The organism is Kitasatospora sp. NPDC038210 (assembly GCF_055600605.1).
Genome location: NZ_JBVJYK010000001.1, coordinates 1 through 224,939, shown reverse-complemented (window position 1 = coordinate 224,939; position 224,939 = coordinate 1). Strand labels below are relative to the sequence as shown.

197 protein-coding genes, 1 pseudogene and 1 riboswitch (1 of these 199 running past the window's edge) are annotated in these 224,939 nt (G+C 74.2%); of the genes and pseudogenes, 93 read left to right on the top strand and 105 right to left on the bottom strand.

All coding sequences use genetic code 11. The features are described from left to right. A protein-coding gene (locus ACZ7KX_RS00990; protein WP_470324616.1) for a LacI family DNA-binding transcriptional regulator crosses the window boundary here: on the bottom strand, positions 1-789 show its 5' portion. Its footprint begins 294 nt before the window's first position; the window shows 789 of its 1,083 coding nt (coding positions 1-789); the start codon lies at positions 787-789; its stop codon lies beyond the left edge, outside the window. Positions 790-937: 148 nt separating this feature from the next. Between ACZ7KX_RS00990 and ACZ7KX_RS00985 the strand changes: the two genes are divergently transcribed. The 6 genes from ACZ7KX_RS00985 (at position 938) to ACZ7KX_RS00960 (ending at position 9,645) form a co-directional block, all read left to right on the top strand. Beyond that, positions 938-2,227, top strand: coding sequence for an ABC transporter substrate-binding protein (locus ACZ7KX_RS00985; RefSeq protein ID WP_470324615.1), 1,290 nt, complete (start codon positions 938-940; stop codon positions 2,225-2,227). Between the two features lie 109 nt (positions 2,228-2,336). Next, on the top strand, positions 2,337-3,209 hold the full coding sequence (locus ACZ7KX_RS00980; protein ID WP_350522031.1) for a carbohydrate ABC transporter permease: 873 nt from the start codon (positions 2,337-2,339) through the stop codon (positions 3,207-3,209). 4 nt (positions 3,210-3,213) lie between these two features. Then, positions 3,214-4,167 (top strand): carbohydrate ABC transporter permease, encoded by a 954-nt coding sequence (locus tag ACZ7KX_RS00975; RefSeq protein ID WP_470324614.1) that lies wholly within the window; start codon positions 3,214-3,216, stop codon positions 4,165-4,167. A 42-nt stretch (positions 4,168-4,209) separates the two neighbouring features. Further along, positions 4,210-5,466: a glycoside hydrolase 5 family protein gene (locus ACZ7KX_RS00970; protein WP_470324613.1), complete on the top strand. Its 1,257-nt coding sequence runs from the start codon at positions 4,210-4,212 to the stop codon at positions 5,464-5,466. A gap of 116 nt (positions 5,467-5,582) precedes the next feature. Next, on the top strand, positions 5,583-8,627 hold the full coding sequence (locus ACZ7KX_RS00965; protein ID WP_470324612.1) for an alpha-mannosidase: 3,045 nt from the start codon (positions 5,583-5,585) through the stop codon (positions 8,625-8,627). An 85-nt stretch (positions 8,628-8,712) separates the two neighbouring features. After that, positions 8,713-9,645 carry an ROK family protein gene (locus ACZ7KX_RS00960; RefSeq protein WP_470324611.1) on the top strand — a complete coding sequence of 311 codons (933 nt, stop codon included), beginning with the start codon at positions 8,713-8,715 and terminating at the stop codon, positions 9,643-9,645. Positions 9,646-9,711: 66 nt separating this feature from the next. Here the strand turns inward: ACZ7KX_RS00960 and ACZ7KX_RS00955 are convergent, their stop codons facing one another. The 5 genes from ACZ7KX_RS00955 to ACZ7KX_RS00935 all read right to left on the bottom strand — a co-directional run bounded on the left by ACZ7KX_RS00955 (position 9,712) and on the right by ACZ7KX_RS00935 (position 13,557). After that, on the bottom strand, positions 9,712-10,107 hold the full coding sequence (locus tag ACZ7KX_RS00955) for a DUF2267 domain-containing protein (protein ID WP_470324610.1): 396 nt from the start codon (positions 10,105-10,107) through the stop codon (positions 9,712-9,714). 272 nt (positions 10,108-10,379) lie between these two features. Further along, entirely contained in the window at positions 10,380-10,931 is a 552-nt protein-coding gene (locus ACZ7KX_RS00950) for an acyl-CoA thioesterase (RefSeq protein ID WP_470324609.1), read from the bottom strand. Beyond that, positions 10,928-11,239 carry a hypothetical protein gene (locus ACZ7KX_RS00945; protein WP_470324608.1) on the bottom strand — a complete coding sequence of 104 codons (312 nt, stop codon included), beginning with the start codon at positions 11,237-11,239 and terminating at the stop codon, positions 10,928-10,930. The genes ACZ7KX_RS00950 and ACZ7KX_RS00945 overlap by 4 nt, the downstream gene beginning before the upstream one ends. 328 nt (positions 11,240-11,567) lie before the next feature. Then, positions 11,568-12,959 (bottom strand): NAD(P)/FAD-dependent oxidoreductase, encoded by a 1,392-nt coding sequence (locus tag ACZ7KX_RS00940; RefSeq protein ID WP_470324607.1) that lies wholly within the window; start codon positions 12,957-12,959, stop codon positions 11,568-11,570. A gap of 106 nt (positions 12,960-13,065) precedes the next feature. Beyond that, on the bottom strand, positions 13,066-13,557 hold the full coding sequence (locus ACZ7KX_RS00935; protein WP_470324606.1) for a flavoprotein: 492 nt from the start codon (positions 13,555-13,557) through the stop codon (positions 13,066-13,068). 448 nt (positions 13,558-14,005) lie between these two features. Here ACZ7KX_RS00935 and ACZ7KX_RS00930 point away from each other — a divergent pair, with 448 nt between their 5' ends. Next, positions 14,006-14,338, top strand: a complete 333-nt coding sequence (locus ACZ7KX_RS00930) for a hypothetical protein (RefSeq protein WP_470324605.1) — start codon at positions 14,006-14,008, stop codon at positions 14,336-14,338. Between the two features lie 60 nt (positions 14,339-14,398). On the opposite strand, the gene ACZ7KX_RS00925 is transcribed toward ACZ7KX_RS00930, so the two are convergent. Then, positions 14,399-16,714, bottom strand: a complete 2,316-nt coding sequence (locus tag ACZ7KX_RS00925; protein WP_470324604.1) for an FUSC family protein — start codon at positions 16,712-16,714, stop codon at positions 14,399-14,401. 226 nt (positions 16,715-16,940) lie between these two features. Between ACZ7KX_RS00925 and ACZ7KX_RS00920 the strand changes: the two genes are divergently transcribed. Continuing rightward, positions 16,941-18,185, top strand: a complete 1,245-nt coding sequence (locus tag ACZ7KX_RS00920) for a GNAT family N-acetyltransferase (protein WP_470324603.1) — start codon at positions 16,941-16,943, stop codon at positions 18,183-18,185. Between the two features lie 377 nt (positions 18,186-18,562). Here the strand turns inward: ACZ7KX_RS00920 and ACZ7KX_RS00915 are convergent, their stop codons facing one another. Beyond that, the gene (locus ACZ7KX_RS00915) at positions 18,563-19,300 is read right to left on the bottom strand and encodes a hypothetical protein (RefSeq protein ID WP_470324602.1); all 738 of its coding nucleotides are present in this window, start codon (positions 19,298-19,300) and stop codon (positions 18,563-18,565) included. 320 nt (positions 19,301-19,620) lie between these two features. Continuing rightward, a complete protein-coding gene (locus tag ACZ7KX_RS00910) occupies positions 19,621-20,106 on the bottom strand; it encodes a cysteine/serine endopeptidase inhibitor (RefSeq protein WP_470324601.1) in 486 nt (161 codons plus the stop codon). Positions 20,107-20,482: 376 nt separating this feature from the next. Here ACZ7KX_RS00910 and ACZ7KX_RS00905 point away from each other — a divergent pair, with 376 nt between their 5' ends. From ACZ7KX_RS00905 to ACZ7KX_RS00895, 3 genes are all read left to right on the top strand, one after another. Beyond that, on the top strand, positions 20,483-20,704 hold the full coding sequence (locus ACZ7KX_RS00905; RefSeq protein WP_470324600.1) for a hypothetical protein: 222 nt from the start codon (positions 20,483-20,485) through the stop codon (positions 20,702-20,704). Positions 20,705-21,459: 755 nt separating this feature from the next. Further along, positions 21,460-22,119 (top strand): 4'-phosphopantetheinyl transferase family protein, encoded by a 660-nt coding sequence (locus ACZ7KX_RS00900; RefSeq protein WP_470324599.1) that lies wholly within the window; start codon positions 21,460-21,462, stop codon positions 22,117-22,119. A 101-nt stretch (positions 22,120-22,220) separates the two neighbouring features. After that, complete coding sequence (locus ACZ7KX_RS00895; RefSeq protein WP_470324598.1) at positions 22,221-22,604, top strand: barstar family protein; 384 nt, start codon at positions 22,221-22,223, stop codon at positions 22,602-22,604. 93 nt (positions 22,605-22,697) lie between these two features. Here the strand turns inward: ACZ7KX_RS00895 and ACZ7KX_RS00890 are convergent, their stop codons facing one another. Continuing rightward, the gene (locus ACZ7KX_RS00890; protein WP_470324597.1) at positions 22,698-23,537 is read right to left on the bottom strand and encodes a polysaccharide deacetylase family protein; all 840 of its coding nucleotides are present in this window, start codon (positions 23,535-23,537) and stop codon (positions 22,698-22,700) included. Positions 23,538-23,892: 355 nt separating this feature from the next. Here ACZ7KX_RS00890 and ACZ7KX_RS00885 point away from each other — a divergent pair, with 355 nt between their 5' ends. Both ACZ7KX_RS00885 and ACZ7KX_RS00880 read left to right on the top strand, forming a co-directional pair. Next, positions 23,893-25,587 (top strand): CehA/McbA family metallohydrolase, encoded by a 1,695-nt coding sequence (locus tag ACZ7KX_RS00885; protein WP_470324596.1) that lies wholly within the window; start codon positions 23,893-23,895, stop codon positions 25,585-25,587. A 135-nt stretch (positions 25,588-25,722) separates the two neighbouring features. Further along, positions 25,723-26,217 (top strand): hypothetical protein, encoded by a 495-nt coding sequence (locus ACZ7KX_RS00880; protein ID WP_470324595.1) that lies wholly within the window; start codon positions 25,723-25,725, stop codon positions 26,215-26,217. Positions 26,218-26,242: 25 nt separating this feature from the next. Here the strand turns inward: ACZ7KX_RS00880 and ACZ7KX_RS00875 are convergent, their stop codons facing one another. Next, positions 26,243-26,701 (bottom strand): DinB family protein, encoded by a 459-nt coding sequence (locus ACZ7KX_RS00875; RefSeq protein WP_470325087.1) that lies wholly within the window; start codon positions 26,699-26,701, stop codon positions 26,243-26,245. 254 nt (positions 26,702-26,955) lie between these two features. Between ACZ7KX_RS00875 and ACZ7KX_RS00870 the strand changes: the two genes are divergently transcribed. Continuing rightward, the gene (locus ACZ7KX_RS00870; protein ID WP_470324594.1) at positions 26,956-27,528 is read left to right on the top strand and encodes a carboxymuconolactone decarboxylase family protein; all 573 of its coding nucleotides are present in this window, start codon (positions 26,956-26,958) and stop codon (positions 27,526-27,528) included. 221 nt (positions 27,529-27,749) lie between these two features. Continuing rightward, positions 27,750-28,562, top strand: a complete 813-nt coding sequence (locus ACZ7KX_RS00865) for a class I SAM-dependent methyltransferase (RefSeq protein WP_470324593.1) — start codon at positions 27,750-27,752, stop codon at positions 28,560-28,562. 79 nt (positions 28,563-28,641) lie between these two features. Here ACZ7KX_RS00865 and ACZ7KX_RS00860 read toward each other — a convergent pair whose 3' ends face one another. Then, the gene (locus ACZ7KX_RS00860; protein WP_470324592.1) at positions 28,642-29,061 is read right to left on the bottom strand and encodes a TOBE domain-containing protein; all 420 of its coding nucleotides are present in this window, start codon (positions 29,059-29,061) and stop codon (positions 28,642-28,644) included. 201 nt (positions 29,062-29,262) lie between these two features. Beyond that, positions 29,263-30,519, bottom strand: coding sequence for an alpha/beta hydrolase (locus ACZ7KX_RS00855; protein ID WP_470324591.1), 1,257 nt, complete (start codon positions 30,517-30,519; stop codon positions 29,263-29,265). 109 nt (positions 30,520-30,628) lie between these two features. Between ACZ7KX_RS00855 and ACZ7KX_RS00850 the strand changes: the two genes are divergently transcribed. After that, a complete protein-coding gene (locus ACZ7KX_RS00850; protein ID WP_470324590.1) occupies positions 30,629-31,087 on the top strand; it encodes a MarR family transcriptional regulator in 459 nt (152 codons plus the stop codon). A 52-nt stretch (positions 31,088-31,139) separates the two neighbouring features. Here the strand turns inward: ACZ7KX_RS00850 and ACZ7KX_RS00845 are convergent, their stop codons facing one another. Together ACZ7KX_RS00845 and ACZ7KX_RS00840 are read right to left on the bottom strand one after the other, a co-directional pair. Next, on the bottom strand, positions 31,140-31,772 hold the full coding sequence (locus ACZ7KX_RS00845; RefSeq protein WP_470325086.1) for a response regulator: 633 nt from the start codon (positions 31,770-31,772) through the stop codon (positions 31,140-31,142). Positions 31,773-31,837: 65 nt separating this feature from the next. Next, positions 31,838-33,160: a sensor histidine kinase gene (locus tag ACZ7KX_RS00840; RefSeq protein WP_470324589.1), complete on the bottom strand. Its 1,323-nt coding sequence runs from the start codon at positions 33,158-33,160 to the stop codon at positions 31,838-31,840. Between the two features lie 222 nt (positions 33,161-33,382). On the opposite strand from ACZ7KX_RS00840, the gene ACZ7KX_RS00835 reads away from it, so the two are divergent. Then, positions 33,383-35,281 carry an FtsX-like permease family protein gene (locus ACZ7KX_RS00835; RefSeq protein WP_470324588.1) on the top strand — a complete coding sequence of 633 codons (1,899 nt, stop codon included), beginning with the start codon at positions 33,383-33,385 and terminating at the stop codon, positions 35,279-35,281. A 42-nt stretch (positions 35,282-35,323) separates the two neighbouring features. Here the strand turns inward: ACZ7KX_RS00835 and ACZ7KX_RS00830 are convergent, their stop codons facing one another. After that, complete coding sequence (locus tag ACZ7KX_RS00830) at positions 35,324-36,676, bottom strand: MFS transporter (RefSeq protein WP_470324587.1); 1,353 nt, start codon at positions 36,674-36,676, stop codon at positions 35,324-35,326. Between the two features lie 195 nt (positions 36,677-36,871). Here ACZ7KX_RS00830 and ACZ7KX_RS00825 point away from each other — a divergent pair, with 195 nt between their 5' ends. The 4 genes from ACZ7KX_RS00825 to ACZ7KX_RS00810 all read left to right on the top strand — a co-directional run bounded on the left by ACZ7KX_RS00825 (position 36,872) and on the right by ACZ7KX_RS00810 (position 41,617). Beyond that, the gene (locus tag ACZ7KX_RS00825) at positions 36,872-38,287 is read left to right on the top strand and encodes a condensation domain-containing protein (RefSeq protein ID WP_470324586.1); all 1,416 of its coding nucleotides are present in this window, start codon (positions 36,872-36,874) and stop codon (positions 38,285-38,287) included. A gap of 34 nt (positions 38,288-38,321) precedes the next feature. Beyond that, positions 38,322-39,419 (top strand): alkene reductase, encoded by a 1,098-nt coding sequence (locus tag ACZ7KX_RS00820; protein WP_470324585.1) that lies wholly within the window; start codon positions 38,322-38,324, stop codon positions 39,417-39,419. A gap of 64 nt (positions 39,420-39,483) precedes the next feature. Beyond that, on the top strand, positions 39,484-40,452 hold the full coding sequence (locus ACZ7KX_RS00815) for an NAD-dependent epimerase/dehydratase family protein (protein WP_470324584.1): 969 nt from the start codon (positions 39,484-39,486) through the stop codon (positions 40,450-40,452). A 355-nt stretch (positions 40,453-40,807) separates the two neighbouring features. Then, positions 40,808-41,617, top strand: coding sequence for an AAC(3) family N-acetyltransferase (locus ACZ7KX_RS00810; protein WP_470324583.1), 810 nt, complete (start codon positions 40,808-40,810; stop codon positions 41,615-41,617). A 171-nt stretch (positions 41,618-41,788) separates the two neighbouring features. Here ACZ7KX_RS00810 and ACZ7KX_RS00805 read toward each other — a convergent pair whose 3' ends face one another. The 5 genes from ACZ7KX_RS00805 to ACZ7KX_RS00785 all read right to left on the bottom strand — a co-directional run bounded on the left by ACZ7KX_RS00805 (position 41,789) and on the right by ACZ7KX_RS00785 (position 47,281). Then, a complete protein-coding gene (locus tag ACZ7KX_RS00805) occupies positions 41,789-43,312 on the bottom strand; it encodes a M1 family metallopeptidase (protein WP_470324582.1) in 1,524 nt (507 codons plus the stop codon). 243 nt (positions 43,313-43,555) lie between these two features. Continuing rightward, positions 43,556-44,428, bottom strand: coding sequence for a sulfurtransferase (locus ACZ7KX_RS00800; protein WP_470324581.1), 873 nt, complete (start codon positions 44,426-44,428; stop codon positions 43,556-43,558). Positions 44,429-44,675: 247 nt separating this feature from the next. Then, positions 44,676-45,758: a methyltransferase domain-containing protein gene (locus ACZ7KX_RS00795; RefSeq protein ID WP_470324580.1), complete on the bottom strand. Its 1,083-nt coding sequence runs from the start codon at positions 45,756-45,758 to the stop codon at positions 44,676-44,678. 158 nt (positions 45,759-45,916) lie between these two features. Beyond that, positions 45,917-46,243, bottom strand: coding sequence for a hypothetical protein (locus tag ACZ7KX_RS00790; protein WP_470324579.1), 327 nt, complete (start codon positions 46,241-46,243; stop codon positions 45,917-45,919). 153 nt (positions 46,244-46,396) lie between these two features. Further along, complete coding sequence (locus ACZ7KX_RS00785) at positions 46,397-47,281, bottom strand: polysaccharide deacetylase family protein (RefSeq protein WP_470324578.1); 885 nt, start codon at positions 47,279-47,281, stop codon at positions 46,397-46,399. Between the two features lie 219 nt (positions 47,282-47,500). Here ACZ7KX_RS00785 and ACZ7KX_RS00780 point away from each other — a divergent pair, with 219 nt between their 5' ends. Beyond that, positions 47,501-48,358, top strand: a complete 858-nt coding sequence (locus tag ACZ7KX_RS00780) for an SAM-dependent methyltransferase (protein WP_470324577.1) — start codon at positions 47,501-47,503, stop codon at positions 48,356-48,358. Positions 48,359-48,451: 93 nt separating this feature from the next. Here ACZ7KX_RS00780 and ACZ7KX_RS00775 read toward each other — a convergent pair whose 3' ends face one another. Continuing rightward, positions 48,452-49,321 carry an Fpg/Nei family DNA glycosylase gene (locus ACZ7KX_RS00775; protein WP_470324576.1) on the bottom strand — a complete coding sequence of 290 codons (870 nt, stop codon included), beginning with the start codon at positions 49,319-49,321 and terminating at the stop codon, positions 48,452-48,454. A gap of 153 nt (positions 49,322-49,474) precedes the next feature. Here ACZ7KX_RS00775 and ACZ7KX_RS00770 point away from each other — a divergent pair, with 153 nt between their 5' ends. From ACZ7KX_RS00770 to ACZ7KX_RS00750, 5 genes are all read left to right on the top strand, one after another. After that, complete coding sequence (locus ACZ7KX_RS00770) at positions 49,475-49,936, top strand: SRPBCC family protein (protein WP_470324575.1); 462 nt, start codon at positions 49,475-49,477, stop codon at positions 49,934-49,936. A 98-nt stretch (positions 49,937-50,034) separates the two neighbouring features. Beyond that, positions 50,035-50,697 carry a hypothetical protein gene (locus tag ACZ7KX_RS00765; protein WP_470324574.1) on the top strand — a complete coding sequence of 221 codons (663 nt, stop codon included), beginning with the start codon at positions 50,035-50,037 and terminating at the stop codon, positions 50,695-50,697. A gap of 164 nt (positions 50,698-50,861) precedes the next feature. Continuing rightward, the gene (locus tag ACZ7KX_RS00760) at positions 50,862-51,656 is read left to right on the top strand and encodes a DsbA family protein (protein ID WP_470324573.1); all 795 of its coding nucleotides are present in this window, start codon (positions 50,862-50,864) and stop codon (positions 51,654-51,656) included. Further along, the gene (locus tag ACZ7KX_RS00755; RefSeq protein ID WP_470324572.1) at positions 51,653-52,288 is read left to right on the top strand and encodes a vitamin K epoxide reductase family protein; all 636 of its coding nucleotides are present in this window, start codon (positions 51,653-51,655) and stop codon (positions 52,286-52,288) included. Before ACZ7KX_RS00760 ends, ACZ7KX_RS00755 begins: the two co-directional genes overlap by 4 nt. Before the next feature lie 88 nt (positions 52,289-52,376). Next, complete coding sequence (locus ACZ7KX_RS00750) at positions 52,377-52,964, top strand: dihydrofolate reductase family protein (protein WP_470324571.1); 588 nt, start codon at positions 52,377-52,379, stop codon at positions 52,962-52,964. 61 nt (positions 52,965-53,025) lie between these two features. Here the strand turns inward: ACZ7KX_RS00750 and ACZ7KX_RS00745 are convergent, their stop codons facing one another. The 3 genes from ACZ7KX_RS00745 to ACZ7KX_RS00735 form a co-directional block, all read right to left on the bottom strand. Next, on the bottom strand, positions 53,026-54,024 hold the full coding sequence (locus ACZ7KX_RS00745; RefSeq protein WP_470324570.1) for an adenosine deaminase: 999 nt from the start codon (positions 54,022-54,024) through the stop codon (positions 53,026-53,028). A gap of 69 nt (positions 54,025-54,093) precedes the next feature. Continuing rightward, positions 54,094-55,383 carry an MFS transporter gene (locus tag ACZ7KX_RS00740; RefSeq protein ID WP_470324569.1) on the bottom strand — a complete coding sequence of 430 codons (1,290 nt, stop codon included), beginning with the start codon at positions 55,381-55,383 and terminating at the stop codon, positions 54,094-54,096. Beyond that, on the bottom strand, positions 55,380-55,973 hold the full coding sequence (locus ACZ7KX_RS00735) for an ArsR/SmtB family transcription factor (RefSeq protein WP_470324568.1): 594 nt from the start codon (positions 55,971-55,973) through the stop codon (positions 55,380-55,382). Before ACZ7KX_RS00735 ends, ACZ7KX_RS00740 begins: the two co-directional genes overlap by 4 nt. 162 nt (positions 55,974-56,135) lie before the next feature. Between ACZ7KX_RS00735 and ACZ7KX_RS00730 the strand changes: the two genes are divergently transcribed. Together ACZ7KX_RS00730 and ACZ7KX_RS00725 are read left to right on the top strand one after the other, a co-directional pair. Then, positions 56,136-56,417 (top strand): DUF6158 family protein, encoded by a 282-nt coding sequence (locus ACZ7KX_RS00730; RefSeq protein ID WP_350526760.1) that lies wholly within the window; start codon positions 56,136-56,138, stop codon positions 56,415-56,417. Between the two features lie 121 nt (positions 56,418-56,538). Then, positions 56,539-57,927, top strand: a complete 1,389-nt coding sequence (locus ACZ7KX_RS00725) for an NADP-dependent succinic semialdehyde dehydrogenase (protein ID WP_470324567.1) — start codon at positions 56,539-56,541, stop codon at positions 57,925-57,927. Between the two features lie 27 nt (positions 57,928-57,954). Here ACZ7KX_RS00725 and ACZ7KX_RS00720 read toward each other — a convergent pair whose 3' ends face one another. Both ACZ7KX_RS00720 and ku read right to left on the bottom strand, forming a co-directional pair. Beyond that, complete coding sequence (locus ACZ7KX_RS00720) at positions 57,955-58,236, bottom strand: hypothetical protein (RefSeq protein ID WP_470324566.1); 282 nt, start codon at positions 58,234-58,236, stop codon at positions 57,955-57,957. A 47-nt stretch (positions 58,237-58,283) separates the two neighbouring features. Then, positions 58,284-59,324 carry a non-homologous end joining protein Ku gene (gene ku / locus ACZ7KX_RS00715; protein WP_470324565.1) on the bottom strand — a complete coding sequence of 347 codons (1,041 nt, stop codon included), beginning with the start codon at positions 59,322-59,324 and terminating at the stop codon, positions 58,284-58,286. Between the two features lie 148 nt (positions 59,325-59,472). On the opposite strand from ku, the gene ACZ7KX_RS00710 reads away from it, so the two are divergent. From ACZ7KX_RS00710 to ACZ7KX_RS00700, 3 genes are all read left to right on the top strand, one after another. Further along, positions 59,473-59,751, top strand: a complete 279-nt coding sequence (locus ACZ7KX_RS00710; protein ID WP_470324564.1) for a hypothetical protein — start codon at positions 59,473-59,475, stop codon at positions 59,749-59,751. Between the two features lie 232 nt (positions 59,752-59,983). Further along, on the top strand, positions 59,984-61,420 hold the full coding sequence (locus ACZ7KX_RS00705; protein ID WP_470324563.1) for an amino acid permease: 1,437 nt from the start codon (positions 59,984-59,986) through the stop codon (positions 61,418-61,420). Positions 61,421-61,643: 223 nt separating this feature from the next. Continuing rightward, positions 61,644-62,870: a helix-turn-helix domain-containing protein gene (locus tag ACZ7KX_RS00700; RefSeq protein ID WP_470324562.1), complete on the top strand. Its 1,227-nt coding sequence runs from the start codon at positions 61,644-61,646 to the stop codon at positions 62,868-62,870. Between the two features lie 195 nt (positions 62,871-63,065). Here the strand turns inward: ACZ7KX_RS00700 and ACZ7KX_RS00695 are convergent, their stop codons facing one another. Then, on the bottom strand, positions 63,066-63,854 hold the full coding sequence (locus ACZ7KX_RS00695; protein WP_470324561.1) for a S1 family peptidase: 789 nt from the start codon (positions 63,852-63,854) through the stop codon (positions 63,066-63,068). Between the two features lie 183 nt (positions 63,855-64,037). On the opposite strand from ACZ7KX_RS00695, the gene ACZ7KX_RS00690 reads away from it, so the two are divergent. The 3 genes from ACZ7KX_RS00690 to ACZ7KX_RS00680 all read left to right on the top strand — a co-directional run bounded on the left by ACZ7KX_RS00690 (position 64,038) and on the right by ACZ7KX_RS00680 (position 67,385). After that, entirely contained in the window at positions 64,038-64,898 is an 861-nt protein-coding gene (locus tag ACZ7KX_RS00690; RefSeq protein WP_470324560.1) for an EI24 domain-containing protein, read from the top strand. A 541-nt stretch (positions 64,899-65,439) separates the two neighbouring features. After that, positions 65,440-66,132, top strand: coding sequence for an aggregation-promoting factor C-terminal-like domain-containing protein (locus ACZ7KX_RS00685; RefSeq protein ID WP_470324559.1), 693 nt, complete (start codon positions 65,440-65,442; stop codon positions 66,130-66,132). Between the two features lie 248 nt (positions 66,133-66,380). Continuing rightward, positions 66,381-67,385 carry a glycosyltransferase family 2 protein gene (locus ACZ7KX_RS00680; protein ID WP_470324558.1) on the top strand — a complete coding sequence of 335 codons (1,005 nt, stop codon included), beginning with the start codon at positions 66,381-66,383 and terminating at the stop codon, positions 67,383-67,385. 6 nt (positions 67,386-67,391) lie between these two features. On the opposite strand, the gene ACZ7KX_RS00675 is transcribed toward ACZ7KX_RS00680, so the two are convergent. Further along, entirely contained in the window at positions 67,392-68,054 is a 663-nt protein-coding gene (locus ACZ7KX_RS00675; protein WP_470324557.1) for a hypothetical protein, read from the bottom strand. Positions 68,055-68,176: 122 nt separating this feature from the next. Here ACZ7KX_RS00675 and ACZ7KX_RS00670 point away from each other — a divergent pair, with 122 nt between their 5' ends. Beyond that, on the top strand, positions 68,177-71,098 hold the full coding sequence (locus ACZ7KX_RS00670) for an FAD-binding and (Fe-S)-binding domain-containing protein (protein ID WP_470324556.1): 2,922 nt from the start codon (positions 68,177-68,179) through the stop codon (positions 71,096-71,098). Here ACZ7KX_RS00670 and ACZ7KX_RS00665 read toward each other — a convergent pair. Together ACZ7KX_RS00665 and ACZ7KX_RS00660 are read right to left on the bottom strand one after the other, a co-directional pair. Continuing rightward, a complete protein-coding gene (locus ACZ7KX_RS00665) occupies positions 71,090-71,602 on the bottom strand; it encodes a hypothetical protein (protein ID WP_470324555.1) in 513 nt (170 codons plus the stop codon). The genes ACZ7KX_RS00670 and ACZ7KX_RS00665 overlap by 9 nt on opposite strands. A 42-nt stretch (positions 71,603-71,644) precedes the next feature. After that, positions 71,645-72,157, bottom strand: a complete 513-nt coding sequence (locus tag ACZ7KX_RS00660; protein WP_470324554.1) for a DUF1453 domain-containing protein — start codon at positions 72,155-72,157, stop codon at positions 71,645-71,647. A gap of 72 nt (positions 72,158-72,229) precedes the next feature. Here ACZ7KX_RS00660 and ACZ7KX_RS00655 point away from each other — a divergent pair, with 72 nt between their 5' ends. Further along, positions 72,230-72,856, top strand: a complete 627-nt coding sequence (locus ACZ7KX_RS00655) for a TetR/AcrR family transcriptional regulator (protein WP_470324553.1) — start codon at positions 72,230-72,232, stop codon at positions 72,854-72,856. A gap of 72 nt (positions 72,857-72,928) precedes the next feature. After that, positions 72,929-73,339, top strand: coding sequence for a PaaI family thioesterase (locus ACZ7KX_RS00650; protein WP_470324552.1), 411 nt, complete (start codon positions 72,929-72,931; stop codon positions 73,337-73,339). A 295-nt stretch (positions 73,340-73,634) separates the two neighbouring features. On the opposite strand, the gene ACZ7KX_RS00645 is transcribed toward ACZ7KX_RS00650, so the two are convergent. Together ACZ7KX_RS00645 and ACZ7KX_RS00640 are read right to left on the bottom strand one after the other, a co-directional pair. Continuing rightward, on the bottom strand, positions 73,635-74,084 hold the full coding sequence (locus ACZ7KX_RS00645; protein WP_470324551.1) for a CBS domain-containing protein: 450 nt from the start codon (positions 74,082-74,084) through the stop codon (positions 73,635-73,637). Between the two features lie 76 nt (positions 74,085-74,160). After that, positions 74,161-75,153 carry a slipin family protein gene (locus ACZ7KX_RS00640; protein ID WP_470324550.1) on the bottom strand — a complete coding sequence of 331 codons (993 nt, stop codon included), beginning with the start codon at positions 75,151-75,153 and terminating at the stop codon, positions 74,161-74,163. A gap of 198 nt (positions 75,154-75,351) precedes the next feature. On the opposite strand from ACZ7KX_RS00640, the gene ACZ7KX_RS00635 reads away from it, so the two are divergent. Beyond that, on the top strand, positions 75,352-76,140 hold the full coding sequence (locus ACZ7KX_RS00635; RefSeq protein ID WP_470324549.1) for a uracil-DNA glycosylase: 789 nt from the start codon (positions 75,352-75,354) through the stop codon (positions 76,138-76,140). A gap of 35 nt (positions 76,141-76,175) precedes the next feature. Here ACZ7KX_RS00635 and ACZ7KX_RS00630 read toward each other — a convergent pair whose 3' ends face one another. Continuing rightward, positions 76,176-77,054: a CHAD domain-containing protein gene (locus tag ACZ7KX_RS00630; RefSeq protein ID WP_470324548.1), complete on the bottom strand. Its 879-nt coding sequence runs from the start codon at positions 77,052-77,054 to the stop codon at positions 76,176-76,178. Between the two features lie 176 nt (positions 77,055-77,230). Here ACZ7KX_RS00630 and ACZ7KX_RS00625 point away from each other — a divergent pair, with 176 nt between their 5' ends. From ACZ7KX_RS00625 to ACZ7KX_RS00615, 3 genes are all read left to right on the top strand, one after another. After that, positions 77,231-77,905, top strand: coding sequence for a hypothetical protein (locus ACZ7KX_RS00625; RefSeq protein WP_350524978.1), 675 nt, complete (start codon positions 77,231-77,233; stop codon positions 77,903-77,905). 174 nt (positions 77,906-78,079) lie between these two features. Then, positions 78,080-78,895, top strand: coding sequence for a DsbA family protein (locus ACZ7KX_RS00620; protein WP_470324547.1), 816 nt, complete (start codon positions 78,080-78,082; stop codon positions 78,893-78,895). Positions 78,896-78,984: 89 nt separating this feature from the next. Beyond that, positions 78,985-79,635, top strand: a complete 651-nt coding sequence (locus ACZ7KX_RS00615) for a vitamin K epoxide reductase family protein (RefSeq protein ID WP_470324546.1) — start codon at positions 78,985-78,987, stop codon at positions 79,633-79,635. Between the two features lie 7 nt (positions 79,636-79,642). On the opposite strand, the gene ACZ7KX_RS00610 is transcribed toward ACZ7KX_RS00615, so the two are convergent. The 4 genes from ACZ7KX_RS00610 to ACZ7KX_RS00595 all read right to left on the bottom strand — a co-directional run bounded on the left by ACZ7KX_RS00610 (position 79,643) and on the right by ACZ7KX_RS00595 (position 82,352). Continuing rightward, positions 79,643-80,143, bottom strand: coding sequence for an NUDIX domain-containing protein (locus ACZ7KX_RS00610; RefSeq protein WP_470324545.1), 501 nt, complete (start codon positions 80,141-80,143; stop codon positions 79,643-79,645). Between the two features lie 103 nt (positions 80,144-80,246). After that, positions 80,247-81,335: a serine hydrolase domain-containing protein gene (locus tag ACZ7KX_RS00605; protein ID WP_470324544.1), complete on the bottom strand. Its 1,089-nt coding sequence runs from the start codon at positions 81,333-81,335 to the stop codon at positions 80,247-80,249. Between the two features lie 57 nt (positions 81,336-81,392). Continuing rightward, the gene (locus tag ACZ7KX_RS00600; protein ID WP_470324543.1) at positions 81,393-81,911 is read right to left on the bottom strand and encodes a GNAT family N-acetyltransferase; all 519 of its coding nucleotides are present in this window, start codon (positions 81,909-81,911) and stop codon (positions 81,393-81,395) included. A gap of 24 nt (positions 81,912-81,935) precedes the next feature. Continuing rightward, positions 81,936-82,352, bottom strand: coding sequence for an ankyrin repeat domain-containing protein (locus tag ACZ7KX_RS00595; protein WP_470324542.1), 417 nt, complete (start codon positions 82,350-82,352; stop codon positions 81,936-81,938). A 412-nt stretch (positions 82,353-82,764) separates the two neighbouring features. On the opposite strand from ACZ7KX_RS00595, the gene ACZ7KX_RS00590 reads away from it, so the two are divergent. The 3 genes from ACZ7KX_RS00590 (at position 82,765) to ACZ7KX_RS00580 (ending at position 85,345) form a co-directional block, all read left to right on the top strand. Beyond that, positions 82,765-82,959: a hypothetical protein gene (locus ACZ7KX_RS00590; protein ID WP_360491714.1), complete on the top strand. Its 195-nt coding sequence runs from the start codon at positions 82,765-82,767 to the stop codon at positions 82,957-82,959. Positions 82,960-83,067: 108 nt separating this feature from the next. Next, positions 83,068-84,687: a hypothetical protein gene (locus ACZ7KX_RS00585; RefSeq protein ID WP_470324541.1), complete on the top strand. Its 1,620-nt coding sequence runs from the start codon at positions 83,068-83,070 to the stop codon at positions 84,685-84,687. Positions 84,688-84,970: 283 nt separating this feature from the next. Continuing rightward, a complete protein-coding gene (locus ACZ7KX_RS00580; RefSeq protein WP_196949106.1) occupies positions 84,971-85,345 on the top strand; it encodes an RNA polymerase-binding protein RbpA in 375 nt (124 codons plus the stop codon). A gap of 158 nt (positions 85,346-85,503) precedes the next feature. Here the strand turns inward: ACZ7KX_RS00580 and fxsA are convergent, their stop codons facing one another. The 5 genes from fxsA to ACZ7KX_RS00555 all read right to left on the bottom strand — a co-directional run bounded on the left by fxsA (position 85,504) and on the right by ACZ7KX_RS00555 (position 90,599). After that, a complete protein-coding gene (fxsA, locus tag ACZ7KX_RS00575) occupies positions 85,504-86,082 on the bottom strand; it encodes an FxsA family membrane protein (RefSeq protein ID WP_470324540.1) in 579 nt (192 codons plus the stop codon). Positions 86,083-86,137: 55 nt separating this feature from the next. Then, complete coding sequence (gene lnt / locus ACZ7KX_RS00570; RefSeq protein WP_470324539.1) at positions 86,138-87,784, bottom strand: apolipoprotein N-acyltransferase; 1,647 nt, start codon at positions 87,782-87,784, stop codon at positions 86,138-86,140. A gap of 112 nt (positions 87,785-87,896) precedes the next feature. Beyond that, positions 87,897-88,355: a GNAT family N-acetyltransferase gene (locus ACZ7KX_RS00565; RefSeq protein WP_470324538.1), complete on the bottom strand. Its 459-nt coding sequence runs from the start codon at positions 88,353-88,355 to the stop codon at positions 87,897-87,899. Positions 88,356-88,486: 131 nt separating this feature from the next. Continuing rightward, positions 88,487-90,127, bottom strand: coding sequence for an amidohydrolase (locus ACZ7KX_RS00560; RefSeq protein WP_470324537.1), 1,641 nt, complete (start codon positions 90,125-90,127; stop codon positions 88,487-88,489). Positions 90,128-90,158: 31 nt separating this feature from the next. Beyond that, positions 90,159-90,599, bottom strand: a complete 441-nt coding sequence (locus tag ACZ7KX_RS00555) for an Lrp/AsnC family transcriptional regulator (RefSeq protein WP_350524989.1) — start codon at positions 90,597-90,599, stop codon at positions 90,159-90,161. A 229-nt stretch (positions 90,600-90,828) separates the two neighbouring features. On the opposite strand from ACZ7KX_RS00555, the gene ACZ7KX_RS00550 reads away from it, so the two are divergent. Continuing rightward, a complete protein-coding gene (locus tag ACZ7KX_RS00550; protein ID WP_350524990.1) occupies positions 90,829-91,323 on the top strand; it encodes a hypothetical protein in 495 nt (164 codons plus the stop codon). Between the two features lie 210 nt (positions 91,324-91,533). Here the strand turns inward: ACZ7KX_RS00550 and ACZ7KX_RS00545 are convergent, their stop codons facing one another. After that, the gene (locus tag ACZ7KX_RS00545; RefSeq protein WP_470324536.1) at positions 91,534-92,697 is read right to left on the bottom strand and encodes an acyl-CoA dehydrogenase family protein; all 1,164 of its coding nucleotides are present in this window, start codon (positions 92,695-92,697) and stop codon (positions 91,534-91,536) included. A 210-nt stretch (positions 92,698-92,907) separates the two neighbouring features. Between ACZ7KX_RS00545 and ACZ7KX_RS00540 the strand changes: the two genes are divergently transcribed. Both ACZ7KX_RS00540 and ACZ7KX_RS00535 read left to right on the top strand, forming a co-directional pair. Further along, a complete protein-coding gene (locus tag ACZ7KX_RS00540; protein ID WP_470324535.1) occupies positions 92,908-93,564 on the top strand; it encodes a uridine kinase family protein in 657 nt (218 codons plus the stop codon). Between the two features lie 389 nt (positions 93,565-93,953). After that, entirely contained in the window at positions 93,954-96,032 is a 2,079-nt protein-coding gene (locus ACZ7KX_RS00535) for an AAA family ATPase (protein ID WP_470325085.1), read from the top strand. Positions 96,033-96,120: 88 nt separating this feature from the next. Here the strand turns inward: ACZ7KX_RS00535 and ACZ7KX_RS00530 are convergent, their stop codons facing one another. From ACZ7KX_RS00530 to ACZ7KX_RS00485, 10 genes are all read right to left on the bottom strand, one after another. Beyond that, on the bottom strand, positions 96,121-97,107 hold the full coding sequence (locus ACZ7KX_RS00530; protein WP_470324534.1) for an NAD-dependent epimerase/dehydratase family protein: 987 nt from the start codon (positions 97,105-97,107) through the stop codon (positions 96,121-96,123). Between the two features lie 166 nt (positions 97,108-97,273). Next, positions 97,274-98,320 (bottom strand): hemolysin family protein, encoded by a 1,047-nt coding sequence (locus ACZ7KX_RS00525; protein WP_470324533.1) that lies wholly within the window; start codon positions 98,318-98,320, stop codon positions 97,274-97,276. Then, positions 98,317-99,660, bottom strand: coding sequence for a hemolysin family protein (locus tag ACZ7KX_RS00520; RefSeq protein WP_470324532.1), 1,344 nt, complete (start codon positions 99,658-99,660; stop codon positions 98,317-98,319). The genes ACZ7KX_RS00525 and ACZ7KX_RS00520 overlap by 4 nt, the downstream gene beginning before the upstream one ends. A 318-nt stretch (positions 99,661-99,978) precedes the next feature. After that, entirely contained in the window at positions 99,979-100,419 is a 441-nt protein-coding gene (locus ACZ7KX_RS00515; RefSeq protein ID WP_350524995.1) for a PH domain-containing protein, read from the bottom strand. A gap of 139 nt (positions 100,420-100,558) precedes the next feature. Next, positions 100,559-101,407, bottom strand: a complete 849-nt coding sequence (gene hisG, locus ACZ7KX_RS00510) for an ATP phosphoribosyltransferase (RefSeq protein ID WP_350524996.1) — start codon at positions 101,405-101,407, stop codon at positions 100,559-100,561. 97 nt (positions 101,408-101,504) lie between these two features. Continuing rightward, on the bottom strand, positions 101,505-101,777 hold the full coding sequence (locus ACZ7KX_RS00505; protein ID WP_097238956.1) for a phosphoribosyl-ATP diphosphatase: 273 nt from the start codon (positions 101,775-101,777) through the stop codon (positions 101,505-101,507). A gap of 102 nt (positions 101,778-101,879) precedes the next feature. After that, entirely contained in the window at positions 101,880-102,353 is a 474-nt protein-coding gene (ribH, locus tag ACZ7KX_RS00500; RefSeq protein ID WP_350524997.1) for a 6,7-dimethyl-8-ribityllumazine synthase, read from the bottom strand. A gap of 58 nt (positions 102,354-102,411) precedes the next feature. Beyond that, a complete protein-coding gene (locus ACZ7KX_RS00495; protein WP_470324531.1) occupies positions 102,412-103,683 on the bottom strand; it encodes a bifunctional 3,4-dihydroxy-2-butanone-4-phosphate synthase/GTP cyclohydrolase II in 1,272 nt (423 codons plus the stop codon). After that, positions 103,680-104,327: a nicotinamide mononucleotide transporter family protein gene (locus ACZ7KX_RS00490; RefSeq protein ID WP_350524999.1), complete on the bottom strand. Its 648-nt coding sequence runs from the start codon at positions 104,325-104,327 to the stop codon at positions 103,680-103,682. Before ACZ7KX_RS00490 ends, ACZ7KX_RS00495 begins: the two co-directional genes overlap by 4 nt. Then, on the bottom strand, positions 104,324-105,034 hold the full coding sequence (locus ACZ7KX_RS00485) for a riboflavin synthase (RefSeq protein ID WP_470324530.1): 711 nt from the start codon (positions 105,032-105,034) through the stop codon (positions 104,324-104,326). The genes ACZ7KX_RS00490 and ACZ7KX_RS00485 overlap by 4 nt, the downstream gene beginning before the upstream one ends. 214 nt (positions 105,035-105,248) lie before the next feature. Next, positions 105,249-105,376: riboswitch (FMN riboswitch) on the bottom strand. 243 nt (positions 105,377-105,619) lie between these two features. Between ACZ7KX_RS00485 and ACZ7KX_RS00480 the strand changes: the two genes are divergently transcribed. After that, complete coding sequence (locus tag ACZ7KX_RS00480; protein WP_350525001.1) at positions 105,620-105,868, top strand: SCO4226 family nickel-binding protein; 249 nt, start codon at positions 105,620-105,622, stop codon at positions 105,866-105,868. A gap of 48 nt (positions 105,869-105,916) precedes the next feature. Here ACZ7KX_RS00480 and ACZ7KX_RS00475 read toward each other — a convergent pair whose 3' ends face one another. Beyond that, the gene (locus ACZ7KX_RS00475; protein ID WP_470324529.1) at positions 105,917-106,234 is read right to left on the bottom strand and encodes an antibiotic biosynthesis monooxygenase family protein; all 318 of its coding nucleotides are present in this window, start codon (positions 106,232-106,234) and stop codon (positions 105,917-105,919) included. A 144-nt stretch (positions 106,235-106,378) separates the two neighbouring features. On the opposite strand from ACZ7KX_RS00475, the gene ACZ7KX_RS00470 reads away from it, so the two are divergent. The 8 genes from ACZ7KX_RS00470 (at position 106,379) to ACZ7KX_RS00435 (ending at position 116,422) form a co-directional block, all read left to right on the top strand. Beyond that, entirely contained in the window at positions 106,379-107,074 is a 696-nt protein-coding gene (locus ACZ7KX_RS00470; protein WP_470324528.1) for an MSMEG_1061 family FMN-dependent PPOX-type flavoprotein, read from the top strand. Positions 107,075-107,342: 268 nt separating this feature from the next. Continuing rightward, a complete protein-coding gene (locus ACZ7KX_RS00465; protein WP_470324527.1) occupies positions 107,343-107,789 on the top strand; it encodes an HIT family protein in 447 nt (148 codons plus the stop codon). Between the two features lie 181 nt (positions 107,790-107,970). Beyond that, complete coding sequence (locus ACZ7KX_RS00460) at positions 107,971-109,038, top strand: serine hydrolase domain-containing protein (protein ID WP_470324526.1); 1,068 nt, start codon at positions 107,971-107,973, stop codon at positions 109,036-109,038. A 372-nt stretch (positions 109,039-109,410) separates the two neighbouring features. After that, entirely contained in the window at positions 109,411-110,217 is an 807-nt protein-coding gene (locus ACZ7KX_RS00455; protein WP_470324525.1) for a hypothetical protein, read from the top strand. Between the two features lie 85 nt (positions 110,218-110,302). Next, a complete protein-coding gene (locus ACZ7KX_RS00450; RefSeq protein WP_470324524.1) occupies positions 110,303-111,502 on the top strand; it encodes an alpha/beta hydrolase family protein in 1,200 nt (399 codons plus the stop codon). Between the two features lie 150 nt (positions 111,503-111,652). Beyond that, complete coding sequence (locus ACZ7KX_RS00445) at positions 111,653-112,141, top strand: Imm21 family immunity protein (RefSeq protein WP_470324523.1); 489 nt, start codon at positions 111,653-111,655, stop codon at positions 112,139-112,141. A 38-nt stretch (positions 112,142-112,179) separates the two neighbouring features. Then, positions 112,180-115,905: a SpoIIE family protein phosphatase gene (locus ACZ7KX_RS00440; protein WP_470324522.1), complete on the top strand. Its 3,726-nt coding sequence runs from the start codon at positions 112,180-112,182 to the stop codon at positions 115,903-115,905. A gap of 112 nt (positions 115,906-116,017) precedes the next feature. Continuing rightward, complete coding sequence (locus tag ACZ7KX_RS00435) at positions 116,018-116,422, top strand: nuclear transport factor 2 family protein (RefSeq protein ID WP_470324521.1); 405 nt, start codon at positions 116,018-116,020, stop codon at positions 116,420-116,422. Positions 116,423-116,501: 79 nt separating this feature from the next. On the opposite strand, the gene ACZ7KX_RS00430 is transcribed toward ACZ7KX_RS00435, so the two are convergent. The 3 genes from ACZ7KX_RS00430 to ACZ7KX_RS00420 all read right to left on the bottom strand — a co-directional run bounded on the left by ACZ7KX_RS00430 (position 116,502) and on the right by ACZ7KX_RS00420 (position 119,517). Beyond that, positions 116,502-117,602: an S-adenosylmethionine:tRNA ribosyltransferase-isomerase gene (locus ACZ7KX_RS00430; RefSeq protein ID WP_470324520.1), complete on the bottom strand. Its 1,101-nt coding sequence runs from the start codon at positions 117,600-117,602 to the stop codon at positions 116,502-116,504. Next, positions 117,599-118,384 (bottom strand): SDR family NAD(P)-dependent oxidoreductase, encoded by a 786-nt coding sequence (locus ACZ7KX_RS00425; RefSeq protein ID WP_470324519.1) that lies wholly within the window; start codon positions 118,382-118,384, stop codon positions 117,599-117,601. The genes ACZ7KX_RS00430 and ACZ7KX_RS00425 overlap by 4 nt, the downstream gene beginning before the upstream one ends. A gap of 89 nt (positions 118,385-118,473) precedes the next feature. Beyond that, positions 118,474-119,517 (bottom strand): pseudouridine synthase, encoded by a 1,044-nt coding sequence (locus ACZ7KX_RS00420; RefSeq protein WP_470324518.1) that lies wholly within the window; start codon positions 119,515-119,517, stop codon positions 118,474-118,476. Positions 119,518-119,917: 400 nt separating this feature from the next. Here ACZ7KX_RS00420 and ACZ7KX_RS00415 point away from each other — a divergent pair, with 400 nt between their 5' ends. From ACZ7KX_RS00415 to ACZ7KX_RS00405, 3 genes are all read left to right on the top strand, one after another. After that, positions 119,918-121,006: a PP2C family protein-serine/threonine phosphatase gene (locus ACZ7KX_RS00415; RefSeq protein WP_350525015.1), complete on the top strand. Its 1,089-nt coding sequence runs from the start codon at positions 119,918-119,920 to the stop codon at positions 121,004-121,006. A gap of 144 nt (positions 121,007-121,150) precedes the next feature. Continuing rightward, positions 121,151-121,540 carry a DUF3224 domain-containing protein gene (locus tag ACZ7KX_RS00410; RefSeq protein ID WP_470324517.1) on the top strand — a complete coding sequence of 130 codons (390 nt, stop codon included), beginning with the start codon at positions 121,151-121,153 and terminating at the stop codon, positions 121,538-121,540. A gap of 103 nt (positions 121,541-121,643) precedes the next feature. After that, a complete protein-coding gene (locus ACZ7KX_RS00405) occupies positions 121,644-122,621 on the top strand; it encodes a DUF5995 family protein (RefSeq protein ID WP_470324516.1) in 978 nt (325 codons plus the stop codon). Here ACZ7KX_RS00405 and ACZ7KX_RS00400 read toward each other — a convergent pair. Beyond that, on the bottom strand, positions 122,582-124,021 hold the full coding sequence (locus ACZ7KX_RS00400) for a GuaB1 family IMP dehydrogenase-related protein (protein ID WP_470324515.1): 1,440 nt from the start codon (positions 124,019-124,021) through the stop codon (positions 122,582-122,584). The two genes, ACZ7KX_RS00405 and ACZ7KX_RS00400, sit on opposite strands and share 40 nt — an antisense overlap. Positions 124,022-124,280: 259 nt before the next feature. Between ACZ7KX_RS00400 and ACZ7KX_RS00395 the strand changes: the two genes are divergently transcribed. The 3 genes from ACZ7KX_RS00395 to ACZ7KX_RS00385 all read left to right on the top strand — a co-directional run bounded on the left by ACZ7KX_RS00395 (position 124,281) and on the right by ACZ7KX_RS00385 (position 127,570). Further along, positions 124,281-125,822 (top strand): SDR family NAD(P)-dependent oxidoreductase, encoded by a 1,542-nt coding sequence (locus tag ACZ7KX_RS00395; RefSeq protein ID WP_470324514.1) that lies wholly within the window; start codon positions 124,281-124,283, stop codon positions 125,820-125,822. 21 nt (positions 125,823-125,843) lie between these two features. Beyond that, positions 125,844-126,317: a nucleotide triphosphate diphosphatase NUDT15 gene (locus ACZ7KX_RS00390; protein WP_350525019.1), complete on the top strand. Its 474-nt coding sequence runs from the start codon at positions 125,844-125,846 to the stop codon at positions 126,315-126,317. Between the two features lie 593 nt (positions 126,318-126,910). Continuing rightward, positions 126,911-127,570, top strand: coding sequence for an Rv1733c family protein (locus ACZ7KX_RS00385; RefSeq protein ID WP_470324513.1), 660 nt, complete (start codon positions 126,911-126,913; stop codon positions 127,568-127,570). 119 nt (positions 127,571-127,689) lie between these two features. On the opposite strand, the gene ACZ7KX_RS00380 is transcribed toward ACZ7KX_RS00385, so the two are convergent. Continuing rightward, positions 127,690-128,388, bottom strand: coding sequence for a YoaK family protein (locus ACZ7KX_RS00380; RefSeq protein WP_470324512.1), 699 nt, complete (start codon positions 128,386-128,388; stop codon positions 127,690-127,692). Between the two features lie 248 nt (positions 128,389-128,636). Here ACZ7KX_RS00380 and ACZ7KX_RS00375 point away from each other — a divergent pair. The 4 genes and pseudogenes from ACZ7KX_RS00375 to ACZ7KX_RS00360 form a co-directional block, all read left to right on the top strand. Next, positions 128,637-129,353 (top strand): annotated as a pseudogene (locus tag ACZ7KX_RS00375) (ABC transporter ATP-binding protein); the annotation flags it as partial. A 200-nt stretch (positions 129,354-129,553) separates the two neighbouring features. After that, on the top strand, positions 129,554-132,292 hold the full coding sequence (locus ACZ7KX_RS00370; RefSeq protein ID WP_470324511.1) for an FtsX-like permease family protein: 2,739 nt from the start codon (positions 129,554-129,556) through the stop codon (positions 132,290-132,292). A gap of 205 nt (positions 132,293-132,497) precedes the next feature. Beyond that, on the top strand, positions 132,498-132,869 hold the full coding sequence (locus ACZ7KX_RS00365; protein WP_350525024.1) for a BlaI/MecI/CopY family transcriptional regulator: 372 nt from the start codon (positions 132,498-132,500) through the stop codon (positions 132,867-132,869). Further along, complete coding sequence (locus ACZ7KX_RS00360) at positions 132,866-133,777, top strand: M48 family metalloprotease (RefSeq protein ID WP_470324510.1); 912 nt, start codon at positions 132,866-132,868, stop codon at positions 133,775-133,777. The genes ACZ7KX_RS00365 and ACZ7KX_RS00360 overlap by 4 nt, the downstream gene beginning before the upstream one ends. A gap of 150 nt (positions 133,778-133,927) precedes the next feature. Here ACZ7KX_RS00360 and ACZ7KX_RS00355 read toward each other — a convergent pair whose 3' ends face one another. Beyond that, positions 133,928-135,019 carry a C40 family peptidase gene (locus ACZ7KX_RS00355; RefSeq protein ID WP_470324509.1) on the bottom strand — a complete coding sequence of 364 codons (1,092 nt, stop codon included), beginning with the start codon at positions 135,017-135,019 and terminating at the stop codon, positions 133,928-133,930. Between the two features lie 441 nt (positions 135,020-135,460). Between ACZ7KX_RS00355 and ACZ7KX_RS00350 the strand changes: the two genes are divergently transcribed. From ACZ7KX_RS00350 to meaB, 3 genes are read left to right on the top strand one after another with little or no spacing between them, the layout of a single operon-like run. After that, on the top strand, positions 135,461-137,362 hold the full coding sequence (locus tag ACZ7KX_RS00350; protein ID WP_470324508.1) for a methylmalonyl-CoA mutase subunit beta: 1,902 nt from the start codon (positions 135,461-135,463) through the stop codon (positions 137,360-137,362). Next, on the top strand, positions 137,359-139,560 hold the full coding sequence (gene scpA / locus ACZ7KX_RS00345) for a methylmalonyl-CoA mutase (RefSeq protein WP_470324507.1): 2,202 nt from the start codon (positions 137,359-137,361) through the stop codon (positions 139,558-139,560). Before ACZ7KX_RS00350 ends, scpA begins: the two co-directional genes overlap by 4 nt. Positions 139,561-139,572: 12 nt before the next feature. Continuing rightward, positions 139,573-140,565, top strand: a complete 993-nt coding sequence (meaB, locus tag ACZ7KX_RS00340) for a methylmalonyl Co-A mutase-associated GTPase MeaB (RefSeq protein ID WP_470324506.1) — start codon at positions 139,573-139,575, stop codon at positions 140,563-140,565. Between the two features lie 63 nt (positions 140,566-140,628). Here the strand turns inward: meaB and ACZ7KX_RS00335 are convergent, their stop codons facing one another. Next, complete coding sequence (locus ACZ7KX_RS00335) at positions 140,629-141,459, bottom strand: polysaccharide deacetylase family protein (protein ID WP_470324505.1); 831 nt, start codon at positions 141,457-141,459, stop codon at positions 140,629-140,631. Positions 141,460-141,690: 231 nt separating this feature from the next. Then, a complete protein-coding gene (locus ACZ7KX_RS00330; RefSeq protein WP_470324504.1) occupies positions 141,691-142,293 on the bottom strand; it encodes a superoxide dismutase in 603 nt (200 codons plus the stop codon). A gap of 261 nt (positions 142,294-142,554) precedes the next feature. On the opposite strand from ACZ7KX_RS00330, the gene ACZ7KX_RS00325 reads away from it, so the two are divergent. Further along, a complete protein-coding gene (locus tag ACZ7KX_RS00325) occupies positions 142,555-144,825 on the top strand; it encodes a M9 family metallopeptidase (RefSeq protein ID WP_470324503.1) in 2,271 nt (756 codons plus the stop codon). 149 nt (positions 144,826-144,974) lie between these two features. On the opposite strand, the gene ACZ7KX_RS00320 is transcribed toward ACZ7KX_RS00325, so the two are convergent. Both ACZ7KX_RS00320 and ACZ7KX_RS00315 read right to left on the bottom strand, forming a co-directional pair. Further along, on the bottom strand, positions 144,975-147,353 hold the full coding sequence (locus ACZ7KX_RS00320; protein ID WP_470324502.1) for an ABC transporter permease: 2,379 nt from the start codon (positions 147,351-147,353) through the stop codon (positions 144,975-144,977). Then, on the bottom strand, positions 147,350-148,039 hold the full coding sequence (locus ACZ7KX_RS00315) for an ABC transporter ATP-binding protein (protein WP_470324501.1): 690 nt from the start codon (positions 148,037-148,039) through the stop codon (positions 147,350-147,352). Before ACZ7KX_RS00315 ends, ACZ7KX_RS00320 begins: the two co-directional genes overlap by 4 nt. Positions 148,040-148,245: 206 nt before the next feature. Between ACZ7KX_RS00315 and ACZ7KX_RS00310 the strand changes: the two genes are divergently transcribed. Continuing rightward, positions 148,246-149,487 carry a sensor histidine kinase gene (locus ACZ7KX_RS00310; protein ID WP_470324500.1) on the top strand — a complete coding sequence of 414 codons (1,242 nt, stop codon included), beginning with the start codon at positions 148,246-148,248 and terminating at the stop codon, positions 149,485-149,487. Next, positions 149,484-150,176, top strand: coding sequence for a response regulator transcription factor (locus ACZ7KX_RS00305; protein WP_470324499.1), 693 nt, complete (start codon positions 149,484-149,486; stop codon positions 150,174-150,176). Before ACZ7KX_RS00310 ends, ACZ7KX_RS00305 begins: the two co-directional genes overlap by 4 nt. Before the next feature lie 96 nt (positions 150,177-150,272). Here the strand turns inward: ACZ7KX_RS00305 and katG are convergent, their stop codons facing one another. Continuing rightward, positions 150,273-152,492 carry a catalase/peroxidase HPI gene (gene katG / locus ACZ7KX_RS00300; RefSeq protein WP_470324498.1) on the bottom strand — a complete coding sequence of 740 codons (2,220 nt, stop codon included), beginning with the start codon at positions 152,490-152,492 and terminating at the stop codon, positions 150,273-150,275. Between the two features lie 219 nt (positions 152,493-152,711). Between katG and ACZ7KX_RS00295 the strand changes: the two genes are divergently transcribed. The 4 genes from ACZ7KX_RS00295 to ACZ7KX_RS00280 all read left to right on the top strand — a co-directional run bounded on the left by ACZ7KX_RS00295 (position 152,712) and on the right by ACZ7KX_RS00280 (position 155,528). Beyond that, entirely contained in the window at positions 152,712-153,125 is a 414-nt protein-coding gene (locus ACZ7KX_RS00295) for a Fur family transcriptional regulator (protein ID WP_350521088.1), read from the top strand. Between the two features lie 67 nt (positions 153,126-153,192). Then, positions 153,193-153,672, top strand: a complete 480-nt coding sequence (locus tag ACZ7KX_RS00290; protein WP_470324497.1) for an RrF2 family transcriptional regulator — start codon at positions 153,193-153,195, stop codon at positions 153,670-153,672. An 82-nt stretch (positions 153,673-153,754) separates the two neighbouring features. Next, complete coding sequence (locus ACZ7KX_RS00285; RefSeq protein ID WP_470324496.1) at positions 153,755-154,189, top strand: hypothetical protein; 435 nt, start codon at positions 153,755-153,757, stop codon at positions 154,187-154,189. A gap of 250 nt (positions 154,190-154,439) precedes the next feature. Then, positions 154,440-155,528 carry a PP2C family protein-serine/threonine phosphatase gene (locus ACZ7KX_RS00280; RefSeq protein ID WP_470324495.1) on the top strand — a complete coding sequence of 363 codons (1,089 nt, stop codon included), beginning with the start codon at positions 154,440-154,442 and terminating at the stop codon, positions 155,526-155,528. A 141-nt stretch (positions 155,529-155,669) separates the two neighbouring features. On the opposite strand, the gene ACZ7KX_RS00275 is transcribed toward ACZ7KX_RS00280, so the two are convergent. From ACZ7KX_RS00275 to ACZ7KX_RS00265, 3 genes are read right to left on the bottom strand one after another with little or no spacing between them, the layout of a single operon-like run. Next, positions 155,670-157,022 (bottom strand): cytochrome P450, encoded by a 1,353-nt coding sequence (locus ACZ7KX_RS00275; protein ID WP_470324494.1) that lies wholly within the window; start codon positions 157,020-157,022, stop codon positions 155,670-155,672. Beyond that, on the bottom strand, positions 157,019-157,747 hold the full coding sequence (locus ACZ7KX_RS00270) for a hypothetical protein (RefSeq protein WP_470324493.1): 729 nt from the start codon (positions 157,745-157,747) through the stop codon (positions 157,019-157,021). The genes ACZ7KX_RS00275 and ACZ7KX_RS00270 overlap by 4 nt, the downstream gene beginning before the upstream one ends. Continuing rightward, complete coding sequence (locus tag ACZ7KX_RS00265) at positions 157,744-158,589, bottom strand: helix-turn-helix domain-containing protein (RefSeq protein WP_470324492.1); 846 nt, start codon at positions 158,587-158,589, stop codon at positions 157,744-157,746. The genes ACZ7KX_RS00270 and ACZ7KX_RS00265 overlap by 4 nt, the downstream gene beginning before the upstream one ends. 206 nt (positions 158,590-158,795) lie before the next feature. Here ACZ7KX_RS00265 and ACZ7KX_RS00260 point away from each other — a divergent pair, with 206 nt between their 5' ends. Further along, on the top strand, positions 158,796-159,458 hold the full coding sequence (locus tag ACZ7KX_RS00260; RefSeq protein ID WP_470324491.1) for an NADPH-dependent F420 reductase: 663 nt from the start codon (positions 158,796-158,798) through the stop codon (positions 159,456-159,458). A gap of 138 nt (positions 159,459-159,596) precedes the next feature. Here ACZ7KX_RS00260 and ACZ7KX_RS00255 read toward each other — a convergent pair whose 3' ends face one another. From ACZ7KX_RS00255 to ACZ7KX_RS00225, 7 genes are all read right to left on the bottom strand, one after another. Then, positions 159,597-160,670 carry a LacI family DNA-binding transcriptional regulator gene (locus tag ACZ7KX_RS00255; protein ID WP_470324490.1) on the bottom strand — a complete coding sequence of 358 codons (1,074 nt, stop codon included), beginning with the start codon at positions 160,668-160,670 and terminating at the stop codon, positions 159,597-159,599. 42 nt (positions 160,671-160,712) lie between these two features. After that, positions 160,713-162,437, bottom strand: coding sequence for a glycoside hydrolase family 36 protein (locus tag ACZ7KX_RS00250; protein WP_470324489.1), 1,725 nt, complete (start codon positions 162,435-162,437; stop codon positions 160,713-160,715). Next, entirely contained in the window at positions 162,434-163,261 is an 828-nt protein-coding gene (locus ACZ7KX_RS00245; protein ID WP_470324488.1) for a carbohydrate ABC transporter permease, read from the bottom strand. Before ACZ7KX_RS00245 ends, ACZ7KX_RS00250 begins: the two co-directional genes overlap by 4 nt. Continuing rightward, positions 163,258-164,196, bottom strand: a complete 939-nt coding sequence (locus ACZ7KX_RS00240) for a carbohydrate ABC transporter permease (RefSeq protein WP_470324487.1) — start codon at positions 164,194-164,196, stop codon at positions 163,258-163,260. The genes ACZ7KX_RS00245 and ACZ7KX_RS00240 overlap by 4 nt, the downstream gene beginning before the upstream one ends. Further along, entirely contained in the window at positions 164,193-165,536 is a 1,344-nt protein-coding gene (locus tag ACZ7KX_RS00235; protein ID WP_470324486.1) for an ABC transporter substrate-binding protein, read from the bottom strand. Before ACZ7KX_RS00235 ends, ACZ7KX_RS00240 begins: the two co-directional genes overlap by 4 nt. A gap of 247 nt (positions 165,537-165,783) precedes the next feature. Then, positions 165,784-167,235, bottom strand: a complete 1,452-nt coding sequence (gene lysA / locus ACZ7KX_RS00230) for a diaminopimelate decarboxylase (protein WP_470324485.1) — start codon at positions 167,233-167,235, stop codon at positions 165,784-165,786. A gap of 42 nt (positions 167,236-167,277) precedes the next feature. Further along, positions 167,278-167,457: a hypothetical protein gene (locus ACZ7KX_RS00225; RefSeq protein WP_470324484.1), complete on the bottom strand. Its 180-nt coding sequence runs from the start codon at positions 167,455-167,457 to the stop codon at positions 167,278-167,280. 372 nt (positions 167,458-167,829) lie between these two features. Here ACZ7KX_RS00225 and kdpB point away from each other — a divergent pair, with 372 nt between their 5' ends. The 3 genes from kdpB to ACZ7KX_RS00210 all read left to right on the top strand — a co-directional run bounded on the left by kdpB (position 167,830) and on the right by ACZ7KX_RS00210 (position 171,684). Continuing rightward, positions 167,830-170,016 (top strand): potassium-transporting ATPase subunit KdpB, encoded by a 2,187-nt coding sequence (gene kdpB, locus ACZ7KX_RS00220; RefSeq protein WP_470324483.1) that lies wholly within the window; start codon positions 167,830-167,832, stop codon positions 170,014-170,016. 346 nt (positions 170,017-170,362) lie between these two features. Next, a complete protein-coding gene (locus ACZ7KX_RS00215) occupies positions 170,363-170,848 on the top strand; it encodes a universal stress protein (RefSeq protein WP_470324482.1) in 486 nt (161 codons plus the stop codon). 371 nt (positions 170,849-171,219) lie between these two features. Beyond that, complete coding sequence (locus tag ACZ7KX_RS00210; protein ID WP_470324481.1) at positions 171,220-171,684, top strand: hypothetical protein; 465 nt, start codon at positions 171,220-171,222, stop codon at positions 171,682-171,684. On the opposite strand, the gene ACZ7KX_RS00205 is transcribed toward ACZ7KX_RS00210, so the two are convergent. From ACZ7KX_RS00205 to ACZ7KX_RS00170, 8 genes are all read right to left on the bottom strand, one after another. Continuing rightward, a complete protein-coding gene (locus tag ACZ7KX_RS00205) occupies positions 171,672-172,295 on the bottom strand; it encodes a hypothetical protein (RefSeq protein ID WP_470324480.1) in 624 nt (207 codons plus the stop codon). The two genes, ACZ7KX_RS00210 and ACZ7KX_RS00205, sit on opposite strands and share 13 nt — an antisense overlap. Positions 172,296-172,386: 91 nt before the next feature. Continuing rightward, a complete protein-coding gene (locus tag ACZ7KX_RS00200; protein WP_470324479.1) occupies positions 172,387-176,196 on the bottom strand; it encodes an HD domain-containing protein in 3,810 nt (1,269 codons plus the stop codon). A gap of 50 nt (positions 176,197-176,246) precedes the next feature. Beyond that, complete coding sequence (locus ACZ7KX_RS00195; protein WP_350521114.1) at positions 176,247-176,711, bottom strand: hypothetical protein; 465 nt, start codon at positions 176,709-176,711, stop codon at positions 176,247-176,249. A gap of 162 nt (positions 176,712-176,873) precedes the next feature. Further along, positions 176,874-178,214, bottom strand: a complete 1,341-nt coding sequence (locus tag ACZ7KX_RS00190; protein WP_470324478.1) for a nitrate/nitrite transporter — start codon at positions 178,212-178,214, stop codon at positions 176,874-176,876. Continuing rightward, entirely contained in the window at positions 178,211-178,570 is a 360-nt protein-coding gene (nirD, locus tag ACZ7KX_RS00185) for a nitrite reductase small subunit NirD (RefSeq protein WP_470324477.1), read from the bottom strand. The genes ACZ7KX_RS00190 and nirD overlap by 4 nt, the downstream gene beginning before the upstream one ends. Next, positions 178,567-181,161, bottom strand: coding sequence for a nitrite reductase large subunit NirB (nirB, locus tag ACZ7KX_RS00180; RefSeq protein ID WP_470324476.1), 2,595 nt, complete (start codon positions 181,159-181,161; stop codon positions 178,567-178,569). The genes nirD and nirB overlap by 4 nt, the downstream gene beginning before the upstream one ends. Beyond that, positions 181,158-182,444: an NAD(P)/FAD-dependent oxidoreductase gene (locus tag ACZ7KX_RS00175; RefSeq protein WP_470324475.1), complete on the bottom strand. Its 1,287-nt coding sequence runs from the start codon at positions 182,442-182,444 to the stop codon at positions 181,158-181,160. Before ACZ7KX_RS00175 ends, nirB begins: the two co-directional genes overlap by 4 nt. Beyond that, entirely contained in the window at positions 182,441-184,684 is a 2,244-nt protein-coding gene (locus ACZ7KX_RS00170; protein WP_470324474.1) for a molybdopterin oxidoreductase family protein, read from the bottom strand. Before ACZ7KX_RS00170 ends, ACZ7KX_RS00175 begins: the two co-directional genes overlap by 4 nt. A 192-nt stretch (positions 184,685-184,876) precedes the next feature. On the opposite strand from ACZ7KX_RS00170, the gene ACZ7KX_RS00165 reads away from it, so the two are divergent. Further along, the gene (locus ACZ7KX_RS00165) at positions 184,877-186,001 is read left to right on the top strand and encodes a uroporphyrinogen-III synthase (RefSeq protein ID WP_470324473.1); all 1,125 of its coding nucleotides are present in this window, start codon (positions 184,877-184,879) and stop codon (positions 185,999-186,001) included. After that, a complete protein-coding gene (locus ACZ7KX_RS00160; RefSeq protein WP_470324472.1) occupies positions 186,001-186,714 on the top strand; it encodes a sirohydrochlorin chelatase in 714 nt (237 codons plus the stop codon). Before ACZ7KX_RS00165 ends, ACZ7KX_RS00160 begins: the two co-directional genes overlap by 1 nt. Here ACZ7KX_RS00160 and ACZ7KX_RS00155 read toward each other — a convergent pair. Then, the gene (locus ACZ7KX_RS00155; protein WP_470324471.1) at positions 186,691-187,593 is read right to left on the bottom strand and encodes an alpha/beta fold hydrolase; all 903 of its coding nucleotides are present in this window, start codon (positions 187,591-187,593) and stop codon (positions 186,691-186,693) included. The two genes, ACZ7KX_RS00160 and ACZ7KX_RS00155, sit on opposite strands and share 24 nt — an antisense overlap. Before the next feature lie 58 nt (positions 187,594-187,651). On the opposite strand from ACZ7KX_RS00155, the gene ACZ7KX_RS00150 reads away from it, so the two are divergent. The 5 genes from ACZ7KX_RS00150 (at position 187,652) to ACZ7KX_RS00130 (ending at position 191,257) form a co-directional block, all read left to right on the top strand. Then, complete coding sequence (locus tag ACZ7KX_RS00150) at positions 187,652-188,260, top strand: TetR/AcrR family transcriptional regulator (protein ID WP_470324470.1); 609 nt, start codon at positions 187,652-187,654, stop codon at positions 188,258-188,260. A gap of 163 nt (positions 188,261-188,423) precedes the next feature. After that, positions 188,424-188,741 carry a type VII secretion target gene (locus tag ACZ7KX_RS00145; RefSeq protein WP_470324469.1) on the top strand — a complete coding sequence of 106 codons (318 nt, stop codon included), beginning with the start codon at positions 188,424-188,426 and terminating at the stop codon, positions 188,739-188,741. Further along, on the top strand, positions 188,741-190,066 hold the full coding sequence (locus ACZ7KX_RS00140) for a hypothetical protein (protein WP_470324468.1): 1,326 nt from the start codon (positions 188,741-188,743) through the stop codon (positions 190,064-190,066). The genes ACZ7KX_RS00145 and ACZ7KX_RS00140 overlap by 1 nt, the downstream gene beginning before the upstream one ends. A gap of 1 nt (position 190,067) precedes the next feature. Further along, positions 190,068-190,580, top strand: a complete 513-nt coding sequence (locus tag ACZ7KX_RS00135) for a hypothetical protein (protein ID WP_470324467.1) — start codon at positions 190,068-190,070, stop codon at positions 190,578-190,580. A gap of 272 nt (positions 190,581-190,852) precedes the next feature. Beyond that, positions 190,853-191,257 (top strand): hypothetical protein, encoded by a 405-nt coding sequence (locus tag ACZ7KX_RS00130; RefSeq protein WP_470324466.1) that lies wholly within the window; start codon positions 190,853-190,855, stop codon positions 191,255-191,257. Positions 191,258-191,362: 105 nt separating this feature from the next. On the opposite strand, the gene ACZ7KX_RS00125 is transcribed toward ACZ7KX_RS00130, so the two are convergent. Next, positions 191,363-192,217, bottom strand: coding sequence for an S-methyl-5'-thioadenosine phosphorylase (locus ACZ7KX_RS00125; protein WP_470324465.1), 855 nt, complete (start codon positions 192,215-192,217; stop codon positions 191,363-191,365). A 218-nt stretch (positions 192,218-192,435) separates the two neighbouring features. On the opposite strand from ACZ7KX_RS00125, the gene ACZ7KX_RS00120 reads away from it, so the two are divergent. Then, positions 192,436-193,074 (top strand): transglycosylase family protein, encoded by a 639-nt coding sequence (locus ACZ7KX_RS00120; RefSeq protein WP_470324464.1) that lies wholly within the window; start codon positions 192,436-192,438, stop codon positions 193,072-193,074. A 234-nt stretch (positions 193,075-193,308) separates the two neighbouring features. On the opposite strand, the gene ACZ7KX_RS00115 is transcribed toward ACZ7KX_RS00120, so the two are convergent. The 3 genes from ACZ7KX_RS00115 to ACZ7KX_RS00105 form a co-directional block, all read right to left on the bottom strand. After that, a complete protein-coding gene (locus tag ACZ7KX_RS00115) occupies positions 193,309-195,120 on the bottom strand; it encodes an APC family permease (RefSeq protein ID WP_470325084.1) in 1,812 nt (603 codons plus the stop codon). Positions 195,121-195,520: 400 nt separating this feature from the next. Beyond that, on the bottom strand, positions 195,521-197,155 hold the full coding sequence (locus tag ACZ7KX_RS00110; protein WP_470324463.1) for a multicopper oxidase family protein: 1,635 nt from the start codon (positions 197,153-197,155) through the stop codon (positions 195,521-195,523). Positions 197,156-197,265: 110 nt separating this feature from the next. Beyond that, entirely contained in the window at positions 197,266-197,793 is a 528-nt protein-coding gene (locus ACZ7KX_RS00105; protein WP_470324462.1) for a hypothetical protein, read from the bottom strand. A 255-nt stretch (positions 197,794-198,048) separates the two neighbouring features. Between ACZ7KX_RS00105 and ACZ7KX_RS00100 the strand changes: the two genes are divergently transcribed. Further along, positions 198,049-200,454, top strand: coding sequence for a collagenase (locus ACZ7KX_RS00100; protein ID WP_470324461.1), 2,406 nt, complete (start codon positions 198,049-198,051; stop codon positions 200,452-200,454). Positions 200,455-200,546: 92 nt separating this feature from the next. Here ACZ7KX_RS00100 and ACZ7KX_RS00095 read toward each other — a convergent pair whose 3' ends face one another. After that, positions 200,547-201,443, bottom strand: a complete 897-nt coding sequence (locus ACZ7KX_RS00095; protein ID WP_470324460.1) for a LysR family transcriptional regulator — start codon at positions 201,441-201,443, stop codon at positions 200,547-200,549. 137 nt (positions 201,444-201,580) lie between these two features. On the opposite strand from ACZ7KX_RS00095, the gene ACZ7KX_RS00090 reads away from it, so the two are divergent. Further along, entirely contained in the window at positions 201,581-202,618 is a 1,038-nt protein-coding gene (locus tag ACZ7KX_RS00090) for a YncE family protein (protein WP_470324459.1), read from the top strand. 192 nt (positions 202,619-202,810) lie between these two features. Here the strand turns inward: ACZ7KX_RS00090 and ACZ7KX_RS00085 are convergent, their stop codons facing one another. The 4 genes from ACZ7KX_RS00085 to ACZ7KX_RS00070 form a co-directional block, all read right to left on the bottom strand. After that, on the bottom strand, positions 202,811-203,632 hold the full coding sequence (locus ACZ7KX_RS00085) for an anti-sigma factor family protein (protein WP_470324458.1): 822 nt from the start codon (positions 203,630-203,632) through the stop codon (positions 202,811-202,813). Continuing rightward, the gene (locus ACZ7KX_RS00080; protein ID WP_470324457.1) at positions 203,629-204,189 is read right to left on the bottom strand and encodes a sigma-70 family RNA polymerase sigma factor; all 561 of its coding nucleotides are present in this window, start codon (positions 204,187-204,189) and stop codon (positions 203,629-203,631) included. The genes ACZ7KX_RS00085 and ACZ7KX_RS00080 overlap by 4 nt, the downstream gene beginning before the upstream one ends. Positions 204,190-204,246: 57 nt before the next feature. Beyond that, a complete protein-coding gene (locus tag ACZ7KX_RS00075; RefSeq protein ID WP_470324456.1) occupies positions 204,247-205,257 on the bottom strand; it encodes a DUF1996 domain-containing protein in 1,011 nt (336 codons plus the stop codon). A 72-nt stretch (positions 205,258-205,329) separates the two neighbouring features. Then, a complete protein-coding gene (locus tag ACZ7KX_RS00070; RefSeq protein WP_470324455.1) occupies positions 205,330-205,953 on the bottom strand; it encodes a hypothetical protein in 624 nt (207 codons plus the stop codon). Positions 205,954-206,706: 753 nt separating this feature from the next. Here ACZ7KX_RS00070 and ACZ7KX_RS00065 point away from each other — a divergent pair. After that, positions 206,707-207,108 (top strand): YccF domain-containing protein, encoded by a 402-nt coding sequence (locus ACZ7KX_RS00065; RefSeq protein WP_470324454.1) that lies wholly within the window; start codon positions 206,707-206,709, stop codon positions 207,106-207,108. Positions 207,109-207,256: 148 nt separating this feature from the next. Here the strand turns inward: ACZ7KX_RS00065 and ACZ7KX_RS00060 are convergent, their stop codons facing one another. From ACZ7KX_RS00060 to ACZ7KX_RS00015, 10 genes are all read right to left on the bottom strand, one after another. After that, positions 207,257-208,522, bottom strand: coding sequence for an APC family permease (locus ACZ7KX_RS00060; protein WP_470324453.1), 1,266 nt, complete (start codon positions 208,520-208,522; stop codon positions 207,257-207,259). Positions 208,523-208,673: 151 nt separating this feature from the next. After that, complete coding sequence (locus ACZ7KX_RS00055; RefSeq protein WP_470324452.1) at positions 208,674-209,117, bottom strand: SRPBCC family protein; 444 nt, start codon at positions 209,115-209,117, stop codon at positions 208,674-208,676. A gap of 50 nt (positions 209,118-209,167) precedes the next feature. Next, positions 209,168-209,347: a hypothetical protein gene (locus ACZ7KX_RS00050; RefSeq protein WP_470324451.1), complete on the bottom strand. Its 180-nt coding sequence runs from the start codon at positions 209,345-209,347 to the stop codon at positions 209,168-209,170. A gap of 118 nt (positions 209,348-209,465) precedes the next feature. Then, entirely contained in the window at positions 209,466-211,106 is a 1,641-nt protein-coding gene (locus tag ACZ7KX_RS00045) for an AMP-binding protein (protein ID WP_470324450.1), read from the bottom strand. Positions 211,107-211,282: 176 nt separating this feature from the next. After that, the gene (locus ACZ7KX_RS00040; protein ID WP_470324449.1) at positions 211,283-211,522 is read right to left on the bottom strand and encodes a chaplin; all 240 of its coding nucleotides are present in this window, start codon (positions 211,520-211,522) and stop codon (positions 211,283-211,285) included. A 92-nt stretch (positions 211,523-211,614) separates the two neighbouring features. Further along, positions 211,615-211,932, bottom strand: coding sequence for a hypothetical protein (locus tag ACZ7KX_RS00035; RefSeq protein ID WP_470324448.1), 318 nt, complete (start codon positions 211,930-211,932; stop codon positions 211,615-211,617). Continuing rightward, positions 211,929-214,496 (bottom strand): Hsp70 family protein, encoded by a 2,568-nt coding sequence (locus ACZ7KX_RS00030; RefSeq protein ID WP_470324447.1) that lies wholly within the window; start codon positions 214,494-214,496, stop codon positions 211,929-211,931. Before ACZ7KX_RS00030 ends, ACZ7KX_RS00035 begins: the two co-directional genes overlap by 4 nt. 31 nt (positions 214,497-214,527) lie before the next feature. After that, entirely contained in the window at positions 214,528-215,277 is a 750-nt protein-coding gene (locus ACZ7KX_RS00025) for a nucleotide exchange factor GrpE (protein WP_470324446.1), read from the bottom strand. Next, a complete protein-coding gene (locus tag ACZ7KX_RS00020; protein WP_470324445.1) occupies positions 215,274-215,699 on the bottom strand; it encodes a hypothetical protein in 426 nt (141 codons plus the stop codon). The genes ACZ7KX_RS00025 and ACZ7KX_RS00020 overlap by 4 nt, the downstream gene beginning before the upstream one ends. Before the next feature lie 191 nt (positions 215,700-215,890). Next, positions 215,891-220,123, bottom strand: a complete 4,233-nt coding sequence (locus tag ACZ7KX_RS00015) for a CHAT domain-containing protein (RefSeq protein ID WP_470324444.1) — start codon at positions 220,121-220,123, stop codon at positions 215,891-215,893. A 262-nt stretch (positions 220,124-220,385) separates the two neighbouring features. Here ACZ7KX_RS00015 and ACZ7KX_RS00010 point away from each other — a divergent pair, with 262 nt between their 5' ends. Next, a complete protein-coding gene (locus tag ACZ7KX_RS00010; protein ID WP_470324443.1) occupies positions 220,386-222,173 on the top strand; it encodes a serine/threonine protein kinase in 1,788 nt (595 codons plus the stop codon). A gap of 164 nt (positions 222,174-222,337) precedes the next feature. On the opposite strand, the gene ACZ7KX_RS00005 is transcribed toward ACZ7KX_RS00010, so the two are convergent. After that, complete coding sequence (locus ACZ7KX_RS00005; RefSeq protein ID WP_470324442.1) at positions 222,338-224,581, bottom strand: heavy metal translocating P-type ATPase; 2,244 nt, start codon at positions 224,579-224,581, stop codon at positions 222,338-222,340. Between the last annotated feature and the right edge of the window lie 358 nt (positions 224,582-224,939).

The following is a 224,939-nucleotide window of genomic DNA, read 5'->3' as shown; positions in this document are numbered from 1 at the left end:
CTCGCCCGCCACGCCGAGCCCGGCGACGGCCATCACGTCGCTGTCGTACACGATCGCGGTGGGCCGGCGGGCGCGGGACAGCAGCGTTCGGGTGGCGGCCGCGCCCTCGGCGTCGCTGAAGTCGGTGGGCACCGACACGGCCTCCTCCAGGCCGAGCCGGCGGGAGGCGTCGCGCAGCGCGCGGATCCGCCGCTGGGTGTGCTGGAAGTGCGGCAGCCCGGCCAGGTGGGCGATCCTGCGGTGCCCGATGGCGGCCAGGTAGTCGACGATCGAGAGCATCGCCTCCCGGTCGTCGGCCCAGATCCGCAGCTGGTTGCCGCCCTTGCCGGGCCCGCCCAGCACGACGGCGGGCAGCCCGAGCTCGTCCAGCACCGGCAGTCGCGCGTCCTTGACCTGCAGGTCGACGACGATGAAGCCGTCGACCCGGTGCTCGGAGGCCCAGCGGCGGTAGACCTCGATCTCGGCGGCGGTGTCCTCGACCACCATCAGGTGCAGTGCGACGCCGCCGGCCGAGAGCACGGCCTGGAGGCCGGAGAGCAGCTGGCTGAAGAACGGCTCGACGCCGATGGTGCGGGCCGGCCGGGCGATCACCAGGCCGACGGCGTCCGCGCGGGCACCGCCGAGGGCGCGCGCGGCGCTGTGCGGGCGCCAGTTCATCTCCTCGGCGACCCGCAGGATCCGGGCCCTGGTCGCCTCGCTCACGCCCGGGCGGCCGTTGAGCGCGAAGGACACCGCGCCCTTGGAGACACCGGCCCGGCGGGCGATGTCGGCGATCGTCGGTCTGCCCACGGAACCCCGACTCCTCTCTTGACAGCCAAGTTTAGGCCGGAGCATAGTCCCTGCCATAGCTAGACCGGTTTAGTCGTACAGCAGATCAGGTTCCGGAACCCCCGAGCTCGGCACGATCCCCCACCCACCCCAGGACCGGGAGACCCTCATGCGAAGAATCTGGGCGGCACTGACGACAACGGCCTTCACCGCCGCCGCGCTCACCGGCTGCGGACTCGGCTCCGGCGACACCAAGAGCGGCGACAGCGTGGCGAGTGCGGCCGCCACCGGCGAGGTCAAGGGCAAGGTCTCGCTGCAGACCTGGGCGCTCAAGCCGAAGTTCACCGACTACGTGCAGGGCGTGATCGACGGCTTCGAGAAGAAGTACCCCGGGGTCGAGGTCGAGTGGCTCGACCAGCCCGGCGAGGGCTACTCCGACAAGGTGCTCAGCCAGGCCGCCGCCGGCACCCTGCCCGACGTGGTCAACCTCCCGCCCGACTTCGCCCTCCCGCTCGCACGGAAGGACCTCCTGCTGGACGTCGCCAAGGCCGACCCGAAACTCGCCGACGAGTACGTCGCCGGCGGTGTCGACGCCTACCGCTTCGCCGGCCACCCGGGCACCTTCGGCTACCCCTGGTACCTCAACACCGATGTGAACTACTGGAGTTCCGAACTCCTCACGAAGAACGGCCTGGATCCGAAGAAGCCCCCGACCAGCCTGGACGAACTGATCGCCCAGGCCCGGGTGATGAAGGAGAAGTCCGGCGGCCAGACCTACCTGATGAGCCGCAAGCCGGGCATCGGCGACCTCTACAACGCCGGCGTGAAGATCATGTCCGACGACGGCCGGTCCTTCACCTTCAACACCCCCGAGGCCGCCGCGCTCCTCGACAAGTACCGCGACGCCTTCAAGGAGGGCCTGCTCCCCAAGGACGTCCTGTCCAACACCTACGCCGGCAACACCAAGCTGTTCAACGCCGGCACCGCCGCCTGGACCACCGCCGGCGCGAACTACATCACCAGCCTCGCCACCGACAACCCGACGCTCGCCCCGAAGGTCGTCCCCTCCCCCGCACTGGCCACCCCGCCGCTGTACGTCCAGGGCATGTCCATCCCGAAGAGCACCAAGAACCCGGCGGCCGCGGTCGCCCTCGCCCGCTGGGTCACCAGTGCCGAGAACCAGGCCGCCTTCGCCCACCTGACCAGCATCTTCCCGTCCACCAAGGCCTCGTCGAACGACCCGTTCTTCAGCAAGAGCGACGGCACCAACGCGGGCGACGCCAGGGTGATCGCGTTCGCCTCGCTGGCCAAGGCCAAGCTGATCCAGCCCGTCCAGGTCGACGACGCGATGAGCACCGTCGTCAACCAGCAGATCGCCCTCGCCATCAGCGGTGACACGAGCTCCAAGCAGGCGCTGGACACCGCCGTCGAGCAGTGCAACAGGCTGCTCAAGGGCTGACGCCCGCCGGAGCACCACGCCCCGTCCGGTACCGGCGTCGCGGCGGGCCCCACACCCGCCGCCCGCGGGAACGAGCCGCACCACCCCTCGGCCGCAGGAAGGCATCGGCATGACCCACCGGCGTTGGTTCACCCCCTGGCTGCTCGCCGGGCCCGCGATGGTCTGGCTGGCCGTCTTCAACCTCTGGCCGGCCGTCAACACGGTGATCCTGTCCTTCACCGACGCCAAGCCGCTGGGCGGCGGGCACTTCACCGGCCTGGAGAACTACGGCCGCCTGCTGGACGACGACCAGCTCGCCGACGCCCTGCTCAACAGCATCGTGTTCATGCTGGTCTGCCTGCCCCTGCTGACCGTCCTGCCGCTGCTGCTCGCCCTGCTCGTCCAGCGCCGGATCCCCGGCATCACCTTCTTCCGCACCGCCTTCTACACGCCGGTGATCGCCTCCGCCGTCGTGGTGGCGCTGATCTGGGGCTGGGTGCTGGACGACCGCGGCCTGGTCAACGGCCTGCTCCGGCAGACCGGGCTGGCCGACTCCCCGGTCTCCTTCCTGACCGACCGCTGGCTGCTGCTGTTCAGCGCGATCGCCCTGACCGTGTGGAAGGGCCTCGGCTACTACATGGTCATCTACCTGTCCGCCCTCGCCAACGTCCCGCGCGAGCTGCACGAGGCGGCGGCCGTGGACGGCGCCGGACCGGTGAGCCGGTTCCGGCACGTCACCCTGCCGGGGGTGCGCCCGACCATGATCCTGATCTCCGCACTGATCTCGGTGAGTTCGCTGCGCGTCTTCTCCGAGCTGTACGTGCTCTCCAACGGCCAGGGCGGCCCCGGCGGGCGGGACATGTCGGTGGTGATGCTGATCCAGATGTACAGCCGCGGGTTCAACGGCCACCTCGGCTACGCCTCGGCGCTCAGCCTGCTGCTGTTCGTCGTCACCCTCGGCCCGATGCTGTTCCTGATGCGCCTGAACCGGAAGGCGGCCTGAACCCGTGACCACCAGCCCGCCGACGGCCGCCGGGGCCACCCGGGGCCTGCGTGACCGCGACGACGCCCGAAGCGCCCGGAGGACCCGCGGCCCCCGCTGGCCCCGGAAGACGCGCGGCTCCCGAGGCTTCAACACCCCGTCCCCCGCCCACACCGCCGCCCGCTACCTGCTTCTGCTGCTCGTCCTGCTCCTGGTCATCGGCCCCTTCCTGTGGCAGCTGTCCACCTCCCTCAAGGGCCCCGCCGAGGACGTCTACACCCGCACCCCGGCCTTCCTGCCCGACCAGCCCACCCTCGGCAACTACGGCAAGGTCGCCGCCACCATCCCGGTGTGGGCCTACGCGCTCAACTCGGTGATCGTCGCCGCGGTCTGCATCACCGGCAACGTCGTCGGCTGCACGCTGGCCGGCTACGCGCTCGCCCGGCTGCGCTTCCGCGGCGCCCGGCTCGTCCTCGGCCTCTTCCTGGCCACGCTCGTGCTGCCCGGCGAGGTCACCATCGTCTCCCAGTACGTGCTGGTGCGCAGCCTCGGCCTGGCCGACACCCTGGCCGGCGTCGCGCTGCCGGGCTCGATCGCCATGCTCAACGTCCTGCTGATGCGCACCGCCTTCGCCGCCGTCCCCGCCGAGCTCGACCAGGCCGCCATGATCGACGGCGCCGGCGTCCGGCAGCGGCTGTGGCACGTCGGCCTGCCGAACGTGCGCGGCATGATCAGCGTGATCGTGATCTTCACCTTCATCGGCGCCTGGGACGACTTCCTGTGGCCGCTGATCGTGCTCAACGACCCGCAGAAGTACACCCTCACCGTCGGGCTGCAGTACCTCAACGGCACCTTCTCCGCCAATCCCCGGCTGATCGCGGCCGGCACCATGATCGCCTTCCTTCCGGTCGTCGTGGTGTTCGGCGCCTGCCAGCGCTACTTCTTCAAGGGCGTCGAGGAGGGAGCCGTCAAGGGATAGCCCCACCGTCCGCACGCCCCACCGAGCCGAGGAAGCCCCCCGATGACCACCGCCCCCCGCTTCGGCGTCAACTACACCCCCAGCGCCGGCTGGTTCCACCACTGGCTCGACTTCGACCTCGACGCCGTGCGCGCCGACTTCGACTCCGTCGCGGCCCTCGGCCTGGACCACGTCCGGGTGTTCCCGCTCTGGCCGCTGTTCCAGCCCAACCGCACCCTGATCCGCCCGCGCGCCGTCGAACAGCTGACGGCCCTGGTGGACGCGGCCGGGGAGCGCGGGCTGGACGTCGCGGTGGACGGCCTGCAGGGCCACCTGTCGAGTTTCGACTTCCTGCCGGCCTGGACCCGGACGTGGCACCGGCGCAACCTCTTCACCGACCCCGAGGTCATCGACGGCCAGGCCGCGTACCTGCACACCCTCGCCGCAGCGCTGCGCGAGCGGCCCAACTTCCTCGGGCTGACGCTCGGCAACGAGATCAACCAGTTCTCCGGCGGCCCCCACCCCGACCCGGACCGGGCCACCTCCGCCGAGGTCGAGGCCTGGCTGCGCCGGATGCTCGACGCCTGCGAGCGCGGCGCCCCCGGGCGGCTGCACCTGCACGCCTCGTACGACGCCGCCTGGTACCTGGACGGGCACCCGTTCACGCCCCGGCACTCGGCCCGGATCGGCGCCGCCACCGCCGTGCACTCCTGGGTGTTCAACGGCACCGCCCAGCGCTACGGCGCCCGCTCCACCGCCACCGCACAGCACGCCGCGTACCTGGTCGAGCTGTCCAAGGCCTGGGCGGACGATCCGGCCCGCCCGGTGTGGCTGCAGGAGGTCGGCGCGCCCGCCCCGCACATCGCCCCCGAGGACGCGGCCCGCTTCACCGGCGCCACCGTCGAGGCCGTGCTGGACTGCCCGGACCTCTGGGGCGTCACCTGGTGGTGCTCGCACGACGTCTCCCGCTCGCTCGCCGACTTCCCCGAACTCGAATACGGCCTGGGACTGTTGACCACGGACGGGACGGTCAAGCCGGCCGGGGCCCGGCTCGCCGCGGCCGCCGCCGAGGCCCGCCGGAACTGGCAGCCGCCGAAGCCGCGGACCACCGCCGTGGTGGTCGCCACCGGGGACGAGGCCACCTCCCCGGGGCGTTCGGTCTGCGGCCCCGGCGGCCCGGTGTTCGAGGCGTTCATGCGGCTCGCCGGGGCGGGCGCCCGGCCGACCGCCGTGCTCGCCGAGCGCGCCGCGGACCGCGACCACCTGGCCGCGCGCGGCATCACCGAGGTGGTCCACCCCGAGGACGTAGGTTCCCTGTAGGCCGCTGTCCCGCAGCCCGCCCGCGAGCCCGTCCCCGCGCCCCTCTCCTGAGCCCGTTCCCGCAGCCCGCTCCCCCCGCAGCCCGTTCCCCCAGCCACCCGACGGAGGCCGCTGACATGCACGATGACCGCACCCTGGTCGAGGCCCGCCTCAAGCGCGTCCTGGACGAGCGCATCCGCCCGGCCGTGTACCCCGAGTCCGTCCCGCTGGCGGTCGGCATCTGGACGGCGCCGGGCCCGCCTGTCCCGGTCGCCGAGGGCCTGGCCGCCCCGCGCACCCCGATCGCCGTCGGCGACGCCTGGGGCGCGCCCTGGGGCACCAGCTGGATCACCGTGACCGGTACGGTGCCCGAGGCCTGGGCGGGCCGCACCGTCGAGGCGCTGATCGACCTCGGCTTCGACGCCAACATGCCCGGCTTCCAGTGCGAGGGCCTGGTCTACCGGCCGGACGGCACCCCGGTGAAGGGCCTCAACCCGCAGAACCAGTGGGTGCGGATCGCCGCCCCGGCGGCCGGCGGCGAACAGGTGCTACTGCACGTCGAGGCCGCCTCCAACCCGGTCATCCTCGACTACCACCCCTTCCTGCCCACCGAGTTGGGCGACAAGGAGACGGCCGGCGACCGCCCGCAGTACCGGCTCGCCCGGATGGACCTCGCCGTCTTCGACGAGACGGTCTGGCAGCTGGTGATGGACCTGGAGGTGCTCGGCGAGCTGATGGCCGAGCTGCCGGCGGACGGCGCCCGCCGCTGGGAGCTGCTGCGCGCGATCGAGCGGGCACTCGACGCGGTCGACCTCCAGGACGTCAACGGAACAGCGGCGGCGGCCCGTTCGCAGCTGGAGGAGGTGCTGGCCGCACCCGCCGCGCCGTCCGCGCACCGGATCAGCGCGATCGGCCACGCACACATCGACTCGGCCTGGCTGTGGCCCCTGCGCGAGACCGTCCGCAAGGTGGCCCGCACGACCGCCAACATGACCGCGCTGCTGGAGGACCAGCCGGACTTCCTCTACACCATGTCGCAGGCGCAGCAGTTCGCCTGGATCAAGGAGCACCGCCCCGAGGTGTACGCGCGGGTCCGCAAGGCCGTGGCCGAGGGCCGGTTCGTCCCGGCCGGCGGCATGTGGGTCGAGTCCGACACCAACATGCCGAGCTCGGAGGCGATGGCCCGGCAGTTCGTGCACGGCAAGCGGTTCTTCCTGGACGAGTTCGGGCTGGAGAACCACGAGGCGTGGCTGCCGGACACCTTCGGCTTCACCGGCGGCCTGCCGCAGATCATCCGCAACGCGGGCTCGAAGTGGCTGCTGACGCAGAAGATCTCGTGGAGCCAGGTGAACAGGTTCCCGCACCACACCTTCCTCTGGGAGGGCATCGACGGGACGCGGATCTTCACCCACTTCCCGCCCGTGGACACCTACAACTGCTCCATGAAGGGCAGCGAAATCGCCCATGCCGCACGGAACTTCAAGGACAAGGGGGTGGCCCGGCACTCGCTCGCCCCGACTGGCTGGGGGGACGGCGGCGGCGGGACCACCCGCGAGATGGTCGCCAAGGCGGCCCGGCTGAAGGACCTGGAGGGCTCGGCCACCGTACGCTGGGAGAAGCCCGCCGAGTTCTTCGCCAGGGCCGAGGCCGAGTACCAGGACCCGCCGGTCTGGGTCGGCGAGCTCTACCTGGAGCTGCACCGGGCAACCCTCACCAGCCAGGCGAAGACCAAGCAGGGCAACCGGCGCAGCGAGAACCTGCTGCGCGAGGCCGAACTCTGGTGCACCACCGCCACGTTGCGCACCGGCGCGGAGTACCCGTACGAGCAGCTGGACCGGATCTGGAAGACCGTCCTGCTGCACCAGTTCCACGACATCCTGCCCGGCTCGTCCATCGCCTGGGTGCACCGCGAGGCCGAGGCCACCTACGCGGCGCTGGCCGGGGAGCTGGAGGGGCTGATCGGCGCGGCCCAGCAGGCGCTCGCCGGCGAGGCCGGCGGCGGACGCGAGTTGGTGTTCAACGGGGCGCCGCACCCGCGCTCGGCGGTCCCGGCGGGCGGGGCCGCCGCGGTGGCCCCGCCGGCGGAGGGCTGCACCTCGGTCGAGCGGCCCGAGGGCGGCTACCTGCTGCGCAACGGCCTGCTGAACGTCGTGGTGGACGCGGACGGCCTGATCGCCTCGGTGGTCGAGGTCGCGAGCGGACGGGAGACCGTCGCCCCCGGCACCCGCGCCAACCTGCTCCAACTACACCCCGACTTCCCCAACATGTGGGACGCCTGGGACGTCGACCGGTTCTACCGCAACACCGTCACCGATCTGACCGGCGTGGACTCGCTCAGCGTCGTCTCGGAGACCGCCGAGGAGGTCTCGGTCCGGGTGGTGCGCTCCTTCGGCTCCTCCACCGCCGTGCAGACGCTCACCCTGCGGGCCGGCGAACGGCGCGTCGACATCGACACCGAGGTCGACTGGCACGAGACCGAGAAGTTCCTCAAGGCCGCGTTCCCGCTCGACATCCACACCGAGCGCTACGCCGCCGAGACCCAGTTCGGCCACCTCCACCGCCCCACCCACACCAACACCAGCTGGGACGCCGCCAAGTTCGAGGCCTGCAACCACCGCTTCGTCCACCTCGACGAGCCCGGCTGGGGCGTGGCCCTGGTCACCGCCTCCACCTACGGCCACGACGTCACCCGCACCGTGCGCGACACCGACGGCGGCACCACCACGACGGTGCGCTTCTCGCTGCTGCGCGCCCCGCGCTTCCCCGACCCGAAGACCGACCAGGGGCTGCACAGCTTCCGGCACGCCCTCGTTCCGGGCGCGGCGATCGGCGACGCCGTCCGCGAGGGCTACCGGATCGGCCTGCCCGCGCGGCGGGTGACCGGCAGCGTCGAGCGGGTCGCGCCGCTGGTGACCGTGGACGACGATGCCCTCGTGGTGAGCGCCGTCAAGCTCGCCGACGACCGCAGCGGCGACCTGGTCGTCCGCGTCTACGAGGCGGGCGGCGGCCGCGCCCGGGGCCGGCTGACCACCTCCTTCCCACTGGCCGACGCCGTCCCCTGCGACCTGCTGGAACGGCCCTGGGACGGCACCCGCGGCGACGTGACGGTGGAGGACGGCGCGGTGCGCCTGGCGCTGCGCCCGTTCGAGCTGGTCACCCTGCGGCTGCGGACCGCCGGCTGAGGCCGGTCCGGGGCTGTTCTACGCTGTGCGGCGCCCCGGCCCTCCCCGGCCGGGGCGCCGACCCCTACCTCCGCTGGAGACCACCGTGCCGCTCACCCCGCTGTTCGCCGCCGTCGACATCGGCGGCACCAAGATCGCCGGAGCACTGGTCGACGGCGACGGACGGCTGCGGCACCGGCTCCAGCTGCCCACCCCGGCGACGGCACCGGGCGCGGCCGTGCTCGCCGTCGTGCACCGGGTGCTGGACCGGCTCGCCGACACGCCCGACTGGGCCGCCGTGACGGCCGTCGGGATCGGCAGCGCCGGCCCGGTCGACCTCGCCGACGGCACCGTCAGCCCGGTCAACATCCCCGGCTGGCGCGGCTTCCCGCTGGTCGCCGAGGTCGCCGCGCACCCGCCGGTGGCCGCCCGCGCGCTGCCCGTCCGCCTCGCCGGGGACGGCGTCGCGATGGCCGCCGCCGAGCACTGGCAGGGAGCCGCCCGGGGCGCCGCCGACGCGCTCTGCCTGGTGGTGTCGACCGGCGTCGGCGCCGGGCTGGTGCTCGACGGCGTGGTGCGGCCGGGCCCCAGCGGCAACGCCGGGCACCTCGGCCACATCAGCGTCGACCTGGACGGCGAGCCCTGCCCGTGCGGCTCGCGCGGCTGCCTGGAGGGCCTGGCCAGCGGAACCTCGATCGCCCGCCGCGCGCTCGCCGAGGGCTGGCGGCCCCCGGCGGACGACCGGACGGCCCGCGCCGTCGCCGCCTGCGCCGCCGCGGGCGACCCGGTCGCGCTCGCCGCCTTCGACCGCGCCGCCCAGGCCCTGGCCGCCGGCATCGCCGCCACGGCCGCCCTGGTGGACCTCGACCGAGTCGTCGTCGGCGGCGGCGTGGCCACCGCCGGGGAGGTGCTGTTCGCGCCGCTCGCCCGCCACCTGGACCGCTACGCCGCGCTCTCGTACATCCGCGGCCTGGACGTGCGCCGGGCCGAACTCGGCACCGACGCCGGGCTGATCGGCGCGGCCGCGCTCTGCCGCTGAGCGGGCCGCCGCCGGAGAGCGCCCCGGGCGGTGCCGCGTGCCCCTCAGGCCGGGAGCCGGTGCCCCTCAGGCCGGTGTGGGATGCCCGAACAGCAGGTCGTAGCCCTCCGGGAGCTGCTCGATCACCCGGTCGATCAGCTCCCCCGGGACCAGGTCGGCCACCGTGCTGAGCACCGCCCCGATGTCCCACTGCGCCGTCGCCGTGGTCGCCCCGTCGATCCACCCGCCCACGGCCTGGACGAAGCGCTCCGCGGTCAGCGGCTCGGCCGCCGGCTTCGCGTCGCGCAGCAGTGAGGCGTACATCTCGGGCAGCGCGTCGGCGAGTTCGCCCCGCTCGGACCCCACCAGGTGCTCGCCGAGCAGAACGAGGACGACCCGGGCGGCGTGGTCCGCCTCCGCCTCGCCCCGGTACTCGCCGCGCTCCGCGACGCGGGCGAGGAAGTCCTCCCAGGAGATGGTCATCGCGTCCTCCTTACTGGGCGGATCCGGCAGGACCGACGGCGCTACGCGCCCGGGCCAGGGAGGTGGCGTCGCAGCCCGCGACCACCGTGGGGCGTGCCGGTGCCCGTGCTGCTCAGCGTAACGCGGCCCGGCGCCCCGGGAGCCGCCCCGACGGCATCGGGCCCGGCCGGACGCCGGGATTCCGGCCCGGCGGATCGACGCCGTCGTCGATCCCGCCGCCGGCCGGGGGCTCCGCCCGGGAACGAAGGCGGCCCGGACGCTCGGCGCGGCCCTCAGCCCGCCGAGGCCCGGCACCGCCGGCGCGGCCGGCGCGAGGAGGCGGTCCCGCCGACGGCCCCGGGCGACACCCGCTGCGCCGGCGTCGTCGCCGTCGCGGTGCCCAGGGCGCCGTCGGCACGCGCCGCGTCCGGCATAAACGCCGAGAGAAAGCGCCGCTCGTTCGGGCTCAGGGTGCGCGAGCGGCCGGATTCGCGGTCCCGGGCGACCACGACGGTCCGCGCCCGCATAAAGGTGTGCGGGTCCCGGCAGACATTCACCTCGACATGCGCGGAACTCCGCCCGAGCCGTTCCACGGTGAGCCGCACCGACAATGGCTCGGGCCGGTGGTGCAACTGCTCAAGATAATCGATCTCGTGTCGCGCGATAATGAATCCGGACGGGAACAGGGATTCCCGGACGGCGATCGCGTGGTGGCAGAACAGGTCGTAAATCCCCTCCTGGATGTAGCCGACCAGCCGGGCGTTGTTGATGTGCCCGTTCTCGTCGACGTCGCTCCACCGGGTGGGGCAGGCCAGCACGTGCGCGCCCAGCTGCGCCGCGCTCACTGCTGCGTCAGCCCGGCGCCGGCAGTGGCGGGGAGCAGCGCACGCTGCAACCTGGCGTAGTAGGCGGAGTGTTCGGCCGCCATCCGGGCCGCGGTCCACCCCTCTTCGGCGGCCTCCGCGGCCGCCTGGACGACCAGGCTGTCGAGCACCGCGTCGACCGAGCGGCACAGGTCGGCGACGGCCGCGAGGCGCTCGGTCACGTCCGCCCCGCTCGCCGCATCACGGGACGGGAACGCGGCCAGCGAGTCCACCGCGAGCTGCAGATCGTCCAGTGCGTCCGGCCGGTTTTCCGTAGGGAAATTCCGCATGTTTTTCTCCAGGACTCAATCGGCCTTTACGGCCCGGTAGCTAGCGTTCGAATACACCGGATCGGTGTCGACCCCCCGACGCCTTCGACGCTATCCCAGTCGGCGGGGCTCGGCAGATCGTTTTCGGACCGCGACGGGAAACTGACTTCCATCGGAGTAGTTTGCCGGGGTACACAATATGCCCCGTCAGCCGAACGCTGTCCGCAATTCGAGTGGTATCGCCGACTCGACGCCCAAGATCGACTTCCCGGCGTCACGGATCTGCTAGTGGACCGCCCCGCCACCCCGGCCCGCGGGACATGTCGCCCCCGCCCGTCAGCCCCGCCCGTCAGCCCCGCCCGGAGACCAGGTCCGCGATCCGGGCGATCGGCGAGGTGGTGGCACGTCCGGCCGCCTCCTGCCGGTCAGCCGCGTGATAGGCGGCGTACATCGCGTGCACCCCCAGCCAGCGCAGCGGCTCCGGCTCCCAGCGCCGCACCGTGTGCCCCACCCAGGGCAGCCGGGTCAGCTCGGTGTCCCGTTCCAACACCAGGTCGCACAGCGTCCGCCCGGCCAGGTTGGCCGTCGTCACCCCGCTGCCGACGTACCCGCCCGCCCAGCCGAGCCCGGTCAGCCGATCCAGCTCCACGGTGGCGCACCAGTCCCGGGGGACGCCGAGCACGCCCGCCCACGCGTGGTCGATCCGGGCCTGCGCGGCGGCCGGGAAGAAGCGGTCCAGGACGGCGCGGAGCTGGCGCACCGTCTCCACCTGGGTGCTGCCGTCCGAGTCCGTCCGCGAGCCGAACCGGTACGGCACGCCCCGCCCGCCCAGCGCTATCCGGTCGTCGGCGGTGCGCTGCGCGTACATGTAGGCGTGCGCGAAGTCGCCCAGCACCTCACGGCCCTGCCAGCCCGCGTCCGCCCAGAAGTCGGCGGGCAGCGGCTCGGTGGCGACCATCGCGGAGTTCATCGGCAGCCAGGTGCGCCGCTCGCCGCGCAGACCGGCCGTGAACCCCTCCGTGGCGCGCAGCACGCGGTCGGCGCCGACGGTGCCGTACGGGGTGACGGCGCGCGGCCCGCGGTGGGCGCTGCCGGGGAGGATCGCGGTGACCGCCGTGCCCTCGTACACCTCGACTCCGAGGCCGCGCACCGTCCGGGCCAGGCCGCGTACGAGCTTCGCGGGCTGGATGCGGGCGCCGTACGGACTCCAGGAGCCGCCGAGGGTTCCGGCGACGTTGACGCGGTCGCCCGCCTCCTTGGCGCCCAGCAGCTCGACACGGTCCGCGCCGTACGCGCGCTCACTCTCGACGAAGGCCCACAGCCGCTCCAACTGCGGCTTGCTGCGGGCGACTTCGAGAACGCCACCGCGCACGATGTCCGCCTCGATGCCCTCCTGGTCCGCCACGTCGACGACCTCGCCGACGGAGTCGTCCATCAGCCGCTGCATCGCCGCCGCCCGCGGCTGCCCGTACCGCTTGGCGAACGCGCCGCGGCCCGCGAAACCGTTGTACAGCCAGCCGCCGTTGCGTCCGGAGGCGCCGTAGCCGCAGAAGCGCTGTTCGAGGACGGCGATCCGCAGCGAGGGATCGGCCTTCTTCAGGTAGTAGGCGGCCCAGAGGCCGGTGTAGCCGCCCCCGACGATGCAGACGTCGACGTCGCGGTCCCCCGGCAGCCCGGGGCCCGCCTCCGGCACCCCACCCGCCGCGTACCAGAACGACACCTCGCCGTTGACCGCCGCCACCGGAACCTCCCGCACCGTCGCTGACCTGCCCGGACGCTACCCCGGGCGGGTCGACGCCGACCACCCCTCACACTGCCAGGATCACGGCGCCGGGACAGCCACCCTGTCAGTCCCGCAACAACCCCAGCGCCCGCGTCCAGCTGTACGAACCGGGCACGAAGTCCGCGATGCGCACCCCCATCCGGCGGAGCTTCGCCAGGCTCTCCTCGTACGCCGGGTGCGCCGCCTGCGCGGTGCTCAGACACGGCTGCACCGCCACCGGGATGCCCCACCCGTACGACTCGCAGAGGATGCCGAGCGCCAGGGTGTCCGAGATGCCCAGCGCCCACTTGTTGATCGTGTTGAACGTCGCCGGCGAGACCACGATCGCGTCCGGGTCCGGCAGCGGCCGCGGCTCCCCGGGCTTGCGCCAGGCGGAACGGATCGGATACCCGGTCCGCGCGGTGACCGCGTCCTGATCGATGAACCCCATCGCATTCGGAGTCGCCACCACTCCCACGTCCCACCCCTGTTCCTGAGCGGCCGCGATCAGCTCCCCCACCCCACCCGCAACCCCTGCCGCACACACCACCACGTACAGCACCGGCTTCTGCGCCATCCCCGGTACTCCCCTTCTCATCCCCGCCGACCCACCACCAGATCGGCGTGCACCACCTTCCCAAACGGCTCCGCCACCGCACCCCAACGCCCCCGCGCGAGCTCATGGATCAACGACAACCCCCGAACTCCACAGCGCCGATCAGCTCCGACACCTCCCACTCGCTCAACTTCTCCCGCACCAATCGCCGGGCCGCAGAGGCCGACTCCGGGAGGTTCGGCAACCTCGCACTCGCCGGCTCCGCCGCCCGGTCGGTCAGCACGAGTCCACTCATCGTCAACAACCCCTCAGCCATCGGAGTCTCGAAGGACCGCGTCCGGGCTCAGGTCGACAGGCCGACCCCCGCCCAGAGCAGCACGTGACCGGTGAATGACCACGCGTTACCGTCGACCAGGGGGCTGCGGCAGCACCTTCCACGCCCGGGCGGCACCTGCGCCGGGAACTCCCCGTGACCGAGGACCGCCGGATCTTCCGCGAGGCGTGGATCGCCGGGGTGCGCAAGCACTTCCCCGGCGAGCCGAAGCCCGGGTACGTCGTGCCCTGGGAGGAGACGCCCGGCTGGGAGCGGGCTTCCGCCGCGGCGGTGTCCGGGCAGGTCCGCGACTTCGTCGCCGTCAGCGCGGGAAGCACCGCCAAGCTCAGCCGGGACCAGCAGGACCGCTTCGTCACCACCTGCTGGATCGCCCAGATCCACAAGCACGTCGCCGACTGGGACGACCTGCCCAAGTGGCAGCAGGACACGGACGCCGACATCTTCGAGGCCGTCGAGCGCCCGGTCTGAGGTCGTTCGCCCTCCCGTCACCGGCTGCGGCCCGGGACGGGGACGGCCTGGCGACGAGGCTCAGCCGGGCGGTGGCGACGGCCGGGCCTCGTGGATCTGCCGGAGGTCGTCGAGCAGCCCCGTGAGCCAGACCGCGATGTCGACCGAGTGGAGCGAGACCCGTCCGTCGCCCCGCAGCGCAGCCGCCCCGTCGAGTTCGGCGGCCAGGGCGCCGCGGGCCCGGGAGAGGGCGGGGTGCGCGGACCCCGCCGGTTCGCGGGCGCGCAGGGCCGCCGCCTGGCGGTGGAAGGCTCCCGCCACGTCGTCCGCGTGGCGCATCAGCACCTGTTGCCCGTTCCGGTGGACCGCCGCGGTGCCGGGCGGGACGCGGGCGAGCAGTGGTTCGGCGCCGCGGACGGCGTGCTGCCCGGTGAGGATCGCCGCCTGCCAGTTCGGCCCGTCCTCGGCCTGGTCGTGCCGTTCGCTGCGGTACTGCGCGTACATCGCCTCGGTGAGCAGCGCGGAGCGGCGGGCCCGGTGCAGGGCTCCGGCCGCCGGGCCCGTGCCGGTCAGCACGGCGACGGTCTCGCGCAGCGCCTCGGCGCTGTCGTCCAGCATCCCGGCGGTGCACCGACGCAGGTCCTGGCCGCCGCCGCGCGGCCAGGCGCAGAGGCCTGCCAGGATGCCGATCGCCGCGCCCGCGACCACGTTGACCACGCGCGCCTCCGCCAGCTGCCAGTCGGCGGGCGCCAGCTGGGTGAAGACGAGGGCGACCACGACGGTGAACAGCCCCTGACCCCAGGCCGGCCCGAACGCCGGTCCGGCGGCGAAGGCGATCAGCATCACCGGGGGCAGTGCGAGGGCGTACACCAGCGGGCGCTCCCCCACCCCCACCAGCACCGCGGCGGTGACGGCGGCGCCGGCGAGCGTGCCGACCAGCGCGGGGCGCAGCGTGATCCGGGTGTCGGCGGCGCTGGTGCGCATCAGGGTGAGGGTGGCGAGCAGCACCCAGAAGCCGTGCGAGAGGTCGAGGGATCCTGCCAGCAGCCGGGCGGCGCCGAGGGCGCCCGCGGTGCGCAGCGCGTTCTGGAAGGCGACCGAGCGGGGTGTGAGGTTGGCGCGGAACCGCCGCCACCACAGCAGCGGGGCGGGGTCGTAGGCGTACCAGAACGGGCCCGGCCGCTGGTCGGCGGGCGTGTCGTCGGGGGGCAGGGCGGCGTGGCGGCTCACCCGCACCGCCCGGACGGCGAAGCGGGCGCCCTCGGCGGCGTCCAGGGCGGCGGTGCCGAGCGCCGGGCGGGCGAGGTGGGAGGGTTCCGGGTCTGCCGCCGGGCCGGCGGGTTCCCGGTCGGCGGCCCAGGCGGCGTCCCGGTCCACGTCCCTGCCGGCATCCCGGTCCACGTCTCGGTCGACGGCCCGGTCCACGGCACCGTCGGCGGCCCGGTCGGCGGCCCAGGCGGCCGCTCGGGCGGTGTCGAAGGCCGTGAGGTCCCGGTCGACCTGCCCGGTCTCGGGGACGGGTCCGGTCCGGACCACCCCGGCCGCGGCGGCGCGCAGGGTCCGTCCGGTGGTGGCGGTGAGCCGCGCCGCGGCCGGGTCGGCCCGGGACCCGGCGAGCCGCAGGATGCCGAGCACCCGCGGGCCGGTGTAGCGCAGCGCGACCGCGCAGTGGGCGAGGGCCCGGTCGACGGCGCCGGCCGAGGCTGGCCGCTGCATCAGTGGGACGTGCCTGAAGCGCAGCTCGTCCAGGTGCGTGCCGGCCCGCTCGGCGGCCTCGGTGACGGCCCCGACGGGGGTGGCGCGGCCGGCGCAGGCGGCGGCCGCGAGGTCGGCCAGGTCGGCGAGGGCCGAGGCGGCGCGCGACAGCCGGCCCCGGTAGTCCGGTGGCGCCGGCTCGGGCCACAGCAGCAGCTCCGCGCCGGTGAGCAGCAGCAGGCCGACCACCACGCCGATCAGGCGTTGCAGGAGGGTGTCCGGGCTGTAGGGCGGGAAGCACGGGAGGATGTAGAGCAGTTGGAGCCCGTTGGCGAGGCCCACCATCCGGGGGCCGCCGACGGTGCCGAAGGACACCGCGAAGCCGACGCCCACCATGCCCAGGGCCGCCGCCCAGTCGCGTACGGCCAGAAGGGTGCCGAGGCAGACCAGCCCGCAGCCGAACGGCAGTGTCCACAGGATCGTCCGGGCCCGTGCCCGGGCCGCTCCCTCGACCCGGGCGAGGACGCCGAGGGCGACCGCCGCGAAGAGCGCGTAGGTGGCCGACACGGGGCGGTGCAGGCCGTAGCGGAACGTGTAGAACCCCGTGCAGGCGGCCAGGGTGACCCGCACCGCGCGGTGCACGACCGCCGCGTCGGGACGCCCGCCACGCGGCCGGTCCGCCGGCCCTCGCGACCGGTGCATCGCACCTCGCTCCCGTGGGTGTGCCGCCCCGGCGGGCGGAGCCTCGGCCGGGTACGGGCGTGGGACTCCTTCACGGTAGGACGGCACCGGGCCGGACCGCAGCCGGAGCGCCGCCCCGGACCGGCGGCCCCGCCGCTAATTCGTTTGACCCGGGAGCACCGCCACGGTGCACTGTGGCCGGGGCATCGCAGGTCGTGGTGCCGTTACCGGGGGAGGCAGCACAGCGATGGAGATCCGTTCCACGACCGACCAGGACCGCGAGGTCTTGGTCGACACCTTCCACGCCGCGTTCGCGCGCTTCCCGGAGGCACCGGCCGGGGAGCGCACCGGGGTGTGGGCGGCGTTGGAGACGGACCGCGCCTGGCTCGCCGTCGCGCCGGACGGGCGGCCCGTCGGAACCGCCGCCGCGTACTGGTTCGAGCTGACCCTGCCCGGTGGGGGCCTCGCCCCGGTCGGCGGGGTCAGCGCGGTGGGTGTCCTGCCGTCGCACCGGCGTCGGGGAGTGCTCACCGCGATGATGCGGCATCAGTTCACGGACGTGCGGGAGCGCGGGGAGTTCCTGTCCGTGCTGTTGGCGTCCGAGGCCTCGATCTACGGCAGGTTCGGCTACGGGCCGGCGACCTACACGCAGCGGCTGACGGTGCCGCGCCACCGGGGCGCGCTCACCGCTCCCCGAGCGGGCGGCACCGACACCGGCACCGGCACCGGCACCGGCAGCCGCACGGACACCGGCTCGATCGAGGTGCTGCGGCGCGCGGAGTGCGGCGAGATGCTGGAGGCGGTCTACGACCGGTACCGCCGTGCGCAGCCCGGCGCGTTGTCCCGGCCGGCGCACTGGTGGGGCCTGGGCGCGGGGCAGCCTCCGATCGCTCCGGCGCCGCGCTACGTCGCCGTGCACCGTGACGCGGACGGCGTCCCGGACGGGTACGCCTGCTACTCGATCGGGGAACCCGACTCCCTGCTGGTCGACGAGACCATCGCCGCCGACGACACCGTGTACACGGCCCTGGCCGGCTTCCTGCTCAACCACGACCTGGTCTCGGAGGTCGTGTTCAAGCACTTCCCGCCGGAGCACCCGCTGCGTTGGCGGCTGGTGGACTTCAACGCCGGCCGGCTCAGCAGGCACACCGACTGGCTCTGGGTGCGCATCCTGGACGTCCCGCGTGCGCTGACCGCGCGCGGCTGGTTCTGCGACGGGGAGCTCGTCCTCGACGTCGACGACCCGTTCCTCGGCGAGCGCGGCCGCTACCTGCTGACCGCCCGCGACGGCAAGGCCGACTGCGTCCCGACGGACCGCGAGCCCGACCTCTCCCTGGACGTGCGCGACCTGGGCGCGGTCTACCTCGGTGGTACGGCTCCGAGCACGCTCGTGCGCGCCGGCCACATCCGGGCCCACCGCCCGGACGCGGTCGCCCTCGCGGACGCCCTGTTCCGCGCCGAGCGGCCCCCGCACTGCCTGCACTGGTTCTGACCGGCCCCGCGCACACCCGTCGGCGCCGCCGGCCGGTACACGGGCGGCGGGGGCGACGGTCCGGTGGCTTCCCGGGCGCCTACGCCTGCAGCCACTCGCAGACCGCAATGACCGAGTTCGCCGCCCTGTTCGCCCACCTCGGCGGTGTGCTCTCCGACTCCGAACGCGCGGCCGCCAAGCTGCCCCGCAGCACCGAGCCCGCGTCCGTCGCCGAACCCCGGGCCGTCGCCGCCAGTGCCGAGCAACCCGGGCTGGACGGCCTGACCCTCCGACCGCCGGGCCCGGACCCGCTACGGCACAGAGCCCGCGGGGCACCAGGACACCCGACCGCAAGGCCACGAGGCCACCGGGAAGCAGTCGCACCGGAACAGCGGCGGTCAGGCGTGGGCGCTGATCTGCCCGCCCGCCGAGAGCACGATGTAGATGCCGTTGGCGTTGACTCCGACGTCCTGCCCGTTGGTCTCCAGCGTGCCGTTCACCGCGTTGTCGAGGCCGAGGATCTCCGCGCGGTACTTCAGCTCGCCGGTCTTGGTGACCTTGGCCGTCCAGTCGCCCGGGAGCTTGAACGTTCCGGGACCCTGGTGCCCGCCGCCCATCCAGGCGTGCACCGTGCCGTCCAGCGAGAGCACGATGAACATGTCGTTGGCGTCGAGTCCGGCGTCGGTGTCCTTCGTCTCCAGCGTGGCGAGGACGTCACCGCCGTGGACGATCTTGGCGACGAAGTGCTGGGGAGCGACTTCCCGGATCTCGGCCGTGCTGCCGTCCGGCAGGGTCTGGGTTCGGGCTCCGGGCGCCGGCTTGCCCGGGGGCGCCGGGGTGGTGCTGGGGTGCGCGTCCGGCTTGGCGGCCGTGGTGCCGCCACCGGGCTTGCCGGACGGCGTGGACGCGGGCGACGCCGTGGACGTCGCGGCCGGCGCAGCCGTCGTGGCCGTGGCCGCCGGAGCGCCGGAGCCGGGCGTACCGGCCGTGGTGGCGGTCGCGGCCGGTGAAGCCGCGCCCTGGGCACCCGACGTGCTGCTGCAGGCGGTTGCGGCGGGCACCAGCAGCCCGACCGTCAGGACGGCTCCGGCCAGCATGCGGACGGTGGCCGCGCGACGGGTCGTCGAAAGGGACATGCCGGTTCTCCTGAACGAAGTACGGGTGGGGACGCGAACGGTGCCCGTTCCGGCCGGTGCGGGAAGCACCGGCGCCGCAGCGGGCGTGCACGATCGAAACTAGTCCGAACAGTCGACGGAATGGCGCATTCCGTGTCACCGGACTGCAACGCCCGTGCAACGCCGCATCGATCACGTGTCACGCCGACAGGTCCCGCCCCGGCCGGGGGAGTTGTCGGGCGGAAGCCCAGGCCGCCGACCCCCGACACCCGCCCCGGCGCGGCCGTGCCCGCCCCCGTCATGCCGCGGGGGCGGGCACGGCCGCGTCAGGCCTGCCGGAGTCAGCCGATGGTGGAGCCGGCGATCGGGGCGGACAGCTCGACGGTCTCGCCCTTCAGGCCGGCCTTGACGAACTGCCAGGTGAGGCCGCTGATGACGCCCTTGCTCAGCGGGGCCAGCTTGGCGAAGGCAGGCTGACTGAGGTCGATGTGGGTGGAGTCACAGGAGGGGCACTGGTCCTTCACCGGGACGGTGATGGTCTTGCCCTGATAGGTCACCTTGACCGAAATTCCCTTGCAGACCGGGTCGTTGTTCGGGTTCGCGGTGGTCCACCAGGTGTGCGAGACGGCCACCAGCATCTGCGACGAGGCGTTGATCTGGGTGCCGCAGGCACCGAAGCCCGAGTCGTTGTAGTAGGTGGCCTTGCCGTTCATGGGCTTGTTGATCGGAATGGCGGCACTGGCGGTGCCGGCCGTGAGGGCGATGAGAGCGGCTGCGGCGAGCGGGGCGCCCGCGAGGATCCTGAGGTTCTTGCCGATGGCGCGCATGGTTCGTTCCCTCCGGTTGCAGTGCTGACAGGGCGTGCTGGTCCGACGTCCGGTAGAGACATGGACATGACAGGTGCAAGTCGCCGACGCCGCCAGGCAGTTCGGCGGCCCGGCACCCGACCTTGTGAAGGGAACGTATGCGCTCTTCCTCGGCATGGTCCAGACCTCCTTGATGTTGGCATGAACACAAGGCAAGGATCTTTACGAATGCCGCCGAAGGGGCGAAGATGCGTGACCGCGCCGCCACCCGGGGTGTTGACAGGCCGTCATCCGCAGGCATGCCTCTCCGCCTGTACGCCCGTGCCGCCTGCGTGCCCGTGCGCCTGTCCGTCCGACTGCCCGCGTGCCTGCCCGTCCGCCCCGGAGGTCCCCTCACATGCGCACCGCACTCGCCGCCCTGCTTCTCGGCGCCGCCCTGGTCCCGGCCGCCGCCACGCCGTCAGCCGCCGCCCCCGCCCCCAGCCCCACCGTCGTCGGCTCCGCGCTCCGCGTGGTGAACCAGGGCTACAGCATCCCGGTCGGCGGCGTGACCGACCTCGGCGCACTGCCCGTCCTCGGCAGCCTCGGACTGGACTTCGCCCGGCTCCTCGGCCAGTGACCGATCACGTGTCGTAACCGAGCGGCCGCCGTCGACCAGGCGTCGACCCCGGCGCGGGAGCCGCCCGCGCCGGCCCTGGCCACTTCCGCTCCCGCACGTCGGCAACCGCCGCACCCGCACGGCAGGGCCGACCGACCGCGCGCCGGACCGCCGTCCCCCCGCAATCCGCCGCAACGGGACGCAACAGGCCGCAAGGCGGCGCAAGGAACCGCAAGCGGCCGAAACGAAGCAGCAACACCCAGCAGCAACACCCTTTCCCACCAGGCAAGATGACGATTGACAGGCAGTCCTGCGCTTCAGCACGATGAGCACCGAGCCCACACGCAGCGAGCCGGAAGGAGGGCCGATGCACGCCGTCGTCCGCCCCGTTCCCCGGCGCTGCCCGCGCCGCTGTTGTCGCGGCGCGATCGTGCACGACATACGCCTCGGCGGCGAGCTCCCCACCTAGGCCGTCGCCGCCCCGGAAGCCGCGCTGTACGAGCACAAGGTGCTCTTCTTCCGCGGCCGGCAGCACCTTGACGACGCCGAGCAGGAGGCCTTCGCCCGCCTCCTCGGCCACCCGGTCGGCCACCCCACCGTGCCCGGCGCGGACGGCCGCTACATCTACGAACTGGACGCCACGAAGGGCCTTCGAGTAGCGCACGCGTCCACGCACTCCGGCAGCGGTCCCCGTTCGCCCCCGGAGATCCCCCCGCCCGGGTTACCCTCGTGCCGCGCGGCGACGACCCCGCGCGACCGAACGAGGGGGGGAACGGGTGATCGGGGACCTGCTGCCGGACGTCGTGGTGACCGAGGTGGCGTACGGCGACCCCCCGGAGGCCCGGCTGGAGCCGGCGGAGGCCGCGGCCGTCGCCAACGCCGTCGACAAGCGGCGCCGCGAGTTCACCACCGTCCGGCACTGCGCCCGGACCGCCCTCGCCCGGCTCGGTGTTCCCTACCGCCCGCTCGTCCCGGGCCTGCGCGGCGCGCCGAGCTGGCCGGACGGAGTGATCGGCAGTCTCACCCACTGCGACGGCTTCCGCGCGGCTGCCGTAGCCCGGGCCGGCACCCTCGCCTCCGTCGGCATCGACGCCGAGCCCGCGCTGCCGCTGCCCGAGGGCGTCCTGGACGTCGTCGCACTGCCCGTCGAGCAGAAGCGGCTCGCCGATCTGGCCGCCACCGACCCGGGCACCCCGTGGGAACGCCTGCTGTTCAGCGCCAAGGAGTCGGTGTACAAGGCGTGGTTCCCACTGACCGGGCTCTTCCTGGAGTTCAGCGAGGCCGAGCTGGACCTCTCCCCCGACGGCACCTTCACCGCCCGCCTGCTGGTCCCGGGCCCGGTGGTCGGCGGGCGCCGGCTGCCGGGATTCGACGGCCGCTGGACCGTCCGGGACGGCCTGCTCGCCACCGCCGTCGCCGTGGAGCCGGCGCAGTAGCAGGAGCAGCAGTGACCGCGGCCCCGCCCGGAGCAACGGCAGCCGCGGCGGCCGCCGATCACCGCACCCGTCGTTCACCGCCCGGGCCTATCCTCGACCCCGTGACGGTGACCTACGTGATCGACGGCAGCAGGATCGGCTCCCTGGAGGACTTCTGGGACGTCGTCGGGCAGGAGATCGGCGTGGACGGCTACTTCGGCCGCAACCTCGACGCCTTCGCGGACTGCCTGCGCGGCGGCTACGGCACGCCCGAGGACGGCGACTGGGTCATCGAGTGGCGCGGCCACGAGGCCTCCCGCCGCAGGCTCGGGTACCCGGAGACGGTCCGCCAGCTGGAGCTGCGGCTGGGCCGCTGCCACCCCGCCAACCACGAGTGGGTCGGCGCCGAGCTGGCCGCCGCCCGGGCGGGCGAGGGGCCGACGGTCTTCGACTGGCTGGTGCGGATCATCGAGGAGGAGCACCCGGGCGGCCTCCGGCTGGCGTAGGGCCGGCGCGACCGGCCTGGCGCTGCGCGCCCGAAGGCCGACGTGGCCGGCCCGCTCCGCGCGCCCGCAGGCCGGTCGGTCCGGGCCCCGGGCCTACAGCACGTCCGAGAGCCGGACGAAGCGCCGTCCCGCCGCCAGCATCCCCGGCAGCGCCGCCGCCACCCCGGGGGCGGTCCCGCCGCCCGGGTGGTTCATGTGGCCGATCACGATCGCGCCCGGCCCGGCCGACCCGACCTCCTGCCGCACCTGGGCGGCGCTGAGCGTCGCGCCGCCGTCCCCGTTCACGGTGAAGCCGGCCACCCGCTGGCCCAGGTCGGCGACCACCCGGGTGGCGACGTCGTCGTAGTGCGCGGTGCCGGAGCGGAAGAAGCGGGGCGGGTGCCCGAGCAGCCCGGTGAGTTTGCGCGCGTTGCCCGCGACCTCGTCGTAGACCTCGCCGACGTCGCCGGTGCCGGCGATCCCGTACGCGGAGCGGCCGGTGACCGAGAGGGGGCGGTGGACGGTGCCGTGGTTGCCGATCTCGAACAGCGGGTCGGCGGCGAGCTGCTCGAACTCGTCCGGGTTGGCGTCGATCCAGCGGGCGTTCAGGAAGAGCGTGGCCGGGACGGCGTGCGCCCGCAGGAGGTCGATCAGGTCGGCGTCGTAGCCGTTGCCACCGGGGCCGCCGCAGGCGTCGAAGGTGAGGGCCGTCGCGCGCTCGCCGTCGGGCAGCTCGGCGATCACCCCGGCGACCTCCAGTCCCCACTCCGTCGGGGCCACGGCGGCGTACCGGTCCACCGTCTCCGCCCGGGTCGGCTCCTTCACCGGAGCCGGGGTCGGCGCGGGAGTCGCCGCGGCATCGGCCGTGGCGGTGGCCGTGGCGGTCTCGGCGGGCACGGCGGTCGCCGGATCCGGGGTCGGTGCGGCGCTCGCCGCCGAGGATATGCCGCCCACCGTGGCGTCCGCCGCCCCCGCAGCGGAGACTGGCGACGGGGCCGCCCCGGCGTGCGAGGTCGGCGCCGGCCTGGCCCGGCACCCCGTCAGTACGCCTCCGGCCACTACCACGAGCAGCGTCCGCCGACTCAGCGCCACGCCAGCCTCCCTGTCCATTCCATCCGGATATCCACCGATTACATGACTATGAACCGACCATTCGTCACTCCCCGCAACTCGCCCCCCGCCCCCGCCCGCCCCCTCTTCACCGACCCGCCCCGCCCCCGTGGACCCCGACTCACCCCGGAATCACCCCCGGTTCACTCACCCGGGTAGGCACGCGAGCGACCCGACCCGCCCCGACCCGGAGACCTCGATGCCGACCGAACCCAGCGCACGCCGCCCCGCCCGCCGAGACCTGCTCCGCACCGGCCTGGCCACCGGCGCCGCCACCGCCCTCGGCCTCGCCGCCACGACCGGCGAGGCCCCCGCCGCCCCCGCCGCCCCGGCCGCGCCCGCTGCTACGCCCCCCGATCGCACCCTCACCCTCACCGGCCATCTCCCCACCGGCGCACCCGACTTCGTCTACCTCCCGGTCGAAGTACCCGAGGGCGTCCGGGAGATCGCCGTCTCGTACGGCTACGACAAGCCGCCGGTCCCGGCCGGCACCCCCGGCAACTCCTGCGACATCGGCATCTTCGACGAACGCGGCACCGACCTCGGCGGCCCCGGCTTCCGCGGCTGGTCCGGCGGCTTCCGCACCGAGTTCAGCCTCTCCCGCTCCGCCGCGACCCCCGGCTACCTCCCCGGCCCGGTCGGCCCCGGCACCTGGCACGTCGTCCTCGGCCCGTACCAGGTCGCCCCGCAGGGCCTGGACTATCACGTCGAGGTCACCCTCCGGTTCGGCGCACCCGGCCCGCAGTTCACCCCGCACTACCCGGCCGAGCGGGCCCGCGGCCGCGGCCGCGCCTGGTACCGGGGCGACTGCCACCTGCACACCGTCCACTCCGACGGACGGCGCCTCCCCGAGGAGGTCGCGGCCGGGGCCCGCGCGGCCGGCCTGGACTTCATCGTCTCCACCGACCACAACACCAGTTCCTCGCACGCCGTCTGGGGCCCGCTGGCCGGCCCGGACCTGCTGGTCGTCCCGGGCGAGGAGATCACCACGCGCAACGGCCACTGGCTGGCCCTCGGCCTGGAGGCCGGCCAGTTCGTCGACTGGCGCTACCGCTCGCGCGACGAGGAGTTCCCGCGCTTCGTCCGCCAGGTCCACCGCTCCGGCGGCCTGGTGGTGCCCGCGCACCCGTACTGCCCGTACGTCGCCTGCCAGTGGAAGTTCGGCTACGAGCAGGCGGACGCCGTCGAGGTGTGGAACGGCCCCTGGACGTACGACGACGAGTCCGCGGTCGACACCTGGGACGGCCGGCTCGCCGTCGCCCTGCGCGAGGGCCGCTCCTGGCTGCCCGCCCTGGGCAACAGCGACGCGCACAGCGAGCCGCAGCTGATCGGCTCCCCGCACAACGTGGTGCTCGCGGAGGACCTCACCCGGGACGCGATCCTCGACGGGCTGCGCGACGGCCGCAGCTGGATCGCCGAATCCGGCGCCGTCCGGCTGGAGTTCACCGTGACCGGGCACGGCCGGCGGGCGGGCATCGGCGAGGAGCTGGCCGTCCCGGCCGACGCGCCCGTGGACGTCACGCTCACCGTCTCCGGGGTGCCCGGCGGAACGGTCCGGCTGATCACCGACGAGGGGCAGATGCACCAGGAGTCGCTGCCGGCCGGCGGCTCCGGCACGGTGGTGTGGCGCACCACGGCCTCGCTCTCCGCGTACGTCCGGGCCGAGGTGCGCCACCCGAAGCCGGACGGCACCCCGGGCAAGGGCAACGCGATGGGCCCGGACCTGCCGTGGGGCCCGATGGCGGCGCTCACCAACCCGGTCGTCCTGCGCGCGGAGGGGAACCAGAACCGACACCGGGCGGTCACCGAGCGCTCACCGGGCGGTCACCGAGCGACCGCGGCCACCCGTCCGCAGGCCGGGTGGGGGACGACTCGGGGCACCCGTTTGGACTAGGTTGATCCCCGAAACGCATCAGTCGTAGGGACGAGGCGGTCGGCTGTCCGGATATGTGCCGACCAGCCCCTTCGCACTCCGACCGCCTCGCCCCGGCTACCCGACCGTCCCCGGCCCGCGAAGGGATCAGCAGCTGTGAACCGTACGACCGTAGGTGGGCCGGAGCTCGGGGGCGGCCGGGGCGCCGGGGGCGTCCTGCTCCTCGTCGACCCGTCCGGGGCCGGGAACAGCCCGGTCGCGGAGCTGCTCGCACAGGAGCTGCACCCGAGCGTCCACCTGCGGACGGACGACTTCCTGCGGGTCATCCGCAGCGGCCGGCTCCCGCCCCACCTGCCGGAGGCCGGCCGCCAGAACGCCACCGCCCTGGCCGCCGCCGCGCAGGCCGCCTTCGCGTACGCGACCCGCGGCTACCAGGTCGTCGTCGAGTCCCCGGCCGTCCCGGCCGGGCTGGACACCTTCCGCCGCGAGAGCCGCGCCACCGGCTCCGCCCTGCACTACGTCGTCCTCCACGAGGGCCCGGCCGGGGACGGCGGCTCGCACACCCTCGACACCGCCGACCTCAGCCACGAGACCGTCGCCAAGTCCGTCCTCGCCACCCTCACCCGCCGCACCCACCTCCTCGGCTGGTAGCGGGCCCCGCCGGAGCCGCCGGGGGCTACGCCCCCACCACGCCGTCGATCGCCTCGCGCAGGAAGTCGGCGTGCCCGTTGTGCCGGGCGTACTCGTGGATCAGGTGCAGCATCACCAGCCGCAGTGACACCTCGGTGTCCCACCGGGGCTGGAAGCCGGTGACGTCGAGGTTCTCGGCGGCGAGCTCGATCCGGCGGGAGTGCTCGACCTCGGTCCGCCAGGCGGTGAAGGCCTCGGTCCGGGTGGCGCCGGTGGCGTCGTACGCGGCCTGGTAGTCGCCCTCGGCGGACCAGACCAGCGGGACGTCCTCGCCGTCGATCACCCGGCGGAACCAGGCGCGCTCCACCTCGGCCATGTGCCGCACCAGCCCGAGCAGGGTCAGGGTGGACGGCGGGCTGGCGCGCTGCCGCAGCTGCTCGTCGCTCAGGCCCTCGCACTTCAGGGCGAGGGTCGCCCGGTGGAAGTCCAGGAAGCCGCGCAGCATCTCGCGTTCGCCGCCGGTCAGCGGCGGTGCGGGGCGTTCGTCGGGGACGTTCACGGTGTCGTTCTCCTCAGGTCCGGTCGGGATCTCGTCAAGGCCCCGGTGTCAAGGTCCCCGGCGTCGAGGCCACCGGAATCCTCGCGGACTGTAGCGAACCCGCCGCCCCGCACGGCGGGAATTTTTCCGCCGCCTGTCACATCCGGCCGCCCTGCGGTGTCTTCATGCCCGAACGAGCCACCACACAGGGAGGAAACCCCATGGCACTCCGTCTGCCCAAGGCCCAGCTGCCCGCCGAACTCGGCGAGACCATGGTCAAGGCGTTCGGCGCCGTCTTCGAGCCCACCGAGGTCCTCTGGCACAACCCGGAGGTCGCCGTCTCGAACCAGGAGTTCGCGGGGAGGATCGCAGCCTGGGACGCGCTCGACGAGAGCCTCAAGTCCTTCGCCCACATGGCCGTGGCCTCGCTGGTCGGCTGCAGCTGGTGCCTGGACATCAACTACTTCCAGGCGCAGAACCAGGGCCTGGACCTCGCCAAGGCGAGCCGGGTGCCGGACTGGCGGGCCTCGGACGTGTTCACCCCGTTGGAGCGGGACGTGATGGCGTACGCCGAGGCGATGTCCGTCACGCCGCCGACCGTCACCGACGAGCAGTACGGGGATCTGCTCGACGTCCTCGGCCCGGCGGCGATGGTCGAACTCACCGCGTACGTCGCCTTCGTCAACATGGCCGCCCGGAGCAACATCGCCAACGGCGTCTCCTCGCAGGGCTTCTCCGACTCCTGCGCGGTCCCGCTCGCCGGGCGCCCCGCCACCGGAGGGCGCCCGGCATGACCGGGGCCCCGACCGGCGATCCGTTCGTCACCCACCACAGAGCCCGGTAGCCGCCCCCGGTCGCGCGGCGGTGTTCCGAGCCCCCTCGGAACACCGCCGCGCCCCTTTCCCACCGGGCACACCCGTCCATCACGTACCGTGTTCGGGCAACCACCGGTTTGGGTACGTACCTCGGCGCGTCCGACGGCCGGGCGCCCACCGAGCAGGAGACCCAGCGGCCCATGGACCACAACCGCATCCCCCCGACCGTACGGCAGACCTACGGCGCCGGCGATCTGTCCAAAGCAGCCAGCTTCGCAGGAGGGTTCATCAACTTCGGCGACTGGCACGGCATCGACCTCACCGCCCTCACCCCCGAGGACCGGGTGCACAGTCAGGAGCAGCTCTACCGGCGGGTGTTGCGGGCCCTGCCCGAGCCGCACGAACGGCTGCGCCTGGCGGAGGTCGGCTGCGGTCGCGGCCTGGGCGCGGCCCTCGCGCTGCGCGAGTTCCGCTTCGCGGCCGTCACCGGCGTCGACATCCACCCCGACCAGGTCGAACGCGCCCGCGCCGTCAACGCCAAGGCGCTGGCCACCTACCCCGACCGGCTCGGCTACACCATCGGCGCGGCCGACGAACTCCCCTTCGCCGACGCCTCCCTGGACGGCCTGTACTCCGTCGAGGCCGCCCAGCACTTCCGCGAACTGACCGGCTTCGCCCACGAGGCCGCCCGCGTCCTCCGCCCCGGCGGCCGGCTCGCCGTCACCACCTTCTTCGCCGCCGAGGGCCCCGAGATCGCCGAACGGCTCAGCATCCTCCTCGCCAGCTTCGCCGACGGCCTCGACGTCCCGCACACCCTCGCGGGCTTCACCACCGACCTCGCCGGGGCCGGCTTCACCGGCGTCCGCGCCGAGTCCATCGGTCCGGACGTCTGGCCCGGTCTCGACCGCTACCTCACCGACACCGTCCCGCCCGGCCACTGGACCCGCAACTTCCTCCCCGCCTGGCGCAACGGCCTCCTCGACTACCACCTGGTCACGGCCACCCGTCCCTGAGCCCCCGCGCTCCGGACCCGACCCGGACCCGGCTGCGGCCCGTCCCCTCCCCGGGGGACGGGCCGCGGCGTGCCCGGGCTCAGACGGTGGCGAGCGAGACCTCGGTCGACTTGATCAGGGCCACGACGGCGCGACCTTCCGCCAGGTCGAGATCGGCGCAGGCGTCCGCGGTGATCGCCGCGGTCAGCTCGCCGCCGTCCACGGCGACCTTCACGCCGGCCATCGCGGCTCCGCTGGTCACGGCGGAGACGGTTCCGGGGAGCTGGTTACGGATGCTCAGGCCCTCGACGGGGCCGGTGGCCAGGGCGACCTCGGTCGACTTCACCAGGGCCCGCACCCGGCTGCCCTCGTGCAGGCCGAGGTCCTTGACCGCGTCCCGGGTGACCGCAGCGGTGAGGTCGCGGCCGCCGTCCAGCCGGAGCCTGACGGTGGCCATCACCTCGCCCTCGGCCACGGACGTGACCGTGCCGGACAGCTGGTTGCGGATGCTCAGACTCATGACGGGTACCTCGATCTCGGGTCGTCGGGCTGTTCCACGGGGTCCGGTCGCGCACCTCCACCGTAGTCGGGTAAAACCGCAGCTCACAGCAGTCGGCGTGGCGCCGGGCAGCTGCCAGGACAGATCGCCGGACACCCTCGCAGCTGCGCTCGGGCCCCCGCGGGCCGGGCCCGTCGGCCCGCCCCGCGGCGGCGTCCCGCCTCAGCCCCGACGGACGGCCGCCAGCCGGGTCGGGGCCGCACCGCGCCACCAGGTGGGGTCGGCGCTGCCGTCGGTGGTGCGGCCGTCGCGATGGACGTAGTGGCGCACGTCGCGGCCCGGCTCGGCGAATCCGCCGGCGAGGGCGCGCTCCAGCCACTCGGCGCCGAACCGGAACGCCTCGGCCGCCACGCCGCCGAGCGGATGGAACTCGTCCTCGTAGACCCGCAGTTCCTTCGGCGCCCGGATCCGCTCGAAGCTCTCGATCGCCTGACCGAGGTCGGTGAGCTCGTCGAACTCGCCGATGCCGTACAGCACCGGGCAGGTGATGTCGGCGACCAGGTCGCCGAGCGGCATCTGCCGGGCAAGGTCGCGATCGAAGGCCGCCTCGTCGGCGTACCCGGCCATGTACATGTAGTTGTTCTTGAAGGTGGGCTGGGCGCGCTCGAAGATGGTCGCGAAGTCGCCGGTGACGGCCTCGAACGCGGCGAGCGCGGCCAGGCGCCCGTCGGTGGCGGCCGCCCGGGAGCCCCAGTAGCCGCTCATCGAGATGCCGAACATGCCGATCCGGGTCTCGTCGACCTCCGGGAGCCCGGCCAGGTGGTCGAGGTAACGGCCGATCGCCCGCTCGTAGTTGGTCAGATCGACGGTGAGCCCGCCGGCCCGGCTCTCGCCCTGGCCGGGCCCCTCGACGGACAGCGCGACCATCCCGCGGGAGGTGTAGTACCGCTCGGCCGCCCAGATGTAGTCCTCCTTGATCATGTCCATACCCGGGCCGAGGATGACGGCCGGCGCGTTCTCCACGGGGCCGGCGGGCAGGTGCAGCAGGGCGTGGATCGTGGAGCCCTCGAAGTCCAGCTCCACCCGCCGCACCCGGCCGTCGCGCAGCGCGCCCAGCCGGGCCACGCAGTGGTCGGCGCGCTCACGCATGGCCGCCTTGCGCGGGTCGGCCGCGTCGAAGATCGAGTACTGCGCGCGGCCCCACATCACCGCGGCCCGCAGGTAGAGGTCGGCGGCGGTCTGCGCGAAACCGCCGCGCTCGTGGTGAGCGGCCCTCTCCTCGGCCTGGCCGGCCACCGTCGCCCACGCCTTGGGGAGCATCGCTCCGCTGCGGACCAGCGCGAAGACCTTCGCGAAGTCGGTGTGGTCGTGGCCGAGCTGCTCCATGGTCCCGACGGCCTCGGGGTGCAGCGCATCGAATCCGCCCTGAGCGAGGGCGATGTCCAGGGCCCAGCTCTGGCCTGTCGAACGGACGGTCATGAGGTCTCCTCCTGGGATCGGAGCAAGTAGCTAAGTACTTAATTTGTAAGTACTTAGCTATTAAGTACTTAGACTAAGCTGTTGTCAACCCCACCACGGAGGACCGACCATGGCCGACCGGCCGCCCGCCCCCGAGCGCGCACAGGCGCTGGACCGCCTGGCCCGCGCCGCCTACCGACTCAGTGCCTCCGACGCCCGCCTGCGCGGTCGCGCCACCCGCACCCCCGGGGCCCTCTCACTCACCCACGCCCGTGCCCTGCGCACGCTGGCCGACCAGGGCCCGTTGACCATCAGCGCACTCGCCGCGGGCACCGAGACCACCGGAGCCGCCACCACCCAACTGGTCAACGGCCTGGTCGCGGCCGGGTACGTCACCCGCACCCGCCCGCCGGAGGACAAGCGCTCCGTCGTGGTCGCGCTCACCGACGACGGGCGAGAGCGGCACCGACAGCGCCAGGACGCACTCACCGAGGCCCTGCACGCCGACCTGGCCGACTACGACGCCGACGACCTCGACCGCGCCACCGAGGTCCTGCACCGGCTGTCCGCCGTCTACGACCGACTCTGACGGGAGCCACGACGGAGCCGACTCCGACGGGGCCCGGCCCTGCACGGCGGCGTCACGCCCGGAGGAACTCCAGCACCGCCAGCACCCGGCGGTGCGTCTCCTCGGCCGGCGGCAGGTCCAGCTTCAGCAGGATGTTGCCGATGTGCTTGCTGACCGCCGCCTCCGACACCACCAGCTCCCGGCAGATCGCCGCGTTCGACCGGCCCTCCGCCATCAGCGCCAGCACCTCGCGCTCACGCGGGGTGAGCCGCTCCAGCGGGTCCCGGCGGCGGCGCAGCAGTTGCCGCACCACCTCCGGGTCGACCACCGTGCCGCCGCCCGCCACCGCGGCGACGGCCGCCACGAACTCCTCGATCTGCCCGATCCGGTCCTTCAGCAGGTATCCGACGCCGCGGCCGTCCCCGGCGTCCAACAGCCGGGCCGCGTAGGCGCGCTGGACGTACTGGCTGAGCACCAGGACGGGCAGCCCGGGGATCCGCTCGCGCATGTCCAGGGCGGCCCGGAGGCCCTCGTCGGTCTGGCCGGGCGGCATCCGGACGTCCGTGACGACGAGGTCCGGCCGGTGCTCCTCGACGGCCGCGACCAGCTCCTCGGCATCGCCGACGGCCGCCACCGCCCGGTGCCCGAACCGCGCCAGCAGGCCGACCAGCCCTTCGCGCAGCAGCACGCCGTCCTCGGCGACCACCACCCGCAGGCCCTCCGCCGGGCCCTCCGCCGGGCCCTCCGCCGGACTCCCCGCCGTCGATCCGCTCATCCTCGCGCCGCTCCTCGGTCGGTCGGGGTACAGGGGATGTCCACCCGCACCAGGGTCGGTCCGCCGGGCGGACTGCTGACCGTCAGTGTGCCGTCCACGACGGCGATCCGGTCGGCCAGCCCGGTCAGTCCGGTCCCGCGCTCCGGGTCGGCGCCGCCGCGGCCGTCGTCCCGGACCTCGACCGTCAGCCGCCCGTCGGCGTACCGCCCGTCGACCGTAGCGGTGCTCGCGCCGCTGTGTTTGGCGAGGTTGGCGAGGGCCTCGGTGACGGCGAAGTAGCCTGCCGACTCGATCGGCGTCGGCAGCCGTCCGGGCAGGTCGAAGCGGGTGGTGACGGGGATCGGCGAGCGGTCGGCCGCGTCCGCGCAGGCCTCCGGCAGGCCGTGGTCGGTGAGCACCTGCGGATGGATCCCGTTGATCAACTCCCGCAGCTCGGCGAGGACTTCGCCCGCCTCGCGCTGGGCCTCGGCGAGCCGCCCGGCCAGCGGCCCGTCCGCCGGCGCGTCCAGCCGGGCCAGCCCGAGCGCCATCGTCAGGGCCACCAGCCGCTGTTGGGCGCCGTCGTGCAGGTCGCGCTCGATCCGCCGCCGCTCCGCTTCGAAGGCGTCCACCAACCGGGCCCGGGAGCGCACCAGTTCACCGATCCGCTGCTCCTGCGCACCCGGTGCCAGCACCAGCCGGACCAGCGCCGCCCGGGCTGCGGCCGCCGCCGCCAGCGGGTGGGCGAGCAACGGGAGCAGCAGCAGTCCGGCCAGCCCGAGCAGGGCGGCCAGCGGTGGCGAGTGCACCTCGGCCACCTTGAGCACGTTCACCTGCTCGCCGTCCAGCAGGAGCAGCGGCAGCGCGGCGATCAGGCAGCCGGGCACGGCGAGCACGCAGCCGACCACCGCCAGGTCGACCGGCCACAGGACGAACGCGGCGAGCAGGGTGAAGCCCAGCTCCCGCCAGGTCGCCTGTTCGCGGTAGCGCAGCCGCAACCACGCCGCCAGGCCCGGGCGTTCGGGCACGAGGTGCGGGTCCGGGACGCGTCCGCCGTCCAGGAAGCGAACCAGCCGGCGCTCCCAGGCTGCCGTCGGCAGCCCGGCAAGGGCCAGCGCGGCCGCCAGCGGCAGCCCGACCAGCACCACCGCCAGCACCCCGGCGACCAGCCCCCACACCAGCAGCCCGACACAGAGCAGCAGCCCGCCCAGCCCGGTGGCCAGCAGGTACCCGGCCGCCCGCCAGGGCGCGGCGGAGCGCAGGAAACCCGCGCGGGCCACCGACCACCGGCCCGGCCCCGCGCCCTGTCCGTCCCCCGCGACCGCCGTCCCCGTACCCACCGCGCCCCCTGTCCGGATGTCCCGCCGTACAACCGCCGCCCACCCTAGGCAGCGCGCCGGCGCCCCGTCGGTAGGGCCTGGCCTACCTTCCGGCGCCGGCCGGACCTCGGGGCCGAAGCCCCCGGCCCCGAGGACGCCCCCTACGGGTGGGGCGGCCCCTACCCTCCGGAGTAGGCCCTGGCCCGCTGACCGCACCCGCCCCCGGGCGGTTCGCTGGACGCCATGAGAATGCTGCGGATCGCGCTCACCTCCCTGTCCACGCGCTGGCCCTCCCTGCTCGGCGCCTTCCTCGCCCTCGCGCTCGGTGTCGCGATGACCGCCGTGATGCTGCTCGGCCTCGCCGCCGCGGTCGACGCGCCGTCCGGCGGCGAGCGGATGGTGTCGCTGGTCGCCCTGCTGGGCACCGCCGGCGGGGTGAGCGTCTTCGTCTCGGCGTTCGTGGTCGCCTCCACCTACTCCTACGCCGTGGTCCGGCGCCGCCGGGAGCTCGGTCTGCTCCGGGTGGCCGGCGCCACCCGCGCGCAGGTCCGCCGCACCGTGCTCGCCGAGGCGCTGCTGCTCGGTGCGGCCGCGTCCGCCGTCGGCTGCGGGCTCGGCCGGCTGGGCACGCCCGCGCTGGTGCGGTGGCTGGCCGAGGCCGGCATGGCCCCGCCGGGATTCGCCCCGAGCGGGTCCGCCTGGCCGCTGTACGCCGCGTTCTGGACCGGCCTGCTGGTCGCCCTGGGCGGGGTCGCGGTCGCCGCCCGCCGGGCGGGCCGGGTCGGCCCGCTGGACGCCCTGAGCGCCGCCGACCTCGACACCGAGGTGCTGACCCGCGCCCGGCTGCTCCTCGGCTTCGGGCTGCTGACCACCGCCGCCGCGCTGGCCGGCACCGCGCTCGCGAACAACCCGGCCGACCTGCTGCACCGCAAGACGTACACCACCCAGCCGATGTGGCTGATCTGCGCGTGCGGCCTGCTGTCGCCGCTGCTCGCGCCCCCGCTGATCCGGGTGCTCGGCCGGCTGCTGCCCGCCCGGCTCACCGGGTACGCGGGCCGGCTGGTGCGCGGCAACGCCGCCTCCGCGCTGCGCCGGACCGGCGCCGTGGCGGCGCCCGTGCTGGTGGCGGTGGCGCTGACCGGCTCGTTGGCGGGCGCGTCGGACACCGTCGGCGCCGCCCGGCGCGCCGAGGCCGACGCCCGCACCGCCGCCGACCTGGTCGCCGTCCCCACCGGCCCGTCGGCGCGACTGGTCACGGCCCTGCGCGCCCTCCCGGGCGTGGCGGCCGTCTCCGCGACGGCGCCCACTCCGCTGGCCCTCGTCGAGCCGGACGGCGTCACGGTCCACGCCGAAGCCCGCGCCGCCGACCCGTCCGGCCTGACGGCAGTCGCCCGGCTCCCCCTGCTCTCCGGCTCCCCCGCCGCCCTCGACGACGACTCCCTGGTGCTGCCCGCCGAGTGGGGCCGTACGGTCGGCGAGCGGGTGCCGGTGGTCCGGGCCGACGGCAGCCGGACGTCCCTGCGGGTCGCCGCGGTGCTGCGCGACGGCCTGGGCGACAACGGCCTGTACGTGACCGCCGCCAACGCCCCCGGCGCCCGCGTGGACCGTATCGAGCTCCGGCTCGCCCCCGGCACCGACCGCACGGCAGCCCTCGCCGCCGCCCGCGCCGCCGCCCGACCGTACGGAGCGACCGTGCTCGCCCGGGCGGACTGGCTCGCCGTCACCGCGCCCCCGACCGGCCGGGCCGTCCGGCTGCGGACCGTCCTGGTGCTCGGCCTGGCGCTCGTCTACGCCGGGATCGCGCTCGCCAACACGCTGCTCACCACGACGGCGGACCGCCGCCGCGAACTCGCCCTGCTCCGGCTGGCGGGCGCCACCCGGGCCCAGGTGGTGCGCCTGGTGACCGCCGAATCGGCGCTGGTCGTGGCGGTCGGCGCGGCCCTCGGCTGCGCCGTGGCCGCTGCCCAACTCGCCACCATGCACGCCGCGTTGGCGGTGCTCGGCATCCCCGCCCGGTGGCCGCTGCCGTGGCGCCCGGTCGGACTCGTGACCACCGGCGCCCTGCTGCTCGCAGCGCTCTGCACCGCCCCGGCCGTGGCCTGGATCCTCCGCACCCGCCCGGTCGCCGCCGCCGCCCGCTGACCCCGAGCGGCGTCGGGCCGGTCAGCGCCGGTGATCGCAGGCTCAGCCGACCCCGGCCCCCGCCCGCTTCGCCGACTCGCCCGCGGGGACAGCGGGCGCAGCGGCAGACGCACCGGACGCAGCGGCAGTCGCACCGGGGGCCGTCGGGCCGGCCAGCGCCGCCAGCCGGCGCAGGCCGGCCCGGCGCTGGAGCGCGCCGAGACCGACGGTCGCGGCGCCGAGGCCCAGCCAGCCGACCGGTCCGGCCGCCATCACCACCCCGGTCAGCAGCAGCGGGCCCACCGACTTCTGCACCGACTGGGACATCCCCGCCACCCCCAGGTAGGAGGCCCGGGCCCCCGGCGGCGCCAGGACGACCGCCAGCTCCCAGGAGCTCACCGACCGCATCAGCTCCGCCAGGGTGACCAGCATCGCCGCGGCCAGCAGTGCGATCGAGGCGGTCCACGGCCCGCCTCCGGTGGCGAGCGCGATCAGCAGGCAGCTGCCGAACAGCGTCGCCCCGTACCAGCCCACCGCCGCGGCCGCCCCGCGCGGGCCCTCCGCCAGTGCCGAGACGCGCAGTTGCAGCAGCACCACGAGCACCGTGTTGAGGACCAGGAAGACCGGGACGACGGCGCGCGGCGCGTCGGTGTGGTGGACGAGCCAGAGCGGCAGGCCGACGTTGAGGATCGAGTCGTCCAGGTTCAGCGGCATGTCCAGCAGGACGAACAGCAGGTAGCCGCGGTCGCGCCAGGGGCTCGGTGCGGCGGACGGGACCGCGGCCGGCTCCGCACCGGAGGCCGCCGTCACCAGGCCGCGCCCGGCGGGCTCCCGGGTGCGCCAGACCAGGACGGCGGCCAGGACGAAGGAGAGTCCGTTGGCCAGGATCAGCGTGCGGTAGGCGGCCGTGGTGCCCACCGCGAGGCCGATCGCCGAGATGCCCGCACCGAGCGCGTACCCGGCGTTGGCCACGCTGCGGAACAGCGCCTGGTAGGTGGCGCGCCGCTCGCCCGCGACCCGGGTGGCGAACAGCATCTCCAGGGTCTTGGCGGCCCGCTCGGCCAGGCAGGTCAGAGCGACCACGGGGAGCAGCGCGCCGAAGTCGTCGACCACCAGCAGCAGGCCCATCGTCCCCAGTCGCAGCAGATGGCACCCGATCAGCAGCCATCGCACCGGCACCCGTTCGGCCGCCCGGCCGGCCAGCGGGGAGCCGGCGATCCCGGCCACCGCGCCCACTCCCAGCAGCAGGCCGAGCTGCCGGGCGTCCATCCCGCAGACGTAGGTGAAGTAGAGCACCGAGGCCGCCGCCCACACCCCGGTCCCGGTCCGGTCGACGCACTGCGCCAGCAGCATGGTGCGCGCATCCCGGCCGCCCGGAGGCTTCCGCAGCTGCGCGATCAGTCCGTTCCCCCGCATGGCAGGCCCCCGTTGCATGATCGCCATCAATCTCGACATCAAGATACTTCATATCAAGACAATCAGGGAACCCCCTCCCCCGCCCGGCCGGCCCCTCGACGCGCCGCGAGCCGTGCGCCACACTCTCCCCAGCAGCACCCGCGCTCCCAACGCACCGGCACGACGCCATGACCACCGCACTACGGAGAGCACACGGTGAGCACACGTCAACCGCTGGAGATCGCCTTCTCGTCCGGACGGGCCGGGTCCGGACCCGCCACCTGGGGCCAACACGCCATCTGGGACGCCGTACGCCGGCTCGCCCCGGCGGACGCGCCGCGCTACAACATCACCACCGCCGCGCCACTGGACCCGGGGCTGCCGCTTCCCGTCGTCCTGGGCGCACTGGAACAGCTGCTGCACCTGCACGACTCGCTGCACACCCGACTGCTCCCGGACGGGGACGGCCGACTGCGCCAAGTCCTCGACCCCGAAGGCACATTGGAGGTCGAGGTGCGGTCCGCCACCCCGGCCGAGGGCCCGGAGGACCTCGGCGCCCGCCTGCACGAGGAACTTGCCGCCCGCCCCTTCGACACCGCCACCCGGTGGCCGATCCGGGTCGGCGTGGTCGTGGCGGACGGCCTGGCCCGGCACATCAGCCTGGTGCTCTCCCACACGGCGGTGGACGGCTCCGGGATGAGCCGGCTGGTCGCGGACCTCACCGCACTCAGCCTCGGCCACTCGCCCGAGCAGCTGGCAGGGCTGCGCGAACCGGCCCGACAGCCGCTGCAGGAAGCCGAGTTCCAGCTCTCGGAACGCGGAGTCCGACGGGACACGGCGGCCCGCAAGCAGTTCGTCCGCAAGCTGCGCCTGGGCCCGCCCCGGCTGTTCCCGCCGACCGGCGGAACCCCCGCCGCCGACGCCCCCGCCCGCTTCCCGAACGCGGTGCTCCGCTCCCCCGCCCTGGCCCGGGCGGTCGAGCAGGTGGCCGCGGCCCACCGGGTGAGCACGTCCTCCGTACTGCTCGCCGCGGCCGCCACGATGACCGCCGAACTCGCCGGCCGGACGGAGGTCGTGCTGAACGTGGTCGTCAACAACCGCTTCCTGCCCGGGCTGGCCAACGCGGTCGGCGTGGTCGCGGGCGACGGACTGTTCCATCTCCCCGACACCACGGGCGAGTTCGGCGAGGTGGTGCGCCGCACCCACGCGGCCGCGATCGGCACCTACCGCCACGCCTACTTCGACAAGCTCGCCCTGGCCGCGGAGGTCGACCGGCTCACCGCCGAGGGCGTCGAACTCGCCGACCGCTCCTGCGTGTTCAACGACACCCGCGAGCTGCTGCCCGCGGCACCCGACCCCGGCCGCGACCGGACCACCCTCACCTGGCCGGTGGAGTTCGAGCCGCGCCCCGGCCTGACCTACGCCCTGGACGCCCTGCAGTCCCCCGAGGCACTCAGCCTCGCCATGACGGCGGACCCGGCGGTCATCCCGCGCTCCGCGATGGAGCGGTTCCTCCGCGGCATGGAAGAGTCCGTCCTCACCGAGGCCGTCACGGTGGCCGCGACGACCACGGCCCCGCCGACCGATCCGCCGACCACCCCGCCGAGCACCGGGGAGGCCGCCGGCGCTTGAACCTGACACCGGTGTCAGGTTCTACGGTTCCGGCATGACCACCACCACGGAATCCCTGCTCAGCCCGTACCGCCTCGGCTCGCTCGACCTCCCCAACCGCCTCGTCATGGCCCCGATGACGCGGTACCGGGCAGCCGAGGACGGTACGCCGCTGCCCGTCGTCGCCGAGTACTACGCCCAGCGCGCGAGCGCCGGCCTGATCGTCACCGAGGGCATCTGGCCCAGCAGCCGCGGCCAGTCCGGCTGGCACCTGCCGGGTCTGGAGACGCCCGCGCACGTGACCGGCTGGCGTGCCGTCACCGAGGCCGTGCACGCGGCCGGCGGGCGGATCGTCGCGCAGCTGATGCACGGCGGCCGCCAGGGCCACCCGCTCAACCGGCTGCTGGGCGACCTGCCGGCCGGCCCCTCCGCCGTGATGGCGCCGGGCCCGGTGCACGTCAAGGGCGGCGGCAAGGCCGAGGCCGTCACACCGCGCGAGATGACCCGCGCGGAGATCCGCCAGGCGGTCACCGACCACGTCGACGCCGCCCGCAACGCGCTCGCCGCCGGCTTCGACGCCGTCGAACTGCACGGCGCCAACTCCTACCTGATCCACCAGTTCCTGGCCGACAACACCAACCTGCGCACCGACGAGTACGGGCCCCGCACGCTCGCGGACCGCCTGCGCTTCCCGGTCGAACTGGTCACCGCCGTCGCCGACGCCATCGGTCCCGACCGCCTCGGTCTGCGACTGTCCCCCGGCAACCCGCAGTTCGGCATGCACGAGGCCGATCCGGCGCCGGTCTACCGGGCGCTGCTCACCGCACTCGACGGCCTCGGCCTGGCCTACCTCCACCTCACCGACAACGACGACTACCCGGCCCTGGCCGACCTGCGCCCCCGCTGGTCCGGCCCGCTGATCGGCAACGTCGGCGAGAACCGCGCCGCCACCGACCGCGAGCGCGGCGAGGCGGTACTCGCCGCCGGACTCGCCGACCTGGTCTCCTACGGCCGCGCGTTCATCGCCAACCCCGACCTGCCGGAACGTTTCGCCGCCCACGCCCCGCTCACCCCCGTCGACCACACCCACCTCTACGGCCAGACCGCCACCGGCCTCACCGACTACCCCCGGCTCACCGACCGAACCCGCTGACCGACCCGCCCCGCCGACCGTCCGCACCCGCATTCCTGCCGGCACCAAGCCCTAGCCTGGCGCCATGCGGATCCTCGTCCTCGGTGGCACCTCCTTCGTCGGTCGCGCGATCGCCGACGACGCCCTGCGCAGCGGCGTCGACGTCACCCTGTTCAACCGCGGCCGGACCAACCCCGGTCTCTTCCCCGCTGCCCGCCACCTGACCGGCGACCGCGACACCGGTGACCTCGACGCCCTGCGCGACGGCCGGTGGGACGCCGTGGTGGACGTCAGCGGCTACCGCCCGCGCCAGGTCGACCAGGCCGTGGACGCCCTCGGCGACCGGGTCGGCCGCTACCTCTTCGTCTCCAGCCACGCGGTGTACCGGGGTGACGGCCTCGCCCCCGGCTCGGACGAGTCGGCGCCGCTCCGGCCGCCGCTGCTCGACGCCGAGCACCTCACCCAGGAGACCTACGGCCGGCTCAAGGTCGCCTGCGAGGAGCACGTCACCGCCCGCTACGGCGACCGGGCGACCGTCGTGCGGCCCGGCAAGGTGGCCGGGCCGCACGACGAGCACCGCGGACTCACCTACTGGGCGCGCCGGGCGGCGCGCGGCGGGCGGATCGCGCTGCCCGGCCGCCCGGAGCAGCCGGTCCAGCTGGTCGACGTGCGCGACCTCGCCCGGCTGGTGCTCCGGCTGCTCCAGGACGACCGGCCGGGCGCCTTCCACGCCGTGGGCCCGGCCCAACCGACCACCCTGGGCGGGCTGGTCGCCACCTGCGCCGAGGTCGCGGGCACCGGGGTGGACGTCGTCCCGGTGCCACCGGAGACCGCTCCCCGGCCGTTCTTCCCGCTGGTCCGGGCCGAGCCGCTCTGGCCCGGACAGCAGCGCGACCCGGCCCGGGCCCGCGCGGCCGGGCTGCCCGCGACCCCGCTCGCCGTCACCGTCGCCGACGTGCTCGCCTGGGACCGCGACCGCGGCGAACCGCCGCTCGGCCACGGCTTCACCCCCGAGCAGGAGGCCCGGGCCCTCGCCGAGGCGGACCGCCGCTGACCCCCGCCACGGGCCCCGCCACCGCCCCTGCCCCGGGCCCGCCCCGCTCATCGCCGCCATGGTCCTCGGCTGGGCCGCCGTCTCCCGCCGCCGCCGGCGCGACGTCGCCTGCTCGAACGCCGCATCCCCTCGGTGGACTGACGCAGAACACCCCCGTCCTGACCGGTTGTCAGTGGCACCGGTTATGGTCGACCCCGAACGATCGCACCACCACGACACCGTCCGCGCACCGGCGTTCGCTCCGGGCGCCGCACCACGCCACACCGGGCCGCACCCGGTCCGCAGCAGTCTCCGCACCACGCCACACCGATCGGCACCGCGACCAGCACCGACTCCGGCTTCACCAGGGGGCACCATGACCACACCGGGCACCACCCCGCTCACCACCGCCGACCTCGTGGAGGGCTGGCGCCGGGTGGGCGTCCGCGAGGGCATGGCGCTGATCGTGCACTCCTCGCTCTCCAGCCTCGGCCGGGTCGAGGGCGGCGCGGCGGCCGTGGTGGCGGCCCTGCGCGAGGCGGTCGGGCCGTCCGGCACGGTCGCGGCGCCCACCTTCACCACCGGGACGGTCTGTGACCCGGTGCCCGGACACACCGGGGCGCCCACCGCCGCGACGGCCGAACTGCGCGCCGCCGTCCCGCTGTTCCGGCCCGGTCTCCCCTCCGGCACGGGCGCGGTGGCGGAGGCCCTGCGCGCCCTGCCGGAGAGCCTGCGCAGCACGCACCCGCAGGTCTCGGTCGCCGCCGTCGGGGCGCACGCCCGCGAGGTCACCGCCCGCCGCTCGCTGGGCTTCGCCGTCGGCCGGGAGTCGCCGTTCGGCGCGCTGCACGACCTCGGCGGCCATGTGCTGCTGGTGGGTGTCGGGCACAACCGCAACACCTTCCTGCACTACGCCGAGACGTTCGCGCCCAACCGCCGGCTCAAGCTCCGCCGCTTCCCGATGGCGATCCAGGGCGAGCGGGTCTGGATCGAGGCGCCGGACGTGGGGGACGACAACGACACCCACTTCCCGGTCGTGGGGCGGGAGTTCGAGGAGCGGGCGGGCATCCGCGAGGTGCTGGTCGGCGCGGCGCCCTGCCGGCTGGTCCCGGTCCGGGAGCTCATACCCTTCGCCGTCCGCCGCCTCACCGAGCTGCTGGCGGCGGACGGCTCCGGAGCGGCGTAGCCCGGCCGCCCGTTCACGTGCGAACGGCCGCCCGGGCCACGCCCGTCACCTCACGTCACCTCACCTCGCCCCGTTCCGTCGCACGGTCGGGCGTCGGTGCCGGGCACCAGTGCAGGACGCCAGTGCCCGGCGCCAGTGCCCGGCGTCAGCGCAGGGCGTCAGTGCAGGGCGTCAGTGCCCGGCGTCGTGCAGGGAGTTGGTCTCCTGGATCTTCTTCCAGGACTTCGGCTCCGCCGGCAGCTGCCCGTCCGCCCTGCCCGCGGCCGGCGCCAGCGAGGCGGCCGCGGCGGCCGGCGGAACGGGCCCGGTCGCGGGCTTCGCGGCGGTGAACAGCCAGGTCCGGAAGAGGTCGCCGAGATCCGTCCCGGAGATCTTCTCCGCGTACGCCTGGAACTCCGGGATGGTGGCGTTGCCGTAGCGGCGCTCGGTGGGCCAGCCCTTGAGGATCCGGAAGAACTTCTCGTCCCCGACGGCGTTGCGCAGCGCCTGGATGGCCACCGCGCCCCGGTCGTACACGGCGCCGGAGAACTGGTCGTCGGGGCCCGGGTCGCCCGGCTTGACCTTCCAGAACGGGTCGTCGGCCGGGTGCGAGGCGTACACGTAGTCGGCGAGCTCCTGCGCGGTGCCCTCGTTCTCGTGCTCGGACCAGAGGAACTGCGAGTACCGGGCGAAGCCCTCGTTCAGCCAGATGTCGCTCCAGCGCGAGAGCGAGACGCTGTCGCCGTACCACTGGTGGGCCAGCTCGTGGACGACCACCGAGGTGTTGGCGCCGCGCGCGAACTGCCGGGGGCTGTAGAAGACCCGGGTCTGGGTCTCCAGCGCGAAGCCTGTCGGGACGTTGGGGACGTAGCCGCCGACCGAGCTGAACGGGTAGTCGCCGAAGTAGCCGCTCAGCCAGTCGACCAGCTCGCCGGTGCGCTCCACGCTCGCCCTGGCCGCGTCCGCGTTGTCACCGAGGTCCTTGCTGTACGCGTTGTAGACCGGCAGCCCGCTCGGCGTGGTGTCGGTCGTGACGTCGAACTTGCCGACCGCGAGGGTGGCCAGATACGTCGCCTGGGGCTTGGTCTCGCGCCAGCTGTAGCGGGTCCACCCCGCCGAGGAGGAGGTGCCGGTCAGGGTGCCGTTGCTGATCACCTGGTTGCCGTCGGGCACCAGCACGGAGACGTCGAAGGTGGCCTTGTCGCTCGGGTGGTCGTTGCTCGGGAACCACCACCAGGCCGATTCCGGCTCGCCGGCCGCCACCGCGCCGTCCGGGGTGCGCAGCCAGGCGGTGAAGCCGTACTTCTTCACGGTGGACGGCACGCCCTTGTAGCGGACCACCACGGTGGCCTGGCTGCCCTTGGCGAGCGGCCGGGCGGGGGTGACCTCCACCTCCTGCTCGCCGCTGGTGGTGAAGGCCGCGGGCCGCCCGTTGACCCGGACCTCGGAGACGTTCAGCGCGAAGTCGAGGTTGAACCGGGAGAGGTCCTGGGTGGCGGTGGCCAGGATGGTGGTGGTGCCTTCGAGTTCGTCGGTGGCGGGCTGGTACTTCAGCCGGATGTCGTAGTGCGAGACGCGGTATCCGCCGTTGCCGTAGGTCGGGTAGTAGGGGTCGCCCGCCCCGGCCGCGCCGGGTTGGAAGTCGGATGCCGAGGCGGGGACGGCCAGGAACAGGCTCAGGGCGCTGGCAGCAGAGACGATCAGCCTCTTGCGCACGTGGTCCTCCAGGGATCACCGGAACGATGGGATCGAACGATGGGTCGGATCGATCCATGTCCCGGCAGTCCCCGCCCCACTCCCGGATCGTGAGATGTTCATGAAAAGAAACGCGCCGAAATGACACCGTCGCAGCAATGCCGCGACGCCGTCACCTCACCCCACCGGCACCCTCACCCCCGCCGGTACCCCCCACCCGCACCGGCCCCCGCCCCGCCCGCCCCGCTGGCCGTCACCCGCCGCTCAGGCCCCGAGCGTCACCGGCGCCCGCACCAGCGAGCCGTACTCCGTCCAGGAGCCGTCGTAGTTCTTCACGTGCGGGTACCCGAGCAGCTCGGTGAGCGCGAACCAGGTGTGCGCGGACCGCTCCCCGATCCGGCAGTACGCGATCACCTCGCGCTCCGTCTCCACGCCCTTGCCCGCGTACAGCGCGCGCAGCTCCTCCGCCGACCGGAACGAGCCGTCGTCGTTGGCCGCCTGCGACCAGGGGATGTTGATCGCGCCCGGGATGTGCCCCGGCACCTGCGCCTGCTCCTGCGGCAGGTGCGGCGGCGCGATCAGCTCGCCGCGGAACTCGGCCGGCGAGCGGACGTCCACCAGGACGGCGTCCGCCCCGGGCTTGGCGAACACCTCGGCCTTGGCCAGCACCTCGTCCCGCAGCGCCCGCAGCTCCGGCCGCTCGGGCCCGGTCAGCCGGTAGCCGGTGTGCTGGTAGTCCATCACCTCGCGGGTCAGCTCGCGGCCCTCCAGCTCCCACTTCTTGCGCCCGCCGTCCAGCAGCCGCACCGGCCCGAAGCCGCGCAGCCGCAGCAGCCAGTAGGCGTACGCGGCGAACCAGTTGTTGTTGCCGCCGTACAGCACCACGGTGGTGTCGTCCTCGACCCCGGCGGCCCGCAGCAGGTGCTGGACGCCGTCGCGGTCGGCGTAGTCGCGGCCGACCTTGCTGTGCAGGTCGGTGGTCCAGTTCCAGCAGACCGCGCCGGGGATGTGGTCCCGGTCGTACGCGGTGGTGTCCTCGTCCACCTCGACGACCCGGATCGTCCCGTCGTCCAGGTGGTGGGCCAGCCACTCGGTGTGGACCAGTGCCTCGGGGTGTGCGTAACCGTTGCCGGTCATCCCGGGCCCTCCTTGCCTGCCGTGGGCGTGCCGCGTCGCCGTGAACGCGCGCTCCGCCGCGCGCGTCGGGCACCGGCGACCGGACCGGACAGTTCGAACGTACGCCGACCGCCCGGCCCCGGCCACCCCTGCCGGCCGCCGCCCCGGCCGGGCCTCTCCCGAGAGGCGAAGGCCCGACCCCTGCACGCCCGCACCCCCGCACGCCCACACCCCCGCACCCCGGCACCGGGGACCCGCACCCCGCCGCTCAGCCCTTCGCCGCGCCGTCCGGCCGGGCCACGTAGTACAGGTTCAGGATGTCCCCCTCGACCCGTTCCACCTCGACCGACCCGAAGCCGGCCTCGGCCAGCATCCGCCGGGCGGTCTGCTCGCCCCACACCGTCCCGAGCCCCTCCCCGCCCTCGCCGAGCGAGACCGTCATGCAGTAGAAGGTCGAGAACGTGTAGAGCGCGGGGGCCAGCGGGTGCTCGACGTTCTCCTCCAGCCTGCTACTGGCGGCGACATCGCCCATCAGGAAGACCCCGTCGGGCCGCAGCGCACCGGCGATGGCGGCGAGCGTGCGGGTCGGCCGGGCGAGGTCGTGGATCACGTCGAACGCCGTGACAAGGTCGTACGATCCGCCGATCGCGGCCGAGTCCGCCATCTCGAACCGGGCGTTGTCCAGCCCGAGTTCGGCCGCCGAGGCGCGGGCGGCGGCGATGCCGTTCTCGGCGATGTCGATCCCGGTCACCCGGCTGGCCGGAAAGGCCTTCGCCAGCACCGTGACGGCGCGTCCTTCCCCGGTGCCGACGTCCAGCACGTCGATCCCGGCCCGCAGCCGCTCGGCCAGTCCGGGCACCAGCGGCACGATCGCGTCCACCAGCGCCAGGTCGTACACCCGGGCGCTCTCCTCGGCCTGGAGCTGCTGGAAGCGCGGGTAGGCCGAGTACGGCATCCCGCCGCCGCTGCGGAAGTGGCCGAGCAGCTCCTGCTCGACCTCGCCCATCATCGCCAGGAACGGCATCATGGCCGCCAGGTTGTCCGGCCCGGCCGCCCGGGTCAGCGAGGCCGCGTGCTCGGGCGGCAGCGCGTAGGTGCGCGGCTCCGGGTCGTACTCGACGAAGCCGGCGACGACCATGCCGCCCAGCCATTCGCGGACGTAGCGCTCGTTCATCCCGGCCGCCCGCGCGACCTCCTCGCTGGTGGACGGGGCGAGGCCCGCCATCACGTCGAAGAGCCCGGTCTGGTGTCCGAGGCTGGTCATCAGCCCCAGACAGGCGTCGTTCAGGACGTCCACCACGCGCCCGGCGAAGGCCTCCTGCTTCTCCGCGTCCAGTTCCCGTACGGACATCGTTCCTCCTCCGTCGGCGGGACCAGCGAAACCCTCCCGTCCTCACGCTACGCCGGCGCCGCGACCGCCCCAACAGAAGGGCGGCCCCGACGACCGGTCACAACCGGTCATCAGGGCCGCCCCGCAGGTCGTCCGCGTCGTCGGCCTCGGGACCGGCCTCAGGAGAAGACGACCGAGCGCAGCTTCAGCCGGTCCCCGAGCCGCTTGCCGGGGTTCATCACGTAGAAGGTGTCACCGCCGCAGTCGAAGTCGAGGAACACCGTCGCCGTCGAAGTGGTGAGGTTGTCCGGCGCGAAGGCCGGGTCGGCTTCGGTGGCGCCGAACAGGTTGATGCACTCGCCGCTCTGCGGGTCGGCGAGCCCGGCCGGGACCCCGGGGCCGACCTTGTAGAGGAAGTCGCCGACGGCGGCGTTGGCCGAGGTGGGGACGGCGCAGACGAGGGCGACGGCGCTGGCGACGGCGAGAACGGTGTTGCGGAGACGCATGGGTGAGGGCCTTTCAGGTGGTACACGGCGGTACCCGGTTAATTGGTGCGAGATCACCCTAGAGGCCCAAAATCCGCAGAAACGGTTCTTCCAATCCACCCATTCGAGTGGTTTAGAGGGAATAGCCGCTACCCGCTGCCCATGGGAGTGTCCTCAGTTCGGCGGAGCCGTGAAGAAGTACCCCGAGTCCACGAGCACCGGCAGGTACGCCTTCAGCGCCGCCAACGTCTGCGAGCGGTCGCCGCCGCCGTCGTGGTTGAGCACGATCGACCCCGGCCGGACGTCCTTGAGGACGGTGTCGATGATCGCCGAGGTGCCCGGGCGGGACCAGTCCCGCGGATCCACCGACCAGGCCATGTTCCGCATCCCGAGGTCTGCGGCCACCTTGAGCGACTCCGTGGACCAGTCCCCGCCCGGCGCCCGGAACCAGGTGGGCTGCCGGCCGGTGGCCGTGTGCAGCAGGTCGGAGGTGCGCACCAGCTCGTCCCGCACCTTGGAGGCGGACAGGCTCCGCAGGTCCGGGTGGGTCCAGGTGTGGTTGGCGATGTGGTGGCCGTGGTCGGAGATCTCCCGCACCAGCGCCGGGTGCTCGGTCGCGTTCTCACCGATCAGGAAGAAGGTCGCCCGGATCCCGTACTGCTGGAGCAGCGCCAGCACGGTGGGCGTGTGCCGGGGATCCGGCCCGTCGTCGATGGTGAGCGCCACCACCTTCCGCGCCGCGTCCAGCTCGTACACCGGCTTGGTCTCGGCCTCGGTGAGCGCCTTGCGCACCGGCACCACGCCCGGCGCGGCGGCGACCGAGGGGGAGGCGGAGGCCGCGGCCGAGGGCGCCGCCGGGGCCGAGGCGGCCGCGGCAGCGCCGGGCGCCCCGGCGGACCCGGCCGGCATCACCGGCAGGGCGGTCTCGTCCACCCCCGCCTCGGCCGCGACCTCCTCGCTGCTCCAGGGGGCCCGGCAGCCGGCGGCCGTCCCCAGCAGGGACATCCCGGCCGCGACCAGCAGCAATCTTCGCGAAGTAATCTGACGATCTGACAGCATTCTGAATGCATCCCCCGGGTGGCGCCGTCGCTCCCCGGAGGCAACTCCTACGGACCCGATCACCACTCGCACGGCCCAACGGCGACCGGGCGCGCCCCGCCCCGTCCCCGATCCCCCGGGCTCCCCCGCCGGTCTTCCCGGCCGGGCGCCCGGCCTCCCGGCCGGACCGCTACGCTGGGCCTTCTCCACTGTGATGATCTGCCATCAGAGGACGTGGCCATGACGACAAGTCAGGACTTCCCCCAGCAGGGTCCGCAGGACGACGCCGCCGAGCCGAGCCAGTGGGAACGTTTCGGCGTCGACACCACCACTCCGCACTCGGCCCGCGTTTACGACTACTGGCTGGGCGGCAAGACCAACTTCCCGCCGGACCGCGCCATGGGGCAGGCCATCGAGGAGGCCGTGCCGAGCGTCAAGGAGATGGCCAAGGCCAACCGGGCCTTCCAGGGCCGGGCCGTCCGCCACCTGGCGCAGGAACACGGCATCCGCCAGTTCCTCGACCTCGGCACCGGCATCCCCACCTCGCCCAACACCCACGAGATCGCCGAGTCCGTCAGCCCCGGCACCCGGGTGGTCTACGTCGACAACGACCCGATCGTGCTCGCCCACGCCCGCGCCCTGATGGTCTCCAGCCCGGCCAGCCGCACCACCTACATCCACGCCGACCTGCGCAAGCCCGAGGAGCTGTTCGCCGACGCGGCGCTCACCTCCACCCTGGACCTCGACAAGCCGGTCGGCCTGCTGATGATCGCCGTACTGATGCTGATCGCCGACGAGGACGACCCGTGGGGCCGGGTCGCCGCCCTGCGCGACGCCCTGCCCGTCGGCAGCTGCCTCGCCCTCACCACCCCCACCCAGGACTTCGACCCGGAGGCCGTCGGCAAGGTCGCCGAGGCCGCCCGGGCCGGCGGGATGACCCTGGTGCCGCGCACCTACGACGACGTGGTCCGCTTCTTCGACGGCTGGGAGCTGGTGGAGCCGGGCGTCGCCCCGGTCCTGGGCTGGCGACCCGACGGCGAGCCGCCGGCCGACCCGAAGGCCGCGTACTACTGGGGCGGAGTCGCCATCAAGCGCTGAACCGGCGGCGGGCGGGACGGCCCCGTGCCGTCCCGCCCGGCCGTCCGGCCCACCCCGATCGGCCCACCCCGTGCCGTCCCGCCCCGGCCGGGCTCACTTGAGCAGCCGCGACATCCGCCGGTCCGCCAGCGGCTTGCCCCCGGTCTGGCAGGTCGGGCAGTACTGCAGCGAGGAGTCCGCGAAGGACACCTCACGCACGGTGTCCCCGCAGACCGGGCAGGGCAGGCCGGTCCGGCCGTGCACCCGCAGACCCAGCTTCTTCTCCGCCTTCAGCTCCCCCGCCGCCAGCCCGTGCGAGCGCTCCACCGCCTCGCGCAGCGTGCCGCCGAGCGCCTCGTACAGCCGTGCCGTCTCCTCCTCGTCCAGGCCGGACGCCAGTTTGTACGGCGACATCCGCGCCGCGTGCAGCACCTCGTCCGAGTAGGCGTTGCCCACCCCCGCCAGCACGGTCTGGTCCCGCAGCACGCCCTTGATCCGGCGCCGGTCGGCCCGCAGCAGTGCGGCGAAGGCGTCCAGGGTGAAGTCCGGATCCAACGGGTCCGGACCGAGCCTGGCCACGCCCGGCACCTCGGCCGGGTCCTTCACCACGTAGACCGCGAGGCCCTTCTTCGTGCCGGCCTCGGTGAGGTCGAAGCCGTCCCCGGCCTCGCCCTCCAGGCGCAGCCGTAGCGCCAACGGGTTCTTCGGGCTCGGCCGCGGCGGCTCGGCGGGCAGGCTGTCCTTCCAGCGCAGCCAGCCGGCCCGGGCCAGGTGGACCACCAGGTGCAGCCCGCCGGCCTCGACGTCCAGGAACTTGCCGTGCCGGGACACCGGGCCGACCGTCCGCCCCTCCAACGCCGTCACCGGCGGGTCGTACGTCTTCAGCGCGCTGATCGCCACCGGCTGCACCCGGGCGATCACCCGCCCGGTCAGCCGCTCGGACAGGAAGGCGGTCAGCGCCTCGACCTCGGGCAGCTCCGGCATGCGCCCAGTCTCCCGCACCCCACCGCCCGCCGCGCGCCCGGACCGCCGGTCCGCACCCGCCCCTCCGCCGCCGACCTCCCGCCCCTTTCCCCCACCCATTGCCCGCCCCCACCCCGAAGCGCAGGCTGGAACGGAGGGAGGTGCCCCGCCACCATGAGCACCCTTGAGGAACAGATCGACATCGCCGCCCCCGTGCTCGCCGCCTGGGAGCAGCTGCACCGGGTGCACGAGTACCCGCGGTTCGTCGACGGCGTCCGCAGCGCCCATCCGCACGGACGCAACCTCGCCCACCTCGGGGTGGAGGTCGGCGGGGCCGAGCACTCGGTCGACACCGAGATCACCGACCGCGGCCGGGGCCGGGTGATGGCCTGGCGGACGCTGGAGCCGGTCCGGCTCCGCGGCGCGTTCGCCCTGCTGCCGCTCGACGCCCGGCACACCCGGGTCCAGATCCGGGTGGAGTACGACCCGGAGGCGGTGCACCGGGCGTTCGGCGGACCGCGCGGCTTCGCCCAGGCCGGGGCGATCGAGCGGACGGTCCGCGAGGACCTGCAGCACTTCCGGGAGCTGGTCGAGGACCGGATGAGCGCCGTCGATGACCCTCCGCAGGAGTCATAAGAAGCACATAAGCCCAGCTCAGCAAGGGTGGTGAGGCTCTTCACAGGAGCCGGCCGACCCGGCCGTTCCGCTGTCGACCTGTGGCAGACTCGGGTCCCATGGACATCGGCCCGGTCACCAGGACGCTCCGCGCGGCGGTCTTCGCCGCGCTGGTCGTGCTGCTCGCCGGGCTCGGCCAGGTGCTCGTCACCGGCCGCGCGCTGCCGGTCGGCCCCTTGCTCCTCGCCTCGGTCGCCGTCTTCGCGGTGGCCCTCGCCCTGGCCGGCCGCGAGCGCGGCTACCCGGCGGTGGCCGCGGTGTTCCTGCCGCTGCAGCTGGGCGCCGGCGCACTGTTCGACGTCGCCCAGACCACCTGTCCCTCCCTGCCGCCCGGCTCCGGGCGGCACGGCCTGCAGCCGCTGCTGTGCGGCGGCGGTTCGCTGGGGGGCTTCCTGCTCGGCCACGGCGTCTCCCAGCAGACCGGGGTGCTCCTGCTCCTGCTGCTGCACACGGTGATCGCGCTGGCCGGCGCCTACTGGCTGCGCCGCGCGGACGCCGCGCTGGCGGGCCTCGCCCGGACGGTCCGGATGCTGGGCGAGTTCCTGCACCGGCACCTGCCGGCCGCCGCCCGCTGGCTGCTGCTGCTCTCCGCGCCCGTTCCGGCCCGTCCGGTGGCGCGGGTGCCGTTCCCCCCGGCCAGCCGCACGCTGGTCCCCGCCGAGGACGTCGTCGTCCGTCCGGCCGTCCGGCGCGGTCCGCCGGTGTTCGCCCTGGCCGTCTGAGCCCGTTCGCCCGACCCGGGCCTCCCGCCCGCTGCGGGCCCTTCGCCCGCCCGAGCCCCCGCTCGACCGGCGCGCCCCCCGCTCACCCGGCCGTCTCTCCCCGCGCAGGCCGCGACCGGCCGCGCCCGCACCTCCGCACGCCCGAGAGCACAGGACGACACCCCATGAGCAACAGCCGCAAGACCGACGAGAAGACCTCCGCCACCGAGCGCATGCGCACCGCCCGTGCCCAGGCCGAGCGCTCCGACCGCGTCCGCCGCCGGGTGGTGGTCGGCGCCGCCTCCGCCGCCGTGCTCGCCCTCGCGGCGGGCGTGGCCTTCGCCGTCGGCGGCTCCTCCGGCTCGGGTTCGAACGCCGCCGCCAACGGGCCGCTGGTCGTCCCGGCCAACACGACCGGCGACGGCGGCACGGTGATCACCTACGGCAAGGCCGACGCCCCGCACACCCTGGAGATCTACGAGGACTTCCGCTGCCCGTACTGCGAGCAGCTGGAGACCACCGCCGGCAAGACCATCCAGCAGCTCGCCGACGACGGCACGTACAAGGTCGAGTACCACCTGGCGACGTTCCTGGACAACAACCTCGGCGGCAAGGGCTCGCGCACCGCGCTGGCCGCCGCCGGGGCCGCGCTGAACGAGGGCGTGGACAAGTTCAAGCAGTTCCACGACGTGCTGTACGCCAACCAGCCGGACGAGCGCAGCGACGCCTTCGGCGACGTCAACCACCTGCTGGACCTGGCCGGCCAGGTGCCCGGTCTGAAGACCGACGCCTTCGTGAAGGCCGTCCAGGACGGCACCTACGCTCCGTGGGCGGGGAAGGTCAACGAAGAGTTCAACAAGAGCGACGTCACCGGCACCCCGACCGTCAAGCTGGACGGCCGGAAGCTGGACGTCCTCACCAACGGCAAGGCCGTCTCCCCCGAGCAGTTCACCGCGATGGTCAAGCAGGTGACCGGGTGACCGCCCCCGCCACCACGGCCGCCGCTCCCGCCGCCCGGACGACGTACGGCGCCGGCCGCCCGTTCGCCTGGCTGCTGCTGATCGGCGGCGCGGTCGGCCTGTTCGCCTCCGCGGTCCTCACCCTGGACAAGATCCGGCTGCTGAAGGACCCGTCGTACGTCCCCAACTGCAACATCAATCCGATCATCAGCTGCGGCTCGATCATGCGCAGCGAGCAGGCCGAGGCCTTCGGCTTCCCCAACTCGCTGATCGGGCTGGTGGCCTTCGGGGTCGTGGTCGCGGTCGGCGCCGGGCTGCTCGCGGGGGCGACGTACCGGCGCTGGTTCTGGCTCGGCCTGCAGGCCGGGACGGTCTTCGGGATCGGCTTCGTGACCTGGCTGATGTACCAGGCGCTCTACCGGATCGGCGCGCTCTGCCCGTACTGCATGGTGGTGTGGGCCGCGGTGATCCCGCTGTTCTGGTACACCACGCTGCACAACCTGCGCTCGGGCGTGATCCCGGTCGGCCCGCGTCTGCGGGTGGTCGTCCGCGAGGCGGCCCGCTACCACTGGGCCGTCCCGGCGCTCTGGTACGCGGTGATCGCGCTGCTGGTCCTCAACCGGTTCTGGTACTACTGGAGCACCCTGATCTGATCCCCGCTCCCGTCCGCCGTCCTCCCGTTCCCGCCCGCGGCGGGACGGGCGGGGCGGGCGGCGGGCCACTCCTCCCCGTGGGGGCGCCATGCGACGCAGGATCGTCCTCTTCGTCTCGGTCTCGGTCGACGGCTACTTCGAGGGCCCGGACCACGACCTCGACTGGCACTTCGTGGACGACGAGGTGCACACCCACTTCAACCGCGAACTCGCCCGGATGGGTGCTTTCCTGTCCGGCCGGGTGACGCACGAGCTGATGGCCTCGTACTGGCCGACCGCCGACCAGGACCCGGCCGCCGACGGGCCGATGGTCGAGTTCGCGGGCATCTGGCGCGCGATGCCGAAGGTCGTCTTCTCCCGCACCCTCGACCACGCCGACTGGAACACCACGATCGTCCGCGAGGTGACCCCCGAGTCGATCGCCGCCCTCACCGCCGGCCCGGGCGGCGACCTCTGCCTCAGCGGCGCCAACCTGGCCGAGTCCTTCCTGGCCCAGGACCTGATCGACGAGTTCCGCCTCTACGTCCACCCCGTCGTCCTGGGCCGCGGCACCCTGTTCTTCCGCCCGACCGACCACCCCACCCCGCTCGCCCTGAAGGACACCCACCGCTTCACCAACGGCGTCACCCTGCTGCACTACGCCCGGGAGCGCGGCGCTACGCCGGCAGCCCCGTGAGCTCGGTGAACGCCGCGCCCGGGCCGGCCCGTCCGGGTGGGTGCTTCGGCCGATCCGGCTGTCAGCCCTCCGTCGGGCCGAACGTGAAGTCCTCGACCTCCGCGAGGAGTTCGGCGCGCCGCCGGTCGTCGAGGAAGGAGGCGTGGAAGGAGTTGGCGGCCAGGTGGCGCAGGGTCTCCTGGTCCAGGCCGAGGGCCTCGCGGACGGCGCGGAAGTTGTCCTCGACGTAGCCGCCGAAGTACGCCGGGTCGTCGGAGTTGACGGTGACCAGCAGGCCGGCATCCAGCATCTCGCGCAGCGGGTGGTCGGCGAGCGTGTCGATGCAGCGCAGGCGGACGTTGGAGAGCGGGCAGAGGGTCAGCGGGATCTGCTCGCGGACCAGGCGGGCGACCAGTTCGCCGTCCTCCAGGCAGCGCAGCCCGTGGTCGATCCGCTCGACGCCGAGGACGTCCAGGGCCTCGGTGATGTACGAGGCCGGGCCCTCCTCGCCCGCGTGGGCGACGCGCCGCAGTCCGGCCTCGGCGGCCCGGCGGTACACCTCGCGGAACTTCGCCGGCGGGTTGCCGACCTCGGCCGAGTCCAGGCCGATGCCCGCGATCCGGTCGAAGTACGGGCGGGCGGCCTCGAAGGTGTCCAGCGCGGAGTCGGCGGACTCGTCCCGCAGGAAGCACATGATCAGCTGGGTGCTGATCCCGTACCGCTCCTCGCTGCGCGACAGCGCCAGGGCCAGACCGTCCACCACCACGCCGAGCGGCACCCCGCGCGCGGTGTGCGCCTGCGGGTCGAAGAAGATCTCCGCGTGCCGGACGCCCTGCTCGGCGGCCCGTGCCAGGTAGGCGTCGGCCAGGTCGGCGAAGTCGTCCTCGGTGCGCAGCACGGCCATCAGCGCGTAGTACAGGTCCAGGAAGGACTGCAGGTCGCTGAAGGAGTACGCGGTGCGCAGCTCCTCGGTGTCGGCGTACGGCAGGTCGACGCCGTTGCGGGCGGCGAGCTCGAAGGCGAGCTCTGGCTCCAGAGTGCCTTCGATGTGCAGGTGGAGTTCGGCCTTGGGAAGGGGCATCAGCGATCTGTCCGAGCAGTAGCGGGGAACCCGAAGGTACGGCAAGGATTCATCCTACGATCTTGGGGATCAGCGCACCGGTTCTGCCGCTCCGCCGGGCAAGTCCCGGACGGTGCGCAGCGGCGACAGCAGCGGCAGCACCGCGCACAGCGCCAGCAGGCCGGTCATCACCCACATGGTGGCCCGCAGCCCGATCTCCGCACCCAGTGCGCCTCCGGCCAGGGCACCGAGCGGGATGGTCGCGTGGTTGGCGCACATCGAGGTGGCGGCCACCCGGCTGAGCAGCGCGGGCGGCAGGTAGGACTGCCGGAAGCTGTTGAGCACGACGTTGCAGAACACCACCCCGGTGACCACGACGAGCGCTCCCACCAGGTAGAGCACCATGCCGGGGCCGGGCCCGGCCAGGGCCATCAGCATGCCGAAGGGCGACAGCGCGAGCAGCACGATCCGCACCGCGCGGGCGGTGCCGAGGCGCCGGCACAGCGGCCGGGCGGCCAGCGCGCCGAACACTCCGCCGACCGCGCCGGCCGAGGCGAGCCCGCCGACCCAGCCCGGGGCGACCCCGGCCGCACGGATCAGGAACAGCGCGGTGATCGACTGGTAGCCGGTGAGCGCGAAGTTGGCGGCCGCGCCGTACAGCGTGAAGGAGCGCAGGTAGGGGTCGCGCAGCAGGAAGGCGAGGCCCTCCCGGGCCTGCTGCAGCAGCCCGTCCGGTCCGGGTTCGGTGGCGACCGGGCGGGGCTCGGTCCGGATCCGCAGCAGGGTCACGGTCGCGACCAGGAAGCTGACGGCGTCGGCGAGCAGCCCGGTCGTCGCACCGAGCACCTGGACGGTCAGGCCTGCCAGGCCGCGCCCGGCGACGGCGGCGGCCGAGGCGCTGCCCTGAAGCTTCGCGTTGCCCTCGATCAGGTGCTCGGGGGCCACCAGCTCGGGCAGGTACGCCTCGAAGGCCGCCTCGAAGAACACCGAGGAGACCCCGGTGAGCAGGGCGACCACCAGCAGCTGCGCCAGGGTGAGCACCCCGAAACAGCCGGCCACCGGAACGCTCGCGAACAGCGCGGCGGAGCCCAGGTTGCAGGCGATCATCACGGCCCGACGGGGCAGCCGGCCGACCCAGACCCCGGCCGGCAGGCCGAGCACCAGCCAGGGCAGCCAGACGGCGGCGGTCAGCACGCCCGCCGCGAGCGGCCCGGCGTCCAGCACCAGCACCGCGACCAGCGGCAGCGCGACGGAGGTGATGTTGCTGCCCAGCCGGCTGACGGTCTCGCCCGCCCAGAGCAGCCGGAAGTCGCGCTGGGCGAACAGCCCCCAGCGGGACCGGACTTCGGCGGGCTCCGGCGGGGCGGCGACCGCGCTCACGGCTTGGCCGGGACGCTGTGGGCGAACGCGAGCACGGTCTGCCGCTCGCGGCCGTCCTCGGGCACCGGGCGGTCCGCCCACTTCTGGATCACCGCGTGCAGGTCCGCCGCGAGGTCCCGGGCCTCTTCCGGGGTGAGCCGCAGCCAGCTCTGGGTGGCCACCGAGCAGCCGTCGCGCCATTCGGCCGGGTAGCCGCCGCGCCGCGCCGACCATTCGCGGACCAGCTCGACCTGGCGTTCCAGGAGGATCGAGCCGGCCGCGTCGGCGACCGCCTCGGTGACCGGGTCCCCGTCGAAGTCGGCCCTGGTCCAGCTGAGTTCACGGTCGACGAGCCGCCACCAGCGCTCGCGCCGGTCCCGGGCGAGCTCGGACGCCTCCTCGATCAGCCCGCTCTCGGCGAGCACCTTGAGGTGGTGGCTGACGTTGCCGACCGCCTGCTCGGTGCGCCCGGCCAGTTTCCCGACCGTGGCCGGGCCGTCCACCTTGAGCAGGTCGAGCAGGCGGCGGCGCAGCGGGTGGGTGAGGGCGGCGAGCACCCGGGAGTCGGAGATCGCCCGGGCGCCGCGTGGTTCGTCCGTGGTGTCGGTCATGCCGGGAGGATATCCACAAGACCTCTTGTACGACATCCATTTTACAATTTCCCTTGTTGGACCGGCCGGCCCGGGCCCGGACGGCAAGCCGATCGAACGCGTGTACCGGCGGCGGCCACCGGGCACCCCGTAGGAGGGGACTTCCGCCGAGGAGGCACCGAGATGCGGCACGCCGACGCCACGCACATCCGGCCCGAGGGCATCTCCCCGCACGCTCTGGGCAACGACACGCTCCTGCACGAGCTGGAACAGCTGCACCGCACGCGCCACGAGACCTTCCTGTACGGCTCGGAGGAAGCGCTGAAGCGGCACACGCTGCGCACCGGCCAGCTGGAGGCCGAGTACCTGCACCGGTTCCCCGACCGGCAGGTGACCGCCGGGCGGACCAGGGCCGGCGCGCGGGCCCGGGAGGCCGCGGCCCGGGTGGAGTCGCTGCCGGAGTGACGGGGCCGGCCCGGACCGCCCGGCAGGACACGCCGGGCGTGCGGTGGCGTGCCCCGGGCCGGGCTGTCGGGGAGGGTGGGAGGGCAGACGCACCGGACCCTTGACCCCATGGGAGCCCCGCATGCCCATCGCCAGCGTCAACCCCGCGACCGGCGAGACCCTGGAGACCTTCGAACCGCTCGACGCGGCCGGCATCGAACGTCGGCTGGCCCTCGCCGAGGCCGCCTTCCACGCCTACCGCACCACCCCGTTCGCCGCCCGCGCCGAGCTGATGCACCGCGCCGCCGACCTGCTGGACCAGGACCAGGAGGCGGTCGCCCGCACCATGACCGAGGAGATGGGCAAGCCGCTCGCCGCCGCCCGGGCCGAGGCCGCCAAGTGCGCGAAGGCGATGCACTGGTACGCGGACAACGCCGAGGCACTGCTGGCCGACGAGCACCCGGCCCCGGCCGACGTCGCCGACGCCGGCGCCGCCCGCGCCTACGTCCGCTACCGCCCGATCGGCCCGGTGCTGGCCGTGATGCCGTGGAACTTCCCGTTCTGGCAGGTCATCCGGTTCGCCGCGCCGGCCCTGATGGCGGGCAACGTGGGCCTGCTCAAGCACGCGTCCAACGTGCCGCGCACGGCGGTGGCGATCGAGGAGCTGTTCCGGCGCGCCGGTTTCCCCGAGGGCTGCTTCCAGACGCTGCTGATCGGCTCGGGCGCGGTCGAGGGCGTGGTCCGGGACCGGAGGGTCGCCGCGGTCACCCTCACCGGCAGCGAGCCGGCCGGGCGCGCCGTCGCGTCCGCCGCGGCGGACGAGGTCAAGAAGGCCGTGCTGGAGCTGGGCGGCAGCGACCCGTACGTCGTCCTGCCGAGCGCCGACGTGGACGCCGCGGTGCGGACCGCCGTCCGCGCCCGGGTGCAGAACAACGGCCAGTCCTGCATCGCCGCCAAGCGCTTCATCGTGCACACCGAGGTGTACGACCGCTTCACCGCCGGCTTCAGCGCGGCGATGCGCGCGCTGAAGGTCGGCGACCCGATGGACGAGGCCACCGACGTCGGCCCGCTGGCCAGCCGCCAGGGCCGGGACGACCTGGAGGAACTGGTCGAGGACGCCCGGACCCACGGCGCCCGGGTGGAGTGCGGCGGCGGGCGCCCGGAGGGCTGGGACACCGGCTGGTTCTACGAGCCGACGGTGCTGACCGGCATCACCCCGGCGATGCGGATCCACCAGGAGGAGACCTTCGGCCCGGTCGCCACCGTCTACCGGGTGGCCGACCTGGACGAGGCGGTCGCCGTCGCCAACGACACCCCGTTCGGCCTCAGCGCCAACGTCTGGACCACGGACGGGGCCGAACAGGAGCGCTTCGTCCGCGACATCCAGGCCGGCGGGGTGTTCTTCAACGGGATGACGGCCTCCCACCCGGCCCTGCCGTTCGGCGGCGTCAAGCGCTCGGGCTTCGGACGGGAGCTGTCCGGGCACGGGATCCGGGAGTTCTGCAACGTCACCACGGTCTGGATCGGCTGAGCCCTCCCGGATCCCCGCCCGTCCGGGTCAGGTCGCCGCGCGGTGCCGGCCCGGGCCGGGCGTCATCCAGCGGGCGAGCACGCCGACCAGGGCGATGACCGTCAGGCCCCAGGGGATGCACATCACGATCAGCACCCACAGCTGGCTCACCTGGGCGGCGACCAGGCCGAGGCCGACCGACAGCGCGATCATGATCGTCACGGCGGTGGGGGTGAGGGTGAGCAGCCAGACCCAGGCCCGGTGCCCCAAGCCGGGGTCCTTCGGGGCCTCGGGGCCGGTTTCGACTGCCTCGTAGGTCAGCAGGTCCATCGGGATCGCCTCCGATGCTGGACGGGGGGAATGCCTGGCCCGGCGGGTCAGGAGGCCTTGCGCGGAGCGGCGGACTTCCGGCCGGCGGTCTTCCCGGCCGCCGGGCCCTTCCCCGCCGTGGTGGTCTTCGCCGTGCTGCTCTTCGCGGTGGTTGTCCTCGCCGTGGCGGTCTTCGCCGCGGCCTTCCCGGCGGTCCCGTCGGCGGCCTTCCCCGCGGCGGGGGCGCTCCGCTTCGCGGCGGCGCGCTTGCGCGGGGCGGGCTTGCGCCCCGCCTCCTCCGCTTCCGCCTCCGGTTCCCCGGCCGGGCCGCGCCCGCCCTTGGCCTGCTTGAGGCTGCTGCGCAGCGCCTCCATCAGGTCGATCACGTTGTCCGGCGCCTCGCCGGGCTCCTCCTCGTGCGGGACCTCGACGCCCTCCAGCCGCGCGGTGATCACCTGCTGGAGCGCCTGCTGGTAGTCGTCGTGCAGCTGGGAGAGGTCGAAGTCCTCGGAGAGGGTGTCCATCAGCGACCGCGCCATCTTGAGCTCCTGCGGCCGGACGGTCACGTCGTCCTCGGGCGCGATGCCCGCCGCCGGGCGGACCTCGTCGGGCCAGATGCAGGTCTGCAGCACCAGCGTGTTGTCGTGCACCCGCAGCACCGCGGGCGACTCCCGGGTGCGCAGCGCGATCTTGGTGACGGCGATCTGCCCGGACTCGGTGAGCGCGTCGCGCAGCAGCGCGTACGGCTTGGCGGCGGCCTTGTCGGCGACGCCGACGTAGTAGGCCTTGGAGAACATCAGCGGGTCGATCTCGCGCTCGTCGACGAAGGCCAGCACGTCGATGATCTTCTTGCTGGGCAGCGGCAGGTCGGCGAGGTCGTCGTCGCTGAGCGTGACGGTGCGCCCGTCGGGGGACTCGTAACCCTTGGCGATCTCCGCGTACGGGACCTCCTTCTCCTCCCGCTCGCAGTAGCGCTTCATCCGCACCCGGCCGCCGTCCTTGGCGTGCACCTGGTGCAGCGGGACGTCGTGCTCCTGCGTCGCGGAGTAGAGGTGGACGGGGATGCTGACCAGCCCGAAGCTGATCGTCCCCTTCCAGGTGGTCTGCATGGGGTCGCTCCTGTCCGGCGCCGGGTGACCGACGGGCGCCGAGCGCGCTCGGGACGTGCTCCGACGAATGCCCCGAGAGTCCCACTCTGCCCGGGTTTGCCCAGTTCGGCCACACCGCGCCGACAATGGGCCGAGGAGGACGATGCGGATGACCGCCACGCACGGGCCCGACCGGGCCCCGCCGCCGGACCGGACGACGTACCGGGTGACCTACCGCGCGCTCGGCGAGGTGCGCGAGGACGAGGTCACCGTGGTGCCCGGGTACTCGCAGGAGAGCGACATCCCGCGCATCCTCGCGGCCCGGCTCGGCGCGCTCCCTGCAGCACCGCCCACGGCACCGCCCGTGATCGGGCCGGCCCAGCACCCGCCGGGGTGGCGACCCGGGCGGCAGCCGGAGGTCGTCGTGCTCGACTTGAGGGAGATCTGATCTCCTCCGGCCCCGGCGGCCCTGACCATGCGTCAGATCTGAGCTTTTCCGACCCCCGCCACACCCACTCTGACCTGGCCTTTTGCGTCCGGTAAGCGAACAGTTATCAAAGGATTGTTCCGATACTCGTGCGTAGAAGTTAGGTTGCACCGCAATGCGCGGGTCTGTCCCCCCACCCTGTGGCGCGACGAGCCGAGGGTCGCCGCGCTGGAAAGGCACAGGGCACCCCTAGATGAGTGCGAACACCACCAAGCCGGCGGCAGCCGAGGTCCCGCAGCAGGCGGGGCCGCACGGTCACGGCGGCGACGGCCACCTGAAGGCCGGGCTCAAGAACCGCCACCTGTCGATGATCGCCATCGGCGGCGTGATCGGCGCCGGCCTGTTCGTCGGCTCGGGCGCGGGCATCGCGTCCACCGGCCCCGGCATCCTGCTCTCCTACGCACTGGCCGGCGCGCTGGTCGTGCTGGTGATGCGGATGCTCGGCGAGATGGCCGCGGCCGACCCGCAGAGCGGGTCCTTCTCGGCGTACGCGGACCGCGCGCTGGGCCGCTGGGCCGGGTTCACGATCGGCTGGCTGTACTGGTTCTTCTGGGTCGTCGTGCTGGCGGTCGAGGCGACGGCCGGCGCGAAGATCCTCAACCAGTGGGTGCCCGGCGTGCCGCAGTGGGGGTGGGCGCTGATCGTGATGGCGGTGCTGACCTCCACCAACCTCTTCTCGGTGGCCTCCTACGGCGAGTTCGAGTTCTGGTTCGCCGGGATCAAGGTGGTCGCGATCGCCGCGTTCCTGGTGATCGGCACCCTCGCCGCCTTCGGCCTGCTGCCCGGCACCCACGCGGTGGGCGCCAGCAACCTCACGGGCCACGGCGGCTTCCTGCCGCACGGGGTGGGCGCGGTCTTCACCGGCATGCTGACCGTGGTCTTCGCCTTCATGGGCAGCGAGATCGTCACCCTGGCCGCCGGCGAGTCGGAGGACCCGCAGAAGGCGGTCACCAAGGCCACCAACAGCGTGATCTGGCGCATCGGGATCTTCTACCTGGGCTCGATCCTGCTCGTGGTCACCCTGCTGCCGTGGGACTCGGCCGAGGTCAAGGCCAGCCCGTACGTCGCCGTCCTGGACCACATCGGCATCCCCGGCGCCGGCCAGGTGATGGACGTGATCGTGCTGACCGCGGTGCTCTCCTGCCTGAACTCCGGGATGTACACCGCCTCCCGGATGGCCTTCTCGCTCGGCCAGCGCGGCGACGCCCCCAAGGCCTTCGCCAAGGTGACCGAGCGCGGCGTGCCGCGGGTGGCCATCCTCTCCTCGGTGGTCTTCGGCTTCATCGCGGTCTTCTTCAACTACACCTCGCCGGACACGGTGTTCGCCTTCCTCCTGAACTCCTCGGGTGCGATCGCGCTGTTCGTCTGGCTGGTGATCTGCGCCACCCAGCTGCGGATGCGCAAGATCATCGAGCGGGAGATGCCCGAGCGGCACACCGTCCGGATGTGGCTGTACCCGTACCTGACCTGGACCGCGATGGGCATGATCGGGTTCGTCATGGTGTACATGTTCACCGACGCCGACGGGCGCAAGCAGATGTACCTGTCGCTGGTCGCCGCGGCGATCGTGCTCGCGGCCTCGGCCGTGGTGGGCCGCCGGCGGCGGGCTGCGGTGGCGGCGGGATCCTGACCCGTCCGCACCGCGCAGGAACGCCGGGTCCGGGAGCCGTTGCGGAGGCTCCCGGGCCCGGTGACGTTTTTCCGGCACCTTCCGGCTTTCCATCGCCTCCGGCGCCTTCCGGGGCTTCCGGCGCTTGCGCCGCTTCCGGCCTTCCGGCGCTTCCGGCCCGGCGGCCGACCGGGGCCGGAGGCAGCGCCAGTTTGACCATGGCACGTCAAGGGGATTCCTGGGCATGGCGCTCCCCCACGAGCGCTCCCCCACCCTCCCGGGAGACCCCGTGCCGTCCCTGCCCACCCCCACGTCACCCTCGCCCCCACCGCCCCGCGCGGAATCCGAGTCCGCACGGCTGCGCTTCGGCCGCCGCCTGCGCCACTGGCGCGAGGCCCGCGGCCTCAGCCAGGCCGAGCTCGGCCGGCTGCTCGGGTACCACAACTCACTGATCAGCCGGGTGGAGAACGCCCTCCGCTGGCCGCCCCCGGGAATGCCCGCCCGGGCCGACGAACTCCTCCTCGCCTGCGGGGAGTTGGCGGACCTGTGGCAGACCGTCCGGCAGGAGCGCGAACGCCTCGGCGAACTCGCCGCCGCCACCCGGCCACCGGCCGCCGCCGACACCGCCCCGCCGGACGCCGCCGCCGTCGAGATGCTCGCCCACCTGCTCGCCGTCTACCGCGCCGCCGCCGACCGGATCGGCGGCGAGGAGCTGGCCGCCGTCCTGGAGCACCACGCCCGCACCCTGGCCCGCCGGCAGCACACCGCCCCGTACGAGAGCCACGCCGCCGTCAGCTCGCTCGCCGCCCAGTACGCCGAACTCGCCGGCTGGGCCCACTTCGAGGGCGACCGCCGCGCCCGCGCGCTCAGCTGGTACGCCACCGGGCTGGAATGGGCGCGGGCAACCGGGGACCAGGCCACCACGACCGCCCTGCTCGTCCGGCAGAGCACCCTGCACTGGTGGCGCGGCGACCCGGCCGCCGCGCTCGCCCTCGCCGAGGCCGCACGGACCGCTGCGCCGGCCCGCCCCGGACTGCAGGCCTGGGCCGCCGTCGCCCGGGCTCACGCCCACGCGCTGGCCGGCGAGGCGCCGCTGGTACGCCGGACGCTGACGGACGCCCGGCGGCTGACCGCGGCCGCGCGGCGCTCCGACGATCCGACGCCGTGGGCGGCCGGCGCCGAGCTGGTCCTGGCCGTCGCGCACGGCACCTGCCAGCGGGACCTCGCCGTCCGCACCGGCCGCACCGTCCACGCCCGCAGCGCGGTGGCCCGGCTGGAGGCCGCCCTGCGGACCCTGGATCCGGCCGCCCGACCGCGCGACCACGCCCTGGTCACCGCCCGCCTGGCAGGCGCCCTCGCGCTGGCCGGTCGGCCCGGTGCCGCCGCCGCCCTGCTCGCCCGGCTGCCCCCGAGGACGGCCGGCCGCATCGCCCGCGAGCAACGGCGGGCCGAGGAGTGGCTGCGCACGTGAGCTGCGCACGCGAAGGGCCGGGCAGGGCCGCCCCTGCCCGGTTCGACGGCACCCAACCGGCCGGACGCGCCGGGCGCCACACGCCACCCGCCGCGCCGACCGGGTGCGCACGGCACGCCGAGGCGGGGCCGGCCACCACCTGCGGGAGTGGTGGCCGGCCCCGCCCGACCGGTTCGAGCGGCCCTACCGGCCGGCTCAGAGACCGGCAGCCGCGGCGGCGATGTCCGCCGCGTAGGTGCTCACCTGGGTGTAGACGCCCGGGTAGCCCGCGCGGGCACAGCCGTTGCCCCAGCTGACGATGCCGACCTGGACCCAGCGGCCCGCCGCGTCCTTGCGGACCATCGGGCCACCGGAGTCACCCTGGCAGGTGTCGACGCCGCCCTGGGCGACGTACCCGGCGCAGAGCGAGCCGGCGGTGTTCAGGCCCGGGTAGGCGTCGGCGCAGGCGGCGTCGTCGACGAACGGCACGGTGGCCTTGAGCAGGTAGCGCTGCTGGGCGCCGCCCTCGCGCGCGGCGCCCCAGCCCATGATGGTGAAGGTGCCGCTGTCGTACGCGGCGGAGGTGGCGATCGGCAGGGTGGTGACCTGACCGCTGCTCACCGGCGAGGCCAGCTTGATCAGCGCCCAGTCGTTGCCGTTCTCCGCGCCCGTGAAGGCCGGCGCCTGGTAGACGTACGAGGAGCGGACCTTGACCGCGCTTCCGCTGCGCAGGTCGACCGCGCCGACGGTGGCGGTGATGCTGCTGTCGGCGCCGGTGCCGTCGACGCAGTGGGCGGCGGTGAGCACGATCTGCGAGGTGTAGAGCGCGCCGCCGCAGCCCATCGAGAGCCGCACCATGAACGGGAACTCGCCCTGCGCCGCACGCGTGCCGCCGACCACGGTCGGCGACGGCGCGGGCGAGGCGGCGGCCGGCAGCACGAGCGCGCCCGCGCCGAGCACCAGACCGGCCAGCAGGCTGAAGAATCTGCCGAGTTGACGCTTCATCGGGTTCCTCCTTGCAGGTGGGGGAACACCGAGCGTGGCCCGGCCGGAGGCGCGGCAGGAGGGGGCCGACCTTGCCGGTCGAATCTGGCAGGAACACGGCAACCCGAGATTCCGGGTGCGGAGGCCGGGGCTTCCGGGCGCGGCGGCCGCGGGGCCCGACGCGGGCCGATAGGGTGATCGCCCATGCGTGATCTTGTGGCGGGGACGAAGTACCTGATCGAGGGCCAGAAGTGGGTCGCCCGGCGCGGCCGGTGGTGGGGTTTCGGCATGCTGCCGGCCCTGCTCGCCCTGATCGGCTACGTCGTCGCACTCGCCTTCCTCGCCGCCCGGTCCGTGGACCTCGCGGACTGGGCCACCCCGTTCGCCGACCACTGGTCCTCGCCCTGGCGGGGCCTGCTGCGCGACGCGCTCGCCGCGATCGTCTTCGGCGGCGGCCTGCTGCTCTCCCTGCTCACCTTCACCGCCGTCACCCTGCTGGTCGGACAGCCCTTCTACGAGGCGCTCTGCGCCAAGGTCGACGAGACCGAGGGCGGGGCGCCCACACCGCCGGACACCCCGCTCTGGCGCGAGCTGCTGATCGCGGTGCGCGACAGCGTGTACGTCCTCGTCCGGGTGGCCGCGTTCGGCGTGGTGCTGTTCGCCTGCGGGTTCATCCCGGTGCTCGGCCAGACGGTGGTCCCGGCGCTCGGTTTCCTGGTGTCCGGCTTCTTCCTGACCGTCGAGCTGACGGCCGTCGCCCTGCAGCGGCGCCGGGTGCCGCAGCCCGAGCGGATCCGGCTGCTGCGTGCCCGGCTCGGGCTCGCGCTGGGCTTCGGCACGCCCCTGGTGCTCGCCTTCCTGGTGCCGCTGGTGACGGTGCTCGCCATGCCGGGGGCGGTCGCCGGCGCCACCCTGCTGGCCCGCGACCTCGTCCCGCCCGCGGACGAGGAGGCCGGCGCGGAGGAGGAGGCCACCGCGGAGGGGCCGGAGCCGGGCGCTCGCCCCGCCGCCCCTGCCGTTCCCGCAGCGCAGCCCGTCCCCGGGAACCCGTACGCGACCCCCTGAGCCGTGACCGTCCGGTCACCCTGCGCCGACCTCGCGCGGGCAAACGTGTGAGGCCGCCCACAGGGGGACCGGCGCCTACTACTCCGGGTAGTGGACGGGCGCCCGGCGGGCTCCGGCCGGGCCCCGGCGCCCCGCACCTCCCGAGCCGGACCCGGCGGTGCCCGGCCTGAAGAACGCAGGCCACCGCGCGTGTCGCCCCTGCGTTCCTCCGATGTCACCCGTGCGCAAGCCTCGGAAGTGCAATTCGGACAAATACCATCAAATCCACCACTCGACCCTGCTGCGCCCTCTTCGTGGCCACTACGGTGCGTAGTAGCAAGTGCCTTTGCCGCCCGTCGCGAGCCCTGCCAAGAATGGCCTGTCGCCAGGCAGCCCGGCCGGTCCGCACCGGATCCGCCGCGCAGCCCGCCCGCCCCGCCGCTTCCGCCGGGGCGCCACGGCCGTCCCGGACGGCCGCGCGGGCCCCGCTCACCCGGAGCCCGCGCGATGCCCCGTGTCCGGCACCACCGGCACGGCCCCCGACGGAGAAGGAACGCCCGCCTTGCAGCTCAGCCATGCCCGCCGAAACTCCCTGATCACCGGCGTCGCCACCCTCGTGGTCGCGAGCGCCGCCACCGCCGCACTCGCCATCCCGCAGGCCGGGAACACCGTCGAGGCCGCCGCCCCCGCGGCCGCCGTCTCGGTGGACGGCAAGCCGGTCGCCGACCAGGCCCAGGCCGACACCGCTGCCGCTGCCGCTGCCCAGCAGGCCGCCCAGGCCGCCCAGGCCAAGGCCGACGCGGACGCCCAGGCGGCGGCGCAGGCCCAGGCCCAGGCTCAGGCTCAGGCTCAGGCTCAGGCTCAGGCCGAAGCCGACGCGAAGGCCCAGGCGGACGCCAAGGCCAAGGCCGACGCCGCGGCCGCGGCCTCCCGCTCCCAGGAGCGCCAGAACCTGGCCGCCACCTACTCCGGCACCCCGCAGCAGATCGCCGCGCAGATCGTCCCGGCCGGCCAGCTGCAGTGCTTCAGCAACATCGTGTTCCGCGAGAGCAGCTGGAACCCGCTGGCCGTCAACGCCTCCTCCGGCGCCTACGGCCTGGTGCAGGCCCTGCCGGGCTCCAAGATGGCCTCGGCGGGCGCCGACTGGCGCACCAACCCGGCCACCCAGATCAAGTGGGGCCTCAACTACATGAACACCCGCTACGGCAGCCCCTGCGCCGCCTGGTCGTTCTGGCAGGCGCACCACTGGTACTAGGCCGACCCGTCAGGGACCGACCCGCCCGCTCGGCGCCCCCGGGGCCCGCGACGCACCGCCGCGTCGCGGGCCCCGGCACGTTCCGGCCACGAACGACGCGGGCCTGCCCCTTCCGGACCTGACGTGGACGCGTCCGGAAGACGACGTGAAGATCTGGCGTACGGTCGTACGATTTGCAGCCAATTGCTCGGAATTACGGACCGTCAGGGCTTTGCCACGGTTCGCGCGCCCTCTTACGCTCCGGCGTCATGCCCTCACCCTTGATCAGCGTCGTACTCCCCGCCTACGACCAGCACGAACAGCTCGCCGACTGCCTCGACTCGCTGCTCGCGCAGTCCCTGGCGGACGTCGAGGTGATCGTGGTCGCCGACCGCTCCCCCGAGACCGCGGGCGGACTCGCCGACGCGTACACCGCGCGGCATCCACGGGTCTCGACGCTGCACCTGAACGCGGCGGTCGGGGTCGGGGTGAGCCGGAACGCGGGGGCGGCGCGGGCGTCCGGCGAGTACCTGCTGTTCCTCGACGCCGACCACCTGCTGCCCCGGGACGCGCTCCAGACGCTCGCCGACCGGCTCAAGCAGACCGGCCCGGTGGACCTCCTGCTGTTCGGCCACTCCCGCCGGCACAAGGACCGGGACTGGCCGGGCGGGGCCGAGGCGCTGCTCGCCGAGGCCGGCACCGAGGTGTCCGGCCCCTTCGACCGGCCCGAGCTGTTCGGCGCGCCGCCGCTGATCTGGGACCGGCTGATCCGCCGCGGCCACTGGGAGGAGCTGGGGCTCGCCTTCCCGGACGGCCGCCACGAGGAGGTCCCCGTGGTGCACGCGGCCCTGCTCGGCGCGCAGAAGGTCGCCGTGCTGGCGCGCGAGTGCGTCCAGCTGCGCCGCCGGGAGACCGTCCACCCGGCCGGCGGCCCCGGCAGCAGCGTCTTCGACCTGTTCGACCAGTACGAGCGCAGCTTCGCGCTCCTGGAGGACCAGCCGCACCTGTACGCGGTGCGCGAGGCGCTGTTCATCCGGATGGTCCGGCACTACCTGTTCGTCTTCGACCTCGCCGGCTGCGTCCCGCGCTCCGAGCGCCCGCAGTTCTTCCACCGGGCCGCCGAGCACCACCGCCGCTTCCAGCCGCCGGGCCACCGCCGGCCGGGCGGCCGCGAGGGGATCAAGTTCTCGCTGCTGGCCGGCGGCGCCTACCCGGCGTTCGAGGTCGCCAAGCTGTCCCACATCGCGAAGGGCACGCTCACCGGGCGCAAGTGACCCGCCTCAGGCGTGCGCGGTGCCGCCGTCCGCGGCCATCGCGGCGGCGATCCGGCGGGCGCGCTCGGCCGTCACCCCGGCGGGCAGCGGCGGCAGCACGTCCATCCACAGGGGCAGGGTGGAGCCGCGCAGCTGCGGCATCCCCGCGGGCCGCCCGATCAGCCACAGGTGCAGGTGCGCGGCGCCGTCGCCCCAGCGGTTCACGTGGACCCGGCCGATGCCGCCGAGCGAGAGCACGGCCCGCTCCACCCTCTGCAGCATCGGACCGAGCCGCGCGGACAGCTCGGCCGGCAGGTCCAGCAGGTCGTGGTGGGCGCGGGGCTGGAGCAGCAGGACGGCGGGCAGCCCGGTCGGCTCGTCGGGGCCGCTGAGGCGCCAGTGCTCGTCGGTCCAGAGGAAGTCGGAGTCCGGGCGGGCGCACTGCTTGCAGCTCTCCGGGCCGTCCTCGCCCTGGCGGGGCGGCTCGGGCAGTTCGGGGGCGCGCAACCGCCGGACGCTCAGCTCGCCCTCGTACGGGAAGATCTCCCAGGACGGCGCGCCGTCCGCCGGGAAGGGCAGCGGCTCACCGATCGGGAGGCGGGCGAGGTAGGCGGCGGCCCCGGCCGGGTCGTGGGCCTGCTCGTCGGCGCGCCTGCCGTCCGGGGAGCCGGTGGTGGAGTCGGTGATCATGACCGCCGAGACTGCCACATGACACCCCGTCGGCGGTACCCCCGTCGCGCCCGGTACCCGGGCGGCGCCCCGGCTGCGATCATCGGCGGAGCCGTGTCGCCGCACCGCCCGGGAGGTCCCTGGTGAGCCGTCCGTCCGCAGCCCCCGGGGCCGAGCTGGCCCGCGAACTGGCCGCCGTGCTGCGCGGGGAGGTCCGCTTCGGCGCCGCCGAGCGAACCGTGTACGGCCACGACGCCTCGAACTACCGGCAGTTGCCGCTCGGCGTGGTCAAGCCGGCCGACCCGGACGACGTGCGCACGACGCTGGCGCTGTGCCGCGAGCACCGCGTGCCGGTGGTGGCGCGCGGGGCCGGGACCAGCATCGGCGGGCAGGCGATCGGCCCGGGCGCGGTGGTGCTGGACTTCCGTCGCCACCTCGGGGAGGTGCTGGAGATCGACCCCGGGGCCCGCACCGCGCGCGTCCGGCCCGGCACCGTGCTGGACGACCTCCAGCGCGCCGCCCGGCCGTACGGGCTGCGCTTCGGCCCGGACCCGTCCACGCACAGCCGCTGCACCATCGGCGGCATGATCGGCAACGACTCCTGCGGCTCGCACTCGCTGGCCTGGGGGCGCACCGCCGACAACGTGGAGCGGCTGGAGCTGCTGCTCGCCGACGGCACCGAGCTGACCGTCGGCGGGCGGCTCGGCGGCCGGGAGCGCGCGGCACTGCGTGACCTGCCCGGGCGGCCCGGTCAACTCCACCGGCAGCTCCAGGAGTTCACCGACCGCAACCTCGCCACCATCCGGCAGGGCATGCCGCAGCTGCCGCGCCGCACCTCCGGCTACCCGCTGGACGCGCTGCTGCCCGAGCACGGCCACGACCTCGCCCGGGCGCTGACCGGTACCGAGGGCACCTGCGCGCTGCTGCTCGGCGCCACCGTCCGCCTCGTCGAGGACCCGCCCGCCCGCGCCCTGGTGGTGGCCGGCTACCCCGACGAGGGCGCCGCCGCGGACGCGATCCCCGCGCTGCTGCCGTTCGGCCCGCTGACCGCCGAGGGCATGGCGGCCGACCTGATCGCCGCGCTGCTCGCGGCCGGCCCGCGCCCGCCCGCGCTGGACCGGCTGCCCGCCGGCGAGTGCTGGCTGTTCCTGGAGACCGGCGGCGCCACCCCGCTGGAGGCCTACCAGGCCGCCCGCCGAGTGGCCGACGCGGTGCGCCGCGAGCGCTCGGCCACCGTCGCGCTGGTCACCGACCCCACGGAGCAGCGCGGGCTGTGGGCCGTGCGGGAGGCCGGTGCCGGGATCGTCACCCGGCTGCCCGACGGAGGGGAGGCCTGGCCGGGCTGGGAGGACTCCGCCGTCCCGCCCGAGCGGCTGGGCGACTACCTGCGGGCCCTGCGCGCCCTGCTGCGCCGGCACGGCCTGCGCGGCGTCCCGTACGGGCACTTCGGCGAGGGCTGCGTGCACCTGCGGATCGACTTCCCGCTGGACGAGCCCTACGGGGTGCTGGCCTTCCGGGAGTTCCTGGAGCAGGCGGCGGACCTGGTGGTCTCGTACGGCGGCTCGCTCTCCGGCGAGCACGGCGACGGGCAGGCCCGCGCCGAACTGCTGCCGCGCATGTACCCGCCCGAGATCATCGACCTGTTCGGCGGGTTCAAGCGGATCTGGGACCCGGAGAACCTGCTCAACCCGGGCGCCCTGGTCGACCCCCGCCCGCTCGACGCCGACCTGCGCTTCGTCACCGCGCCGCTCCGCCCGCTGCCGCTGGCCCTGCCGTACGAGCAGGACGGCGGCAGCCTGGCCAGGGCGGTGCACCGCTGCGTGGGCGTCGCCAAGTGCGTGGACCCGACCACCGGGGTGATGTGCCCGAGCTACATGGCCACCGGCGAGGAGCGGCACTCCACCCGGGGGCGGGCGCGGCTGCTCGCCGAGATGCTGCACGGGCTGGGCGCGCCCCCGGGCCGCCGGACCGACGGGGCGATCCCCGACGGCTGGCGGTCCGAGGAGGTCCGCGAGGCGCTGGACCTCTGCCTGAGCTGCAAGGGCTGCGCGAGCGACTGCCCGGTGCACGTCGACATGGCGACCTACAAGGCCGAGTTCCTGTACCAGCACTACCGGCACCGGCCGCGCCCGCGCCCGCACTACTCGATGGGCTGGCTGCCGCTCTGGCTTCGGGCCGTCGCGCTCGCCCCCGGGGCCGCCAACACCCTGGCCCGCTCACCGTTCGGCGGGCTGCTCAAGCGGCTCGGCGGGATCGACCCGCGCCGGGTGCTGCCGGTGTTCCCGCCGGAGACCTTCACCGCCTGGTACCGGCGGCACCGCGCCGCGCACCCGGCCCCGGCCGGCGCCCGCCCGGTGCTGTTGTGGCCGGACACCTTCTCCGACCACCTGCAGCCGGGCGTGCCGCGCTCGGCCGTCGAGGTGCTGGAGCACCTGGGCTTCGACGTCCGGCTTCCCTCGGGCCCGGTCTGCTGCGGCCTCACCTGGCACTCGACCGGCCAACTCGGCACCGCCCGGAGGGTGTTGCGGCGCAGCCTGCGGACGCTGGCGGCCGACGGGCTCCCGGCCGACACCCCCGTGGTCGGCCTGGACCCGAGCTGCACCGCCACTCTGCGCGAGGACCTGCCCCGCCTCCTCGGCGCGGACGGCCGCCCGCTCGCCGAACGCACCCGCACCTTCGCCGAGTTCATCGACGAGTACGCCCCCGACGCCCCGCTCCCCCGGGTCCCGCTGGAGGCCGTCACCCAGACCCACTGCCACCAGCACGCCGTGCTCGGCAGCGCCGCCGACCGCCGGGTGGAGGCCCGACTCGGTCTGGACAACCGGGTGCTGGACTCCGGCTGCTGCGGCCTGGCGGGCAACTTCGGCTTCGAGCAGGGCCACTTCGAGGTGTCCGAGGCGATCGCCGAACGCGTCCTGCTACCCGAGCTCCGGGCCGCCGCACCGGGGACGGTGGTCCTGGCCGACGGCTTCAGCTGCCGCACCCAGATCTCCCAACTCGCCGATGGGCGGCAGGCTTTGCACCTGGCGGAGCTGATCGCCACCCATCTGCGGCGCTCAGGCTGACACCGTGTGCCCGGCGAGGAAGGCCCCGGCGTGCGCCGCCGCCTCCTCCCGGGTGGGGTAGCCGGCAGCCGCCTCCCCCGCCGTACCGTCGGCGCCGGTGGCCGTCCAGCGCCAGCCGTCCACCGCCTCGTCCAACTCCGCGGCACCGCCGAACAGTTCGAGCGATCCGGGCCGGGGCGCCGGGCGGCCCACCGCGTCCGGCCACTTCTTGCGGGCGCCCTGCCGGGTGATGCCCCAGGCCGCCCCGAGCTGCTCGTAACTGGCGCCGTAGGAAGCGGCGGTGGCGGCCGCGAGCGCGGTGAGCCGCTTGACCTCGGTGTCCACCAGCTTCCAGGCGGACAACACCGAGAGCGTGACCTCGACCGGCTCCGCGACCCACATCCGCTCCTCGGGCAGGCCGCCGGACGCGCGTGAGCGTACGGCGGCGGCGAGGGGGTCGAGCGCGTCGAGCAGGGCCTTGGCCAGCTCCGCCTGCTGCTCCGGGGTGATCTCCACGGTCGTCATGCCGACAACCCTAGTTGTCAAACTCGTACCTGACAACCAAAGTTACCGGCCGGGCCGGCCCGAGCCCCACCGGATCCCGGAACTCCGCTGCTCGGGCGCGAACGGGATCCCGGAGGAGAGCCCGCGACAGCCGACCACCAGGGCCTCCCCCAGGAAGCCGACGCCGATCGACAGCTGCACCGGCCGGGCGCCCGGGGCGAGGCCGCCCCGCTCGGCGAGCACGGCGAAGCCGGCCATCACCGCCAGCGAGAGCGCCGCGACCAGGAAGGTCCGGCCGGTGCAGCGCTGCCACAGCACCCCCTCGCGTTCGTAGACCCGGATGGTGGCGCCGCGGGCCGCCCCGAGGGCGACGCCGAGCCCGGCTCCGGCCACCACCCAGGCGTAGTCACCCGCACCGAGGCCGTGCCGTTGCAGCAGCGCCCAACCTCCGAGGCCGGTGAGCACCACCGGCGGCGCGAAGAGGTCCCGAGCATTGAGCGGTTCACCGTGCAGCCGTCGGACCACCACCACGACGATCACGACGGCGATCAGCACCAGGTGCACCCGGTTGTCCATGTCCCGCTCCCCATTTTTATAGCTCGACCGTGCTAAATAAGTAATTTAGCTCGACCGTGCTATAACGGCAACATGCCGAAGATCGTCGACCCCGTGGAACGCCGTCAGGCCGTCGCGGACGCCGTCCTGCGCGTCGCCGCCCGGGAGGGCCTGGAGCACGCCTCGCTGCGCAACGTGGCCGACGAGGCGGGGCTGGCGATCGGCTCGGTGCGGCACTACTTCGCCGGCAGCTCCGAACTGATGATCTTCGCGATGCAGGAACTGGGCCGCCGGATCGACGCCCGCGTCCGCGTCCACGCCCGGGCGCTGCTCGACCCGGACGCGGCCCCCGACGACGACCGGCAGGCGCGGACCGCCCGGCTGCTCGCCGAGATCCTCCCGCTGGACGCCGAGCGCAGGGAGGAGTCCGCGCTCTGGCTCTCCTTCGTCACCGCCGCCCGCACCCGGCCCGAACTACGGCCCCGCGCCGCCGAGATGCAGGCCGGACTGGACGCCCTGGTCCGGCGCGTCCTGGTCGAGGCCGGGCGCACCGGCGGCCTCGCCCCGGGCCTGGACCTCGACGTCGAGACCCGCCGGCTCTCCGCACTGCTGGACGGCCTCACCCTGCAGGCCGCCCAGCACCCCGACCTGGTCGGCCCGGACGAGCTGCGCGCGGTGCTCCACCGCCACCTGGACACCCTGGCCGCACCGGCCTCCTGACCACCGCCCCGGCCTCCGGACAACCGCACCGATCTCCTGACAGCGCGCCGACACCCCCGCCACAATGGCGCGATGACCCTCACCACCGCCGAGGCGGACAAGCTCCTGGCCGACCACTTCGCCCCCTGGGTGCAGGCCCTCGGCCTGTCCACCGCCGAGACCGGCGAGCGCCACGCCGTCCTGCGCCTCCCCTGGTCCGACCGGCTCGCCCGCGAGGGCGGCGGGATGTCCGGCCAGGCGCTGATGGCCGCCGCCGACACCGCGTGCGTGATCGCGGTCTCGGCCGCGAACGGCGGCTTCGGCCCGATGACCACCGTCCAGCAGTCCACGAGTTTCCAGCGCGCGGTCGTCGGCCGGGACGTCCTGGTGCACGCCCGGATCACCAAGCTCGGCCGCCGGATCGCCTTCCTCGACATCACCCTCACCGCCGAGGGCACCGACGACCTCGCCGCCCACGCCACCGCCGTCTACGCCCTGGGCTGACCCGCCCGGCTGTCGCACCCGCGTGCCCACCGGTGTCCTGATGCCGACACCACGTCATCACGCTCGTCGACGCGAGAACCCGCCGCTGCGGGCGCTCTTCGGCACCCAGGGACACCCGATGCTCCAGCAGGTCTACGCCGACCGGCTCAGGACCGGGCGGACCGGGAGCACCTCTCCCTGGAAGCCCACGGCCGCTCCGCCCCGACCCCCGCGGCCTGACCCACCCGGCCACCGCTGCTGAGGCCCCCACCCCGGCGGAGTGGGGGCCTCAGCAGCCCGCGTGCGTACGGCGGTGTCAGCCCAGCGCGGCCTTCGTCGGCGCCTCCTCCGCGCAGACCGCCGACACGAACTCGGCCACCCGCGCCTGCGGCATGCCGCGCGCGATGTCCGCCTCACTGATCATGCCGACCAGCTTGTGCTCCGGGTGGTTGATCACCGGCAGGCGGCGCACCTGGTACTGCTCCATCACCCGCAGCACCTGCTCGCAGTCCTCGTCGGCCTCCACCGTCATGGGCCGCCCCTGCGCCAGCTCGCCCGCCGTCACCGCCGCCGGGTCACGGCCCTCGGCGACGCAGCGCAGCACGATGTCGCGGTCGGTCACGATGCCCAGCAGCTTGTCGCCCGGGCCGCAGATGGGCAGGGCGCCCACGTTCCGTTCCCGCATGATCCGGGCGGCGGCCGCGAGCGTCTCGTGCTCGCGGATGCACTCCGCGCCCGGGTGCATGATGTCGCTGGCTATGGTCATGGTCCGCCTCCTGACCTGGCTTCCTCCCCCCGTCCATCGTGGTCCGGGCCCAGGGCCGCCGCCACCGGGCCGACGCTCAGCGCTCCGGATCCGCCGGAGTGCCGGCGCCGCCCCCGGGCCGGCCGTCCGGCGAGGCCGGTTCGTCCAGCGGCGAGTGCTCCAACAGTTCCTCAAGCGGCGGGAGTTCGTGCCGGGGCGGCTCGTGTTCGAGTTCTTCCTCGGAGACCTCCCCGCTCTCCACGGCCTCCTCCGCGGCCTTCGCCCCGGCGGCCGCCGCGGCAGCCGTCAGCAGGTTGCGCTGCTGCACCTCGGTGGCGCTGTCCAGGAAGCGCAGCAGCTCCACCGGGAAGGGCAGCACCAGCGTCGAGTTCTTCTCCGCCGCCACCTCCACCACGGTCTGCAGCAGCCGCAGTTGGAGAGCGGTCGGGGTGGCGCTCATCACCGCCGCGGCCTCCGACAGCCGCTCCGAGGCCTGGTACTCGCCGTCGGCCGTGATGATCCGCGCGCGCCGCTCCCGCTCGGCCTCGGCCTGGCGGGCGATCGAGCGCTTCATCGACTCCGGCAGCGCGACGTCCTTGATCTCCACCCGGTCGATCTCGATGCCCCAGCCCAGCGCCGGACTGTCGATCATCAACTCCAGCCCCTGGTTGATCGGTTCCCGGTTGGCCAGCAGGTCGTCCAGCTCGCTCTTGCCGATGATCGAGCGCAGCGAGGTCTGTGCGACCTGGGAGATCGCGAAGTTGTAGTCCTGCACGTTGACCGTCACCTTCACCGGGTCCACCACGCGGAAGTAGACCACCGCATCCACCCGCACGGTCACGTTGTCCCGGGTGATGCCCTCCTGCGCCGGGATCGGCATCGTCACGATCTGCACGTTCACCCGGCGCAGCCGGTCCGCGACCGGCATCAGCGCCACCAGCCCGGGTTCACGCACCTCGTCGCGCACCTTCCCGAAGCGGAACACGACGCCCTTCTGGAACTGCTGGACCACCCTGATGCTCATGGCCGCCCAGATCGTTCCCAGGGCCGCCAGCCCTCCGAGAGCCCCCAGCACCGCATCGACGATCATCGCGGCCTCCTCGCGGCCTGCGCCCACCGGCGCCTCCGACCACCGCCCGCCCGACCAGGCGTCGGCGCCGGAGCAACTGCTTCCACGCTACGTCTGCCCGGCCACGACCGGATCGAACCCGACCCGAACGGGATGGAACCGGTCATAACCCACGACATCGGGGCGGGCACTGCCCGCTGCCCGCCTAGGATCGGGGCCATGCCGATCACGGCCCCGCCGCCGTCCCCCGCCGACGACCCCGGCCACCCGCGCCACCCCGCCGAAGCCGCCGCCCGCGCCGACGGACTCGCCGCGCTGGACCGCGTGGTCACCGGCTGCCGGGCCTGCCCGCGCCTGGTCGAGTGGCGCGAGGAGACCGCCCGCACCAAGCGCCGCGCCTACCGGGACTGGGACTACTGGGCCCGCCCCGTCCCCGGCTTCGGCCCGCCCGACGCCCCGCTCGTACTGGTCGGGCTCGCCCCCGCCGCCCACGGCGCCAACCGCACCGGCCGGATCTTCACCGGCGACCCCTCCGGCGACCTGCTCTACGCGACCCTGCACGACCTCGGGCTCGCCAACCGCCCGCACTCCGTCCGGCACGGCGACGGCCTGGAGCTGTACGGCGTGCGGATCACCGACCCGGTCCGCTGCGCCCCGCCCGACAACAAGCCGAGCACCGCCGAACGCGACACCTGCCGTCCCTGGATCACCCGCGAACTGCAACTGATGCGCCCGACCGTACGGACCGTGGTCGCCCTCGGCGGCTTCGCCTGGCAGGCCCTTCTCCCGGTGATCGCGGACGCCGGCTGGCAGGTCCCCCGCCCGCAGCCGGTCTTCGGCCACGCCGCGCTGGTCGACCTCCCCGCCCGTGACGGCGGCCCGCCGCTGCGCCTGCGGGGCTGCTACCACGTGAGCCCGCGCAACACGAACACCGGCCGTCTGACCACCACGATGCTCCGCGACCTGCTGCGCGACGCGGCCCGCTCGGCGGGGCTCGACCCGCGCTGAGGCCCGTCTTCGGGAGCGCGCCGGCCGCGGGACCGCTACCCGAACCGCGTCAGCTTCCGCCTGCGGGCCCGCTTCCACACCCCCGGCAGCCGCTCGCGGGCCGCTGACTCGGCGGCCAGCTGCCGGCCGTACAGGGCGCCGTAGCCGAAGGGCTCGGCGGCGGCCACCGGCTGGGCCGCGAGGGTGGCGGCGGCGACCACCGCGTCCTGGTGCTCGCCCAGGACCTCCTGGACGGCCTTCATCCGTGCCGTGAAGCGCTCGGCCCGCGCGCCGGCCTCCGGAGCTGCGGTCTCCCCGGCGTAGCGGGCGCGCTTGGCGGCCTTGCGGGCCTCGTGGAGGGCGTGGTCGCGCTCGTCGGCCGCCGCGGCCAGGGCCGTCCGGACGCGGCCGGCGGTGCGTTCCTGTTCGCGGGCGGCGATGCGGGACAGCTCGGGCAGGGCCGGGCGGGCGGCGCGGCGGCGCAGCGGCGGGTCGGCGAGCAGGGTGGCGAGGGCGTCGCCGAGGGCGCGGCGGCGGGGACTGTCGAGGGCGGCGACCACCTCGGGCCACACTCGCCGGTACTCACCCTCGCCCCACTGCTCCAGTGCGGCGGCGACCCGCTCCGGGCCGCACGCGGCCGGCAGCTCGCGGGCCTGGGCCGCCAGACGCCCGGCCAGCACCTCAAGGTCGCGCGCGCCGCCGAGGGCGGCGCCCAGCCAGCGCAGTTCCGTGACCAGCTGGTCCGTCGCGCCGGGGGTGAACAGTCGGCGGAAGGTCCGCAGGGCGCTGCGCAGCCGCCGGCAGGCGACCCGCATCCGGTGCACCGCGTCCGGTTCGTCGGCCCGGACGGCGTCGTCCAGCCCGGCCAGTACGGCCGCCTGGGCCTCGACGCGGGCCAGCAGAACCTGCCCCACCGTGGTCTCGGGTTTCGCCATGCGCCTTCATCCCCTCGTCGGGGTCCGTCCCCTCGTCGGGGTCGCCGGGAACGATTCCAGGCTAGTCCGGCCGCGGCCCCTGTCGACCCCGCGTCCCGTTGAGGGCATGTCAGGCGAAAGCGCAAGGGTCCATGCGCCCTCGTCCCGGGTGTGAGCCTCATGGCATACTCCGGAGCGTGACGACCTCGACCCATGCGACCAGGGCCCTGCGGGCCGCGGTGTTCACCGCGCTCGCCGTGCCGATGGCCGCGTTGGGCCAGGTGGTCATCACGGGCCGTCCGCTGCCGCTGTCGCTGGTGGCCTCCGCGTGCGCCGTCGTCTTCCTGGTCGCGGCCGCGCTGGCCGGCGGGGAGCGGCGGATGCTGCACATCTCCGCCGTGATGGTGCCGGTCGAGCTGCTGCTCAACACCACGTTCAACCTGGGCCAGACCGCTTGTGGACCGGTGCTCTCCGGCCAGTCCCCCGCCCGCGGGGTGAACCTGCTGGTCTGCGGCGGCGGTTCGATGGACGGGTCGCTGCTCTCGGGCCCGCTGGGCCACGCCGGGCAGTTGGCGCCGGTCATGACCCAACTGCTGCTCCTGCTGGTGCACCTGGTGATCGCGCTGGCGGCCGCCGCCTGGCTGCGGCTGGGCGACTCGGCCCTGTCGGGCCTGGCCCGGGCGCTGCGCGCGCTGCGCCAGTCGGTGGCCCGGCCGCTGCGCGCCCTGCTCGTCCTGCTGGTCCCGGCCCCGGCTCGCCCGGTGCTGCGGGTGCCGCTGCCGGTGTCGGACCACGCGCGGCCGCGCCGCGAGGACGTGGTGCTCAGCCCGGCGCCCCGGCGCGGCCCGCCGGCCTTCGCGCCTGCCTGCTGATCGCTTCCGTACCGGGCACTCCCCGGACGCCGAGCACCTTTCCGTGGCCCCGTCAGGACGACGGCCGCGGTACGCCCGCAGGCAGTGCGCACGACTCCCGCGTTCCCCGACCCCGCCGCACCCGGTGCGGTTCCCCGCGCGCACCCGCGCGCCGCGTACAGGAGTTGACTTCCCATGGCTCAGGCCCCCAGCAAGCAGCAGGCCAACCGCACCAGTGTCCGTGAGCGGATCCAGGAGGCGCAGCGCCGCGAGCAGCAGGCCGCCAAGCGCCGTCAGCGGATCGTCGTGACCGTTTCCGCGGTCGCCGTGCTCGCCCTCGCGGGCGGTGCCGCGGTCGCGATCAACTCGGCCTCGAAGAAGGACGACAAGGCCGCCGCGGCCGCCACCTCCGCCCCGCTGGTCGTCCCGGCGAACGCCGGGGGCCCGGACGGCACGGTGATCACCTACGGCAAGGCCGACGCGCCGCACACCATGGAGGTCTACGAGGACTTCCGCTGCCCGGTCTGCAAGCACTTCGAGGCGGCGAACGGCGAGACCGTCAAGAAGCTGACGGAGGACGGCCAGATCAAGGTGGAGTTCCACCTGGCGGCCTTCCTGGACAAGAACCTCGGCGGCAAGGGCTCGCGCACCGCGCTGGCCGCCGCCGGGGCCGCGCTGAACGAGGGCGTGGACAAGTTCAAGCAGTTCCACGACGTGCTGTACGCCAACCAGCCGGACGAGCGCCAGGACGGCTTCGGCGACGTCAACCACCTCCTGGACCTGGCGGGCCAGGTGCCCGGGCTGAAGACCGACGCCTTCGTGAAGGCCGTCACCGACCGGACCTACGCGCCGTGGGCGGCGAAGGTGGCCGACGCGTTCAACGACAGCGGGGTGACCGGCACGCCGACCGTCAAGGTGGACGGCAAGCCGGTGACCCTGTTCGCGGGCAACGCCGTCGTCCCGCCGGAGCAGTTCACCGCCCAGGTCAAGCAGGCCGCCGGCCTGCAGTAGGCCGGCCCGCTCACCCGCACGGCACCACCGGCCCGGCCGAAGTCCCGGCCGGGCCGGCTCCTCCCAGCCAGCCACCGGAGTGTGCTGCCATGTCCTCCGCCACCACCGTGCACCCGTCCCGTCCCGCTCCCGACGCCGCCGGCCGGGCCCCGATCGGGGCGGGCCGGGCCTACGCGGTCCTGCTGTTCCTCGGCGGGCTGATCGGTCTGGCGGCCTCGGCCGTCCTGACCTTCGACAAGCTCCGCATCCTGGAGAACCCCTCCTACGTCCCCAGCTGCAACATCAATCCGGTGATCAGCTGCGGCTCGGTGATGCGCACCGAGCAGGCGGAGGTGTTCGGCTTCCCGAACCCGCTGCTCGGCCTGGCCGCCTTCGGTGCCCTGGCCGCGATCGGGGCGGGCTTGCTCTCCGGTGCCGCGTACCGGCGCTGGTTCTGGCTGGGCCTGCACGCGGGCACCGCGCTGGGCGTGGTGTTCGTGCACTGGCTGGTCGACCAGGCGCTGTACGACATCGGCGCGCTGTGCCCGTACTGCATGGTGGTGTGGGCGACGGTGGTGGTGCTGTTCTGGTACACCACGTTGCACAACCTGCGCACCGGGGTGATACCGGTGGGCCCGCGGCTGCAGGTGGTCGTGCGGGAGGCGGCCCGCTACCACTGGGCGCTGCCGGTGCTGTGGGCCGCGGTGATCGCGCTGCTGGTGCTCAACCGGTTCTGGTACTACTGGAGCACGCTCCTCTGACCGTTCGTCACCCCACGTACCCCGCCGAGTGCAGCAGCGCGGCGGCGCCGGTCCGCCGGGCCTCCAGGGCCGCGGTGAGCCGGCGGGCGGCGCCGGGCTGCAGCAGGGCGGCCGCCTGCGCGGGGGTGAACCAGCCGTGGTCGGCGATCTCCTCGGCCTGCAGCCGGACCGCCGTGCCCACCTCGACCGCCCCGCCGTCGAACATGAACTGCACGGCGGGGTGGGCGTGTCGGCCCTGGTCGGGGATCGCGTCGCGCCACTCCACGACGAGCAGCCGCAAGCGCCCCGCCGTCAGCCCCGTCTCCTCGCGCAGCTCGCGCGCCGCGCACTCGGCGGGGCCCTCGCCCGGATCCATCCCGCCGCCGGGGAACTGCCACTGGTCGCGGTAACCGGCCTTCAGCAGCAGGACCCCGCCCGCCGTGTCGGTGATCAGCACGCTGCAGCCGACGTAGGCGCGCACCAGCCGGGCGAGCCACTCCTCCTCCGAGAGTGCCAGGGTGTCCGTCATCGCGCCTCCTCCGCCGGGTGCCGTCCTCGGGGAGAATCTGCCGCGATCCCGGCCCCGCAAACGGCGGTTCGCACTCGATCACCCGAACGAGTGCCGTCGGCCCTCAGCCGAACACCAGCCGCCGGTAGGCGTTGCGCAGGTCGGTCAGCGGCTGGGTGACCCGGTCGTAGTGCACCTTGTTGGTGAGCAGCAGCGCCCAGCGGCCGAGCCGCCGGGAGACCCAGAAGCCGGTCCCGGTGAAGCCGTAGTGGACGAAGGTGGCTTCGGCGGGCTCGGTGCCGGGGGCGTACAGCCAGGACAGGCCCCGGGCGGGCCGCAGTCCGCCGGTCTGCTCGCGCAGCGACTCCTCGATCCACGCCCCGCCCCAGGCGAGTCCGGGCGGCGGGGCGAGCACCGCGGTGAGGAAGCGGGCGAGGTCGCGGGCGGTGGAGAAGGCGCCGGCGTTGCCGGAGACGCCGCCGAGCAGCCGGGCGGACGGGTCGTGGACGACGCCGCGCAGGTGGGTGCCGGTCCGCTCGTCGTACTCGGTGGGCGCCGCACGCTCGGCGAGCGCGGCGTCGAGCGGCCCGTACCGGGTGTCGGCCATGCCGAGCGGCTGCCAGGCCCGGCGGGAGGCGAGGGCGTCCAGCGGTTCGCCGGCGAGGTCCTCGACCAGGTGGGTGAGCAGCACGGCCGCGCGGTCGGTGTACTCGACGGCGGTGCCGGGCGCGCGGTGCAGCGCCGCCGCGACCACCCCGGCCCGGACCGCCGCGCGGTCGCGCCCGTAGAGCTGCTCGAAGCGGGTGTACGGGAGCATCCCGGCGGTGTGGGCGAGGAGGTGCCGGGCCGTCACCGCGCCCGCGGGCCGGCCGGCGGCCGGCGGCCACCAGCGGCCGAGCGGCTCGTCCAGCGGCAGCAGCCCGGACCGCCACAGCGCCCCGGCGCAGGGCCAGAGCGCGACGATCTTGGTGAGGCTGGCGAGGTCGTACAGCGTGTCCGGCCCGGGTGCGAGCCGCGCGTACGGGCCCTGCCCGAGCGCGCCGTGGCTGCCGCCGCCGAGCGTGCCCCCGGCCTGGCCGACGGCCCAGACGGCGCCCGCCCCGACGCTGCGCACGCCCGCCTGGACCAGCCGGTCCAGCTCCCCGCCGGGCGCGGCCAGGGCGGGGAGCCGGTCTGCTCCGGGTGCTCGGTGGCTCGTCCCTCGCTGGCTCATCCCGTCCCCCAGGGGCTGTCGTCAGGGCGACGGGAGCCTACCCGGCGGGGCGGCCGCTCAGACCGCCGCGACGAGTTCCTTGCCGAGGCAGACCGCCAGCGGGTGGTCCTTGTAGTACCCGAACTTGGTGATCGCGACGTAGCCCTCGGACTCGTAGAGCGCGATGGCCTCGGGCTGCTGGGTGCCGGTCTCCAGGATGAACCTGGTGCGGCCGGCCTCGACCGCGGTCCGCTCCAGGTGGCGCAGCACCGCCCGGGCCAGGCCGCGGCCGCGGGCGTCCGGGACCACGAACATCCGCTTCAGCTCGGCGTCGCCGTCCAGCAGCCGGTCCGGCCCGCCGGCCTCCTTGGCCCGCCAGCCGCCGCAGGCGACCGGGCGGCCGTCCAGGTAGGCGATCAGGAACAGTCCGGCCGGCGCGTCGAAGTCCGCCGCGTTCATCTCGGTGAAGTCGGGGTCGCCGTAGCGGCGGACGTACTCCTGCTGGACCTCGGCCGACAGGGCCTGGGCGTCGGGGTGCGCGTAGCCGGTGATGCGGAAGTCGACGGTCCCGGTGTCCTCGGTGGCGATGGTGTCCATGGTTGAAAAGCCTACGATCCCCGCTCAGCGGGCCTCGAACCGGGCGACCAGGTCCTCCTTGCCGAACATCCGGGCGGTGTCGAGGGCGCTCGGGGTGCCGGCGTGCGGGTCGGCACCGCCGGCCAGCAGGGCGGCGAGCACGTCCTCGGCACCCTTGAAGACGGCGCCGGCCAGCGGGGTCTGGCCGCGGTCGTTGGCGAGGTTCGGGTCGGCGCCGTGCCGGAGCAGGGCCTCGACGGCGGCGGCGTGGCCGTGGTACGCGGCGAGCATGACGAGGGTGTCGCCGCGGTCGTTGGTGAGGTCGGCCGGGGCGCCGGCGCCCAGGTAGGCGGCCAGGGTGTCGGTGTCCCCCGCACGGGCGGCGTCGAAGAGCTTCCCGGCCAGCGCGATCACCTCGGCGTCGGGGGCGTCGGCGGGCTGCTGGCTGGCGGCGTCGGTCATGGCGGGCGGCCTTTCCGGTCGGGTCGTCGGGCGGTCACGCGGCTGCGCCCAGGGCACGGTAACGGTCGGCGCCGGAGCGGACCAGCCGGTGTCCGTGATCCGGATGACGGCCCGGGCCGGCGCGGACGCGCGTCCGAGCGGGTGGCACAGCCATTCGAGCGAACTTTCCGGACCCCCCGGAAACTTCCCGACCGCCCCCCGGGAATGCCTGGGCGCACCGAATCCCCGGGGCTTCCCCGCGGCGACCGACCCCCACCCCGGCCGGTCCGCACACCGCCGTCCGGCTCCCGGAACGGCATTGAGCGGCAGAACCACCCATTTGCCCCGTTCCATCATCTATTACTTTTTGTCACGATTAATGCACTTTCCGTAACACCCACCCCCGCTTGTCCCCCCTCCCGAGGAGCGGAACGTGATCCTCTCGATTTCCGGCATCGTCCTGTTCGGCACCATCGCCTTTCTCTTCTTCCGCAGGGACGGGCTAAAGGTCTCCCACGCCATCGTCTGCGCCCTGCTCGGCTTCTACGTCGCCGGTTCGTCGATCGCCCCCAGCATCACCGCGGGCGGCGCCAGCCTCGCGAGCCTGCTCAGCGGCATCAGGTTCTAGCCGCCACCACCCCGTAACGGCCCGGGCGCGGATCCCACCGCCCCGGGCCCCGTCGTACCCCACCTCCGCACCCCACCCGTTCGTCCCACCCGCCCGGGGAGTCAAGGAATGTTGCCGCTGCACCGCCACCTCAGCAAGGGCCGCGAGATCGCCCGGACCGCCGGGGACCACGCCTCCGACATGTTCGCCCCGCTCTCCGTCATCGGCCGCGGCATGCGCCACCACGCCGCCTGGGCCAAGGGGCGCTGGCAGACCACCCCCAAGGAGCGCCGCGGCCCGACGCTGTTCCTGACCGCCGCGATGCTGGTCGGCATCTACCTGCTGCCGCACGGCCTGCTGTTCGCCCTGATCGGCCTGATGGCCAGCGCCGCCTGGGCCGGCCGGGCACCCAAGGCGCCGTCCGCCCCGGCCGCGCCGGACGTCGCCGACGTCAAGCTCGGCGCCCTCTACGCCGCCCTCACCCCGTACCTGTGCGGCCCCGACGACGCCAACCCGATGTACCACTTCGAGGGCAGCTACAAGGACGTCTTCGGCTCCTGGGAGTTCGACGGCGAGGGCCGGCTCTCCCGGCTCGAACTCGGCTACCCCGCGTACTTCACCGACACCGAGCCGACCGCCCGGGCCCGGATCGAGCAGGTCGTCCAGGGCAAGGCCGGCCGGGCCCGGGAGTACCGCTTCGACTGGGACGAGGAGTCCAACCGGCTGCGGATCACCGCGCTCGCCCCGCTGCCCACCGACGTCGTCGCCCAGCGCTTCGTGGCCGCCCCCGGCGAGATCGTGCTGGGCTTCACCGACGAGGACGGCACCGCCCGGACGATCCCCGTCACCCAGGGCGGCACGACCGTCCAGCAGCCGCCGGTGGTCTGGCGCACCGGCCCGCGCTCCTCCGAGCCGCACCTGCTGGCGCTCGGCGTCGCCGGCTACGGCACCTCCAGCCTGCTCCGCTCGATCGCACTGCAGGCCCTCCCGTACGCCGACCTGGTGGTGGTCGACGGCGCGGGCACCGGCGAGCACGCCTGCCTGGTGAACCGGCCCGGCGTGCACACCGTGGAGACCAGCCTGCACGGCGCCCTGGCCGCCCTGGAGTGGGCGGTCCAGGAGACCGAACGCCGGCTCACCGCGCTCAACGCCGCCCGGCGCGCCGGCTCCACCCCGCCCGGGGACGCCACCCGGCCGCTGTGGCTGCTGCTGGACCACCCGACCGAGCTGAGCGAGCTCGCCCAGGCCGAGGGCCGCCCCGACCCGCAGGACCTGCTGGAGCTCCCGCTGCGACACGGCCGGGCCGCCCGGGTCACCGTGGTGATCGCCGAGGACGTCGAGGCCCGGGACCGGATCACCCCGACCGTCCGCTCCACCACCCGGGCCCGCGTGGTGCTCGGCCCGGCCGGGCCGGACGAGGCCCGGGCCGCGCTCGGCGCGCCGCTGGACATCGTGCCCGCCGCGCACGCCCCGGTCGGCCGCGGCTACGCCCGGATCGGCAACGGCACCCCGGCCCGGCTGCAGGTGCCCGCGACCGTCGACCCGCTGGACGACGAGGCCCCGGCCCCGCTGCGGGACGCGGTGATCGCCCTGCTGCCGCACCGCGACACCCGCACCGAGGCGGCCGCCGCCGTGCCGCCCCGCCCGGAGCGCCCGCCGCTGGGCGCACCGGTCGACCCGGCCCCGCAGGCCCGGCCGGTCGACCTCGCCAAGGGCGAGCCGATGATCCGATCGCGCCCGATCTCCTGACCCCTCGCAGCGCCGGGACGGGGCCGACGGACGCCGTCGGAACCCGTCCCGGTACGCTCGACACGGAAAGTCCCCACGATCACCGGATGTGAAATAGGTGACACCTGGGGTGATATCAGCGGCCAGATGTGACAAATCGGGCGCAGGTGGGTACAAACAGGGGCGGCACGACAGACGACGCATGTCCCGGGACGGGAATCTTCGTCGGAAGCCGAGCGTTGACCGAACGACGAAGAACAGCGACCACTAGTCCTGTGGGCCATAAGCCCGGGAGGCACGATTCATGAGCGAGCGAGCTCTCCGCGGCACGCGACTCGGGGCCACTAGCTACGAGACCGACCGTGGTATCGATCTGGCTCCCCGCCAGACCGTCGAGTACGCATGTCAGAACGGACACCGATTCGAGGTTCCTTTCTCGGTCGAGGCGGAGATCCCCCCGACCTGGGAATGTCGCTTCTGTGGCCAGGAGGCGGCGCTTCTCGACGGTGACGAGCCGGAGGAGAAGAAGACCAAGCCGACGCGCACCCATTGGGACATGCTGATGGAGCGCCGGACGCGCGAGGAGCTGGAGGAGGTGCTGGCCGAGCGGCTGGCCGTGCTCCGCTCCGGAGGGATGAACCTCGCGGTGCACCCGCGGGACACCCGTAAGAGCGCCTGACCTCGCTCCCGCCCCGTGCGGGAGGACGCGAAAAGGGACCCTGGTTTCCAGGGTCCCTTTCGCGCTGTCCGGGGCCGGCCGGGTCACGTCCTCCGGGGTCCCGGGGAGGCATGCCGATCGGCCCGGGGCCTGCGGGCCCCGGGCCGGTGGTCGGGCGGTCAGCCCGTGATCGGCGGGCGGTAGGTGGTGTCCGGGCCCTGCGGGCCGCGCGGGCCCGCCTCGGGCTCGACGACCTCGCCCTGGATCACCTTGCCGTCCGGACGGTGGATGCGCAGCTGCTCCTGCAGCCGCACCGCGTCCGCGAACGGGTCGGCACCGACGGCGCCGGCGCTGCGCAGCGCCTTGTCGGCGAGCCGGCGCCCGGCCGCCCGCCACAGCGCCCGGGTCGGCGGGAACAGCAGGGTCAGGGCCAGCAGGTCCGACAGGAAGCCGGGGACGATCAGCAGGACGCCCGCCAGCACCGTCATGCTGGTACCGGTCTGCGGCTGCTGGGACTGCGGGTTCTTGCTCTGCTCGACCGCCGCCGAGAACGCCTTCAGCCCGGCCCGCTTGATCAGCGAGCCACCGATCAGGGCGCCCGCGACGAGCAGCAGCAGGACGGTGAACCCGCCCAGCCACGAACCGACCTGGACCAGCAGCCAGATCTCCAGCACCAGCCAGACGGTGATCAGCAGCGGCAGCACCCGGCGGAGCCTGCCGCGCGGGGCCGGACGGGTGGGGGTAGCTTGCTGCGTCACGGTACGAATCCACTCCAAGCGGTGCTCTGCGCGCCGCACGGGAGATCCGGGCCGGCTACGGCACCACCTGGTCCAACGAATCCTGCCCGGCCGGTGTTCCGCCGGTGGCCCTCCGACGGCGTCCGACCAGCACCGCGGCACCGCAGGCCAGCAGGCCGCCGACGGCCAGCGTCCACTCCGGGGCGGCGCCGACCCGGTCGGCCACCGTGGTGCCGTCGCGCAGCGGAACGGTCGCCGACAGCTCGGCGGGCGTCAGCTCCTGGGTGCGCTGCTCGACGGTGCCGTCCGGGGAGATCACCGCGCTGATGCCGCTGGTGGCGGCGATCAGCACCGCCCGGCCGTGCTCGACGGCCCGCAGCCGGCTCATCGCGAGCTGCTGCTCGGGCTGGCCGGTCTTGGCGTACGTCGCGTTGTTGGTCTGGACCACCAGGACGCGGGCGCCGCTGTCCACGGTGTCGCGGACGATCTCGTCGTACGCCACCTCGAAGCAGATGACGTCGCCGATCCGGGCCGGGCCGAGCTGCATCACGCCGTTGTGGTCGCCGGGGTAGAAGTCCCGGGCGACCCGCTGGAGGCGGGTGATCACCTTCATCAGCTGGGCGCGGAAGGGCACGTACTCGCCGAACGGCACGGGGTGCTGCTTGGTGTAGGAGGCGCCGGGGCCGCTCCGCGGGTCCCAGACGATGCCCTCGTTCTGGACGTGCTGCGCGTCCGGGCCGTCCACGAGGGTGCCGACCAGCGTGGGCACGCCGATCGCCTTGACGGCCTCGTCGATGCGCTCGTAGGCCAGCGGGTCGCTGAACGGGTCGAGGTCGGAGGAGTTCTCCGGCCAGATCACGACGTCGGGGCGCTGCACCTTGCCGGCGGCGATCTCGGCGGCCAGGCGCTCGGTGGCCGAGGCGTGGTTGTTGAGGACCATCATCGGGCGGCCGAGGAAGTCCATGCCCGGGTTGGGCACGTTGCCCTGGACGATGGCGACCTTCACCGTGTCGGCCGCGGCGGTGGGCACCGGGACGACGTAGCCGGCGAGCAGCGCGGCGACCGCGCCGAGCGCCGCCAGCGCGGCCGCCCTCGGGGCCTTCCGCGGGCCCCTCAGGCGCAGCGCGGCCCAGGCGAGCAGGGCACCGGAGAGGGCGACCGCGAAGGTCACCAGCGGCGCGCCCCCGAGCGCGGCGAGCGGGGTGTACGGGGTGGCGGTGTTGGCGAAGGCGAGCCGGCCCCAGGGGAAGCCGCCGAGCGGCAGCCGGTCACGGGCCCACTCCTGGGTGATCCACAGGCAGGCCGCCCAGAGCGGCCAGCCGGGCAGCCGGGAGGTGACGGCCAGGGCGCCCCCGAGGAGGGCCAGGAACAGCGCCTCGACGACGGACAGGCCGACCGTGGCGTCCCACCCGACCACCCGCAGCCAGCTGAGCAGCATCAGGAAGAACGGCAGGCCGAGGGCGAAGCCCGTCCACAGGCCCTGGCGGAAGGTGCGGCCCCGGGTGAGCAGCGACAGCGCGGCGACGCCGAGCAGGGACAGCGGCCAGAGGTCGTACGGCGGGAAGGCGAGGGCGAGCAGCAGGCCGGCCAGCGCCGCCAGGCCGGTCCGGGGCAGCCCGGCACGGACCTTGGCGAGCGCGCGGGCACCGCGGCCCGGTCGGGGCGCCGGCTCCTCGGACGCGGGCGCGGTCCCGGACCGCTCCTGGGTGACGGGAATGGCCACCGGCGCACCATCTTCCTGGGGGCTTGCTGTTCGGACGCTGTGCGAAGAAGGTACCCCGGAACGTCGGTGCGGCGTGAGGTGAGGGTGGTAGGGGCCCGGGGCTTCCCGGTGGTCAGCGCTCGGCGTAGCGGATCGGGCCCAGCGGCCAGTGCTCGGCGAGCCAGTCGGAGACGGCGCGGTGGAGCGGAGCGTCCAGCTCGGCGCGGTCGGCCCGGACCCAGGAGCTGACGGCGACCACCGACGGGTCCTCGCGGTCCGGGTAGATGTAGACGCAGCCGATCACCTCGCCGCCCGCCGGCTCCAGGACGGTGTAGGTGAAGCCGGTGCGGGCGGCGAAGTCGGCGGCGTGGCGGCGCAGGTCGGCCAGGTTCTCCTCCGGCGGCATCCCGTCCACGGGCGGCCAGTCACGGCCGACGAAGCCGGGGGTGGCGCGGATGTGCGCGATGCTGCCGGTCCAGGCGGCGTGGTCGGAGGCGTTGTGCTGCTCGCCCAGGGGCTCCAGGCGGAACTCCGGGGCGAGCAGCTCGCGGGGGACGGCGAAGTCGGCGGGTACCAGCGGGTCGGTCGTCATGGTGGTCAACCTACGGGCCGGTCCGCCGCGGCTTCATCCGATTAAGCGCCGAATCCGGTCGAGCACCGCATCCGGTCGGGCGCCGGGCACCCGCTCGGCGCCGGTGCCCGGCCGGCGCGGGCGCCCGGGGTTCAGAGCTGGTGGACGGTGCGGCCGCGGACCACCGTGCGCAGGCAGGTCGGCAGCGGGTGGCCCGGGGTGAGGTCGGGCAGGCCGGGGGTGCCGGAGCGCGGGTCGGTGGACCAGCCGGCCACCCGGGAGTCGGGGGCCTGGACGACCAGGTCCCCGGCCGCCCAGATCGCGTAGCTGGCGACGGCCCCGGGCACCAGGACGCCGTCCTGGTCGCGGCCGATCGCGCGCCAGCCGCCGCGGGTGTGGGCGGTGAAGGCGGCGCGCACCGAGATCCGGTGCTCCGGGGTCCGGTGGAAGGCCGCCGCCCGTACGGTGCCCCAGGGGTCGAGCGGGGTGACCGGGGCGTCCGAGCCGAAGGCCAGCGGGACGCCGGCCCGCAGCAGCGCGGCGAAGGGGTTGAGCGCGGCGGCCCGCTCGGCGCCCAGGCGCTGGACGTACATGCCCTCCGGGCCGCCCCAGGCGGCGTCGAAGGCGGGCTGCACGGAGGCGGTGAGACCGAGTTCGCCGAAGGCCTTGATGGACTCGTCGTCCAGCGCCTCGGCGTGCTCGACGCGGTGGCGCAGGGCCCTGACCCGGTCGGCGCCGACCCGCTCGCCGGCCGCCCGGACGCCCTCGATGACCGCTGCCACGGCGGCGTCGCCGATCGCGTGGAAGCCGGCCTGCAGCCCGGCCTCGGTGCAGGCGGCGACGTGGTCGGCCACCTGACCGGCGGTCAGGTAGGCGGTGCCGGTGTGCTCGGCGTCGGCGTACGGGCTGTGCAGGCAGGCGGTGCGCGAGCCGAGCGCGCCGTCCACGAAGAGGTCGCCGCCGGCGCCCACCGCGCCGAGCCTGCGGGCCGTCTCGACCCCGCCCGACTCGCCCCAGTAGCCGAAGACCTCGGGCCCCTCGCCCTCGGCGGCCAGGGCCAGCAGGGCGGTCAGGTCCTGTTCGGAGGAGATCTCCGGGCCGGCGCACTCGTGCAGGGCGCCGATGCCGAGTTCGGCGGCGCGGGTCAGGGTGGCGTGCTGGGCTCGGCGGCGCTGCTCGGGGGTGAGGCGGGCGAGCGCGGTCTGCCGGACGGCGTGGTGCGCGTCCTTGGTCAGCGGGCCCTCGGGGGCGTACCCGGGCCGCTCGGCGAGGCCCTCGGTGAGGGTGCGCAGCGCGGTGGTGGCGAGCGCGGAGTGCACGTCGGTGCGGGAGAGGTAGAGCGCGGCGCCCCGGGCGGCGGCGTCGAGTTCGGCGAGCGTCGGCGGACGGCCCTCGGGCCAGCCGGTCTCGTCCCAGCCGTGGCCGATCAGGACCCCGCCGGACTCGGCCCGGGCGTCGACGAAGGCGCTGACGGCCTCCAGGGTGGCGGCCAGCGAGGGGCTGCCGGTGAGGTCGAGGCCGGTGAGCGCCAGTCCGGTGGCGGTGGCGTGCACGTGGGCGTCGACGAAGGCGGGGGTGACCAGGGCACCGGCCAGCTCGACGATCTCGTCGGCGGTCGCGGCGTACGCCTCGGCGGCGCCGTCGCTGCCGACCCAGGCGATGTGCTCGCCCTCGACGAGCATCGCGGTGGCGAACGGGTCGGCGGGGCTGTAGACGGCGCCGCCGCGCAGCAGGACGGTTCGGGGGCCCCTCCTGCCCGAGGTCGGGCCAGGAGGGAGGGTGCGTTCGGTCATGCCGCCAAGTCTGCACCTCGCCCGTTCGGGCTCAGAGCTTCGGGGGTCGTGCCTCGTACGGCGTGGAGAGCACGACGGTGGTGCGGGTGGAGACCCCGGCGGCGCTGCGGATGCGGGCGAGCAGGTCCTCCAGGTCGCCGGGGGCGCCGACGCGCACCTTGAGGATGTAGTTCTCGTCGCCGGCGACGCTGTGGCAGGCCTCGATCTCGGGCAGACCGGCGAGGCGTTCGGGGGTGTCGTCCGGGGCGCTGGGGTCGAAGGGCTTGACCGAGATGAACGCGGTCAGCGCCAGGTCGACGGCGTCGGGGTCGACGATCGCGGTGTAGCCGCGGATCACCCCGCGCTGTTCGAGGCGGCGCACGCGCTGGTGCACCGCCGAGGTGGACAGGCCGGTGGCCTTGCCCAGGTCCGTGTAGCTCATCCGGCCGTCCTCAAGGAGCAGCTGGACGATGCGTTGGTCTAGATCCTCCACAGTCGGCAAACCTACCCGGTCGGGTGCACGGGGGGCGCACGCGGTGGCACGGAGAGAGATCGCAGGTACTGCGCGGGCACGTGCCGGGTGCATGTGGCAGCCGATGTGGCCAAGGACACACCCGGTGCATCGCGGTGCACGGCACCGCAGGGTTATGAGTCCGTGTCACAGGGAAGTGCTGGTTGTGGCCCTGGATGACCACGCCGGGCCCGATCCTAGGGGGATCCTCATGCCTGCTACTGACCAGCGCGTGCTGGGCGCCGACGAGACCGACGATACGACCGGCCGCGACGACCTCGCGGTCGACCACGCGCCGGGCACCGATCCTGGCGAGGCCGAGACCTGGGAGATCTTCCGGGTCCACTGCCCCGAGTGCCGCCGTCCGATCGCCCTGGTGGCGGACGAGGAGCGGCTGCCGCAGCACGCCCTGCTGCCGACCGCCTGGAACCCCTTCGCCCCCGCGATCTGCCCGGGTTCGGGCGCGCCCACCGACGACCTGGCGGAGGTGGAGGCCCCGGAGGACACCGAACCGACCGGGTTCGACGCGCTGTTCAGCCTCCCGAACGGGCTGGACTGGCGCACCCAGCCGTTCTCGCACGCGGTGGCGCACTGCCCGGTGCGGATCGCGGCCATCGGCCAGTCCGTGCCGCCCGTGCCCTCGGCCCCGACCGTCGCCGCGCTCCGCTCGATCCCGGAGCAGCGCCGCCGTCTCGTCCGGCGCTGACCGCCAGCCCCGCGCCGGGGAGTTGACTCCCCGTCAGAACAGTCGAATGCCTCCGGTCGTCACTCCGCACCCTGGAGTGACGGCCGGAGGCCGTTGGGGGGAAGGCCCGGGCCGTGGCCGGCAGCGGGCCTTCGTCGGGCGTCGGCCCTCGGCCGGGTGTCGCCCTGATTTCGGGCGACACCCAGCGGTCGCGCGGTCAACGGCCGGGCGTCAGCCCTTGGTGAGGTGGCGGCCGATCACCAGGCGCTGGATCTGGTTGGTTCCCTCGACGATCTGCAGCACCTTGGCCTCGCGCATGAAGCGCTCGGCCGGGAAGTCCTGCGTGTAGCCGTAGCCGCCGAGCACCTGGACGGCGTCGGTGGTCACCCGCATCACCGTGTCGGTGCAGAACAGCTTGGCCATCGCCGCCTCCTTGGAGAACGGCCGGCCGGCGTCCTTCAGGCGCGCGGCGGACAGGTAGAGCGCGCGGCCCGCCTCGATCTGGGTGGCCATGTCGGCGAGCATGAAGGACAGGCCCTGGAACTCGGCGATCGGACGCCCGAACTGGCGCCGGGTGCGCGCGTAGTCGACGGCGAGGTCGAGCGCGGCCTGGGCGACGCCGATCGCGCAGGCGGCGATACCGAGGCGGCCGGAGTCCAGCGCGGCGAGCGCGATCTGGAAGCCCTGGCCCTCCTCGCCGACCAGCCGCTCGCGGGGGACCCGGGCACCGTCGAAGTGCAGCTGGGCGGTCGGCGAGGAGCGCATGCCCATCTTGTGCTCCGGCGGGGCCGCCGAGAAGCCCTGCTGGGTGCCCGGGACCAGCAGGCAGCTGATCCCCTTGGGGCCGTCGACGCCGGTGCGCACCAGGGCGCTGTAGAAGTCGGCCTGCCCGCCGTGGGTGATCCACGCCTTGGTGCCGTTCACCACGTACGCCTCGCCGTCGAGGTCGGCGCGGGTGCGCAGCGCGGCCGCGTCCGAGCCGGACTGCGGCTCGGAGAGGCAGTAGGCGCCGAGCTGCTCGCCGGAGAGCATGCCGGGCAGCCACTTGTCGCGCTGCTCGTCGGTGCCGAAGGTGGCCAGCGCGTGGCAGGAGAGGGTGTGCACGCTGACGCCCAGGCCGACGGCCAGCCAGCCGGCCGAGAGCTCCTCCAGGACCTGCAGGTACACCTCGTAGGGCTGCTCGCCGCCGCCGTACTTCTCGTCGTACGGGAGGGAGAGCAGGCCGGCCTCGCCGAGGGTGCGGAAGACCTCCCGCGGGAAGCGGCCGGCGGCCTCGTCCTCCGCCGCGCGCGGCTGCAGCTCGCGCTGCACCAGGTCCCGGGTGAGGCTCAGCAGCTCGCGCGCCTCGTCACTGGGCAGCTGGCGCTCCACGGCTTTCACAGGGGACGGGGTCATGGCGGCGGTCGCCTCCTCGATCGGGCGCCGTGCCGAGGTTTGGCGGGTCCGGCGCGGGTGGGGCAGGTCGGACCGACCGGCACCGGGTTGCGGTGAACGGCCGTTCACAGTCATGGCGAAGGCGAGTATGCCCCAAACCCGCGCTGCCGTCACGACCTGCACAGATGAACTGTCCGCAGTGGTGGGCTACGGCACCGTAGGGTTGACGATGTGGCTGCTTCCGGAACCCTCCCCGCTCATGCCCTGCGCACTCCCGGCGACGCGCTGAGCACGCTCGCGGCGGAGCTGCGCGCGCTGCCGCCGTCCTGCGGGCCGGTGCGGCTGGTCGCGGTGGACGGGCACGCGGGCTCCGGCAAGACGACCTTCGCCGGGCGGCTGGCGGGGGCGCTCGGCGGGGCTCCGGTGGTCCACCTCGACGACCTGGCCACCCACGAGGAGCCCTTCGGGTGGACCGGGCGGCTGCGCGAGCAGGTGCTGGAGCCGCTGGCGGCCGGGCGGGACACCGCGTACCGGGTGTACGACTGGACGCTGCGGCGCTTCGCGGGCACGGCCGAGGTGCCGCCCGCCCCGGTGGTGCTGGTCGAGGGGGTCGGCGCGGGGCGGCGGGCGGTGCGGCCGTGGCTGGCCCGGGTGATCTGGATGGAGCTGGACGCCGACGCGGCCCGTCGGCGCGGCGAGGAGCGGGACGGTCCGGATCTGGCCGAGTTCTGGGCGGGCTGGGCGCGGGCCGAATCGGCGCATTTCGCCACCGACCCGAGCCGCCCGTACGCCGCGACGCGGGTCGACGGGGTGACCGGCCGGATCGCGCCGGGTACCGTCGGTGAACCCTCAACAAGCGCCTTGACCTGCGACATCACCAGGACCTAGGTTCTCCTCAGCCGCCGGAACGAAAGCTTCCGGCCGCATCGGACCCGGCGTCCCCGGCTTGTTCCCCCGTGAGCCGGGGGCGCCGTCCGGCCCCCTTCCGAATCTCGCTCCCCCGCCGACCGTTTCGGCGCGCGAGCGCTCAACGACCGCGCGCGCGATCGTATTTGACCCCGTGCGGCACCCTTCCGGATCAGCCCGGCGCCGGTACGATTCCTGGCAGGCGCATATGCGCCGCAGGGGCTCGACGACCACCGGCCAGGCTGTACGCACGCGACTCGCCGGCCGAGCCCCGGGCCACACCGCGGGGGGCGTGAGTGACGACGCTGGACAGTTCCGACAGCACGGCGGGCGGCCCGGACCGACTCGCCGACCGGGCCTGGCTGCGCGCCATGGACGCCTACACGGCCGGTGCCTACGCGCGGGCCGAGGAGGAGTTCCGGGCGGCCGTCCGGCTGGACCCCGGCATGGCCGACGCCTGGCTCGGCCTGCACGCGCTGCGCAGCGACACCTCGGCGGCCCTGCTGGCGATGTACCGCCACCAGAAGCGGTTCGGCGAGCAGCGGCGCCTGCACAGACGGCCGCTCAGCTCCTGGTACTGGCTGGGCTGGTGGGTGCAGCCCGTCCTGGAGGACGCCCGCGACCTCGCGCTGGCGCACGCCTCGCACTGGCTGGACGGCCGCCATCTCGCCGAGCTGGACCGGGCGCTGGAGCAGTGCCCGGCCCCCAGCGAGGACCCGTCCGCGCGGTTCCTGTACGCCTGCCGTTCCTATCTGCTCAAGGACTGGGAGCAGCTGATCCGGGACACCGACCGGCTGCTGGACGACCCGCTGCTCGGCATCGAGGCCGGGCTGTTCGCGGGCATGGCGCGGGTGCGCCTCGACATGTGCGCACAGGCCCAGGCGCCGCTGGCCGCCTCGCTGGCCCGCTGCCGCTCCGAGCAGCCGCAGCGCAAGGAGCTGCGGTACTGGCTGGCCCGGGCGTACGAGGGCGCCGGGCGCAGCGCGGCGGCGCTGCCGCTCTACCGGGCGGTGCACCGGGCGGACCCGGCGTTCATGGACACCGCGACCCGGCTGGCCGCCATCGCGGCCGAGGACGCGCTCGCGGACGGGCTGCTGGCGGGCGGGAGCCCGGCCGGCGCCGGCGCCGAGGCGGGGGTCGACGGCGGGCCGGACGTCGAGGCGGGGTTCCTGGACGACGTCGGGTACGGGCCCGGTCCGGGGTACGGCGAGGAGCCCGGGGCCGGGCAGGGCGGCGCGACCGTCTCCGGCGACGGGGTGCTGAGCAGCGGGCCCCTCGTGGACGCCGGACTGACGGATGCCGGACTGACGGACGCCGGTCTGGTCGACTGCGGTCTGGTGGAAGCCGGCCTGGTGGACGGGCCCGCGCCGGACGGCGTGCCGACGGACGCCGGGGCCGGGGCCGGGTTGCTGCCCGGCGGAGCCCCGCTCGACGGCGGCCCGGTCGACGGGGCGTTGCCGGACGGCGCCCCGCAGGCCGCCGGGGAGCGGTCCGGTTCGGGCGCCCCGGCCGCCCCGCCCGCGCCGCCGCTGCCCGTCCGCGGCCAGGCGCAGCCCCGGACCGCCGCCGGGCCCGCACCCCGGCCGGACGGTGACGAGCGCGAGTTGGACGCCGCCCTGGCCGAGCTCTCGCTGATGGTCGGCATGGAGCCGGTCAAGCGCCAAGTGCGCGCACTGTCAGCCCAGTTGAGGATGTCCCGACTCCGGGCCGAGCAGGGCCTGCCGGTCCAGCCGCCCAAGCGCCACTTCGTCTTCTCCGGCCCCTCCGGCACCGGCAAGACCACCGTGGCCCGCATCCTCGGCCGGGTCTTCCACGCCCTCGGCCTGCTCTCCGGCGACCACCTCGTGGAAGCCCAGCGCGCCGACCTGGTGGGCGAGTTCCTCGGCCAGACCGCGGTCAAGGCGAACGAACTGATCGACTCCGCGCTGGACGGCGTGCTGTTCATCGACGAGGCCTACAGCCTCTCCAACTCCGGCTACACCAAGGGCGACGCTTACGGCGACGAGGCGCTGCAGGTGCTGCTCAAGCGCGCCGAGGACAACCGGGACCGGCTGGTCGTGATCCTGGCCGGCTACCCCGAGGGCATGAACCGGCTGCTCGCCACCAACCCCGGCCTCAACTCCCGCTTCACCACCCGGGTGGACTTCCCGAGCTACCGCCCCGGCGAGCTGACCGCGATCGGCGCGGCGCTGGCCGGCCGGGACGGCGACGGCTGGGACGAGGACGCCGCCGAGGAGCTGGCCAGCATCTGCACCCACGTCGTCCGCGAGGGCTGGATCGACGAGCTGGGCAACGGCCGGTTCATCCGCACCCTGTACGAGAAGTCCTGCGCCTACCGGGACCTGCGGCTGTCGCTGCTGCGCGAGTCGCCGGGCCGGGAGGACCTGGCCACGCTACGGCTGCCGGACCTCGTCCAGGCGTACGGGGAGCTGATCGACGGCCGGGGCTGATCGGCCGCCGGGGCTGATCGGCCGCCGGGACCAGGCCGCTCGGAACCACCCGGAACCACCCCCGGCCGTCAGCCGCCGGCCGTCGGTCTCAGCCCTTGAGCAGCGCGGCCTCCCGCTCCCGGTCGAGCCCGACCGTGACCCGGTCCGAGCGCTGCGGCGCGGTGCCGCCGATCGCCCGCAGCCAGGCCCAGGTGTCCCCGACCGTCTCCGCGACCGGGCGGCAGCGCAGACCGGCGCCGACGGCGCGGTCGACCGATCCGGTGTGCAGGAAGTCGTACAGCGGGCCGGGAGCCAGCCAGATCGGCAGTTCCGTCCACGGCTCGACGCCCGCAGCCAGGATCCGGTCGGGGTCCGTCCAGCGCAGCTCGGCCCCCGCGCCGGTGACGCGGACACAGGCCTCCAGCAGCTCCCCCATGGTGGCGTGCCCGGACGGGCTGACCAGGTTGTACGGGCCGCCGAGGCGGGCCACCACCGCGTCCAGGGTCCAGACGGCGAGGTCGCGGACGTCGATGTACTGCAGCGCCAGGTCGCGCGGCCCGGGGGCGAGTACCGGGCCGCCCTCGGCGATCCGGTTGAGCCACCAGGGCAGCCGGCCGATGTCCTCGTACGGCCCGAGGATCAGCCCGGCGCGGGCCAGCAGGGCCTGTCCGCCGTACTCCGCCTCCAGGGCCAGCTCGGCGCCCCGCTTGGCCTCGGCGTAGGGCACCTCCCCGGTGAGGTCCGGCGAGGAGGCCACCACGGGCGCCGACTCGCCGCCGCCGGCCACCAGCGGGTAGTCGTACACCGAGCGGCTGGAGACGTACGCGTAGTGGCCGACCCGGCCCTTCAGCGCCCGGGCGCTGTCGCGCACCGCGGCCGGGGCCCAGGACCAGGTGTCCACCACCGCGTCCCACTCCCCCGCGCCGAGCGCCGCGAGCCCGTCCTCGGCCGTGCGGTCGCCCTTCAGCACCCGGACGCCCTCGGGTGCGGGCTGCGTGCCGCGATTGAGGGCCGTCACCTCCCAGCCCCGGGCCAGCGCCTCCTCGGCGACGACCCGTCCGACGAACCTGGTTCCACCCAGCAGGAGAAGTCTCATGCCGACCACTCTCCCCTGGGGGTGGCCGGCACGGAACGGCTGCATGCTCTGGGCAGAATCGCCGGGAGCGGACACGCCCTCGGCGAACCCGGGAACGCCGGGGCCCCCGGCTCCCGATGTCGGGAACCGGGGGCCGGGCGGCCGGGGGCCAGGAGCCGGGAGGTGGCTAGGCGGTGGCGCGGTGGTCCGGGTCGTGCATCTCGCCGATCAGCTCCTCCAGGACGTCCTCCAGCATGACCACACCGAGCGTGCGGCCGTCCTGGTCCAGCACCGCGGCCAGGTGGCAGGCCGCGCGGCGCATCGCGCCGAGCGCGTCGTCCAGCGGGAGGCCGCCGCGCAGCACCGTGATCGGCCGCCACAGGCGCGCCGGGACGGGCGCCGACGGGTCGTCCACGTCGAGGACGTCCTTGAGGTGCAGGTACCCGAGGTAGCCGTGGCCGGCCGGGTCGCCGTCGGTGACCGGGAAGCGCGAGAAGCCGGTGCGCAGGGCGAGCTCCTCGACTTCGGCGGCGGTCGCCTTGGTGTCCACGGTGACCAGCTGCTCGGGCTTGAGCAGCACCTCGGTGACCGGGCGGCGGCCCAGCTCCAGCGCGTCCTCCAGACGCTCCTGGCGCTCCTCGTCGAGCAGTCCGGCGTCCCGCGAGTCGGCCAGCAGGTACATCAGCTGCTCGGTGGTGAAGACCGACTCGACCTCGTCCTTGGCGTCGACCCGGAACAGCCTCAGGATGCCGTTGGCGAAGGCGTTCAGCATCCGGATCACCGGGGCGAGCCAGCGGGCCAGCCGGTCCAGCGGCGGTCCGAGCCACAGCGCGGCCTTCTCCGGGCCGGCCATGGCCATGTTCTTCGGCACCATCTCGCCCATCACCATGTGCAGGAACACCACGACGGCGAGCGAGATCCCGTACGAGAGCGGGTGCATCAGGCCGGCCGGCACGCCGAGCGCGTGGAAGGGGCCCTCCAGCAGGGAGGCGATGGTCGGCTCGGCGAGCGCACCGAGGCCCAGCGAGCAGACGGTGATGCCGAGCTGGGCGGCGGCCAGCATCGCGGAGACGTTGGACAGCGCGTGCAGCACGGTGCGGGCGCGCTTGTGCCCGGCCTCCGCGAGCGGCTCGATCTGGCTGCGGCGCACGGACACCACGGCGAACTCGGCACCGACGAAGAAGGCGTTGCCGAGCAGGAGCAGGAGCGCGACGGCCAGTTGGAGCACCGTCATCGGACGTCCTCCCCGTCCTCGCCGAACGACGCGGGCGCGGTGGTGCGCTCCACCCGGACCCGGCTGGTGCGGTGGCGGTCGACACCGGTCACGGTGAACCGCCAGCCGGGCAGCTCGGCCTGCTCGCCCACCTCGGGAAGCTTGCCGAGCAGGTCGGCGACCAGGCCGGCCAGCGTCTCGTACGGGCCGTCCGGGGCGTTCAGGCCGATGCCCTCCAGCTGGTCGATCCGGGCGCGGCCGTCGGCCTCCCAGACCGGCAGGCCGTTGACGGGCGGCAGCGCGAACAGGTCGGGGTGGTCGTCGGGGTCGTGCTCGTCCTGCACCTCGCCGACGATCTCCTCGACGATGTCCTCGACGGTCACGACGCCGGCGGTGCCGCCGTACTCGTCGACCACGATGGCCATCGGCTGGAGCCGGCGCAGCCGCTCCAGCAGCGTCTCGGCGGGCAGGGTCTCGGGCACCAGCAGCGGCGGCGAGGACAGCTCGGCGACCCGCACCAGGCCGCGCTGGGCGGCCGGAACGGCGAGCGCGTCCTTGAGCGTCACGATGCCGGTGACCTCGTCCAGGCTGTCGGCGTAGACCGGGAAGCGGGACAGGCCGGTGGCCCGGGTGAGGTTGACGACGTCGGAGGCGGTGGCGTCGCGCTGGAGCGCGGACACGTCGACCCGCGGGGTCATCACGGACTCGGCGGTCAGCTCGCCCAGGCCCAGGGTGCGGACGAACAGCGTCGCCGACTCCTCGTCTATCGCCCCGGCCCTGGCCGAGTGCCGGGCCAGCGAGACCAGCTCGGCCGGGGTCCGGGCGTGGCCCAGCTCCTCCTGCGGCTCGACGCCGAAGGCGCGGACCGTGCGGTCGGCGGCGCCGTTGAGGAAGCTGATCAGCGGGCGGCAGACGAAGGAGAAGGCCATGTGCGGGGCGGCCACCGCGCGGGCCACCTGCAGCGGGCGGGAGATCGCCCAGTTCTTCGGGACCAGCTCGCCGACCACCATCTGGACGACGGTGGCCAGCACCATGCCGACGACCACGGCGACGCCGCGGGCGGCCGCGTCGGGCACGCCGAGGCCGGACATCACGGGTGCGAGCAGCGTCGACAGGGCCGGCTCGGCGAGCATGCCGACCACCAGCGAGGTGACGGTGATGCCGAACTGGGCGCCGGAGAGCTCGAAGGAGAGGTGGCGCAGGGCCCTGGAGACCCGGCGGGACTGCACGTCACCCGCATTCGCGGAGCGTTCCACCGCCCCGCGCTCGACGGTCACGAAGGCGAACTCGGCGGCCACGAACAGGCCGTTGGCGAGGATCAGGAGAACGGCTGCGAACAACAGCAGCCAGGCGGTGATCACAGTGCCGCCTGCCTTCCGGCGATCGGAAGTGAGGCGGCGCAGGTACTACCGGACGGATCGTCCATCGAGGGGGAGTGTCACTCCTCAGGTCGGTACGGGCGGCGCGTCTCGCGCTCGCTTCAGCGCAGGGCGGACTTTGCCCTGCTTTTACCAGCGTAGACCATAGCCGGACGGGCGTAGGAAGGGTGTTCGGACCCGCCGGGCCCCGGAACCGCAGGTCGCAGGGCCACGGATTCCGGCGGGTGGCGGGGGGGGTGCCGACGCGGTGGCGGCGAGTGCCGGAGGGAACCGACGCGGTGGCGGCGAGTGCCGGAGGGCTCAGACCGCGGCGTAGTGCTCGACGAGGTCGCGCAGCGCGCGGGCGTCCGCGATCGCCTGCGCCTTGCCGACACCGGGCTGGATGCCGACCGCGGCGAGCGAGGTGCCGTCGGCGAGGTCGAGGGTGGCCCACGGGTCGCCCTGGCGGAAGTTGACCCGGACGATCTCGGCCCAGGCGAGCCGGCGCGTGCGCACGAAGTTGACCACCGTCACGCCGTCCGCGTCGGCGCTCACCCGGGGGCGGGCCAGCATCAGGCCGACGGCGGCGAACAGGACGCCGCTGGCCACCATCATGATCCGGTCGTTGAACTGCCAGTTCTCCGGGAGCAGCACGGCCAGCACGGCGAACAGCACCACCAGCAGGACGCAGACCGGCAGCAGCACGACGCGGGTGCGGCGCGGCGCCCAGGTGACGGGGAACTCGACGGGCGGCGTGGACACGTGGGTCTCCGGGGTGGTTCTGGTGGCGACAGCGCGAGGGGGCGGGGGCGCCGACCGGCGTCCCCGCCCCATTGAAGCGTTCTTTACCCGCGAGCGTGCGAGCGGGTCAATCGGCACTGCCCGCGAGCGTGCGAGCGGGTCAGAGGCGGCAGGCGTGGATGTTGGTGACCAGGATGGCCCGGGCGCCGATGCCCCACAGGTCGTCCATGATCCGCTGGGCCTCCTTGCGGAGCACCATCGAGCGGACCGCGACCCAGCCCTCGGTGTGCAGCGGGGAGACGGTCGGCGACTCCAGACCGGGGGTGAGCGCCACGGCGGCGCTGACGTTCTCGGCGCGGATGTCGTAGTCCATCAGCACGTAGCGGCGGGCCACCAGCACGCCCTGGAGGCGGCGCAGGAACTGCTCCACCCGCGAGTCCTCGCCCGCGCCCTTGGGGCGGATCACCACGGCGTCCGAGATCAGGATCGGCTCGCCGAACACCTCCAGGCCCGCGTTGCGCAGGCTGGTGCCGGTCTCCACCACGTCGGCGATCACGTCGGCGACGCCCAGCTGCACCGCGGTCTCGACCGCGCCGTCCAGCTTGGTGACCGTCGCCTTCACGCCGTGGTCGGCGAGGTGCTGCTCGACCAGGCCGGTGTAGGAGGTCGCGATCCGCAGGCCCTCCAGGCCCTTGACGTCCTCGACCGCCACGCCCTCGGGGCGCGCGAAGCGGAAGGTCGACCCGGCGAAGCCGAGGGCGAGCACCTCCTCGGCGTTGGAGTGCGAGTCCAGCAGCAGGTCGCGGCCGGTGATGCCGACGTCCAGGCGGCCGGAGCCGACGTAGACGGCGATGTCGCGCGGGCGGAGGAAGAAGAACTCGACCTCGTTGTTCGGGTCGACGAGGACGAGCTCCTTGGGATCCTTCCGCTGCCGGTAGCCGGCCTCATGGAGCATCTCCGCCGCGGGACCCGAGAGAGAACCCTTGTTGGGGACGGCGATGCGCAGCATGGGAGGTTGCTTCCTTACCTGTTGGGAGGGGTGTGCGGTACGGACCGGTTCCGGGTGTACGTGTCGACGTCGTCGAGGGGTACGTGCAGACGGTCGTCTAGAGGTACTTGTAGACGTCGTCGAGCGTCAGCCCGCGGGCGATCATCATCACCTGAAGGTGGTAGAGGAGCTGGGAGATCTCCTCCGCCGTCTGCTCGTCCGACTGGAACTCGGCGGCCATCCAGACCTCGGCGGCCTCCTCGACGACCTTCTTGCCGATCGCATGGACGCCCTGCTGGACGAGCTGCGCGGTACGGGAGGACGAGGGGTCGCCGGTGGCGGCCTTCTGCTGGAGCTCGGCGAAGAGCTCCTCGAATGTCTTCGAAGCCATGATGGGCCCACCATACGGCGTGCGGGCGAGCGGACGGTAAACGGTCCCGGACCGTGGACAGTCCGGTGGACGTCCACGGTCCGGGACCGTACGGGCGGTCGCTCAGAGCGCGGCGCGCAGCACCGCGGCGGTGGCGACGGCGGCGGTGACGGCCTCGTGCCCCTTGTCCTCGGCGGAGCCCGGCAGCCCGGCGCGGTCGAGCGCCTGCTCCTCGTTGTCGCAGGTCAGCACGCCGAAGCCGACCGGGACCCCGGTGTCGACGCTGACCTGGGTCAGGCCGGTGGTGGCCGCCTGGCAGACGTAGTCGAAGTGCGGGGTACCGCCGCGGATGACCACGCCGAGGGCGACGACGGCGTCGTAGCCGCGCTCGGCGAGGCGCTTGGCGGCGACCGGCAGTTCGAAGGTGCCGGGGACGCGCAGCACGGTCGGCTCGGCGATGCCCAGCTCCTTGAGCGCGCGGTGGGCGCCGTCCAGCAGGCCGTTCATCACCACGTCGTGCCACTGGGCGGCGACGACGGCGACCTTGAGGTCGGCGGCGCCTTCGATGGTCAGCTCGGGGGCTCCGTGGCCGCTCATGTTCTTCGTCCGATCTGTCGTGTGGGGCGTGCGGGTGGGGCGTGCGGGTGGGGTGGGTTCAGGAGCCGAGGCCGGGCAGGTCGTGGCCCATCCGGTCGCGCTTGGTCTGCAGGTAGCGCAGGTTGTGCTCGCCCGGCGCGATCTCGACCGCCTCGCGCCCCTTGACCTTCAGGCCGTGCTCGGTGAGCGCGGTCAGCTTCTGCGGGTTGTTCGTAAGCAGGGTGAGTGAGCGGACGCCGAGGTCCACCAGCATCTGTGCCGCGATGCTGTAGTCGCGGGCGTCGGCGGGCAGGCCGAGGTCCAGGTTGGCGTCGACGGTGTCGCGCCCCTGCTCCTGCAGCTCGTACGCGCGCAGCTTGTGGGCCAGGCCGATCCCCCGCCCCTCGTGCCCGCGCAGGTAGAGCACCACGCCGCGGCCGGCCTCGGCGACCCGCTGCAGCGAGGCCTCCAACTGCGGTCCGCAGTCGCAGCGCAGCGAGCCGAGCACGTCGCCGGTCAGGCACTCGGAGTGGACCCGTACCAGGACGTCCTCGCCGTCCGGCAGCCGTCCGTCGGCGTCCAGGCCGCCGGACACCAGAGCGATGTGCTCGACGCCGTCGAGGGTGCCCTTGTAGCCGACGGCGGTGAACTCGCCGTGCACGGTGGGCAGGGCGGTCACGGCGGCCCGGTCGACGTGCAGCTCGGTGCGGCGGCGGTAGGCGATCAGGTCCTCGATGGAGATGATCGCGAGGCCGTGCTCGCGGGCGAAGGCGACCAGCTCGGGCAGCCGGGCCATGGTGCCGTCGTCGTTGACGACCTCGGCGATCGCGCCCGCCGGCGGCAGCCCGGCCAGCCGGGCCAGGTCGACGGCGGCCTCGGTGTGGCCGGGGCGGACCAGCACGCCGCCCTCGACGGCGCGCAGCGGGAAGACGTGCCCGGGGCGGGTGAGGTCGCCGGGCTCGGTGCCGGCGGAGGACAGCAGCCGGACGGTGCGGGCGCGGTCGGCGGCGGAGATCCCGGTGTCGACCCCGTCGCGGGCGTCCACCGAGACGGTGTACGCGGTGCCCTTGCGGTCCTCGTTGACGTGGGTCATCGGCGGGAGCTTGAGGCGGTCCAGCTCCTCGCCGGTCATCGGGGCGCAGATCACGCCGGAGCTGTAGCGGATGGTGAAGGCCATCAGCTCGGGGGTGGCCGCGGAGGCGGCGAAGACGATGTCGCCCTCGTTCTCGCGGTCCTCGTCGTCGACCACGATCACGGCACGGCCGAGGGCGATGTCGGCGATCGCCCGCTCGACCGGGTCGAGCACGAGCTCGACCCCGGCGGTGCCCTTGTCGGACTGGTTCTCGGTCATGCCGTGGCTCCCTGCGGGACGGTGGCGGACTTGGTGCGCGGCTCACGGGTGCTCAGCCACCAGGAGCGCAGGCCGAGCAGCACCAGGACGAAGTAGACGGAGTAGGTGAGGCCGGAGAAGGAGTAGCCGCTGTTGAAGGCGAGCGGGACGCCGACCACGTCGACCGCGATCCAGGCGAACCAGAACTCCAGCCAGCCGCGGGCCTGGGCGACCATCGCGGCCAGCGTGCCCACGAAGATGTAGGCGTCCGACCACGGGCTCCAGGACAGGCTGGGGAAGGAGGTGAAGAGCAGGGCCAGCGCGATGGTCCCGGCCGCGGTGCCCGCCACCAGGGCGGCCCGCTCGGGCCAGGTGGCGAACCGTACGGCGATCGTGCCGGTGTCCCGGCGGCCCCGCCGCCACTGCGCCCAGCCCCAGGCGGCGGTGGCGATCACGATCAGCTGCTTGCCGATCAGGCCGGGGACGTGGCCCCCGAGGTAGGCGCTGATCAGCACCACGCCGGACAGCAGCTGGACCGGCCAGCTCCACACCGAACGGCGCCAGCCGAGCGCGAGGCCGCCGAAACCGAGCAGGTTGCCGATCATGTCGGCCCACTTCACGTGCTCACCGAGGACGGTGAACGCCTCTCCACTGAGCCAGCTCACCGGGACTCCTCCGGGGTCTCGTCGGTCGACGCGCCCTGCGGGCCGGACAGGCCGGGCAGGTTCGGCAGGGTGGGCAGGGTGCGGGACTCCAGCAGGCGCTCGACGTACTTGGCCAGCACGTCCACCTCCAGGTTGACGCTCTCGCCGACGGTCTTGGCGCCGAGCGTGGTCAGCGCGAGGGTGGCCGGGATGAGGCTCACGGTGAAGCTGTCCCGGGCGGCCTCCACCACGGTGAGGCTGACGCCGTCGACCGTGATCGAGCCCTTCTCCACCAGGTAGCGGGAGATGGTGTCGGGCAGCGAGAACCGCAGGACCTCCCAGCGCAGTTCGCCGTTCGCGTCGCGCTCGCCGGGCTCGCGGCTCAACAGCCGCCCGGTGGCGTCGACGTGGCCCTGCACGAGGTGGCCGCCGAGGCGGGCGCCGAGCGCCATGGCGCGCTCCAGGTTGACCCGGGAGCCGGGCTTCAGCTCGCCGAGGCTGGAGCGGTGCAGCGTCTCGGCCATCACGTCGGCGCTGAACTCACCGGTGCCCGCGGCCAGTTCCTCCGGGGTGTCGACGACCGTCAGGCAGACGCCGTTGACCGCGATGGAGTCACCGTGGCCCGCGTCCGCACAGACCACCGGGCCGCGCAGGCGGATCCGCGAGGAGTCGCCGATCTCCTCGATCGACACGACCTCGCCGAGCTCTTCGATGATGCCGGTGAACACCCGGGTTCTCCTCGCGCTTGGGGCGCGGACTCCGGGGCGGCATGGGAGATGACACGGACGGGCACCGGTGCGCGAGCCCGCGGCACGACCCGTCGCCGGGATGCCGAGGCCGCCGGGAGATCGCTCGCCCGGCCCGGGAGACACCGCTCCCGCCGTACACCTGACCGCGGCCGGTCCGGTAACGACGGACCACGGGTACTGCTCTTCGTCCGCCCGCGCACGCCTCCCATCCGGACTTTAACCGTCGGTCCAGGAATTTCACCTGGTCAACCGGCCGCTGGCTGCGGACGGGTCGCGGACTGTAACCGCCGGTTCGGATTTTCACCGACCCCGGAGTGCGCTGAACGTCACTGCTGTTGCGGTCATTGTGCCACGGCCGACGCAAGGCCAGGGAGTGCCTTTCGCTGTGGTCTGTTTCACGGACTTGCGGGGAATGCGCGTCGGGGTGCCAGGCGCTGTGTGCGGGCTTCGTGGAGCGGACCGCGTCGGGGCCGGGGCCGGCCTGGTGGCGGAGGCGGGCGGCGGGGGTGAGGCTTGAGGTGGGGGCCCTGCCGGTGACGCACCGAGGCAACGGAGGCGAGGGACATGGCGAAGTTCATGGACGTCCACCACGGGATGGCCGGGATCACGGCCGAGCAGCTCAGGCAGGCCCATGCGGCCGACCTGGCGGCCCAGGGCGACGAGGGCGTCCAGTTCGAGCAGGCGTGGGCGGACCCGGAGTCGGGCACGGTGTACTGCCTCTCCGACGCGCCCTCCAAGGAGGCCGTGCAGCGGGTGCACAGCCGTACCGGTCACCCGGCGGACGAGATCCACCCGGTGCCGTTGTCGGTGTGAGCCCGGGTCTCCGCTTCGGGCGGTCCGGGCTTCGCGGCTTCGCGCGGTTCAGAGCGTGGCGGGCGTGCCGATCTGCAGGAAGTGGGTGACCTCCGGCGGGTGGGCGAGGTAGCGCAGCTCGCCCTCCGACCACACCGGCCGGATCCGCCACATCGGCCCGGCGTACCCGCGCAGGGCGTCCTCGTCCCGCCAGCGACTGACCACCAGCACGCGGTGCCCGTTCTCCTCCGACACCGAGCGCAGCAGTTCGCTGCCGAGGCAGCCGTCCGTCCGCCCCAGCTGCGGGATCACCTGGGCGGTCAGGTGAGCGCAGAACTCCTCGATGCGGCCGGCGAGCACCTGCCCGGCCCAGATTCTGACGATCACGACCACCACCTCCGGCTGGCTGGAGCCCCTGGCCCCATTATGGGCGTAAAACCGCTGGTGGCGAGGGGTGGAGCCGAGCTTCGGCCGGCGGTTCCGGAACGATCTGCCACTGGCGCGCCGCAGGGCCTGCACTACATTCCCGGTATGACCACCACACCGGAAGCTGTCGTTCCGTCAAGCACCAGTCCGGACCGGCCGAGCGGCCTGTTCGAGGCCCTCCGCGCGGGAGCCCTCGACGACGCCGCCCAGCTGCGCGAGATCTACGAGCAGCCCGGCGACCACGCCCGCCGCAAGCAGGTCGACCACCTGCACGAGGTCGCACAGCGCCTGATCGCCTGCTCCTCGCTGGTCTTCGTCGCCAGCGCCGACGCCGCCGGGCGGTGCGACGTCTCCCCGCGCGGCGGGCCGGCCGGAGTGGTGTCGGTCCTAGACGAGTACACCCTGGCCATCCCGGACGCCACCGGCAACAAGCGGTTGGACACCCTGCACAACATCCTGGAGACCGGCCGGGTCGGCCTGCTCTTCGTCGTCCCGGGCCGGGACACCACGCTGCGGGTGAACGGTCGGGCCTGCGTCTCCACCGACCCGGAGCTGCTGCGCCAGCTGACCTCCGTCGGCAAGCCGCCGCGCAGCGCGATCGTCGTCGCGGTGGAGGAGGTGTACGCGCACTGCCCGAAGTCGCTCCTGCGCGCCTCGGCGTGGAAGCCGGAGAACTGGCTGGCCAAGGACGCCCAGCCGACCTCGGCGGAGATCACGCTCTCGCACCTGCGGGACGAGTCGCTGACCATCGCGATGATCGAGCAGAACGAGCGGGAGGCGTTGCTGTACCGGTACGAGTGAGCTCCGGTACGAGTGAGCTCCAGTACGACTGGTTGCCCGCCTTGAGCCGGAACCGGTACTTGCCACCGGAGTCCTCGTGGACCTCGAACGTGCCCGACATCCGGGTACCTCCTCGTGGGGCACGCGGGACGCACGCTGATCGGCCCCCTGCAGCACCGTGCGCCCGGCGGCGGGGCGGGCGCACCCGGTCGGCACCCGGTCGGGTGAAGGCGCGGCCGCGGGGGTTTGCCGGGGTGCCGGGGGGACGGCCGGTGGCTTGAATGGACGGATGGACTGCGTCTTCTGTGCGGTGGTGGCGGGTGCGGAGCCCGCGCACCGGGTGCTGGACGACGAGGCGGCGGTCGCCTTCCTGGACCGCCGGCCGCTGTTCCCCGGCCACGTCCTGGTCGTGCCGCGCGCCCACCACCGGACCCTGGCGGACCTGCCGGCGGACGAGGTGGGCCCGTTCTTCCTGCGCGTCCAGCGGGTGGCCGCGGCCGTCGAGCGCGGGCTGGGCGCGGCGGGCAGCTTCGTGGCGGCGAACAACCGGATCAGCCAGTCGGTGCCCCACCTGCACGTCCACGTGGTGCCGCGCAATCCGAAGGACGGGCTGCGCGGGTTCTTCTGGCCGCGGGGGAAGTACCCGGACGAGGCGGGGGCCGCGGAGGTCGCGGCCCGGTTGCGGGCGGCTCTGGCGGCACCGGCCGGACGAGCGCCGCGCCGAGGTGTGCCGTGAGGTGCCGAACGGGGTGCCGAACGTGCCGTCAGATTGCCGCGGTGTCCCGCACGGGGTCCCGCCGCGCGGGCTCCTAGCGTGCGGAACACGGCCGGACGTACACCCGGAGGATCATCGGGGGCGGCCGAAATCGTTTCCGGGGCTGACGATCCGGCAGGTCGGCCCGCCTAGGCTCACTGCCATGAACGAACTCGCGCGCGTCGTGCAGCAGACGGTCGATCGGCTCGCGGACCGGCACGTCGGCGCGGTGGTCGCCGGGCTGGCCGGCGGTGACACGGAGATCCGCGGTGCCGGGCGGACGGGGCCCGGCGGAGGCACGCCGGGGCCGGACACCGTCTTCGAAATCGGCTCCGTCACCAAGGTGTTCACCTCGCTCGTGCTCGCGCGGCTGGCGCTCGACGACGCGGTGCGGCTCGACGAACCGCTCGCCGAGGTGCTCGCCGACGCGCGCGGCGACAGCCGGGTCGTCGTCCCCGGCCGGGGCGGCCGCCCGATCACCCTGCGGCACCTGGCCACCCACACCGCGGGGCTCCCCCGGCTGCCCCGGGGCATGCTGTCGAAGGCCCTGCTCAGGCCCAACGACCCCGATCCGTACGCCCGTTGCACGGCCGAGTACGTGCTGGACGGACTCGCCCGGACCCGCCTGCGGGCCGCACCCGGGCACAGCTTCCGCTACTCCAACCTCGGCGCCGGGCTGCTCGGCCTGGCCCTCGCGCACCGGGCCGGCACCGGGTACGAGGAGCTGGTGGCGCGCGAGGTCTGCGAACCGCTGGGACTGACGGACACCCACGTGCGGTCGGACGCCGAGCGCTCCGGGCGGCTCGCGCACGGGCACACGACGGGCGGACGGCCGGTGCCGTACTGGGACCTGGCGGCCGTGCCGGGCATGGGCGGGCTGCGGTCGACCGCCGCCGACCTCGCGGTGCTGCTGCGGGCCCAGCTGACCGCCGAGCGCGAGCCCGACGCGCCGCTGGCGCCCGCGATCACGCTCACCCGGGAGACCAGGCACCGGGTCAACCCGTTCGCCTGGATGCACCTGGGCTGGCTCGGCCACCGGCTGCACTCCCAGCAGGGCGGCCACCTGCAGATCTGGCACAACGGCGGTACGGGCGGCTTCCGTTCGTTCGTGGCCTTCGACCCGGAGAAGCAGGTGGGGGTGGTGGTGCTGGCCAACACCCGCCGGTCGGCCGACCCGGCGGGCACGGCGCTGCTGCGCAGGCTGCAGCAGGACTTCGCGACGGCGGGGTGACGGGGGCGGGCGGGCGCCGGCCGCTCGGGAACGTGGACGGCGGCCCAGGATCAGCGGGGCGGACGACGAACGGCCGCGTCACCCCCGCTGACCGGTCCACCTGACCCCGGTGTCCGGCCGCGGGGCCCGACCGCCGGGCGGGCGGGCCGCGACGATCCGGTGCCGCCGATGGACGGTCACCCGGCGCCGGACGGCAACCCCTGCCGATGTGCACCCCGGTCGCGGTGGGCTCCGGGCGGGAGGCGATGATGACGGGGTCGTTTCAGGCCAAAACGTGCTGATTGGCACTGTTGCCGGGGACGGCGGACGGTCGATGCTGGTGATCCGGCAGATGCGGTTCCGACGGGAGGCCGCCGAGAGAAAGGGGCCGACGTGGCGGTGGTGTGGTCGCCGACGCGGGCGCGGGCGGTCCGCCCGGTCGAGCAGGCCGGAGCGGCCGGTCCCACCGGGCCCGCCGGGCCGGGCGACCGGCTCGGCCCGGTGGTGCGGGTGCACCGGCGTTTCCGGCCGGTCCCTCGGTGGGCACGGGCGTGGGTGGACGTCTGCGCGGCCGTCGTCGCGGTGGTGACCTGCCTGGCACTCGGGCAGTGGTGGCCCGCGCCCGTGGTGGGGGCCGTCGCGGTGGTGGCGGCGAGCGCCTTCGGGTGGCTGCGGCCGGTGGCCGGGCCGCGGGCGGTGCGCGTCCACGAGGGCGGGCTGGTGCTCGTCGCGGCGGACGGCGACGAGCGCACGCTGCCGTGGAGCGCGGTGGAGGCCACCGAGTACGTCCCCGGCGGGCGGCGCGGGGTCCGCGAGCAGGGGCGAATATGGCCGGCCCGCGCGGACGAGCCGGTGGTGCTGGAGCACCTGCGCGGGCTGGGCCGGTTGTTCCGGGAGCTGGAGGTGCGCGTCTCCCCCGGGCTGCGGGCCGTGCTGAACGAGTCGCTGGGCACCGAGGGGAGCGTCCGGTTCGCGCGGGGGCGACTGACGGTGACGGCCGGCGGCCTGGTGCACCGGCCGCCGCACCCGCTCGCGGCGACGGAGGCCTACCGCTGGGCGGAGGTGGAGTCGGCCCGCGCGTCCGACCTCGGAGAGCTGGAGATCCGGACGCACTCGGCCGGCCTGCCGCTCACCTTCCCGGTGCCCAACGCCCGTGCGGCGGCGGACTTCCTGGAGGAACTCCGGGCGGCGGCCCCCTAGGGGACGGGAAGGGCTCCTCCCGGAGGGGATCAGTACTCCGCTGAGTTGACGTCAGTTCCCTTGCCGGCAGCCTACCGTCGCCGACATGAGCCGACTTCGCACCACTGCCGCCGCGGCAGCCCTGCTGCTCGCGCTGCCGCTGTCCGTGGCCGTCGCCGTGCCGGCCCTGGCCGCGCCCACCGCCCCAGCCGGGACCGCCACCGCCACCGCTCCGACCACCACCCCGGCCGCCGTCCACATCGAGCTCCCCCGCCCGACCGGGCCGTACGCGGTCGGGCAGGAGGTCCTGCACCTGGTGGACCAGAACCGTCCGGACCCGTGGGTGCCCTCCGCCGGTCCGCGCCAGCTGATGGTCTCGATGTACTACCCCGCACACGCCGGGACGGGCAGCCCGACGCCGTACATGACCGACGGTGCCGCCCGTGCCCTGCTGGACACCAAAGTGCCGGGCAACACCATCCCGACCGAGGCGCTCACCGGCGCCCGGACGTGGGCGGAGTCCGGCGCGCGCCCGCAGGGCGGTCACTACCCGCTCATCGTGCTGTCGCCCGGCTTCACCATGCCGCGGACCTCGCTCACCGGCCTCGCCGAGGACCTGACCAGCCGCGGGTACGTCGTCGCGCTGATCGACCACACCTACGAGAACACCGGGACGACCTTCCCGGACGGGCAGACGCTGCCCTGCGTGATGTGCGGCCGCCCCAAGGACTGGTCGAAGGTCGACGAGAGCCGGGCGAAGGACGCGTCCTTCGTCCTCGACCGCCTGACCGACCGCCCGCACCCGGCCTGGCGCTACGCCCGCATGATCGACCGCGACCGGATCGGCATGGCCGGGCACTCGGCGGGCGGCGCGGCCACCGTCCCGGCCCTGCTCACCGACGACCGGATCCAGGCCGGGGCGGACCTGGACGGCAGCATGGACGTCCTGGTGCCCGCCTCCGGGATCGGCGGCAAGCCGTACCTGATGATGGGGCACCCGCTGGCCGGCGGCGCCGAGGACAGCAGTTGGGTCCAGAGCTGGCCCAACCTGGACGGTTGGAAGCGCTGGCTGACCGTCGACGGCTCCAACCACGGCAGCTTCACCGACTTCCCGCTGTTCATGGAGAAGCTGGGCCTCCCCCAGGACCCGGGCACCACGCTGTCCGGCCTGCGCGGCATCGAGCTGACCCGCCGGTACGTCGGCGCCTTCTTCGACCTGCAGCTGAAGGGCATCGAGCAGCCGCTGCTCGACGGGCCGACCGCAGCCAACCCGGAGGTGCGGTTCGACGGCTCCGGGCACTCCTGAGGGCTCCCGGGCACCCGCCCGTGCGCGGGGCCGCCGGCACCCGCCCGGCGGCCCCGTCGGCCGCCCCGGCCGCCGCGGCGGCCGGTTCGAACCCCGCGGCGGGACCGCCGGATCACCCCCGCACCCCCTCCGACGTGCGAGGATTCCCGCATGATCACCGCGACGCAGGGCTGGCTGGACGGAACCGACTCGGGGCTCTTCGTGCTGCTCGCCGAGGAGGCCGTCGAGGGCTGGGAGGGTTGCCAGGAGGCCGTGGTGGAGACCGCCGGGGACTACGCCGCCGCCCACCCGGTGCCCGGGCAGGAGGCCGTGCTGGTGCTGGGCGGGGAGCCGCTGCCGATCGGCTGGCTGCCCGAGGAGCGGGTGTTCGTCCGGCCCCTCCTCTTCGACTGCTCGGACGACGTCCGGCCGCTGGTGCGCGAGGCGCTGCGGTCGGGGACGTGGGAGGACGGGCCGGTCCTGGAGCTGACCGCCGGGCGGTACCTGCTCACCGACGTGTTCCACGACGGCCCGGACGCCCTGGAGAGCGGCGAGTACCTGGCCCTCGACCTGCCGCCCGGGCGGTACCTGGTCCGGTCGCTGAAGGCCGAGCCCGAGCGCTGGGAGGAGTTCCACCTGGAGCGCCTGCTGCCACGGTGAGCGGCCGCCCGGGGCCGCGTGCGAAGATGGCAGGGCTGGTGGGAACGATCTCCGGACGGTTCTGGGACGGTTCTCTGGCCATGGTGAACGACAACGCGCAGCGCGGGGCGGAGCCGCGGCAGGACGCCCTGCTGATGGTTCCGATCGCCACGGCGCTGATCGCCGCCGACGGGCGGATCCTGCACTGGAGCAGCGACGCGGAGGCGCTGCTCGGTCACCCCGTGGAAGAGGCGGTCGGGACGAAGGCGGCCAAGCTGCTGACCACCGACGAGGAGCGGCCCGAGGTCCTCCAGCTGTTCCAGCGGATCCTCGCGGGCCGGGCCTGGACCGGCGTGTTCCCGGTGCGCCACCGCGACGGGCACATGGTGAACCTGGAGTTCCGCACCCACCCGATCCGCGGGCCCGGCGGTGAGCCGCTGGTGCTGGCGGTGGCCTCCGAGGTGACCACGCTGCGCCGGATCCAGGCGGACCTCGCCGTGCTGGACGGTTTCTTCACGCAGGCTCCGGTCGGCATGGCCGTGTACGACACCGAGCTGCGGTTCATCCGGCTGAACGAGGCGCTGGCCCGGGCCAACGGCCTGTCCCCCGAGGAGCACGTGGGGCACCGGCTCAGCGAGGTACTGCCCGGGATCAACGGCGCGGAGTCCGAGGCGGTGATGCGCCGGGTGCTGGAGAACGGCGAGCCGGTGGTGGACGCCCGCTCGCACGGCCGGACCCCGGGCGACCCGCAGCACGACCACGCCTGGTCCGCCTCCTACTTCCGCCTGGAGGACCGCAGCGGGCGGGTGCTCGGCGTGAGTTCGACCGTCATCGACGTCACCGAGCGGTTCCGGGCCGACGCCCGGGCGGCCCGCGCCCAGGAGCGGCTGGCCCTGCTGGTCGACGCGACCGCGTCCATCGGCACCACCCTCGACCTGCGGCAGACCGCCCGGGAGCTGGCCGACGCGATGGTGCCCAGGCTCTCCGACATCAGCGGGGTGTTCGCCCTGGAGGCACTGGTGGCCGGCCGCAACGTCGAGCCGCCCGCCCTGGACGCCCCGCAGCTGGTGCGCCGGCTGGCGCTGGCCACCGCGGACCCGCTCTACCCGTCGGACGCGCTGCCGGTGGACACCGTCTACGAGCTGCCGGCGGACTCCCCGTACGCCCGCGCGCTGACCACCGGGCGGACGGTGGTCATCCCGTCCTGGGAACTGCCGATGCTGAGCGAGGGCATCAACGAGAGCCGTCGGCAGGCCTTCCTCGGCGACCGGCCGCGCACGGTGCGTATCACCCCGCTGGTGGCGCGCGGCACCACCCTCGGCATGGTCGTGTACTCGCGGCGCGGTGAGCGCGAGTCCTTCGCGGAGGCCGACATCACGCTCGGCGACGAGCTGGCCTCGCGGGCCGCCGTCGCGATCGACAACGCCCGGCTGTACCTGCGCCAGCACCAGACGGTGCTGGCCCGCCAGCAGGCGCTGCGCGAGGCCAAGGCCGCGCAGGAACGCCTCGCGCTGGTCAACGTGGCCTCCACCCGGATCGGCACCACGCTCGATCTCGCCCAGACCGCGCAGGAGTTGGCCGAGGTGGCGACGCCCAGGCTGGCCGACACGGTGGTCGTGGAGGTGCTGGACGACCTGGTGCGCGGCGAGCGCGAGGCCCGCGCCCCGGCGGACGGTTCGGCGCTGCTGCGACGGATGGCCTTCCACTCGGTGCACGGCTCGACCCTGCAGCCGATCGCCCGCACCGGCAACGTGCACCGCTTCCCGTCCGGCTCGCCGTACGCCTGGAGCCTGGCGCACCGCGAACCGGTGCTGGTGCCGCGGATGGACGAGGAGGGCCTGGCCTGGTTCGCCGAGGACCCGGTGCGCACCGCCGCCATCCGGGAGCAGAACGTGCGCTCGCTGATGGTGGTCCCGCTGATCGCGCGCGGCACCCCGGTCGGTGTCGCGGGCTTCTACCGGACCCTCGTCGAGCAGCCGTACGGGGACGACGACCTCGCGCTGGCCGGGGAGTTGGCGGTACGGGCCGCCGTCTCCATCGACAACGCGCTGCTGTTCACCCGCGAACGCGACGCGGCGGCCGCCCGGCAGCGGGCCCTGGACGAGGCGTGGGCCGCCCAGCAGCGGCTGTCGCTGCTGAACGAGGCCAGTAACCGGATCGGCACGACGCTCGATCTGCACCGCACCGCCCAGGAGTTGGTGGAGGTGGTGATCCCGCGCTTCGCCGACTTCGTCACCGTGGACCTGCGCGACGCCGTGCTCAGCGGCGAGGAGCCCGGGGCCGTCCCGCCGGAGGGCCGGGTGCTGATGCGCGCGGTGGCGGTCGGCGAGGTGACCGAGGAGGGCAGCATGACGGAGGCCGCCGACCAGGTGGGCGAGACCTCCCAGTCCGCCCGGCTGTACGCGCAGAGCCTGCGCACCCGCCGCTCGATCCTGGTGTCCGAGGTGACCGAGGACGAGCTGCGCCGGATCGTCGCCTCCCCCGACCGGGTGCAGCCGGGGCTGGACGCCGGGTTGCACTCGTACCTGATGGTGCCGCTGGTGGCGCGCGGGCACGTGCTGGGCGGCGCGGAGTTCGTCCGGACCCGCAACCCGGCGCCGTTCGGCCCGGCGGACCGCTCGCTGGCCGAGGAGCTGGCCGCGCGCACCGCGCTCGCGATCGACAACAGCCGCCTCTACCGCCGGGAGCGGGACACCGCGCTGATGCTGCAGCGCAGTCTGCTGCCGCAGGAGGTGCACCGCACCCTCGGCCTGGAGATCGCCTACCGCTACCTGCCCAGCAGCGTGGTCAGCGAGGTCGGCGGCGACTGGTTCGACGTGGTGCCGCTCTCCTCCGGACGGGTCGCCCTGATCGTCGGCGACGTCATGGGCCACGGCATCCGGGCCGCCGCGACCATGGGCCAACTGCGGACGGCGGCACGGACGTTGATCACGCTTGACCTGGACCCGGCGCGGGTGCTGCACCGGCTGGACGAGGCCACCACGGCCGTCGGCGAAGGGCAGTTCGCCACCTGCGTCTGCGTGGTCTACGACCCGGTGGACCGCCGCTGCACCGCGGCCAGCGCCGGGCACCTGCCGCCCGTGGTCGCCGACACCGAGGGCCGGGCGCAGCTGATCGAGCTGCCCACCGGCACCCCGTTGGGCGTCGGCGGAGTCCCCTTCGAGAGCGCCGAGTTCACCCTCCCCGAGGAGGGCATCCTGGTGCTCTACACCGACGGCCTGGTCGAGCGCCGGGGCCGCGACCTCGACGAGGGCCTGCAGTTGCTCCGCCGTACGGTCGCCGACCGGCAGCGTTCGCTGGAGCAGACCTGCGACGCCGTGCTGACCCGGCTCACCGGCCGCACCAGCGAGGACGACATCGCCGTCATCATGGCGCAGGTCCGCCCGCACGGCGCGGACCGGATCGCCACCCTGCCGCTCACCGGCGACCGCGCGATGGTCGCGCACTCGCGCCGCTTCACCCGCGAGACGCTGGAGGCCTGGGGGCTCGGCGCGCTCGCCGACTGGGCCGAACTGCTCACCAGCGAGCTGATCACCAACGCCCTGGTGCACGCCGGGTCCCCCACCCAGTTGCGGCTGTTCTGCAACCGGTTGCTCACCGTCGAGGTCGCCGACCAGGAGGCCGAGACGCCCCGGATCCGCCGCGCCCGCTCCGAGGACGAGGGCGGCCGGGGCATCCACCTGGTCAACGAGCTCGCGCACCGCTGGGGCAGCCGCCGGACCGCCGACGGCAAGGTGGTCTGGTTCGAGCTGGAGCTGCCTCCGGGGGCTTCCTCGGCTGCATGAACAACGGACGGTTGTCGGGCCGCCGCCGCGGTTGTTGGCCCGTCGGCGGGCCCGGGCGGTTACCTGGTGCCACGGCGGGACAGCCCCGACCGGACCGACCAGAGGAGCCACCGTGCAGCACCCCGACGCCCGCACCGTCGTCACCGACTACGTCACCCTCATCGCGGCCGGCGACCGCGAGGCCGCGATCGCCCTGTTCGCCGAGGACGCCACCTGGACCTACCCGGGCCGGCTCGCCATCTCCCGCACCTGGCGCGGCAAGCGAGAGATCTTCGGCGACTTCCTCGGCCGGATCGGCGACTACTTCGCCGCCGACGGCCTGCCCGTCATCACCCTCACCCACGTCCTCGCCGACGGCTCGCAGGCGGTCGCCGAGTGGACCACCGTCGGCACGGCCGCGAACGGCGAGCCGTACGAGAACCACTGCCTGGGCGTCTTCACCGTCGAGGACGGCCGGATCACCGCCGTCCGCGAGTACCTGGACACCGACCACGTCGCCCGCACCCTGCTGGCGTGACGGGGCGTGACGTGGCATGGCGTGGCGGGGCGCGACACGTCAGGGCCCGGGCCGGGAGCGGACCGGGCCCGGTCCGGGCTCAGTCCGGCAGCAGGAGGTTGACGTCGCCGAACTCGTGCCACAGGTAGCGGTGCCGGACGGCCTCCCGGTAGCAGGCGGCGAGGAGGGGGCGGCCGGCGACGGCGGCGAGCATCAGGAGGTGGGAGGCACGCGGTTCGTGCCAACCGGTGAGCAGGCCGTCGACGGCGCGCACGCCGCGCACGGGGGTGATCACCAACTCCGTCCAGCCGTCGGCCTCCCGGAGCGAGCCGTCCGCTGCCGCGGCGGACTCCAGGGCGCGGACCACGGTCGTCCCGACGGCGATCACCCGGCCCCCGTCGGCCCGGACGTGGCCGGCCAGGCGGGCGGTCGCGGCGGGGACGTGGAAGCGTTCGGCGTACGGGGCCTCGTGCGCCTCGGGCGAGGCCACCCCGGTGTGCAGGGTGACCGGCGCGACCAGCACCCCCCGGGCGGCCAGCCGGGCCACCACCTCGGCGGTGAACGGGCGGGCCGCGCTGGGCATCTCGCTGCTGCCGGGGACGGTCGCGAAGACCGTCTGGTAGGCGTCGATCGGCCACGCGCGGTCCACGTATCCGTAGCGGATCGCCCGGCCGTGCGCCGCCAGGTACGGCAACAGCGGCGTGGGAAGGGCGAGTTCGGCGTACCAGAGGCGGGCGGTGAGGGCCCGGGTCAGCACCGCCGCACCATCCGCGGGCAGGGCGACCCGCAGGCCCGCGCGGGCCGGGGACTCCTCCGGCGGGTAGTACGCCGCCGCCTGCCCGGGCACGACGCGGCGCAGCTCGACCAGGTGGGCGCCGTGCCGGTCCGGCTGGGCGGAGGAGAGGTGCACCGCGACGGGTGTGCCGTCGGGCAGCCGCCCGGGCAGCGCGGCCGGCAGGGTCGCCGAGTTGTTGACCACCAGCAGGTCCCCCGGGCGCAGCACCTCGGGCAGGTCGGTGAAGCGGTGGTGCTCGACGGCGCCGGTGGTACGCCGGCCGACCAGCATCCGCACGCCGTCCCGGGCCGTGCCGCGTGCCTCCGCCGGCGCCCGGGCGGACAACTCGGGCGGGACGGTGAGGTCGGAGTCGAACCCGTCGATCCCGGACCCGGACCCGGAGCCGAAGTCGGTGGTCGCGGTCATCGCCCACCCCGGTCGGCTGCCGGGACGGCCGGGTCCGCCACCGGGACGGCCAGGTCCTCGGCCCGGTAGCGGCCGGACGGGGCGCGGTCGCGGAGCAGGCCGAGCAGGACCGGCGCCACCTGCTCGGGCAGCGGCTCACCGGAGATGTCGTCGCCCGGGCTCGCCTCCTGGAGCATCCGGGTGCGCATGCTGCCCGGGTCGACCGCCCAGACCCGCAACTCCGGCTCCTCCCGGGCGAGGACGGCGGTGGCGAGGTCGAGCGCGGCCTTGCTGGCGCCGTAGCCGCCCCAGCCGGCGTAGGCCTCCACCGCGGCGTCGGAGCTGATGTTGAGGACGGCCCCGGCGTGCCCGCGCAGCTGGGGCAGGACGAGCTGGGTGAGGGCGATCGGGGCGAGCACGTTCACCTCGAAGGTCTCCAGCAGGTCCGGCAGCGGGTGGTCGGCCAGCCGGGGCAGCGGCTCGGATCCGGGGGCGGGGGCGCCGTTGAGCGTGCCGGCGTTGTTGACCAGCAGGCTCGCGCCGCCGAGGCGCTCGGCGGCCTCGGCGAGGCGGGCTCGGTGGTCGTCGTCGACGACGCTGCCGGGCAGCGCGACGACCTTGGTGACGGCGGCCAGGTCCGCCTCGGCGGCGGCGAGCCCGGCCGCGCCCCGGGCGGTGATCACCAGCTGCCAGCCGTCGGCGGCGAGGGCGTGCGCGAGGGCCAGGCCGAGGCCGCGGGAGGCGCCGGTGACCAGGGCGACGGGGACGGTGTGCGGTGCGGCGGTGCGCTGTGCGGCGTTCATGCGGCAACCATCCCGCCGCCGGGCGGGCGGCGGATCGGCCACCGGGACCGGGACCGGGTCGGACGTTGGGACTAGTCCGCCGGACAGTCCTAGGACTCCCCGAGGGGCTCCCGGACGGGCTCCCGGGACGACCCCTCGGCGGACCGCCCGGCGGTCTCCCGGGACGACTCCTCGGCGGACCCGACGCCGGGGCCTTCGGCCCACGCCTGCGGGTCGGTCCAGGCGGCCAGGGTGCGGCGGCTCTCGAAGCGGCGTTCGCGGCCGGTCAGCGGGTCGGTGAACTCGACCGCCGAGGCGAGCAGTTGCAGCGGGCGGCGGAAGTCGTCCGGGGCCGTCTCCGGCAGCACCACCGGGTACACCGGGTCGCCGAGGATCGGCAGTCCGAGGCTGCTCATGTGTAGCCGCAGCTGGTGCGTGCGTCCGCTGAGCGGGCGCAGCCGGTAGCGGGCCAGGCCGTCGCGGCGCTCCAGCAGGTCGATCCGGCTCTCGCTGTTCGGCGGCGCGTCGATCTCCTGCGCGGCGATCACCCCGCGCTCCTTGACGATGTGGCTGCGCACGGTGCGCGGCAGGCTCAGCTCCGGGTCGTACGGGGCGATCGCCCGGTACTCCTTGCGCACCAGGCGGTCGCGGAACAGCGTCTGGTACGCGCCGCGGTCCTCGGGGCGGACCACGAACATGGCCAGGCCGGCGGTGAGCCGGTCCAGGCGGTGCGCGGGGCTGAGCTCGGGCAGCTCCAGGGCGTGCCGCAGCCGGGAGAGCGCCGTCTCGGTGACGTGGCTGCCGCGCGGGGTGGTGGCCAGGAAGTGCGGCTTGTCCACGACCACCAGGTGCTCGTCGCGGTGCAGCACGACCAGGTCGAAGGGGACGCGCACCTCCGGCGGGAGGTCCCGGTGGAACCACAGGTGCGCACCGGGGCGGAACGGTTCGTCCGGGGTGAGCGGGCCGTGCTCGCCGACGATCTCGCCGTCGCGCAGCGCAGCGTCGATCCGCGCGGCCGGGACGGCGGGCAGCCGCTCGACCAGGTGGTCGCGCACGGTCGGCCAGGGGCCTTCCGGCGGCAGCCGGAGGTGCACCGGGTCCACGCCGTGGCGCTGCGGGAGGGGGGAGGTCGGGCGGCGGCTCTTGCGTCTCATCTCCCGGCCCAGCGTAGTGCGCGGCCCCGCCGGAGCCGCGGGCGAGGTGCGGCCGCGTCCGGCGGGCGCGGCGCCGCCGTTCGTGGGCGCGGGGCTGCCGCCGTTCGACGGGCGGGGCACCGCCGTCCGTGGGCGCGGGGCTGCCGCCGTTCGACGGGCGGGGCGCCGCCGTCCGTGGGCGCGGGGCTGCCGCCGTTCGCGGGCAGGGACAGCGCCGCCGTCCGCGGCCGAGCGGCCGGACCGGACCCGGTCGAGGTGCTGACCCGGGTCGGGGCGGGGAGAGTGGACCGGTGGCCCCCGCACCCCCGGGGGCCGCCGACCATCCGCCCACCCCCGCCGGCCCTGCGCCGGCCGTCTGCCGGACCCCGGCCGGACCTTCCGACGGACCACAGGAGGACGCGTGACCGCCGACGGCCCGGACGGGGTGCCGCCGCTGCACCTGCCCCGACGGACCCGGATGCTGCTGTACGGCTCGCTCCTGCTGCTGGTCGCCGCCGTGGTGGCCGCCCTGGCCATCGGCCCAGGGACCACCCTGGCGCCGCTGCTCGCGGTGGCCCCCGTCCTCGCCGGGGCCACCACCCGGCGGGCCCGGGTGCCGCTGCTGGTCGGCGCGGCGGCGCTGCTCGCGGTCGGGCTGCTGGAGTCGGCCAACGCGCAGCTGCCGCTCTCCGTCCGGATCAGCGTGCCGGTCACGGTGCTGGCCTCGACGCTGGCCAGCGCCGCCAGCGTCGTCCTGGTGGCGGCCCGCGAACGGGAGCTGTTCCAGGTCCGGACGGTGTCCGAGGCGGCGCAGCGGGCCCTGCTGCGGCCGCCGGCCGAGCGGATCGGGCCGCTGCGGGTGGCGGTGCGCTACGTCGCGGCCGCGGCCGAGGCGCGGATCGGCGGGGACCTGTACGCCGTGGTGGAGACCCGCTTCGGGGTGCGGATCCTGCTCGGGGACGTCCAGGGGCACGGGCTCCCCGCGGTGGAGACGGCCGCGGACGTCCTGGGGGTGTTCCGGGAGGCCGCGCGGACCGAGCCCGACCCCGGGCGGCTCGCGGAGCGGCTGGACGCGGCGCTCACGGCCCGTCCGGACGGGGACCGCTTCGCCACCGCGGTGCTGCTCGACGTGGCGCCGGACCGGGGGCCGGTGCGGGTGGTGAACTGCGGCCACCCGTCCCCGCTGCTGCGCCGGGCGGGCCGGGTGAGCGAGCTGGAGCCCCCGTTCCCGGCGCCGCCGCTGGGGCTGCTCTCGCTGACCGGCGAGGAGTACCCGACGCGGCGCTTCGACCCGGAGCCGGGCGACCTGCTGCTCCTGCACACCGACGGCGTGTCGGAGGCCCGGGACGCCGGCGGGCGGTTCTACCCGCTGGCGCAGCGGCTGCCCGGGCTGCACGGCGGGAGCCCGGCGGACGTGCTGGACGCCGTGCTGACGGACGTCGGCGGCTGGGTCGGGGACTCCGGGCTGGCCGACGACGCGGCGGTGCTGGCGGTGCGCTGGGAGCCGTGACCGGGAGCCGTGGCGGGCGGCGCCGGGCGCTCGGGCGCTAGGGCACTCGGGCGCGATTGTCAGTGCCGTGTGCCAGGCTCGGTACGCGATCGGCGGGGAGCCCGCCGGCGGGACGCGTTCGCCAATCGACGAGGGGACTGTGCCATGGGGTTCAAGGCCGAGGGGTCGTTCGAACCGGCGGCGTTCGAACCGGTGGAGACGGAGGAGCGCGAGGGCGCGTCCTTCGGGCGGATCCGGATCGCCAAGACCTTCACGGGCGCGCTGAGCGGGACGAGCGAGGTGCGGATGCTCTCCGTCGGAGGCCCCTCCGGCGGCCCGGCGTCGTACGTCGCGGTGGAGCACGTGACGGGTGAACTGGACGGCCGCAAGGGCTCGTTCGTGCTCCAGCACGCGGCCTGGGACACCACCGCCACGACGATACGCGTGGTGCCGGGCACGGGCGCGGGCGAGCTGGCCGGGATCACCGGGGAGTTCCACCTGACCGTCGACGAGTCCGGCGCCCACACCTTCGTCCTGGAGTACGAGCTGGGCTGAGGCGCGCCGCCCGGCCGGGCCCCGGCGTGCCGTGCCCGTGCGGTGCAGGACCGCGCTGTCACGATGATGCGATCAGTGCACGATCGACATCGGAGGGTGGCACATGCCCGACACGGCGGTGGATCGTACGACGGCAGCCGACGCGGCCACCGGCACAGGGACGGGGACAGGCACGGCCGCGGCGACCGGCACGGCCACGGACGCCGCCCGCGCGGAGGCCGACACGGTGGAGGAGGTGCTCGGCCGACTGCGGGAGATCGGGGCGGGGCTGCCCGAGGCCGACGGGGTGGCGGTCTTCAACCGGCTCTACCTCGATGTCACGGCGGCGGTCCGCGACCGGCTCGCCGGCGGGTACTTCGCCGACCCCGCGGCGATGGCCGAGCTGGACGTGCTGTTCGCCCGGCGGTACCTGCGGGCCGTGGCCGCCGACGCGGCCGGGCAGGAGCCGCCCGCCTGCTGGCGAGCCCTGTTCGCGCTGCGCGCCCACCCGGGCGTGCACCCGCTGCAGTTCGCCCTGGCCGGGATGAACGCCCACATCCAGCACGACCTGCCGCTGGCCGTCGTGGACACCTGCCGCCGCCGGGGCTGCGGACCGGCCGCGGTCGAGGAGGACTACCACCGGATCAACGGGGTGCTGGCCGAGGTGGAGACGGCCGTCCGGGAGCGGCTGATGCCCGGGCCCGACCTGCTGGAGCACGCCGAGCCGATCACCCACCTGCTCGGCACCTGGTCGGTCGAGACCGCCCGCGAGGGGGCCTGGTCCGCCGTCGAGGCGCTCTGGGAGCTGCGGCACCTGCCCGGCGCGGCCCGGGCCTTCGCCAGCGCGCTGGACGGCTCGGTCGGGCTGCTCGGCCGCGCCCTGCTGCTCCCGCTGGGGCTGCGCGGCGCACGGGTGGCCCCCGGACCGGCGCCGGCCGGCCGGCTCCCCGAGGCGGGGAACCGGCCGGCCGGTGGATCATCCGCCGGAGCGGACGGTGGTGGAGCGGGCAGCGACGCGGCAGGCACCGACGCGGCGGGCGTCTGCGCCGCGGCCGCGGTCGATCAGGCCCAGCTGGAGTGCAGCGGCTTGCCCTCGGCGTAGCCGGCCGCGCTCTGGACGCCCACGATCGCCTTCTCGTGGAACTCCTCCAGGCTGTCGGCGCCCGCGTAGGTGCAGGAGCTGCGCACGCCGGCGATGATCGAGTCGATCAGGTCCTCGACGCCCGGGCGGGCCGGGTCGAGGAACATCCGGGAGTGCGAGATGCCCTCCTCGAACAGCGCCTTGCGGGCCCGGTCGTACGAGGAGTCCTGGGCGGTGCGGTTGCTGACCGCGCGGGCCGAGGCCATGCCGAAGCTCTCCTTGTACTGGCGGCCGTCAGCGGCGGTCTGCAGGTCGCCCGGGGACTCGTACGTCCCGGCGAACCAGGAGCCGATCATCACGTTGGAGGCGCCGGCGGCCAGCGCCATCGCGACGTCGCGCGGGTGCCGCACGCCGCCGTCCGCCCACACGTGCTTGCCGAGCCGGCGCGCCTCGGCGGCGCACTCCAGGACGGCGGAGAACTGCGGCCGGCCGACGCCGGTCATCATCCGGGTGGTGCACATGGCGCCCGGGCCGACGCCGACCTTGAGGATGTCGGCGCCCGCCTCGACGAGGTCGCGGACACCGGCGGCGGAGACCACGTTGCCGGCCACGATCGGGATCTGCGGGTCCAGGCCGCGCACCGCGCGCAGGGCACTGATCATGGACTCCTGGTGGCCGTGCGCGGTGTCGACCACCAGCACGTCGGCACCGGCCTCGATCAGGGCCTCGGCCTTGCCCGCGACGTCGCCGTTGATGCCGACGGTGGCGGCGATCCGCAGCTTGCCGGCCGCGTCCACGGCCGGGGTGTACAGGGTGGCGCGCAGCGCGCCCTTGCGGGTGAGGATGCCGACCAGGCGGCCCTCGCCGTCGACCACCGGGGCGAGCTTGCGGTGCCCCTCGTTGAGCTTCTCGAAGGCGGCGCGCGGGTCGATGGACTCGTCGAGCAGCAGCAGGTCGCGGGACATGATGTCGGCGAGGCTGGTGAAGCGGTCCACACCCTGGCAGTCGGAGTCGGTGACCACGCCGACCGGCCTGCCGTCCTCGACGACCACGAGGGCACCGTGCGCGCGCTTGGGCAGCAGCGAGAGCGCCTCGGCGACGGTGGCGCCCGGGGCGAGGGTGATCGGGGTGTCGAACACCAGGTGGCGCTGCTTGACCCAGGCGATGACCTCGGCGATGACCTCGGTGGGGATGTCCTGCGGGATGGCGACCAGTCCGCCGCGGCGGGCGACGGTCTCGGCCATCCGGCGGCCGGCGATGGCGGTCATGTTGGCCACGACCAGCGGGATGGTGGTGCCGGTGCCGTCGTTCGAGGAGAGGTCCACGCCCTGCCGGGAGCCCACGGCGGAACGGCTGGGGACCATGAAGACGTCGTCGTACGTGAGGTCGTACGAGGGCTTGAGGTCGTTCAGGAAGCGCATGAAGGGGGCTCTCTGGCTGGGAGAAATTACACCTCGGGTGCGGTTGCGGCGATGCCGTCGGGGCGCACTCGGGCGCCCTGCACCCAGCATTCGATTCTCCGGGAGGGCAGAGGCAAAAGCCAGTTCGAGGAACATTGCTGGGGCTGTGCACAAACCGTGATCAAAGCTCCGCGCGTAGACCTGGAGGATCATCCAAAGACTGCCTCCGACGTCCGCTTTTCGCCCCGGTCGGGACGACTCCCGTAGCATTCACGCGGTAATGGGCGAGGCGAACGGGAAAGCGGCAGCAGGCGTGGGCATCGGGCAGACGGACATCCAGCACGGCCAGGACGAGGGCACCGAGGAGGAGATCGACTACGGTCCAGGCCTCGACCCCGAGCGGCTGAAGCTCTGCCTTGAGGTGATCGCCGAGCTCGACGAGCTGCACGTCGACCACCCGGACGCGATCACCGTCCGGCAGGCCGTGGGCGGCATATTCCGCACCCTCAAGCAGCGCCGCCGCCAGGAGACCCGGGCCCGCAAGACCGCCAACGACCGCGCGGTGACCGCCCGCACCGCCACCGGTGCGCCGACCCGGATCGACGACGAGACGGCCGGCGCCTTCGGCCTGACCACCGTCACCACCACCGAGATCGCCGGGATCCTGGAGCGCCCGCGCTCCTGCTACACCTGCAAGCAGCGGTACGTCGAGGTCGACGCGTTCTACCACAACCTCTGCCAGAAGTGCGCGGTGCTCAACCGCTCCCGCCGTGACGCCCGCGCCGACCTCACCGGCAAGCGCGCGCTGCTCACCGGCGGCCGCGCCAAGATCGGCATGTACATCGCGCTGATGCTGCTGCGCGACGGCGCCCACACCACCATCACCACCCGCTTCCCCAACGACGCCATCCGCCGCTTCAAGGCGATGCCGGACAGCGCCGACTGGATCCACCGCCTCAAGATCATCGGCATCGACCTGCGCGACCCGGCCCAGGTCATGGCCCTCGCCGACGAGGTCGCCGCCGACGGCCCGCTGGACATCCTGATCAACAACGCCGCGCAGACCGTGCGCCGCCCGCCGGAGTCCTACCGCGAGCTGGTCAACGCCGAGTCCGCCCCGCTGCCGGCCGGCGAGCTGCCGCAGGCCACCACCATCGGCCGCTTCGGCAGCGGCGGCGTCGCCCTGCCCGAGCTCCCCCACCAGGCGACCGGCGGCGAGCAGCGGCTGGCCGCCGAGGACGTCACCTCGCTCGCGCTGGTCACCGGCTCCGCCACCCCCGCCCGGATCGAGGCCGGCACCGCGATCGACGCCGGCGGCCTGGTGCCCGACCTCGCGGACACCAACAGCTGGGTGCAGACCGTCAGCGAGGTCGGCCCGGTCGAACTCCTGGAGGTGCAGCTCTGCAACTCCACCGCACCGTTCATCCTGATCAGCCGGCTGCGCCCGGCGATGGCCGCGTCCGCGTCCCGCCGCAAGTACGTGGTCAACGTCTCCGCGATGGAGGGCGTGTTCACCCGCGGCTACAAGGGCGCCGGCCACCCGCACACCAACATGGCCAAGGCCGCGCTGAACATGCTCACCCGCACCAGCGCGCAGGAGATGTTCCAGAACGACGGCATCCTGATGACCGCCGTCGACACCGGCTGGATCACCGACGAGCGGCCGCACCCGGACAAGATGCGCCTCGCCGAGGAGGGCTTCCACGCCCCGCTCGACCTGGTCGACGGCGCGGCCCGGGTGTACGACCCGATCGTGCGCGGCGAGCAGGGCGAGGACCTGTACGGCTGCTTCCTCAAGGACTACGAGCGCGCCAACTGGTAACCATCCGAAGGAGAGCCCGAGTTGACCACCGCACCGCAGGCCGGGACGACCGCACCGATGCTCGGCGCCGGGATCATCGTGCCCACCGGCGACGGCCGGGTGCTGGTCGGCCGGCGCACCACCGCCGGTGAGCCGCCCACCTGGAGCCTGCCGGGCGGCAAGGTCGACCCGGGCGAGTCCTTCGAACAGACCGCGGCCCGCGAACTCGCCGAGGAGACCGGCATCGTGCTGCCGGCCGGGGGGATGCGGGTGCTCGCCGTGCACCTCGACCACGAGCTCGGCCGGCCGCGGCTGACCGCCGCCGTCCTCGCCCCGCCCAGCCTCGCCGAGGCAGTGGTCACCGAGCCGCACGCCTGCGCCGGCTGGGAGCGCTTCGCGGTGGACGAGCTGCCGGAGCCGATGTTCTACCCGTCCGCGCTGGTCCTCGGCAGCTGGCTGCCCGGCCTGGACGGCGTGCGGCGGGACGGGACGCACGGCTACCCCGTCGTCCGCTGAGCGCGGGCGGCAGGGCGACCGGCGCGGTGGTCGACTCCGTGACGGCACTCAGCCGTTGCGGGCCGCCTCCGGTCCGGTGATCCGCCGCAGCAGCGGCAGGGTGGAGGCGATGATGCCGAGCGAGGCGACGATCCCGAACCCGGTCCGTCCGTAGTACGTCGGGTCCGGCGACCACGCTCACCGCGAGGCTGCACCCGGCGATCGGCGAGAATGCGGCCCCGACCCGGGGAAACACCGGGTCCGGAGGCGAGATCGCACACGGAAAGCAGGGGGTGGCCGCGCGACCACCCCCTGCCCCGTACCTCGGCCCGGCACCCCCACGGTCGAACCGGGCCACGGCCGCGCCCAGGCACGGGGGGCGCCGCCGGTACCCAGCCTGCCCGGCCGGGGCCACCGCTGCCGAGGGCCGAACGTCCCGGCTGCGGGGCCGAGCGGCACTGGCGGGACGGACGGCGGATCGAACGGCGGAAGTGGCGGTCACCTCGCGGCGACAGCGGTCCTCCGAGCGCGCACGACTCTTGTGCCCCGGGCCCGACGGGTGGAAATTGGTGGCGAACCGCCGTACTCCCCCGCGTCCCTGAGGAGCCGTCAACGTGTCCGACACACCCCGCACGGCCAGGCCCGCGTCGCTCCCGCAGCGAACCGGCCGTCAGCTGCGGCGGGCCCTCGGTGCCCGGCACGAACCCCTCGCCCGCCCGCTCGACCGCTCCCGCGCCCGGGCCTGGCTGCTCGCGGCACTCGGCGCGGCGCTCGTCCTCGCGGTCTCGACCGTCGGCGCACTGCTGCTGTTCCGCGTCGCCGCGCCCCAGGCCGACATCGAACGCGCGCGACTGCAGCAGGTCGATGCCGTGATCCGCGCCGTCCCCGGCGAACCGCCCGCCGCCGGCGGCGGGCGGTTCGCCGGGGGCCACAGCAGCCGGACCGACGTCGAGGCCACCTGGACCGCCCCCGACGGCAGCCCGCACGCCGGCACCGTCCAGGCCGTGCGCCCGGCCGCCACCGGCAGCCGCGTGTCGATCTGGATCGACGCGGCCGGCAACGCCTCCCCTCCCCCGGTCGACCGCGCCGCCCTCGCCGTCTCCGCCGGCTGCGCCGGCACCGGCACCCTCCTCACCCTGCTCGCCCTCGTCGCCCTCGCCCTCCGCCTGCGCCTGCACGCCCTCGACCGCCGCGCCGAAGCGGCCTGGACGGACGGCTGGGCCCGGCTCGAACCGCTCTGGAGCGGCCGCGCAGGGCACCGCCACGAGGACTGAGCCGCCCGGCACGGTGGGGCGGCAACGCCTGGCGGACGAACCCGGCCCGGGGCCCGGGGCCGCCCGGCGGGCGCAGCCGGCGGCCACGGACCGGCGGTCGGCGTCCGCCGCGCGCCCGCTCACAAGGGCTTGGTCCACTCCGGGGCGGGGGTGGACCTGGCGCTCCGGTGGGTGACCACGGCGACGGTGAGGAGGAGGGCGAGGGCCAGGCCGAGGGCGCCGGGGACGTCGGCGTGCAGGACGAGGACCGCGCCGAGGAGGGCACCGGCGAACATCCAGACCGCGGAGGCGAAGCGGCGGGGGCCGGTGAGGTCGGCGGCGAGGGCGGTGATCGTCATGGTGAGCACGGTGGTGGTGAGGTCGGGGATCTTCAGTGCGCGGACCACCGCGTTCTGGCCGCCCATGGCGAAGCCGAGCAGCCCGATCAGGGTGTAGCGGGCCGGGCCGGAGGTGTGGCCGATGACCGCCGCCAGGACGGTGCCCGTCGCGACGAGCGTCGCCTGGACGCCGACGGCGACGGTCAGCAGCCGGCCGCGGTGGCCGGGCAGGCGGCGGGCGAGGTGGCCGCCGGCCAGGGCGCCGAGGAGGAACGCGGCCAGGGCGGCCAGCGAGGCGATGGCGGAGAGGTTCGGCGCCCCGGCGATGGCGAAGCCGAGGAACACCACGTTGCCGGTCATGTTGGCGACGAAGACGTGGCCGAGTGCGAGGTAGCTGACCGCGTCCACCACTCCGGTGACCACGGTCAGCACCAGCAGCATCAGCACCAACGGTCCGTGCTTCGGATCGGGGCTCGGCATCGGGCCTCCCAGGCGGCTCATGTGACGGACCTTCCGTTCTACCCCCTCGGACGGGCGCCGGGCCGCCCGGCTCGGACTACGGCCGTCCGTGCCTCGCCCCCGCCTCTCGCACGCCCCTCCCCCCTCTCCCGCGCCCCGTCTCTCGCACGTCCCCCGGCTCTCCCACACCTTCCGACTCTCCTTCGACACCTTTGTAGAAGTTTGACCGAGCCCACCCGCGGCGGGTCCGCCTTGAACTTCATCGCCCGGCATATATAGTTCACCGACATATGCAGTCGAGAAGCTCACAAGGGGGAAGTGTGTCCACCACCGATCCGGCCCGGCCGGGGCCCGTCCTGCAACTGGCCAACGTCACCCGGGTGCACGGGCGGGGCGCCGCCGAGGTGCACGCCCTGCGCGGCATCGACCTGGCCGTCCACCCCGGGGAGTTCGTCGCCGTCATGGGGCCGTCCGGCTCCGGCAAGTCGACCCTGCTGACCCTGGCCGGCGGGCTGGACCGGCCCAGCGACGGCGAGGTCCTGGTGGAGGGGGTCCCGCTCGGCAAACTCGGCCGGGGCAGGCTCGCCGACCTCCGGCGGCGCTCCATCGGGTACGTCTTCCAGGACTACAACCTGATCCCGGCGCTCACCGCCGCCGAGAACATCGCCCTGCCGCGCGAACTCGACGGCGTCCCGGGGCGCCGGGCCCGCCGGGAGGCGCTGGCCGCGCTGGAGGAGCTGGGCATCGGCGAACTGGCCGACCGCTTCCCCGACGACATGTCGGGCGGCCAGCAGCAGCGCGTCGCGATCGCCCGCGCCCTGATCGGCGAGCGGCGCCTGGTGCTCGCCGACGAACCGACCGGCGCGCTCGACTCCGCCACCGGCGAGGCCGTGCTCGGGGTGCTGCGCGCCCGCTGCGACGCCGGGGCGGCGGCGATGATGGTCACCCACGAGGCCGCGCACGCCGCCTGGGCGGACCGGGTGGTCCACCTCCGGGACGGCGCGGTCGACTCCGAGAGCCGCGGCCCCCGATCCGCCCGCCACCGGTCCACCGGTCACCGACCCGCCGACGGCCTTTCCTCCGACGACCGTTCCGCGCACGACCGTTCCCCCTACGACCGTTCCACCGACGACGGTTCCCCCTACGGCCGTACCCCGGACCGTCCGGCGACGGCCCACCGCCCCGGCTCGATCGGCGGGGTGACGCGGTGAGGCTCGGAGCCTGGCGGGTCGCCCTGCGCATCGCCCGCCGCGACGCCCTGCGGGCCAAAGGCCGCAGCGCCCTGATCGCCGCCATGATCGCCCTTCCCGTGCTCGGTGTCACCGGCGCCGACGTGGTCCACCGCAGCGGGCAGCTCACCCCGGCCGAGCGGGTCGAGCGGGTGGTGGGCGGCGCGGACGCCCTGGTCACCGCCCTCGACCCGGGCCGCACCGTCGAACAGGCGCCGGTCGCGGAGGACGGCGTCCTCGTCGTCCAGCCCCGCCCGGGGGAGCAGCCCACCGCCGAACAGCAGAAGGGCGCGACCACCGACCCGGTCGGCCTGGTCGGCTCGCTGCTGCCGCCCGGCAGTGCGCTCACCCCGGCGCGTCCGGGGCCGGAGAGCGGTGCGACCTCACCCGAGGGCCTGGTCCGCACGCTCACCACCGAGGCGAACCTCGCCGACCCGATCTGGCACGGCCGGATCGACCTGGTCGAGGGCCGCGCCCCGAGCGCCCCGCGCGAGGTGGCCGTCACCCGGGCGTTCCTGGACCGCTCCGGGCTCCGGCCGGGTGGCACCACCACCGTCCAGGGACTGGACGGGACGACCTTCACCATCACCGGTGTCGTGGAGCACCCGGACGAGCTCGGCCGGGTCGAACTCGTCTCCCGGCCCGGCGAGTTGCTGGACCAGCTGGCCGCCGCCCAGGCGGCCGGCCGGCCGGCCGCCGAGCAGCGTCCGGCCGAGCGCGCCGCCTGGCTGGTCCGGCTGCCGTCCGGGGCCGCGCTCGACTGGGCCGCGGTGCAGCGGTTCAACGCCCACGGCTTCACGCTCACCGCCCGCTCGGTGGCGCTCGCCCCGCCGCCGGAGCAGGCCGTGCCCTACTACCGTGACGCGCACCGCTTCGGCGACCTGTCGACCGGCGACAACACCGAGATCGTCGTCGCCACCGTCACCGGCATGGCGCTGCTGGAGGTCGCCCTGCTCGCCGGGCCCGCCTTCGCGGTCGGCGCCCGCCGCTCCCGCCGCCAGCTCGCCCTGCTCGGCGCCGCCGGCGGCAGCCGCACCCACGTCGGCGCGGTGGTCCTCGGCGGCGGGCTGGTCCTCGGCGCGGCCGGGGCGCTGGCCGGGGTGTCGCTCGGCACCGGGCTGGTCGCCGTGCTCCGGCCGCAGATCGAACGGGTCGGCGGCGCACGGTTCGGACACCTCGCCCTGCCGCCGCTGGACCTGCTCGCGATCGCCGGGATCGGCCTGGTCACCGCCCTGCTCGCGGCGGCACTGCCCGCCGTGCAGGCCGCCCGCCGCAGCGTCACCGCCGGACTCACCGGCCGGGACACCGTCCGCGGCCCCAGCCGCGCGGTCACCGTCGGCGGCGTGGTGCTGGTCGCCCTCGGCGGCGTCCTCGCGGTGTACGGCGCGGGCGTCGTGCAGCGCGACCGGCCGGGCGTCGGCGGCTACGACACCCGGACGCTCACCGTGCTCGGCGGCTCGGTGACCGCCGAGATCGGGCTGCTGCTCTGCACCCCGATGCTGGTCGCCCTGATCGGCCGGGCGGCCGGCAGGCTGCCGCTCGGGCCCCGGCTCGCGCTGCGCGACTCCGCCCGGCACCGCTCGCGCACCGCACCGGCGGTGGCCGCGGTGATGGCCGCGGTGGCCGGCGCCGTCGCCATCGGGGTGTACACCACCAGCACCGACGCCGAGAACCGGCGCGACTACCGGCCGCAGGCCCCGTACGGCGCCGTCCAGCTCACCAGCTCCACCGACGGGCCCCGGCTCGACCGGCTGCGCGGCGAGCTGGAGGAGCAGCTGACCGGCCTCGGCCCGCGCGGCGACCTCGCCGACGTCATGTACCGCTTCTGCGAGAACTGCTCCAGCACCGTCCAGCTCAAGGGCACGGTGAACCGGCGCGGCCTCGGCGCCCCGCCGCACCTGGCCGCCGGGGACGCCACCGTGCTGCACAACCTGTTCGCCGTCCACGACCCGGCCGCCGAACAGGCGCTGGCCGCGGGGAAGCTGCTGGTCTTCGACCGCGCCCTGCTGGGCGCCGACGGGAAGGCCGTGCTGATGCTGCGCGGCGCCAGCGGCGCGGTGCAGCCGGGCGAGGTGCCCAAGCCCGAGCTCCAGGAGGTCCCGGTCGACGCGGTGCTGGTCGACAACGAGGCCGCCGCGGGCTTCGCCCAGGGCATGGTGCTGCCCTCCGCACTGCCGCGCCTCGGGCTGTCCGCGCGGCCGACCGGCTCGGTCTGGCTGCCCGCCACGCCGCCCGACCGCCGGGCGCAGCAGCGCGCCGAAGCGGCTGCGATCCGGCTGGACCGGATGGCCACGCTGTCGGTCGAGCGCGGTTTCCAGCCGAAGAGCGACGCGCTCACCCTGGCGCTCACCGGCTTCGCCGGGCTGGTCGTGCTCGGCGCGGCCGGGATCGCCACCGGCCTCGCGGCCGCCGACTCCCGGCAGGACCAGGCCACCCTGGCCGCCGTCGGCGCACCGCCGCGGATCCGGCGGAGCATGGCGGGCCTGCAGTGCGCGCTGATCGCCCTGCTGGGGGCGCTGCTCGGCGCGGCCAACGGGTTCGTGCCGGCGGTGGGGCTGCTGAAGTCCCGGGCGAGCGGGTTCGGGGCCAAGCCGGCGCTGATCACGGCGCCGTGGGTCGAGCTGCTGCTGGTGGTGCTCGTGCTGCCGGTGGTCGCCGGGCTGCTCGCCGCGCTGTTCACCCGGTCCCGGATCCCGCTGGGGCGGCGGCTGTCCTGACCCCGGCCGACCGGGCTCGATCACCGGTTGCACACGTACCGGGCACCGGTCGACACCGCTCGGACACCACCTGGGCACCACCCGGAAGACGCCGGGCGCCCGCCTCCGGAGGCCGGGGGCGGGCGCCCGGCGCTCGCCGTACCATGGGCCGCGTTCCGGCGGGCGAAGGGCGCCGGCGGTGGGCTCGGCGAGGGAGACAAGGGCGGTGCTACGGGGCTTCGGCGATCTGGAGGCCGAGATCATGGACCGGCTCTGGGCCTGGGGCCGACCGGCCACGGTGCGCGAGGTCGTGGACGACCTGCAGCAGCAGCGCGCCGTCGCGTACACCACCGTCACCACGGTCGCCGACATCCTGCACACCAAGGGCTGGCTGCGCCGTGACAAGGTCGGCCGCGCCTGGGTGTACGAGCCGACCTGCACCCGCGAGGAGTACACCGCCCGGCTGATGCACCAGGCGCTGGAGACCACCCCCGACCGGGCGGGCGCGCTGCTCCGCTTCATCGACCGGATCAGCGGGGACGAGGCCTCCGCCCTGCTCGCGGCCCTCGAACAGGTGAAGTCCCGGGATCCGGAGTGACCCTCGCCCTGCTCGTCCTCTACCTGGCGGTGACCGGGGTGCTGCTGCCCCGGCGGCTGGCCGGCTCCGCCCGGCTCCAGGCCCGTCCGGCGGCCGGTGCGGGGCTCTGGCTCGCGCTGATGGCCTCGTTCACGGTCGCCCTGCTGCTCGCGGCGCACCACGCGGTGGAGCCCTTCGCCCACGAGCCGGCCGGGCTGCTCGGTCTGCTCCCCCACGCCGAGCCGGCCGGGGGTCTCGTCCCGCACACCCACGACTGGTGGCTGCTGGCCGCTGCCGGGGCGGTGGCCGCCGCCCTGGTCACCGCCGTCGGCGTCCGCACCGGGCGGGCCCGGCGCCGGCACCGGGCCGTGCTGGACCTGGTCGCCGTCCGGGACGGGCGCTGGGACGCACTGGTGCTGGAGCACGCGCACCCGACCGTGTACTGCCTGCCCGGACGGCGCTCCCGGGTGGTGCTGTCGCGCGGGGCGCTGCGGCTGCTGGACGAACGGCAGCTCGCCGCGGCCGTCGCCCACGAGCACGGGCACATCCGGGGCCGCCACCACCTGTTCCGGCTGCCGGCGGACACCTTCGCGCTGCTCCTCGGACCGCTGCCGCTGGCCCGGCTGGGGCGCTCGGAGGTGGCGCTGCTGCTGGAGATGGCGGCCGACGACGCGGCGCTGGCGCACGCGTCCCGGGGTGAACTGGCGTCCGCGCTCTACGCGTTGGCGACCGCCGGGGTCCCGTCCCCGGGCGGCGGGGTGGCGGGCGGCGCGGCGCTGGGGGTGGCCGCCACCGGGGTGCTGGCCCGGGTCCGGCGGCTGGCCCGCCCCGGTGGCGGCTGGCGGCAGCCGGCCTGGCGGCTCGGGGTGCTGGCACTGCCGGTGCTTCCCGCACTGCCGTACCTGCTGGCCTGCGCACCGCACCCGTAACACCGGTGGCACCCGCAACACCGGTAGCGCCTGCAGCACCCGCCGGCGGGCCGTCCGCGACCGGCCCGGAACGCCGCGGGCCCGCTGCCGCCGGAGCGGGAGCGGGCCTGCGGTGGGCAGTGCGGCGGCCGGGCCGCCACGCGGGCGCGGTCAGGCCGGGCGGACGGCGCCCATGTACGGCATCGCGGAGATCGGGAGCACCTCGATGTTCTTGCCGGTGCGCGGTGCGTGGATCATCTTGCCGTCACCGATGTACAGCCCGACGTGGTGCAGGTCGTCGTAGAAGAAGACCAGGTCACCGGGCTGCAGGTTGGCGCGGTCGACGTGCGGGCCGTCGTTCCACTGGTCCTGGGACATCCGGGAGATCGTGCGGCCCCCCGCGCGGTAGGCCTGGCTGGTGAGGCCGGAGCAGTCGAAGCTGTCCGGGCCGGTCTTGCTCCAGCCGTACGGCTTGCCGAGCTGGGCCTGGGCGAACGCGATGATGGCCGCGGCCCGGCCGCTGGCGGCCGGCGCCGGGGCGCTCATGTCGGGGCGGTCGGCGGAGCGGGAGGCGCGGTCCGCCGCGGCGGCGCCCGCGGCGGCGGCCTGCTTGGCCTCGGCCTTGGCCTTCTCCGCGGACTGCTGGGCGTTGATCCTGGCGCGGTCCTCGGCGCTGAGCTTGTTCAGCATCTCCTGCGCCTGCGCCAGCTTGGTCTGGATGCCGTTCTTCTGCTCCGCCAGCTGCTTGCCGACCGCGTCGAGCGACGCGAGGGTCGCGGTGGCCTCGGCACGGTCCTGGTCGAGCTTGCGCTGCTCGTCCTGGGCCTGCTTCAGCAGGTTCGCCTGGGAGTCGGCGACCTGGTTCTGCACCGCGGCGCGCTCCAGGTAGCCGGACGGGTCGGAGTCGAGCATCAGCTGGACCGACGGGTCGATGCCGTTGGTCCGGTACTGGTCGGCGGCGACGGCCCCGAGCCGGGTGCGCAGCTCGTTCATCGCCTCCTGGCCCCGGACCACCTTCTCCTGGATCTGGTTGGCGTCGACCTGGAGCTTCTGCTGCTGGGCCTGGAAGCCGTTGTAGCGCTCGATGGACTGCTCGGCCTCCTCGTTGAGCTTGTCCACCTGCTCCTTGACGGAGGCGAGGGTCGGCGCGGGCTCGGCGTGTGCGGTGCCCGAGGCGAGGACCGCGCCGCCGGCCGCCATGGCCGTGGTGAGGACCGCCATACGGGCCCGGCTGGGGGGGCTGGGCTTGCGGCGCTTTCCCATGGGCGGTCGGCTCTCCTTCGGGGGAATCCGGGGCCGGCCCGTACGGGCCGGGGGACGGCGAAGGCAGGCGGGGCGAGCAACGGGGGGATGCTGCCCCGCCCACCTTCTTCGAAGTAACTTAATAGATGAGGGGCGGGGTTCCGCAATCCCCCTGATCATGACGTTTCGGGGCCATGACGGGACATCGATCGCGTTCCGTGCCATCGGTATTGACTACGGGCGCCGCCGAGGCCCCGGTTCACCCCGGTCCGGCTCGGTTCACCCCGGCCCGGCCGCCACCGCTCCTTCCCCCGCTCCCGCCGCGGGTGACCCCGCCGGACCCGTGATCGCCGGCCCGTGGCACGGCCCGCCCCGCGGAGTGCTGAGAATGCGCCAAATCGAGGGAAAGGTCACACACGGCGCCCCTCCTGCGGGTACGCGAACGGGCGCTAACCTGCGCACATGAAGGTCCCGCCCGAAGGGCTCCCCCTCGCCGCCGAGTTCCCGGCCGCGCACCGTGAGCAGTGGCAGCAGCTCGTCCAGGGCGTGCTGCGCAAGTCCGGTGCCCAGCCCGAGGACGGCGCCGCCGCCGAGCAGGCACTCACCACCGAGCTCCAGGACGGGCTCGGTGCACGCCCGCTGTACACCGCCGAGGACACCGCGGTCGACCCCGGATACCCGGGCTTCCCGCCCTTCGTCCGCGGCGGCCGGCCGCAGGGCTCGGCCGTCGCCGGGTGGGACGTGCGGCAGCGGCACGCCGACCCGGACCGGCGGCGCGCCAACGAGGCCGTGCTGGCCGACCTGGAGAACGGCGTCGGCTCGCTCTGGCTGGAACTGGGCGGCGGGGCCCTCCCGGTGGACGCCCTGCCCGAGGCGCTGACCGGCGTGTACCTGGACCTGGCCGCGGTGGCACTCGACGCCGGAGCCGAATTCACCGACGCCGCCGAGCAGTTGTTCAAGCTCTACGAGCAGCGCGAGGTCTCCCCCGGCGACGCCTCCGGCAACCTCGGCGCCGACCCGCTCGGCCTCCAGGCCCGCACCGGCGACACCACCCGCACCGACGCGCTGCTCGCCGAGGCCACCGCGCTCGCGGCCCGCTGCGCCGCCGACTACCCGGACGTCCGGGCCCTGACCGTCGACGCCCTGCCGTACCACGAGGCCGGCGCCTCCCCCGCGCAGGAGCTCGGCTGCTCGCTCGCCACCGGCGTCGCCTACCTGCGCGCGCTCACCGCCGCCGGGCTGTCGGTGGACGCCGCGCTCGGCCAGCTGGAGTTCCGCTACGCGGCCGACGCCGACCAGTTCCTGACGATCGCCAAGTTCCGTGCCGCCCGCCGCCTCTGGGCCCGCGTCGCCGAGGTGTCCGGGGCCTCCGCCGCGGCCTCGGCGCAGCGTCAGCACGCCGTCACCTCCCGGGTGATGATGACCGCCCGCGACCCGTGGGTGAACATGCTGCGCACCACCATCGCCTGCCTGGCCGCCGGGGTCGGCGGCGCCGACGCCGTCACCGTGCTGCCCTTCGACAGCGCGCTCGGCCTGCCGGACGCCTTCGCCCGCCGGATCGCCCGCAACACCCAGTCGATCCTGCTGGAGGAGTCCCACCTGGCCCGGGTGATCGACCCGGCCGGCGGCTCCTGGTACGTCGAGCAGCTCGGCGAGGAGCTGGCCCGGGCCGCCTGGTCCTGGTTCCAGGAGATCGAGCGGGCCGGCGGCCAGCAGGCCGCCCTCGGGTCCGGGCTGGTCGGCGAGCGGCTCGCCGCGACCTGGGCGGCGCGGTCCGTCAGGCTCGCCGAGCGACGCGAACCGGTCACCGGCGTCAGCGAGTTCCCGCACCTGGACGAGCAGCCGCTGGTCCGCGAGCCGGCCCCGGCCGCGCTCGCCGGCGGCCTGCCGCAGGTGCGCCGCGCCGAGGCGTACGAGGCGCTGCGGGACCGCTCGGACGCCGCGCTCGCGGCCACCGGCGAGCGGCCGAAGCTGTTCCTGGCCTCGATCGGCACCGCCGCCGCGCACACCGCGCGCACCACCTTCGCGGCCAACCTGTTCCAGGCCGGCGGCATCGCGACGACCTCCCTCGAAGGCGTCGACCCGGCGGCGTTCGCCGAGGCGTTCACCGCCTCCGGCGCCACCGTCGCCTGCCTCTGCTCCAGCGACGCCCTGTACGGCGAGCACGCCGAGGCCGTCGCCGGCGCCCTGAAGGCGGCCGGCGCCGCGAAGGTGCTGCTGGCCGGACGGCTCGGCGAAGCCCCGGCCGGAGTGGACGGGTTCATCCACGCGGGCGGGGACGCGGTCGCCGTCCTCACCTCCCTGCTGGACCAGATCACCGGCGCGCGCGGCGCCGACGAGGACGAGAGCGAGGCGGCTCGATGATTCCCGACTTCACCGGTATCGGGCTGGACGGCGGCGCCGCCGACGTCTCGGACGACCAGTGGCAGGCCGCCTGGCGGCAGTCCACCGGCAAGGACGTCGACGAGCTGGTCTGGGACACCCCCGAGGGCATCGGCGTCAGGCCGCTGTACACCGCGGCGGACCTGGCCGGGCTGGACTTCCTGGAGACCTACCCGGGCATCGCCCCGTACCTGCGCGGGCCGTACCCGACCATGTACGTCAACCAGCCCTGGACCGTCCGCCAGTACGCGGGGTTCTCCACCGCCGAGGAGTCCAACGCCTTCTACCGCCGCAACCTGGCGGCCGGCCAGAAGGGCCTCTCGGTCGCCTTCGACCTGCCGACCCACCGCGGCTACGACAGCGACCACCCGCGCGTCACCGGCGACGTCGGCATGGCGGGCGTCGCGATCGACTCGATCTACGACATGCGCCAGCTGTTCGACGGCATCCCGCTGGACCGGATGTCGGTGTCGATGACCATGAACGGCGCCGTCCTCCCGGTGCTGGCGCTGTACATCGTCGCCGCCGAGGAGCAGGGCGTGCCGCCGGAGAAGCTGGCGGGGACCATCCAGAACGACATCCTCAAGGAGTTCATGGTCCGCAACACCTACATCTACCCGCCGCAGCCGTCGATGCGGATCATCTCGGACATCTTCGCGTACACCTCGCAGAAGATGCCCCGGTACAACTCGATCTCCATCTCCGGCTACCACATCCAGGAGGCCGGGGCCACCGCCGACCTGGAGCTGGCCTACACCCTGGCCGACGGGGTGGAGTACCTGCGCGCGGGCCTGGACGTGGGGCTGGACGTGGACGCCTTCGCGCCGCGGCTGTCGTTCTTCTGGGCGATCGGCATGAACTTCTTCATGGAGGTCGCCAAGCTGCGCGCGGCCCGGCTGCTCTGGGCCAAGCTGGTCAAGCAGTTCGACCCGAAGAACCCCAAGTCGCTGTCGCTGCGCACCCATTCGCAGACCTCCGGCTGGTCGCTCACCGCGCAGGACGTGTTCAACAACGTCACCCGCACGTGCGTGGAGGCGATGGCCGCCACCCAGGGCCACACCCAGTCGCTGCACACCAACGCCCTGGACGAGGCGCTCGCCCTGCCCACCGACTTCTCCGCCCGGATCGCCCGCAACACCCAGCTGCTGCTGCAGCAGGAGTCGGGCACCTGCCGGGTCATCGACCCGTGGGGCGGCTCGGCGTACGTCGAGAAGCTGACCAACGACCTGGCGGCACGCGCCTGGCAGCACATCCAGGAGGTCGAGGCCGCCGGCGGCATGGCCAAGGCGATCGACGCCGGCATCCCCAAGATGCGCGTCGAGGAGGCCGCCGCCCGCACCCAGGCGCGCATCGACTCCGGCCGCCAGCCGGTGATCGGTGTCAACAAGTACCGGGTGGAGAGCGACGAGCAGATCGACGTCCTCAAGGTCGACAACTCCGCGGTGCGGGCCCGCCAGATCGAGAAGCTGCGCCGGCTGCGCGCCGAGCGCGACGAGGCCGCCACGCAGGACGCGCTGAACGCGCTCACCCGGGCCGCCGAGGCCGGACCGCAGCGCGGCGGCTCGCTGGACGGCAACCTGCTGCACCTGGCCGTCAACGCGGCCCGTGCCAAGGCCACCGTCGGTGAGATCTCGGACGCCCTGGAGAAGGTGTACGGCCGACACTCCGGCCAGATCCGTACCATCTCCGGTGTGTACCGAGACGAAGCGGGCCCGTCGGCCTCCCTCCAGCGCACCCGCGACCTGGTCGAGCGGTTCGAGGAGGCCGAGGGCCGCCGGCCGCGCATCCTGGTCGCCAAGATGGGCCAGGACGGCCACGACCGCGGCCAGAAGGTGATCGCCACCGCCTTCGCCGACCTCGGCTTCACCGTGGACGTCGGCCCGCTGTTCCAGACCCCGGCGGAGGTCGCCCGGCAGGCCGTCGAGGCGGACGTGCACATCGTCGGCGTCTCCTCACTGGCCGCCGGCCACCTCACCCTGGTGCCCGCGCTGCGCGCCGAACTCGCCGCGGCGGGCCGCGAGGACATCACCATCGTGGTCGGCGGGGTCATCCCCCCGCAGGACTTCGACGCGCTGTACGAGGCGGGCGCGGCGGCGGTGTTCGGACCGGGCACGGTCATCCCGGACGCCGCGCACGACCTGCTGACGGCCCTGGCGTCCGAGCTCGGCCACGAGCTGTGAGCCGCTGAGCCGATGCCTCCGCGGACGATCGACCTCGACAGCTACGTGACGGGTGTCCTCGACGGCTCGCGCGCCTGGATCGCGCGCGCCGTCACCCTCGTCGAGTCCTCCCGTCCCGACCACCGCGCGCTCGCGCAGCAGCTGCTCCAGCGGCTGCTGCCGCACGCGGGCGGGGCGGTCCGGGTGGGCGTCACCGGGGTTCCCGGTGTCGGCAAGTCGACCTTCATCGACTCCTTCGGCACCATGCTGACGGGGGAGGGCCACCGGGTCGCGGTCCTCGCCGTCGACCCGACCTCCAGCCGGACCGGCGGCTCCATCCTGGGCGACAAGACCCGGATGGAGCGCCTGGCCGTCGACCCGCAGGCCTTCGTCCGCCCCTCCCCCACCTCGGGGACCCTGGGCGGCGTCGCCAAGGCCACCCGCGAGTCGATGGTGGTGATGGAGGCGGCCGGCTACGACGTGGTGCTGATCGAGACGGTCGGAGTCGGCCAGTCCGAAACGGCGGTGGCCGGCATGGTGGACACCTTCCTCCTCCTCAGCCTCGCCCGGACCGGCGACCAGCTCCAGGGCATCAAGAAGGGCGTCCTGGAACTCGCCGACGTCATCGCGATCAACAAGGCCGACGGCCCGCACGAGACCGATGCCCGCGCCGCGGCCCGCGAACTCGCGGGCGCGTTGCGACTGTTGCAGGCCCCCGACGCTGCCTGGACCCCACCCGTCCTCACCTGCAGCGGCCGTGAGAACGCCGGCCTCGACGTGCTCTGGGAGCGCCTCCAGCAGCACCGCAAGCTCCTCGACGCCACCGGCGCCCTGGCCGCCAAGCGCCGCGACCAGCAGGTCGAGTGGACCTGGGCGATGGTCCACGACCAGCTCTACGCCCGCCTGCACGAGCACCCCGACGTACGGCGCCTGGCCCCCGACCTGGAAGCCCGGGTCCGCGCCGGCACCCTCCCGGCCGGACTGGCCGCCCAGCGCATCCTGGACGGCTTCTTCGGCACGCCCTGACGAACGGTTGCGGGGCGGTGGCGGCACGACCGCCGCACCGCCCCGCCCGGGTGGCGCGACGCGTCACGGAGTGGTCTGGACCGGGTAGCCGGTGGGGCGGCCCTGGGCCTTCAGCCAGGTGAGCACCTGGTCGAGGGCTTCGACGGTCTGCTGGCGGTCGCCGCCGCCGTCGTGGAACAGGATCGTCGGGCCGAGGTGGAGCTCCTTCTTGACGGTGTCCACGATGGCGCCGGTGCCGGGCTTGTTGAAGTCCTTCGAGTCGACGTTCCAGCCGAGCGGACGCATGCCGTTCGCGGCGGCGATGCGCCGGCTGTCGGGGGTGAACGAGCCGCCGGGAGCCCGGTAGTACATCACCTTGGCGCCGCCCGCGGCGTCCTCGATCATCTTCTTCGCGTCCAGGATCTCCTTCTCCTGGTACGCGACGGGCTTCTTGTCCATGGAGGTGTCGTGGTCCACGGTGTGGTCGCAGAGCCGGTGGCCCTCCGCGACGACCCGCTTGACCAGGTCGGGGTGGGCCTTGGCCTGCGGTCCGATCATGCAGAACGTCGCCTTCACGCCGTGCCGCTTGAGGAGGTCGAGGACCTTCGGCGTCCAGGTCGGATCGGGGCCGTCGTCGATGGTGATGTTGACGGCGTTGCCCCCGCTCTCGGAGGCGTGGGCGATGCCGTCGGGCATCCCGCTGCCCTGCTGCGTGCCGCCGTCGCCACCCTTGGCGCCGTCCCCACCGCTGCCGCCGGCGGACGTGCCCTGCTCCTGTGCGATGTCCTGCCGGGGGACGCCGTCCGGCCCGGCGAGGGTCGCGACCCCCCAGGCGCCCGCCGCCAGGGCGACGGCCGCCACCGCGAGCGCCACCCGACTGCCGGCCAGGTCCTTCATCCGTGCTTTGCCGTCCATCGGCTGACTGCCCCCCACCTGTCTGCGGTCTCTCCGAGGTTCATGACGTGAACCCCGTCGAACGGGTTCCCGAATTCCCCCGTCATCGCAGGTGAAGGCGTGATCGTCGACCGCCCTCTGGAGGCCGGGCCCCGGGCCCGGCCCCGGCGTCGGCAACGGGGCGGGGCAACGGAAGGGGAGGGCCCCGGACCGCCCGACCGGTCCGGGACCCTCCCCGTCACCCGAACGAGGTCAGGCGCCCGTGACGGCCGCGAAGCGGGCCGAGACGTCCTGCCAGTTGACGACGTCCCACAGGCGGGTGACGTAGTCCGGGCGGACGTTGCGGTACTGCAGGTAGTAGGCGTGCTCCCAGGCGTCGAAGGCCAGCAGCGGCGTGGTGTTCTGGCCGACGTTGCCGTGGTGGTCGTAGACCTGTTCGACGATCAGGCGCTTGCCGAGCGGCTCCCAGGAGAGGATGCCCCAGCCGGAGCCCTGGACGCCGGTGGTGGCGGTGGTGAGCTGCTTCCTGAAGGCCTCGAAGCTGCCGAAGTGCTCGGTGATGGCGTCGGCCAGCTCGCCCTCGGGGCGGTCGCCGCCCTCAGGGGAGAGGTTCTGCCAGAACAGCGAGTGCAGCACGTGGCCGGACAGGTGGAAGGCGAAGGTCTTCTGAAGGCCGACCAGGCCGCCGAACTGCTCCTTGTCGCGCGCCTCGGCGAGCTGGTCGAGGGTGTCGTTGGCGCCCTTGACGTAGGCGGCGTGGTGCTTGGAGTGGTGCAGCTCCAGGATCTCGGCCGACATCGCCCGCTCAAGCGCGGAGTAGTCGTACGGAAGGTCGGGAAGCGTGTAGGTGCCCATCAGGACACGGCCCCTTTCGGCGGGTTGAGCGATGCTGATCGTGCCGGGACAACACTATTGCGTATGACTTGCAGGAACGAACCATGGGCTCCTGCTTGTTCCTCGGCTTTGACGCTCGATCGGGGCTTCCCGTCAGGGTCTGACAACTTTTCCGCTCCCGGGGCTTCCCGCGGCCGCCCACCATGTGCCATTTTACATGTCACACATTGGAGCGGCCGTGTCCCCAACCACGGCCACCACCGGCCCCGGAGGCCCCCACACATGCGTCCCTTCCGGATAGCGAAGGCGAACGCGCGCAGACTCCCTGCGCTCGGCGCCGCCTTCTTCCTCGCGCTCGGACTCTTCGCACCGCAGGCCCACGCGGCGCCCGCCCCCACTCCCCAGGGCAAGCCGACCGCGCCGACCGCCAAGTCCGCCGCGCCGCACGCCATCCCCGTGCCCAAGTCGCCCGACACCCCCAGGGACGCCAGGCCGCTCGCCTCGGACGCGCGGGCCAAGGCCACCGCCCCGACGGCGGGCAGCACCATCGGCACGAACACCAAGGCGCCCCGGCAGCTCGCCGCCAACGCCTGCGACGTGTCCGCCTTCACCGGCAACTCCGGTGCCGCGCTGGTCCAGCGGGTCGAGGCCGCCGGCCTCGACTGCGTCAACACGCTGTTCACCCTGACCGGCGACAACGCCAGGGCCGCGTTCAACGAGGCCCAGATGGTCAGCGTCGCCAACGCCCTGCGCGACGTCTCCGCCGCCTACCCCGGCGACGACTCCACCTCGGCCGGCCAGCTGGTGCTCTTCCTGCGCGCCGGCTACTACGTCCAGTGGAACAACAAGGACGTCGTCGGCCCGTACGGCACCGCCCTGCAGACCGCCGTCCGCGGCGCGCTGGACGGCTTCTTCGCCGCCCCGCACAGCAAGGACGTCACCGAGGCCAACGGCGCCACCCTCGCCGAAGCCGTCACCCTGATCGACAGCGCCCAGGAGAACGCGCGCTACACCGGCGTCGTCAAGCGCCTGCTGGACGGCTACTCCAGCGCCTGGACCGGCTCCATGGCCGCCGCCGTCGCCAACACCGAGACCGTCATCGAGCGCGGCTTCGACCTGCCCGACTTCGTCGGCGCCCTGCAGGCCGACCCCTCCTTCGCCACCAGCATGGCGGGCTTCGTCACCCGCAACGCCTCCCAGCTGACCGGCTCCGACCCGGTCACCTCGATCGGCATCCAGATCGGCAACCTGGTCGCCAAGGACGCGCTGCGCGCCCAGGGACGCCCGATCGTCAAGGACCTGGTCAACCGCTACCCGCTGGTCGGCAACACCGGACCGCTCACCATGAACCTGCTCTGGTTCGCGGAGAACAAGGACAGCGGCAACTGCTCCTACTACGGCACCTGTGACGTCCCGGCCAAGCTCGTCCCGCTGGTGCTCACCGTCGACCACACCTGCAACGCCAACCTGCGCATCCGCGCCCAGGACATGACCGCGCAGCAGCTCGCCGACACCTGCACCAGCCTGATCAACCAGGACGCCTTCTTCCACAAGGTGGTCAAGGACGGCGGCCCGGTCGCCAACGACAACAACACCAGCCTGGAGGTCGTCGTCTTCGACGACTACTACAACTACAGCCTCTACGCCTGGGAGATGTACAAGATCGCCGTCGACAACGGCGGCATGTACGAGGAGGGCGACCCGGCCAAGGCCGGCAACCAGGCCCGCTTCATCGCCCACGAGGCCTCCTGGCTGCGCCCCCAGTTCCAGATCTGGAACCTCAACCACGAGTACACCCACTACCTCGACGGCCGCTACGACTTCTACGGCGACTTCGACGCCGGGATGACCACCCCGACCATCTGGTGGGTCGAGGGCCTCGCCGAGTACATCTCCTACAGCTACCGGGGCGTCCACTACGACGACGCGGTCGCCCAGGCCGGCAAGGGCACCTACGCGCTGAGCACCCTGTTCGACAGCACCTACGCCAACGCGGACTCCACCCGGGTCTACAACTGGGGCTACCTGGCCGTCCGTTACATGCTCCAGTCGCACCCGCAGGACGTCGACGCGCTGCTCGCCAAGTACCGCGTCGGTGACTGGAACGGTGCCCGCACCCTGCTGAAGTCCACCATCGGCACCGCCTACGACGCCGACTTCGCCGCCTGGCTCAAGCAGTGCGCCGCCGACAACTGCGGTTCGCTGCCCGCCTCCCAGGCTCCGCTGTGCACCGCCGCCGACAGCCGGCAGTTCGACAAGAACTGCCGCCGCGACGGCGCGGCCGCCACCACCGGGAACTACAGCTACAGCTTCCTGTACCTCCCGGCCGGCGTGCAGCAGCTGACCATCACCACCAGCGGCGGCACCGGCAACGCCGACCTCTACTACAACGGCGGCGCCTGGGCCACCACCGGCTCGTACCAGGCCAAGTCCACCAACAGCGGCAACAGCGAGACCCTCACCATCGCCAACCCGCCGTCCGGCTGGGTGTACTTCAGCCTCTACGGCCAGCAGGGCTTCGGCGGCGTCACCGTCACCACGACCTACAACTGACCGATCCTGCACGCACCGGAGGGCCCCACGGCGACGCGGGGCCCTCCGCCGTTCCCGCTCACGACGCCGCTCCCACCCGGGCCGACGAGAGGCCTGGCGAGACCTGACCCCGCGCCGACTGCCGAGCCGGCATCCGTCGCCACCGCACGTCACTCCGCCCGCAGGGCGTCCACCGTCCGCGCCCGCGCCGCCCGGACGGCCGGGAGCAGCGCGCCGAGCAGTGCGATCAGCACACCGCCCAGCCCGAGCAGCACCAGCGCGGGGGCACCGAACACGTCCAGCGCCGAAGCCGGGAAGTTCAGCCCGGCGGAGTGGCCCATCGCGGGCACCGTGACCCGGTGCAGCAGCAGGCCCACGGGCAGGCCGATCGCGCCGCCGACCGCGCCGACCAGCAGCACCGAGGCGAGCACCACGCTCACGCTCTGCGCCGGCGTCATGCCGAGCGCCCTGGTGACGCCCGCGTCCCGGGTGCGTTCGCGGATCTCCAGGACGACGGTGTTGAACACGCCGAGCCCGGCGACCACGACCAGCAGGACCGTCAGCGTCACGGTGAGCGACCGCAGCGCGGCGATGGTGCCGCTGGAGCTACGCGTCGCGTCGGCCTCTGCCGCCATCCGCAGCGGGGCGAGCGTGCCGCCGAGGGCGGCGGCGTAGCCGGCGTGGTCGGTGCCGGGTTTCAGCGCGACGAGCCAGGTGTCGGGCCTCGGAGCCGTCCCGGCGGGGAAGCTACCGGCGTCGGTGAAGAGCTCGTTGGTCTGCACGTGCGGGTCGAAGACCTCACCGACGATCCGGACCGTGACGGCTCGCCCGTGGTCGGTGAAGGTCACCCGGTCGCCGAGCTTCAGCGAGGCCTCGGTGAGAAAGGTGGCGGGCGCGACGGCCTCGCCGGGCCCGCGGTACCAGCGTCCGGCGGCCATCCGGTAACCGGCCCGGGACGCGTCGCCGTCGAAGACGGTCACCGTGGTGCTCCCGGCGACGCCGGGGACGACAACGTCCTCGACGCCGACGCCGTAGTACGCGGCGGTGCCGGGCAGGGCGGTCAGGGCGGCGGTGACGGCGGCCGGGTCGGCCGCGACCGGCCGGGACGGTGCCGCGCCGGGCGGGCCGTCCGGGCGCAGCGGGTGCACCAGGACGTCCGCGACGGCGTGGTTCTTCGCCTGCTGCACCCAGGTCATCGTCCCGCCCATGCCCGTGGCGAAGACCGCTGCCGCCGTGCCGAACAGCACCGCCGCGAACATTCCGGCGGCCCGGGCCGGGCGGGCGAAGGGCTGGGCGAGGCCGAGGCTGAGCGGCCGGGGCAGCGGCAGCCGGGCGGTCACCGCGGCGGCGCGAGCGGCCAGGACGTCCCGCCGGGTGGCGCCCGCCGTCCGGCCGACGGCCAGGGCCTCCACCGTGCGCAGCCGTCCGGCGCGGGCGGCGGCGGCCCAGGCGGCCAGGGCGACGGCGGCCAGGGTGCCGCCCGCCACCGCGACGTCCACCCAGGGAGCGAGGCCCGAGGCTCCGGTGCCGTAGAGCTGCCCGGTGGTGGCGAGCACGGGGACGGTGAGCAGGTTGCCCGTGACGACTCCGAGCAGGGTGCCGGCCGTGGCGGGCACCAGCGCCTGGGCGACGTACGTCCGCACCACCTGGGCGGGGGTGCAGCCGAGCGCCTTGAGCACGCCGATCCGCCGGGTCGCGGTGCCGACTGCGCCGGCCACCACGTTCCCGGCCACCAGCACCGACATCGCCGTGCCGAGCAGGCCGAAGGCGACCATGAACGGCAGGAACAGCGCGGTGTTGCGGTCCGAGCCCTGCTCGGCGGTCAGCCAGGACTGCGCGCCGGTCAGCGCCCCGGTGGGCAGGGCCGAGGCCACGGCGGCCCGGTCGGCGTCGATCGCGCCGGCGGTACCGGCGTCGGCGAAGCGGTAGAGCATCTCGTAGCCGGGGGTGCTGCCGGGCGCGATGAGCGCGGCAATGGCCTCGGGCGTCACCCAGGCGTCGGCGGTGCGGCTGACGGACCGGGCGTAACCGACCACGGTGAGCGTCGGCGCGCCCGGCAGGCCGGGGAGGCGGAGCGTCCCGCCGAGTTCCGTCTGCTGCATCCGGTACCCGGAGTCGATCACCACCTCGCCCGGCCGCTCCGGCCAACTGCCCTGCAGGAGCTCGACCTCGTCGACGTCCCCGGCGGCCCGCGCGCGACCTGCGACGGTCATCGGCGGCATGGTCAGCCCGGCCGGGACGTCCGTACCCGGCCCCGGCTCCGGATCGAGCGTCACGGTGCGGAACGGTCCGGCGGAGGCGGTCACCCCGGTGGCGTGCGCGGTGCCGGCGAGCCGGGCGGCGGTGACCCGGGCGCCGTCGAAGCGCGCGGTGAGGTGCGCACCGTGCTGTCCCTCGAAGGCCCGGTCGAAGGGCGCCTGGGAGGCGACCAGCAGCGAGCCGCCGAGGACGGAGCAGGTGGTGGCCACCAGGGCGGCCAGACCGACCGCGGCCGACTGGGTCCGGCGGCGGCGGACGCCCGCCCGCACGACCCTTGCGAGCGCGCTCATGCCGCCACCGCCGAGTCCGCCTCGACCCGGCCGTCCCGCATCCGGACGATGCGCGTGGCGCAGTCCTCGGCGAGCCCGAGGTCATGGGTGACGAGCAGGACCGTCTGCCCATCGTCGTGCAGTTCCCGGAACAGCTCCTTGACGTCCTCGGCCGAGGCGGAGTCCAGTGCGCCGGTCGGCTCGTCGGCCAGCAGCAGCGTCGGCCGGTTCATCAACGCCCGGGCCACCGCGACGCGCTGGCGCTCGCCGCCGGAGAGCCGGCCCGGGTGAGCGCGGGCGTGCCGGTCGATGCCGAGGACCTCCAGCAGCTCGCCGGCCCGCCGGCGGGCCTCGGCACGTGGCACTCCGGCCAACTCCCCGGCCAGCACCACGTTGTCGGTCACGGTGAGGTCGTCCAGCAGGTTGAAGAACTGGAACACCATGCCGATCGTGCCGCGCCGGTAGCGGGCCGAGGCCGCCTCGCCCAACCGGTCCACCCTGACTCCGGCCACCGTGACCGTCCCGGCGCTGGGCCGGTCCAGTCCGGCCACCAGGTTCAGCAGGGTCGACTTCCCGCTGCCGGACGGCCCGAGCACGGCCACCGCCTCCCCCGCCCGCACGCTCAGCGTGACCCCGTCGAGGGCCGCCCGCGCGCCCTCGTAGTGGCGGCTCGCACCGCTCAGCTCGATCACCGGATCACCGTTCATTCCCCGCTCCTCGCTCCCGCTTCCCGGGTGGACGGGCCGACGGTACGGACGAACGGCGCGCGGCCGCGTCCGTCGCCGGCGGCAACTCCCGTACCGCGTCCGGCGGATCGGCGGCGGCGTCATCCCTGCGGCGTAGTCGGCGGGTGTACCGGTCACCGCCGAGCGAGGGGCTGTGCCCGGCGGCTCCCGCCCACCAGAATGTCCCGGTGATCGATCATCCGACGGTGCGGCGGCTCCGCGCGGCGGTCCGCCTGGCCGGCGGCCCGGACGCCCCGCCGCCGCCCCGACCGACCCCCCGCCGCCAGGCCTTCGACGTCGCCCTGGCCCTCCTCCTCGCCTTCACCAGCGGGCGCTACGCCGCCATCGCGGAACCGCCCGGCGGGGCCGGCGGGCCCGGGTTGCTGCTGCTGGTGCCGCTCGTGCCGCTGCCGCTGGTGCTGCGCCGCCGCTTCCCGCTGGCGGTGCTGTGGACGGTGCTGCCGACCGCGCTGCTGGTCCGTCACCAGTCGCAGGACATCGCGTACTCGACCGGCGTGGCGGTGATCGTCGCCGCCTACAGCGCCGCCGCGTACGCGCGCCGCCCGGCGGCCCTGCTGCTCGGCCTGCCGGCCGCGACCGGCGCGCTCGTGGTGCTCTTCGACGACGCCCTGCTGCCGCACTTCCCCAACGGGGTGATCGCCGTCCTGGTCCTGGTGCCGGTGTTCGCGGTCGCCTACGAGCTGCGGATGTGGCGCGGCCGGGTGGAGGAGGGCCGTGAGCGGCTCTCCGCCCTGGAACGCGAGCAGCTGGCGGCCCAGCGGCTCGCGGTCGAGCTCGAACGGGCCCGGATCGCCCGGGAGTTGCACGACGTGGTGACGCACAACGTGAGCATGATGACGATCCAGGCGGGAGCCGCCCGCAAGATCCTGGACACCGCCCCGGACAAGGCCCGCGAGGCGATGGCCGCGGTGGAGTCCGGCGGGCGCGCGGCGATGACCGAACTGCGGCACGTCATGGGCCTGTTGACCATCGAGTCGGCGGCCGGCGACGATCCCGCCGCCGACGCCGACCTCGCCCCCCAGCCGGGCCTCGACCGGCTGGACGCCCTGGTCGACGGCGTCCGGCAGGCCGGACTGACCGTCGAGCTGACCGTCACCGGCGAGCGCCGGGCCGTCCCGCCCGGGATCGAACTCGCGGCCTACCGGGTCGTCCAGGAGGCCCTCACCAACACCGTCAAGCACGCGGGCGGCGCCGACGCCTCGGTCGCCGTCGAGTACGCCCCGGACCACCTGAAGGTGCAGGTCACCGACACCGGCGGCCGCCCCACCGGCGCCGCCTCCACGGGCAACGGGCGCGGCCTGCTCGGCCTGCGCGAACGCCTCGCCGTCTACGGCGGCACCCTGCAGACCGGCCCCCGGCCGCGCGGCGGCTACCGCGTCACGGCCCTGATCCCCTTGGAGAGTTCATGAGCGCGCAGCCGCTGCGGGTGGTGGTCGCCGACGACCAGGCCCTGGTCCGCACCGGGTTCCGGCTGATCCTGGAGTCCGAGGGGATCGACGTGGTCGCGGAGGCCGAGGACGGCGAGCAGGCCCTCGCGGCCGTCCGCCGGACCGCGCCCGACGTGGTCCTGATGGATATCCGGATGCCCGGCCTGGACGGCCTGGAGGCCACCCGCCGGATCCTCGCCGCCCCGGCGCAGGAGCCGCCGCGGATCATCATGCTGACCACCTTCGACCTCGACCACTACGTCTACGCGGCGATGGCCGCCGGGGCGAGCGGCTTCCTGCTCAAGGACGTCACCCCGGAGCACCTGGCCGCCGCCGTCCGGCTGGTGCGCACCGGGGACGCGCTGCTCGCCCCCGCCATCACCCGGCGGCTGGTCGAGCGCTTCGCCCGTCCGGACGCCGGTGCCGCCACCGCGGCGCCGCACCGCGAGCTGGGCACGCTCACCCCGCGCGAGCTGGAGGTGATGGCGCTGCTGGCGCGCGGCCTCAGCAACGCCGAACTCGCGGCCGGGCTGCAGCTGTCGGAGGCGACGGTGAAGACGCACGTGGCCCGGATCCTCGGCAAGCTGGGCCTGCGGGACCGGGCGCAGGTGGTGGTCGCGGCGTACGAGACGGGGCTGGTCAGCGTGGGCGCCGCGCCCGACGCGCCGTGACGACGCGGCCCGGCGGGCGGGAGCCCGGGGCGCCGTGACGCGGGCGGGAGCCCGGGGGTCGATTGCCCCGGGCTCCTGCCCGCACCTCCGTGGGGATCAGACGAGGTCGAAGCGGTCCGCGTTCATGACCTTGACCCAGGCCGCGACGAAGTCCGTCACGAACTTCTCCTTGGCGTCGTCGCTCGCGTACACCTCGGCGACGGCCCGGAGTTCGGCGTTCGAGCCGAAGACCAGGTCGGCCCGGGTGCCGCTCCACCTGACCTTGCCGGAGGCGTCCCGGCCCTCGAAGGTGTGCGAGTCCTCCGAGGTGGCCGTCCAACGGGTGCCCAGGTCCAGCAGGTTGACGAAGAAGTCGTTCGTCAGCACACCGGGGGTCTCGGTGAGCACGCCGTGCGCGGACTGCCCGTGGTTGGCGCCCAGCACGCGCAGGCCGCCTACCAGCACGGTCAGCTCCGGGGCGCTCAGGCCGAGCAGGTTCGCCTTGTCGAGCAGCAGGTACTCGGCCGGGAGGCGGTTGCCCTTGCCGACCCAGTTGCGGAAGCCGTCGGCCTTGGGTTCCAGCGCGGCGAAGGACTCCGTGTCGGTCAGCTCCTGCGGCGCGTCCACCCGGCCGGCCGCGAACGGCACCTCGACGGCGAGGCCGGCCGCCTTGGCCGCCTGCTCGACGCCGACGCCGCCGGCCAGCACCACCAGGTCGGCCAGCGAGACCTGCGTGCCGCCGCCGGCCTGCGCGTTGAAGTCCCGCTGCACGCCCTCCAGGGTGCGCAGCACCGCGGCCAGCCGGTCGGGCTCGTTGACCTCCCAGCCGATCTGCGGCTGCAGCCGGATCCGGCCGCCGTTGGCACCGCCGCGCTTGTCGCTGGAGCGGAAGGAGGAGGCCGCCGCCCAGGCGGTGGAGACCAGTTCGGCCACCGACAGGCCGGTGTCGTTGATCCGCCGCTTGAGGTCGGCCACGTCGGCCGCGCCGACCCGCTGGTGGTCGACGGTCGGCAGCGGGTCCTGCCAGAGCAGCTGCTCGGCCGGGACCTCCGGGCCGCGGTAGCGGACGACCGGGCCCATGTCGCGGTGGGTCAGCTTGTACCAGGCGCGGGCGAAGGCGTCGGCGAACGCCTCCGGGTCCTCCAGGAAGCGCCGGGAGATCGGCTCGTAGACCGGGTCGAAGCGCAGCGACAGGTCGGTGGTGAGCATGATCGGGACGTGGCGCTTGCTCGGGTCGTGGGCGTCCGGGACGGTGCCCTCGCCCGCGCCGTCCTTCGGCTTCCACTGGTGGGCGCCGGCCGGGCTCTTGGTGAGCTCCCACTCGTAGCCGAACAGCGTCTCGAAGAAGCTGTTGTCCCAGGTGACCGGGGTGGGCGTCCAGGCGCCCTCCAGGCCGCTGGTGATGGCGTCCCCGCCGACGCCGGTACGGAAAGCGCTCTTCCAGCCGATGCCCTGCTGCTCCATCGGCGCGTCCTCGGGGTCCGCGCCGACGTTGTCCGCCGGGCCGGCGCCGTGGGTCTTGCCGAAGGTGTGGCCGCCGGCGATCAGCGCGACGGTCTCCTCGTCGTTCATCGCCATCCGGTAGAAGGTCTCGCGGATGTCGCGGGCGGCGGCGATCGGGTCCGGGTTGCCGTTGGGGCCCTCGGGGTTGACGTAGATCAGGCCCATCTGGACGGCGGCCAGCGGGTTCTCCAGCTCGCGGTCGCCGGTGTAGCGCTCGTCGCCCAGCCAGGTGGTCTCCGGGCCCCAGTAGACGTCCTCGTCGGGCTCCCACTCGTCCACCCGGCCGCCGCCGAAGCCGAAGGTCCGGAAGCCCATGCCCTCCAGCGCGACGTTGCCGGCCAGGACGATCAGGTCGGCCCAGGAGAGGCTGCGGCCGTACTTCTTCTTCACCGGCCACAGCAGGCGGCGAGCCTTGTCCAGGCTCGCGTTGTCGGGCCAGCTGTTCAGCGGGGCGAAGCGCTGCTGGCCGCCGCCGGCGCCGCCGCGGCCGTCGCTGATCCGGTAGGTGCCGGCGCTGTGCCAGGCCATGCGGATCATGAACGGGCCGTAGTTGCCGTAGTCGGCCGGCCACCAGTCCTGGGAGGTGGTGAGCACCTCCTGGATGTCCCGCTTGACGGCCGGGAGGTCGAGCGCCTCGAAAGCCGCCGGGTAGTCGAATTCCGCTCCGAGCGGATTGGCCACGGCGGGGTTCTTGGCGAGGATCTTGAGATTGAGCCGCTCCGGCCACCACTGGCGGTTGCCACCGCCCTGCGTGGGGTGCGCGGCGCGCCCGTGGTTGACCGGGCAGCCTTCCGCCTTCGCCTCTACGCCGGTTGCATCGTGGATGTCAGACATGGGAATCCTTCCCTCACAAGGCGGATCACGGTGTCTTCTGTGCTACCTACGGCATCTACATCTACTGCTGGTACCTAGGCTAGCGCCGGAGCCGATCCTACGATGGACGGAATCCAAGTCAAGAATGACACCAAACCCATATCCGATCGGGATCCGGATGACCCAGGATGTGTATTGGTAAACTCCGGTCTTCCCCTTGACCTGAATAGGTGAACCGATATGAGTGACCTGCTGGAGCGACTGCGCGGGCGCGGCTGGCGCCTCACCTCCCAGCGGCGTGTCGTGGCCGAGGTCCTGGACGGCGAACACGTGCACCTGACCGCGGACGAGGTGCACGCCCGCGCGGCGGAGCGCCTCCCGGAGATCTCCCGGGCGACGGTCTACAACACCCTCGGCGAGCTGGTCACCCTCGGCGAGGTCATCGAGGTCTCCACCGACGGGCGCGCCAAGCGCTACGACCCCAACGCGCACCGCCCGCACCAGCACCTGATCTGCACCGGCTGCGGCGCCATCCGCGACGTCCACCCGCTCGGCAACCCGCTGGCCGACCTCCCGACGGAGCAGCGCTTCGGTTTCACCGTCTCGCAGGCCGAGGTCACCTACCGGGGCCTCTGCCCGACCTGCGCGGGCTGATCGTTCCGGCGGTCGCGGGTTCGATTCCCGCTCCCGCCCGGGAACCAGGACGTGTAGTGTCCTGGTTATGCGCATGGGCGAAGGAGTCGAGTGGGGCCTGCACTGCTGCCTCACGCTGGCCTGGCTCGCGGAGGAGCAGCCGGTGCCGACCGCACGACTGGCGGCCTGGTTCGACCTCCCGCCCGCCTACCTGACCAAGCGCCTGCAGGCACTGGTCCGGGCCGGCATCCTCAGCTCCACACCGGGCGCCCGGGGCGGCTTCCGGCTGGGCCGCCAGCCCGAGCAGATCACCCTGATGGACGTGGTCTCCGCGATCGAAGGGCCCGACGACCTCTTCCGCTGCACCGAGATCCGGCAGCGCACGGAGGGGGCGGCGGCGGCCGGCGACGACTTCCGGCGCCCGTGCGGGGTGGCCACGGCGATGCGCAAGGCCGAGCTGGCCTGGCGGCGCGAGCTCGCCGCGCAGACGGTGGCCGACCTGATGGCGGCGGCTCCCGCCGGGGCCGCCGACCGCACCCGGCGGCACTACGCGCGACTGACGGGCTGAAGCCCGCCAAACCCCCACGATTCCCCTGCGGGTCGCTTTCGCGGCCCCGCAGGCTCCTCGCCGACTTCTGAGGTGAACCTGGATGTCCAATGTCCTGATTTCTCCAGCCCCGCCCCGGGCCGGCGGCGGGCTGTCCGCCACCGCCGGGTACGGCGCCATGGCGGCCGCGCTCGGGGCGCTGGCATGGCTCGCGGCGGCCCGTACCGCTGTGGCGCCGCTGGCCGGGCTACTGGTGCTGCTGTGGGGCGCCGCCAGCTGGTGCCAGACGCCCCCGCAGCAGCACCGGCTGATCGAGGTCGCCCCACAGGAGGCCCCGCTGGTCGTCTCGCTCAACTCCTCGGCCGTCTACGCCGGGATCGGGCTCGGCACGGTGCTCGGCGGCGCGACGCTGGGGTCGGGCGCCGCAGTGGTGTACGGGCTCGGCGCAGGGATCGCCGTGGTGGCGCTGCTGTTCCTGCGGTGGAGCGCGTCGCGTGACCGACTCTGCGTCAATTCCGGCCGTCCACAACGGGCTTGAGGCCGTTCCCGATGTCGTCGCGGGTGACGTCGGACCGGTCCGGCTCGGCGAACACCGTCCTCGTCGCGGTTGCGGTGCGGCGGGAAGGAGGAGCCGGTCGGCGGCTCGTGCGTCCCGTCTCCCGGACCGGATCCCGGCCGGTCCCCACGACCGGTCTCCACGGGGGACGGTGGGACCACCGGCCCGAGGTGCCTCCCGCCGGGAGCCCGGAGAGAGTGGATGGTGGGGCCCTTCCCAGCCTGGAGGACACGTGCGTGCCGACAGTCCGGACGGGATGCCGCCGCTGCACCTGCCGCGGCGCACCCGGCTGCTGCTGTTCTGCGCGTTCCTGCTGCTGGCCGCCGCCGTGGTGGCCGACCTCGTGAGCGGGCCCGGGACGACGCTGTCGCCCGTGCTGGCGGTGGCACCGGTACTGGCCGGGGCGACCAGCCGCAGCGCCCGGGTGCCGCTGGCGGTCGGCGGTCTCGCCGTGGTGGCCGTGGGCCTGCTGGAGACCACCAACACCGAGCTGCCGACCGAGGTGCACGTCACCGCGCTGATCACCGTCCTCGCCGCGACCCTGGCCAGCGCCGCCAACGTGGTACTGGTGGCGGCCCGGGAGCGGGAGCTCTTCCAGGTCCGCACGGTGGCCGAGGCGGCGCAACGCGCCCTGCTGCGCCCGCCGCCGGAGCGGATCGGTCCGCTGCGGATCTCCGTGCGCTACGTCGCCGCGGCGGCCGAGGCTCGGATCGGCGGGGACCTCTACGCCGTCGTGGAGACCGGGTACGGCGTGCGGATCCTGCTGGGGGACGTGCAGGGACACGGCCTGCCGGCCGTCGAGACGGTGGCGGACGTGCTGGGGGTGTTCCGTGAGGCGGCGCGCACCGAGGCCGACCTCGGGCGGCTGGCCGAACAGCTGGACGCCGCGCTGGCCGCCCGCCCGGGCGAGGGGCGTTTCGCCACCGCACTGCTGCTGTCGGTGCCGCCCGGGCGGGAGCCGGTCGCGCTGGTCAACTGCGGACATCCGCCCCCACTGCTGCGCCGGGCCGGCCGGGTGGACGCACTGGCGCCGCCGGCGGCCGCGCCCCCGCTCGGGCTGCTGGGGCTGACCGGTGGCGGGTACCCGGCGAGCCGGTTCGAGGCCCGGCCGGGGGACCTGCTGCTCCTGCACACCGACGGGGTGACCGAGGCCCGGGACACCGGGGGCGTCTTCTACCCGTTGGAGGAGCGGCTGCCGGGGCTGCCGGCGGGGAGCCCCGACGACCTGCTGGACGCCCTGCTGGCGGACGTGGGCGACTGGGTCGGCACCACCGGTCTGACCGACGACGCGGCGCTGCTCGCGATCCGCTGGGAGTCGTGACCGGCCGCGGGCGGGGAGAGGGCGGCGGCGTCCGTGCCGGGTGCACGGCCGGCCGGTGCCGACGGCCGGCGGGGGCTCTCCCCCCGGCGCTCCGCAGCGGGGGCCGCAGTCCCGGCGGTCACCGATTCGGCCCCGCCGACGTCATGCGCCACCGGCCGTTCCGACTGACGAACGGCCTGCGGAACTGCTTCCCGGTCGCCAGCGGATGCCCAACCGCTTCAGCCCGTTCTGGAAGTTGGAGACGAGCCGCGTCGGCGGCACGCCCGGAGTGAGCTCCAGGTCGGGCAGCTCGGCGATGATCCGCCGGAGTAGTGCCGACATCTGGATCCGCGCCAGTTGCGCTCCGACGCAGAAGTGCGGACCGAAACCGAAACTGACGTGGTCGTTCGGCGTGCGGGTGATGTCCAGGTGATCCGGACCGGAGAACACCGACTCGTCGCGGTTGGCGGAGGCGTGGTACACCACCACCTTGTCACCACGGCGGACCGGCTGCCCCCCGAGTTCGACGTCCCGCGCGGCGGTGCGTCGGAACTCCAGTACGGGCGGCCAGAATCGCAGCAGCTCCTCCACCGCCGAGGCGGTCAGATCCGGCCGGCGGCACAGCAGGCGGTACTGATCGGCGTGTGTGAGCAGGGAGTACAGCCCACCCGGCAGGCCGTTGCGCAGGGTCTCGTTGCCGGCGACCCCGAAGAGGAAGAACATCGTCTCGAACTCGGCGGTACTCAAACCGGCTTCCAGCATGCGGGCCACGATGCTGCCGGCCGGCGGCCGCTCGGCGAGCGCGTGCGCGTAGGCGAACATGTCCGCGAGGGCGGCGCGGGAGCGCGGGTTGACGGGGCGGCCGTCGGGGGCGGTGCCGGCCGTGGGTCGTTGGCTGAGCGCGGCACGACCCAGGTCGGTGAGCCGGGCGGGGTCCGCGGTGCTGGAGTGGGCGTGGTCCGGGTCCTGGTAGCCGATCACACGGTTCGACCAGTCGACCAGCAACTGACGGTCCTGCTCCGGCACGCCGAGGACCCGGGCGAGCGTCCACACCGGCAGGTCGGCGGCGATCGGCACGAAGTCGGCTTCGCCCGATGGCCGGACCGCGGCGACGAGTTCGGCCGCGCGGCTCTCGATGGCGGCGGTCAGCTCGTGCAGCGCGCGCGGGGTGAACGCGGCCGCGACGGCCCGGCGCAGCCGGGAGTGGTCGGGCGGGTCCTGGTTGAGCATCATCGTGCGGGCGAAGGCGAGATCGGCCGGCGTGTCGGGATCGCGGATCTGGGTCGCCCCGAGGTGCGAGGAGAACACCTCCGGCGTGCGCAGCACGTGCTTCACGTCCGCGTGCCGCAGCACCGCCCAGTAGCCCGGCCCGCCCGGCCACCCGCCGACGCTCGGCTCCTCGACCCAGCAGACCGGTGCGGACGCGCGCAGCTCGCGGAAGAGCCCGTACGGAACGCCCTCGGCGTAGGTCGCCGGGAGGAAGATCTGGTTCACGTACGCCTGGTCGAGGGTCACATGGACGGACGGTACGGCAGAGTCCCCAAGATGTCATGGACGGTGGCGAGTTGTTCGAGATGGGCGGGTTCCTCGGTCCGGTCGAACGCGTCGGCGACGGCGTCGAGCAGGGCGGGGCCGCGCAGCCATGCGGTGAAGGCCCGGTAGGGCGGGCTCGTCCGGTCCCAGAAGGCGTTCCGGGGCCCGGGGCCGCCGAGCAGGAACTCGTGCAGGCGCTCGACGGCGGTCGGCGTCGCCAGTCGGGCCCATTCAGCCAGCCGCCGGTCGACGCTCCCCGGGTCGGCGGCGGTGAGGGCGCACAGGACGGCTTCGGCGTCCCACCACTCGGGGCCGGTCAGGACGTCCGTCCAGAGGGCGTCGAGGAGTTCGCCGAGGTACGGGGCCTCCGGCCAGTCCCGCCAGGCCGCCCGGTCGAGCTTGCCGCAGAACGGTTCCAGGTCGGGGAGCAGGAGTTCACCGGTGAGGAGGAGCAGGAGGATGCGGGGCGTGAAGTACCGCAGATCCGCCGGGGAGCCGACGGTGTTCAGCACCGAGGTGGCGTAGCGCGTCAGTTCGTCGGGCCCCAGCAGTTCGCGGGGTGTGCGCAGCAGGGTGTCGAGGGTGGCCTGCGGGTTGCAGCAGGGGCAGGCGTCGATCCGGCCGGGCCGGGGCGCGGCCGCGAACGCGGCGGGCAGGCCGGCGAGGAGGTGCTGCAGCCGGCTGCCGGACGGTCGCTCGGGACTCACCGCGAAGCCGCCCAGGAGAGCAGCAGCCGCAGGGCGTCGTCGGAGGGGGTGTCCGGGTCGGCGGTGTAGGTGACGAGGGCCTGGGAGGGGTCGTCGGCGGGGCGGAGGGTGTCGTAGGCGAGGTCGAGGGTGCCGGCCAGGGGGTGGTGGAAGAGCTTGCGGCCCGAGGTCTTGTCGGCGACCGGGTGTTCGGCCCAGAAGCGGTGGAACTCCTCGCTGGAGAGGCAGAGTTGGCCGACCAGTTCGGCGAGCAGCGGATCGTCGGGGCGGCGGCCGGCCTCCAGGTGGAGGAAGGCGACGTTCTCCCGGGCGCAGGTCGCCCAGTCGCCGTAGAGCTCGCGGGAGGCCGGATCCAGGAAGGTGATGCGGGCGATGTTGCGCTCCTCGACCGGGAGGGCGCCGTAGTCGCCGAACAGCGCGGTGGCGGCCCGGTTCCAGGCCAGGACGTCCATCCGGTGGCCCATCACGACGGCCGGGGTGTGGTCCAGCTGTTCCAGCAGGCGCAGCAGGGAGGGGCGGGGCTGCTGGCGGGCGGTCGGCCGGCGGGAGCGGGTGACGGGGCGGGCCAGCCGGTGGAGGTGGCCGGACTCGTCGGGGGCGAGGCGCAGGGCGCGGGCGACGGCGTCGAGGACGGCTTGTGAGGGGTTGCCGACCCGGCCCTGTTCCAGGCGGGTGTAGTAGTCCACGCTGACGCCCGCCAGGTGGGCGAGTTCCTCGCGGCGCAGCCCGGCGACGCGGCGGCGGCCGCCGTAGTCGGGCAGGTCGACGTCCTCGGGCCGCAGCCGGGCGCGGCGGGTGCGCAGGAATTCGCTCAGGGTGCTGCTCGGGTTCACGGGAGTCATTCTCACCCGGACGTGCCCTCCCGTGCCTGGTCCTGGCAGGACCAGGCACGCGGGGAAGGGCGGGTCCGGCCTCCGGAAAGACCCACCCGGATGCGGGGAATCGGAGCGGTCGGGAGGTCGTTGGGCCAAGGCGACGAGCCAGTACGGAACTCGCGGACTTCGCGGAAATCGCAGGACTCGCAGAACTCGCAGACGAGGGGCTTCCCATGAAGATCGGCATCATCGGCGCGGGCAACATCGGCGGCAACCTGACGCGGCGGCTGACCGCGCTCGGGCACGACGTCTCGGTGGCCAACTCGCGCGGCCCGGAGACGCTGAAGGCCCTGGTCGAGGAGACGGGCGCGACGGCGGTGCCGGTCGCCGAGGCGGCGCGGGGCGCGCAGCTGGTGGTCGTGACCGTCCCGTTGAAGAACGTGCCGGACCTGCCCTCCGGGCTGTTCGACGAGGCCGCCGACGGCGTGGTCGTGATCGACACCGGCAACTACTACCCGAAGGAGCGCGACGGCCGGATCGACGCGATCGAGGACGGCGGGCTGACCGAGAGCCGGTGGACGGAGCAGCACCTCGGCCACCCGGTGGTGAAGGTGTTCAACGGCACCTACGCGCAGGACCTGCTGGAGCGGCCGCTCCCGGCGGGCGACCCGGACCGCCTCGCCGTGCCGGTGTCGGGGGACGACGAGGCGGCCAAGCGGGTCGTCCGGGCGCTGGTCGACGAGCTGGGCTTCGACACGGTGGACGCGGGCGGCCTCGACGACTCCTGGCGCCAGCAGCCGGCCACCCCGGTGTACGGACTGCGGGCCGGCGTCGACGCCGTGACCCGGGCGCTCGCGGAGGCGTCCCCGGAGCGCCCGGCGGCCCACCGGGCGTGAGCCGGGCGCGGGCGGACGGGGGCGGGCGAACGGGCGTGGGCGGACGGCCTCGGGCGAACGAGCGCGGCTGAACGGCTTCGGGCGGACCGGCCCGGGCGGACCGGCCCGGGCGTCAGACGGGCGCCGGTCGTCCCCCCGTCACGCGCTGCTCCCCCGCACCACCAGCTCGGTGGGCAGCTCCAGGCCCGCCGCCGGTACCGCCTCCCCCCGCACCCGGCCCAGCAGCCGGCCGACCAGCGCCGTGGCGATCGCGCGCAGCGGCAGCCGGACGGAGGTCAGGGCGGGGTGGAGGTGGCGGCAGAGCGGCGTGTCGTGGAAGCCGGTGACGGCCACGCCGCCGGGCCCGACCACCAGCCCCTCCGCCCGGACCGCCTCGTACACGTCCAGCGCCAGCAGGTCACTGCCGGCCGCGACGGCGGTGGGCCGGTCGGGCCCGCCCAGCAGCGCCCGGACGGCGGCGACCGCGGAAGGCGCCGCGGCCGCCGCCCGCGCCTCCCCCGCCGCCCGCGCCGCCCGCGCCGCCCCGGGGAGCGCCACCGCGGACAGGCCCAGCCGGCGGGCCTCCGCGAGGAAGCCCGCCCGCCGGGCCGCCATCCAGGGCAGCTGCTCGTCGACCCCGAGGTAGCCGATCCGGCGGTGGCCCAGCGCCGCGAGGTGCCGCACCACCTGCGCCATCGCCGCGTCGTTGGCGATGTCCACCCAGTGCTGCGGCTCCCCCGGGCCGGTGCGGCCGAAGCTGACGAAGGGGACGCCGAGCCGCGCGACGTGCGCGATCCGGGTGTCCCCGACCAGCACGTCCGCCAGGACCAGTCCGTCCACCTGACGGGCCGCCACCAGTTCGTCGATCGCGGCCACCGGGTCCCCGGCCGGCGGGGCGGGCCGGAACAGCAGCACCCGCTGCCCCTCGGTCCCGGCCGCGTCGACCAGCGCCTCCAGGAAGCCGGCCATCAGCGGGTTGGGGTCGAGCGGGTCGTCCACCGGGGCGAGGTAGCCGAGGGTGCGCCGGGCGCCGCTGCGCAGCGAACGCGCCGACTGGTCGGGCTGGTAGCCGAGTTCGCGGATCGCGGTGGTGACCCGGTCGAGGGTTTCCGGGCGGACCCTGTGCGGGGCGTTGAGCGCGTTGGAGACGGTCTGCCGGGAGACCCCGGCCGCGCGGGCGACCTCCTCGATCGTGGTGGCGCCGCGGCGCGGTCGCTGCGGTCCCTCGGGCATCCGGTCTCCTCCAGGCGTGGTCGGCTGTGGCTCCGGGCTTGGTCAGCTGCGGCGCAGGGTCAGCAGTCCGCCGCGCGGCACGGGGATCGGTTCCGCGCGGTACAGCTCGACCTCGCCCTGCCGGACGATACGCCCCCGGGCGTCCTGCACCGTCATCGTGGCCGTCCCGCTGCCGCCGGTGAGCCGGACGTCCGGGTCGGTGTCGGCGTTGGCCACCAGCAGGGTGTGCCAGCCGCCGGAGGCGTCCACCGGCAGCGCGGCGTAGCGGGCGACGGCGACGGTGTCGGCGCCGCGCGCGGTGACCATCGGGTAGCCGAGGTCGGGGCGGGCCGGGAGCAGTTCGCCGAGTTGGAGGGTCGCGGTGTGCGCGCGGAACACGCCGAGCCAGAAGGCGATCGCCTCGCGCTGCCCGTCGCTCTGCGCGGTGAGGTCGACGGAGATCTGCGGGACGGAGAACAGCACGTTGATCAGGTGGCAGGCGACCTGCTCCGGCGGTTCGGCCGGGTGCCACATCAGCATGTCGGCGTGGACGGGGACGGGCCCGGCGGCGAGCCGCACGTCGATGGTCCGCTGCCGGTTCTCCTGCGGGCTGAGCGGGCAGTCGGTGGCGCGGATCATGGTGACGTACGGCCACAGGCCCGGGCTGACGTACGGCTGGCGGTGCTCGATCATGGCGTCGGGGTTCGCGGCGGTGATCCGGCGGCGGATCCCGGCGAGCAGCCGCTCGACGCCCTCGTCCACGCTCGCGCAGTCCGCCTCGGGGCCGGCCGGCGGGGCGCCGTCGGCGTCCCGGGCGAACCAGTCGACGAAGTCGACCTTGAGGCCGTCCATGCCCCACTCCTCGACCGCGCGGGCGAGCCGGTCGGTGAGGAAGGCGCGGACCTCGGGGTAGCGCGGGTCGGCGACGACCGCGCCCATGTGGGCGGCGTCGGCGAGCGCGTGGCGGCCGATCCGCTGGTACGCGGCGCTGTCCTTGCCGATGAACGGCAGGGCGTACCAGAGCAGGTAGCGCACGCCGAGGTCGTGGACGCGCCGCACGTGGGCGGCGGTGTCGGGCAGCGAGACGGGCTCCCAGTCGCCGCAGTGGGCGTAGCCGCGGGTGCGGTCGGCGGTCATCCAGCCGTCGTCCACGATGATCACGTCCAGGCCGAGTTCCTTGCCGAGCGCGGCCTGCGTCTCGACGCCCTCGGGCGAGACGTCCTGGTGCATCGAGTACCAGGTGGAGTACGCGGGGCGGCGGGCGGCCTCGGGGATGTCGGCCTTGTGGTCGGCGCCCCACCAGGCGGCGAGTTCGGCCAGGCTGCGGGCGTAGTGCCGGCGCGAGGTGTCGATCCGGACGGTGAGCCGGTCGGTGGCCCGGGCCCAGAACCGGAACTCGCCGCTCTCCTCGACCACGCCGGCCCCGGCCAGCACGTCGGGGCGTCCGGCGGCGAAGGCGCACAGCGCGACATCCCCGGTGCCGACGAGCGCGGCGATCGGCGCGCCGCGGGTCAGCCCGGTGCGCCGCGGAGCGCTCCAGGCGGCGGGCAGCCGGCCGGTGCCGTGCGGTTCGGGCGTCCACAGCGCGGTGGCGTCCACGCAGGGCACCCGCCACTCGATCCGGACGTCGCCCTCGCCCTCGGCGCTCACCTCCAGCACCCCGTCGGCGATCTCCCGGGCCGTGGCCGCGCCGCTGACCCGCAGGTCCAGGCCCTGGGCGTGCAGCGGGCGCAGGCCGCCGGCGGCGGCGGGGGCGTGCGGCTCCCAGATGTCGGTCACGGTCGTCATCCCTTCGTGGCGCCGGCCAGCAGGCCGGAGATGAACTGCCGCTGGAGGACCAGGAAGAGGACCATCATCGGCAGGGTGGAGAGCGCGGTGCCGGAGAGGATCGCGCCGTAGTCGGTGTTGCTCTTGTTGCCGTGCAGGGTCGCGAGGGCCACCGGCAGGGTCTGCATCCCGGGGCTGCGCAGCGCCACCAGGGGCCACACGAACTGGTTCCAGGAGCCCAGGAACAGGAAGATGGACAGGGCTGCCAGCACCGGTCGCATGACCGGCACGACCACGCTCCACAACACCCGGAACTCGCCGGCTCCGTCGACCCGGGCGGCGTCCAGGAGTTCGTCCGGCAGGCTGGTCAGCGACTGCCGCATCAGGAAGATGGCGAAGGGCACGCAGAGGCCGGGCAGGATCAGCGCCTGGTAGGTGTCCAGCAGGCCGAAGTTCATCATCATCTTGAACAGCGGTACCAGCATGACCTGTTCGGGCACCACGAGGGTGGAGAACAGGAGCGCGAACAGCACAGTCCGGCCGCGGAAGCGGAACTTGGCGAAGGCGTAGCCGGCCAGCAGCGCGATGACGAGCGCGCCGAGCGTCTGGACCCCGGCGACCAGGAGGGAGTTGCCGACCACCCGGAGCAGGCCGATCTTGGCCTGGAGGTGGTCGAGGTTCTCGCCCAGGTGGCCGCCGGGCAGCAGTTTCGGCGGCCAGTCGAAGATCTCGGTGTCCTTGCGGGTGGAGGCGACCACCAGCCAGTAGAAGGGTCCGACGGACAGTCCGGTGACGGCCGCGAGGGCGAAAGTCAGCGGCCAGCCCCGCAGTCTTTTCAGGTTCACTGGTCGCGCTCTCCCATCAGGCGCATCTGGACCGCGCCGAGCACCGACACCAGCAGGGTGAGCGCGTAGGCGATGGCGGAGGCGTAGCCGAAGTCGAAGTACCGGAAGCCGTTCTGGTACAGGTACATGGAGACGGTGAGGGTGGCGTTGTCCGGGCCGCCGCCGGTCAGCACGTAGGGCTCGTCGAAGAGCTGGAGCGTGCCGATGGTGGACAGGACGACGGTGAACAGCAGCACCGGGCGCAGTGCGGGCACGGTGATGGCGGTGAAGCGGCGGACCGGCCCGGCGCCGTCGACCATCGCGGCCTCGTACAGCTCCTTGGGGATGCCCTGCAGGCCGGCCAGGTAGATGACGGCGTTGTAGCCGGTGTAGTGCCAGGTCAGCACGAGGACGACGGACATCCGGGCCCAGAAGGGATCGCCCAGCCAGTCGACGGCGGGCAGGCCGACGGCGTCCAGCACCCAGTTGACCGCGCCGTCGTCGGTGTTGAGCAGGAAGGCGAAGATCACGCCGGTGGCGACCAGACCGGTGACGGAGGGCATGAAGACGCCGAGCCGCCACACGGCCCGCCAGCGCACCAGCGCCGAGTTGATGCCGACGGCCATCAGCAGGGCCAGCCCGAGCATCAGCGGGACCTGGACGACGAGGATCTCGGCGGTGTTGCGCAGGGCCGTCCAGAACAGCGGATCGTTCAGCAGGCGCTGGTAGTTGGCGAGGCCGGCGCCGTGGCTGGCGGCACCCGAGCCGGTGGTGAAGGACAGCAGCAGCGAGTCGACGACCGGGTAGGCCTTGAACACGCCGAAGGTGATCAGAGCTGGGGCGAGCAGGAGGTAGGGCACGGCCCTGCGGCGGGCCCGGGCCCTGCGGCGGGTCCGCGCGGCGGCCGTTTCCGCCACCGGCTCGCTCAGTGCGACGGGTCGGGTGGTGGTGGTCATGCGATGCTGCGTCCGGTCTGCTGGGCGAGCTGCTTGGCGGCGTCCTGGAGGACGGCGGCCGGGTCGCCGCCCTTGAGGAAGACCTTCGTCTGCGCGTCGCTGACGAGCTTGAGGGCGCGGGCGTAGTCACCGGAGTAGTTGGTGGAACCGCCGCCGTCGAGGGCCAGTTCGGTGAAGGTCTTCAGGACGGGCTGGTCGCCGTAGAAGGCGCTGGGCTTGGCGTACATCGGGTCGGCGTACGCCTCGGTGAGGGCCGGGAAGACGCCGCCGGCGGTGAACATGCTGTTCACCGAGGCGGTGCGGGTGAGCGCGTACTCGACGAACTTCCAGGCGGCGCGGCGGCGCGGGCTGGAGGCGGCGACGGCGAGGTGGGTGGAGTTGACCAGCGCGGTGCGCTTGCCGCCGGCGGTGACGGCCGGGGGCTTGGCGAGCCGCCAGTTGCCGCCCTGGTCGGCGAACTTCTTCTCCAGGTAGTGCGCGGCCCAGGCGGGCATCGGGGCGACGGCGATCTTGCCGGCCTTCATCAGGTTGCCCCAGCCCTGGTCGCCGGGGGCGTCGGCGATCAGTCCGGCGTCCTCCAGGTGCTTGACGGTGGTCAGGGCGCGGACGTCCTCGGCCGAGCCGAGCGTGATCTTCCCCTGGAGGTCGAAGTAGAAGGCGCCCTGGAGCTGCATCAGGGACTGCAGGAAGTCGAGGTCGGGGCTGGGGTTGGCGGCCTTGTTGAGACCGATCAGGGAGACGCCGGGGTTGGCGGCCTTGAAGCGGTCGGCGACGGCGACCAGGTCGTCCCAGGTGGCGAGGGCTTCGGGGTCGATGCCCGCCTTGTCGAAGTAGTCCTTGCGGTAGAAGAAGCCGAGGGGGTTGACCTCCCAGGGCAGGGCGTAGGCGTGGCCGTCCTTGCCGGTGACGACCGGCCACAGGCCCTTGGCGAACTTGTCCTTGTGGGCGTCGGCGCCGAACGCGGAGAGGTCGGCGAGGCCGCCGGGGAACTTCTCCAGGTACCCGGGCAGGTAGTCGCAGCCGATGTGCAGGACGTCGCCGAGGCCCTGGCCGCCGGCTGCCATGCCGACGGTGATCTTGTCCCAGATGGCGGGTTCGCCGATGTCCTGGACGTCGACCTTGATCCCGGGGTTGTCCTTCTCGAAGGCCGGGACGACGCCGCGCAGTGCCTCGGCGGCGGTGGCCCAGGACCAGACGGTGACGGTGCCGCTGTCGGCGTCCCCGCCCGAGGCGCCGCCCGAGCCGGAGCCTCCGCAGGCCGCGAGGGTGCCGCCGGCGGTGAGGGCCAGCAGGCCCGCTCCGGAGGCCCGGAACAGGTCGCGTCGGGAAAGGTGTGACATTGCATTCCTCTCGGTGGGGCGGCACTGGAAGGCAGGAGGAGGGGGAGATGGCGCGCTCGCCCGGCATCGTGAGGCATCCGGGGTGTTTTGAACGTTCAAACACACAAAACGAACCAGAACCAAACGGGTTCCAACGAGCGGGACACAGCAAACGCCCGCCCTCCCCGCGCCGTCAAGAGGTGCGCACGGGAAGGACGGGCTCCGCAACCGTTCCGTTATCAGCCGCTCGGTGCCCCGCCCGGTGGAGCTACCGCCCCACCTCACGGGCCCGGAAGTCCTCGACCGTCTCCCGCCGGATCAGCAGCCGCGCCCGGCCGTCCCGCACCGCGGCGACCGCCGGGCGGCCGACCAGGTTGTAACCGGAAGCCATCGACAGCTGGTACGCCCCGGCCGCCGGGACGGCCAGCAGGTCCCCCGGCCGCACGTCGGCGGGCAGCACCGCGTCGCGCACCAGCACGTCCCCCGCCTCGCAGTGGCGCCCCACCACGTCCACCCGGGCCGTGCCCGCCTCCGGGCGGCGGCCCACCAGGCGCACGCTGTACGGCGATCCGTACAGCGCCGGGCGCGGGTTGTCGCTCATCCCGCCGTCCACCGCGACGAACCAGCGGCCGTCCGCGACGCGCTTCACCGACAGCACCCGGTACACCGCCACCGCGGCCGGGCCGGCCAGCGCACGACCCGGCTCCACCACCAGCCGGGGCACGTCCAGCCCGGCCTCCGCGCAGCGCACCGCCACCCGGTCGGTCACCCGCACCGCGAACTCGGCGAGGTCCAGCTCCGCGTCCCCCGGCAGGTACCTGATGCCGTGGCCGCCGCCGAGGTCCAGCTCGGGCAGCTCCACGCCGTGCCGGTCGCGGACCTCCGCCAGCAGGCCCACCAGCGCGTCGACCGCCCGCAGGTACGGCTCCACCTCGGTGATCTGCGACCCCAGGTGGCAGTGCAGACCGGCGAGTTCGAGCCCCGGCTGGTCGAGCACCCGGGCCACCGCGTCGGCCGCGTCGCCGCCCTCGACCGGGAAGCCGAACTTCTGCCCGCCGACCCCCGTCCGCACCGCCGCATGGTGCCCGGCCGCGATCCCCGGGACGACCCGGACCAGCACCTTCTGCGGGGTGTCGGCCGCCACCAGCGCGGCGAGCCGGGCGATCTCGGCCGGCCCGTCGATGACGATCCGCCCCACCCGCAGCCGCCGGGCCGACCGGAGCTCCTCCGGCGACTTCGCGTTGCCGTGCAGCAGGATCCGCTGCGGCGGGAAGCCCGCCGAGACCGCAAGCCACAGCTCGCCGGACGAGCAGACGTCCAGGCCCAGGCCCTCGTCGGCCACCCAGTCGACCATCGCGCTGCACAGGAAGGCCTTGGCCGCGTACAGCACCTCGGCGTGCGGCAGCGCCCGCCGGTACGCCCGCGCCCTGGCCCGCACCTCGCCCTCGTCCAGCACGTACAGCGGGGTGCCGAACCGCTCGGCGGCCTCGGCCAGCCCGACCCCGCCGACCAGCACGTCGGCTCCCCGGCCGGGCCGCGCCGAGGCCGGCCAGGGGCCGCCGAGCAGGTCGACGGCGGAACCGTCGGTGGCGGGGGCACCGGTGGCGGGAGCGCAGGCGGCGGGAGCGTCGGCTGCAGGACCGCCGGTGACGGGAGCACCGGTGGCGGGAGCGTCGGCGGCGCGAGAGCCGGCCGCAGCACGAGCGATGAGCTGGGTCATGGGGAGTGCTCCTGGGACGGGATGGGTCGGGGTGGCGGCCGGTCAGTCCTCGTAGTGCATCGCGAAGCGGCAGTGCGCCGGGCGGGTGCGCATGCGGTCGCGCTCGTCCGCCGGGGCCGGATCCGGCGGCTCGGGCCGGTCCTGGCGCCCGGCGGCGGGCACCGGGCGGACGGTGCGCTCCAGCGGCCGGTCGACGTCGATGAGGAGGGTGGCGGTGGTCATGGCGGGTCCTCTCGGTGGTGGGTCGTGCGGTTCGTCCCGCGCCGGTGGGTCGTGCGGCCAGTCCCGCGGTGGCAGGCGTGGAGCCCGCCCCGGTCGCGGGCCGCACCTCGTTCACCTCCAGTGGAGACCCTCCGCACACCGACCGCAGCCGTCCTTGACGAATGGCCTACGCCGCCACCACCGACCTTGACGTTCCCCTGACAGGGCCGCAGCCCCGGTGTCAGGGAGCCGTCAAGGACGGCATCCCCGCCGCCAAGCCTGCGTCAAGAGCGGCATGGCGCGCGGACCGGCGGTGGTGGGCTGTCCGCCGTCCCCGCCGATCCCCGAACCGCCGCCCACCCGACCGGGCGGCCCGGAAGGTCCCCCGAGACGATGCGCCGTTCGGCCCTCACCACCCCGGACACCACCACCGACCAGCGGAACCGGTCCCGCCGCCGGGAGCGTGCACCCGTGCAAGCTCCGCAGCACCCGAGCCACCGGCCGCCCGACGCCCGGAGCGGCCGCCGCCGGCTCATCACCCGGCAGCAGCTCGCCGAGGCGCTGCCCGCAGCCGTCCGCAAGCTGCACCCGCGCGTCATGGCGCGCAACCCGGTGATGCTGGTGGTCGAGACCGGCTCGGCGCTCACCACCATCAGCGCCGTCGTCCATCCCGGCGTCTTCGCCTGGGTGATCTCGTTCTGGCTCTGGCTGACCGTGCTGTTCGCCAACCTCGCCGAGGCCGTCGCCGAGAGCCGCGGCAAGGCGCAGGCCGACTCGCTGCGCCGCGCGCAGGCGGGCACCACCGCCCGACGGCTGCTGCACTGGCGGGTCGGCACCCGCGACCATCGCCACGAGGTCATCCTCGCCGAGCAGTTGCTGCTGCACGACATCGTGCTGGTGGCGGCCGGCGAGGTGATCCCGCAGGACGGCGAAGTCGTCGAGGGCATCGCCACCGTCGACGAATCGGCGATCACCGGGGAGTCCGCACCCGTCGTCCGGGAGTCCGGCGGCGACCGCACCGGCGTCACCGGCGGCACGAAGGTGCTCTCGGACCACCTCGTCGTCCGGGTCACCTCCCGGCCCGGGCAGAGCTTCGTCGACCGGATGATCTCCCTGGTGGAGGGCGCGAACCGGCAGAAGACCCCGAACGAGATCGCGCTCAACATCCTGCTCGCCTCGCTCACCATCGTCTTCCTGCTGTCCGTGGTCTCGCTCCAGCCGATGGCCATCTACGCGAACGCGCCCCAGACCACCATCGTGCTGGTCGCGTTGATGGTCGCGCTGATCCCGACCACGATCGGCGCCCTGCTCTCGGCGATCGGCATCGCCGGGATGGACCGCCTGGTGCAGCGCAACGTGGTCGCCCTGTCCGGCCGGGCGGTGGAGGCCGCCGGGGACGTCGACGTCCTGCTGCTCGACAAGACCGGCACCATCACCCACGGCAACCGCCGGGCCGTCGCCCTGCACCCCCTGCCCGGCGCCACCACCACCCAGCTCGCCGAAGCCGCCCAGTTGGCCTCGGTCGCGGACGGAACGCCGGAGGGGCGCTCGCTGGTCGAACTGACGAACCGCCAGTACTGGGTGCCACCCCGCTCCCCCGGCGAACTCGGCGAGCAGCAGCCCGTCCCGTTCACCGCGCACAGCCGGATGAGCGGCGTCGACCTGCACTGGCCCGACGGCACCACCTGCCTGATCCGCAAGGGCGCCGCGAGCGCCGTCGCCCGCTGGGTCGTCGACTCCGGCGGACGGCTGCCGATCGAGGCCGAGCCGCTGGTCGACCGGATCGCCGAAGCCGGCGGCACCCCGCTGCTGGTCGCCGTCCATGACCGGCACGGCGCCCGCGCACTCGGCGTGGTCGAGCTCAAGGACGTGGTGAAGGAGGGCATCGCCGAACGCTTCGCCGAACTGCGCCGGATGGGCATCCGCACGGTCATGGTCACCGGCGACAACCCGCTGACCGCCAGGGCGATCGCGGAGGAGGCCGGCGTGGACGACTTCCTCGCCGAGGCCACCCCGGAGGACAAGCTCGCCCACCTGCGACGCGAACAGGCCGCCGGGAACATGGTCGCAATGACCGGCGACGGCACCAACGACGCCCCGGCCCTCGCCCAGGCCGACGTCGGCGTCGCCATGAACTCCGGCACCCCGGCCGCCAAGGAGGCCGGCAACATGGTCGACCTCGACTCCAACCCGGCCAAGCTGATCGACATCATCCGGGTCGGCAAACAACTCCTCATCACCCGCGGCGCGTTGACGACCTTCTCGATCACCAACGACGTCGCCAAGTTCTTCGCGATCATCCCCGCGATGTTCGCGAACGCCTACCCCGGGCTGCACCACCTCAACATCATGGAACTGCACAGCCCCACCTCGGCGATCGCCTCCGCGATCATCTTCAACGCCCTGATCATCGTCGCGCTGATCCCGCTCGCACTGCGCGGCGTCCGCTACCAGCCCGCCTCCGCCACCGACCTGCTCCGCCGCAACCTTCGCGTGTACGGGCTGGGCGGCCTGATCCTGCCCTTCCTCGGCATCAAGGCCATCGACCTGGTGATCCAGTTCGTGCCCGGGCTCGGCTGAGCACCACCGGCAGGCGCACCCGTCAGCGGGCCACCTGTCAGCGGGCCCCCGTCAGCGGGCCGTCAAGATGCGTACGACCGGCGTCATGGTGGTGTCAGCGCCGGTGCGGACGGGCCGGTTCCGGGGTTCACTGGAGGCATCCGCAGCGAGGAGAACCGAACCGGCGAACCCCACGGGACCCACCCTCCGGACGCACCCACCGGACCCGGCCACGGAACGGACCACGGAACGGACCGCGGGGCCCGCGAACCGGACCCACCCACCGGTCGGACGGACGGGACGGACCACCGGACAACCCACCGGACAGACCACCGGAGCGAATCCGGAGAGACGGAGGCGAACGGCCATGACCGGGACCACCCGAGTGATCGTCGGCCTGAGCGGATCCCTGAGCAGTCTGGCCGCCCTCTACCACGCCGTCGGCGAGGCGGCCCGGCACGGGGCGGTGCTGGTGCCCGTCGCCGCGTGGACGGCCGGCGAGCGGGACGCGCTGCGCCCGCGGTCCGAACTGGAGCACGCCGCCCGCCGCCGCCTCGACGTCGCCTTCGAACAGGCCTACGGCGGCTACCCGTCCGGCCTGGTCATCCGCCCACTGGTGGTCGACGCCGACCCCGGGCGCGCCCTGGTCGGCGCCGTCACCGGCCCCGACGACCTGCTCGTCCTCGGCGCCGCCACCCGCCGCCGCTTCGACCGCCTGCGGCACGGCTCGGTCACCCGCCACTGCCGCCACCGGGCCGGCTGCCGGGTCGTCGAGGTCTCGCCGTCCGCGCTGCTCACCCGCCTGGAACTCCCCGCCCGCACCGGCGCACCGCTGCCACTCCTGGCCCGCTGAGGCTCCGGCCCCCGGCCCCCGCTGCGCCCCCACGCCCCGCGTGGGGGCGCAGCGCTCGTGTGCGGGGCGCAGCACTCGTATGCGGGGCCGCAACGGCTCGACGTCCTGTCGCACGGCCGGATGCCACGGGTTCGACAACAGCGTCGAACTTGACATGCTCAGGCCATGCTTGGACGGAGCCGCTCTCGGGTCCGAGTGCCATCAACCGACAGCGCTTGAACCTTTCTTGACGCCACGTCAACTCCACGCGCCCACGCTTCACCACCAGGCTCCTCACCGCGTGCCCCGGACCGCCCACCGCCGTTGTACGGGAGGTGAATCGCCGCGCCCGCCCGAAGGCCCCGGTCACCCCGCCGAGGAAGAGGTTCCGCATGTCGACGTCCCGGCTCCGTCCGCGCCCCCGCGAAGCCGCGGCGCTGCTCACCGTGCTCGGCCTGCTCGTCCTGGAGGAGATCGCCCTGGGCATGGCCGAGGAGGACGAGCGCCCCGTCATCGGCGGCATCCTGATCGGCGCCTCCGGCACCGGCCTCCTCATGGTCGGCGCCGTACTCCTCACCCGGTGGCTCGACGCCCGTCGCCCGCTCCCCCTGCCGCCGGCAGGCCCCGACGGTCACGAGTACAGCGCCCGCGCCCTGGAAGGCTTCCCCATGGAAGCCGTCCGCCCCCTGCTGCTCGCCGAGAACGCCCCCCGGCTCGACCGCCTCTACTCCGCCTGGATGCTCGCCCGCTCCGGCCGCCCGGCCCCCTGGATCGCCCGCCGGCTCGACGTCCCGCTCGACGCCGCCCACCTCCTGGCCGACGCCGCCCGCTCACCGGAACTCGATCAACGCCCCTGACCCGGCGCCCCGTTCGCCTGCACCACCAGGTACGGCACCAGCCCGCGCTCCACCAGCGCCGCCCGCCAGGCCTCCCGCGCCCGCAGCAACTCCCCCGCCCCGTCCGGCTCCTCGCCCGCCGCCTCCCCCGACCGGGCCGCCGCACCCAGCAGCCCCAGCCCGCCGACCAGCAGACTCACCGCCGCCACCCCGGCCGCGACCCACCCGGCCTCCACCAGCGCGTGCGCCAGTACGTCCAGGTCCTCGACCAGGCCCAGCGCGAAGCCCAGCAGCAGGAAGATCACCGCCGCCGCCCCGGAGATGACCGGCACCACCACCCCCAGCACCCCCCACCACCCCGACGCCCGCTCCCGCTCCGGCTCGTCCGCAGGCAGCCGCACCACCGCGTCCGCACTCGCCCGCAGGGCCGCGTACCGCTCGTACTCCGGCGCCGCCGCGGCCAGCACGAACTCCGCGTCCTCCCGCGCCGCCCGCCGCAGCGACTCCACCCCGCGCGCGCCACCCTCGACACCCCGCAACGCCTCCCGCACCTGCGGCGCGGCGAGCGCCCGCCCGAGCGCCGTCTCGAAGTCCGCCCGATCCTGCTGCGGCAGCCGAAGCGGCTTGTGCATGTCGCGTCCCCGTTCACCGGTCGTGATGTTCTACAGAACTGTAGAACAAGGGGGCGCATCGTAGCAGTCCCGCTCACCGGCGGATTCACACCTACGAGGGGTCCGCCATCGGCACCCGCGCCAGGGCCGCGCGGATCGTCTCGGCGAGGTCCCGGTCGGTCACGCCCCATCCCCGGAGCCACTCGTGGATCTCGTGGAGGGACCTTCCGAGCCGATGCGCCTCCCGCAGGAGCCTCGCCAGGGAGACGTTCGCGTCACGGGAGTTCGGCTCAAGCGCCCGCAGGACTTCCTCGGCCTGAGCCAACCCGATCCCGGCTGGCAACGCCTCACACGACACCGGAATCCCGCGGGACCTGAGGTGACACGAGAGCTCATCGGGCTGCCGGCCCAGCGCGCCGGCCGCCTTGATCACGCTGGCGAACGGAACGACGCTGCCGACGTCCGCCCGGGGCCACTTCATGGGGCCGTGTCCGAAGAACAGCTGGAGGTCCAGGAGGGTCGGCTCTTCCGGCGCCTCCATGACAATCGGGAACCCATAGGCCCGATACCGCTCGATGGCCCCCCTCAGCGTGAACGCACCGCGTCCCACGACACCGAAGAGCAGATCGTAGGAAATGCTCTTCACCGGTCGGATCCGACCGCTAGGCCCCCGGAACAACTCCACGTCATCGGCTTTGACGTCGTCGGGAAGGGGAGGAGCCGGAATCCCCACCGCCGCCAGACGCTTGAGGACTTCCGCCACGTCCATGGAGGTGCTCGCCACCGCCTCCAGCACGTAGGCCGCAGGAGCTACTCCCGAGCGGCTGAGCCAGGGCCTCGACCCGGTGAGATACACGCTGAGCATCATCACGTCCGTGAGCGAAGGGAACACCGGCAGCCCGGTCGCGTCCGCGTCGATTCCGTGTGCGGCAAATGCCTCACAGACCTTCGTGACCGACATCCCCAACTCCAGGCTCGCCTTCGCGAGATGCCCCGGCGCGACCCCACCGTCGACCTCGAACACGCCTCTGGCCAAGTAGGGGCTGGTGAAGTCGTGGAGGAACACGGGATCCGCCATCATGGCCACAGCCGCGCTGACCACGTCGTCGGGAACCATCCTGCCGCTGCGGGCCAGGGCCCCGGCAGCCTGTTCCAGGGAGGCGAGGAGGAGCTGACTGACCTTGAGCAGATCGACAGCAGTGACCGGTGGACCGTCGGCCCCGTCGCCACGGGGTGGCGGGTCTCCTCCGTCGACGCGGCCGAGGCCGAGCCGGGCCGCGCGTTCGGCCAACCGGTCCTGACTGATCCCCAACTCTGTGGCCACCTGGTGCAACCAGCCTCCGGCAGCGGAAGACCTCCACGTCCCCACTCCGCGCGATTCACGGGCGAACAGGACCACCAGGTCAGAGGGCCGCGCTGACCTCACGGCTCCGCTCCCGAGAATCTCCGGAACCAGGTCCCCCAACGATTCCAGTCGGTCCGCCCTGCCGTGGGCCATCAACCGCCACAGCACCACGTGGTCAGGCGGCGCGGTTCCCCTTGTGCTCCTTCCCGCCACCTCCAGCTCACGTCCGATCCCCAAGTATCCGAGGACCTCCGTGTCAGCGGGGAAGCACCCGGCCGCTCCGAGGTCGTAGGTCACGCCGGAGGACTCGACACAGAGGCCCTGCCGGACCGCCTCGGACGCCACCAGATCGGCCAGTTGGACACTCTCGTCAGTAATCCGAGCGATCCACTCCATTCCGAGCAACCCCGCATCGGATCGAACCAGAGAACCGGCCCCTTCGGCTAACAGGACTCCGACAAGGGCCGACACGTCGTGAATCACCCGACAGCGGTCCACCGAGAGCTTCGCCGGGGCCAACCGACCGGAGAGGTTGACCACGGCACCGACGAGGCTGCTACGCCGTGACGAGAAGACCCCCCGCCTCACATCTGGCTCCACCAACAGGCCGTCCGCCAACAGCGCCCCACCCTGTTCGCACCACACGACGTGTGCGCCGTCCGGAGCGGTCTGCCATGGCACCATGACACCTCCCGCGTCAAGGCCGAACGGCTCGTTCGAGGCGGCTGACCGGGGCCTGAACACTCCTGCTTCCCAGGTCGCCTCGTACTCGCCGTGCGCCGCGCTGGTCGGGAACTCCGCGATTCCCAGCAGGCGTTCGAGGACGTCGACGGCCGACCAGGACTCCGCCAGCCCGATGTCGTCGCGCAGGAACAGCCGGACGGTGGTGCCGGGCTTCCGGCAGGTGTCCTCGCGCTCGACGATCCGGAAGAGGTGGCCGGGGCCGTGGATGGAGACCTCCAGGAGGGGGCCCCGTCGGCCGGTGGCGTCCATGCGGCAGGTGGTCACCCGGATCTCGTCCGCGAGCATGAAGTAGCTCAGCACGCCGATGCCGAAGCGGCTGTTGGGGTACAGCTCGACGGGTGGGTCGGCCTTTCGCCACTCGGCGCGTTCGAGTTTGAAGTCCAGTTGCTCCGCGAAGCGGGCGCCTGCGTTGGAGAAGACGCCCCTCAACTCCGCCTCACCCATGCCGACACCGTTGTCCTGGCATTCCAGGTAGGCGCGGCCCTCCTCGTCCACGCCCTGGCGGAACTCGATGCGGCCTTCGTAGCTGAAGCTGGCGCCCAGGGTGTTGGTGCGGTCCAGGTATTCGGTGCGCGCGCGGCGGTAGCGGCAGGCGTCGAGGGCGTTCTGGTAGAGCTCGCGGACGGCGAGGTCCCGGTCGCGGTAGAGCTCGACGCCCATCAGCAGGCTGCGAACCCGCCGTTCGTCCAGCCGGAACCTCGCCCAGCCGGTGAACGCGCCGCCGGCGGGGGCGGCTTCGTCGGAGGTGAGGCGGGTGGGCAGCGGGTGGTCCACCAGCACGCGGCGGACGGCGTGGAGGAGTTCGTCGGCCCTGGCCGTGTACTCGCGCAGGCCTTCGACCACGGCTTCGTGGTGGCATTCGGCGCGCAGCACGGGCAGGTCGTAGGACCCGCCCCACACCGCCTCGTCCAGGGTCCGGCGCAGGGCGGGGAGGTCGACCTCGTGCGGGATGCCGAGGTGTTCGGCGACGATGTCGGGCAGGGCGGTGGTCTCGATGGCGGTGCCGTAGGCGAGGGCCAGCAGCAGGGCCAGCCGCGGCTCGCGGACGTGCTGTTCGCCGGGGGCCCGCAGGTGGTCGTCGGCGCTGAGGCCGGCGAGGTAGTCGCGGTTGGTGACGTCGGGTCCTCGGCGGAGGCCGTGCAGGAGGGCGCAGACCCGCTTGGGCGAGAAGGTCTCACCGAGTTCGGCGAGCACCGGCAGCGCGTCGAGGAGTTCGCGGACGCCGTCGGGGTCGGCGAGGTCCTCGTGCTGGTCGAGCCAGCGGTGGTAGAGCCACCAGCCGAGCGGCGCGGCCGAGTCGGGCCGGGTGCGGGCGCGGTGGGTGAGCAGGTCGTGGGACTCGATGAACTGCTCGTACGCCGCCCGGTCGCCGTGGGGCCCGCCCGACGCCTGCAGGTCGGTCGGCCGCACGGTTGCCCGGGCGGCGGCGAGGCGCAGGGAGCGGACCCGGTAGAGGAACGGGAGTACGGCGAGCAGCGCCGCCTCGGCCGGGTAGAGGTCGAGCGGCTCGTCGCCGAGCAGCCAGCCGACGCGTGCGGCGAAGCGGACCGCGATCCCGGGGTCCTGCCAGGGGTCGTCCGCGAGGTGGGCCGAGTCGCGCAGGCGGGCGAGTCGGCGGACGGCTGCGAGCGCCGCCCGCCGGTACGGTTCGGCGTCCCGGTCGGCCCGGACGTGGTGCCAGGCCCGGGAGTCGGCGGCGCCGTGCACCCAGGGGTCGTCCCCGTCGGCGACGGCCGGCGGACGCCGTCCGTCCAGGTACACGTTTCCGATGTACCCGACTTGGACGGCGTCCCCGTGCACGGTGCCGTTCATCGTGTTCGAGCTGTCGACCACCGCTCGTGCCCCTCCCCGTGTGCAGGGCACGAGCGTAGGGCAATCCCGGCTCAGCTCGTGGTGGCGCTGGGGGCGGCCGGCGCGGTGGTGAGCGTGACCCGCTTGGCGTCCGCCGCGGCCGGCGGGGTGGCGCCGATGTTGGAGACGGTGGCGGTGAGCACGGCGTCGACGTCGGGGATCCAGTTGAAGGTCTTGGACTGGACGACGATCTGCCGTTGCTGCTGCGTCCCGTCGCAGACCACGTCCGCCTCGGCCGTCCGGCTGGAGCCGAAGGCGATCGAGGAGGAGTCCTGCGGGTCCTTCTGCTCGACGGAGACGGTGAGCGAGCGGGCCTCGGTGCCGACCGAGCAGAGGTAGTCGACGTCGACCCGGACGCGGCCGGGCAGTTTCGGGTCGATCTTGGCGTCGCCGAGGCTGACGACGGTGGTGGCGGGGACCGGGTCGTCGGCCTGGGCGGGTGCGGCGAGGCCGGCGAGGGCCGTGGTGACGACCGCCAGGATGATCCACCGTTGCACTGCAACCTCCCTGTGGTGAGGACGTGTTGCGGCTGACGCTAACCGCCCGGCCGGGGCGCCGCGCGTCGAGGCCGGGCGGTCGTCATACCAACGGCCCACCCCTGCGGCCGGGCCCGGCGGCCCGGCCCGCGGGCCGGTCCCACCGCCGGCGCCCGCCCCTGGTCACCGCCGCCGGAGCCAGACCGCCCAGGTCAGCACCGAGCAGAGCACGTACGCCCCGAGGAACCCGAGGTACGCCGCGTCGCCGTTGTGGCTGGCCAGGAAGGACTGCCGGAAGGCCAGGTTCACCAGCACTCCGCCGAACGCGCCGATCGCCCCCGCGAGCCCGATCAGCGCGGCGGAGCGGCGCCGGGAGTCGGCCTCGGCGGCCTCCGGGTCGGCGCCGGCCGCGACCGCAGTCCGGGCGACGGCCTGGTAGTGCGCCGGGATCATCTTGTACGTCGAGCCGTTGCCGAGGCCGCTGAGCACGAACAGCGCGATGAACCCGGCGAGGAACAGCGGCAGCGAGCCGGCCCGCGAGGCGAGCAGCACCACGCCGGTCCCGGCCCCCATGGCGAGGAAGGTGCACAGCGTGACCACCGCCCCGCCGTACCGGTCGGCGAGCCGCCCGCCGACCGGCCGCAGCAGCGAGCCCAGCAGCGGCCCGAGGAAGGTGAGCGCGGCCGCCTTGACCGGGGTGTCGAACCGTTCGTGGAACTGCACCTGCAGCACCTGTCCGAAGGCGAACCCGAAGCCGATGAACGAGCCGAACGTCCCGATGTACAGCGCCGAGACGGCCCAGCCGTACGGGTCGCGGGCGACTTCCCGCAGCGCCCGCCCCTCCCGGGACGAGCCGGCGGAGTTCGTCGCCAGGTTGTCCATCCGCCACCACGCCCCCGCCGCCGCGAGCACGATCAGCGGCAGGTAGAGCAGCGGCAGCAGCCGGGGGTGGGCGGCGCCGGCGGTGGCCAGCACCAGCAGCCCGAGCAGCTGGACCGCGGGTACGCCGAGGTTGCCGCCGCCCGCGTTGATGCCGAGGGCCCAGCCCTTGAGCCGGTGCGGGTAGAAGGCGTTGATGTTGGCCATCGAGGAGGCGAAGTTCCCGCCGCCGACGCCGGCCACGCAGGCGACGGCCAGCAGGGTCCCGTAGGAGACGCCTGGTTCCAGCACGAGGGCGGCGAGCGCGGTGGGGACGAGCAGCAGCAGGGCGCTGACCACCGTCCAGTTGCGCCCGCCGAAGCGGGCGACGGCGAAGGTGTACGGCAGGCGCAGCAGGGCGCCGAGTGCGGTCGGCAGGGCCGTGAGGGTGAACTTCCCGGCGGTGTCGATGTGGTACTCGGGGCCGAGGAAGAGGACGAGGACCGACCAGAGGCTCCACACGGAGAAGCCGATGTGTTCGGAGAGCACGGAGAACACCAGGTTGCGGCGGGCGATCCGGGCGCCGGTGTGCGACCAGAACTCCTCGTCCTCCGGGTCCCAGCCCGCCAGCGGGGCGGGCTTTCTGGCGTCGAGGACGGTCGTCATTGCGCACCTCCGGGCGCGGCCACCCGCACCGGCCAGCGCCGCAGCACCGCGGGGGCGCCGTCGGGGGCGGTGTCCTCGTCCAGGCAGCGGCCGTCGGTCAGGTCGTAGACCTGCTTGTACATCGGCGAGATGAGTGTCGGACGGTCGCCGCGGCTGCCGAGCAGGCCCCGGGAGAGGACCGGCGCGCCGCTGAACGGGTCGAGGTTGTCGACGGCGTGGAGCGTTCCGGCGCGGTCCCGGAAGAGCGCGATCTGGCCGGCCTCCGGGAGCAACACCGCGACGCCGCGGCCGGGTTGCAGGTCGGTGAGGGCGCAGACGGTCTGCCAGCGGGTGCCGTCGTGGATCTGTACGGTCACGGGGTGAGCACCTCCAGTCGGGTTCCGGCGACGAGCACCGGGGAGTCGAGGGTGCGGCCGGCCTCGCCGGGGCGGGCGGGGCGGATCTGGCCGCGTTCGGGGACGAAGGTCACGGCGGGGTCGGGGGTGCCGGGGGCGTTGACGAAGGAGGCGAAGCGACGCAGCCGCTCGGGGTCGGCGAGGGTTTCGGCCCATTCGTCGCGGTAGCCGCCGATATGACGCTCCATCAGGTCGTCGAGTTCGGCGGCGATGCCGAGCGAGTCGTCGATGACGACGGCCCGCAGGTGGTCGAGGCCGCCTTCCAGCCGCTCCAGCCAGACCGAGGTGCGCTCCAGGCGGTCGGCGGTGCGGATGTAGAACATCAGGTAGCGGTCGATGGTGCGGATGAGGGTCTCGCGGTCGAGGTCGGCAGCGAGCAGGTCGGCGTGCCGCGGGGTCATGCCGCCGTTGCCGCCGACGTAGAGGTTCCAGCCGGCCGAGGTGGCGATGATGCCGAAGTCCTTGCTCTGGGCCTCGGCGCACTCGCGGGCGCAGCCGGAGACGGCGGCCTTGAGCTTGTGCGGGGAGCGCAGCCCCCGGTAGCGCAGTTCGAGTTCGATGGCGAGGGCGGTGGAGTCCTGGACGCCGTAGCGGCACCAGGTCTCGCCGACGCAGGACTTCACGGTGCGCAGCGACTTGCCGTAGGCGTGCCCGGACTCGAAGCCGGCGTCGACCAACTTCTGCCAGATGAGCGGCAGTTGGTCGACCGTCGCGCCGAACATGTCGATCCGCTGGCCGCCGGTGATCTTGGTGTAGAGGCCGTGGTCGCGGGCGATCTCGCCGATCGTGATCAGGCCCTCGGGGGTGATCTCGCCGCCGGGCACCCGGGGGACGACCGAGTACGAGCCGTTGCGCTGCAGGTTGGCGAGGAAGTGGTCGTTGGAGTCCTGCAGGGCGCCCTGCTCGCCGTCCAGGATGTGGCCGTTGCCGAGGCTGGCGAGGATGGAGGCGACGGTCGGCTTGCAGATCTCGCAGCCCTCGCCGCCGCTGCCGTGCTCGGCGAGCAGCTCGGAGAAGCCCGCCACGCCGGTGACCCGGACGATCTCGTACAGCTCGGCGCGGGTGTGGGCGAAGTGCTCGCACAGGCCCTTGACGGTGCTGACCCCGGCGGCTTCCAGCTCCTCGGTGACGACGGTGCCGAGCTGCTTGAGGCAGCTGCCGCAGCCGGTGCCGGCCCGGGTGCACTTCTTGACCGCGGCGACGCTGTCGCAGCCCTGGTCGCGGACGGCGGCGCGCACCGCGCCCTGGGTGACGTTGTGGCAGGAGCAGAGCACCGCCTCGTCGGGCAGCGCGACCGCTCCGGCTGGGGCGAACCCGGCGGGCAGGACGAGCTGTTCGGGGGCGACGGTGAGCGGCTTGCCGCCGACGGCGAGCGGGCGCAGGGTGCCGTAGCCCTCGGTGTCGCCGACCAGGACGCCGCCGAGCAGTGCCCCGTCGGCGCCGATGACGAGCTTGCGGTAGACGCCGCTGCGGCTGTCGCTGTAGAGCACGTCGAGGGCGCCTTCGGCGGTGCCGTGCGGGTCGCCGAAGCTGGCGACGTCCACGCCGAGCAGCTTGAGCTTGGTCGAGGTGTCGGCGCCGGTGAAGCCCTCGCCCTCCAGCTCCGCGAGGGTGCGCGCCGCCGTCTCGGCCATCTGGTAGCCGGGGGCGACCAGGCCGTAGACCCGGCCGTCGACGGCCTGGGCGCACTCGCCGATGGCGAGGATCGCCGGGTCCTCGGTGCGGCAGTGCGCGTCGACCACCACACCGCCGCGCGCGCCGACCGGCAGTCCGCACTCCCGGGCGAGCTGGTCGCGGGCGCGCACGCCGGCCGAGAACACCACCAGTTCGGCGGGCAGTTCGCGCCCGTCGGCGAGGGCGAGGCCGCGGACCGTGCCGTCCGGGCCGGTGAGGACGCCACTGGCGCCGGCGCTGGTGTGGACGGTGACGCCGAGCTCCTCGATCTTGCGGCGCAGGGCCGCGCCGCCGCCGTCGTCGACCTGGACGGCCATCAGCCGGGGCGCGAACTCCACCACGTGGGTGTCCAGTCCGCCGGCCCGCAGCGCGCCGGCCGCCTCCAGGCCGAGCAGCCCGCCGCCGACGACGACGCCCGTCCGGGCGGCCGAGGCCCCGGCGCGGATGGCGTCGACGTCCTCGATGGTCCGGTAGACGTGGCAGCCGGGGGCGTCGGTGCCGGGCACCGGCGGCACGAACGGCACCGAGCCGGTGGCCAGCACGAGGACGTCGTAGTGGACCCGGGAGCCGGAGCGGGTGTGCACCAGCCGCCGTTCGCGGTCGATCGCGGTGGCCGGGTCGCCCAGCCGCAGGTCGATGCCGTGCTCGGCCGGGAAGCCGGCCGGGCAGAGTCCGAGGTCGTCGGGGGTGCTGCCGGAGAACAGCGCACTGAGGTGGACCCGGTCGTAGGCGGGCCGGGGCTCCTCGGCGAGCACGGTGACCCGCCAGGCAGCCGCGGCCGGCTGCTCGGTCCAGGCCTCCAGGAAGCGCTGGCCGACCATGCCGTGGCCGACCAGGACGAGGTCCCGGACAGTGCGGTCGCGGTCGTCAGGGGTCATCGCGCTACTCCAGTCATGGCAGTTCCTCGGGTGAGCAGGTGCAGGGGGTGGCCGGCGAGCGTGCCGCCGTCGGCGAAGGCGCCGGCCAGGGCGTCCACGGTGGCCAGGTCGCCGAGCAGGATGGCGCCGACCAGCCGGTCGTCGCGCAGGACGAGCTTCTTGTAGCTGCCGCGGGTGGCGTCGGTGAGCCGCAGCACGTCCAGGCCGGGGTCGAGGGTCTCGTCGACGGTGCCGAAGGCCGCGTACTCCAGGTCGCCGGTGCTGAGCCGGGCCCGCGGGCTGGTGCCGGGGTAGCGGGCGTCCGGTTCGGCGCCGGAGAGGCGGCGGGCGAGGACGTCGGCCTGCTCCCAGGCCGGGCCGGCCAGGCCGTGGACGGTGCCGCGGTGCTCGACGCAGTCGCCGATCGCGGACACGTGCGGGGCGGCGGCCAGCCGGTCGTCCACCAGGATCCCGGTGCCGACCGGAAGTCCGGCGGCGTGGGCCAGGGCGGTGCGCGGACGGGTGCCGCAGGCGAGGACCACCAGGTCGCAGTCCAGCCGGTAGCCGCTGGCCAGCTCCACGGATCCGACCTTCTCGCCGCCGTGGACGGCTCGGGCGCGGTTGCCGGTGTAGCAGTCGACGCCGAGCAGCCGCAGCCGCTCCCGCAGCACGTCGGCCGCCTCGGGATCCAGCTGACGCTCGATCAGATGCGGCGCCTGGTGGACGATTTCGGTGCGCACCCCGAGCGCGGCCAGCGCCCGGGCGGCGCTCACCCCGAGCACCCCGCCACCGATCACCACCGCGCGCTTGGCGCCGACGGCCTCCTCGGCCAGCCGGGAGCAGTCCTCCAGGGTGCGCAGCGTGTGCACGCCCTCGACCAGGCCGTACCCGTCGGGGCGGCGCAGCCCGCGGACGGGCGGGAGCACCGGGTTGGCGCCGGTCGCCAGCACCAGTTCGTCCCAGGGCTCCACCGTGCCGTCGGCCAGAGCGAGGGTGCGCGCGCCCGGGTCGAGGGCGACGACCTCGCAGCCGGGCCGGGCCGTCGCCCCGCCGAGCGGCAGGGCGATCGACTCGGCGTCGTAGCGCCCGGTCAGCACCTCGGCGAGCAGCACCCGGTTGTACGGGGCGCGGACCTCGGCGCCGTACACGGTGACCGTGCCGGGCCCGCCGAGGGCGCCGTAGCGCTCGGCGAAGCGGGCGGCCGCCATGCCGCCGCCGACGACGGCGATCCTGGGGGGCGCAGGGCGCGTGCCGCTCGTGGGGCCCGTCGAGGGCTCGGGGGCTGTGGGGGGTGTGCGGCTCATCGGGCGACCTCCGTTCGTTCGACCTTCGTCGGGCCGCTCCCGGCGGCCCCCGCCCGCTCGACGCGCACCGCGCAGAGCTTGAACTCCGGCATCCGGGAGACCGGGTCCAGCGCCGGGTTGGTGAGGCTGTTGGCCCGGCCGGGGCCGGCCCAGTGGAACGGCATGAAGACGGTGTCCGGCCGGATGGCGTCGGTGATCCGCGCCGCGGCGACGGCCCGGCCGCGCCGGCTGGTGACCGCGACCGGCTCGCCGTCCGCGATCCCGAGCCGCTCGGCCAGCCGCGGGTGCAGCTCGACGAACGGGCCGGGGGCGGCCGCGTTGAGCTTGGCGACCCGGCGGGTCTGGGCGCCGCTCTGGTACTGGGAGAGCACCCGGCCGGTGGTCAGGAACAGCGGGTACTCCTCGTCCGGCTCCTCACCGGCCGGGCGGTGGGTCACCTCGGCGAAGCGGGCCCGACCGTCCGGGGTTGCGAAGCGGTCGAGGAACAGCCGCGGGGTGCCCGGGTGTCCCGGAGTCGGGCAGGGCCAGAACACCCCGTCCTCGGCGGCGATCCGCCGGTAGCTGATGCCCGCGTAGTCGGCGTCGCCGCCGGCCGAGGCGCGGCGCAGTTCGGCGAAGACCTGCTCGGCCTCGGCCGGGAAGCCCTCCGCGACGCCCAGCCGGGCGGCGAGTTCGCGCAGCAGCCACAGCTCGCTGCGCACCCCCTCGGGCGGGTCGAGGGCGCGGCGGCGCAGGATCACCCGGCCCTCCAGGTTGGTGGTGGTGCCGTCCTCCTCGGCCCACTGGGTGACCGGCAGCACGACGTCGGCGAGCCGGGCCGTCTCGGAGAGCACCACGTCCGCGACGACCAGCAGGTCCAGTGCCCGCAGCCGTTCGGTGACGTGCCCGGCGTTCGGCGCCGAGACCGCCGGGTTGGAGCCGGCCAGCAGCAGCGTGCGGACGCCGCCGGGCTGCCCGAGACCGTCCAGCAGCTCGTACGCCGACACGCCGGGGCCGGGCAGGCTCGCGGCCGGGACGCCCCACACGGACGCGACGTGCTCCCGCGCCGCCGGGTCCTCGATCGAGCGGTAGCCGGGCAGTTGGTCGGCCTTCTGGCCGTGCTCGCGCCCGCCCTGACCGTTGCCCTGGCCGGTCAGGCAGCCGTAGCCGCTGTACGGGCGGCCGGCCTTGCCGGTGGCCAGGCACAGGTTGATCCAGGCGCCGACGGTGTCGGTGCCCTTGCTCTGCTGCTCCGGCCCCCGCGCGGTGAGCACCATGCCGGTCTCGGACTGGCCGAACATCCTTGCCGCCTCGCGGAGTTGGTGCGCCGGCACACCGGTGATCCGCTCCACCCGGTCGGGCCAGTGGGCCATCGCCGACTCGCGGGCCTGCTCGAAGCCGCGGGTGCGCTGCGCCACGAAGGCGCGGTCCACCAGGCCCTCCGCGATCACCAGGTGGAGCAGGCCGAGGGCGAGCGCCAGGTCCCCGCCGGGGCGGGGCTGCAGGTGCAGGTCGGCCAGCTCGGCGGTGCGGGTGCGGCGCGGGTCGACCACGATCAACCTGCCTCCGTTCTCCCGCAGTTCGCGGAAGTAGCGGACGGCGGGCGGCATCGTCTCGGCCGGGTTGCCGCCGACCAGGATCAGGCAGCCGGTGTGCGGGATGTCCGCGAGCGGGAACGGCAGTCCGCGGTCCAGGCCGAAGGCCCGGCGGTGCGCGGCGGCGGCCGAGGACATGCAGAACCGGCCGTTGTAGTCGATGTTGGCGGTGCCCAGCACCACCCGGGCGAACTTGCCCAGCAGATAGGCCTTCTCGTTGGTGAGGCCGCCGCCGCCGAACACGCCCACCGCGTCCGGTCCGTGCTCGGCCCGGGTCCGGGCCAGCCCGGCGGCCACCCGGTCCAGTGCCTCCGGCCAGCTCGCCGAGCGCAGCGGAGCGCCGGGCCGGTCGCGCAGCAGCGGGCCGGTCAGCCGGAGGTCCCGGTCCAGCAGGGCGGGCGCCGAGCGGCCCTTCCCGCACAGCGCACCCCGGTTGACCGGGAAGTCCGGGCGCTCCAGCAGCTCGACCGGCGACCGGCGAGCCGACGGCCGCTCAGCCGACGACGGATCAGCCGACGGCCGCCCGGCCGACGACCGCTCGACCGGCACCAGCCGCATGCCGCACTGCAGCGAGCAGTACGGGCAGTGCGTGTCGGTGGCGGCGTCCGCGGCGGCGGCTCCGGCTGCGTCCGCGGCTCCGGCGGCCTTCGGGCTGGTCAACGTCATGCCGAGAACGGTGGCCGCCCGCTGTTTCCCGTTCGGGTCGGCCGTGTTGCGGGCGCGGTACGCGTCGCTCACGGCACCCGGCCACCGGGGTGCACGGCCGGACATCTGCCGTAACCGGAGCGGCACTTTCGCTTACCGGCAGGTGACGGACGGGCAATGCCCCCGTAACACGCGCACCGCACGCTGACGGGCATGGCAGCAACCCCCACCCCGTCAGGGCCGCTCACCGGCTTCACCGTCGGCGTCACCGCCGCGCGGCGCCGCGAGGAGCTCACCGCCCTGCTCACCCGCCGCGGCGCACAGGTGGTCGAGGCCCCGGTGCTGCGCATCCTGCCGCTCGCCGACGACCTCGCCCTGCGCGAGGCCACCGAACGCTGCCTGGCCGCCCCGCTCGACTACGTGGTGGCCACCACCGGGGTCGGCTGGCGCGGCTGGATGAGCGCGGCCGAGGGCTGGGGCCGGGGCGCCTCGCTCGCCGAGGCCTGCCGCGGCGCGGTGGTGCTCAGCCGCGGGCCCAAGGCCACCGGCGCGGTCCGGGCCAGCGGGCTGGGCGAGGAGTACTCCCCCGGCACCGAGGCCACCGACGAGCTGCTCACCTGGCTGCTCGCCCGCCCGCTGGCCGGGTGCCGGATCGCCGTCCAGGAGCACGGGATCCGGCTGGACGCCTTCGCCGCGGCGCTGCGCGAGCGCGGTGCCGAGGTGATCTCCGTCCCGGTCTACCGCTGGGCGCCTCCGGAGGACCCGGGCTCGGTGCGCAAGCTCCTCGACCAGACCGTCCGCCGCCAGGTGCACGCCCTCACCTTCACCAGCGCGCCCGCGATCACCGCTCTGCTCGCCACGGCGGAGGCCGAGGGCCTGTACGAGGCACTGGTCGACGCCCTGCGCGAGGACGTCCTGCCGGTGTGCGTCGGCGCGCTGTGCGCCCGGCCGCTCACCGAGCTCGGGCTGCCCGCCGTCCACCCGGAGCGCGGCCGCCTCGGCTCGCTGGTCCGGCTGCTCGCCGACACCCTGCCGAGCCGGGCCCGACGTGAAGTCGTCCTCGCCGGGCGGGTGTTGACGCTGCAGGGGAACGCCGCCCTGGTCGACGGCGAGAGCCACTGGCTCAGCCCGCGCGGCGCGGCCGTGCTGCGGGCGCTCGCCGAGCGGCCCGGCCGGGTGCTCAGCCGCGCCGACCTGCTGCGCGCCGCCTGGCCCGACGCGGCGGCCGACGAGCACGCGGTGGAGGCGGCGGTCGGACGGCTGCGGGCCGCGCTGGGGCCGCACGCCGCACTGATCCGCACCGTCCCCAAGCGCGGCTACCGGCTGGCGGCGGGCTGATGGCCCCGCCGGCCCCGGCCCTGCTCGCCGTCGCCCACGGGAGCCGCGATCCGGCGGCGGTCACCTCGACGCGCGCCCTGCTGCGACTCGTTCGCTCGCTCCGCCCCGAACTGGCCGTCCACTGCTGCTTCCTGGACCTCGCCGAGCCGTCCCTCCCGCAGGCCCTCGGCCGGCTCGCCGACCGGCAGCCGATCCTGGTCCCGCTCCTCCTCGGCACCGGTTACCACGTGCGCGTCGACATCCCCGCCGCCCTGGCGAACGCCGGCCTCCCGCACGCCCGCCTCGCCGCCGCCCTCGGCCCGCACCCGCTGCTCGCCGTGGCCCTCGCCGACCGCCTCACCGAGGCCGGCGCCCCGACGGACGCCCCGGTGGTGCTGGCCGGCGCCGGCTCCTCCGACCCCACCGCGCTCGCCGACACCGCGCGGATGGCCCGGCTGCTGGCCGCCCGCCTGGGCCGCCCGGTCACCCCCGCCCACCTGTCGGCCGCCGCCCCCACCCCCCACCGGGCAGTCGCCGACCTCCGGTCCGCCGGCCACCCCGGGGTCGCCCTCGCCACCTACCTCCTCTCCCCCGGCTTCTTCGCCCGCCGCGCGGCCGGCACCGCGGCCGCCTGGACCGGCGCCCCGCTGGCGGCCCACCCGGCCGTCGCCCGTCTGGTGCTCCACCGCTACGACGAGGCCCGCGCCGCCTCAACCCTGCCGGCCGCCGCCTGACGCTCCCCCGATGAACGACAGCAGCCGCTCGTTGACGAGTTCCGGCCGTTCCAGGTTCAGGCCGTGACCGGCCCGGTCCAGGATCTCCGCCCGCACGCCCGGGATCAGGCGCGTGACCCGCTCCACCACCCGGCGCGGGCGCAGCAGGGCACTGCGCCTGCCCACCAGCACCAGGACGGGCAGGTCGATCGACGCCAGCTCCCCGTCCGTGAACGGTCGGGCCGCCGGACGGCCGCCCGGCTTGTAGCTGCGCATCCCGAGCATCAGCGGAGCGATCATCTCGCGCGGCGCACCGAGCGCCGGATTGGCGAGCAGCCGCCCCACCGCCGGACGCAGCGGCCTCGGCGCCAGCATGCCGAACAGCCCGGCGATCATGCTGACGTAGAACCGCGCGGGGACCTTCTCGATCCCGCCCGGGTCCAGCGGCGCAACCGAGGCGAGCCGCTCGGGCGCGTGGACGGCCTGGTTGAGCGCCAGCCAGCCGCCGTACGAGACCCCGACCAGGTGCACCCGCTCCAGCCCCAGGCCGGCGAGCACCTCCCCCAGCCAGGCGGCGTTCTCCTGCGGTCCCGCCGCGACGGCGCGCTGCACACTGCGGCCGGGGTCGTCCAGGGTGTCGACCGCGTAGACCGGGTGGTGCTCCCCGAGGGCCGCGACCTGCGGGTACCAGTTGGACGGGTGCCCGGCGTGCCCGTGCAGCAGCACGATCGGCTCGCCGGTCGCCGCGCCGTGGCGGTGGACGTGCACGCGCCCGTACGCGGTCTCGACGTCGAACTCCTGCCGCGGGCTCGGCCACAAGTCCATCGCGCGGTCGTACGCCTCAAGGAACTTCGCCCGAGCCGCCTCACTGACGAAGTGTCCGACGCTGGTCCTGGTCATGAGCCCTCCCCTGTTTTGATGGTATGGTTGTACCACAAAAACATTCGAAGGGAACCCGATGCCCAAGCTGGTGGACCACGAGGAGCGGCGGGCCCACATCGTCGACGCCCTGCTCCGGTCGGCGGCGCGCGACGGCCTCCACTCCGTCACCATGCGCTCCGTCGCCACCGAGGCCGGCGTCTCCGTGCGGCTCGTGCAGTACTACTTCGACACCAAGGAGAAGCTGCTCCTCGACGCCATGACCCGCCTCACCGGCCGCATGGGCGAACGCGTCCGGCGCCGCGTACGGGCGACCGGCGCCGGCACCGACCCGCGCGGCATCATCGAGGCCGTCCTGCTCGAAGCCGTCCCCACCGACGACGAGAGCCGCGCCTTCCACCTCATCCACACCGAGTACGCCGTCCTCTCCGTCACCGACCGCGCCCTCGCCTCCCCGGCCTTCCTCGCCGCCCCCGACGAGATGGAGGCCTTCCTCGCCGCCCACCTCGCCACCGCCCGGCGATCCGGCGACACCGGCCCCGCCCTCGACCCCCACCGGGAAGCCGCCGTCCTCCTCGCCACCTCCGCCGGCCTCGGCCTGAGCGTCCTCCTCGGCCAACGCACCCCGGAGGAAGCCACCGCCACCCTCCGCTACCACCTCGACCGCGTCTTCCCCACCACCGACTGACCCACCCACCGCCTGCTCCGGCCGACGGCGGCACACCGCGAACGAATCGCCCGCCGGGCCACAGGACCCTTCTGCCGACCAGTCGGTCCGTTCGGCTGCGCCTGCCCCTGCTCGCTCGTTAGCGTCAGAACCGAACCGCACTCGCGCTGGGGGAGGACACGGGGTGGGCGGGTACGTCTCGGAGCCGGAACGGCTCCCCGTAGCAGCAGCCAAACTGGACGAGGGGACGAACAAGATCTCCCAGGCGGACACGGGCTTCGGGGAGTCGGCGGCCGCCGCGGCCCGCCACGGGGACTGGACTGTCGGCGTGTCCCTCGGCGCCTGCACGACCCACTGGTCGACGGAGACCGGGAAGATCGCCGATGCGATGCACAAACTTGCCGAAGGACTTCGAACCACTGCTGCCAACTACTACCGGCAGGAGGCCGCCGTCGCGGAGCAACTGCGCAACGCCGCCGCCCTACTGGAAGGCACCAGCTGATGCCCTCCGTCTACGAAGAGGACCCGGACGGCCGCCGCAACGGCGCCCACCCCGAACATGACCGGCGGTTCCCCGAGCCGGTCACCCTGCACCAGATCCGGTCCTGCGACCCGGAGGCCTTCCACCGGGCGGCGGAGGAGTGGGACAGGGTCGGAAACGCCATGAGCGCCGCCCGCTATCTCACTGTCGATGTCCTCTCCACACTCCAGGAAGGCTGGAGTGGCGACGCCGCCGATCTGGGCCGCCGGGCACTCTCCACCCTGCTCGACGAGCTGTCAATCGCCGAGCAGGAGATGGAGGCCGCGAGGCTCACCCTCGTGAACACCGCTACGGGCCTTACCCTGGCTCGCCGTTGGGTGAACGAAGCAGACGATCTCGCTCGCGCGAACGACCTCACTGTCAGGGACAACGGTGACATCGAATTTCCCACCTGGCTGAGCACCAACGACCCGGAGAGCGGGGGTGAATCCCGTCAGCTGGCCACGGTCGCCGGAGACATCCGCAACCTGCTGGAAGCTGCTGTGAAATATGCGGCCGACGTCAGCAACACCGCTGGGCACGAGCTGGATCGCATTGACGCATCAGTGAAATACCGCCACTTGGACGCATGGACGACACGGGTGGTCAGCGAGGACCTGGCCGCCGCGAGGGACCTGCCGAAGGTCTTCGGTGGTGAGGGCGGGGTGCTGCTGCCTCCCGATGCGTACGACCGGGGAGCAGGCGATTACGACACCGAGAGCCCGACCGACCGAGACCGCAGGCTGGCAGCCACGTTGGGGGCCGGTGTCGCCGGCATGCCCTTCGCTGCAGAGGGCACCCATGCCAGCGCCAACATGGCTCACTTCCTCTCCGGCACCGGCGAACCGCTCGACCTGAACGTCGATGACATGCTGCGGGACATCCCGGACTTCCAGGAGAGCGTGAACACCACGCTGGACGGCAATGTCCCCGGCTGGGAGGCCGAGGCCCTTTCCGAGTACCGCCGCACCGGAAAGCCGGTCGCGCTGGTCCAGCAGACCGGTTGGCAACCCATGTCCGCAACACCGGAGAGCAGCAAGGACTGGTTCTACGCAGTCGGTTCCTTCCACTACAACACGGAAGCGAAGATCGAGGTCAAACCGACATCACCGGGTGCTCCACCGGCAGTGACCGTCACGTACCAGACGCACGTTCGCGACCGGTACAACTGGGATCACTGGAAGGGAACCGATGTGCCGGGCATGGGTCACGTGTCGGACGACGACCTCCAGCGTCTCCACCGGACAGGTCTGGCCAAGGAGTTCGACATGGGAGGCACCAGCAAGGCCCGGACCAGGAAGGGCTGACATGGTGTCCCTCATCAATGGTGACAGTCCGTGGACGCGCCGGTTGCTGGCTTCCTTCCTCGTGCTCTGTGGGCTGATCACCGTGGGGTGCGGCTGGTGGGGCGTGGCCGCGTACCTCCGGGCCGTCGATCCGCCGCCGACAGACACCGACCGCGCGGAGCGGCTGGCGGGCCTGTCCCACGAGCAGCACCCCGGCAAGGGGCGCTACTACGTCCCGGCGGACGCCGTGCTGTCCCGGACCGCCGACGGGGCGCGGGTCGCCTACCTGCGCTACCGGATCGGCGGCGGCGACGACGCCAACCTCGACGACTTCCTCAGGACGTACGACCTGCCCCGGCCCGGTGCCCCCGCAGCGCTGCCGGAGGACCTGCGAGCGTCACTGCCGGGAGACGAGCCCGCCTCTGGCCCATTGCTGCCCGACGGGCAGGACGGACGGGAGATATTCGTGGTGGAGCGACCGGCCGCCGACCTCCCCGGCGCGGCCGACGTCTACGTCCGGGCCGCCGGTGCGTGAGGGGCCCGTCGCGCCGTGCGGCGTGACGGGCCCCTTGCGGGGAGCCGCTACCGGCTCGCGGTCGCCCGGGCGTCGGTCCCCTCGTCCTCGCCCTGGTCGTCCGTCGCCCGCCGACGCGGGGCGGATGACCGTCTTTCAGGTGGACGTCCGCACCGCCACACCTGTGCACACCCCGACAGTCAATTGACTGATGGCACACGTATGACCTCACCGGAACAGTGGGGGTGCTCCGAGAGCAGACATGCCGGAACCACACCACAGGGGTTGTCACCATGAAGAAGACGTCGGGCACGCTGGCGAGGACCGTCGGCGCCCTGGGCCTCGCAGTCGCCGCACTGACCACCGTGTCGGCCTCCCCGGCCGCCGCGAGCACCTCCGCCACGGCCGGCTGCACGAAGTACTACAAGCTCGACAACATCCAGGTCCAGGTGGACAACTGCTCCGACGGCTGGGTCTGGATCTACACCGGCAGCGGCACGTACTACACGGGCACCGTCCACCTCAAGTCCGCCTTCGACAAGGACCTGGGGGACGTGAAGGCGGACCGGGGCAAGGCCAACGCGACGAAGTACTACGTACAGGTCGGGAGCATCAAGATCTGCGGCACCAAGTACCTCGGCTGGACTCCCCCGCTCAGCCCGTGGTGGACCGACTGCACCACCGAGATCCACGTGTGACCCGTCCGGTCGTGACCGCGGAGGCGGTCCGTCGACGGTGTCGGCGGCCCGCCTCCGCGGTCTCCGGGGCTCTCCGGGCTCCAGGTGCCACGGGGCTCGGACGGCTCAGCCGGCGGCCACGCCCGGCAGGCCGGTGGCGGCCCCGTCCAGGGCGTGCGAGCAGACGCAGTCCCGTTCCGCGGGCAGTAGCTCCAGCGCCCTGAACAGGACGGTGCGCAGCCGGTCGACGTTGCCCGCGAAGACCTTCAGCACCTCCGCGTGGGTGACGCCCTCGCCGCTCTGCACCCCCGCGTCGAGATCGGTGACCAACGCGAACGACGTGTAGCAGAGCCCGAGTTCACGCGCCAGTACCGCTTCCGGGTGGCCCGTCATGCCGACCGCCGACCAGCCGTTGGCGGTGAACCAGCGGGACTCGGCGCGGGTGGAGAAGCGCGGGCCCTCGATCACCACCAGCGTGCCGCCGTCCACCGGCTCCCACGCCGCGTCGCGCGCCGCGTCCAGGGCCGCCCGCCGCCCCTCCGGGCAGTACGGGTCGGCCATCGACACGTGCACCACCTCGGGCACCGAGCCGTCCGGCAGCGGCAGGCCGTCGTAGAAGGTCTGCACCCGCCCCGAGGTCCGGTCCACGAACTGGTCCGGCACCAGCAGCGTGCCCGGCCCGTACTCCGGCCGCAACCCGCCCACCGCGCACGGCCCGAGCACCTGCCGCACCCCCAGGGAGTGCAGCGCCCACAGGTTGGCCCGGTAGTTGATCCGGTGCGGCGGCAGACCGTGGCCGCGCCCGTGCCGGGGCAGGAAGGCGACCCGACGCCCGGCCACCTCCCCCACGAACAGCGCGTCGCTGGGCGCCCCGTACGGCGTGTCCACCCGCACCTCGGTCACGTCGTCCAGCAGCGCGTAGAGCCCGGAGCCACCGATCACACCCAACTCGGCGTGTGCGGCGCCCTGATCGATCGTCATCGTTCGTACCCTTCTCAGAGGAACGTCCGCCGTCACTCTAGGGCGGTGGGTGAACCGGGGGTACGGCCGGATGGCCGCGGGCCGCGGGGGTGGTCCCGGGCGGCCGTGCGGGTGACCTGCCGGACGTGTCGGCGGCGGAACGGCCCGACGGTCTGCGTCGGTGGGAGTGCGCCGTCTCCGGGCGGTGCGTGTCCTGTCCCCGGATCTGAGAGCCGCCCATGCCTCCCACCGCTCGTCTCCGCCGCCTCGTCCCGACCGCGCTCTGCGCCCTGACCGTGGCCCTCGCCGGCGCCCCAGCGGCCGACGCCGCACCCCCGGGCCGCGACGGCGGCTCCGACCCCGGCCGGACGGACGGCGGCCGGTACGACTGGGACAGCGTGGCGGCCTGCGAGAGCAGCGGCAACTGGCGCGTCAACACCGGCAACGGTTACTACGGCGGTCTCCAGTTCGACCAGCCCACCTGGCGCGAGAACGGCGGCCTCGCCTACGCCCCGCGCCCCGACCTCGCCACCCGCGAGCAGCAGATCGCCGTCGCCCAGCGCCTCGCCGGCCGCCGCGGCCTCTCGCCGTGGCCCGTCTGCGGCGCCCGCGCCGCCCACCGCCACGACCGCGGCGACGCCGCGCCGCCCCCGGCCGCCCACGCCCCCGCCCACACCCACACCCCGACCCCGGCCGCCGAGCCCGCGCCTTCGCGGGACGGCACCTGGACCGTCCGGGAGAACGACACCCTCGCCGACCTCGCCGAGCGCCTCCGCGTCCCCGGTGGCTGGCCCGCCCTCTACGCCCTCAACCGCAGCACCGTCGGTGACGACCCGGACCTCATCCAGCCCGGCATGGTCCTGGACCTCCCCTCCTGACCCCGTCCCCTCCCGATCCGCCGCCCACGCCCTCCCCTCCCGGGCGTGGGCGGCACCACGTGCTCACGGGGTCACAGGCTCGTGGCGTCACGGACCCGCCGCCCCGGACCCGCCGACCAGAACGCCTCCGGGAACGCCGACGGCCCGCCCGCTCACCGGGAGCGGACGGGCCGTGCAGCAGGGGCGGCGGTCAGGGGCCGGCGCCGGGGCGCCCGCGGGGGTCGGCCGACGGGGTCAGCCGACGTGGACGCGCGGGCGGCGCGAGCGGTCCGGCTCGGCCTCGCGCAGCACCTCGCGGGTGACCGGCGCGACCTCGCCCTGGCCGAACAGGAAGAACCGCAGGAACTGGGCGAAGGGGTTGCCCTCGGTCCACTCGAAGTAGAGGTGCGGCCGCTGCCCGGTGCGGTCCCGGACGGTGAGCGCCAGCGCGGCGATCGCGTTGGGGATGCTGGAGCTCTCCAGGGTGAGCACCCGGTAGCGCCCGTGCAGGACCTCGCCGCGGACGGTCAGCTCGGCCTCGAAGTCGGAGGCGTCGCGGACGGTGACCTCGACGAAGACCAGGTCGTCCTCGCCGGGGATGTCGTTGTCGGCGCGGATCTGGCGGATCTTGTCGCGGTACTCGGCGTTGTCGCGGCGGCTCGGCTCGTTGGCGATCAGCCGCAGCGGGCGGTGCGCGTAGTCCCTGATGAAACGTTCCGCCACCTCGTCCATCGCCACGTTCGTGACCCGCAGCTCGAAGGCGCGGCGCAGCCGGGAGGCCAGCGAGACCAGGATGATGCCGGCGATGAAGCAGGCGCCGATCTTCAGACCGTCCGGCCGCTCCATGACGTTCAGCACGGTGGTGTACAGGAAGACCGCCGCGATCACAGCGAAGGCGATGGTCCAGCCGCGCTGGCGCTTCCGGTACGCGGCGATGGTCACCGCGATCGCTGCCGAACTCATCAGTACCAGCACACCGGTCGCGTAGGCACCGCCCTGGGCGTCCACGTTGGCGTCGAAGATCCAGGTGATCAGGAAGGCGACCAGGGTGAGGACGATCACCATCGGGCGCACGGCGCGTGCCCAGTGCGGGGCCATGCCGTAGCGCGGCAGGTAGCGGGGCAGCAGGTTGAGCATGCCCGCCATGGCCGAGGCACCGGCGAACCAGAGGATCGCGATGGTCGACAGGTCGTAGATGCTCCCGAAGGTGCCGCCCAGGTACTGGTGGGCCAGGTACGCGAGGGCGCGGCCGTTGGCGTCGCCGCCGGGCTTGAACTGGTCGGCCGGGATGAGCAGCGTGGTGATGAAGCTGGTGGCGATCAGGAAGGTGCTCATGATCACAGCGGCCGTGGTGAGCAGCTTGCGGGTGCCGCGGATCCGGCCCGTCGGGTTCGCCTCGGTGTCGCCCGGGTCGCCCTGGATGTGCGGCATCACCGCGACGCCGGTCTCGAAGCCGGACATGCCCAGCGCCAGCTTCGGGAAGAGCACCAACGCCACGCCGATCATCAGGATCGGGTTGCCGTGCTGGGTGGTCAGCGCGTCGGTCCAGTCGGAGACCACGTGCGGGGCCTGGATGATCTTCCAGAGGCCGACCACGACCACGACCACGTTGAGCGCCAGGTAGACCCCGACCAGTGCGACCGCCAGGCCGATCGCCTCACTGAAGCCCTTCAGGAAGACCGCGCCGAGCAGTGCGACCAGGAGCAGCGTGATCAGCACCTGCTTGCCGCCCAGGACGCTGGTCAGGTGCGGGTTCTCCACCAGGTGCGCGCTCGCGTCGGCGGCGGACAGCGTGATGGTGATGATGAAGTCCGTCGCCGCGAAGCCGAGCAGCGCGAGGACGAAGAGCTTGCCCTTCCAGAACGACAGCAGCCGTTCCAGCATCGAGATCGAGCCCTCGCCGCGCGGGCTCTCCTTGGCCACCCGGTGATAGACGGGCAGCGCGCCCAGCAGGGTCACGAGGACCAGGACGATCGTCGCGATCGGCGACAGCACGCCCGCCGCCAGGGCGGCGATGCCCGGCTGGTAGCCGAGCGTCGAGAAGTAGTCCAGGCCGGTCAGGCACATCACCCGCCACCAGCGCTGGCCGACGTGCGCACCGTGCGCGGCGGAGTCCCCCACCGCCGCGTCACCCTGCGTGTCCGCGTCCGAGGCCGTCTTGGAAGCGGACACGTCCGCCAGAAGCCAGCTGCGGAGCCGTATTCGCGCCGACGACGGATCTGCCGCCGCCGTCTCCGTCGAACCCGACGAAACCACCTTGCACCTCTTGCTTTGAAGACCCCGTGAAAGCGCCGTCGGGCGACGGCAGTGCGCCAGGCTATGCGACGGACGTCAAGGAGGTGTCATCGGCCCGCGTTAAGAAAACGTCATGAAGGCGCAGGTCGGCGCCGGTGCCCCGGTACGACGGGCCGGGCGCCGGGGCGGGGGGCGCGCTCCCCGCCCCGGCGTCTCGGAACGTGGACCGGGGTTACGCCTGGTAACCGAGGACGGTCATCATGCCCGTCTCCGCGTGGTACACGTTGTGGCAGTGCACCATCCACAGCCCCGGGTTGTCGGCGTCGAAGTCGACGGCCAGGGTCGTGCCGGGCAGCACGATCGCGGTGTCCTTGCGCGGGCCGTCACCGGGGAGCGCGAAGCTGTGTCCGTGCAGGTGGACCGGGTGCCACATGGCGGTGCTGTTGCGGAACTCCAGCCGCACCCGCTCGCCGGCGGCCACCGGGTGGCGCTGCGCCGGGTCGTACCTGCGGCCGTTGAACGCCCAGTCGGCCTTCGCCATGCCGCCGGTGAGCTCCAACTGCACCGTGCGGTCAGGGGACTTGGCGGGCAGTCGGACACTCGGGTCGGCCTTCAGCCCACCGGCGGTCACCAGCGTGCCGTCGAGCTCGGCCGGGCGCACCGAGGCGTCGGGCGCGGCGCCGCCGCCGGTGCGCAGCAGGGCGAGCGCGGTCGCTCCCTTGCCCTCGGCGAGCGCGGTCAGCGGGAAGACGCCGTCCCCGGCGGTGACCAGGACGTCGTAGCGCTCGCCCATCCCGAGCAGCAGCGCCCGGGTGGCGGCCGGTTCGACCGGGAAGCCGTCGGTGTGGGTGACGGTCAGCTCGTGTCCGCCGAGGGCGACCCGGTAGGCGGTGTCGCCGGCTGCGTTGATCAGCCGGATCCGGATCCGGTCGCCGGGCTTGGCGGTGAAGGTCTCGGGTGCGGTCGCGAGACGGCCGTTGACCAGGTGGAACGGGTGGGCGACGTCGCCGGCGTCGCCGCCGAGCAGGGGGCTGCGGGCACCCATCAGCATCCGGGCGGGTCCGCTCGTCGCACCGTCCGCCCCCGGCCCCGCCGTACCGGTCATCCCTGACATTCCGGGCATTCCCGGCATGTCGTGGCCGGAGCCGCCGGAGTGGTCCGTCCCGCCCATTCCCTTGGCGAGTTCGGCGAGAACGGCGTCCGGGGTGCTCCCGTCGACGCCGTCCACCCAGTCGTCCAGGACGACGACCCACTCCCTGTCGTAGCGCAGCGGCTCCTTCGGGTCCTCGACGATCAGCGGTGCGTACAGGCCGCGGTCCTGCTGGACACCGGAGTGCGGGTGGAACCAGTACGTGCCCGGGTGGGTGAGGGCGAAGCGGTAGTCGAAGGAGGCGCCGGCCCTGACGGCGGACTGGGTCAGGCCCGGCACGCCGTCCATGTCGTTGCGCAGCGCGAGGCCGTGCCAGTGCAGCGAGGTGGGCTGCGGCAGGTGGTTGGCGAGGGTGAGGGCGAGCGTGTCGCCGACGGTGGCCCGGACCTCCCGGCCGGGCAGGCGGTCGCCGTACGCCCAGCTGCGGACGGTGCGGCCGCCGAGGTCGAGGGTGGTCTCGGTGGCGGTGAGCGCGACCTTGCGCTCCGGGCCGGGGTTGCGCTTCGCCTCGGCGGCGGCGACCTCGGGACCGTTCGGTGCAACGAAACCGGCGGGGGAGGCGGAGGGGGCCGGGCCGCTCGCACCTCCCGTGCCGCCGTGGTTCACGGACGCGTGGTCCATGCCCTTCATCGAGTCGGACGAGCAGGCGGCGAGCAGGCCGGTCCCGGCGGCGGCGAGCGCGGCGGCGAGGACGGTACGGCGGGTGGGTGTGCGCATGACGGAGTGCACCTCGTGCGGTGGTGGTGTGGGCGTGCAGGACGTCGCGTCGCCCGTTCCGCACGCGGGCGCTTCGCAGCGCGCGCGGGCACGGAAGGGCGGGCGCGCGCCTACTGACGCAGCACCGAGATCCGGGCGAGGAGTATCCGTCCACCCCCGGGCGGGGGCTGCGCACGGACGGCCCGCAGCAGACGCGCGCGCACCTCGGCGGCCGCATCCCCGCCGGAACGCAGCAGCGGACCGGCGATCAGGAGCACCAGGGCCCAGCCGGCGAGGACGGCGAGGCAGACCGTCATCGGGTCCATGCCGCCGGGAGCCGAGGGGTCGGCGAAGGCAGAGGCGGCGCGAGAGGCGGCGGCGGCGACAGAACCGGAGCCGGCGTCGGCGTCGAGGCCGGGGCCGCCGGTCACGACCCGCGCGGCCGGGGCCCGGACGGGCTCGGCGGCCATCGCGTGGTGGCCCGAGGCCTGACGCGCCGCCACCCGGTCGCCCCCGGCGTCGCGCCCACCGTGCCCGCCGTGTCCACCGGCCGGATGCCCGAGCGTGTGCATCGTCACGACGCCGATCAGCAGCGCGGCGAGCAGCAGCAGGCGCAGCGCCCGTGGCATCGAGGGGCCGAACGGCCGCAGCTGCGCCACCCTCCGCCTCCCCCATCGGGTCCGGTCCGCCAGCACGTACCCCCGTAGGGTATCGCGAACTGCAGAAGCGGACGGAGTGGGGGTCAACTCCGTTCACCCTCTTGGCAGGTGCAATTTCACATTGCTATGTTACGCCTCGCTCAACCGAGGGCGCCCCGACCCCGCAACGCCCGCCCTCGCCCCGGCAGTCCCGGGCCGGAACCCACGGCACTGCCGCCTCGCACCGCCCTGCCAATTCCCCCTCCAGGAGATCCGGTGTCAACTTCCCGCGTAGCCCGGCGCGTCCTGCTCGCCTCCGCGATGGCCGTCACCCTCACGCTGCCCACGCTGCAGACCGCCCAGGCCCTCACCCCCACCCCCGCGACCTCGGCCCCGGCCTCGGCGCCGACCGCACCGACGAGCTCCACGCCCGCCCCGGCCGCCCCCGACCAGCGCACCGCCTACGACGACGTCGACCACCTCGGCGCCGACACCGCCAAGCCCGGCGCCCCGGCCCCGGCCCCCGGCGGCGGCTCGCTCGGCAGCACGCTCATCCCCGGACTGCTGCCCGACCACGTCGGCGCGCCCGCGCCGACCGCCGACCAGGTCGCCGGCACCGCCGCCACCACCCCGCCCACCAGCGGCGCCGGTGTGCCCTGCACCGTCGACGGGCTCACCCGCCTCGGCGCCGACCAGCTCGTCGCCTTCCTCACCGACCCGGCGGTCACCGCGGACGGCTGTCTGAACTCGATCCTCTGGACCTGGGACGCCCGTTTCACCACCACCATGGACAACGCCCACGTCCGGGCGGTCGCCGACCGGCTCACCCAGCTGTCCGCCACCGACGACGGCACCGGCTCCTCGCACGTCTACGAGCTGTGGACGTACCTGCACGCGACCGTCTACCACGCCTTCACCCACCACGAGCTGAACGTCTCCGACCCCGCGACGCTCGGCTCGATCCAGGGCGCGATCACGGCGTACGCGGGCAGCGCGCACGCCTTCGACCGCACCGACCTCGCCGCGAACATCCTGCGCGAGACCGCCATCACCGCCGGCGCCGACGGCCTGCGCCAGAACAACCTCGGCCTCGCCCGACGCATCCTCGGCGTGCTCGCCCCCGGCACCACGGTGGCCGACAGCGCCGCGTGGGGCAAGGCCGTCCTCCAGGCGCTCAACCTCAACTACCTGGGCATCTACAACCAGGACCCGGCCTTCCTCACCGCCGTCGCCGGCGACGCCGACTACCGCGCCGCGTTCCGCGCCTACGCCTCCTGGGGCCACCTCAAGGGCACCAAGAACGCCTGGGCCGCCCGCGACGCCGTCGCCGAGTACGGCCGGTTCGGGCAGGTGCCGGCCCTGCACGACGCCACCGTCGCCGACCTCGGCCGGCTGATCGACGCCACCCGGACCGCCTTCGGCGAGTGGTCCGACCCGTGGGCCAAGGCCATAGGCTGGGCCGCCACCTACGGCGTCTGCCACCAGTACGGCGTCTGCATATCCGACCTGGAGGCGAAGCTCTTCCCGAACACGTACACCTACGACAACGGCGCCATCGAGGTCCACACCGCCCTCGACAAGGCCACCGTCGACCAGATGTACTACGCGAGCAAGCAGGTCAAGTCCCAGTACTTCCGGGTGCTCGGCACCGACCAGCCGCTCGCCGGGGACGTCAACCCCACCCTGCACATCCACCTGTACGCCTCGCGCGCCGACTACGAGGTCTACCAGCCGATCCTCACCGGCTACAGCACCAGCAACGGCGGCATGTACATCGAGCGCGGCGCCACCTTCTACACCTACCAGCGGCGCGTCCCGCAGGACTCCCAGCTCACCCTCGAAGAGCTGTTCCGCCACGAGTACGTGCACTACCTCAACGGCCGCTGGGCGGTGCCGGGTTACTTCGGCGACCCGCGCTGGTACGCCGACGACAAGACCACCGCGATGGACGAGGGCACCGCCGAGTTCTTCGACGGCTCCACCCGCGACCACGGCATCCTGGTGCGCAAGTCGCTGGTCCGCAAGCTGGCCGCGGACGAGGCCGCCGGCATCCCCCGGATGACCGTCGCCCAGCTCCTGCACGCCCGGTACACCGACACCCCCGCGTTCCACTTCTACAACTACGCCGGCACCTTCTTCGAGTTCCTCTGGCAGCAGCACCCCGCGCTGCTCCGCGAGATGTACGGCTACCAGCGCGCCGACGACCCGGCCGGCTTCGACGCCTGGCGCGACCGGGTCGGCGCCGACGCCGGCCTGCAGAAGGAGTACTCCGCCTTCCTCGACGCCCAGATCAGGAACGTCGACAACCTGTACGTCCCGTCGACCTCCTTCGTCCCGAACGGCTCCCTCGACCTCGCGTGGGCCGGCGACGTCCAGGAGGAGTTCGCCGCCGCCACCGGCGCCACGCCCGACTGCAAGGACAACGGCGACTGGGCCAACAAGCCGATGCGCTTCGTCTGCACCGGGCGCATCACCGCCAACCTCTCCGACTCCACCAACCCGGACAAGGTCTTCAAGGACATGTCCGACACCGTGGACTACTTCATCCTCACCCGCACCGAGGACGTCGAGGGGGCGAACAACCTCAACGACATGAACTGCAGCTTCGGCAAGGTCGACGTCTGGACCGGCGGCAAGGCCGGTACCGCCGACTACACCTGCGAGGGACCGCTCCGCCGGTAGCCGCCGAACGCCCGGCGGCCGCGGAACGCCGGCCGCCGGGGCCACCGATCACCGGGCGCGGTACGGACAGTGGGATCCGTACCGCGCCCGGCTCACTCCTGCCCCGCCCGCCGGACGGCCGCCGCCAGGTGCTCGCGGAACCAACGGTGGCCCGGGTCAGCCGAGTTGCGCGGGTGCCAGGCCATCCCCAGCTCCAGCGGGTCGAGTTCGAGCGGGACCGGGAAGGTGCGCAGGCCCAGCGCCGCGACCGTCTCCGGCAGCCAGTCCGCCACCCCGAGCGCGACCAGGTCGCTGTCCCGGGCCAGCAGCATCGCGCTGGTGTGGCTCGGCACCACCACCGCCACCCGGCGCCGCAGCCCGCGCTCGGCCAGCGCGGCGTCGATCGGCCCGAGCCGCCTGCCGCGCCGCGAGACGCCGATGTGGTCGGCCGCGGCGAAGCGCCGTGCGGTGATCCGCCCGTCGAACAGCGGATGCCCGCCACGGGCCACGCCCACCAGGGGCGCCCGGACCAGTGGCCGGGTGCGGATCTCCGGGTCCAGGTGCCCCAGCACGCCCACCTCGACGTCCACGAGCCCCTGCCGCAGCGCCGGCCCGCCCTCCAGCGCCTCCGGCAGGAACACCACGTCGACCTCGGGCGCCTCCGCGCGGATCCGCTCGGTCAGCGGCCCGGCCACCCGGACCAGGACGACGTCACTGGTCTGCACGGTGAAGGTCCGCTCCAGGTGCACCGGCTCGAACCCCGCCCCGGGGCGCAGCACGTTGTCGCAGTCGCGCAGCAACGCGCCCACCTCCTCCCGGAGTTCGAGCGCCCGCGGGGTCGGCACCATCCCCTGTCCGGCCCGCACCAGCAGCGGGTCGCCGACCGCCCGGCGCAGCCGGGCCAGCGTGCGGCTCACCGCCGCCGGCGAGGTGCCGAGCCGCTCGGCGGCCTTGGTCACACTGTTCTCCTGCAGCAGGGCGTCCAGGGCCCGCAGCAAGTTGAGGTCCATCCATGGCTCCTGAGCTGCATCTTTGCGTTCCGGTCAACTATCCCGTGCCCATCCTTGCATTGTTCGGCCGCCCCGGGCGCCGGAGAGTAGGAGACGTCCACCGGGAAGACCCGCTTCAAGGAGCACCTGTGTCCACCATGTCCCGTTCCCACCTCGCCGGAGACGTCCTCGCCGCCGTCAGCCAGAGCGGCCCGACCGTCTCCTTCTTCGACGCCGCCACCGACCGGCTCCTCGACACCGTCGAAGTCCTCGCCGAGCCGCACGAGTTGTGCTTCGACCCGACCCAGCGCCTGCTCTGGTGCACCAGCGCCTACCACTCCGGCTACTACCACGCCAACGGCGGCCGCCGCACCGAGCTGACCGTGATCGACGCCGACACCCGCCGGATCGTCGAGGTGATCGACCTCGCCCCCGAACACGGCCCGCACGGCCTGGCTTTGGACACCGCCCGCGGTCGCCTCTACGTCAGCGTGGAGGGCGGCCCGGACCGCCCCGGCGGCGTCGTGGTCGTCGACACCGACACCCGCCGCCCGATCGGCCGGATCGACACCGACGCCCCCGGCCCGCACTGGTTCGCCGTCTCCCCGGACGGTCGCACCGGCTTCGCCACCAACAAGGAGGCCCCGTTCGTCTCGATCGTGGACCTCGACAAGGGCGTCCTGACCGCCAAGGTCGAGGTCCCCGGCAGCGAGGGCCTCGCCGTCTCCCCCGACGGCACCCGGGCGTACGTCGCCGGGCCCTACCTCGGCTTCGCCGGCCGGCCCGACGCGACCCCCGGCATCCGCGTCATCGACGCCCGCACGGCCTCGGTCGTCGACACCCTCCCGACCGGTTCCGCCGCGCTCCCCGTCCACCTCACCTCCACCGGCAAGCTCCTGGCCGGCGAGGTCCGTTCGGCGCCCGACCCGGACTCCCGGCTGGGCCGCCAGCTCCCCGGCCGCCTCAGCGTCTTCTCCACCGACGACCACCGGCTCCTCGGCTCCGTCGAGATCGGCCTCTTCCCCCTGACCATCACCTCCTCCCCGGACGGCCGACTCGCCTACGTCTCCTCCGTCGTCTCCTCCACCGTCGACGTCATCGACCTCGACACCCTCACGCCGGTCTCCCGCCTCACCCTCCCCAAGCGGGCCGAGCCCGGCGCCCACGGCCTCGCCTACCTCCCCCGCCCGGCCTGACCCGCCCCGCTCACCGGCCCCGATTCCGGAACCGTTCCCCGAACGCGCCCCCGGGGCCGCCGCGCCGAACTGCTCCCGGAGTAGCCGGGCCCGGCCGCGCCCTTCCGGTGCCGACCGGGACACCGGGGCGGCGGGGGAACCAGCGGGGCCTGCCCCGCCCGCCGGACCACGGGTCCGGCGGGCGGCGGAGCCCTACACCGGGACCGTCACGAAGGTCTGTCCGGACTCGTTGACGACCGACACCGAGACCACGTCATCCGGCGGGACGATCGCCGACCCGTCCAATGTGGTACCGGACTTGGCGCCGACAGCGGAGACCAGCCAGCTGCCGGCGTCCGCAGTCGCCCCACCCCTGGCGTTGACCACCAGGTGGCAGCGCTGGCCGGCCGGGATTCCGGTGACCGCCGCGTTCACCCGCACCCAGCCCATCGCCGGAGTCATCGTCAGCGTCATTCGGGCACCGGTGGCCGGATCCGTCACGGAGCCGGTCCTGGTCCCGGCCGGCGGCGGGGTGACGGTCGCGGTCGGCGCTGCAGTCGGGGCCGGGCCGGCGGCCACCGGCGGTGCGGTGACCGTGCCGCGGCCCACGGCGATCCCGAGGACCAGCGCCGCCACCGCCGCGACGGCCGCGACCGCGCCGATCCGGGTCCGGCGCCGGGCCAGCGACGCGCCGCGTTCCGCCCGTGCCTGCCGCAGGGTGCGCTGCAGCAGCAGGTCACCGCCCGCGGGCGGGCCGTCCACCAGCAGCTCGGGCGGCACCTCGCCCAGGACGGTCTCCAGCTCCCGCAACTCGGCCACCTCCTGTCGGCAAGCGGGGCAGTCGGCCAGGTGCCGTTCGACCGCCGCCGATTCCTCCGGATCGAGCACGCCCAGCACGTGGGCGCCGACGAGCTCGGCGATCCGCTCGTGCGGCACCGGGCCCCCGCCCGCCGCGCCCGTGCCGTCCGTCCCCGCACCGTTCGCGTTCACGTCTTCCGTGCCCATGCCGCCCGTACCCGCGTCGTCCCTGGTCACACCGACACCCCCTGCCACGTCCCCGTCCTGTCGGTGTACGAGCGCCGGAGCGCCCGGAGCGCGTAGTGCGCGCGGGACTTGACCGTCCCGGCGGGTATGCCCAGCTGCTCCGCGGCCTCGGTGACCGACAGCCGCTGGAAGTAGATCGAGCGCAGCACGTCGCGGTGTTCGGGCGAGAGGCGTTCCAGCGCCTGCGACATCACCAGCGTCTCCACCACGCCCTCGGCGTGGTCGCGTTCGACCGGCACGGTGGCCGTCGCCTCGGAGACCTCCGCCACCTCGGCCGGTCGTACGGCCCGGGCCCGGAACCGGTCGGTGATCAGGTTGCGCTCCACGGTCAGCAGCCAGCCGCGCACCGATCCCCGGGCCTCGGTCAGTGCCTCGGGGTTGCGCCAGGCCCGGATCAGCGTCTCCTGCACGGCGTCCTCGGCCGCCGCGCGGTCACCGGTGAGCCGGACGGCGTAGGCGAGCAGTGCGCCGCCGTGCTGCTCGTAGAGCGTTCGGATCAGTGCCTCGTCGGCGGCGTCCTGCCGCCCGCCCGGTCGTGTCCTCGCCATCCGCCATTCCTCCGTCGTCGGGTGCCACGTCCAGCACGTACGCGGCGGCCGTCCGGTTCAACCGGATTCCCGACAGTTGCGATTCTCGTTCAGGCAGGCCACCAGGGTGGCCATCTGCCGGTCGGTCATCAGGCCGATGTACACGGCGTGGTCGGTGAGCGGGCTGTGCTGCTGCTCGGGGAAGGCGTCCAGGGCGAAGGCCCGGGGTGGGGGCGGGCGGTAGCCGACGGTCACCCGCAGGTGCGGGATCGCGAAGGTGCCGTGCGGGCAGAGGCCGCCGGCGGACGGGAACCGCACGTGGGCGCGGTGGCCCGGGCTGTCGGTGCCACGGCCGTCCCAGCAGCTGGGGAAGTCCAGGGTCCGGATGAGCATGCTGCCGGCGGGGCAGAGCGGGTAGCGGTCGGTGGTCGTGCGGTCGGCGAATCCCGTACAGCCCCAGCGGGCGCCGGCCTCGGCTCCGCCGTCGGTAGCGGCGGTCGGGTCGCCTTCCAGGAGCCGGAGGAAGCGCGGCATCGGCACGACCTTCGACCACGGATTGCCGAGGTACTCGATGGAGACCCGCTCGGGAGCGAGGATCTCGCCGGGGACGTCGTGCGGGTCGTCGGAGGCCGCAACGCCGGTGCTCGATGCCGGGGCGACGCGGTCGGTGCGGCGCAGCACCGGCCAGTAGTACGTCGAGCGGTCGCCGTCGGTGCAGGTGCTCGGGGCCGCGGCGAGGCTGTCGTCGGTGGAGTCCGCGTCCGTGGAGAGGTTGCCGACGTAGTCGTGCACGTGGTGGGCGCCGCCCACCGTCCCGGGGGAGACCACCACGTTGTCGGCGTTGCGGTGGCCCTCCTGGTTGCGTCCGCAGTCCTGCGCGTACGAGCCGCCGGAGGCGTCCGGGCCGCCGGCCGGCGGCGCGGGCGCGGTGGCCGCCACCGCGGTGATGTCGACGAACGCGGACGCCGGTTCCGGCCCGCCGGGCCGGAACCGGAGCGCCAACAGCGACAGCCCGAGGACGAGGCAGAGCAGGACGCCGACCGGGAGGGCGGCACCCCCCGGCCAGTGGTGGTTGCGGTTCCGGCGCACCGCGACAGTCTGGGCGACGGGTCCCCGCACGGGCAAGGCGGCGCCCGCGGCCCCGCCGCCGTGCGCGGCCCGTCAGTAACCGCCGGAGTAGCCGCCGCTCTGCGCGGCGGTCGGCGACGCGGCCTGCCCGGTCGTGCCCGGCGCCTTCTTCCCCTCGGGCGTGCTCGCGAACCACGTGCCGCCGACGCCCTGCCCGTTGGTCTGCCCCGCCGCGGTGTCCCCGGCGAAGCGGTAGAGCGGCCAGCCGTTGAGGGTCACCTGCTTCGTGCCGTCCGGCCGAGCCACACTGCCGACCAGGGCGGAGTCCACTCCGGTGACCTGGACCGCGTCCTGGGCGGTGACCGGCGGCCACTTCGCGGCGCAGGCGTCGACGCAGGTGCTCGCGGACGGCTTGGCGGTGTCCTTGTCGAAGCGGTACAGGGTCCGGCCGGCGGAGTCGGTGACGACCGGCCCGAGCGTGGCCGACTTCACGGCCACGAGCCGGACCCCGCCGGCGCCGGTGGCCGGGGCCGACGACGTGGCGGCCGCGGCCGGAGGGGCGGCGGCAGACGTGGCCGCGCTCCCCCCGGAGCCGTCGGCCGTGTCCGGCCCGCAGGCGCTGGCGGTGAGCGCGAGCACGGCGACGCCGGTGGCGGCGAGCATCCGGCGCGCGGCGAACCCGGGCACGGCGAACGTGGGCGTGGCGAACTTCGGCATGGCGAACTCCCCCTGGAGAGTGACTGGTTGACGATCCGGGCGGTGATCGCCCGGACACCTTCCACACGAGTCCCGAAGGGGAACGGTTCAACGTCGGCTGGACATATTTTTTCCGCCTCCGCGCCGACCGGGTCGCGGCCTGTGGTGTCCTGACGGACCGGACCCCCGATGTCGGGTGCACCGCCTGGACCGCGTCCGCCGTGTTCGGGCGGCTCCCACCGCCCGCCTCCGAGGTCGTTCTCCCGCCCCCATGGCGACGGGCGGGGCACCGGGTGGGCATTCGGAGGTGTCCGGCCTCAGGGCGGCGGCACCCCCGAGCCAGTGGGACTTCCGCCGCACGACCGCACGCGACCGCACCAAGGGCGACGAGTGCTGCGTCACGCCCGCCCGCTTCGCCGCACGGGCCGCGAGCGCCCGGACACCGGTCGAGGCCGTACGCGTCGGATATCTCTCCCCGGCCTGCGCCCAACCGTCGTGCGACCCGTGCCGGGCGGCCTCTATCCCGCCCGGCCACCACCCCCGAGACTCGCCGAGCAGTATGCACTGCCGGTGTTCGAGGTGCCGTGGCGGGCGTCTTCAGCGCCCACCGCACCGGGGCCATCCTCGGCGGGTGCTCCAGCCGCAAGAATTCATGCATGCGGCTGCAAGCCCGAACCGCCCCCCTGACGAGCACCGACAGGGGCGTAGACACGCTCGCCAGCGGGCATGGCACGGACGTAGTGGAACGCCATCAGCCGTGAGAAGGTATCAAGCATGAGTGCAGTGAAGTTCATCCTCAATATCATCTGGCTGATTTTCTGCGGCATTTGGATGGCACTTGCCTACGTAGTCGCCGGAATTATTTGCTGTGTACTCGTAATTACCATTCCATTTGGCATTGCATCATTTCGGATCGCCGGCTTCATCCTGTGGCCGTTCGGGCGGACGGCTGTGGAGCGGCCGGACGCCGGTGCGGCGTCGTGCGTCGGCAACGTGATCTGGCTGGTCTTCGCCGGGTGGTGGCTGGCGCTGGCGCACCTGATCACCAGCATTCCACTGTTCCTGTCGATCATCGGGATCCCCTTCGGCTGGGCCAACCTGAAGATGATCCCGGTCTCGCTGACGCCGCTCGGCCGCGAGATCGTCCCGACCGACCAGGAGTGGGGCGCCTGGTAACACCCGCGTACGCCGACGGCCGGCGAGGCACTGCGCCTCGCCGGCCGTCGGCGTTCCTGCGGGCCGGGTACCGGCCCGGGGCGGTGCCGAGGTGGCCGGGGACCGTGCGGACGGGCTGCCCGCACCGGCTCGCCGACTGACCGCGGCGTCAGCGGCGGGCCACCGCCTTGCGCACGCCGTACGCGGCGGCGCCGAGCCCGAGCACCACCGCGCCCGACAGGACGGAGGCCGCCGGGAGGGCGAAGGCCAGCGCGAGGCAGCCGGCCGTACCGACGACGGGGACGATCCTCCGCGGGCGGCCCTCGCCCGGGGTGAGGGTCCAGGCGGAGGCGTTGGCGACGGCGTAGTAGGCGAGCACGCCGAAGGAGGAGAAGCCGATCGCGCCGCGCACGTCGCCGACGGCCGCGACGACGGCCACCACCGCGCCGACGGCCAGCGCGGCGCGGTGCGGCACGCCGAAGCGCGGGTGGACGGCGGCCAGGGCGTGCGGCAGGTGGCGGTCGCGCGCCATCGCGAGCGTGGTGCGCGAGACGCCGAGGATCAGCGCGAGCAGCGAGCCGAGGGCCGCCACCGCCGCCCCGGCGCGCACCAGCGGGGCCAGCCCGGGCGCCCCGGCGGCCCGGACCGCGTCCGCCAGCGGCGCCGCGGCGTGGGCGAGGCGTTCGGGGCCGAGGACGGCCAGGACGGCGAGCGCGACGGCGGTGTACACCACCAGGGTGATGCCCAGCGCGAGCGGGATCGCGCGCGGGATCGTGCGCTGCGGGTCGCGCACTTCCTCGCCGAGGGTGGCGATCCGGGCGTACCCGGCGAAGGCGAAGAACAGCAGGCCGGCGGCTTGCAGCACCCCGTGGAACCCGGCGTCCGCGCCGACCGCCCAACGGCCGGCGTCCGCCTGGCCGCCGCTCAGGCAGGCCACCACCACGGCGGCGAGCACGCCCAGCACGACGGCGACGATCGCCCGCGTCAGCCAGGCGGCCTTCTGCACGCCGACGTAGTCGACCGCGGTCAGCGCCACGACCGCGGCGACCGCGACGGCGTGGGCCTGGGCGGGCCAGACGTACGAGCCCACGGTGAGCGCCATCGCCGCGCAGGAGGCGGTCTTGCCGATGACGAAGCCCCACCCGGCGAGGTATCCCCAGAACTCGCCGAGCCGCTCCCGGCCGTAGACGTAGGTGCCGCCGGACTGCGGGTAGCGGGCGGCGAGCCGGGCGGAGGAGGTCGCGTTGCAGTACGCCACCACCCCGGCCAGCGCCAGTCCGATCAGCAGCCCGGAGCCGGCGGCGGCCGCGGCGGGCGCCAGCGCGGCGAAGACGCCCGCGCCGATCATCGACCCCAGCCCGATCACCACGGCGTCGAACACGCCCAGGTGTCGCCGCAACTCCCCCGGCCCGACAGCCGACGCCGACCCACTCATTGACCTGCACCTCTTCCCGTCGGGCCCGAACGACGGCGCACGATACCGGAGCGAAGCGAACGCCGAGGGGCCGGCAGCGGCCACCCGGGACGTGGTCGCGCGGGACGGGGCTGTGCGGGACGGGCTCCGGACGGAGGTCGGTGCGGAGCGGTCAGCCGGTGAGGCGGGCTTCGAGGGTGCGCAGGTCCCTGGCGAGGGAGGAGCGGACCTGGCGGGACATCAAGGGCGCGGTGAGGCGGTGGACACCCGTGGATCCGCCGCGGACGCGGATGCGGGCGAAGGTGCCGCCCTGGGTGGGCTCGAAGGTGTAGGTGACGTGCATCGGCATCGGCCCGGCCACCGACACCATGTCGAGCACCTGCGGCGGGGCGTAGCCGGCCACCCGCAGCACGTACTCGAAGCGCCGCCCGAGGAAGTGGGCGGTCCGGGTGACCTCGGCGCCCACGCCGAAGCCCCCGGTGTCGGCCTCCCGGGTGAGGGCGGCGCTGCGGATTCCCCGGGTCCACTCGTGGTCGCGGCGCCAGTCCATGGCGTAGCCGGCGACCTCGGCGGGCGGACGGGGGATCAGGCGTTCCACGGTGACGTCGAGTGGCATGATCACACTCTCCCGCCCGGCGGCCGGGTTCGCCCCCCGGACCGGCCCGGTCAGCGGCCGCGGGGGCCGGCGGTGTCACCGGATCGGTCGACGGGGTGCGGCGCGCAGGCGGCCGCGGGCCCGACCGGGTCGCCGAGGGCGGGCGCCGCCGGGGACGCGAGGGCCAGGGCGAGGAGCACGGCGAGGGCGGCGTCCGTCAGCAGCGAGCGGACCGGGGTGGGAGCAGTCATGCCGGGACTGTGCGCACACCAACGGCATCGCATTCCCGATCGCCCGCTCTTCCACCCGCCCGGGCGAGCGCGGACCGGCGACACGCGCCGCCGGTGCGGGCGGAAGCCGTCGGCAGCCCTACAGCCCCAGGATCCGCTGCGACTCCTCCCGCATCTCGACCTTCCGGATCTTCCCGGTGACCGTCATCGGGAACTCCTCGACCACGTGCACGTAGCGCGGGATCTTGAAGTGCGCGAGCCGGCCGGCGCAGTACTCCCGGACGGCCTCCGCGGTGAGCGGTTCGGCACCCTCGCGCATCCGGACCCAGGCCATCAGCTCCTCGCCGTACTTCGGGTCGGGGACGCCGATGACCTGGACGTCCAGGACGTCCGGGTGGGCGTGGAGGAACTCCTCGATCTCGCGCGGGTAGAGGTTCTCGCCGCCGCGGATCACCATGTCCTTGATCCGCCCGGTGATGGCGAGGTACCCGTCCTCGTCCATCACCGCGAGGTCCCCGGTGTGCATCCAGCGCGCGGCGTCGACGGCCTCGGCGGTGCGCTCGGGCTCGCCCCAGTAGCCGAGCATGACGGAGTAGCCGCGGGTGCACAGCTCGCCGGGCTCGCCGCGCGGGACGGTACGGCCGGTGGCCGGGTCGATGACCTTGACCTCCAGGTGCGGGCCGACCCGGCCGACGGTGGAGACCCGGCGCTCGACCGGATCGTCGACGCGGGTCTGGGTGGAGACCGGCGAGGTCTCGGTCATGCCGTAGCAGATGGAGACCTCGGCCATGCCCATCCGCCCGATGACCTCCTTCATCACCTCGCTCGGGCAGGGCGAACCGGCCATGATGCCGGTGCGCAGGCTGCCGAGGTCGTGGCGCTCGAAGTCCGGGTCGGCGAGCTCGGCGATGAACATGGTCGGCACGCCGTACAGCGAGGTGCAGCGCTCGGCGGCGACGGCGGCCAGGGTGGCACCGGGCTCGAAGGCCGGCGCCGGGATCACCGTGCAGGCGCCGTGCGACGTGGCCGCCAGGTTTCCCATCACCATGCCGAAGCAGTGGTAGAAGGGGACCGGGATGCAGATCCGGTCCTGCTCGGTGTAGTCGAGCAGCTCGCCGACGAAGTACCCGTTGTTGAGGATGTTGTGGTGCGAGAGGGTCGCGCCCTTGGGGAAGCCGGTGGTCCCCGAGGTGTACTGGATGTTGATCGGGTCGTCGGGAGCCAACTCGCCCTGGCGGGCGGCGAATTCCGCGACCAGTCGCGGGCCGGCCCGCCGGCCGGCGGCGAGCAGGTCGTCCCAGGTCGCGCCGCCGATCAGCAGCACCCGCTCCAACTCGGGGCAGCGGGGCCGGACTTCGTCGATCATCGCGGAGTAGTCGGAGGACTTGAACCGCTCGGCGGCGACCAGCAGTCGGATGCCCGCCTGGTTCAGCACGTACTCCAGCTCGTGCGCGCGGTAGGCGGGGTTGACCGTGACCAGGACGGCGCCGAGCTTGGCCGTGGCGTACTGGGTGAGCGTCCACTCGGCGCAGTTGGGCGCCCAGATGCCGACCCGGTCGCCCTTGGCGATGCCGAGCTCCAGCAGGCCGAGGGCCACGGCGTCGACGTCGGCGGCGAGTTCGGCGTACGTCCAGCGGCGGGCGGTGGGGCGGTCGACCAGGGCGTCGCGGTCGGGGAAGGCGCGCACCGCGCGGTCCAGGTTCTCCCCGATGGTGTCGCCGAGCAGGGGGACGTCCGAGGTACCGGAGGAGTAGCTGCGCGGGGTCGGCGTGGTCGGCACGTGCGGGCTCCAGGGTGCGACGGGGCGGGTCGGGGACCATGGTCCCGTTCCCGGGGCCCTGCCGCCACCCCCGAACGGGGGTACCGGAGCACGCCCGGGCGCGGCACCACCGGCCCGGCCCCGGACGCGGCGCTGGGGCCGCCCGTCGGGTTCGACGGACGGCCCCAGCGCACGGGTCACGCGTTGATGCAGGTGTTGCCGATGGCCGGGTTCAGGATCGAGATGATGCCGATCGTGTTGCCGCAGACGTTGGCTTCGAGGTTGATCGGGATCTGGATCTGGTTGCCCGACAGCACGCCGGGCGAGCCGAAGGCGACACCGTTGGCGGTGGCTTCGCCCGCGGCGGCGGTGCCGGCACCGGCCAGGACGGCCACGGCGGCGAGCGCCGTGGCGGCGAGGGTGGTGCGAATACGCATTGCGTCACTCCTTGTGAGGGTGGCGAACATCCGTGTGACGATCACACTCGCACCGATGGAACGCGACGGCAGGTCGGGAGGGTCCGAATTGGTCACTCAGAGGGCGTGTCGCCCTCCCGCCCCACCCGCACGAGGCCCGCCGGCCCCGCCACGCTCAGTGATTCCAGCAGCTCCCGGGCCGGGTGCAGGCCCGGCTCCGCCTCCAGGGCGCCCCGCAGCCGGAACCGCGCCGTCGCCTCGTCGCCGGCCGCCAGTGCCTCCAACGCCCGGTTGTAATCGATCCGACCGGCGTAACGCAGCCGGAACAGGGCGGACAGGTCCTCACGGCAGGAGGGGCAGCACAGGCTCCGCGGATCCGCCGCGACCTTGCACAGCGGACAGAGCACCTCCGGGTCGGTCACGGCACTCATCGAGGCCCCGCCTCCTCCGGGCGCACCGGGCCGAGCGACTCCGCGGCCGGCTCGCTGCCGAGCTCCCGCTGCGCCTGCGCGTACAGCGCCAGCAGGTTCGACATGTGTTTGTTGACCTCCTCCATGTTGGGCGCCTCCACGGCGGCGTCCAGGCCGCGCAGCTCCGCCATGATCAGCTGCCCCAGGGCGGGCGAGACCATGTTCTGGGTCACGTAGACGTTGCACATGGTCAGCATCCGCATGGTGTGACCGAGCGAGTCGCACAGCTCGTCCGCCCGCTGGGCCGCGCGCATCGCGCCCTCCCAGTCGGCCGCCTCGCGGCGCAGCCGCAGCTCGGCGGAGACCGACCGCAGCCGGTCCAGGTCGCTCGGGTCGAGGTGCTTCTCGCAGTAGTGGATGAACAGGCTCAGGTACGCCTCCGAGCCGCGCACCCAGCGCTGGGCCTTGAGCTGGCGCTGGGCCCGCTCCAGCGCCTCGTCCACCGACTGGCCGCGGGTCTGACCGGCCGCCAGGTCGTCCAGGGAGTCCATCAGCCGCTGCGCCTCGCGCATCTCGGCCTCGGTCAGCTCCCCGCCCCAGCGGTCGGTGAAGGTCTCGATCTGCCGCTGCTGCTCCTCGACCTGCACCTTCAGCTCCGGGTCCAGGGTGACCCGTTCCAGCTTGACGGTCTTCTCCGCGCCTCCCTGGATCCGTACCGACAGGGTGATGGTGCGGTCGCGGTCGAGGCCGAAGGAGACCTCCACCGGGGTGCGTCCGCCCAGGCCCTCGGGCAGCCGCAGGGTGAGGTGGCCGATCAGCTCGTTCTGCTGGGCGATCTCGTGCTCGCCCTCGTAGACCGCCACTTCCAGCCGCTGCCGGCCGCTGCCGGAGACCACGAACTCCCGGCTGACCGGCGAACTCGTCGGGTAGCTGGTGTTCTTGGGGATGATGACGGCGAGCCGGCCGTCGTTGAGCTCGATGCCGAGGTTCTTCGGGGTGATGTCGAAGGGGTTGGTCACCTGCATCAGTTCGCCGCAGCCGGTGCAGGTCTCGCTGCCGGGCGGGTTGACCACGCCGCAGGAGGCGCAGCGCAGGCCGACGTCCTCGGCGGCGGTGGAGATCACCTTGGTCCCGCCGGGGGCGGCCGAGTTGAGCGCCTCGCCGCACAGCTCGCAGGCGGTGACGCCGGGGGCCGCCGGGGTGCCGCAGCGCGGGCAGTTGTCGTTGCGGACCACGGTGGTGTCCTGGACCTGCTTCGGGACGGTCGCACCGCCGGCCGAACCACCCGTTTCCCGGCCGCACTTGGGGCAGTCGGCGGCCGCGGAGTCGACCGGGATGTGGCAGGTCGGGCAGGAGACCCGATCACCGCCGAGCAGGGAGGTCGCGCAGTTGGCGCAGTTGGAGGCGGAGAGGTCCCCGGGGGCCCGGCACTCCGGGCACTCCACCTCGCCGACCAGTGCGGACTGCACGGCCGCGCCGAGCGCCACGCACTGCATCGGGTTGACGCCGCGCCGGATCCGGCGGGGGCCGAACACCTCGCCGAGCCTCCGGGCGACCAGCGGGATCGCGGTCGAGCCGCCGACCAGCACCACCTCGTCGATGTCCCCGACGGTCAGGTTGGCCTGCATGATGGCCTTGTGGGTCAGCTCGATGGTCCGCTCGATCTGGGTCTCGATCAGCTCCTCGAAGCGGGCGCGCTCGAACTCCGTCTCCAGCACCAGCTGTCCGGCGCCGAGACCGGGCAGGATGACCTCGGAGGACTCCTGGTTGGAGAGCTCGATCTTGATCGTCTCGGCGGTGGAGGCGATCTTCGGACGGTCGCGCAGGTCGGGCTGGTAGTCCGAGCCGTACTCCTCGCGGATGTCCTCCAGCAGCGCGGTGGTGATCGCCCGGTCGAAGTCGTCGCCGCCGAGCAGGTTGTCGCCCTCGATGCCGAGCACCGACACCGAACCGGGCACCAGCAGCAGGATGGAGATGTCGAAGGTGCCGCCGCCGAGGTCGTAGACCAGCACGGTCCTGCCCTCGTCGCCCGCCTCGGAGGTGATCCCGTACGCGAGCGCGGCGGCGGTCGGCTCGTTGATGATCCGCAAAACGTGCAGCCCGGCCATCCGGCCCGCCTCCTGGGTGGCGGCGACCTGCCGCTCGCCGAAGTAGGCGGGGACGGTGATGACGGCGCGGTGGAAGGGCTCGCCGAAGCGCTGCTCGGCGTCCTCCTTGAGCCGGTGCAGAACGATCGCGGAGATCTCGATCGGAGTGTACGAGCGGCCGTTGAACCAGACGTTGACGTCACCGTCGGTGCCCGCGGTGACCTTGTAGTCGACCTCCTTGAGGGCGGCCTGCACCTGCGGGTCCTTGAACTTGCGGCCCATGAAGCGCTTGACCGAGCGGATCACGTTGGCGCCGTCGATGGCGATCCGGCTGCGCGCGGTGGAGCCCACCAGCAGCTCGCCCTTGCGGCCGCTGCCGACGACGGAGGGCGTGGCCTCCTGGTTCTGCCGGTTGAAGATGATCTCCGGCTCGCCCCGGCGCAGGTGGGCGACCACGGAGTTGGTGGTGCCCAGGTCGATGCCGAGTGTGCGGTACATGTCGTTCCCCTCTTGCCCCTCGTGGTCCTGGCTACTTCTTGCGCTTGGCCCGCTTGCCCGCGGCCATCGCCTTGCGGCGGGCCCGGGGCGGGGCCGCCTTGGGCTGGGCGCGGACGGGCTGCGCGGCGGCGGGATCGCCTGCTCCGGCGGCCTCGGCCGTCCGGGCCGACTCGGCCGTCCGAGCGGCTTCGGGTGCTTCGGATGCTTCGGGTGCCTCGGCGGCGGGTCCGTCCGGCACGGCCCCGGGCTCCCCGGCGCCGTCGAGCTGTTGGGCCTCCGTGTCGGGCACCCGTTCCGGCTCCGGTGCGGCGACCACCACTTGGGCCCGCCGCAGCACCTCGTCCTCCCAGAAGAACCCGGTGACCACCGTCCGCACCACCGTCTCCGGCACCACCCCGGGCCGGACCTCGGTGCCGACGATCTCGGTCAGCTCCGGGTCCGCCGGCATGCCCTCCAGCCGCATCGGACGGACCTTGGCCTTGGCGAGCCGGCCGAGCAGCCGCCGCCGGGTGGCCTCGATGCCCTCACCGCGGCCCAGTGCGACCAGCTCGCGGTCCAGGCCGAGGGCGGCGAGCGCGTCGTCCACCTCGACCAGGATGCCCAGCAGGTCGCGCTGCTCGGCCCGGGCGGTCTGCCGCTGCTCCGTCAGCTTGCTCCCCAGGAGGGAGGACCGGAAGAGCAGTTGGACGAACTTCCGCTCCAGGTCGACCTCCTCGACGCCCGGCGGGATCTCCAGCCGCCGGTGGCCGTCGAGCGGGGATGCGGTCGGTGCGTCGGTCATTCGGGTACCTCGATCTGCGGCAGCACGGACAGGTCGGCCGCGTAGCGGGCGGGGACGGGCGGTTCGGGGTCGGTGCCCGGCGGGGCGGGCTCGGCGAAGTCGGCGGCCAGCTCGGCGCGGTGCAGCGTCAGTAGGGCGGGGACGGGCGGCAGCGGCGGGCGCTCGATCACCAGCAGCGGTTCGGCGAGAGCCGGGGCCAGCAGGTCGGCGGCCCGGGCGACGGGCTCCGGCGGGAGGGGCTGCTGGAGGTCGGACTCCAGCCGCCGGTCCGGGTTCCGCAGCAACGCGGCGGCCTCCTGGATCTGCTGGCGGGTGTGCCGGCCCGCCCGCATCGCCGGTCCGACGGCGAGGTTGATCTCGCGCACGCCGGCCGTGAGCGGGATGCCCAGGACCTCGTACGGCGACGGTTCAGGCAGTGGCATGGCGGGCGGTCCCTCTCCTCACGATTCACGACTCAGGACGGGCGGCTCTCGGCGGGCGGCTCTCGGCGGGTGGGCTCTCGACGGACGGCTCTCGGCGGGCCGGCCCCGACCGGCCGGTCCCGACGGCCGGGACGGCGGCCGGCGCCGGGGGCGCACGGTCTAGGACGACGGCAACTGCCGTGCGGTTGCCGTCAGTAGAGCGAGTTGATCCTCCGCTGCATGGCGCGCAGCTCCAGGTCCTCCGGGTTGTGCTCGACGGCCTTGCGGGCCAGATCGCGGGCCTCCCGCAGCTGCCGGGCGTTGGCCCGCTGGACGGCGTAGGAGCCGTAGACGATGCCGAGTTCGCGGTGCAGCTTGTCGTCGTCCTCCGGGGTGCGGGACAGCCCGAGCGCCTCCTCCAGCAGCCGGAGCGCCTCCTGGTAGCGGCGGGCCTCGTAGTGGCCGATGGCCTCGCCGCGCCAGACGCTGACCATCAGGCGGCGGATGTCGGTCGAGTCGTCGTACGACATGGCCTTCTGAAGCACGGCGGCCTGGGCGGTGAACGGGTCGTCCCCCATGGCGTCGAGCACGTGGTTGGCGAGCATCACCGCGACCCGGCGCGGGGCCTCGTGCTCGGCGTCGCCGTCCCACTCCGGGTCGGCGTCCAGCGCCTCGGCCATGCGGCGCACCGCGCGGCCGCGGTCGTCGGCGAAGGCGGCCGAGCGGGCGAGGTGGCGCAGCACGAAGGCGAGGCCGAGCCGGTGGTCCGGGTCGGGGTTGAGGGCGATCAGCGCCCGCCAGGCGTCGGCGGCCTCCTCCAGCTCGGCGTCGGAGGCCTCGGGGCGGCTGAGCTGGCCGGCCCGGTTGCCCAGGGCGGCCTCCAGGAAGTGCCGGGCCGTCGGGTCGCCGGGGACGAGCTCCAGGCTCTTCTGCAGCAGCTCCAGGGCGCGGGGGTAGTCCTTGTCCTCGTTGTTGATCTTGCGGGCCCACTGGGCGTAGGTGGCGCCGAGGTCGCCGCGCACCTCGGGGTCGTCCGGCGCGAGCGCGTACGCCTTCTCCAGCAGCTCGGCCGCTCCCGGCTGGTCGTCCACGGTGCTCTTGAGCAGCGCGCGGGCGGCCCGGACGCCGGACTCGGCGGCGATGGCAACGGAGTCGGCGGGCAGGGCGGCACCGGGGACGGCCCGGGCCCGGGTGAGGCAGTCCAGGGCCTCCCGCCAGTCCTGGTTGCGGTGGTGCTCGCGGGCCTGGCTGACCAGCGACTCGCCGAGCAGCGACTGCCAGTCCTCGCCGCGCCGCTGCTGGGGCACGGCGTCCAGGGCGGCGACGGCGGCGGCCTGGCGGCCCTGCAGCTGGAGGTAGCGCTGCGGGCCGAGCTCGCCGAAGAGACCGAGGGCGCGGGCCGGGCCGGGGGCGCCGGAGCCGGCGGGCTGCCGCCAGGCCCGTACGGCCTGCTCGAACGCCTCGGCCCAGGCGGCGAGTTCGGGCTCCGCGCGGAACAGCCGGTCGAGCGTGGGGCCGACGGTCAGGCGGCGGGAGGGGCAGCCGGGCAGGGCTATTCGGAGGTCCTCCTGGGCGAAGGCGTCGGCGGTGTGGGCCTCCATGCCGAGGCGCAGCGTCCAGGCGGAGACCTCGTCCCCGCTGCGGCCGGCGGCCCGGTCGAGGGCGCGCAGGTCGTCCCGCAGCCGGTCGATGAGCCCGGTGCGGGCGGCGGCGAGCCGCTGCGGTTCGGGGGTGCGGCCGGTGATCCGGGCGGACTCGGCCCACAGTTCGGGCTGGTGCAGGGCGGCGACCAGGCAGCCGAGCGTCCAGGCCCAGACCTCGTCCCGGGCCGCGTCGGACGCGGCACTCCCGGACCCAGCGCTCTCGGACGCAGCACTCCCGGACCCGTCGGCCCCGGAGGCAGCCGCCCCGGACGCGGTCGCGAGCCGGTAACCGGCCAGACCGAGGGCGTGCAGCAGCCGGGGGTGCGCCGGATCCTTGAGCAGCAGGTCGCGGTAGGCCTCCCAGGCCTCGCGGTGGCGGCCCTCGATGGCGTGCTGGTGCGCCTCGTGCTCGGCGAGCAGGACGAGGGTCTCGGTGGCCCGCGGGTGGCCGGGGGCCAGGCGGAGGGCCTGGCGCAGGTCGCCGGCGGCCCGTCCGGGCCGGCCCGCGGCGAGGGCGGCGCCGGCCCGGCGGATCAGGACGGCGGCGCGGACAGTGGCGGCGTCCGCGGGGAGGTCGGCCAGCGCCTCGTCGTGGCGGCCGAGTTCGGCGCGCAGCAGGGCGAGGTCGAGCCGGACCGGTGCGGCGGCGGCGCTGTCGCCGAGCGCCGCGGCCCAGGCCGCGAGGACGGGTTCGGCCTGCTCGGGCGCGCCGGTGCGGCGGGCGCAGTCCAGGACGGCGCGCAGCGCGGGGCCGGCGCAGCGGACGCAGCGGGGCGAGCCGGCGCCCTCCGGGGTGTGCAGGTGGCCGGTGCACGCCTCGCGGCCGCAGCCGGCGCAGGCGCCGGTGGCGGGCCGGTCGCAGGCGGTGCAGCCGCCGGCGGGCTCCGCCGCACGGGTGGCTCCCTGTGGCGCCGCGGCGGTCAGGAAGTTCCGGTACCACTCCAGCGCGGCGGCCCAGTTGCCGGCCCGTTCGGCGAGCAGGGCGCGCAGCCGGGCGGTCGCCGGGTCCCCGTTCGGGTCGGGCGGGCCGAGCAGGGCGATCGTCTGGGCCGGGCGGCCGGCCAGCAGGGCGACGGCGGCGAGGTGGTAGCGGTCGCGCAGGCCGCTGCCGGCGTCCAGCAGGGTGCCGACCGGCTCGGGCTTGCCTTCGGCCAGGGCCAGGGCGGCGCGCAGCCGGGCCTGGCGGTGGGTCAGGGCACCGGGCAGGGTGTCGGCGAGGGCGAGCGCGGCGGTGGCGCCGGCCCGCGACTCGGGGCGGTCGCGGCCGGTGACCAGCAGGTGGGCGGCCTCGCGGAGAGCGGCCTCGCGCAGCGCGGCGCGGTAGCCGGGGGCGGCCGGGTGCTCGGCGGCGGCCCGCTGCCAGAGTTCGCGGGCGGCGACCGGGTCCCCGGCCAGCCGGGTGCGGGCGAGCCGGTCGCGGGCCAGGGCCCGGCGCTCGCTCAGGTCCTCGTCGTCCAGCGGCTCCCAGCGGGCGAGGGCGCCGGCCGGGTCGTCGGTGCGGGCGAGGGCGAGGCCGTGGTGGAAGGCGGCGATGCCGGTCCAGCGGCTGCCCGGTTCGGTGTCGGACTCGGCGCGCAGCAGCGGCTCGGCCTCGGCGGTCCGACCGGCGGCGAGCAGGGCGGCGCCGAGCCGGACCCGGGCGGGGCGCCAGTCGGGGGCCCGGTCGAGGCCGGCCCGGTAGTCGGCGGCGGCCTCGGCGTGGCGCTCGGCCCGTTCGTGCACCAGGGCGAGGCCGAACCGGGCCGGGGCGAAGGAGGGTTGGACGGTCAGGGCGGCGGTGAACTGCTCCCGGGCCTGGTCGTCGGCGCCGAGCAGCAGGGCGAGCCGGCCGAGGGCGTAGCGGGGGCGGGGGTCGGTCGGGCTCTCCGCGGTGGCGGCCGCGAAGTCGCTCCAGGCGCCGTCGGTGTTGCCGTGCCGCTGCTTGGCCAGGCCGCGGAAGAGCAGGCAGTCGGTGCGCAGTGCCGGGCCGCGACCCCACGGGGAGGGCTCGCCGGGGCCGGTGTGCAGCGCCTCGTCGAAGGCGGCGACGGCGGCTCCGTCCCGGTGGCGGTTGTAGTGGTGGATGCCCCAGCGGAAGTAGAGCTCGCCGCTGCCGCCGCGGACGGAGTCGGCGACCAGCGTCTCGGCCTCGGCGAGCCGGCCGGTCTCCTGCAGCAGGGCGGCGCGGGCGAGCACCGGCCAGTCGCGGCCGGGCAGGGCGGCGAGGGCGCGGACGGTGGCCTCCTCGCGCTGCGCGGCGGAGCCCTCCCGGCAGCGGCGCTGCAGCCAGTCGAGGGCGCGGGCGGCGGCCTGGGCCTCCTCGCCGGGTTCGGCGCCGGTGGCGGTGGCCTGGAGGAAGGCGAGTAGCGGTCCGAGGTCGCCGTCCTGGGCCCGGGGCCGTTCCCCGGTCTGCGACTTCTCGTCGGCCGGGGTCCGCTCACCGCCCCGCATCCGCTCCTCGGCGAGGTGGCGCAGGCTCCACCGGGGCAGTTGGCGGGCCGGGTCGGTGAGCAGCGGGAACGCCTCGCGGTGCAGCGCGAGGGTGGCCGCCCGGTCGCCGGTGGGGATGGTCGCCTCGGCCTGGCCGAGCAGCGCGAGGCCGCGCTGCGGGCCCAGTTCGGCGGGCCCGGCGGCGAGTCGCTTCGCCAGTCGGGCGTAGCGGCGGCGGGCCTGGGCGGCCTTCCCGGCGGTGAGCTGTTCGGCGGCCGCGGCCAGGGCTCTCGCCACCGCGTCGGCGTCCAGGGCTCCTCGGCGGCGCGCCAGTACGACGACGGCCGCACCGGCCAGTGCCACCACGATCAGCAGCACCGCTAGCAGCGCCATGCACCGTCCCCCTGTGTCAGGATGTCGTCGTCTCCATGATCAACGAGGTTCGAACGATCATGAGTTGACGTCGTGTCGTGATGTTGCTCGGGCGCCATCAGAATAGGCCCTCGATCGGACAGACGAACAGGAAAGAGCACTATCCTGGGCAACGCATGAGCAGGACGTGAACAAGCGCACCAACAGCGGTTCGTCGAAAGCATCGAGCGGCCGTCGACCGGGCAGTCAGCAGCGTCGAGCGGTTCATAACGTCGGGGGTCGTGTGTCCGAGTCGCGTTGGGTGCCCGGGCTCCGGTTCGGGCCGGAGTTCGACCCCGAGCAGTACGAACTCCTGGAGTTCCACCACCGGGGCGGCGAGGCCGAGGTGTGGCGGGCCGTGCGCACCGGCCACAACGGTCGCAAGGAACTGGTCGCCGCGAAGATCATGCTGGAGCGCGACCCGTCCGAGGTGCGGCGCTGGCTCGGGCGCTGGGACGACGTGTCGCACAACGCGCACCGGCTGGGCGTCACCGACCTGGTGGTGCCCAGCTTCCTGCTCGGCCCCTCCCCGCACCGGCCCGGCGCGGCGCCCTCCGCCGGGCTGCTGGGCTACCAGATCTCGCCCTGGGTCGAGGGCGCGCCGCTGCACACCTGGGCGCGCGGCCAGCGCGGCGGTCCGGCGGCGGTGGCCGAGGTGCTGGCCCGGCTCTGCCGGATCGTCGACGAGCTGCACCGCAAGCGCTGGGTGCACCGCGACATCTCCCCCGCCAACGTCCTGGTGGACGGCCAGGGCCAGGTCAAGCTGATCGACCTGACCTTCCTCGCCCCGCTCGACCACACCCTGACCGTCGCGGTGTTCACCCCCGGGCACGTTCCGCCGGAGGCCGAGCAGGTCGGCGGCTTCCCGACCACCGCCAAGGACCTGTTCGCGGTCGGCACCCTCGCCCGCACCCTGCTGCTGCCCGACCACGGCCGGCTCGACCACCGGCTCGCCGCCGAACAGGCCCGCGCCGAGCTGCTGGCGGCCGGCTACGGCGAGGAGTTGGCGCGCTGGGCGTGCGAGCCGCTGGCCCGCGACCCGGAGCGCCGCCCCTCCCCGCTCGGCCCGTGGGCCGCCCGCGGCCGCGAACTGCTGCGCTCGCACCGGCCGGTGGCCCGTACCGCGGGACTGGCCGTGCTGCCCGACCGCACCGGCCGCCCGCTGGTGGTCACCGGCGGCTCCGACGGCACCGCGCTGGCCGGCCCCGGCCACACCGGCCGACTGTTGCCCGCCGGACAGGGGCCGGGAGCCGTACGGGAGTTGGCGGCAGGCTGGGCCGGGCGCCAGGGCGAGCTGGTGGTCTGCGCCGAGGACCGCGGCAACACCCTCTGGGTCGGCACGTCGGCCGGCTGGTGGGAGGCGGCGCGCGGGGTCAACGGGCTGGCCGGGGCAGTCGGTCCGGCCGGGGAGATGACGGTCTGGACGGCCGTCGGCGGCGCGCTGCGCTCCTACCGCTGGGCGCCCGGCCTCACCCTCACCGGCCACGAGCTGCCCGGCTGCCCCGCCGACCGGGTCCTCGCCGCCCTGGAGGAACGGCCCGGCTGCTGGCTGGTCCTGGTCGAGCACCACGGCCGGGTGCTGGGCCGGCGGCCCGGCACCACCGAACCGCCCACCCCGGTCGGCCCGGAGGGCGCGCTGCGCGCCGGGGCACTGGCCCGCACCTCCGCCGGCCCGCAGGCCGCCACCCTGCGGCCGGACGGCTCCGTCCAGCTGCACACCCTCGGCTCCGCCGGGCCGGGCACCGAGATCGGCGACGGCGAACCCTCCCTCGACATCGCCATGGCGGGCCACCGCGGCGGCCCGACCGTCGCCCTGGCCGGCGCCGGCGGCGTACGGCTGCGGCTCCCGGCCGGCGGCGCCTCCCGCCGCCCCCGCTGGTGGCGGCCCACCCTGCGCCCGGCCACCCGGGTGGCGCTCGCGATGGGCGACGACTGGCGGCTCTGCCTGGCCGCGGTGGTGGAGGGTGAACTGCAGGTCTGGCAGGAGGACGCGGCGTACCGCTGGCAGGCGGTGGAGCTGCCGGAGGACTGACCGGCCGTACCCCGGAAACGCCGGGACCCCGGAGCCCCGGCGGGCTTCCGGGGCCTCGGCCCGGCGGTGGAGAGTGGTCCGGCGTCCGCACGGCACGGCGGAAGCGGTTCAGCGGAGACCGCTCGGCGGAAGCGGCGCAGCAGAAGCCGCTCAGCGGAGGCCGTTCAGCGGAAGCGGCGCAGTCGGAGGCTGTTGCCGACCACGAAGACCGAGGAGAAGGCCATCGCCGCCCCCGCGATCATCGGGTTGAGCATCCCGGCCGCGGCCAGCGGCAGGGCGGCGACGTTGTAGCCGAACGCCCAGAACAGGTTGCTCTTGATGGTGCCGAGGGTCCGGCGGGAGAGCCGGATGGCGTCCGCCGCGGCCAGCAGGTCACCGCGGACCAGGGTGAGGTCGGCGGCCTCGATCGCGGCGTCGGTGCCGGTGCCCATCGCGAGGCCGAGGTCGGCCTGGGCGAGGGCCGCGGCGTCGTTGACGCCGTCGCCGACCATCGCGACGACCTTTCCCTCGGCCTGCAGCCGCTTGACGACGTCGACCTTGTCCTGCGGCATGACCTCGGCGATCACGTGCTCCGGCGCGATGCCGACCTCGGCCGCCACGGCCTCGGCGACCCGCCGGTTGTCACCGGTCAGCAGCACCGGGGTCAGGCCCAGTGCGCGCAGCTTGCCGATCGCCTCGGCGCTGGTCGGCTTGACCGCGTCGGCGACCTCCAGGACGGCCCGCGCCTCGCCGTCCCAGCCGACCGCGATCGCGGTGCGGCCCGCCGCCTCGGCGGCGCGCTTGACCGCGACCAGGTCTTCCGACAGGTACTGCGACCACTCGTTGAGCAGCGCCTCCCGACCGGCCACCACCGCGTGGCCGTCCACCACGCCCTGGACGCCCAGGCCCGGGACGTTCTCGAAGCCCTCGACGGCGGGCAGTTCGCCGGCCTTGGCGGCGGCGTCGGCGATCGCCCGGGCGATCGGGTGCTCGGAGGCGTGCTCCAGGGCGCCCGCCAGGCGCAGCACCTCGGCCTCGGTGGTGCTGCCGGCGGTGTGGACGGCTATCAGGGTCATCCGGCCGGTGGTGACCGTGCCGGTCTTGTCCAGGACGATGGTGTCGACCCTGCGGGTGGACTCCAGGACCTCCGGGCCCTTGATCAGGACGCCCAGCTGGGCGCCGCGGCCGGTGCCGACCAGCAGCGCGGTCGGGGTGGCCAGGCCCAGGGCGCACGGGCAGGCGATGATCAGCACGGCGACGGCGGCGGTGAAGGCGGCGGTCCAGCCCTCGCCGGTGCCCAGCCAGTAGCCGAGGGTGGCCACCGCGAGGGTGATCACGATCGGCACGAAGACGGCGGAGATCCGGTCCGCGAGGCGCTGGGCGGCGGCCTTGCCGTTCTGCGCGTCCTCGACCAGCTTGGCCATCCGGGCCAGCTGGGTGTCGGCGCCGACCCGGGTGGCCTCGACCACCAGCCGGCCGCCGGCGTTGACGGTGGCGCCGGTGACGCTGCCGCCGACCCCGACCTCGACCGGGACGGACTCACCGGTCAGCATCGAGGCGTCCACCGCCGACGCCCCCTCGACCACCAGGCCGTCGGTGGCGATCTTCTCGCCCGGCCGGACCACGAAGCGGTCGCCCACGGCGAGCTCGGCGATCGGGATGCGTACCTCGGCCGCGCCGCGCAGCACCGTCACGTCCTTGGCGCCCAGTTCCAGCAGCGCCTTGAGCGCGGCACCGGCGGTGCGCTTGGAGCGGGCCTCGAAGTAGCGCCCGGCCAGGATGAAGGCGGTGACGCCGGCCGCCGCCTCCAGGTAGATGTTCGACGCGCCGTCGCTGCGGGCGATGGTGAACTCGAAGCCGTGCCGCATGCCCGGCATCCCGGCGTCGCCGAGGAACAGCGCCCACAGCGACCACAGGAACGCGGCGCCGGTGCCGAGCGAGACCAGGGTGTCCATCGTCGCGGCGCCGTGCCGGGCGTTGGTGAACGCTGCCCGGTGGAACGGCCAGGCGGCGTAGGTGACGACCGGGGCGGCCAGGGTCAGGGACAGCCACTGCCAGTTGTCGAACTGCAGGGCCGGGACCATCGCCATCGCGATCACCGGCACGGCGAGCGCCACCGCGGTGAACAACCGGGCGCGCAGCGGGGCCAGTTCGTCCGCCGGCCGGGTCCGCTCGCCGTCCGGGCCCTCGGCGACCGGGGGCTCGGGCAGCGCCGCGGTGTAGCCGGTGGCCTCGACGGTGGCGATCAGGTCGGCGACCTCGACACCGTCCTCGAAGGAGACCTTCGCCTTCTCGGTGGCGTAGTTGACGCTGGCGGCGACCCCGTCCATCCGGTTGAGCTTCTTCTCGATGCGGGCCGCGCACGAGGCGCACGTCATTCCGCCGATCGAGAGTTCCACCTCCGCGGAGGCGGGTGCCTGCGTAGTCATCGTCGCTCCTCGTGACAGTCGTCTTGCCGGTCGTGCGGTGCGTTCGGCGGCCGGGCGTCGCACCTCGCAGGGGTATCGGGCGGCGCCGGGTTCATTTATACCCCCATGGGGTATGGAGAGCAAGCCTTGGCGGATACCCCTGGTGGGTATTCTTCGCCGCTTCGATCCGCTTGACTCGATACCCCCATGGGGTATTCACTCATGGACGTCGAGCGGGGCCGAGGCCCCGCGCCGGACTGCCCGTACGCCCGTACGCCCGCCCGAGGAGAATCTCAATGACCGTGTCAAGCCGTCTGCGTGACGGGTGGGACGGAGGTGAACTCCCTCTTGTCACGCAGCATCGCCCACAGGACGTTCA

Excerpts from the sequence above, each read along its gene's own strand:
- ACZ7KX_RS00985 (WP_470324615.1), top strand. The coding sequence starts at position 938 with ATGCGAAGAATCTGGGCGGCACTGACGACAACGGCCTTCACCGCCGCC.
- ACZ7KX_RS00980 (WP_350522031.1), top strand. The coding sequence starts at position 2,337 with ATGACCCACCGGCGTTGGTTCACCCCCTGGCTGCTCGCCGGGCCCGCG.
- ACZ7KX_RS00970 (WP_470324613.1), top strand. The coding sequence starts at position 4,210 with ATGACCACCGCCCCCCGCTTCGGCGTCAACTACACCCCCAGCGCCGGC.
- ACZ7KX_RS00965 (WP_470324612.1), top strand. The coding sequence starts at position 5,583 with ATGCACGATGACCGCACCCTGGTCGAGGCCCGCCTCAAGCGCGTCCTG.
- ACZ7KX_RS00955 (WP_470324610.1), bottom strand. The coding sequence starts at position 10,107 with ATGACCATCTCCTGGGAGGACTTCCTCGCCCGCGTCGCGGAGCGCGGC.
- ACZ7KX_RS00945 (WP_470324608.1), bottom strand. The coding sequence starts at position 11,239 with ATGCGGAATTTCCCTACGGAAAACCGGCCGGACGCACTGGACGATCTG.
- ACZ7KX_RS00935 (WP_470324606.1), bottom strand. The coding sequence starts at position 13,557 with ATGGCGCAGAAGCCGGTGCTGTACGTGGTGGTGTGTGCGGCAGGGGTT.
- ACZ7KX_RS00925 (WP_470324604.1), bottom strand. The coding sequence starts at position 16,714 with ATGCACCGGTCGCGAGGGCCGGCGGACCGGCCGCGTGGCGGGCGTCCC.
- ACZ7KX_RS00920 (WP_470324603.1), top strand. The coding sequence starts at position 16,941 with ATGGAGATCCGTTCCACGACCGACCAGGACCGCGAGGTCTTGGTCGAC.
- ACZ7KX_RS00915 (WP_470324602.1), bottom strand. The coding sequence starts at position 19,300 with ATGTCCCTTTCGACGACCCGTCGCGCGGCCACCGTCCGCATGCTGGCC.
- ACZ7KX_RS00910 (WP_470324601.1), bottom strand. The coding sequence starts at position 20,106 with ATGCGCGCCATCGGCAAGAACCTCAGGATCCTCGCGGGCGCCCCGCTC.
- ACZ7KX_RS00905 (WP_470324600.1), top strand. The coding sequence starts at position 20,483 with ATGCGCACCGCACTCGCCGCCCTGCTTCTCGGCGCCGCCCTGGTCCCG.
- ACZ7KX_RS00885 (WP_470324596.1), top strand. The coding sequence starts at position 23,893 with ATGCCGACCGAACCCAGCGCACGCCGCCCCGCCCGCCGAGACCTGCTC.
- ACZ7KX_RS00875 (WP_470325087.1), bottom strand. The coding sequence starts at position 26,701 with ATGCTGCGCGGCTTCCTGGACTTCCACCGGGCGACCCTCGCCCTGAAG.
- ACZ7KX_RS00870 (WP_470324594.1), top strand. The coding sequence starts at position 26,956 with ATGGCACTCCGTCTGCCCAAGGCCCAGCTGCCCGCCGAACTCGGCGAG.
- ACZ7KX_RS00865 (WP_470324593.1), top strand. The coding sequence starts at position 27,750 with ATGGACCACAACCGCATCCCCCCGACCGTACGGCAGACCTACGGCGCC.
- ACZ7KX_RS00860 (WP_470324592.1), bottom strand. The coding sequence starts at position 29,061 with ATGAGTCTGAGCATCCGCAACCAGCTGTCCGGCACGGTCACGTCCGTG.
- ACZ7KX_RS00855 (WP_470324591.1), bottom strand. The coding sequence starts at position 30,519 with ATGACCGTCCGTTCGACAGGCCAGAGCTGGGCCCTGGACATCGCCCTC.
- ACZ7KX_RS00850 (WP_470324590.1), top strand. The coding sequence starts at position 30,629 with ATGGCCGACCGGCCGCCCGCCCCCGAGCGCGCACAGGCGCTGGACCGC.
- ACZ7KX_RS00835 (WP_470324588.1), top strand. The coding sequence starts at position 33,383 with ATGAGAATGCTGCGGATCGCGCTCACCTCCCTGTCCACGCGCTGGCCC.
- ACZ7KX_RS00830 (WP_470324587.1), bottom strand. The coding sequence starts at position 36,676 with ATGCGGGGGAACGGACTGATCGCGCAGCTGCGGAAGCCTCCGGGCGGC.
- ACZ7KX_RS00820 (WP_470324585.1), top strand. The coding sequence starts at position 38,322 with ATGACCACCACCACGGAATCCCTGCTCAGCCCGTACCGCCTCGGCTCG.
- ACZ7KX_RS00815 (WP_470324584.1), top strand. The coding sequence starts at position 39,484 with ATGCGGATCCTCGTCCTCGGTGGCACCTCCTTCGTCGGTCGCGCGATC.
- ACZ7KX_RS00810 (WP_470324583.1), top strand. The coding sequence starts at position 40,808 with ATGACCACACCGGGCACCACCCCGCTCACCACCGCCGACCTCGTGGAG.
- ACZ7KX_RS00800 (WP_470324581.1), bottom strand. The coding sequence starts at position 44,428 with ATGACCGGCAACGGTTACGCACACCCCGAGGCACTGGTCCACACCGAG.
- ACZ7KX_RS00795 (WP_470324580.1), bottom strand. The coding sequence starts at position 45,758 with ATGTCCGTACGGGAACTGGACGCGGAGAAGCAGGAGGCCTTCGCCGGG.
- ACZ7KX_RS00790 (WP_470324579.1), bottom strand. The coding sequence starts at position 46,243 with ATGCGTCTCCGCAACACCGTTCTCGCCGTCGCCAGCGCCGTCGCCCTC.
- ACZ7KX_RS00785 (WP_470324578.1), bottom strand. The coding sequence starts at position 47,281 with ATGCTGTCAGATCGTCAGATTACTTCGCGAAGATTGCTGCTGGTCGCG.
- ACZ7KX_RS00780 (WP_470324577.1), top strand. The coding sequence starts at position 47,501 with ATGACGACAAGTCAGGACTTCCCCCAGCAGGGTCCGCAGGACGACGCC.
- ACZ7KX_RS00775 (WP_470324576.1), bottom strand. The coding sequence starts at position 49,321 with ATGCCGGAGCTGCCCGAGGTCGAGGCGCTGACCGCCTTCCTGTCCGAG.
- ACZ7KX_RS00770 (WP_470324575.1), top strand. The coding sequence starts at position 49,475 with ATGAGCACCCTTGAGGAACAGATCGACATCGCCGCCCCCGTGCTCGCC.
- ACZ7KX_RS00765 (WP_470324574.1), top strand. The coding sequence starts at position 50,035 with ATGGACATCGGCCCGGTCACCAGGACGCTCCGCGCGGCGGTCTTCGCC.
- ACZ7KX_RS00760 (WP_470324573.1), top strand. The coding sequence starts at position 50,862 with ATGAGCAACAGCCGCAAGACCGACGAGAAGACCTCCGCCACCGAGCGC.
- ACZ7KX_RS00750 (WP_470324571.1), top strand. The coding sequence starts at position 52,377 with ATGCGACGCAGGATCGTCCTCTTCGTCTCGGTCTCGGTCGACGGCTAC.
- ACZ7KX_RS00745 (WP_470324570.1), bottom strand. The coding sequence starts at position 54,024 with ATGCCCCTTCCCAAGGCCGAACTCCACCTGCACATCGAAGGCACTCTG.
- ACZ7KX_RS00735 (WP_470324568.1), bottom strand. The coding sequence starts at position 55,973 with ATGACCGACACCACGGACGAACCACGCGGCGCCCGGGCGATCTCCGAC.
- ACZ7KX_RS00730 (WP_350526760.1), top strand. The coding sequence starts at position 56,136 with ATGCGGCACGCCGACGCCACGCACATCCGGCCCGAGGGCATCTCCCCG.
- ACZ7KX_RS00725 (WP_470324567.1), top strand. The coding sequence starts at position 56,539 with ATGCCCATCGCCAGCGTCAACCCCGCGACCGGCGAGACCCTGGAGACC.
- ACZ7KX_RS00720 (WP_470324566.1), bottom strand. The coding sequence starts at position 58,236 with ATGGACCTGCTGACCTACGAGGCAGTCGAAACCGGCCCCGAGGCCCCG.
- ku (WP_470324565.1), bottom strand. The coding sequence starts at position 59,324 with ATGCAGACCACCTGGAAGGGGACGATCAGCTTCGGGCTGGTCAGCATC.
- ACZ7KX_RS00710 (WP_470324564.1), top strand. The coding sequence starts at position 59,473 with ATGACCGCCACGCACGGGCCCGACCGGGCCCCGCCGCCGGACCGGACG.
- ACZ7KX_RS00705 (WP_470324563.1), top strand. The coding sequence starts at position 59,984 with ATGAGTGCGAACACCACCAAGCCGGCGGCAGCCGAGGTCCCGCAGCAG.
- ACZ7KX_RS00700 (WP_470324562.1), top strand. The coding sequence starts at position 61,644 with ATGGCGCTCCCCCACGAGCGCTCCCCCACCCTCCCGGGAGACCCCGTG.
- ACZ7KX_RS00695 (WP_470324561.1), bottom strand. The coding sequence starts at position 63,854 with ATGAAGCGTCAACTCGGCAGATTCTTCAGCCTGCTGGCCGGTCTGGTG.
- ACZ7KX_RS00690 (WP_470324560.1), top strand. The coding sequence starts at position 64,038 with ATGCGTGATCTTGTGGCGGGGACGAAGTACCTGATCGAGGGCCAGAAG.
- ACZ7KX_RS00680 (WP_470324558.1), top strand. The coding sequence starts at position 66,381 with ATGCCCTCACCCTTGATCAGCGTCGTACTCCCCGCCTACGACCAGCAC.
- ACZ7KX_RS00675 (WP_470324557.1), bottom strand. The coding sequence starts at position 68,054 with ATGATCACCGACTCCACCACCGGCTCCCCGGACGGCAGGCGCGCCGAC.
- ACZ7KX_RS00665 (WP_470324555.1), bottom strand. The coding sequence starts at position 71,602 with ATGACGACCGTGGAGATCACCCCGGAGCAGCAGGCGGAGCTGGCCAAG.
- ACZ7KX_RS00660 (WP_470324554.1), bottom strand. The coding sequence starts at position 72,157 with ATGGACAACCGGGTGCACCTGGTGCTGATCGCCGTCGTGATCGTCGTG.
- ACZ7KX_RS00655 (WP_470324553.1), top strand. The coding sequence starts at position 72,230 with ATGCCGAAGATCGTCGACCCCGTGGAACGCCGTCAGGCCGTCGCGGAC.
- ACZ7KX_RS00650 (WP_470324552.1), top strand. The coding sequence starts at position 72,929 with ATGACCCTCACCACCGCCGAGGCGGACAAGCTCCTGGCCGACCACTTC.
- ACZ7KX_RS00645 (WP_470324551.1), bottom strand. The coding sequence starts at position 74,084 with ATGACCATAGCCAGCGACATCATGCACCCGGGCGCGGAGTGCATCCGC.
- ACZ7KX_RS00640 (WP_470324550.1), bottom strand. The coding sequence starts at position 75,153 with ATGATCGTCGATGCGGTGCTGGGGGCTCTCGGAGGGCTGGCGGCCCTG.
- ACZ7KX_RS00635 (WP_470324549.1), top strand. The coding sequence starts at position 75,352 with ATGCCGATCACGGCCCCGCCGCCGTCCCCCGCCGACGACCCCGGCCAC.
- ACZ7KX_RS00630 (WP_470324548.1), bottom strand. The coding sequence starts at position 77,054 with ATGGCGAAACCCGAGACCACGGTGGGGCAGGTTCTGCTGGCCCGCGTC.
- ACZ7KX_RS00620 (WP_470324547.1), top strand. The coding sequence starts at position 78,080 with ATGGCTCAGGCCCCCAGCAAGCAGCAGGCCAACCGCACCAGTGTCCGT.
- ACZ7KX_RS00615 (WP_470324546.1), top strand. The coding sequence starts at position 78,985 with ATGTCCTCCGCCACCACCGTGCACCCGTCCCGTCCCGCTCCCGACGCC.
- ACZ7KX_RS00610 (WP_470324545.1), bottom strand. The coding sequence starts at position 80,143 with ATGACGGACACCCTGGCACTCTCGGAGGAGGAGTGGCTCGCCCGGCTG.
- ACZ7KX_RS00605 (WP_470324544.1), bottom strand. The coding sequence starts at position 81,335 with ATGAGCCAGCGAGGGACGAGCCACCGAGCACCCGGAGCAGACCGGCTC.
- ACZ7KX_RS00600 (WP_470324543.1), bottom strand. The coding sequence starts at position 81,911 with ATGGACACCATCGCCACCGAGGACACCGGGACCGTCGACTTCCGCATC.
- ACZ7KX_RS00595 (WP_470324542.1), bottom strand. The coding sequence starts at position 82,352 with ATGACCGACGCCGCCAGCCAGCAGCCCGCCGACGCCCCCGACGCCGAG.
- ACZ7KX_RS00585 (WP_470324541.1), top strand. The coding sequence starts at position 83,068 with ATGTTGCCGCTGCACCGCCACCTCAGCAAGGGCCGCGAGATCGCCCGG.
- ACZ7KX_RS00580 (WP_196949106.1), top strand. The coding sequence starts at position 84,971 with ATGAGCGAGCGAGCTCTCCGCGGCACGCGACTCGGGGCCACTAGCTAC.
- ACZ7KX_RS00565 (WP_470324538.1), bottom strand. The coding sequence starts at position 88,355 with ATGACGACCGACCCGCTGGTACCCGCCGACTTCGCCGTCCCCCGCGAG.
- ACZ7KX_RS00560 (WP_470324537.1), bottom strand. The coding sequence starts at position 90,127 with ATGACCGAACGCACCCTCCCTCCTGGCCCGACCTCGGGCAGGAGGGGC.
- ACZ7KX_RS00550 (WP_350524990.1), top strand. The coding sequence starts at position 90,829 with ATGCCTGCTACTGACCAGCGCGTGCTGGGCGCCGACGAGACCGACGAT.
- ACZ7KX_RS00545 (WP_470324536.1), bottom strand. The coding sequence starts at position 92,697 with ATGACCCCGTCCCCTGTGAAAGCCGTGGAGCGCCAGCTGCCCAGTGAC.
- ACZ7KX_RS00535 (WP_470325085.1), top strand. The coding sequence starts at position 93,954 with ATGGACGCCTACACGGCCGGTGCCTACGCGCGGGCCGAGGAGGAGTTC.
- ACZ7KX_RS00530 (WP_470324534.1), bottom strand. The coding sequence starts at position 97,107 with ATGAGACTTCTCCTGCTGGGTGGAACCAGGTTCGTCGGACGGGTCGTC.
- ACZ7KX_RS00525 (WP_470324533.1), bottom strand. The coding sequence starts at position 98,320 with ATGACGGTGCTCCAACTGGCCGTCGCGCTCCTGCTCCTGCTCGGCAAC.
- hisG (WP_350524996.1), bottom strand. The coding sequence starts at position 101,407 with ATGCTGCGCATCGCCGTCCCCAACAAGGGTTCTCTCTCGGGTCCCGCG.
- ACZ7KX_RS00505 (WP_097238956.1), bottom strand. The coding sequence starts at position 101,777 with ATGGCTTCGAAGACATTCGAGGAGCTCTTCGCCGAGCTCCAGCAGAAG.
- ribH (WP_350524997.1), bottom strand. The coding sequence starts at position 102,353 with ATGAGCGGCCACGGAGCCCCCGAGCTGACCATCGAAGGCGCCGCCGAC.
- ACZ7KX_RS00495 (WP_470324531.1), bottom strand. The coding sequence starts at position 103,683 with ATGACCGAGAACCAGTCCGACAAGGGCACCGCCGGGGTCGAGCTCGTG.
- ACZ7KX_RS00480 (WP_350525001.1), top strand. The coding sequence starts at position 105,620 with ATGGCGAAGTTCATGGACGTCCACCACGGGATGGCCGGGATCACGGCC.
- ACZ7KX_RS00470 (WP_470324528.1), top strand. The coding sequence starts at position 106,379 with ATGACCACCACACCGGAAGCTGTCGTTCCGTCAAGCACCAGTCCGGAC.
- ACZ7KX_RS00465 (WP_470324527.1), top strand. The coding sequence starts at position 107,343 with ATGGACTGCGTCTTCTGTGCGGTGGTGGCGGGTGCGGAGCCCGCGCAC.
- ACZ7KX_RS00460 (WP_470324526.1), top strand. The coding sequence starts at position 107,971 with ATGAACGAACTCGCGCGCGTCGTGCAGCAGACGGTCGATCGGCTCGCG.
- ACZ7KX_RS00450 (WP_470324524.1), top strand. The coding sequence starts at position 110,303 with ATGAGCCGACTTCGCACCACTGCCGCCGCGGCAGCCCTGCTGCTCGCG.
- ACZ7KX_RS00445 (WP_470324523.1), top strand. The coding sequence starts at position 111,653 with ATGATCACCGCGACGCAGGGCTGGCTGGACGGAACCGACTCGGGGCTC.
- ACZ7KX_RS00430 (WP_470324520.1), bottom strand. The coding sequence starts at position 117,602 with ATGACCGCGACCACCGACTTCGGCTCCGGGTCCGGGTCCGGGATCGAC.
- ACZ7KX_RS00425 (WP_470324519.1), bottom strand. The coding sequence starts at position 118,384 with ATGAACGCCGCACAGCGCACCGCCGCACCGCACACCGTCCCCGTCGCC.
- ACZ7KX_RS00420 (WP_470324518.1), bottom strand. The coding sequence starts at position 119,517 with ATGAGACGCAAGAGCCGCCGCCCGACCTCCCCCCTCCCGCAGCGCCAC.
- ACZ7KX_RS00410 (WP_470324517.1), top strand. The coding sequence starts at position 121,151 with ATGGGGTTCAAGGCCGAGGGGTCGTTCGAACCGGCGGCGTTCGAACCG.
- ACZ7KX_RS00405 (WP_470324516.1), top strand. The coding sequence starts at position 121,644 with ATGCCCGACACGGCGGTGGATCGTACGACGGCAGCCGACGCGGCCACC.
- ACZ7KX_RS00400 (WP_470324515.1), bottom strand. The coding sequence starts at position 124,021 with ATGCGCTTCCTGAACGACCTCAAGCCCTCGTACGACCTCACGTACGAC.
- ACZ7KX_RS00395 (WP_470324514.1), top strand. The coding sequence starts at position 124,281 with ATGGGCGAGGCGAACGGGAAAGCGGCAGCAGGCGTGGGCATCGGGCAG.
- ACZ7KX_RS00380 (WP_470324512.1), bottom strand. The coding sequence starts at position 128,388 with ATGAGCCGCCTGGGAGGCCCGATGCCGAGCCCCGATCCGAAGCACGGA.
- ACZ7KX_RS00355 (WP_470324509.1), bottom strand. The coding sequence starts at position 135,019 with ATGGGAAAGCGCCGCAAGCCCAGCCCCCCCAGCCGGGCCCGTATGGCG.
- ACZ7KX_RS00350 (WP_470324508.1), top strand. The coding sequence starts at position 135,461 with ATGAAGGTCCCGCCCGAAGGGCTCCCCCTCGCCGCCGAGTTCCCGGCC.
- scpA (WP_470324507.1), top strand. The coding sequence starts at position 137,359 with ATGATTCCCGACTTCACCGGTATCGGGCTGGACGGCGGCGCCGCCGAC.
- meaB (WP_470324506.1), top strand. The coding sequence starts at position 139,573 with ATGCCTCCGCGGACGATCGACCTCGACAGCTACGTGACGGGTGTCCTC.
- ACZ7KX_RS00335 (WP_470324505.1), bottom strand. The coding sequence starts at position 141,459 with ATGGACGGCAAAGCACGGATGAAGGACCTGGCCGGCAGTCGGGTGGCG.
- ACZ7KX_RS00330 (WP_470324504.1), bottom strand. The coding sequence starts at position 142,293 with ATGGGCACCTACACGCTTCCCGACCTTCCGTACGACTACTCCGCGCTT.
- ACZ7KX_RS00325 (WP_470324503.1), top strand. The coding sequence starts at position 142,555 with ATGCGTCCCTTCCGGATAGCGAAGGCGAACGCGCGCAGACTCCCTGCG.
- ACZ7KX_RS00320 (WP_470324502.1), bottom strand. The coding sequence starts at position 147,353 with ATGAGCGCGCTCGCAAGGGTCGTGCGGGCGGGCGTCCGCCGCCGCCGG.
- ACZ7KX_RS00315 (WP_470324501.1), bottom strand. The coding sequence starts at position 148,039 with ATGAACGGTGATCCGGTGATCGAGCTGAGCGGTGCGAGCCGCCACTAC.
- ACZ7KX_RS00305 (WP_470324499.1), top strand. The coding sequence starts at position 149,484 with ATGAGCGCGCAGCCGCTGCGGGTGGTGGTCGCCGACGACCAGGCCCTG.
- katG (WP_470324498.1), bottom strand. The coding sequence starts at position 152,492 with ATGTCTGACATCCACGATGCAACCGGCGTAGAGGCGAAGGCGGAAGGC.
- ACZ7KX_RS00295 (WP_350521088.1), top strand. The coding sequence starts at position 152,712 with ATGAGTGACCTGCTGGAGCGACTGCGCGGGCGCGGCTGGCGCCTCACC.
- ACZ7KX_RS00290 (WP_470324497.1), top strand. The coding sequence starts at position 153,193 with ATGCGCATGGGCGAAGGAGTCGAGTGGGGCCTGCACTGCTGCCTCACG.
- ACZ7KX_RS00285 (WP_470324496.1), top strand. The coding sequence starts at position 153,755 with ATGTCCAATGTCCTGATTTCTCCAGCCCCGCCCCGGGCCGGCGGCGGG.
- ACZ7KX_RS00265 (WP_470324492.1), bottom strand. The coding sequence starts at position 158,589 with ATGACTCCCGTGAACCCGAGCAGCACCCTGAGCGAATTCCTGCGCACC.
- ACZ7KX_RS00260 (WP_470324491.1), top strand. The coding sequence starts at position 158,796 with ATGAAGATCGGCATCATCGGCGCGGGCAACATCGGCGGCAACCTGACG.
- ACZ7KX_RS00255 (WP_470324490.1), bottom strand. The coding sequence starts at position 160,670 with ATGCCCGAGGGACCGCAGCGACCGCGCCGCGGCGCCACCACGATCGAG.
- ACZ7KX_RS00250 (WP_470324489.1), bottom strand. The coding sequence starts at position 162,437 with ATGACGACCGTGACCGACATCTGGGAGCCGCACGCCCCCGCCGCCGCC.
- ACZ7KX_RS00240 (WP_470324487.1), bottom strand. The coding sequence starts at position 164,196 with ATGACCACCACCACCCGACCCGTCGCACTGAGCGAGCCGGTGGCGGAA.
- ACZ7KX_RS00235 (WP_470324486.1), bottom strand. The coding sequence starts at position 165,536 with ATGTCACACCTTTCCCGACGCGACCTGTTCCGGGCCTCCGGAGCGGGC.
- lysA (WP_470324485.1), bottom strand. The coding sequence starts at position 167,235 with ATGACCCAGCTCATCGCTCGTGCTGCGGCCGGCTCTCGCGCCGCCGAC.
- ACZ7KX_RS00225 (WP_470324484.1), bottom strand. The coding sequence starts at position 167,457 with ATGACCACCGCCACCCTCCTCATCGACGTCGACCGGCCGCTGGAGCGC.
- kdpB (WP_470324483.1), top strand. The coding sequence starts at position 167,830 with ATGCGCCGTTCGGCCCTCACCACCCCGGACACCACCACCGACCAGCGG.
- ACZ7KX_RS00215 (WP_470324482.1), top strand. The coding sequence starts at position 170,363 with ATGACCGGGACCACCCGAGTGATCGTCGGCCTGAGCGGATCCCTGAGC.
- ACZ7KX_RS00210 (WP_470324481.1), top strand. The coding sequence starts at position 171,220 with ATGTCGACGTCCCGGCTCCGTCCGCGCCCCCGCGAAGCCGCGGCGCTG.
- ACZ7KX_RS00205 (WP_470324480.1), bottom strand. The coding sequence starts at position 172,295 with ATGCACAAGCCGCTTCGGCTGCCGCAGCAGGATCGGGCGGACTTCGAG.
- ACZ7KX_RS00190 (WP_470324478.1), bottom strand. The coding sequence starts at position 178,214 with ATGACGACCGTCCTCGACGCCAGAAAGCCCGCCCCGCTGGCGGGCTGG.
- nirB (WP_470324476.1), bottom strand. The coding sequence starts at position 181,161 with ATGACCCCTGACGACCGCGACCGCACTGTCCGGGACCTCGTCCTGGTC.
- ACZ7KX_RS00175 (WP_470324475.1), bottom strand. The coding sequence starts at position 182,444 with ATGAGCCGCACACCCCCCACAGCCCCCGAGCCCTCGACGGGCCCCACG.
- ACZ7KX_RS00170 (WP_470324474.1), bottom strand. The coding sequence starts at position 184,684 with ATGACGTTGACCAGCCCGAAGGCCGCCGGAGCCGCGGACGCAGCCGGA.
- ACZ7KX_RS00165 (WP_470324473.1), top strand. The coding sequence starts at position 184,877 with ATGGCAGCAACCCCCACCCCGTCAGGGCCGCTCACCGGCTTCACCGTC.
- ACZ7KX_RS00160 (WP_470324472.1), top strand. The coding sequence starts at position 186,001 with ATGGCCCCGCCGGCCCCGGCCCTGCTCGCCGTCGCCCACGGGAGCCGC.
- ACZ7KX_RS00155 (WP_470324471.1), bottom strand. The coding sequence starts at position 187,593 with ATGACCAGGACCAGCGTCGGACACTTCGTCAGTGAGGCGGCTCGGGCG.
- ACZ7KX_RS00150 (WP_470324470.1), top strand. The coding sequence starts at position 187,652 with ATGCCCAAGCTGGTGGACCACGAGGAGCGGCGGGCCCACATCGTCGAC.
- ACZ7KX_RS00140 (WP_470324468.1), top strand. The coding sequence starts at position 188,741 with ATGCCCTCCGTCTACGAAGAGGACCCGGACGGCCGCCGCAACGGCGCC.
- ACZ7KX_RS00135 (WP_470324467.1), top strand. The coding sequence starts at position 190,068 with ATGGTGTCCCTCATCAATGGTGACAGTCCGTGGACGCGCCGGTTGCTG.
- ACZ7KX_RS00130 (WP_470324466.1), top strand. The coding sequence starts at position 190,853 with ATGAAGAAGACGTCGGGCACGCTGGCGAGGACCGTCGGCGCCCTGGGC.
- ACZ7KX_RS00125 (WP_470324465.1), bottom strand. The coding sequence starts at position 192,217 with ATGACGATCGATCAGGGCGCCGCACACGCCGAGTTGGGTGTGATCGGT.
- ACZ7KX_RS00120 (WP_470324464.1), top strand. The coding sequence starts at position 192,436 with ATGCCTCCCACCGCTCGTCTCCGCCGCCTCGTCCCGACCGCGCTCTGC.
- ACZ7KX_RS00115 (WP_470325084.1), bottom strand. The coding sequence starts at position 195,120 with ATGTGCCTGACCGGCCTGGACTACTTCTCGACGCTCGGCTACCAGCCG.
- ACZ7KX_RS00110 (WP_470324463.1), bottom strand. The coding sequence starts at position 197,155 with ATGCGCACACCCACCCGCCGTACCGTCCTCGCCGCCGCGCTCGCCGCC.
- ACZ7KX_RS00095 (WP_470324460.1), bottom strand. The coding sequence starts at position 201,443 with ATGGACCTCAACTTGCTGCGGGCCCTGGACGCCCTGCTGCAGGAGAAC.
- ACZ7KX_RS00090 (WP_470324459.1), top strand. The coding sequence starts at position 201,581 with ATGTCCCGTTCCCACCTCGCCGGAGACGTCCTCGCCGCCGTCAGCCAG.
- ACZ7KX_RS00080 (WP_470324457.1), bottom strand. The coding sequence starts at position 204,189 with ATGGCGAGGACACGACCGGGCGGGCGGCAGGACGCCGCCGACGAGGCA.
- ACZ7KX_RS00070 (WP_470324455.1), bottom strand. The coding sequence starts at position 205,953 with ATGCCGAAGTTCGCCACGCCCACGTTCGCCGTGCCCGGGTTCGCCGCG.
- ACZ7KX_RS00065 (WP_470324454.1), top strand. The coding sequence starts at position 206,707 with ATGAGTGCAGTGAAGTTCATCCTCAATATCATCTGGCTGATTTTCTGC.
- ACZ7KX_RS00060 (WP_470324453.1), bottom strand. The coding sequence starts at position 208,522 with ATGAGTGGGTCGGCGTCGGCTGTCGGGCCGGGGGAGTTGCGGCGACAC.
- ACZ7KX_RS00055 (WP_470324452.1), bottom strand. The coding sequence starts at position 209,117 with ATGCCACTCGACGTCACCGTGGAACGCCTGATCCCCCGTCCGCCCGCC.
- ACZ7KX_RS00050 (WP_470324451.1), bottom strand. The coding sequence starts at position 209,347 with ATGACTGCTCCCACCCCGGTCCGCTCGCTGCTGACGGACGCCGCCCTC.
- ACZ7KX_RS00040 (WP_470324449.1), bottom strand. The coding sequence starts at position 211,522 with ATGCGTATTCGCACCACCCTCGCCGCCACGGCGCTCGCCGCCGTGGCC.
- ACZ7KX_RS00035 (WP_470324448.1), bottom strand. The coding sequence starts at position 211,932 with ATGAGTGCCGTGACCGACCCGGAGGTGCTCTGTCCGCTGTGCAAGGTC.
- ACZ7KX_RS00030 (WP_470324447.1), bottom strand. The coding sequence starts at position 214,496 with ATGTACCGCACACTCGGCATCGACCTGGGCACCACCAACTCCGTGGTC.
- ACZ7KX_RS00025 (WP_470324446.1), bottom strand. The coding sequence starts at position 215,277 with ATGACCGACGCACCGACCGCATCCCCGCTCGACGGCCACCGGCGGCTG.
- ACZ7KX_RS00020 (WP_470324445.1), bottom strand. The coding sequence starts at position 215,699 with ATGCCACTGCCTGAACCGTCGCCGTACGAGGTCCTGGGCATCCCGCTC.
- ACZ7KX_RS00015 (WP_470324444.1), bottom strand. The coding sequence starts at position 220,123 with ATGGCGCTGCTAGCGGTGCTGCTGATCGTGGTGGCACTGGCCGGTGCG.
- ACZ7KX_RS00005 (WP_470324442.1), bottom strand. The coding sequence starts at position 224,581 with ATGACTACGCAGGCACCCGCCTCCGCGGAGGTGGAACTCTCGATCGGC.